The organism is Terribacillus saccharophilus, assembly GCF_046592895.1.
GTDB lineage: Bacteria > Bacillota > Bacilli > Bacillales > Amphibacillaceae > Terribacillus > Terribacillus saccharophilus_D.
The window spans coordinates 112,971-343,656 of sequence record NZ_JAWVPU010000001.1; the positions used below are offsets into that span (position 1 = coordinate 112,971).

217 protein-coding genes, 1 tRNA gene, 1 other RNA gene, 2 pseudogenes and 2 riboswitches (2 of these 223 only partly in view) are annotated in these 230,686 nt (G+C 45.7%); of the genes and pseudogenes, 32 read left to right on the top strand and 189 right to left on the bottom strand.

Annotation, left to right across the window (positions count from 1 at the left end):
* The 3 genes and pseudogenes from SFC66_RS00630 to SFC66_RS00640 all read right to left on the bottom strand — a co-directional run.
* A pseudogene (locus SFC66_RS00630) lies at positions 1 to 78 on the bottom strand (CPCC family cysteine-rich protein); its annotated part reaches 180 nt to the left of the window's first position; the annotation flags it as partial.
* A 74-nt stretch (positions 79 to 152) separates the two neighbouring features.
* On the bottom strand, positions 153 to 1,070 hold the full coding sequence (gene murB, locus SFC66_RS00635) for a UDP-N-acetylmuramate dehydrogenase (RefSeq protein ID WP_411217722.1): 918 nt from the start codon (positions 1,068 to 1,070) through the stop codon (positions 153 to 155).
* Positions 1,071 to 1,219: 149 nt separating this feature from the next.
* On the bottom strand, positions 1,220 to 1,843 hold the full coding sequence (locus SFC66_RS00640; RefSeq protein ID WP_411216774.1) for a nuclear transport factor 2 family protein: 624 nt from the start codon (positions 1,841 to 1,843) through the stop codon (positions 1,220 to 1,222).
* Between the two features lie 151 nt (positions 1,844 to 1,994).
* Here SFC66_RS00640 and SFC66_RS00645 point away from each other — a divergent pair, with 151 nt between their 5' ends.
* Positions 1,995 to 2,156, top strand: a complete 162-nt coding sequence (locus SFC66_RS00645) for a hypothetical protein (RefSeq protein ID WP_411216775.1) — start codon at positions 1,995 to 1,997, stop codon at positions 2,154 to 2,156.
* Positions 2,157 to 2,213: 57 nt separating this feature from the next.
* Here the strand turns inward: SFC66_RS00645 and SFC66_RS00650 are convergent, their stop codons facing one another.
* The 5 genes from SFC66_RS00650 to smpB form a co-directional block, all read right to left on the bottom strand.
* Entirely contained in the window at positions 2,214 to 3,185 is a 972-nt protein-coding gene (locus SFC66_RS00650) for an NAD(P)-dependent alcohol dehydrogenase (RefSeq protein WP_411216776.1), read from the bottom strand.
* 209 nt (positions 3,186 to 3,394) lie between these two features.
* The gene (gene map, locus SFC66_RS00655; protein ID WP_411216777.1) at positions 3,395 to 4,135 is read right to left on the bottom strand and encodes a type I methionyl aminopeptidase; all 741 of its coding nucleotides are present in this window, start codon (positions 4,133 to 4,135) and stop codon (positions 3,395 to 3,397) included.
* 774 nt (positions 4,136 to 4,909) lie between these two features.
* Positions 4,910 to 5,287: a hypothetical protein gene (locus SFC66_RS00660; RefSeq protein ID WP_411216778.1), complete on the bottom strand. Its 378-nt coding sequence runs from the start codon at positions 5,285 to 5,287 to the stop codon at positions 4,910 to 4,912.
* Between the two features lie 507 nt (positions 5,288 to 5,794).
* Positions 5,795 to 6,160: a transfer-messenger RNA gene (gene ssrA / locus SFC66_RS00665) on the bottom strand.
* A gap of 97 nt (positions 6,161 to 6,257) precedes the next feature.
* On the bottom strand, positions 6,258 to 6,722 hold the full coding sequence (gene smpB, locus SFC66_RS00670) for an SsrA-binding protein SmpB (RefSeq protein WP_411216779.1): 465 nt from the start codon (positions 6,720 to 6,722) through the stop codon (positions 6,258 to 6,260).
* A gap of 117 nt (positions 6,723 to 6,839) precedes the next feature.
* Between smpB and SFC66_RS00675 the strand changes: the two genes are divergently transcribed.
* A complete protein-coding gene (locus SFC66_RS00675) occupies positions 6,840 to 7,700 on the top strand; it encodes a GNAT family N-acetyltransferase (protein ID WP_411216780.1) in 861 nt (286 codons plus the stop codon).
* A gap of 34 nt (positions 7,701 to 7,734) precedes the next feature.
* Here the strand turns inward: SFC66_RS00675 and rnr are convergent, their stop codons facing one another.
* The 3 genes from rnr to secG all read right to left on the bottom strand — a co-directional run bounded on the left by rnr (position 7,735) and on the right by secG (position 11,175).
* The gene (gene rnr / locus SFC66_RS00680) at positions 7,735 to 10,023 is read right to left on the bottom strand and encodes a ribonuclease R (RefSeq protein WP_411216781.1); all 2,289 of its coding nucleotides are present in this window, start codon (positions 10,021 to 10,023) and stop codon (positions 7,735 to 7,737) included.
* A 42-nt stretch (positions 10,024 to 10,065) separates the two neighbouring features.
* Positions 10,066 to 10,821: an alpha/beta hydrolase gene (locus tag SFC66_RS00685; RefSeq protein ID WP_411216782.1), complete on the bottom strand. Its 756-nt coding sequence runs from the start codon at positions 10,819 to 10,821 to the stop codon at positions 10,066 to 10,068.
* A 120-nt stretch (positions 10,822 to 10,941) separates the two neighbouring features.
* Positions 10,942 to 11,175, bottom strand: coding sequence for a preprotein translocase subunit SecG (gene secG, locus SFC66_RS00690; protein ID WP_411216783.1), 234 nt, complete (start codon positions 11,173 to 11,175; stop codon positions 10,942 to 10,944).
* A 214-nt stretch (positions 11,176 to 11,389) separates the two neighbouring features.
* On the opposite strand from secG, the gene SFC66_RS00695 reads away from it, so the two are divergent.
* The 5 genes from SFC66_RS00695 (at position 11,390) to ptsP (ending at position 17,039) form a co-directional block, all read left to right on the top strand.
* Positions 11,390 to 12,142, top strand: coding sequence for a DeoR/GlpR family DNA-binding transcription regulator (locus tag SFC66_RS00695; protein ID WP_411216784.1), 753 nt, complete (start codon positions 11,390 to 11,392; stop codon positions 12,140 to 12,142).
* Complete coding sequence (gene pfkB, locus SFC66_RS00700; protein WP_411216785.1) at positions 12,139 to 13,050, top strand: 1-phosphofructokinase; 912 nt, start codon at positions 12,139 to 12,141, stop codon at positions 13,048 to 13,050. Before SFC66_RS00695 ends, pfkB begins: the two co-directional genes overlap by 4 nt.
* A 14-nt stretch (positions 13,051 to 13,064) precedes the next feature.
* On the top strand, positions 13,065 to 14,975 hold the full coding sequence (locus SFC66_RS00705; protein WP_411216786.1) for a PTS fructose transporter subunit IIABC: 1,911 nt from the start codon (positions 13,065 to 13,067) through the stop codon (positions 14,973 to 14,975).
* Positions 14,976 to 15,051: 76 nt separating this feature from the next.
* Positions 15,052 to 15,318 (top strand): phosphocarrier protein HPr, encoded by a 267-nt coding sequence (locus tag SFC66_RS00710; protein WP_411216787.1) that lies wholly within the window; start codon positions 15,052 to 15,054, stop codon positions 15,316 to 15,318.
* A 5-nt stretch (positions 15,319 to 15,323) separates the two neighbouring features.
* Positions 15,324 to 17,039, top strand: coding sequence for a phosphoenolpyruvate--protein phosphotransferase (ptsP, locus tag SFC66_RS00715; protein ID WP_411216788.1), 1,716 nt, complete (start codon positions 15,324 to 15,326; stop codon positions 17,037 to 17,039).
* Between the two features lie 91 nt (positions 17,040 to 17,130).
* Here ptsP and SFC66_RS00720 read toward each other — a convergent pair whose 3' ends face one another.
* Positions 17,131 to 17,436 (bottom strand): GNAT family N-acetyltransferase, encoded by a 306-nt coding sequence (locus SFC66_RS00720; protein WP_411216789.1) that lies wholly within the window; start codon positions 17,434 to 17,436, stop codon positions 17,131 to 17,133.
* Positions 17,437 to 17,885: 449 nt separating this feature from the next.
* Here SFC66_RS00720 and SFC66_RS00725 point away from each other — a divergent pair, with 449 nt between their 5' ends.
* A complete protein-coding gene (locus tag SFC66_RS00725) occupies positions 17,886 to 18,659 on the top strand; it encodes a DeoR/GlpR family DNA-binding transcription regulator (protein ID WP_411216790.1) in 774 nt (257 codons plus the stop codon).
* A gap of 31 nt (positions 18,660 to 18,690) precedes the next feature.
* Here SFC66_RS00725 and fba read toward each other — a convergent pair whose 3' ends face one another.
* From fba to metX, 26 genes are all read right to left on the bottom strand, one after another.
* Positions 18,691 to 19,566 (bottom strand): class II fructose-1,6-bisphosphate aldolase, encoded by an 876-nt coding sequence (gene fba / locus SFC66_RS00730; RefSeq protein WP_411216791.1) that lies wholly within the window; start codon positions 19,564 to 19,566, stop codon positions 18,691 to 18,693.
* A gap of 34 nt (positions 19,567 to 19,600) precedes the next feature.
* Positions 19,601 to 20,440 carry a sugar phosphate isomerase/epimerase family protein gene (locus SFC66_RS00735; protein WP_411216792.1) on the bottom strand — a complete coding sequence of 280 codons (840 nt, stop codon included), beginning with the start codon at positions 20,438 to 20,440 and terminating at the stop codon, positions 19,601 to 19,603.
* A 15-nt stretch (positions 20,441 to 20,455) separates the two neighbouring features.
* The gene (locus tag SFC66_RS00740; RefSeq protein WP_411216793.1) at positions 20,456 to 21,319 is read right to left on the bottom strand and encodes a sugar phosphate isomerase/epimerase family protein; all 864 of its coding nucleotides are present in this window, start codon (positions 21,317 to 21,319) and stop codon (positions 20,456 to 20,458) included.
* A 32-nt stretch (positions 21,320 to 21,351) separates the two neighbouring features.
* Positions 21,352 to 22,386: a bifunctional inositol 2-dehydrogenase/D-chiro-inositol 1-dehydrogenase gene (gene iolG, locus SFC66_RS00745; RefSeq protein ID WP_411216794.1), complete on the bottom strand. Its 1,035-nt coding sequence runs from the start codon at positions 22,384 to 22,386 to the stop codon at positions 21,352 to 21,354.
* A 21-nt stretch (positions 22,387 to 22,407) separates the two neighbouring features.
* Positions 22,408 to 23,862, bottom strand: a complete 1,455-nt coding sequence (locus SFC66_RS00750; protein WP_411216795.1) for a sugar porter family MFS transporter — start codon at positions 23,860 to 23,862, stop codon at positions 22,408 to 22,410.
* Between the two features lie 15 nt (positions 23,863 to 23,877).
* Positions 23,878 to 24,774 (bottom strand): myo-inosose-2 dehydratase, encoded by an 897-nt coding sequence (gene iolE / locus SFC66_RS00755; RefSeq protein WP_411216796.1) that lies wholly within the window; start codon positions 24,772 to 24,774, stop codon positions 23,878 to 23,880.
* A 16-nt stretch (positions 24,775 to 24,790) separates the two neighbouring features.
* On the bottom strand, positions 24,791 to 26,701 hold the full coding sequence (gene iolD, locus SFC66_RS00760; protein ID WP_411216797.1) for a 3D-(3,5/4)-trihydroxycyclohexane-1,2-dione acylhydrolase (decyclizing): 1,911 nt from the start codon (positions 26,699 to 26,701) through the stop codon (positions 24,791 to 24,793).
* A gap of 13 nt (positions 26,702 to 26,714) precedes the next feature.
* Entirely contained in the window at positions 26,715 to 27,707 is a 993-nt protein-coding gene (gene iolC / locus SFC66_RS00765; protein WP_411216798.1) for a 5-dehydro-2-deoxygluconokinase, read from the bottom strand.
* Between the two features lie 16 nt (positions 27,708 to 27,723).
* On the bottom strand, positions 27,724 to 28,536 hold the full coding sequence (gene iolB, locus SFC66_RS00770; protein WP_411216799.1) for a 5-deoxy-glucuronate isomerase: 813 nt from the start codon (positions 28,534 to 28,536) through the stop codon (positions 27,724 to 27,726).
* 15 nt (positions 28,537 to 28,551) lie between these two features.
* Positions 28,552 to 30,015, bottom strand: coding sequence for a methylmalonate-semialdehyde dehydrogenase (gene iolA, locus SFC66_RS00775; RefSeq protein WP_411216800.1), 1,464 nt, complete (start codon positions 30,013 to 30,015; stop codon positions 28,552 to 28,554).
* 390 nt (positions 30,016 to 30,405) lie between these two features.
* Positions 30,406 to 31,242: a sugar phosphate isomerase/epimerase family protein gene (locus SFC66_RS00780; RefSeq protein WP_411216801.1), complete on the bottom strand. Its 837-nt coding sequence runs from the start codon at positions 31,240 to 31,242 to the stop codon at positions 30,406 to 30,408.
* A gap of 57 nt (positions 31,243 to 31,299) precedes the next feature.
* A complete protein-coding gene (gene iolG / locus SFC66_RS00785) occupies positions 31,300 to 32,340 on the bottom strand; it encodes a bifunctional inositol 2-dehydrogenase/D-chiro-inositol 1-dehydrogenase (RefSeq protein WP_411216802.1) in 1,041 nt (346 codons plus the stop codon).
* Between the two features lie 259 nt (positions 32,341 to 32,599).
* The gene (locus SFC66_RS00790; RefSeq protein ID WP_411216803.1) at positions 32,600 to 33,316 is read right to left on the bottom strand and encodes a 3-ketoacyl-ACP reductase; all 717 of its coding nucleotides are present in this window, start codon (positions 33,314 to 33,316) and stop codon (positions 32,600 to 32,602) included.
* 169 nt (positions 33,317 to 33,485) lie between these two features.
* Positions 33,486 to 34,772 (bottom strand): phosphopyruvate hydratase, encoded by a 1,287-nt coding sequence (gene eno / locus SFC66_RS00795; protein WP_411216804.1) that lies wholly within the window; start codon positions 34,770 to 34,772, stop codon positions 33,486 to 33,488.
* Between the two features lie 16 nt (positions 34,773 to 34,788).
* Complete coding sequence (gene gpmI, locus SFC66_RS00800; protein WP_411216805.1) at positions 34,789 to 36,327, bottom strand: 2,3-bisphosphoglycerate-independent phosphoglycerate mutase; 1,539 nt, start codon at positions 36,325 to 36,327, stop codon at positions 34,789 to 34,791.
* Positions 36,324 to 37,082 (bottom strand): triose-phosphate isomerase, encoded by a 759-nt coding sequence (gene tpiA, locus SFC66_RS00805; protein ID WP_411216806.1) that lies wholly within the window; start codon positions 37,080 to 37,082, stop codon positions 36,324 to 36,326. Before tpiA ends, gpmI begins: the two co-directional genes overlap by 4 nt.
* A gap of 22 nt (positions 37,083 to 37,104) precedes the next feature.
* Positions 37,105 to 38,286, bottom strand: coding sequence for a phosphoglycerate kinase (locus tag SFC66_RS00810; RefSeq protein ID WP_411216807.1), 1,182 nt, complete (start codon positions 38,284 to 38,286; stop codon positions 37,105 to 37,107).
* A 256-nt stretch (positions 38,287 to 38,542) separates the two neighbouring features.
* Positions 38,543 to 39,550, bottom strand: a complete 1,008-nt coding sequence (gene gap / locus SFC66_RS00815) for a type I glyceraldehyde-3-phosphate dehydrogenase (RefSeq protein WP_411216808.1) — start codon at positions 39,548 to 39,550, stop codon at positions 38,543 to 38,545.
* Between the two features lie 30 nt (positions 39,551 to 39,580).
* Entirely contained in the window at positions 39,581 to 40,612 is a 1,032-nt protein-coding gene (locus tag SFC66_RS00820) for a sugar-binding transcriptional regulator (protein ID WP_411216809.1), read from the bottom strand.
* Positions 40,613 to 40,843: 231 nt separating this feature from the next.
* Positions 40,844 to 42,208: an MATE family efflux transporter gene (locus tag SFC66_RS00825; RefSeq protein ID WP_411216810.1), complete on the bottom strand. Its 1,365-nt coding sequence runs from the start codon at positions 42,206 to 42,208 to the stop codon at positions 40,844 to 40,846.
* Between the two features lie 228 nt (positions 42,209 to 42,436).
* Entirely contained in the window at positions 42,437 to 44,122 is a 1,686-nt protein-coding gene (acsA, locus tag SFC66_RS00830; protein WP_411216811.1) for an acetate--CoA ligase, read from the bottom strand.
* A complete protein-coding gene (locus SFC66_RS00835; protein ID WP_411216812.1) occupies positions 44,082 to 44,834 on the bottom strand; it encodes an ABC transporter ATP-binding protein in 753 nt (250 codons plus the stop codon). Before SFC66_RS00835 ends, acsA begins: the two co-directional genes overlap by 41 nt.
* Positions 44,835 to 44,850: 16 nt before the next feature.
* Positions 44,851 to 45,627 (bottom strand): ABC transporter permease, encoded by a 777-nt coding sequence (locus SFC66_RS00840; RefSeq protein WP_411216813.1) that lies wholly within the window; start codon positions 45,625 to 45,627, stop codon positions 44,851 to 44,853.
* Between the two features lie 6 nt (positions 45,628 to 45,633).
* Positions 45,634 to 46,635, bottom strand: a complete 1,002-nt coding sequence (locus tag SFC66_RS00845) for an aliphatic sulfonate ABC transporter substrate-binding protein (RefSeq protein ID WP_411216814.1) — start codon at positions 46,633 to 46,635, stop codon at positions 45,634 to 45,636.
* Entirely contained in the window at positions 46,628 to 48,418 is a 1,791-nt protein-coding gene (locus SFC66_RS00850; RefSeq protein WP_411216815.1) for a PLP-dependent aspartate aminotransferase family protein, read from the bottom strand. Before SFC66_RS00850 ends, SFC66_RS00845 begins: the two co-directional genes overlap by 8 nt.
* Before the next feature lie 73 nt (positions 48,419 to 48,491).
* Positions 48,492 to 48,600: riboswitch (SAM riboswitch) on the bottom strand.
* Positions 48,600 to 49,667 carry a homoserine O-acetyltransferase MetX gene (gene metX / locus SFC66_RS00855; protein WP_411216816.1) on the bottom strand — a complete coding sequence of 356 codons (1,068 nt, stop codon included), beginning with the start codon at positions 49,665 to 49,667 and terminating at the stop codon, positions 48,600 to 48,602. It overlaps the preceding riboswitch by 1 nt.
* A gap of 75 nt (positions 49,668 to 49,742) precedes the next feature.
* A riboswitch (SAM riboswitch) is annotated at positions 49,743 to 49,858 on the bottom strand.
* 649 nt (positions 49,859 to 50,507) lie between these two features.
* Between metX and SFC66_RS00860 the strand changes: the two genes are divergently transcribed.
* Together SFC66_RS00860 and SFC66_RS00865 are read left to right on the top strand one after the other, a co-directional pair.
* Positions 50,508 to 51,725: an ammonium transporter gene (locus SFC66_RS00860; RefSeq protein ID WP_411216817.1), complete on the top strand. Its 1,218-nt coding sequence runs from the start codon at positions 50,508 to 50,510 to the stop codon at positions 51,723 to 51,725.
* 22 nt (positions 51,726 to 51,747) lie between these two features.
* On the top strand, positions 51,748 to 52,098 hold the full coding sequence (locus SFC66_RS00865) for a P-II family nitrogen regulator (protein WP_411216818.1): 351 nt from the start codon (positions 51,748 to 51,750) through the stop codon (positions 52,096 to 52,098).
* A 177-nt stretch (positions 52,099 to 52,275) separates the two neighbouring features.
* Here the strand turns inward: SFC66_RS00865 and SFC66_RS00870 are convergent, their stop codons facing one another.
* The 15 genes from SFC66_RS00870 to SFC66_RS00940 form a co-directional block, all read right to left on the bottom strand.
* Positions 52,276 to 52,551: a hypothetical protein gene (locus SFC66_RS00870; RefSeq protein ID WP_411216819.1), complete on the bottom strand. Its 276-nt coding sequence runs from the start codon at positions 52,549 to 52,551 to the stop codon at positions 52,276 to 52,278.
* Between the two features lie 28 nt (positions 52,552 to 52,579).
* Positions 52,580 to 52,882 (bottom strand): hypothetical protein, encoded by a 303-nt coding sequence (locus tag SFC66_RS00875; protein ID WP_411216820.1) that lies wholly within the window; start codon positions 52,880 to 52,882, stop codon positions 52,580 to 52,582.
* A gap of 264 nt (positions 52,883 to 53,146) precedes the next feature.
* Positions 53,147 to 53,308 carry a hypothetical protein gene (locus tag SFC66_RS00880; RefSeq protein WP_411216821.1) on the bottom strand — a complete coding sequence of 54 codons (162 nt, stop codon included), beginning with the start codon at positions 53,306 to 53,308 and terminating at the stop codon, positions 53,147 to 53,149.
* A 58-nt stretch (positions 53,309 to 53,366) separates the two neighbouring features.
* Positions 53,367 to 53,651, bottom strand: coding sequence for a holin (locus tag SFC66_RS00885; RefSeq protein WP_411216822.1), 285 nt, complete (start codon positions 53,649 to 53,651; stop codon positions 53,367 to 53,369).
* A 109-nt stretch (positions 53,652 to 53,760) separates the two neighbouring features.
* The gene (locus SFC66_RS00890) at positions 53,761 to 54,597 is read right to left on the bottom strand and encodes a manganese catalase (RefSeq protein ID WP_411216823.1); all 837 of its coding nucleotides are present in this window, start codon (positions 54,595 to 54,597) and stop codon (positions 53,761 to 53,763) included.
* 77 nt (positions 54,598 to 54,674) lie between these two features.
* Positions 54,675 to 55,877 carry an MFS transporter gene (locus SFC66_RS00895; RefSeq protein ID WP_411216824.1) on the bottom strand — a complete coding sequence of 401 codons (1,203 nt, stop codon included), beginning with the start codon at positions 55,875 to 55,877 and terminating at the stop codon, positions 54,675 to 54,677.
* Between the two features lie 208 nt (positions 55,878 to 56,085).
* A complete protein-coding gene (locus tag SFC66_RS00900) occupies positions 56,086 to 57,165 on the bottom strand; it encodes a Gfo/Idh/MocA family protein (RefSeq protein WP_411216825.1) in 1,080 nt (359 codons plus the stop codon).
* A gap of 325 nt (positions 57,166 to 57,490) precedes the next feature.
* Complete coding sequence (locus tag SFC66_RS00905; protein ID WP_411216826.1) at positions 57,491 to 57,895, bottom strand: hypothetical protein; 405 nt, start codon at positions 57,893 to 57,895, stop codon at positions 57,491 to 57,493.
* 492 nt (positions 57,896 to 58,387) lie between these two features.
* A tRNA-Arg gene (locus tag SFC66_RS00910) sits at positions 58,388 to 58,463 on the bottom strand.
* A 121-nt stretch (positions 58,464 to 58,584) separates the two neighbouring features.
* A complete protein-coding gene (locus SFC66_RS00915) occupies positions 58,585 to 60,918 on the bottom strand; it encodes an FAD-dependent oxidoreductase (protein ID WP_411216827.1) in 2,334 nt (777 codons plus the stop codon).
* Between the two features lie 24 nt (positions 60,919 to 60,942).
* The gene (locus tag SFC66_RS00920; protein ID WP_411216828.1) at positions 60,943 to 61,770 is read right to left on the bottom strand and encodes a carbohydrate ABC transporter permease; all 828 of its coding nucleotides are present in this window, start codon (positions 61,768 to 61,770) and stop codon (positions 60,943 to 60,945) included.
* The gene (locus tag SFC66_RS00925) at positions 61,767 to 62,636 is read right to left on the bottom strand and encodes a carbohydrate ABC transporter permease (RefSeq protein WP_411216829.1); all 870 of its coding nucleotides are present in this window, start codon (positions 62,634 to 62,636) and stop codon (positions 61,767 to 61,769) included. Before SFC66_RS00925 ends, SFC66_RS00920 begins: the two co-directional genes overlap by 4 nt.
* A 26-nt stretch (positions 62,637 to 62,662) precedes the next feature.
* Positions 62,663 to 63,964, bottom strand: coding sequence for an ABC transporter substrate-binding protein (locus SFC66_RS00930; protein ID WP_411216830.1), 1,302 nt, complete (start codon positions 63,962 to 63,964; stop codon positions 62,663 to 62,665).
* Positions 63,965 to 63,976: 12 nt separating this feature from the next.
* Positions 63,977 to 64,996, bottom strand: coding sequence for a LacI family DNA-binding transcriptional regulator (locus SFC66_RS00935; RefSeq protein ID WP_411216831.1), 1,020 nt, complete (start codon positions 64,994 to 64,996; stop codon positions 63,977 to 63,979).
* Between the two features lie 397 nt (positions 64,997 to 65,393).
* Positions 65,394 to 66,200 (bottom strand): manganese catalase, encoded by an 807-nt coding sequence (locus SFC66_RS00940; RefSeq protein ID WP_411216832.1) that lies wholly within the window; start codon positions 66,198 to 66,200, stop codon positions 65,394 to 65,396.
* Between the two features lie 304 nt (positions 66,201 to 66,504).
* Here SFC66_RS00940 and clpP point away from each other — a divergent pair, with 304 nt between their 5' ends.
* Complete coding sequence (gene clpP, locus SFC66_RS00945; protein WP_038564644.1) at positions 66,505 to 67,092, top strand: ATP-dependent Clp endopeptidase proteolytic subunit ClpP; 588 nt, start codon at positions 66,505 to 66,507, stop codon at positions 67,090 to 67,092.
* A 46-nt stretch (positions 67,093 to 67,138) separates the two neighbouring features.
* Here the strand turns inward: clpP and SFC66_RS00950 are convergent, their stop codons facing one another.
* From SFC66_RS00950 to SFC66_RS01065, 24 genes are all read right to left on the bottom strand, one after another.
* Positions 67,139 to 67,765, bottom strand: a complete 627-nt coding sequence (locus SFC66_RS00950; protein ID WP_411216833.1) for an RDD family protein — start codon at positions 67,763 to 67,765, stop codon at positions 67,139 to 67,141.
* An 11-nt stretch (positions 67,766 to 67,776) separates the two neighbouring features.
* Entirely contained in the window at positions 67,777 to 68,784 is a 1,008-nt protein-coding gene (gene sppA / locus SFC66_RS00955; protein ID WP_411216834.1) for a signal peptide peptidase SppA, read from the bottom strand.
* Positions 68,785 to 68,926: 142 nt separating this feature from the next.
* Positions 68,927 to 69,193, bottom strand: a complete 267-nt coding sequence (locus SFC66_RS00960) for an HPr family phosphocarrier protein (RefSeq protein WP_411216835.1) — start codon at positions 69,191 to 69,193, stop codon at positions 68,927 to 68,929.
* 110 nt (positions 69,194 to 69,303) lie between these two features.
* Positions 69,304 to 70,254 carry a DNA-binding protein WhiA gene (gene whiA / locus SFC66_RS00965; RefSeq protein WP_411216836.1) on the bottom strand — a complete coding sequence of 317 codons (951 nt, stop codon included), beginning with the start codon at positions 70,252 to 70,254 and terminating at the stop codon, positions 69,304 to 69,306.
* A gap of 32 nt (positions 70,255 to 70,286) precedes the next feature.
* The gene (locus SFC66_RS00970) at positions 70,287 to 71,231 is read right to left on the bottom strand and encodes a gluconeogenesis factor YvcK family protein (protein WP_411216837.1); all 945 of its coding nucleotides are present in this window, start codon (positions 71,229 to 71,231) and stop codon (positions 70,287 to 70,289) included.
* Positions 71,231 to 72,112 (bottom strand): RNase adapter RapZ, encoded by an 882-nt coding sequence (gene rapZ / locus SFC66_RS00975; protein WP_411216838.1) that lies wholly within the window; start codon positions 72,110 to 72,112, stop codon positions 71,231 to 71,233. The genes SFC66_RS00970 and rapZ overlap by 1 nt, the downstream gene beginning before the upstream one ends.
* A gap of 14 nt (positions 72,113 to 72,126) precedes the next feature.
* Complete coding sequence (locus tag SFC66_RS00980; RefSeq protein ID WP_411216839.1) at positions 72,127 to 72,594, bottom strand: NUDIX hydrolase; 468 nt, start codon at positions 72,592 to 72,594, stop codon at positions 72,127 to 72,129.
* A 280-nt stretch (positions 72,595 to 72,874) separates the two neighbouring features.
* Complete coding sequence (trxB, locus tag SFC66_RS00985) at positions 72,875 to 73,825, bottom strand: thioredoxin-disulfide reductase (protein WP_411216840.1); 951 nt, start codon at positions 73,823 to 73,825, stop codon at positions 72,875 to 72,877.
* 90 nt (positions 73,826 to 73,915) lie between these two features.
* On the bottom strand, positions 73,916 to 74,923 hold the full coding sequence (locus SFC66_RS00990; protein ID WP_411216841.1) for a tetratricopeptide repeat protein: 1,008 nt from the start codon (positions 74,921 to 74,923) through the stop codon (positions 73,916 to 73,918).
* 123 nt (positions 74,924 to 75,046) lie between these two features.
* Entirely contained in the window at positions 75,047 to 76,729 is a 1,683-nt protein-coding gene (locus SFC66_RS00995) for a glycerol-3-phosphate dehydrogenase/oxidase (protein ID WP_411216842.1), read from the bottom strand.
* Positions 76,730 to 76,926: 197 nt separating this feature from the next.
* Positions 76,927 to 78,417, bottom strand: coding sequence for a glycerol kinase GlpK (glpK, locus tag SFC66_RS01000; RefSeq protein ID WP_411216843.1), 1,491 nt, complete (start codon positions 78,415 to 78,417; stop codon positions 76,927 to 76,929).
* On the bottom strand, positions 78,417 to 79,256 hold the full coding sequence (locus SFC66_RS01005; RefSeq protein ID WP_411216844.1) for an MIP/aquaporin family protein: 840 nt from the start codon (positions 79,254 to 79,256) through the stop codon (positions 78,417 to 78,419). Before SFC66_RS01005 ends, glpK begins: the two co-directional genes overlap by 1 nt.
* Before the next feature lie 273 nt (positions 79,257 to 79,529).
* The gene (locus tag SFC66_RS01010) at positions 79,530 to 80,072 is read right to left on the bottom strand and encodes a glycerol-3-phosphate responsive antiterminator (protein ID WP_411216845.1); all 543 of its coding nucleotides are present in this window, start codon (positions 80,070 to 80,072) and stop codon (positions 79,530 to 79,532) included.
* Between the two features lie 31 nt (positions 80,073 to 80,103).
* A complete protein-coding gene (locus tag SFC66_RS01015) occupies positions 80,104 to 80,613 on the bottom strand; it encodes an acyltransferase (RefSeq protein WP_411216846.1) in 510 nt (169 codons plus the stop codon).
* Positions 80,585 to 81,256, bottom strand: a complete 672-nt coding sequence (ppaX, locus tag SFC66_RS01020; RefSeq protein WP_411216847.1) for a pyrophosphatase PpaX — start codon at positions 81,254 to 81,256, stop codon at positions 80,585 to 80,587. The genes SFC66_RS01015 and ppaX overlap by 29 nt, the downstream gene beginning before the upstream one ends.
* A gap of 17 nt (positions 81,257 to 81,273) precedes the next feature.
* Positions 81,274 to 82,098 carry a prolipoprotein diacylglyceryl transferase gene (lgt, locus tag SFC66_RS01025; protein WP_411216848.1) on the bottom strand — a complete coding sequence of 275 codons (825 nt, stop codon included), beginning with the start codon at positions 82,096 to 82,098 and terminating at the stop codon, positions 81,274 to 81,276.
* Complete coding sequence (gene hprK / locus SFC66_RS01030; RefSeq protein ID WP_411216849.1) at positions 82,085 to 83,041, bottom strand: HPr(Ser) kinase/phosphatase; 957 nt, start codon at positions 83,039 to 83,041, stop codon at positions 82,085 to 82,087. The genes lgt and hprK overlap by 14 nt, the downstream gene beginning before the upstream one ends.
* A gap of 107 nt (positions 83,042 to 83,148) precedes the next feature.
* Positions 83,149 to 83,505 (bottom strand): phage holin family protein, encoded by a 357-nt coding sequence (locus tag SFC66_RS01035; RefSeq protein WP_411216850.1) that lies wholly within the window; start codon positions 83,503 to 83,505, stop codon positions 83,149 to 83,151.
* Between the two features lie 12 nt (positions 83,506 to 83,517).
* Positions 83,518 to 84,627 (bottom strand): DUF4097 family beta strand repeat-containing protein, encoded by a 1,110-nt coding sequence (locus SFC66_RS01040; protein ID WP_411216851.1) that lies wholly within the window; start codon positions 84,625 to 84,627, stop codon positions 83,518 to 83,520.
* A 27-nt stretch (positions 84,628 to 84,654) separates the two neighbouring features.
* A complete protein-coding gene (bshB2, locus tag SFC66_RS01045) occupies positions 84,655 to 85,329 on the bottom strand; it encodes a bacillithiol biosynthesis deacetylase BshB2 (protein WP_411216852.1) in 675 nt (224 codons plus the stop codon).
* Between the two features lie 15 nt (positions 85,330 to 85,344).
* Entirely contained in the window at positions 85,345 to 85,692 is a 348-nt protein-coding gene (locus tag SFC66_RS01050; protein ID WP_411216853.1) for a YojF family protein, read from the bottom strand.
* Positions 85,693 to 85,824: 132 nt separating this feature from the next.
* Entirely contained in the window at positions 85,825 to 88,704 is a 2,880-nt protein-coding gene (uvrA, locus tag SFC66_RS01055; RefSeq protein WP_411216854.1) for an excinuclease ABC subunit UvrA, read from the bottom strand.
* 5 nt (positions 88,705 to 88,709) lie between these two features.
* Complete coding sequence (uvrB, locus tag SFC66_RS01060; protein WP_411216855.1) at positions 88,710 to 90,698, bottom strand: excinuclease ABC subunit UvrB; 1,989 nt, start codon at positions 90,696 to 90,698, stop codon at positions 88,710 to 88,712.
* 171 nt (positions 90,699 to 90,869) lie between these two features.
* Positions 90,870 to 92,459: a peptide chain release factor 3 gene (locus SFC66_RS01065; RefSeq protein ID WP_411216856.1), complete on the bottom strand. Its 1,590-nt coding sequence runs from the start codon at positions 92,457 to 92,459 to the stop codon at positions 90,870 to 90,872.
* 253 nt (positions 92,460 to 92,712) lie between these two features.
* On the opposite strand from SFC66_RS01065, the gene SFC66_RS01070 reads away from it, so the two are divergent.
* The 4 genes from SFC66_RS01070 to SFC66_RS01085 all read left to right on the top strand — a co-directional run bounded on the left by SFC66_RS01070 (position 92,713) and on the right by SFC66_RS01085 (position 98,581).
* On the top strand, positions 92,713 to 93,207 hold the full coding sequence (locus tag SFC66_RS01070) for a PTS sugar transporter subunit IIA (protein WP_411216857.1): 495 nt from the start codon (positions 92,713 to 92,715) through the stop codon (positions 93,205 to 93,207).
* Between the two features lie 114 nt (positions 93,208 to 93,321).
* Positions 93,322 to 96,525, top strand: coding sequence for an SNF2 helicase associated domain-containing protein (locus tag SFC66_RS01075; protein WP_411216858.1), 3,204 nt, complete (start codon positions 93,322 to 93,324; stop codon positions 96,523 to 96,525).
* Positions 96,526 to 96,767: 242 nt separating this feature from the next.
* The gene (locus SFC66_RS01080) at positions 96,768 to 97,583 is read left to right on the top strand and encodes a lipid II flippase Amj family protein (protein WP_411216859.1); all 816 of its coding nucleotides are present in this window, start codon (positions 96,768 to 96,770) and stop codon (positions 97,581 to 97,583) included.
* Between the two features lie 35 nt (positions 97,584 to 97,618).
* Positions 97,619 to 98,581 (top strand): lysozyme inhibitor LprI family protein, encoded by a 963-nt coding sequence (locus SFC66_RS01085; RefSeq protein WP_411216860.1) that lies wholly within the window; start codon positions 97,619 to 97,621, stop codon positions 98,579 to 98,581.
* Positions 98,582 to 98,651: 70 nt separating this feature from the next.
* Here SFC66_RS01085 and SFC66_RS01090 read toward each other — a convergent pair whose 3' ends face one another.
* The 8 genes from SFC66_RS01090 to secA all read right to left on the bottom strand — a co-directional run bounded on the left by SFC66_RS01090 (position 98,652) and on the right by secA (position 108,909).
* A complete protein-coding gene (locus tag SFC66_RS01090; protein ID WP_411216861.1) occupies positions 98,652 to 99,845 on the bottom strand; it encodes a PDZ domain-containing protein in 1,194 nt (397 codons plus the stop codon).
* A 118-nt stretch (positions 99,846 to 99,963) separates the two neighbouring features.
* Complete coding sequence (locus tag SFC66_RS01095; protein WP_411217723.1) at positions 99,964 to 101,385, bottom strand: S41 family peptidase; 1,422 nt, start codon at positions 101,383 to 101,385, stop codon at positions 99,964 to 99,966.
* Positions 101,386 to 101,532: 147 nt separating this feature from the next.
* The gene (locus SFC66_RS01100) at positions 101,533 to 102,927 is read right to left on the bottom strand and encodes a murein hydrolase activator EnvC family protein (protein WP_411216862.1); all 1,395 of its coding nucleotides are present in this window, start codon (positions 102,925 to 102,927) and stop codon (positions 101,533 to 101,535) included.
* Between the two features lie 52 nt (positions 102,928 to 102,979).
* Complete coding sequence (gene ftsX, locus SFC66_RS01105) at positions 102,980 to 103,867, bottom strand: permease-like cell division protein FtsX (protein ID WP_411216863.1); 888 nt, start codon at positions 103,865 to 103,867, stop codon at positions 102,980 to 102,982.
* Complete coding sequence (gene ftsE / locus SFC66_RS01110; RefSeq protein WP_411216864.1) at positions 103,857 to 104,543, bottom strand: cell division ATP-binding protein FtsE; 687 nt, start codon at positions 104,541 to 104,543, stop codon at positions 103,857 to 103,859. Before ftsE ends, ftsX begins: the two co-directional genes overlap by 11 nt.
* 279 nt (positions 104,544 to 104,822) lie before the next feature.
* Complete coding sequence (locus tag SFC66_RS01115) at positions 104,823 to 105,125, bottom strand: c-type cytochrome (RefSeq protein WP_411216865.1); 303 nt, start codon at positions 105,123 to 105,125, stop codon at positions 104,823 to 104,825.
* 72 nt (positions 105,126 to 105,197) lie between these two features.
* Positions 105,198 to 106,296, bottom strand: a protein-coding gene (prfB, locus tag SFC66_RS01120; protein ID WP_411216866.1) for a peptide chain release factor 2 whose coding sequence is annotated in 2 segments (ribosomal slippage) — positions 105,198 to 106,223 and positions 106,225 to 106,296 — 1,098 coding nt in all. Because the reading frame shifts where the segments join, the coding sequence is not laid out codon by codon here.
* A 93-nt stretch (positions 106,297 to 106,389) separates the two neighbouring features.
* Positions 106,390 to 108,909 carry a preprotein translocase subunit SecA gene (gene secA / locus SFC66_RS01125; protein ID WP_411217724.1) on the bottom strand — a complete coding sequence of 840 codons (2,520 nt, stop codon included), beginning with the start codon at positions 108,907 to 108,909 and terminating at the stop codon, positions 106,390 to 106,392.
* A 329-nt stretch (positions 108,910 to 109,238) separates the two neighbouring features.
* On the opposite strand from secA, the gene SFC66_RS01130 reads away from it, so the two are divergent.
* Positions 109,239 to 109,391 carry a hypothetical protein gene (locus SFC66_RS01130; protein WP_411216867.1) on the top strand — a complete coding sequence of 51 codons (153 nt, stop codon included), beginning with the start codon at positions 109,239 to 109,241 and terminating at the stop codon, positions 109,389 to 109,391.
* A gap of 248 nt (positions 109,392 to 109,639) precedes the next feature.
* Here the strand turns inward: SFC66_RS01130 and hpf are convergent, their stop codons facing one another.
* The 24 genes from hpf to SFC66_RS01250 form a co-directional block, all read right to left on the bottom strand.
* Positions 109,640 to 110,212: a ribosome hibernation-promoting factor, HPF/YfiA family gene (gene hpf, locus SFC66_RS01135; RefSeq protein WP_411216868.1), complete on the bottom strand. Its 573-nt coding sequence runs from the start codon at positions 110,210 to 110,212 to the stop codon at positions 109,640 to 109,642.
* 171 nt (positions 110,213 to 110,383) lie between these two features.
* Positions 110,384 to 110,737: a flagellar protein FliT gene (fliT, locus tag SFC66_RS01140; RefSeq protein ID WP_411216869.1), complete on the bottom strand. Its 354-nt coding sequence runs from the start codon at positions 110,735 to 110,737 to the stop codon at positions 110,384 to 110,386.
* Complete coding sequence (gene fliS / locus SFC66_RS01145) at positions 110,737 to 111,135, bottom strand: flagellar export chaperone FliS (RefSeq protein ID WP_411216870.1); 399 nt, start codon at positions 111,133 to 111,135, stop codon at positions 110,737 to 110,739. Before fliS ends, fliT begins: the two co-directional genes overlap by 1 nt.
* A gap of 22 nt (positions 111,136 to 111,157) precedes the next feature.
* Positions 111,158 to 112,690, bottom strand: a complete 1,533-nt coding sequence (locus SFC66_RS01150; protein ID WP_411216871.1) for a flagellar hook-associated protein 2 — start codon at positions 112,688 to 112,690, stop codon at positions 111,158 to 111,160.
* Positions 112,691 to 112,705: 15 nt separating this feature from the next.
* The gene (flaG, locus tag SFC66_RS01155) at positions 112,706 to 113,059 is read right to left on the bottom strand and encodes a flagellar protein FlaG (protein ID WP_411216872.1); all 354 of its coding nucleotides are present in this window, start codon (positions 113,057 to 113,059) and stop codon (positions 112,706 to 112,708) included.
* Between the two features lie 121 nt (positions 113,060 to 113,180).
* Positions 113,181 to 113,948: an acetoin reductase gene (locus tag SFC66_RS01160; protein WP_411216873.1), complete on the bottom strand. Its 768-nt coding sequence runs from the start codon at positions 113,946 to 113,948 to the stop codon at positions 113,181 to 113,183.
* A gap of 85 nt (positions 113,949 to 114,033) precedes the next feature.
* On the bottom strand, positions 114,034 to 114,879 hold the full coding sequence (locus tag SFC66_RS01165; RefSeq protein ID WP_411216874.1) for an STAS domain-containing protein: 846 nt from the start codon (positions 114,877 to 114,879) through the stop codon (positions 114,034 to 114,036).
* 191 nt (positions 114,880 to 115,070) lie between these two features.
* Positions 115,071 to 117,572, bottom strand: coding sequence for a CDP-glycerol glycerophosphotransferase family protein (locus SFC66_RS01170; RefSeq protein ID WP_411216875.1), 2,502 nt, complete (start codon positions 117,570 to 117,572; stop codon positions 115,071 to 115,073).
* Between the two features lie 57 nt (positions 117,573 to 117,629).
* On the bottom strand, positions 117,630 to 118,673 hold the full coding sequence (locus SFC66_RS01175) for a glycosyltransferase family 2 protein (protein WP_411216876.1): 1,044 nt from the start codon (positions 118,671 to 118,673) through the stop codon (positions 117,630 to 117,632).
* A complete protein-coding gene (locus tag SFC66_RS01180) occupies positions 118,674 to 120,584 on the bottom strand; it encodes a glycosyltransferase (protein WP_411216877.1) in 1,911 nt (636 codons plus the stop codon).
* A gap of 91 nt (positions 120,585 to 120,675) precedes the next feature.
* On the bottom strand, positions 120,676 to 121,497 hold the full coding sequence (gene hag, locus SFC66_RS01185; RefSeq protein WP_411216878.1) for a flagellin Hag: 822 nt from the start codon (positions 121,495 to 121,497) through the stop codon (positions 120,676 to 120,678).
* 122 nt (positions 121,498 to 121,619) lie between these two features.
* On the bottom strand, positions 121,620 to 121,850 hold the full coding sequence (csrA, locus tag SFC66_RS01190; RefSeq protein ID WP_411216879.1) for a carbon storage regulator CsrA: 231 nt from the start codon (positions 121,848 to 121,850) through the stop codon (positions 121,620 to 121,622).
* A 1-nt stretch (position 121,851) separates the two neighbouring features.
* The gene (gene fliW, locus SFC66_RS01195; protein WP_411216880.1) at positions 121,852 to 122,289 is read right to left on the bottom strand and encodes a flagellar assembly protein FliW; all 438 of its coding nucleotides are present in this window, start codon (positions 122,287 to 122,289) and stop codon (positions 121,852 to 121,854) included.
* An 8-nt stretch (positions 122,290 to 122,297) separates the two neighbouring features.
* Positions 122,298 to 122,891: a DUF6470 family protein gene (locus tag SFC66_RS01200; RefSeq protein ID WP_411216881.1), complete on the bottom strand. Its 594-nt coding sequence runs from the start codon at positions 122,889 to 122,891 to the stop codon at positions 122,298 to 122,300.
* 55 nt (positions 122,892 to 122,946) lie between these two features.
* A complete protein-coding gene (gene flgL / locus SFC66_RS01205; RefSeq protein ID WP_411216882.1) occupies positions 122,947 to 123,831 on the bottom strand; it encodes a flagellar hook-associated protein FlgL in 885 nt (294 codons plus the stop codon).
* Positions 123,832 to 123,838: 7 nt separating this feature from the next.
* The gene (gene flgK, locus SFC66_RS01210; RefSeq protein ID WP_411216883.1) at positions 123,839 to 125,356 is read right to left on the bottom strand and encodes a flagellar hook-associated protein FlgK; all 1,518 of its coding nucleotides are present in this window, start codon (positions 125,354 to 125,356) and stop codon (positions 123,839 to 123,841) included.
* Between the two features lie 40 nt (positions 125,357 to 125,396).
* Entirely contained in the window at positions 125,397 to 125,888 is a 492-nt protein-coding gene (locus SFC66_RS01215; protein ID WP_411216884.1) for a flagellar protein FlgN, read from the bottom strand.
* An 18-nt stretch (positions 125,889 to 125,906) separates the two neighbouring features.
* The gene (gene flgM, locus SFC66_RS01220) at positions 125,907 to 126,164 is read right to left on the bottom strand and encodes a flagellar biosynthesis anti-sigma factor FlgM (protein ID WP_411216885.1); all 258 of its coding nucleotides are present in this window, start codon (positions 126,162 to 126,164) and stop codon (positions 125,907 to 125,909) included.
* An 84-nt stretch (positions 126,165 to 126,248) separates the two neighbouring features.
* The gene (locus SFC66_RS01225) at positions 126,249 to 126,668 is read right to left on the bottom strand and encodes a TIGR03826 family flagellar region protein (protein ID WP_411216886.1); all 420 of its coding nucleotides are present in this window, start codon (positions 126,666 to 126,668) and stop codon (positions 126,249 to 126,251) included.
* A gap of 117 nt (positions 126,669 to 126,785) precedes the next feature.
* Complete coding sequence (locus SFC66_RS01230; RefSeq protein ID WP_411216887.1) at positions 126,786 to 127,319, bottom strand: ComF family protein; 534 nt, start codon at positions 127,317 to 127,319, stop codon at positions 126,786 to 126,788.
* A 140-nt stretch (positions 127,320 to 127,459) separates the two neighbouring features.
* The gene (locus SFC66_RS01235; protein WP_411216888.1) at positions 127,460 to 128,851 is read right to left on the bottom strand and encodes an ATP-dependent helicase ComFA; all 1,392 of its coding nucleotides are present in this window, start codon (positions 128,849 to 128,851) and stop codon (positions 127,460 to 127,462) included.
* Between the two features lie 51 nt (positions 128,852 to 128,902).
* Positions 128,903 to 129,745, bottom strand: coding sequence for a DegV family protein (locus SFC66_RS01240; protein ID WP_411216889.1), 843 nt, complete (start codon positions 129,743 to 129,745; stop codon positions 128,903 to 128,905).
* Positions 129,746 to 129,955: 210 nt separating this feature from the next.
* Positions 129,956 to 130,636 carry a response regulator gene (locus SFC66_RS01245; protein WP_411216890.1) on the bottom strand — a complete coding sequence of 227 codons (681 nt, stop codon included), beginning with the start codon at positions 130,634 to 130,636 and terminating at the stop codon, positions 129,956 to 129,958.
* A 157-nt stretch (positions 130,637 to 130,793) separates the two neighbouring features.
* A complete protein-coding gene (locus tag SFC66_RS01250; protein ID WP_411216891.1) occupies positions 130,794 to 131,933 on the bottom strand; it encodes a sensor histidine kinase in 1,140 nt (379 codons plus the stop codon).
* A 138-nt stretch (positions 131,934 to 132,071) separates the two neighbouring features.
* Between SFC66_RS01250 and SFC66_RS01255 the strand changes: the two genes are divergently transcribed.
* The gene (locus tag SFC66_RS01255; protein ID WP_411216892.1) at positions 132,072 to 132,704 is read left to right on the top strand and encodes a YigZ family protein; all 633 of its coding nucleotides are present in this window, start codon (positions 132,072 to 132,074) and stop codon (positions 132,702 to 132,704) included.
* 54 nt (positions 132,705 to 132,758) lie between these two features.
* Here the strand turns inward: SFC66_RS01255 and nagB are convergent, their stop codons facing one another.
* From nagB to SFC66_RS01275, 4 genes are all read right to left on the bottom strand, one after another.
* Positions 132,759 to 133,511 carry a glucosamine-6-phosphate deaminase gene (gene nagB / locus SFC66_RS01260; protein WP_411217725.1) on the bottom strand — a complete coding sequence of 251 codons (753 nt, stop codon included), beginning with the start codon at positions 133,509 to 133,511 and terminating at the stop codon, positions 132,759 to 132,761.
* A 5-nt stretch (positions 133,512 to 133,516) separates the two neighbouring features.
* Positions 133,517 to 134,674 carry an N-acetylglucosamine-6-phosphate deacetylase gene (gene nagA, locus SFC66_RS01265; protein WP_411216893.1) on the bottom strand — a complete coding sequence of 386 codons (1,158 nt, stop codon included), beginning with the start codon at positions 134,672 to 134,674 and terminating at the stop codon, positions 133,517 to 133,519.
* A 105-nt stretch (positions 134,675 to 134,779) separates the two neighbouring features.
* Positions 134,780 to 134,920 (bottom strand): hypothetical protein, encoded by a 141-nt coding sequence (locus SFC66_RS01270; RefSeq protein WP_411216894.1) that lies wholly within the window; start codon positions 134,918 to 134,920, stop codon positions 134,780 to 134,782.
* Between the two features lie 132 nt (positions 134,921 to 135,052).
* A complete protein-coding gene (locus tag SFC66_RS01275) occupies positions 135,053 to 135,556 on the bottom strand; it encodes a VanZ family protein (RefSeq protein WP_411216895.1) in 504 nt (167 codons plus the stop codon).
* A gap of 217 nt (positions 135,557 to 135,773) precedes the next feature.
* Between SFC66_RS01275 and SFC66_RS01280 the strand changes: the two genes are divergently transcribed.
* Entirely contained in the window at positions 135,774 to 136,385 is a 612-nt protein-coding gene (locus tag SFC66_RS01280; RefSeq protein WP_411216896.1) for a class D sortase, read from the top strand.
* 18 nt (positions 136,386 to 136,403) lie between these two features.
* Here the strand turns inward: SFC66_RS01280 and SFC66_RS01285 are convergent, their stop codons facing one another.
* Complete coding sequence (locus tag SFC66_RS01285; protein ID WP_411216897.1) at positions 136,404 to 137,093, bottom strand: FadR/GntR family transcriptional regulator; 690 nt, start codon at positions 137,091 to 137,093, stop codon at positions 136,404 to 136,406.
* A gap of 457 nt (positions 137,094 to 137,550) precedes the next feature.
* Here SFC66_RS01285 and SFC66_RS01290 point away from each other — a divergent pair, with 457 nt between their 5' ends.
* The gene (locus tag SFC66_RS01290) at positions 137,551 to 138,828 is read left to right on the top strand and encodes a cation:dicarboxylate symporter family transporter (RefSeq protein ID WP_411216898.1); all 1,278 of its coding nucleotides are present in this window, start codon (positions 137,551 to 137,553) and stop codon (positions 138,826 to 138,828) included.
* A gap of 23 nt (positions 138,829 to 138,851) precedes the next feature.
* Here SFC66_RS01290 and SFC66_RS01295 read toward each other — a convergent pair whose 3' ends face one another.
* The 24 genes from SFC66_RS01295 to SFC66_RS01410 all read right to left on the bottom strand — a co-directional run bounded on the left by SFC66_RS01295 (position 138,852) and on the right by SFC66_RS01410 (position 162,583).
* Entirely contained in the window at positions 138,852 to 139,904 is a 1,053-nt protein-coding gene (locus SFC66_RS01295; protein WP_411216899.1) for a DUF871 domain-containing protein, read from the bottom strand.
* 46 nt (positions 139,905 to 139,950) lie between these two features.
* A complete protein-coding gene (locus SFC66_RS01300) occupies positions 139,951 to 141,327 on the bottom strand; it encodes a PTS transporter subunit EIIC (protein WP_411216900.1) in 1,377 nt (458 codons plus the stop codon).
* 15 nt (positions 141,328 to 141,342) lie between these two features.
* A complete protein-coding gene (gene murQ, locus SFC66_RS01305; RefSeq protein ID WP_411216901.1) occupies positions 141,343 to 142,233 on the bottom strand; it encodes an N-acetylmuramic acid 6-phosphate etherase in 891 nt (296 codons plus the stop codon).
* Between the two features lie 9 nt (positions 142,234 to 142,242).
* On the bottom strand, positions 142,243 to 143,103 hold the full coding sequence (locus tag SFC66_RS01310; RefSeq protein ID WP_411216902.1) for a MurR/RpiR family transcriptional regulator: 861 nt from the start codon (positions 143,101 to 143,103) through the stop codon (positions 142,243 to 142,245).
* Between the two features lie 214 nt (positions 143,104 to 143,317).
* Complete coding sequence (locus tag SFC66_RS01315; protein WP_411216903.1) at positions 143,318 to 144,286, bottom strand: sugar phosphate isomerase/epimerase family protein; 969 nt, start codon at positions 144,284 to 144,286, stop codon at positions 143,318 to 143,320.
* Positions 144,283 to 145,344 carry a Gfo/Idh/MocA family protein gene (locus SFC66_RS01320; RefSeq protein ID WP_411216904.1) on the bottom strand — a complete coding sequence of 354 codons (1,062 nt, stop codon included), beginning with the start codon at positions 145,342 to 145,344 and terminating at the stop codon, positions 144,283 to 144,285. The genes SFC66_RS01315 and SFC66_RS01320 overlap by 4 nt, the downstream gene beginning before the upstream one ends.
* 24 nt (positions 145,345 to 145,368) lie before the next feature.
* Positions 145,369 to 146,190 carry a carbohydrate ABC transporter permease gene (locus tag SFC66_RS01325; protein WP_411216905.1) on the bottom strand — a complete coding sequence of 274 codons (822 nt, stop codon included), beginning with the start codon at positions 146,188 to 146,190 and terminating at the stop codon, positions 145,369 to 145,371.
* A 19-nt stretch (positions 146,191 to 146,209) separates the two neighbouring features.
* Positions 146,210 to 147,538 (bottom strand): carbohydrate ABC transporter permease, encoded by a 1,329-nt coding sequence (locus SFC66_RS01330; RefSeq protein WP_411216906.1) that lies wholly within the window; start codon positions 147,536 to 147,538, stop codon positions 146,210 to 146,212.
* A gap of 13 nt (positions 147,539 to 147,551) precedes the next feature.
* Positions 147,552 to 148,826, bottom strand: a complete 1,275-nt coding sequence (locus SFC66_RS01335; protein ID WP_411216907.1) for an ABC transporter substrate-binding protein — start codon at positions 148,824 to 148,826, stop codon at positions 147,552 to 147,554.
* 213 nt (positions 148,827 to 149,039) lie between these two features.
* The gene (gene pfkA / locus SFC66_RS01340; RefSeq protein WP_411216908.1) at positions 149,040 to 150,005 is read right to left on the bottom strand and encodes a 6-phosphofructokinase; all 966 of its coding nucleotides are present in this window, start codon (positions 150,003 to 150,005) and stop codon (positions 149,040 to 149,042) included.
* Positions 150,006 to 150,096: 91 nt separating this feature from the next.
* Positions 150,097 to 151,107, bottom strand: coding sequence for a zinc-binding alcohol dehydrogenase family protein (locus SFC66_RS01345; protein ID WP_411216909.1), 1,011 nt, complete (start codon positions 151,105 to 151,107; stop codon positions 150,097 to 150,099).
* A gap of 69 nt (positions 151,108 to 151,176) precedes the next feature.
* Positions 151,177 to 151,905: a ThuA domain-containing protein gene (locus SFC66_RS01350; RefSeq protein ID WP_411216910.1), complete on the bottom strand. Its 729-nt coding sequence runs from the start codon at positions 151,903 to 151,905 to the stop codon at positions 151,177 to 151,179.
* Positions 151,906 to 152,066: 161 nt separating this feature from the next.
* The gene (locus SFC66_RS01355; protein ID WP_411216911.1) at positions 152,067 to 152,597 is read right to left on the bottom strand and encodes a chromate transporter; all 531 of its coding nucleotides are present in this window, start codon (positions 152,595 to 152,597) and stop codon (positions 152,067 to 152,069) included.
* Positions 152,594 to 153,145, bottom strand: a complete 552-nt coding sequence (locus tag SFC66_RS01360; protein WP_411216912.1) for a chromate transporter — start codon at positions 153,143 to 153,145, stop codon at positions 152,594 to 152,596. The genes SFC66_RS01355 and SFC66_RS01360 overlap by 4 nt, the downstream gene beginning before the upstream one ends.
* A 14-nt stretch (positions 153,146 to 153,159) precedes the next feature.
* On the bottom strand, positions 153,160 to 154,770 hold the full coding sequence (ggt, locus tag SFC66_RS01365; protein WP_411216913.1) for a gamma-glutamyltransferase: 1,611 nt from the start codon (positions 154,768 to 154,770) through the stop codon (positions 153,160 to 153,162).
* A 45-nt stretch (positions 154,771 to 154,815) separates the two neighbouring features.
* Positions 154,816 to 155,568 carry a Cof-type HAD-IIB family hydrolase gene (locus SFC66_RS01370; RefSeq protein ID WP_411216914.1) on the bottom strand — a complete coding sequence of 251 codons (753 nt, stop codon included), beginning with the start codon at positions 155,566 to 155,568 and terminating at the stop codon, positions 154,816 to 154,818.
* A 25-nt stretch (positions 155,569 to 155,593) separates the two neighbouring features.
* A complete protein-coding gene (locus SFC66_RS01375) occupies positions 155,594 to 156,391 on the bottom strand; it encodes an HAD family hydrolase (protein WP_411216915.1) in 798 nt (265 codons plus the stop codon).
* The gene (locus tag SFC66_RS01380; protein ID WP_411216916.1) at positions 156,355 to 156,828 is read right to left on the bottom strand and encodes a hypothetical protein; all 474 of its coding nucleotides are present in this window, start codon (positions 156,826 to 156,828) and stop codon (positions 156,355 to 156,357) included. The genes SFC66_RS01375 and SFC66_RS01380 overlap by 37 nt, the downstream gene beginning before the upstream one ends.
* An 82-nt stretch (positions 156,829 to 156,910) precedes the next feature.
* The gene (locus SFC66_RS01385) at positions 156,911 to 157,819 is read right to left on the bottom strand and encodes a hypothetical protein (RefSeq protein ID WP_411216917.1); all 909 of its coding nucleotides are present in this window, start codon (positions 157,817 to 157,819) and stop codon (positions 156,911 to 156,913) included.
* Between the two features lie 62 nt (positions 157,820 to 157,881).
* A complete protein-coding gene (locus SFC66_RS01390) occupies positions 157,882 to 158,688 on the bottom strand; it encodes an alpha/beta fold hydrolase (protein ID WP_411216918.1) in 807 nt (268 codons plus the stop codon).
* A 2-nt stretch (positions 158,689 to 158,690) separates the two neighbouring features.
* On the bottom strand, positions 158,691 to 158,888 hold the full coding sequence (locus tag SFC66_RS01395; protein ID WP_411216919.1) for a hypothetical protein: 198 nt from the start codon (positions 158,886 to 158,888) through the stop codon (positions 158,691 to 158,693).
* 91 nt (positions 158,889 to 158,979) lie between these two features.
* Positions 158,980 to 159,390, bottom strand: a complete 411-nt coding sequence (locus tag SFC66_RS01400; RefSeq protein WP_411216920.1) for a hypothetical protein — start codon at positions 159,388 to 159,390, stop codon at positions 158,980 to 158,982.
* Between the two features lie 92 nt (positions 159,391 to 159,482).
* Positions 159,483 to 162,137 (bottom strand): MMPL family transporter, encoded by a 2,655-nt coding sequence (locus SFC66_RS01405; protein ID WP_411216921.1) that lies wholly within the window; start codon positions 162,135 to 162,137, stop codon positions 159,483 to 159,485.
* Positions 162,134 to 162,583, bottom strand: coding sequence for a MarR family winged helix-turn-helix transcriptional regulator (locus tag SFC66_RS01410; protein ID WP_411216922.1), 450 nt, complete (start codon positions 162,581 to 162,583; stop codon positions 162,134 to 162,136). The genes SFC66_RS01405 and SFC66_RS01410 overlap by 4 nt, the downstream gene beginning before the upstream one ends.
* A gap of 365 nt (positions 162,584 to 162,948) precedes the next feature.
* Here SFC66_RS01410 and SFC66_RS01415 point away from each other — a divergent pair, with 365 nt between their 5' ends.
* The gene (locus tag SFC66_RS01415) at positions 162,949 to 165,597 is read left to right on the top strand and encodes a glycoside hydrolase family 3 C-terminal domain-containing protein (RefSeq protein WP_411216923.1); all 2,649 of its coding nucleotides are present in this window, start codon (positions 162,949 to 162,951) and stop codon (positions 165,595 to 165,597) included.
* Between the two features lie 56 nt (positions 165,598 to 165,653).
* Positions 165,654 to 167,096 carry a glycoside hydrolase family 30 protein gene (locus SFC66_RS01420; protein WP_411216924.1) on the top strand — a complete coding sequence of 481 codons (1,443 nt, stop codon included), beginning with the start codon at positions 165,654 to 165,656 and terminating at the stop codon, positions 167,094 to 167,096.
* A gap of 77 nt (positions 167,097 to 167,173) precedes the next feature.
* Here SFC66_RS01420 and SFC66_RS01425 read toward each other — a convergent pair whose 3' ends face one another.
* Positions 167,174 to 167,515: a DUF4440 domain-containing protein gene (locus SFC66_RS01425; RefSeq protein ID WP_411216925.1), complete on the bottom strand. Its 342-nt coding sequence runs from the start codon at positions 167,513 to 167,515 to the stop codon at positions 167,174 to 167,176.
* A gap of 143 nt (positions 167,516 to 167,658) precedes the next feature.
* Between SFC66_RS01425 and SFC66_RS01430 the strand changes: the two genes are divergently transcribed.
* Positions 167,659 to 167,925 (top strand): DUF5683 domain-containing protein, encoded by a 267-nt coding sequence (locus SFC66_RS01430; RefSeq protein ID WP_411216926.1) that lies wholly within the window; start codon positions 167,659 to 167,661, stop codon positions 167,923 to 167,925.
* Between the two features lie 31 nt (positions 167,926 to 167,956).
* Here the strand turns inward: SFC66_RS01430 and SFC66_RS01435 are convergent, their stop codons facing one another.
* The 5 genes from SFC66_RS01435 to SFC66_RS01455 all read right to left on the bottom strand — a co-directional run bounded on the left by SFC66_RS01435 (position 167,957) and on the right by SFC66_RS01455 (position 172,949).
* Positions 167,957 to 169,858, bottom strand: a complete 1,902-nt coding sequence (locus tag SFC66_RS01435) for a BglG family transcription antiterminator (protein ID WP_411216927.1) — start codon at positions 169,856 to 169,858, stop codon at positions 167,957 to 167,959.
* A gap of 63 nt (positions 169,859 to 169,921) precedes the next feature.
* Positions 169,922 to 170,254 carry a PTS lactose/cellobiose transporter subunit IIA gene (locus SFC66_RS01440; RefSeq protein ID WP_411216928.1) on the bottom strand — a complete coding sequence of 111 codons (333 nt, stop codon included), beginning with the start codon at positions 170,252 to 170,254 and terminating at the stop codon, positions 169,922 to 169,924.
* Positions 170,255 to 170,268: 14 nt separating this feature from the next.
* Positions 170,269 to 171,618, bottom strand: a complete 1,350-nt coding sequence (gene celB, locus SFC66_RS01445; protein ID WP_411216929.1) for a PTS cellobiose transporter subunit IIC — start codon at positions 171,616 to 171,618, stop codon at positions 170,269 to 170,271.
* 5 nt (positions 171,619 to 171,623) lie between these two features.
* The gene (locus SFC66_RS01450) at positions 171,624 to 171,935 is read right to left on the bottom strand and encodes a PTS sugar transporter subunit IIB (protein WP_411216930.1); all 312 of its coding nucleotides are present in this window, start codon (positions 171,933 to 171,935) and stop codon (positions 171,624 to 171,626) included.
* A 135-nt stretch (positions 171,936 to 172,070) separates the two neighbouring features.
* Entirely contained in the window at positions 172,071 to 172,949 is an 879-nt protein-coding gene (locus SFC66_RS01455) for a TetR/AcrR family transcriptional regulator (protein ID WP_411216931.1), read from the bottom strand.
* 200 nt (positions 172,950 to 173,149) lie between these two features.
* Here SFC66_RS01455 and SFC66_RS01460 point away from each other — a divergent pair, with 200 nt between their 5' ends.
* Both SFC66_RS01460 and SFC66_RS01465 read left to right on the top strand, forming a co-directional pair.
* Positions 173,150 to 176,404: an efflux RND transporter permease subunit gene (locus tag SFC66_RS01460; protein WP_411216932.1), complete on the top strand. Its 3,255-nt coding sequence runs from the start codon at positions 173,150 to 173,152 to the stop codon at positions 176,402 to 176,404.
* A 65-nt stretch (positions 176,405 to 176,469) separates the two neighbouring features.
* Positions 176,470 to 177,006 carry a hypothetical protein gene (locus tag SFC66_RS01465; protein ID WP_411216933.1) on the top strand — a complete coding sequence of 179 codons (537 nt, stop codon included), beginning with the start codon at positions 176,470 to 176,472 and terminating at the stop codon, positions 177,004 to 177,006.
* On the opposite strand, the gene SFC66_RS01470 is transcribed toward SFC66_RS01465, so the two are convergent.
* The 18 genes from SFC66_RS01470 to gnd all read right to left on the bottom strand — a co-directional run bounded on the left by SFC66_RS01470 (position 177,007) and on the right by gnd (position 189,160).
* Positions 177,007 to 177,783 carry a helix-turn-helix domain-containing protein gene (locus tag SFC66_RS01470; RefSeq protein WP_411216934.1) on the bottom strand — a complete coding sequence of 259 codons (777 nt, stop codon included), beginning with the start codon at positions 177,781 to 177,783 and terminating at the stop codon, positions 177,007 to 177,009. It abuts the gene before it with no gap.
* Between the two features lie 18 nt (positions 177,784 to 177,801).
* On the bottom strand, positions 177,802 to 178,377 hold the full coding sequence (locus tag SFC66_RS01475; protein ID WP_411216935.1) for a LysE family translocator: 576 nt from the start codon (positions 178,375 to 178,377) through the stop codon (positions 177,802 to 177,804).
* Between the two features lie 124 nt (positions 178,378 to 178,501).
* On the bottom strand, positions 178,502 to 178,873 hold the full coding sequence (gvpU, locus tag SFC66_RS01480; protein ID WP_411216936.1) for a gas vesicle accessory protein GvpU: 372 nt from the start codon (positions 178,871 to 178,873) through the stop codon (positions 178,502 to 178,504).
* Positions 178,874 to 178,888: 15 nt separating this feature from the next.
* Positions 178,889 to 179,515, bottom strand: coding sequence for a hypothetical protein (locus SFC66_RS01485; RefSeq protein ID WP_411216937.1), 627 nt, complete (start codon positions 179,513 to 179,515; stop codon positions 178,889 to 178,891).
* Between the two features lie 14 nt (positions 179,516 to 179,529).
* Positions 179,530 to 179,838 (bottom strand): gas vesicle protein, encoded by a 309-nt coding sequence (locus SFC66_RS01490; protein WP_411216938.1) that lies wholly within the window; start codon positions 179,836 to 179,838, stop codon positions 179,530 to 179,532.
* Positions 179,839 to 179,842: 4 nt separating this feature from the next.
* Entirely contained in the window at positions 179,843 to 180,139 is a 297-nt protein-coding gene (locus SFC66_RS01495) for a gas vesicle protein K (RefSeq protein WP_411216939.1), read from the bottom strand.
* Positions 180,093 to 180,386, bottom strand: a complete 294-nt coding sequence (locus SFC66_RS01500) for a gas vesicle protein (protein WP_411216940.1) — start codon at positions 180,384 to 180,386, stop codon at positions 180,093 to 180,095. The genes SFC66_RS01495 and SFC66_RS01500 overlap by 47 nt, the downstream gene beginning before the upstream one ends.
* Positions 180,387 to 180,398: 12 nt before the next feature.
* The gene (locus tag SFC66_RS01505) at positions 180,399 to 181,208 is read right to left on the bottom strand and encodes a GvpL/GvpF family gas vesicle protein (protein WP_411216941.1); all 810 of its coding nucleotides are present in this window, start codon (positions 181,206 to 181,208) and stop codon (positions 180,399 to 180,401) included.
* 4 nt (positions 181,209 to 181,212) lie between these two features.
* Entirely contained in the window at positions 181,213 to 181,482 is a 270-nt protein-coding gene (locus SFC66_RS01510; protein WP_411216942.1) for a gas vesicle protein GvpG, read from the bottom strand.
* Positions 181,479 to 182,234, bottom strand: a complete 756-nt coding sequence (locus SFC66_RS01515) for a GvpL/GvpF family gas vesicle protein (protein ID WP_411216943.1) — start codon at positions 182,232 to 182,234, stop codon at positions 181,479 to 181,481. Before SFC66_RS01515 ends, SFC66_RS01510 begins: the two co-directional genes overlap by 4 nt.
* A gap of 13 nt (positions 182,235 to 182,247) precedes the next feature.
* Positions 182,248 to 182,520: a gas vesicle protein GvpO gene (gene gvpO, locus SFC66_RS01520; RefSeq protein WP_411216944.1), complete on the bottom strand. Its 273-nt coding sequence runs from the start codon at positions 182,518 to 182,520 to the stop codon at positions 182,248 to 182,250.
* Positions 182,521 to 182,568: 48 nt separating this feature from the next.
* On the bottom strand, positions 182,569 to 182,832 hold the full coding sequence (gvpJ, locus tag SFC66_RS01525) for a gas vesicle protein GvpJ (protein ID WP_411216945.1): 264 nt from the start codon (positions 182,830 to 182,832) through the stop codon (positions 182,569 to 182,571).
* 12 nt (positions 182,833 to 182,844) lie between these two features.
* Positions 182,845 to 183,303, bottom strand: a complete 459-nt coding sequence (locus SFC66_RS01530) for a hypothetical protein (RefSeq protein ID WP_411216946.1) — start codon at positions 183,301 to 183,303, stop codon at positions 182,845 to 182,847.
* A 219-nt stretch (positions 183,304 to 183,522) separates the two neighbouring features.
* Positions 183,523 to 184,971: a sodium:solute symporter family protein gene (locus SFC66_RS01535; protein ID WP_411216947.1), complete on the bottom strand. Its 1,449-nt coding sequence runs from the start codon at positions 184,969 to 184,971 to the stop codon at positions 183,523 to 183,525.
* A complete protein-coding gene (locus SFC66_RS01540; RefSeq protein ID WP_411216948.1) occupies positions 184,968 to 185,168 on the bottom strand; it encodes a DUF3311 domain-containing protein in 201 nt (66 codons plus the stop codon). Before SFC66_RS01540 ends, SFC66_RS01535 begins: the two co-directional genes overlap by 4 nt.
* A 150-nt stretch (positions 185,169 to 185,318) precedes the next feature.
* On the bottom strand, positions 185,319 to 186,644 hold the full coding sequence (locus SFC66_RS01545) for a GntT/GntP/DsdX family permease (RefSeq protein ID WP_411216949.1): 1,326 nt from the start codon (positions 186,642 to 186,644) through the stop codon (positions 185,319 to 185,321).
* A 58-nt stretch (positions 186,645 to 186,702) separates the two neighbouring features.
* Positions 186,703 to 188,229: a gluconokinase gene (gntK, locus tag SFC66_RS01550; RefSeq protein ID WP_411217726.1), complete on the bottom strand. Its 1,527-nt coding sequence runs from the start codon at positions 188,227 to 188,229 to the stop codon at positions 186,703 to 186,705.
* A gap of 34 nt (positions 188,230 to 188,263) precedes the next feature.
* Positions 188,264 to 189,160 (bottom strand): phosphogluconate dehydrogenase (NAD(+)-dependent, decarboxylating), encoded by an 897-nt coding sequence (gnd, locus tag SFC66_RS01555; protein ID WP_411216950.1) that lies wholly within the window; start codon positions 189,158 to 189,160, stop codon positions 188,264 to 188,266.
* 134 nt (positions 189,161 to 189,294) lie between these two features.
* Between gnd and SFC66_RS01560 the strand changes: the two genes are divergently transcribed.
* Together SFC66_RS01560 and SFC66_RS01565 are read left to right on the top strand one after the other, a co-directional pair.
* A complete protein-coding gene (locus tag SFC66_RS01560) occupies positions 189,295 to 190,140 on the top strand; it encodes a MurR/RpiR family transcriptional regulator (RefSeq protein ID WP_411216951.1) in 846 nt (281 codons plus the stop codon).
* A 185-nt stretch (positions 190,141 to 190,325) separates the two neighbouring features.
* On the top strand, positions 190,326 to 191,387 hold the full coding sequence (locus tag SFC66_RS01565) for a hypothetical protein (protein WP_411216952.1): 1,062 nt from the start codon (positions 190,326 to 190,328) through the stop codon (positions 191,385 to 191,387).
* Between the two features lie 73 nt (positions 191,388 to 191,460).
* Here SFC66_RS01565 and fucO read toward each other — a convergent pair whose 3' ends face one another.
* The 3 genes from fucO to SFC66_RS01580 all read right to left on the bottom strand — a co-directional run bounded on the left by fucO (position 191,461) and on the right by SFC66_RS01580 (position 196,006).
* Positions 191,461 to 192,633 carry a lactaldehyde reductase gene (fucO, locus tag SFC66_RS01570; protein WP_411216953.1) on the bottom strand — a complete coding sequence of 391 codons (1,173 nt, stop codon included), beginning with the start codon at positions 192,631 to 192,633 and terminating at the stop codon, positions 191,461 to 191,463.
* A 226-nt stretch (positions 192,634 to 192,859) separates the two neighbouring features.
* Complete coding sequence (gene aldA / locus SFC66_RS01575; RefSeq protein WP_411216954.1) at positions 192,860 to 194,320, bottom strand: aldehyde dehydrogenase; 1,461 nt, start codon at positions 194,318 to 194,320, stop codon at positions 192,860 to 192,862.
* Positions 194,321 to 194,785: 465 nt separating this feature from the next.
* Positions 194,786 to 196,006 carry a PucR family transcriptional regulator gene (locus SFC66_RS01580; RefSeq protein WP_411216955.1) on the bottom strand — a complete coding sequence of 407 codons (1,221 nt, stop codon included), beginning with the start codon at positions 196,004 to 196,006 and terminating at the stop codon, positions 194,786 to 194,788.
* A gap of 228 nt (positions 196,007 to 196,234) precedes the next feature.
* On the opposite strand from SFC66_RS01580, the gene SFC66_RS01585 reads away from it, so the two are divergent.
* A complete protein-coding gene (locus tag SFC66_RS01585; protein WP_411216956.1) occupies positions 196,235 to 198,241 on the top strand; it encodes a methyl-accepting chemotaxis protein in 2,007 nt (668 codons plus the stop codon).
* Positions 198,242 to 198,323: 82 nt separating this feature from the next.
* Here SFC66_RS01585 and SFC66_RS01590 read toward each other — a convergent pair whose 3' ends face one another.
* The 9 genes and pseudogenes from SFC66_RS01590 to SFC66_RS01630 form a co-directional block, all read right to left on the bottom strand.
* On the bottom strand, positions 198,324 to 199,376 hold the full coding sequence (locus SFC66_RS01590; RefSeq protein ID WP_411216957.1) for a family 20 glycosylhydrolase: 1,053 nt from the start codon (positions 199,374 to 199,376) through the stop codon (positions 198,324 to 198,326).
* 310 nt (positions 199,377 to 199,686) lie between these two features.
* Positions 199,687 to 200,862, bottom strand: a complete 1,176-nt coding sequence (locus SFC66_RS01595; protein ID WP_411216958.1) for a GTP-binding protein — start codon at positions 200,860 to 200,862, stop codon at positions 199,687 to 199,689.
* Positions 200,863 to 200,865: 3 nt separating this feature from the next.
* Positions 200,866 to 201,135, bottom strand: coding sequence for a 30S ribosomal protein S14 (gene rpsN / locus SFC66_RS01600; RefSeq protein WP_411216959.1), 270 nt, complete (start codon positions 201,133 to 201,135; stop codon positions 200,866 to 200,868).
* Positions 201,136 to 201,151: 16 nt separating this feature from the next.
* The gene (locus SFC66_RS01605) at positions 201,152 to 202,354 is read right to left on the bottom strand and encodes a GTP-binding protein (protein ID WP_411216960.1); all 1,203 of its coding nucleotides are present in this window, start codon (positions 202,352 to 202,354) and stop codon (positions 201,152 to 201,154) included.
* Between the two features lie 57 nt (positions 202,355 to 202,411).
* On the bottom strand, positions 202,412 to 203,416 hold the full coding sequence (locus SFC66_RS01610) for a CobW family GTP-binding protein (protein ID WP_411216961.1): 1,005 nt from the start codon (positions 203,414 to 203,416) through the stop codon (positions 202,412 to 202,414).
* A gap of 820 nt (positions 203,417 to 204,236) precedes the next feature.
* Entirely contained in the window at positions 204,237 to 205,181 is a 945-nt protein-coding gene (locus SFC66_RS01615) for an ABC transporter ATP-binding protein (RefSeq protein WP_411217727.1), read from the bottom strand.
* 21 nt (positions 205,182 to 205,202) lie between these two features.
* Positions 205,203 to 205,864 (bottom strand): annotated as a pseudogene (locus tag SFC66_RS01620) (ABC transporter transmembrane domain-containing protein); the annotation flags it as partial.
* A gap of 627 nt (positions 205,865 to 206,491) precedes the next feature.
* Positions 206,492 to 208,039, bottom strand: coding sequence for an L-glutamate gamma-semialdehyde dehydrogenase (gene pruA / locus SFC66_RS01625; protein ID WP_411216962.1), 1,548 nt, complete (start codon positions 208,037 to 208,039; stop codon positions 206,492 to 206,494).
* Between the two features lie 19 nt (positions 208,040 to 208,058).
* Positions 208,059 to 208,976: a proline dehydrogenase family protein gene (locus tag SFC66_RS01630; protein WP_411216963.1), complete on the bottom strand. Its 918-nt coding sequence runs from the start codon at positions 208,974 to 208,976 to the stop codon at positions 208,059 to 208,061.
* A 244-nt stretch (positions 208,977 to 209,220) separates the two neighbouring features.
* Between SFC66_RS01630 and SFC66_RS01635 the strand changes: the two genes are divergently transcribed.
* A complete protein-coding gene (locus SFC66_RS01635; RefSeq protein ID WP_411216964.1) occupies positions 209,221 to 210,258 on the top strand; it encodes an endo-1,4-beta-xylanase in 1,038 nt (345 codons plus the stop codon).
* 67 nt (positions 210,259 to 210,325) lie between these two features.
* On the opposite strand, the gene SFC66_RS01640 is transcribed toward SFC66_RS01635, so the two are convergent.
* Both SFC66_RS01640 and SFC66_RS01645 read right to left on the bottom strand, forming a co-directional pair.
* The gene (locus SFC66_RS01640) at positions 210,326 to 210,898 is read right to left on the bottom strand and encodes a YrvL family regulatory protein (protein ID WP_411216965.1); all 573 of its coding nucleotides are present in this window, start codon (positions 210,896 to 210,898) and stop codon (positions 210,326 to 210,328) included.
* A gap of 7 nt (positions 210,899 to 210,905) precedes the next feature.
* The gene (locus SFC66_RS01645) at positions 210,906 to 211,418 is read right to left on the bottom strand and encodes a hypothetical protein (protein WP_411216966.1); all 513 of its coding nucleotides are present in this window, start codon (positions 211,416 to 211,418) and stop codon (positions 210,906 to 210,908) included.
* Between the two features lie 580 nt (positions 211,419 to 211,998).
* On the opposite strand from SFC66_RS01645, the gene SFC66_RS01650 reads away from it, so the two are divergent.
* The 4 genes from SFC66_RS01650 to SFC66_RS01665 all read left to right on the top strand — a co-directional run bounded on the left by SFC66_RS01650 (position 211,999) and on the right by SFC66_RS01665 (position 216,450).
* Positions 211,999 to 214,197 (top strand): glycosyltransferase family 2 protein, encoded by a 2,199-nt coding sequence (locus SFC66_RS01650; protein ID WP_411217728.1) that lies wholly within the window; start codon positions 211,999 to 212,001, stop codon positions 214,195 to 214,197.
* A gap of 480 nt (positions 214,198 to 214,677) precedes the next feature.
* Positions 214,678 to 215,460: an SDR family NAD(P)-dependent oxidoreductase gene (locus SFC66_RS01655; RefSeq protein WP_411216967.1), complete on the top strand. Its 783-nt coding sequence runs from the start codon at positions 214,678 to 214,680 to the stop codon at positions 215,458 to 215,460.
* A 51-nt stretch (positions 215,461 to 215,511) separates the two neighbouring features.
* The gene (locus SFC66_RS01660; RefSeq protein WP_411216968.1) at positions 215,512 to 216,090 is read left to right on the top strand and encodes a TetR/AcrR family transcriptional regulator; all 579 of its coding nucleotides are present in this window, start codon (positions 215,512 to 215,514) and stop codon (positions 216,088 to 216,090) included.
* Between the two features lie 27 nt (positions 216,091 to 216,117).
* Positions 216,118 to 216,450: an MmcQ/YjbR family DNA-binding protein gene (locus SFC66_RS01665; protein WP_411216969.1), complete on the top strand. Its 333-nt coding sequence runs from the start codon at positions 216,118 to 216,120 to the stop codon at positions 216,448 to 216,450.
* A 101-nt stretch (positions 216,451 to 216,551) separates the two neighbouring features.
* Here SFC66_RS01665 and SFC66_RS01670 read toward each other — a convergent pair whose 3' ends face one another.
* From SFC66_RS01670 to SFC66_RS01730, 13 genes are all read right to left on the bottom strand, one after another.
* On the bottom strand, positions 216,552 to 217,502 hold the full coding sequence (locus SFC66_RS01670) for an aminopeptidase (RefSeq protein ID WP_411216970.1): 951 nt from the start codon (positions 217,500 to 217,502) through the stop codon (positions 216,552 to 216,554).
* Positions 217,503 to 217,515: 13 nt separating this feature from the next.
* On the bottom strand, positions 217,516 to 218,190 hold the full coding sequence (locus SFC66_RS01675) for an AroM family protein (protein ID WP_411216971.1): 675 nt from the start codon (positions 218,188 to 218,190) through the stop codon (positions 217,516 to 217,518).
* Between the two features lie 14 nt (positions 218,191 to 218,204).
* Complete coding sequence (locus SFC66_RS01680) at positions 218,205 to 219,140, bottom strand: DUF1177 domain-containing protein (RefSeq protein ID WP_411216972.1); 936 nt, start codon at positions 219,138 to 219,140, stop codon at positions 218,205 to 218,207.
* Between the two features lie 18 nt (positions 219,141 to 219,158).
* Positions 219,159 to 220,217 carry an S-methyl thiohydantoin desulfurase family protein gene (locus SFC66_RS01685; RefSeq protein ID WP_411216973.1) on the bottom strand — a complete coding sequence of 353 codons (1,059 nt, stop codon included), beginning with the start codon at positions 220,215 to 220,217 and terminating at the stop codon, positions 219,159 to 219,161.
* Between the two features lie 11 nt (positions 220,218 to 220,228).
* The gene (locus SFC66_RS01690; protein ID WP_411216974.1) at positions 220,229 to 221,833 is read right to left on the bottom strand and encodes an OPT/YSL family transporter; all 1,605 of its coding nucleotides are present in this window, start codon (positions 221,831 to 221,833) and stop codon (positions 220,229 to 220,231) included.
* A 28-nt stretch (positions 221,834 to 221,861) separates the two neighbouring features.
* Positions 221,862 to 222,488 (bottom strand): aspartate/glutamate racemase family protein, encoded by a 627-nt coding sequence (locus tag SFC66_RS01695; protein ID WP_411216975.1) that lies wholly within the window; start codon positions 222,486 to 222,488, stop codon positions 221,862 to 221,864.
* Between the two features lie 125 nt (positions 222,489 to 222,613).
* The gene (locus SFC66_RS01700; RefSeq protein ID WP_411216976.1) at positions 222,614 to 224,116 is read right to left on the bottom strand and encodes a PucR family transcriptional regulator; all 1,503 of its coding nucleotides are present in this window, start codon (positions 224,114 to 224,116) and stop codon (positions 222,614 to 222,616) included.
* A gap of 380 nt (positions 224,117 to 224,496) precedes the next feature.
* Positions 224,497 to 225,156 (bottom strand): hypothetical protein, encoded by a 660-nt coding sequence (locus SFC66_RS01705; RefSeq protein ID WP_411216977.1) that lies wholly within the window; start codon positions 225,154 to 225,156, stop codon positions 224,497 to 224,499.
* 124 nt (positions 225,157 to 225,280) lie between these two features.
* A complete protein-coding gene (locus tag SFC66_RS01710; protein WP_411216978.1) occupies positions 225,281 to 227,398 on the bottom strand; it encodes an RNA degradosome polyphosphate kinase in 2,118 nt (705 codons plus the stop codon).
* 87 nt (positions 227,399 to 227,485) lie between these two features.
* Positions 227,486 to 229,033: an exopolyphosphatase gene (gene ppx / locus SFC66_RS01715; RefSeq protein ID WP_411216979.1), complete on the bottom strand. Its 1,548-nt coding sequence runs from the start codon at positions 229,031 to 229,033 to the stop codon at positions 227,486 to 227,488.
* A gap of 109 nt (positions 229,034 to 229,142) precedes the next feature.
* A complete protein-coding gene (locus SFC66_RS01720) occupies positions 229,143 to 229,892 on the bottom strand; it encodes a hypothetical protein (RefSeq protein WP_411216980.1) in 750 nt (249 codons plus the stop codon).
* On the bottom strand, positions 229,889 to 230,287 hold the full coding sequence (gene gloA2 / locus SFC66_RS01725) for an SMU1112c/YaeR family gloxylase I-like metalloprotein (RefSeq protein ID WP_411217729.1): 399 nt from the start codon (positions 230,285 to 230,287) through the stop codon (positions 229,889 to 229,891). Before gloA2 ends, SFC66_RS01720 begins: the two co-directional genes overlap by 4 nt.
* A 90-nt stretch (positions 230,288 to 230,377) precedes the next feature.
* On the bottom strand, positions 230,378 to 230,686 hold the 3' portion of the coding sequence (locus SFC66_RS01730; RefSeq protein WP_411216981.1) for a winged helix-turn-helix domain-containing protein. It continues 2,229 nt past the right edge of the window; 309 of the gene's 2,538 nt are visible here — the last part of the coding sequence; its start codon lies beyond the right edge, outside the window; it ends in the stop codon at positions 230,378 to 230,380.

Sequence of the window (230,686 nt, forward strand, 5' to 3'; positions counted from 1 at the left end):
ACAAATGGGACATATATCATATGAACCATCAGTCTCCAAGGTTTTAAATCCGCAGCACGGACATGTATACGCAAGCAATCAATCACCTCACTTATTACCAGCTTCATATAAAAAAAGCGCATCACAGATCAACGTGATGCGCTGCTTACTCATTATTCTTTGGAATCCCCGATGATCCGCACTTCGCGATGCAAACTCACATCGAATTTCTCTTTCACTGTCTTTTGTACATGCTTGATCAAGTTAATGTAATCCGACGCAGTACCATTATCGACATTCACCATGAAACCAGCATGCTTACCTGATACCTCGACACCGCCGATGCGAGTCAGCTGCAGTCCGGCATCCATGATCAGCTTGCCTGCAAAATGACCTGGCGGGCGCTGGAAAACACTGCCGCATGATGGGTACTCCAGCGGCTGCTTCGATTCACGAAGGAATGTCAGTTCATCCATCTTCGCTTTGATTGCCGTTTGGTCCCCTTTTTCAAGTGCGAATGTAGCCTCGACCGCAATGTAGTTATTGTTCTGCAAGACACTTGTGCGATAACCAAGCTCCAGCTCTTCACTGGTCATTACTTTTCGTTCACCAGTATCCGTGATGACAACGATCTGTTCGAGAACATCCTTCACTTCTCCGCCATACGCACCAGCATTCATATACAATGCTCCGCCAATCGATCCCGGAATGCCGCAAGCAAATTCCAAGCCACTCAAACTGGCATCAAGTGCCACCCGGGAAACATCGATGATCGCAGCTCCTGATTGGGCTGTAATTTTGTTATCCTCAACTTTCACTTCATTCATCTTTGTCAAAATGATCACCACACCGCGCAATCCGCCATCTCGTATGATCACATTGGATGCATTGCCGAGGATAGTCAGTGGTACATCATTTTCTTTTGTATACGCAACGATTTTTTCGATTTCCGAATAACTTCTCGGAAAGACGAGCACATCCGCTTTCCCGCCGACCTTCGTATAGGTATAGTCCGCGAGTGGTGCATCCATACGTACATCGATAGCATCTACAAATTGCTTTATGTCTTTCTCAAGCGTGTTCACATTCATCATATAATCCCTCATTACTGTATTAGCCGCCGCAAATGAGCGTGCCCCAACCTGTATTGTATACCACATTTCACATACGTGACAATGCCCTTATTTACCCGGTGGGCCAGACACCTATAGTTTATGCACAAAATACATAAATGTATCTATTACAGCTTGGTGCAATGGCCGGCAATTATTTGATATTGATCACCCATCAGCTGCCACACACGCGTATAAATGAAATCGCCATCGATTTTCTCATCGCCTGCCTGCCCCATCAAATGAATACGGGAAATCGTGACAGCTCCGTCCTTTGTCGGTTTGATTTGGAGATCTTTACATGATACTTCCGTAAAACGGACAGCAAGTGTCCGATGCGCCTCCAAATCCATTTCCTTTGTCAGATACATGCCTTCATGATTGACGAAGACAAGATCGTCATGTATGAGTGTGTCCAAAAGGAAAATATCACGCGTCTGCATGGCTTCCCGGATTTCTTTCTCCAGCAGCTCGAATTGGTGTTGATCTGAGGATTCATTTGCCTGTTCGACTTGTTCAGGTGCTGCCTCTTCCACTTCTTGTTCAATGGGTTCCGGACGATAACGATCCTCTGATTGTCCTATTGATTCAATCTTCACGATATGAGCCGTTGCAATATGTACATCCCCAATCACCACAAAAGCTTTCGTAAGCATGCCTTGGCTGTTGGTAATATGACCGATTATCTGCTCTTCAGGCGCGGATGTTGTGATAGTTTCCCCGTTGGATAATGTAAGTATTGTTTTTGTCATTGCTTTCAACCTCGTTTAATTTATTTTATCGTAGCTCAATTGTATCGTTCCAAGATCACATAAGAAAGATATATGATCCCAGCAAGCGTTATTTTGACTAAAACAACATGGGAACGGAAAAGCTATTCCTGTTGAATGGGAGGTGTGTAAGATGCATGATGATACACGTGAATACCGAACCGGACAAGGCGTCCCGCAAACCGGCATCTATAATTGTCAGTCAGGTGAAAGAGTTGAAATCAAAGAAAATGATGTATTTCCGCGCTGCCCGATGAAGAATGAGGAAACGACGTGGATAAGAGAAGAATCATAGCAATACGTGCAGGTTTTCTTCTCTGCACGTATTTTTATATTTCTATCTGCCATAAAACTAGTTCATCGCAATACTTACTTTTCCACTTACATGCCCATCAGTGAAATAGTGAAAAGCTTCCCGGATATCGGACAGCGCATACGTCCGATCGATCACCGGCAGGAGACAGCCTGTTTCTGCGATCACCTTCAATTCCTCAAGGTCCTCCTGCTTTGGTCTATGCAGGAAGCTGGCGATTTGTTTTCCTCCAGACCTCGAATGCAAGGGACTTGCCAGCATCACTTGTGTTAATTGAGTAACCGAACCGCCAACATGCACGAATCGGCCACCAGATTTCAAGGCTCGTTTGTATACAGATAGCGGCTGAGAGCCGTTCACACCTATTATCAAATCATACTGCTTTGTCTCTTTCGAAAAATCCGTAACCGTATAATCGATGACATGATCGGCACCGATATTCATTAAAAGATCTTTATGCTTCGTACTGCAAACAGCTGTTACTTCTGCTCCAAAGTATTTCGCAAGCTGGACCAGGAAAGTACCTACACCTCCAGATGCACCATAAAGCAATACCTTCTCCCCTGACTCTAGCTGTCCTTTGTCACGCAAAGCCTGCAGAGCTGTCACCCCAGCCATCGGCAAAGCAGCAGCTTCTGCAAAAGACAAGCTCTCCGGCTTCCATGTAAGTGCATGTGCAGGAACTGGAGCATACTCGGCAAATGCTCCCCATCCGCTTCCCGACAGATCCCCGAATACAGTATTGCCTGGCTTGAATTGCGTCACCTTATTGCCGACAGCTTCGATCACTCCTGAGAAATCCCCACCGGGTACGGTGAATTTCGGCTTTCTTATCCCAAAGGCAACACGCGCAACAAAAGGTTTGCCGCTCAGAAGCACCAAATTCCCCCGATTGATAGAGGATGCATGAATCTTCACCAACACTTCTTCCGCTTTCGGCACAGGCTTTTCCACGTCCGTGTACTGCAGGACATCTGGCGGACCGTATTTATTGTACGTTATCGCTTTCATCACTTCACCTCTATGTAATCAGCATCAACCCGGAATCAGTCTCTTTACTATATTGCATTTTGGGAAATTCCAGACTAACCTAAAGAAAAATAAGTTAATTTAATACCTGGAATTAACAAACATCTGTTTCCTAAATGCTCTGACCTTGTTTTTTAACACACCAAAAAAGCCGATTCCCTTTTAGAGAATCGACCTTTGATTTGAGCCTATCAAAGCGTAACGATGATCGGACCATTCTTGGAAAGAATGATTGTATGTTCTATTTGTGCAACATAGCTTCTTTCCGTAGCATACGTCCAGTCATCATCTTTTTGATACACTTCTTCTTCTGAAGTCGAGATGAACGGTTCGAAGGCGATGACCATGCCTTCTTTCAGTAATTCATCATCCCAAGTATCTTTGTAATTGTAAATATGATCTGGCGCTTCATGGATCGTACGGCCGATACCGTGACCTGTAAGGTTTTTGATGACCGTTAAATCATTTTGTCTTGCAGTTTGGAATACAGCTCTTCCGATACCGCTTTTCTTGGAGCCTGGTTTTGCTTTTTGCAGACCAGCTTCGAATGCTTCTTTAGCAACTTCACACACCTTTTTCTTCATTTCATCGCCTTCACCAACAACAAATGAGATGCCTGTATCAGCGAAATAACCATGCTTGGAACCAGAAACGTCTACATTCACCAAATCGCCTTCTTGGATGACACGGCTTCCCGGAATGCCATGTGCCACTTCATCATTCACGCTGATGCAAGTATGACCCGGGAAATCATATTCACTTTTAGGAGCTGAAACAGCACCTTCTTTCTCAAACATATTTCCTGCTAGATCATCCAATTCTTTTGTCGTGATGCCAGGTATGGTTTTTTGTACCAATTCATCCCTGATTGAACCGACGATCCTACCAATTTCTTTCAACCCGTTAAAATCTTCTTCTGTTTTTGCAATCATATATTTTACCTCCCGATCTTATATCATCCATCAACTATAAATGTTATATCGCGGATATAGCAAGCTTTGTAAGATTATTTGAATGGCCCCCTTTTGCAGAGACAGCACGTCATTTACGAAGCTAGTGCTTTAAGACATCCGTACATTCACCTATAAAATAAAGCGGAATTTACCATAAAGGCAAACTAGTTACTTAAAACATAAAGTAGCCAATAATTTAACTAATTAATGGCCAAATTCCTAAAAAAACTATCTATAATTAAAACATTGCCAATAAAAGTGAATCGCAAATTTGCCGACATTATATATTATACCATTTAGTTTCCTTGCGTAATTCAAATAACCACTAACTTATAATGTATTTCCTATATGATACGTTATATATGATTTCACTCAATGAAATGTTTTACTTAAACCAAAGAAACCTCTTTATTTTATAAATGAGGTTTCTGGTCTTGATCTACCCAAGTTATCCCGTCCCAAGAAATAAAGATTAAAGGGTGAATAGCTAGATTCTCCACTTCACATCATCAATTATATTCATCATAATGACGCTGTGTTATGACCCCCAACTCTAATGCACGGAGTGGGTGGACAAGGAACGCAGGGCTTATTGCATAGAAACAGTAACTAAGAAGATAGATGAAGCCGAAAAAGTAAACTGCGTCTGTACTTGTCACTAATGTAACGTGTAAGATAATTGTTCCGACAAAGCCAAGGACAACTATTCCTAAAACGTAATACAAAATAAAGGGATTGGTTTCTTTATCTTCCCTAGCACTCTTTCCATTTAGCACCAAGGATAAGTTTTTCACGGTTGATAAACCCGACCACAAATGTAACAATATGAAATAAAATCGTTAACCATCCTACCCAGTGCCCCCAGATAATACTAAAGAGCGGAACAGCTCCATATACTGACCACATCGTCAACATCACAAACACATTAATACCATTCAGGTGAACACCACTGTACCCGTACTTTAGCCAAAGGATATAAAGTAAAAGAAAAACGAATGGAAGCGATAGTAAATTACCAAGAAAAATCTTCAAACTTTCTGTTACAGCACCCATAAGCGCAGCCATAATGATGCCAAAAAGTGCAACGGCTACTATATTCGTATCAAAGATTGGTATTCTACCTTTTCTCAAATGAATTCCTCCTCTGACTATTGTTGTTATTTGTTAAATGGTTACTTGTTTGGAAAATGCATTTCAGTATACGATAATGTGTAAATTAAGTTTCATATAATAGAATAAATAGGTAAAAGGAAGCAGAGGGACGGTTCTTTTGCTTTCCAAAGACCTTAACTATAATCATCTTGCTTTTATCCATTTCCAACAATATTTCCAAATTGAAATATAGATTCGACATACAATCGGAGGTCAGAGGAATTCACGGATTCAGAAAAAACATAAAAGTTTATAGTATTTTATCATTCGAAAAATAATCCAAATATTTTTATTTATATTATCGCTTTTAATATTAAGGGGATTTTAGGATTCCACTTTTTTTGTTGTCTATTAAAATCCACACACATAAAGTTGTATAAATTTAAAGCATAAACCTGTCAAACAAAAATAAAGCAAAAGCTTGCCAATTAGGCAAGCTTTTGCTTTAAGTAACAAAACTCATGCTTTATGTCCATCCGTATGTAAGGATGGAGACGGTGGGAGTCGAACCCACGTCCAAAGATAACGGCACTCAGGCATCTACGTGTGTATTCGCTATATTATGATTCGCACACGCTTCGGCCTAACGACAGGCTTTCAGCGAGGCTAGCTTGATTGTCTTCTTCCGATTATCCGCAAGCCGAGAATAATGGCGTAGCCCACTTAAGTTTGAGACCCTCGAATCTGCCACATGGGCGATGGCAGCAAGGATCCTCCAGTGCTACTTACGCAGCTGCTAGAGAGTAGTTGTTGTTAGTTTTGCCAGTTATATTTAGGCGTAACGTTTTACGAGCCGTAACCTCGACACGCAGCCTGAGCTCGAACTATCCCTGTCGAATCCGTAACGTCCCCATGATAATATGGGGGCTACAGGAGTAACCCGTTCACTTAGGATATAATCAAATCCCAGACAAGTTCCATTATATCATCTTTATCGAAAAACGCAAGTTTAGTAATCGCGATCGCGCATGGCACGGTCTACGTCGCGTTTCATTTGCTTTTGTTTCAAATCTTCACGTTTATCGTATTTCTTTTTCCCTTTTCCGACACCAAGCAGGATTTTTGCAAAACCGTCTTTGATGTACAGCTTGATCGGTACTAAAGAATAACCTTGCTGCTGCGTTTGGCCGATCAATTTGTCGATCTGCTTGCGATGCAATAACAGCTTCCTTGTCCGTGTCGGGTCATGATTGAACCTGTTTCCTTGTTCATAAGGCGAAATATGCATATTGATGATACGGACCTCGCCGCGGTCGATCCGGGCAAAGCTATCTTTTAAATTCACTCGGCCGGCACGGATCGATTTGATTTCGGTACCTTGCAACACGATACCGGCCTCCATCGTCTCTTCGATTGCATAGTCGAAATTAGCCTTTTTATTCTGTGCGAGTACTTTCCCTTGTCCCTTAGCCATTGACTTCTTCCTCCTAACTACGAGCTTTATTTTATCAGAAATTGTATGATAATCCTAACGATTCATATACTGAAACGGGTAAACTCAAGTGAACCCGAACGATTGGAGTGTACATAGATGACAAACATCAGACAATTGACGATAGATGATCATCAAGCCGTGCTTGCTATGCAAACAGGCATCAAGGATGATTATGTGCTGAACATTTTCCCGCAGCTGATTGAAAACCCAGCCCAAATGTTGTTCGGGCTGATAGCGGAAGAAGAAATCGCCGCAGTGGCAGGCGTTTACCGTTTACCAAACGGAAACGGCATTTTAGGCAGATTACGCAGCGATATCCGCTATCATTCCAAAGGTAATGCCACAGCATTGCTTAAGCACATCATCGCAGCATGCGAACAAGACTCCACGATGAACTGGCTTGGTGCCATCACACGCAATTCCAACCTTCCTGCCCAGCGAGTGCTGGACAAGCTGGAAATACATTATGAAAGCCGCTTCATCAGCTTGCTGATGGAGCATCCTGAAAAAGCGTACATCCCTTCTGCAGAAACATGGCAGCTCATTGTAGATACAGACGAGAAGCGAGCGGCAATCGAACAAGCAGCTCAGGAAACAAAGACAGCTTTTTATCCGTATGAAGCATACTTTCCTATCCCTTACACTGCGGCCGTATTGGAAGATGACTACCTGGAGAAGTTGACTGTCTTCCGCTCTCCTGATGGAACACGTCTCATGAGTATACAAGAGGATTATAAAGGCAGGGACATCGCTCAAATCCAGTATTTCTGGCCGGATGTGTTCGAGCAGGACGGCTTATGGGCGACGGTATTCCATTACTTGCAGCAGTCGGAAAAACAGCTTACCCCGCAACTGGATGTTTCCCCCGGGAATGCATCAAGTATCCCTGCATTTCTCAAGGAAAGCTTTATGGAAGATGACGATCCATGGCTCATTTATGGAAGATATATCAGATGATAAACGCCCCGACTCATCACGTCGGGGCGTTTTCTTATGGCCGTTTTCTTGTGTTACGTTTTTTACTCTTCTTTCCTCTAGTCGGCGGTTTCCGCTTGCCTTTGTTTTTCGGCGGACGATGATCACCAGGCTTGTTCTTTTTATCCGCTTTGATGATTGTCGGGCGGTCGCGATTTTCACGCGGCTTGCGCGGCTTCATTCCAACCACTTCAAAGTCGATGACGCGCTCTTCGATATTGACCTTCACGACACGGACAGTGATTTCATCTCCGATACGGAATTGATTGCCGGTTCTTTCTCCGATCATGGCATATCGCTTGTCATCAAAGTGATAGAAATCATCCGTCAGGTAACTGACGTGCACAAGACCTTCAATTGTATTTGGCAGCTCGACGAACAAACCGAATCCTGTGACGGAGCTGATGACACCATCAAATTCCTCACCGATTTTATCTTGCATGAATTCAGCTTTCTTCAGATCATCCGTTTCGCGTTCGGCATCGACAGCAGCACGTTCACGTTCCGAAGATTGCCTTGCGATTTCAGGCATGCGTTCTTTCCAGTGATCTTGCGTCTTTTTATCAAGCTGATTATTGACGATATACGTACGGATCAATCGGTGCACGATCAAATCCGGATAGCGGCGGATCGGTGACGTGAAATGGGTATAAAACTTCGTTGCCAGACCAAAGTGTCCCAAGCTTTGCGGATCATATTTCGCCTGCTGCATCGAGCGCAGCATCAGACGGTTGATGATCATCTCTTCCTGTGTGCCTCTCACACGCTCGACGATTTTCTGCAGTGTTTGCGGGTGGATATCAGAAGATGACCCTCTCACCGTATACCCTAAGCTCGTAATGAACTCAAAGAAATTCTGCAGTTTATCGGGATCTGGATCAGTATGGATCCGGTGAATGGCCGGTACGTCCATCCAATGGAAATGCTCCGCAACGGTTTCGTTGGCCGCAAGCATGAATTCCTCGATCAGCTTCTCCGCAACCGAGCGCTCCCGGAGGACGATATCCATCGCTTTTCCTTCTTCATCGACTGCAACTCTTGCTTCAGGGAAATCGAAATCGATCGCTCCCCTGTCCATCCGTTTTTTCCGGAGTATCGCCGCTAGGTCTTCCATATGCTGGAACATCGGAACAAGACTTTCATACCGATTTTTCAGTTCCTTGTCATCTTCCAGCAAAATCCGGTTCACATCACCGTATGTCATCCGTTCATTCGTCTTGATGACACTTTGGTAAATCTCATGCTCCACGACTTCTCCCTGTGGTGTGATTTGCATATCACAAGTCAATGTAAGCCGATCCACTTGCGGATTCAAGGAGCAGATGCCGTTGGATAGGCGATGCGGAATCATCGGGATCACCCGGTCGACCAAATACACACTTGTCGCTCTTTCCAATGCCTCTTCATCGATCGGGGAACCTTCTTCCACATAATAAGACACATCTGCAATCGAAACGACAAGTCGGTAATTTCCGTTTTCCAAACGGCTGACAGCAACGGCATCATCCAGATCTTTTGCGTCCGCACCATCAATTGTCACGGTCATCATATCCCTAAGATCACGGCGATTTTCAATTTCCGCAGGATCGATCGTATCCGGTGTGTTTGCCGCTTGTTCCAACACTTCCGGCGGGAATTCCGTTGCAATACCGTGCTTATAGATGATGGAAAGGATATCGATACCCGGGTCGTTCTTATGTCCAAGAATCCGGATGACTTCACCTTCGGCACTCATGCGCCCTTCCGGATACTTCGTGATCCGGACGATGACTTTATGGCCGTCCGTCGCTCCGCCAGAAGCTCCGCGCGGTATGAAGATATCATTCGGGATCCGTTTATCGTCTGCGATAAGGAATCCGAAGCGTCCATTGTCCTCATATGTACCGACAACTTCCGCTATGGCACGCTCGATGATCCGGACAACTTGTCCTTCACGGCGTTGGCCGCCCTCGGCTTGATTTTCGATCCGTACCAGTACCACATCATTATTCATGGCAGATTGGAGATCGGAATAATGAAGATATACATCATCTATACCTTCTTCGTCCGGGATGAGGAAAGCAAATCCTTTTGCATGCATCTGGATCTTACCTCGCACCAAATTAAGCTTCTCAGGTAATCCGAAGCGGTTGCTTCTCGTCCTGACTAACTGCCCTTGTGTTTCCAGTTCATTGAGCGCTTTGACAAGAACTGTGAATTCACTTGCTTCATCAAGTTCTAGTTGCTGTTCTATTTCTTCCACTGTTAATGGCTTTTCGGCATTCTCTTTAAAATAAGCCAATATCTTCTGCTTGATCTCGTCCATTATTGCTTCACCTTCTTTTCGGCTTTTTTCATCTAGTATGAACTATTCCCAGTCAAGTGATTCGAGAAACTGATACACATCTTCATGCAGCTGCTCTTTTTCTTTTCCCATTGTAATGACATGGGAAGAGTTTTCATACCACTTGATATCCTTGAATTCCGATTCTGCGTTTTCATATATAAAGTTGGCACTTTCGGTATTGATCATCTGGTCCTCTGTTGCTTGCACAACGAAAAGCGGCGCATAGATTTCATCGACATGTTTACTCACATCGGTGATGAATGCTCCGAGACGCTTAAACATATCCGCAGTTGCTGGCGCATCCATCAGTTCCGTCAATTCCTGTTCTATCGCCTGATTGTCTTTGCCTTGCAGCTGTTTATGTTGTCTTGCATAGAGCTTGAATCCTTTGTTCAATTGCGTTTCATTATCGAAGAACATTGGTGAACACATCGTGACCACGCCTTTTACCGGATAAGAGTATGCAAGCTTCAAGCTCAGCACTCCGCCCAGCGACAAACCAGCTACAGCGATTTTCTCATATCCTTCATCTTTTAGATGCTGGTAGGCCGCCTGCACGTCTTCCCACCATTCATCCGAGCTGGAAGCAACGATATCATCCGGCGTCTTTCCGTGTCCCCGGTAAATCGGCGCATGCGCAGTATATCCTTTGCCAGCGAGAAAACGTCCCATCATCCGCACATCAGCCGAGTGACCCGTGAAACCATGCAGCAGCAGAACAGCGCGATCTCCTTTCCCCTCGAATGTGAACGGCTCTGGCTGTTTCATTGTAACCATATGTATCTCCCCTGTTATACCTATTTATATAGTAGATTTCCGGACTAGTTTTCCCTTCCTTGGGAATAAATAATCCCCCACCACAGAAGTTGTGACGAGGGATGCTATAGGTTTATTCGATTATTGCAGGACGTACGCCAACAGGAATGTCAAAATGAAAAGAATGACACCTGTAACGATCGTTCCGCGATGGAGGAACAAGTCCAAACCACGGGCTTTCTGTTTTCCGAATAATTGCTCAGCTCCGCCGGATATCGCTCCGGACAAACCTGCACTCTTACCTGATTGCAAAAGAACTAGCGCAATTAGCGCAATCGCATCGATTATTAATAGAACCACTAAAGCTGTCTGCATCCCAGCACCTCCTATTACGGCAAATACCTACGTCAACTGTAGCATACGTGTCAGATAATTGGCAAGATGTTCTTGTCCTTAAGACAAGTTCTGACAAAAAAGTGAACGGTTTTTACAAAACATGAATTTTCATGACGTTTTTTGAATTATTTTGGTTGCAAGATGAAACCGTTTCCTTTATAGTGGTTAATAAGTTCAGGAGGAGGTAATGCAAATGCTTACACCTGAGCGGCAGGAAAAGATCCTGCAAATGCTGCAAGAACAACGAAACGTCACGATTCCAGAGTTCGTGCAAGCGACCAACGCTTCGATCTCGACGATACGGCGGGATTTGATCGAACTGGAAAACCAGCGGCTGCTGCAGCGTGTTCATGGCGGAGCTTCCATCGCATCATCATTGAGCTATGAAATGAGCTATACAGAGAAGCAGACTCAAAACGAAACTGGAAAGCAGAAAATCGCAGCATATGCCGCAAGTCTTGTCGGTGAGAATGACTGCATTTTCCTGGATGCCGGTACAACGACATATCAGATGATCCCTTACTTGGCAGGCAGAAATGTAACCGTCGTCACAAATGGATTGACGCATTTGGATGCACTGTATGGGAAGGATATCACCGTGTATGTAACCGGCGGTTTAGTAAAGGATAAAACGAGGACTTTGATCGGCAGAGGTGCCATGACAGCACTCGCTCAATATCGTTTTGATAAATGCTTTCTCGGCGCAAATGGTGTTCATCCGGACAATGGCTATACAACACCAGACCCAGAAGAAGCGGCCATCAAGCGGCTGGCACTGCAACGTTCAGACGAGACATATGTCATCGCCGACCGCAGCAAATTGGACCAGACGACCTTCGCTCATATAGCAGACTTATCCGAAGCGAAACTCATCGTGGACAATGCCAGCATGAAGCAAGAGACTGCTTACAAGAAACTTACATCAATAAAGGTTGTGGACTCATGAATTACACATGTACGCTCAACCCATCCATTGACTACATCATGCATGTGGATGGCTTTCAGGCGGGAGATTTGAATCGCGCTACAGAAACAGCATATTTTGCCGGCGGGAAAGGTATCAATGTTTCCCGACTGCTCAAGCGGCTCGATGTGGATACGACCGCATTGGGATTTATCGGCGGCTTTACCGGCGCTTTCATACAGGAATCCCTTGAAGCTGATAGCATTGCGCATCAGTTCATTGAAATAAATGAACCAACACGTGTCAACGTAAAGCTGAAGTCAGGCGCAGAAACAGAAATCAACGGACCAGGACCTGCCATTACGACAGAACAGCTTGCTTTGCTTTTCGAGCAAATAAGGCATCTTGGCAACCAAGATGCCTTGGTTGCCGCAGGCAATGCACCGGGCTCCGTTCCAGCTGACATTTACGCCAGGATGGCTGACATTTGTGAAGAAAATGGCACGCGATTCATAGCTGATACATCCAGTGCAGCGCTTCGCGACTTGATTGGAAAACGGATGTTCCTTGTCAAACCGAATCACCATGAACTTGGTGAACTATTCGATACGACCATCTCTTCCATCGAAGACATCGTAAGCTATGCACGAAAGCTGCATGAAACAGGTATCGACAATGTCATCGTTTCAATGGGCGGTGAAGGTGCCATCTTCGTTAACAAAGACCATGCATGGAAAGCCGAGACACCGAAAGGAACAGTGAAAAATTCCGTCGGGGCAGGCGATAGCATGGTGGCAGGATTCCTGGCTGCCTTTGAGAAAACAGGCAATTATGAGCAAGCTTTTACTTATGCGGTGGCAGCAGGAAGTGCTACAGCATTCAGTGATGACCTCGGCGAAAGACAATATATAGAAGAATTAGTCAGCCAAGTCAAACTCACATCTATCTAAGAGGGGTGTTAATCATGCGTATTACAGAACTACTTACAAAAGATACAATCATTTTGCAGCTTGGAAGCCAATCAAAAGCAGATGTAATCGAGGAACTTGTTTCCAAATTGGATCAAGCGGGCAAATTGAATGATAAAGCAGGATTCAAAGAAGCAATTCTTGCACGGGAAGCACAGTCCACGACAGGAATCGGAGAAGGAATCGCCATCCCGCATGGTAAATCTGCAGCTGTCAAAACACCAGCGATCGCTTTTGGACGTTCAAAGGAAGGCTTGGATTATGAAGCACTGGATGGACAGCCGTCTCACTTGTTCTTCATGATTGCTGCTTCAGAAGGCGCCAACCAGACGCATTTGGAGACTTTATCCCGACTTTCTTCATTCTTGATGGACAGCACATTCCGATCAAATATCGAGAACGCCCTGACAGAAGAAGAGATCATGACGATCATCGATGCCAAGGAAAAAGAAGAACTGGGTGAAGAAGAAGCTCAAGAAAATGCAGCAGTGGAATTGGCACAGGATGCGCCAGGAACACAAGGAAAAGTCCTTGCCATCACAGCCTGCCCTACTGGTATCGCCCACACATTCATGGCAGCAGATAAACTGAAACAGACTGCAGCGGAAATGAATGTACCGATCAAAGTCCAGACAAATGGGGCCGGCGGTATCAAAAACCGTCTGACGGATGAGGATATCAAGGAAGCAACAGCAATCATCGTTGCAGCTGATGTCAATGTCGATCTCAGCCCATTCGAAGGCAAGCACGTCCTGCAGGTTCCAGTCGGACGCGCCTTGAAAATACCGAAAGAATTAATCGAGAAAGCTCTTGCTCAAGATGCACCAGTCCATCATAACAGCGGCCGCAGCTCGGAAGCTGCGGCAGAAGGCGGCCAGAAGAAAGAACAACGTTCCGGATTCTACAAACACATCATGAATGGTGTTTCCAACATGCTTCCGTTCGTTGTCGGCGGTGGTATCCTGATTGCGCTCAGCATTCTATTCGGCGAATTGTTCCCAGACAGCCGATTTGCGGAAATGCTGAACGAAATCGGAAGCAGCCAAGCATTCTTCTTGATCGTTCCTGTACTGGCCGGTTTCATTTCCAGCAGTATCGCTGACAAACCTGGTTTCGCTCCTGGTGCCATCGGTGGTTTGATCGCTGTCACGTATGGTCATGGCGACGCAACGAGTTCCGGATTCCTTGGCGGTTTGATCGCCGGTTTCCTTGCAGGTTATGTAACACTTGGAATCAAGAAAGCATTGTCTGGTCTGCCAGCTGTATTGGAAGGTTTGAAAACGATTCTCTTCTTCCCTGTTTTGAGCATCTTCATCACGGGTATGATCATGTTGTTGATCAACCCATCCCTGACACAAGTATATGTCGCACTTTCTGATTTCCTGGAAGGTCTTGGCGGTACAAACTTGGTGTTGGTTGGCATCGTGCTTGGTGCGATGATGGCAATCGACATGGGCGGCCCGATCAACAAAGCTGCGTATACATTCGGTATCGCAATGCTTGATGCAGGCAACTTGGAATTCATGGCAGCTGTCATGGCCGGCGGTATGGTTCCTCCGCTTGGACTTGCTCTTGCAACCAGCTTGTTCCGAAACAAATTCACGAAGCAGGAAAGAGAAACCGGTAAAACAGCGTATGTACTGGGCGCATTCTTCATCTCGGAAGGTGTCATCCCATTTGCAGCTGCCGACCCGCTCCGTGTCATTCCGGCAACAGCAATCGGTGCTGCCGTAGCTGGCGGTCTTTCAGCCTTCTTCTCAATCGGGTTGAATGCTCCGCATGGCGGTATCATCTCGGCAAGTTTGGTTGAAGGAAACCCATTGCTTTACTTCCTTTCCATCATAATCGGTGCTTTTGTCACAGCGATTATTGTAGGACTATTGAAAAAAGACCTAAGAAAAGTATAAAATAAGATAGAATGAAAGCATTCACAAAAACAGGATGAAAGCATTCACATAATAAAAATCTTTGGAGGTATTTACCATGGCAGAAAAAACAATGACAATCACAGATGAGACAGGCGTACACGCTCGTCCGGCTACAATTTTAGTAAATAAAGCAGGCGGCTTCAAATCCGATATCCAGCTTGCATACAACGGCAAGAGCGTCAACCTTAAATCTATCATGGGTGTTATGAGCCTTGGTATTCCACAGGGTGCTGAAATCACGATCTCTGCCGAAGGCGACGACGCTGATGAAGCAGTCAACACAATTGCGGAAACAATCAAAAGCGAAGGCTTGGGAGAATAATTCCGATGAGCATGATAAACGGAATCGCAGCTTCAAATGGTATCGCTATTGCAAAAGCATACCATTTGGCTGTACCAGACCTCTCTTTCGATAAGACCACTGTTGCGAATACGGAAGATGAGATCAGCCGTTTGGATGCTGCCCTTGAAATCAGCAAAAAAGAGTTGGAGAAAATCCGCGAGAATGCCCGTGTGTCACTTGGCGACGAGCATGCCGAGATTTTCTCGGCTCATTTGCTTGTTTTGGCAGATCCCGAACTGATCAACCCTGTTAAAGACAATATTCGCAATAACAGCATCAATGCTGAAGCTGCTCTTGACGAGACAGCTACTATGTTCATCGACATGTTCCGCAGCATGGACAATGAATATATGAAAGAACGCGCTGCTGACATCCAGGATGTCACAAAACGCGTCATGGCACATCTTTTACAGGTTTCCTTCCCGGATCCTGCACTTATAGACGAAGAAGTTATCATCATTGCAGAGGACTTGACTCCTTCTGATACGGCACAGCTTAACAAACAGTTTGTGAAAGGGTTTACAACCGATATCGGCGGACGTACTTCCCACTCTGCCATCATGGCTCGCTCACTTGAAATCCCTGCTGTTGTCGGTACGAAGTCAATCACATCTTCTGCTGCAAGTGATGTCATGATCATTGTTGACGGTATCGAAGGAACTGTCATCATCGATCCAACGGAAGATGAATTGGCAACATATAAAGCAAAACAAGAAGCTTTCGAACAGCAAAAGCAAGAATGGGCGAAGCTGAAAAATGAACCTACCATTACAACGGATGGTGTTCATGTAGAACTAGTTGCGAATATCGGTACGCCAGAAGACGTTACCGGCGTTCAAAACAATGGCGGCGAAGGTGTCGGCCTTTATCGTACAGAATTCCTCTACATGGGCAAAAGCGAGCTTCCAAGTGAAGAAGAACAGTTCGAATCCTATAAAACTGTCCTTGAAAACATGGGAGACAAGCCAGTTGTAGTCCGTACTTTGGATATCGGCGGCGACAAAGAGCTCAGCTATTTGCAGCTGCCGAAGGAAATGAACCCGTTCCTAGGCTACCGTGCGATCCGCCTTTGCCTGGAGCGTGACGACATCTTCCGTGTGCAGCTTCGTGCCCTATTGCGTGCGAGCGTTTACGGAAACTTGAAAATCATGTTCCCGATGATTGCAACACTGGAAGAATTCCGCCAAGCAAAAGCGATCCTTCTTGAAGAAAAAGAGAAGCTTACAGCTGATGGTGTGAAAGTATCTGATTCAATCGAAATCGGCATCATGGTCGAAATCCCTTCCACAGCAGTTGCTGCCAAGCAATTTGCGAAGGAAGTCGATTTCTTCAGCGTCGGTACGAACGACTTGATTCAATATACAATGGCAGCTGACCGCATGAACGAACGCGTAAGCTACTTGTACCAGCCGTACCATCCAGCAATCCTTAACCTTGTGCATAATGTCATCGAAGCAGCACATGCAGAAGGAAAATGGGCTGGCATGTGCGGTGAGATGGCCGGCGATGCCATTGCAATCCCGCTTCTTCTCGGCCTCGGCCTTGATGAATTCAGCATGAGCGCAACAAGCATCCTGCCAGCAAGAACACAAATCACGAAGCTATCCAAAGCAGACATGCAGGAGTTAAGCCAACAAGCGTTGACTTTAAGCACTGCTGATGAAGTGGAACAGCTAGTCCGGCTGCGTACTGGACAATGATATAGTTAAGAAGCTCTCTTTAACAGAGAGCTTCTTTTGTTTTAAACAAATGATCACTATTTTGCCTGTGGGACAAAACAAGCTAACATCTCTAATTTCTAATGTCAGATGAACCATACAAACGTTCTCTTTTTAAATCCCTGATAAATGCCTTCACAATGTTTCCGTCACTCATTGGTTCCAGATCTTTCTCTGGGAGGCGCACAAAGCCCTTATTTACATAAAGTGATATAGCTTTTTTCATGAAAGAAGCAGTATGAAGACCGATATGCGACTCCTTCTTTGAAACTTCCAAGCAATGATTTACAAGAGCTGCTCCGATTCCCTCTCCCCTGATGTCTGGATCAACTGAGAGCATACGTATTTCAGGATATGCTTGTACAACACTGTCCTCCAATCATATGCTTTTACGGAAGCTTGGAACAAAGCTACACTCCCTGCAATTTCATTATCCTTCTCGGCTACAAATATACTAACGCCGTCTTTTAAATCTTAGGCAGACATAAGCATATTCTCAAGCACCTCCCAATGTTCTTTTGAGACTGATTGTTTATATTCTTTGTAACTTTTCAATCTCAACTGTCTTACTATATCAATTTCTCCTGCATTCATTTTTCTGATTTCCAATTCATCATCCCTTAGGTACTGCTTTAAATATATCCCTCCAAGTCAGATTCGCTTTGTGAGGAAATCCCAAAAAATATAATATCCTTTCACTTTTTGCATACAAACAGGTAAACTGTTGGTAATATCTTTGTTATGATATAATCAAAACATATAAATCTCTTCACTTTGCAAGTAAGTGTTGAGTAAATTACTGGAAATGTTTATGAAGGTGGAGAACCTATGTTAAAGCTGCAGCGGATAGAACAAATCAAAGAGTATGTCATCAAACACCAGACTGTTTCACTGGATAAACTTGTCGAAGTATTCGATGTATCAAAGAACACAATCCGGCGCGATGTACAAGAATTAGTGGATGCTGGCGAAATCAATAAAGTATATGGCGGTGTTTCAGCCAAGCAGTCACACGCTTCTCTGTCACCATTGGAATCATTCACGGAACGCAAGACGCGTAATTTGGAACAGAAACGAGCAATTGCCGAATTGGCTGCTACTTATGTCGACGATGGGGATATCATTTTCATCGATTCTGGTACCACTACCATGGAGATGCTGGAATTCATAAAAGATAAAGAGATAACCGTCATTACGAATAATTTTGATTTCATCAATAGCTCTTTTCCTTATGAGAATCTGCAAGTGATATCGATGGGCGGTATCTTTCAGCGTAAGACGCGTTCTTTTTCGAGCTTTCGCAACTTGGAATTGTTTCAAGCATTCAATATCAATAAAGCGTTCATGGCTTCAACCGGTATCTCCATCGATCACGGGGTGACGAATTCCTCTCCTGTCGAGAGCAACATCAAAGAGACCGTTGCCGAGAGGAGTGCGGAAGTATTTTTATTGGTGGATCATCAAAAGTTTGGTAAATATGCTTTGATGACGTACAGGAAATTGGAAGATATCGATTATTTGATCACAGATCAAAAACCACCGCTCAATTACCTGAAGTTTGCAGAAACAAACAATATTCAATTGCTTTATCCAGGCATATGAAAAGCCAGACACAATCGTGTCTGGCTTTTGCTTATAGCATTGAACCGGCAACCGTCGTCCGTGCCGAGGTGCCGAAATCCTTCATCTTACGTTTCACTGTATCTGTCACTGCTTCCATCCCCGGGATGAGCAGCTCCTTGGCATCATATGCATTAGATTCTTGTCTGGCAGCATGCCGGACGGCTTGTGTCCATGCTTGCAGACATTCCGTGTTCACATTGATTTTTGCGTGTCCAAGCTTGATTGCTCTTTGAATTTGAGCGAGCGGGATACCGGAGCCGCCATGCAGCACCAATGGTATGCCCGTTATCGCTTGTATTTCTTCCATCTCTTTGAATCCGAGCTTGGGTTCCCCCTGATAAACACCATGTACAGAACCTAGTGCAGCTGCAAGTGCGTCTATACCAGTTTTTTCTGCCAGCAATCGGCATTCTTCGGGATCGGCATAAATGATACCACCAACCAAGCCATCTTCCACTCCTCCAACTGATCCAACCTCAGCTTCGACAGAAACACCATATTTGCTGGCAGCTTCCACTACTCTCTTTGTATCCTCGATGTTTTGCTGGATCGGTGTGTGGGAGCCATCGTACATGACGGAGGTAAAGCCAGCATCTATTGCTTGCAAGCAGCGCTCGACTGTTTTGCCATGATCCAGGTGCAATGCAACCGGAACGGTGATTTCCATTTCCTCGACCAGTGCTTTTACACTTTCCGTTATCAAGCGGAAACCGCCAAGATAGTCGACAAGCCGGTCAGAAGCTGCCACTATCACAGGTCCTTGCTCCTCCTGTGCCGCCCGCAGTGTCGCTTGGACCCATTGGACACTGTTCATATTGTATTGTCCCACTGCATAACCATGCTGCAGTGCATGCTGGAGCATCTCCTTCATCGAAACAATCGACATTGATCTTTCCTCCTTTCCCTGCCTATGGCTGTACTCAGGCAAATGAAAAATGCTCGTTCATTACTTCCAGCGTTGTATCTTTTGCCTTTTTGATCACTTCTTCCGGTTCCATGCTGTAATATTCCGGTCGGAACAGCTCAACGGAAACAGCTCCTTCATAACCTTTTTCCCGCAAAATGCTGAGGATGCGGTTCAAATCGATGCTGCCATGCCCCGGCCATACACGGTCTTCATCGACTAAGCTGCCGATCGGGAAATCCTCCGTATCATCGAGATGAAGTATGAAAAGCTTGGAAACATCCGCTTGTTCCAGCGATTCAAAACTGGAACCCATCGCATGGAAGTGAAAACAATCGAAGACAAGTCCTACATTTGGATGGTCCACTGCTTGGATGATGTCGTAAGCTTGTTCAAACGTATTGACAGTACAGTCAGGATGTCCGACAAATTCCAGCGCCAGTTTGACTCCGTATGGCTCTGCCTTTTCAGCCAGTTCCTTCAAGACAGCTACGCTGCTGGCTTTGATATCCTTCTTCAGGAACTTCTCCTTCGTAACCAACGGTACAGCCACGATGTAAGGCACATCCAAAGCTTTGGCATACGTAAGCATTTGCTCGAACTCCTGCAATATCTCTTGATACTCCTCTTCGGTGCGGTTATTGAAGAAGACAAGGGCATTCAGCGCGAGCGGTTTGATGTGATTTTCCTGGAAATAAGCCGCCAGCTGTTCGATGGACTGCTGTTCCAAGTATTCCGGCAGCTTATCCATCGTCCGGATTTCAATGTAATCATATCCATGACGCTCACACAGCTCAAGATCTATCGCCAAGTTGGAGTTTTCCAATGTTGTGGCTTCATTGAAGCATAATTTCATCCTGTCCGCCTCCTATTAGTTGATTCCCAAGCCATCTTTCATTTTCTCGAGCATCCATTTGCTGGATTCATCCGCTTTGTCCACCCAAGCGAATACAGCGTTCGTAGCTATACCATCAAACTTCATTTCTCTCATTCTGCGGAAAATCGTGTCAAAATCGACTTCACCTTCCCCAATATTGAGATGCTGGTGAATCGTCGCCTCAGCACCTGGCGGGTTGACGATGTAGCGTAAGCCGCCGGCAGCTTTATGATTGAATGTATCGGCGAACAGCACATGCTGCAAACGATCGCCCGCAACATCAAACATAGCATCAATATCCCCTTTACCTTCATCATAGAAGAATGTGTGTGCAGTGGAGTATACAAGATTGATCCAATCACGGTCCAAAGCACGAATCATATCGACAGCGCCGGTATTGGTTTCAATGAAGTCATAAGGATGCGCTTGCAGATTAAGTTTGATGCCTTCTTTTTCGAAAACAGGAATCAGTTCATCCATCGATTTGATGAATTTCTCTTCACAGACGACAGCATCATATTTTGAGCCATTGAATTCCGTGTTCATCAAGTCGACATCGAGATCCACCGCAATTTCGATAGCTCTTTTCCAGTTGCGAACAGCAGCCTGACGGCGATCTTCATCCGGACCAGCCCAGTAGTATAGCGGCAGCAATGATGAAAGCTTGACGCCGGCATCACGCATCCATGTTTTCAAATTCTTGATTTGGGTCCGATCCACTTTCGGATATTTATAAAATGGGCAGAAGTCTTCCCGCGGTGATAACTCGATATATTCATAGCCCAGCTCAGCCGTTTTATTGACCATATCTTTTAGGGAAAGATTAGTATACATAGTAGGATCCAAAGCTAATTTCATTGATTATTCCTCCACTCATGAATTTGATTTTTTTAGACTTGCGCTTTTATATTCATTTGATAGAAATCAGGCGTGCTTTCCAAAGCGATCGGTTCTTTCAGTCCGGATTCCTGAGCTTTCAGGCAGGCGTCTGAAGTGACAGCTGCTACGTATCCATCCCAAGCAGAAGGTCCAGCCGGGACACCAAGACGTGTGATGCTGTGGATAAAATCTTGCAATTCTTTGTCATATGCGTCTGTGAACCGAAGCTTCCAATCGGTCAGGATATTCGTGCTGAGCTTACCTTCTTTCCGAACAGTGATACTTTCCACTTCCGGCAGGCTGACAATGCCGTCTTCCCCGACGATTTCGCACTGGATGTCATAACCGTATTTGCAGTTGACAGACACTTCGACCTGAATCAGCACGCCAGAAGCTGTTTCCAGCATGACGATTTGCGGATCCTGCAAATGAGGCAGAGCGTTCTTTGTTTTACGTGGATATAGTACTTGTGCAGATACATATTCGTCATCCAGCAGCCAGTGAAGCACATGGATTTCATGGATCAATGTATCGGATATCGCCATATCTGTCGTATACGCTGCATTCACTTCCGGATTACGATGCGCGCATTTCAAGAAGAGCGGCTCGCCGACCAAATTAGCATCCAGTGCACTTTTCAGCTGCATGTATCCGCTATCATATTGACGCATGAAGCCAACCTGTACCAATCTTTTGCCATGCTCCATTTCCGCTTTGACAATATCCATACAGCCTTTTGCTGTCACTGCGAGCGGTTTTTCGCAGAATACATATTTTCCAGCTGCAATTGCTTTGAGCACTGTCGCTTCGTGAGCTGGGCCCCAGCTTGTGACGAAGATTGCATCCACGTCTTGTGCATCGATCAATGTCTGATCATCCGGATAAATCACAGCTTGTATCCCAAGTTCCTGTAATGCCTGTTCGGCAGAAGCTTGATTCACATCTGTCACGGCCACAATCTCCGCTCCGGCTAAACGCTGCTGTACGCGATTCATATGTTCTTTACCGATTGCTCCTGTACCAACCACACCAATTCTGACTGTCATTATATTTTGCCTCCTTGTAGATCAAACTTTTTTCTGTCCGGGAACCGTTTTCGGTATGATCCGATTACGGAAACTTTCTTCCAATTCCTCCAAAGTCCGATCTTTTGTCTCCGGCAGGAATTTTTGTACAAAGGTGATCGCCAGTATGCCGAATATTACAAAAACAAAGAATGTAGTCGATAAGCCGACACTTCCCAGCAATACCGGGAATGTAAGTCCGATGGTGAAATTGGTGATCCAAAGACAGAACACCGTCACACCCATCCCGATGCCGCGTAAATGGAGCGGGAAAATCTCAGAAAGCATCAACCATGTCACCGGTGAGATAGCCGCCTGCTGAAATGCCAGGAACGTAACTGTAAGTGACAAGACGATGTACGGCAAAGCAGCTGTACCTTCGAATACCAAACTAACAATGCCGATGGCAAGTAAGGCACTTGATGTACCGATGAGCCCGGTCAACAGCATCGGCCTCCTGCCGACTTTACCTAGCAGCCAGATGCCGAAGAAGGTAGCGATCACAGAGATGACACCATTGGCGATGTTGCCGACTAGTGCTGCCTGCGTCTCGAATCCTGCATCCTTCAAGATCTCGGTTCCATAGTACATGATGGAATTCACTCCGGTGATCTGCTGAACGACGGCGATACCAAGACCGATCAATACGATTTTCCGTACCCATGGTGTGTTCAGATCCTTGAACGTCGCCCGCTTGATTTCGGACTCTTTCGTCACTGCTCTCTGGATTTCCTGAAGCTCTGCTTTTGCCCGGCTTTCTTCCCGCACTTGCTGCAGGACGCGCATTGCTTCGCCGATTTTACCCTTCGAAGCGAGCCAGCGCGGACTTTCCGGCATCACTAGCATCCCAAACCACAATGCCACAGCCGGAAGCGAAGCTAGGACAAGCATATAACGCCAGACATGATCATTGTCACCAAGTACGCTGCCCAAAATGGCGTTGATGGTGAAAGCAAGCAGCTGACCAGTTACAATCATCAGCTCATTCATGGTCACCGTCTTTCCTCGACGCTCTGCCGGCGACATTTCAGCTAAATAAGTCGGGACGGTAACGGAAGCTCCCCCAACTGCAATACCAAGGATAAAGCGGAAAAGGACCATCACCTCGGTGTTTGGGGCAAAAGTACATCCAAGTGCAGCGATGAAGAATATCAGCGCAAGCATCAATATATTTTTCCTACGGCCGCGCTGGTCGGATAATCTTCCTCCGAATACAGCACCAAAGGCAGCACCGAGCAGTAAAGAGCTCGTGACGATACCCTCTGTAAGCGGTGTCAAATTTAGCTGATCTGCTTCCGACATGAACGGCAAAGCTCCGTTGATGACGCCGGTATCATAACCAAACAGCAAACCGCCGAAAGTGGAAATCAAAGTGATCTTACGTAATGCTTTATTTGGTGTGCTTGAAGATTTCTTATGTTCTGGTCCCTGTGTAATATCCTGCTCCTTCTTCCCCATATTCTCCCTCTCCTCTTAATTACGGGTGTGAACTAGATTGTCGTTGATATATTTCCGGGCAATCAATGCGTACTCAAGCGGATGTGCGATTGCAGGGTCTTGCTCTGCTTCGATGATGATCCAGCCTTCATACTGATGTTCGAGCAGTGCATCATAAACTTGTTTGAAATCGATACAGCCATCACCAGGTACGGTGAACATCCCATTCAGGAAGGACTTCAGGAAAGACTGCCCTTTGTTTCGGCAATCCTCCACAACCTGGCGGCGGGCATCTTTGAAATGAACGTGTTTGATCCGCTTGTGATGTTTATTAAGTACATGCAGGTAATCGCCGTCCGATACATACAAATGACCTGTATCAAATAATAAGTGGACATATGCTGGATCGGTGCTATCCATCAGTCTGTCGATTTCTCCACCTGTTTGGATACCTGTCCCCAAGTGATGATGGTAGACGAGATGCAAATCGTGTGCTGCAGCGATTTCACCAAGCTGATTCAAGCCCTCCGCGACTGTCTTCCATTCCTCATCCGTGAACTCAGGTTTTTTATCAAAGACATTTTGTTCAAGCGTCTGCAGGCTGTATGTTTGCTCCGAGACAACAATCACGCTTGCTCCCAGATCCTGCAAAATCTGGCACTGCCGTTTGAAACTTGCTGCCACGGTTGCCAATCCATCCCGAATCAAATAGCTTGAAAACCATTTACCAGCAATGGATAAATCCCTGAGCTGCAGTTCCTTTTTCAATATGTTCGCTTCCGGAAAGAAACCGCCGATTTCCGTTCCTTGAAAGCCAGCTACCACTATGTCACTGAGGAGATGCTGGAGCGTGTTTTCCGCTCCGATCTCCGGTATATCGTCATTACGCCAGCCAATAGGAGATATTCCCCACTTGATTTTTGTCTCCCCCATACCGAACCCTTCTTCCTTAATATTGTTTGGCACGCTCCAGCATTTTCTGCTTTGCTTCATAAGCACGCTTCACACTCTCGCTTTCGGATACTTCGGCTACTCCGACATGCCACCAGCTGTCATAGCCTTCACTCATCGTCTTGGGCAATACTTTCATTTCGATCAAAGTGGATACATCCTGCTTTTTGGCATCTTCAAGCGCAGCCTTAAGCTCTTCCACCGTATTGGCACGATATGCTTTTGCTCCATATCCTTCGGCGATTTTCGCATAATCCACATTCACTATCTTGTCGTCATGCGTACGGAATTCACAGAAATAACTGCCGCTGCCATGTTCCATCTGCAGGTTGTTGATACAGCCATAACCGGAATTGTCGAATAGAAGGACATTGATTTTCTGACCATACTGGATTGAGGTCAGAAATTCGGAATGCAGCATCAGGAAGCTGCCATCCCCGACCATCGTATACGCTTCCCTTTCCGGCTCGGCCAGCTTGATTCCAAGCGTTCCCGACACTTCATAACCCATACATGAATATCCGTACTCAAGATGATAAGTATTTGGCTTCGTCGGGTTCCAAAGTCGCTGCAAATCGCCTGGAAGGGAGCCTGCGGAACCAATCACGACACTTTCCGGATCTATCGTTTCGTTGATCGCAAGCAATGCCGTCGTTTGGGCAAGCTCCGTATTCAGTGCATCGGCATACTCATTCAGCACTTCCTGTGTGAACTGTTCTTTCACTTCCGGATCGAAGTCTTCCCGTGTGAAGGTCACTTCACTCAAACGCTTGCGCTCTGCTTCCCATTCACTTTTCAGTTCAGCGATTTTTGTGCCAAAATCACTTTGATAGCCTTCCAGCAATGGAGATAGCGCTTCCAATGCGACTTTCGCATCTGCCACGACTTGGAAAGCATCCAGCTTATAAGCCTGCAGACGACTGACATTGATATTCAAAAATTTCGTTGAATCAAAGTCAAAAGCTGTTTTCGAGGAAGTAGCAAAATCGGTATAACGTGTCCCGATTCCAATGATCAAATCAGCTTCGCGGGCTGCTTTATTCGCTGCCAATGTACCGGTGATCCCCATTCCGCCAAGGTTGTTCCGGAAATCACTTTCGACGGTCGATTTTCCAGCCTGTGTCTCGACGAGCGGTATTCCATGCTTTTCGGAAAGACTGACCAGTATATCCCTCGCACCGGAATATTTCGCTCCGCCGCCGACCAATATCACTGGTTTGCGGCTTGATTTGATCAATTCCGCTGCACCATTCAGTTCACGCTCAACCGCTGGCTTACGATCGACGTAATGCACGCGTTTCTCAAAGAAGGATACATCGAAATCATATGCTTCCCCTTCGACATCCTGAGAAATGCAAACTGTTGCTGGCCCTGCTTTGGCAGGGTCGGTCATGACCTCGAAAGCCCGGATCAAACTGGACATAAGCTGTTCGGGCCGCGTTATCCGATCCCAATAGCGGGAAACAGGTTTGAGCGCATCATTCGTCGTCACAGATTGGCTGTATTCTTGTTCCACTTGCTGCAATACCGGATCCGGCTGCCTTGTGGCAAAAGTATCCGCAGGCAGAAGCAGTACGGGAATGTTATTGGCAAGCGCCGTCCCCGCAGCGGCTGTCAAATTGGCCGAACCTGGTCCGACGGACGTTGTCACGGCGTAAATCTGACGGCGCAGTTTTTGCTTGCTGAAAGCAACGGCTGCATGCGCCATGCCTTGCTCATTTTTTCCTTGGATGACTTTCAGGCGCCCGGCATCCTGCTCGAGCGCCTGCCCGATACCAAGCACATTTCCGTGACCGAAGATGTTGAAGATCCCTTCCACAAATGGCGTTTCTTCGCCATCAAATGAAATGTACTGTTGATTCAGGAATTTCACGAGAGCTTGCGCGGTTGTCAATCTTACTGTCTGCATCCCTATCTCCTCCTTACCGTTGCTGTGCTTCTGTGTGGGAAGCGATCAGATTTTCTATTTTATCCACTGTCGGCATGGCTTCGGAAGAACTATGCTGGCTCACAACGATGGAAGCACTCGCACTGCCATAACGAAGTGCCGATGCAATATCCTTTCCGCTGATCAATGCGTATAGGAAAGCAGAAGCATAAGAATCACCAGCTCCGAAGGTTTTCAGCACTTTCGTCAAATAAGCTTGACTGGAAAATTGCTGTCCATCTTTCGTATAAGCAAACGATCCTTCCACACCGTGCTTGATGACGATCAAATCAGGTTCATGCTGGAACAAGTAAGCTGTTGTCACCTCATTTGTACCGCCGCTCTTATTTTCCAGGGCATCGAATTCATCACGAGTACCGATGACAACATCGGATTGCTCGGCAACGAGTCGATAATAAACCGATGTCTCTGCTGGGGATTGCCAAGTATATGGACGGTAATCCAGTTCAAAGATGACTTTGACATCATGCCGCTTTGCATCTGCCACAGCTTTCAGGACGGCTTCACGTGATGGACTTTTGCTCAATGCCGTTCCGGACACAAGCAGGACCTTGGATTGCGCGATGTAGTTTTCATCCACTTCCTCCGGCTGCAAATACAAATCCGCAACGTCATCCCGGTACATCAATATGCTGCATTCTTCCGGACTTTTGATTTCCGTAAATGCCAGACCGGTTTTATGTCCTTCTTTATCAACGATCATCTGCGATGTATCAATACCGGCATCCTTCATGTACTGGCGGATGAAGCGGCCATGCTGATCATCGGAAATCTTACCGATGAAACCGGCCTTCAGCCCGAGTCTTGAGCTACCGATACTGATGTTAGCCGGGGAACCGCCTACGTATTTGGTAAATGTCATCGTCTCTTCCATCGGCCGGTTGAACTCTGTTGCATTCAAATCGATGCAAGCACGGCCGATTGCTATGATGTCGTAAGTTCTGTCGTTCGCGAAATTATATTGCATGCTTATGAGCTCCTTCCTATTTCAGCATCCATTCATGAGCTGGATCGTTATAAAATTTCCAGATCCGCTTCGGTCCTGCCATGACGTTCAGATAGTATGACGTATAACCAGCCGGGACACCTACTGGATGATAGCCTTTTGGCACAACGACGACATCTTGGTTTTCCACTGCCATCGTTTCATCCAGATCCCGTTCGTCGGTGTAAACACGCTGGAACACAAAGCCTTGCGGTGGATCCATTTCATGGTAATACGTTTCTTCCAGGAATGATTCGTCCGGCAGATTATCACGATCATGCTTATGCGGCGGGTAGCTGGACCAGTTGCCGCTTTCCGTGTACACTTCCACCACCAAAAGGCTGTTTGCCGCCGGATTCGTTTCTGGCAGGATGTCGTGCACAAGCCGCTGATTTGCACCTGTTCCCCTCTGGAGCACCGCAATGCTGTCTGCGGCGATCAATGTGGTCGGAAGCTGATTCTCAGACGGAGAATAGCAGAATGCAACCGTCGCCTGTTTCGCTGCTTCGATACGGAAGGAGCGATCATTCGAAACATATACGCTATCTGTCGGTTTCTTTTCAAAGACACTGTCCCTTGTACCGATATTCTGGTAGGTATTTTCCCCTTCCGTCACTGTGATCTTGCCAGTCACAGCTACGATGCACACTTCCGTTTTTCCTGTCTGTTCTTCATATACCGCACCATCATCCATTTCGATGAGTTTGAACCCGACATATTCCAGTCCGGATTGTTCCTTCATCACTTCCTGGATGAATTTGATGCCATCTTGTTTCTGTCCATCTTGCTTTTTCTGCAAAAGATTAGCCATTTCAGAATTCCTCCCTTATTCGAAAGTCGGAGCTTTGTAGCGTGCAGTGACAACTTTCTTACGGGTATAGAAGTCCACGCTGTCTTTTCCATTTGCATGCAATGTACCAAAGAAGGAAGATTTCCAGCCTGAGAATGGGAAGAAGGCCATTGGTGCCGGCACTCCCAAGTTGATTCCCAGCATTCCGGCATCGATATTTTCACGGAAATATCGGATGCTGGATGCATTGGATGTGAACAAGCATGCGCCATTGGCGAATTCTGACTGGTTAGCGACTTCCACCGCTTCCTTCAAATCTTTTACGCGGACAATGGATAGGAACGGTGCAAAGATTTCATCTTGCCAGATTGTCATTTCCGGACTTACTTCGTCAAAGATAGTCGGTCCGATGAAGAATCCATCCTCACTTGCACGTTCACGTCCATCGCAAACTATTTTAGCTCCTTCATCCAATCCTTTTTGGATGTATTCAGCTGTCCGTTTCTTATTTTCTTCACGGATGACAGGTCCAAGGAATACACCATCATCCAAACCATTCCCCATGCTGACATTCTTGGTTGCCTCTGTCAGCCGGGCAACGAATTCGTCGGCGATGCCTTCTTCGACTGTCACGACTGCACAGGCCATGCAGCGCTCACCAGCGGAACCGAATGCCGCTCCGATGATGTTGGTGATCGTATCATCCAAGTCCGCATCATTCAGCACGATCGTATGGTTCTTTGCACCAGTCAATGCTTGTACGCGTTTCAGATTTTCACTTCCGCGCTTGTAAACATATTCTCCTACCGGTTTTGATCCGACGAAGGAAATCGCTTTGACTTCCGGATGATCGAGGATGCCATTCACAACATCATGTGCACCATACACAAGGTTGAATACACCATTTGGCAAGCCTGCTTCGGTGAACAGCTCCACCAGCTTCTGTGTAAGTAATGGTGTTTTTTCAGATGGCTTTAAGATGAATGTATTACCAAGCGCGATTGCCATCGGGAACATCCAGCATGGAACCATCATCGGGAAGTTGAACGGTGCGATACCTCCGACGACGCCGACAGGATAGCGGTAATTGGTCGCCTCCACGTCTGTGGCGATCGCTGGCAGCGAATCCCCCATCATGAGAGTAGGCGCACCAGCTGCAAATTCGACATTCTCGATACCACGCTGGACTTCCCCCAATGCTTCTTTCAAATTCTTACCGTTCTCTTTTGTGATCAGTTCGGCCAATTCTTGTTTATCACGAAGCAAAAGCTGTTGATAGTTGAATAGAATGCGAGCCCTTCTCGGCACTGGCACTTTTGACCAAGTCTTGAATGTCTCTGTTGCTACGCTGACAGCATGGTCGATATCTTCCTTAGTTGAAAATGGTACATGAGCGATTACTTCTTTGGTTGCTGGATTGTAAACTTCTTCATAATGTGTTGCGGTGCTTTCCACCCATTCTCCATTGATATAGTTTTTAACTTTCACAGCTTCAGTCATGCTTATTTCCTCCCTCTCCTAGTTCAGATGATTATCCTCTAAGGCTGACAGCAGATTAACTATCAATCTGTCAATAAACGACAACACTCTTTTCTTCCTAGTACATTAGTAACTTTTGATTAAGTTTTGGTCGCTTTCTTATTACATCATAATAAATGAAGCGCTTACAGTCAATCGATAACTTGTTATTTTTGAAATTGTTCATCTTTATTTCAAGAATTACACAAGATGCTATCAAATCAAACGCAATGCCTCCACACCTTGAATAGCGTCATACCGGATTTTTCCCGCTGATTGAAACTGCTTCATCGTAAAGATTGCCACATAAAAAAGACTGTCGAGTTTTGCTCGACAGTCTGCTGCCCCTTCTACATAATCAGGGAAGTTGCCTTATATTTTTGCATATTTCGATATTACTTGCATGGTGGTTTCTTTGGCTTTTTTGATCACTTCTTCTGCCGGCATCTCATAATACTCCGGACGGAAAAGCTCGACGGTTGCCGCTCCATCATACCCTTTTTCAGTCAATACCGATAAGATGCCATCCAAATCGATTGCGCCATGACCCGGCCATACTCGATCTTCGTCAACAAGGCTTCCGATCGGGAAGTCTTCTGTATCGTCCATGTGAAGAATGAAAATCTTGGAGATGTCTGCCTGCTTCAATGTATCCATGCTTGAGTTCATGGCATGGAAGTGGAAGCAATCCAGCACAAGCCCCACATTCGGATCATTGACATGCTCCACAATATCATAAGCTTGTTCAAATGTATTGATGGTACATTCGGGATGACCGACAAATTCCACTGCCAATTTGACGCCATATGGTTCGGCAAGCTCAGCAAGCTCTTGAAGTACTGCAACACTGCTGGATTTGATGTCTTCTTTCAGTATTTTTTCTTTGGTCACCAAAGGGACGACAACAATGTAAGGCACCTGCAGTTCTTTCGCATATTCAAGCATCTGTTTGAATTCTTTCAGCAGCTGCTGATAATCCTCTTCACTTCGATTGTTGAAATAGACAAGCGCATTCAATGCCAGCGGTTTGATATGATGCTCTTGGAAATAGGATGAAAGCTGCTCCAGCGATTGCTGTTCCAAGTATTCCGGAAGCTTATCCATTGTGCGAATTTCAATATAATCATAGCCATGCTGCTCGCATAACTCGAGATCGTTGGCAAGATCTGAATTTTCCAATGTAGTTGCTTGATTAAAACTAAGTTTCATGTTGCACCTCCTGATTTATTACGTTATCAAATTGCCTTTCGCATTTATTATGATTTCTTATGAAAGCTGAGCTTCTGTTTTTTCCGTGGTATAGAAAGCAGGTACACTTTCCAGCTCAATCGGCTCTCTCTGACCAGACTCTTGCGCTTTTACGCAGGCATCGGATGTAACGGCAGCCACATACCCTTCCCAAGCAGAAGGACCATGCAGATCTTCTTGCTTGGCTACCTGGTTGATGAATACTTGTATTTCCTTATCATACGCATCTTGGAAACGTACTTTCCAATCCTGCAAAATGTCGGTGCTCTGTTTTCCTTTATGTCTCAGTTTGACACTTTCGGTTTCAGGAAGGCTCACGATGCCTTCTTCTCCGACTACTTCACATTGGATATCATAGCCGTATTTCACATTGACGGATACTTCCGCCTGAATCAGCACGCCTGATTCGGTTTCCAGCATGATGACTTGTGGGTCACGCAGATGCGGGAGCGCATGCTTATTTTTTCGAGGATAAAGAACTTGAACGGAGACGTAATTGTCAGCCAGCAGCCAATGCAGGATGTTTATTTCGTGGATCAGTGTATCGGTGATGGCCATATCCGTTGTATAAGCCGCATCCACTTCCGGGGCACGGTGTGCACATTTGATCATGAGCGGCTCTCCGATCAATTTGGAATCGATGGCTTGTTTCAGCTGCTCATACCCTGTATCGAACTGCCTCATGAAGCCTACCTGCACGATACGCTTCCCGTATTCCATTTCGTCTTGCATGATTGTTTTACAGCCTTTAGCAGTGACGGAAAGAGGTTTCTCACAGAAAATATATTTCCCGGCTTTTATCGCCTTACGAACTGTCTCTTCATGAGCTGGTCCGACACTGGTGACGAATATCGCATCCACTTCCTCCGCATTGATCAACGCCTGATCATCTGGATAGAAATTCGCTTGTATTCCAAGGTCATCTAGAGCGCGCTGCGCCGCTTTGGGATCGATGTCGGTGACAGCTGTGATTTCTGCTCCGGATAAACGGTTTTTCACCCTGTTCATATGCTCTCTTCCGATGGCACCTGTGCCGATTACGCCAATTCTTACTGTCATTTTTTTCTCCTCCTTCATGGATGCTGCCCTCCGGAAAAGGAGGTTCTCAGACAAAGCAGATGTCTTTCCTTCTGCTTTGTCCTCTATCAGTTTAAGTATGATTTTCAAAATAATTGTTCCTCGTTTCTATACCCTTTTTGACCGGAAAGAACACTAGCAATCGAGATGAAAATGATGCAGTGTGACAGCTAATGGGATTTTTCCCTATTTAAAAAAGGACATCCGATAGTTCGACTATCAGATGTCCCATCTAAGAATTTTATGGATTTGTGGACCATAGGCCTGCAGATTTAATGAATGTACGGCTGTTCAACTTCAGCTGCGCCACAACGAATTCGGCAATATCTTCTGGCTGCATGACTTTATCGGGATTACCGTCAGTCAATTTGTTTTCATATGCCAAATCTGTTGCCACTGTACTTGGAGTCAAGGCAGTTACGCGAATGTTATGTTTGCGAACTTCCATCGCCAATGATTCCGTCAAACCAAGGACGCCAAATTTGGATGCGCTGTATGCACTCGTCGCAGGCGCTCCTTTTTGACCAGCAGTAGATGAAATATTGACGATATCACCTGATTGCTGTTCGATCAAATCTGGCAATACAGCGCGTGTAACGTTGTATACACCCATCAAATTCACATCAATGATTTGTTTCCATTCTTCCGGATCAAGATCCATGAAGCCGCCAAACTTCGCGATACCAGCATTATTGATTAAAATATCAACACCGCCAAGTTCTTCTTTCACCTTATTGACTGCTGCAGTGACATCTTCCAAGCTGGAAACATCCGCTGCGGCATACGCCGTCTTCACGTTGTTGCCAAGTCCTTCTGCCGTCGCTTTGACATGTTCTTCCGTACGGCCGATCAAACCAATATGAGCGCCTTCTGCTGCAAGCGCTTCTGCCAAGGCGCGTCCGATACCGCGTCCGCCGCCAGTGATGATTGCTCTTTTTCCTTGTAATGATTGTGCCATGATATATGTATTCCTCCTAATATGAAACCATTCGATTTATCTTACCAGCCATACGCTCAAGCAACAAGCTATATGCTCTGCCTGGCAAGCAGACTTATTATATGTCATCCCTCCAACAGTATATACAAAAAAAGGACGAGCATTTCTGCTCATCCTTTTCATTCATAACTTATTTATTCAAGTTGTAGAATGATGCAAGTCCGCCGTAGATGCCGGATGCTTTCAACTCGTCTTCGATACGAAGAAGCTGGTTGTATTTCGCAACACGGTCCGTACGGGATGGTGCACCAGTTTTGATTTGGCCAGCGTTAGTCGCTACAGCGATGTCAGCGATTGTTGCATCTTCAGATTCACCGGAACGGTGAGAGATAACAGCTGTATAACCAGCACGTTTAGCCATTTCGATAGCATCGAATGTTTCTGTAAGTGTACCGATTTGGTTCACTTTTACAAGGATGGAGTTACCAACACCTTGCTCGATACCTTGTTTCAAACGTTTAGTGTTTGTAACGAATAGGTCATCACCAACAAGCTGTACTTTGTCGCCGATGCGCTCAGTCAATAGCTTGTGACCTTCCCAGTCGTTTTCATCCAAACCATCTTCGATAGAGATGATTGGGTATTTGCTAGTCATTTCTTCGTACCAAGCTACCATTTCTTCAGAAGTACGAACAACGCCTTCGCCTTTCAGGTTGTACTTGCCATCTTCGTAGAACTCAGAAGATGCTACGTCCATCGCAAGTTTCACTTCTTCACCTGGTTTGTAACCAGCTGCTTTGATAGCTTCTACGATTGTTTCAAGTGCTTCTTCGTTGGAAGAAAGGTTCGGTGCGAAACCACCTTCATCACCTACACCAGTGTTCAAGCCTTTGGACTGAAGAACTTTTTTCAGGCTGTGGAAGATTTCCGCGCCCATGCGAAGTGCTTCTTTGAATGTAGGAGCTCCTACAGGCATGATCATGAATTCTTGGATATCAACGTTGTTATCCGCGTGCTCCCCGCCATTGAGGATGTTCATCATTGGTGTCGGAAGTGTTTTAGCATTGAATCCGCCAAGGTAAGTGTAAAGCGGTACACCAATGTGGTCAGCTGCTGCATGAGCTGCCGCCATGGAAACACCAAGGATAGCGTTGGCGCCTAGTTTACCTTTGTTATCTGTACCATCAAGTTCGATCAAAAGTTGGTCGATGATCACTTGACGAGTAACATCGATACCGATCAATTCTGGAGCGATTTTTTCGTTAACGTTCGCAACAGCTGTTTGAACACCTTTGCCAAGGTAACGGTCCTTATCGCCATCACGAAGTTCGACTGCTTCGTATTCACCAGTGGATGCACCACTTGGAACGATTGCAGAACCGAAAGCTCCGGATTCTGTTAGTACTTCTACTTCGATTGTAGGGTTACCGCGGGAGTCAAGGACTTCGCGTGCATATACGTCAGTAATGTATGGCATTATTTTTTCTCTCCTCTTATTTTTGAATCAGGCTTGTGCCTGTCATTTCTTCTGGCTTTTCAACATCCAATAAATCGAGTAATGTCGGGGACAAGTCAGCAAGGATTCCGCCGCTGCGGAGCTCAACGCCTTCTTTTGTCACAATCACCGGAACTGGATTTGTCGTATGTGCAGTCATCGGCTTATCTTCAAGCGTGACTACTTCATCCGAGTTGCCGTGGTCAGCGGTGATGATGGCATGACCGCCTTTTTCAATGATTTTGTCGACGATTTTACCAAGGCATTCGTCCACTGCTTCGATTGCTTTCACAGTCGGTTCCAGCATTCCTGAATGTCCTACCATATCCGGGTTGGCGAAGTTCAAGATGATCGCTTGGTGTTTGTCCTGATCCAAGTCATCAAGCAACGCGTCCGTCACTTCGTATGCACTCATTTCAGGTTTCAAATCATATGTCGCCACTTTCGGGCTGTTGATCAGGATTCGATCCTCACCAGGGAACTCTTCTTCGCGTCCGCCGCTCATGAAGAACGTCACATGCGGGTATTTCTCTGTTTCTGCGATACGCAGCTGTTTGATGTTATTTTGGGAAAGCACTTCGCCAACCGTGTTATCCAAGTTGACCGGCTTATACGCAACATCGCCATCCACCGTTTCACTGAAGTTCGTCATGCAGACGAATTCGTTGATTGTTGGCGGGTGTTCGCCACGATCAAAATCACGGAAGTCTTTGTTTGCGAAAGTCCGGGAAATCTGGATAGCGCGGTCCGGACGGAAATTATAGAAGATGATTGCATCATCATCCTGTATTTTCGCTACCGGTTCACCGTTTTCCTCCGTGATGACAGATGGAAGGACGAATTCATCATAGATTTCATTTTTATAGGAATCTTCGATGACGTCATAAGGGCTCTTATATGCCGGGCCTTCTCCGTAAACCATCGCATCATACGCTTTCTTCACACGATCCCAGCGTTTATCGCGGTCCATGGAATAATAGCGCCCTGTAAGCGTCGCAATCTTACCGACACCAAGTTCCTTGATTTTAGCTTCTGTCTGATCAATGAATTCTTTGGCGCTTCGCTGACCGACATCACGGCCATCAAGGAAACCGTGGATGTAAACTTTCTCTAAATCATGCTTCTTCGCAAGCTCCATGAGAGCGAAAAGATGCTCGATATGACTGTGCACGCCGCCATTGGATAAAAGACCGAAGAGGTGCAGACTCTTGTCGTTCTTTTTCGCATGGTCGACTGCTTTAAGAAGCACTTCATTGTCATAGAAGTCGCCATCTTTGATGGATTTATTCACACGAGTCAGACTTTGATACACGATGCGTCCGGCACCGATATTCAAATGACCAACCTCGGAGTTACCCATCTGGCCTTCCGGCAAGCCAACAGCCTCTCCGCTAGCCGTAAGTTGGTTATGCGGATACTTGTTCCAATAACGGTCGAAGTTCGGCTTTTTGGCATGCTTCACTGCATTACCCTTTTCTTCCCCGCGGATTCCGAATCCGTCGAGGATGATGAGGGCAGCTAGTTTGTCCTGACTCATTTTGCACCAGCCTCTACAAGCGCTAGGAAGGAATCAGCTTCCAGGCTTGCACCGCCGACTAGAGCGCCGTCGATATCAGACTCTGCAAGAAGTTCGTCCACATTAGCTGGCTTTACGCTTCCTCCGTATTGGATGCGTATAGCGTCAGCTGCTTCAGCGGAAACTTTCTCACTCACAACATTGCGGATGAATGTGCAGACTTCATTCGCTTGTTCTGATGTTGCCGTTTTTCCAGTACCGATAGCCCAAACAGGCTCATAAGCAAGGATGACTTTTTCCACTTGTTCAGCAGAAAGACCTTCCAATGCCTTTTCAACTTGGCCACCGACCACTTCGTTAGTCTTGTCAGCTTCACGCTCTTCAAGCGTTTCACCGATGCAGACGATTGGCGTGATATCATGCTGCAATGCCGCATGTGTTTTCTTGTTGACAGACTCGTCTGTTTCGTTGTAATATTCACGACGCTCGGAGTGACCGATCACCGCATAATCCACACCGATGCTCTTAAGTGCTGTTGGGCTGATTTCACCAGTGAAAGCACCATTTTCTTCATAATGCATCGTTTGCGCAGCGATTTTAAGATCTGTTCCTTCTGTCTGTTTCACCAATTCTGTCAAATAAAGAGCTGGTGCACACACGATTGCTTCCACTTTATCACTGGAAGGAATCTTCGCTTTCGTCGCTTCGATGAATTCTGTTGCTTCGGAAATCGTTTTGTTCATTTTCCAGTTTCCTGCGATTACGTTTTTACGCATTGTTCCCCATCCCTTCGTTCTTTTATTTATCGTTCAATGCAGCTACGCCAGGAAGTTCTTTCCCTTCCATGAACTCAAGGCTGGCACCGCCGCCTGTTGAGATGTGATCCATTTTATCAGCTAAACCGAACTTCTCGACAGCTGCTGCAGAATCGCCACCGCCGATGATGGAGAAACCTTCTCCTTCGGCAAGTGCTTCACCGACTGCTTTTGTTCCGCCGGCAAATGCATTCAATTCGAACACACCCATTGGTCCATTCCAGATGATCAGCTTGGAATCTTTCACGATTTGCTGGTATTTCTCGCGTGTTTTCGGTCCGATATCCAATGCTTCCCAGTCAGCAGGAATTTCTTCGATGCTCACTTCTCGTTTGTTGGCATCTTCTGAGAAATCATCAGCAACCACAACGTCCTCAGGCATTACCATGTTAACGCCTTTATCTTTTGCTTTTTGCATGAATTCTTTCGCCAAATCGATTTTATCTTCCTCAAGCAAGGACTTTCCGATTTCATAGCCGCGTGCTTTTACAAATGTATAAGCAAGACCGCCACCGATGATCAGATTGTCGACCTTATCTAAAAGGTTATCGATCACACCGATCTTATCTTTTACTTTTGCACCGCCGATGATGGCTGTGAAAGGTCGTTCCGGATTGGATAATGCTTTACCGAGTACCTCCAGTTCGCGCTCCAAAAGCAAACCTGCAACGGCTGGAAGATGTTTTGCTACGCCTTCTGTAGAGGCATGCGCACGGTGTGCAGCACCGAATGCGTCATTTACATACACATCAGCCATGCTAGCGAAAGCTTTTGCCAATTCAGGATCGTTTTTCTCTTCACCAGCTTCAAAACGAACATTTTCGATAAGAAGTACTTCGCCATCAGCAAGGCTTTCCACTGCTTGGTTAACTTCTTCTCCATATACTTGGTCGACTTTCACGACGTCTTCCCCAAGCAAGTCGCTCAGACGCTGTGCCACAGGATCCAAACGTAAATCTTCTTTCACTTCGCCTTTTGGACGGCCAAGGTGGCTGGCAAGAATCACTTTTGCTCCTTGTTCGACTAGATGCTTGATCGTCGGAAGAGCAGCTTTGATCCGGGTATCATCGGTCACAGCCCCATTTTCCATTGGTACGTTGAAGTCCACACGACAGAAAACCTTCTTGCCGGCTACATCGATATCGCGGATTGATTTCTTGTTCATATCTACGCCTCCTCGAATACTAATTACCTATGTATCTGTTCCTTGCATTTCATTCATCACGACAGGTTCCGTTTCTTCCGTTGACTAACCGACTATCGGCTTCGGTTAGAACGGGAAACAAAAACAATGATCTAAGCAAAAAAGCTCCTTTAAGAACCCTGCTTATCCTGCTGCCGTCCGTCAGAAAAGAAGAACAGGCATAGGCCAAAAGGGAGGGAGGTGCTCCTCCCTCCCTTTCTACCATTGCTTATTGGAATTAGATACCTTTGCTTTTCAAGAATACAGCCAAGTCTACGCAACGAGTGGAGTAACCCATTTCGTTATCGTACCAAGAAACGATTTTCACCATGTTATCTTCCAATACCATTGTGGAAAGTGCGTCTACTGTGGAAGAGTTTCTGTTTCCGATATAGTCGGAAGAAACAAGCGGCTCTTCGCTATAACCAAGAACATGGCTAAGTTCGCCTTCAGCAGCTTCTTTCAAAGCAGCGTTCACTTGCTCAGCAGTTACGTTTTGGTCGAATTCAGCAACCAAGTCGATTAGGGAAGCATCTTTGACTGGTACACGCATTGCCATACCATTCAATTTACCTTTCAACTCAGGCAATACTAGGGAAACCGCTTTTGCAGCACCTGTAGTTGTAGGGATGATGTTTTCTGCTGCTGCACGTGCACGACGGTAGTCTTTGTGCGGCAAGTCAAGGATTTGCTGGTCGTTTGTATATGCGTGAACAGTAGTCACAAGACCGCGTTTGATTCCGAATGCGTCATGAAGTACTTTTGCAACCGGAGCCAAGCAGTTAGTAGTACAAGAAGCGTTGGAAAGTACAGTATGCTCAGAAGGATCATAGCTGTTTTCGTTAACACCCATTACGACAGTAAGGTCTTCGCCTTTAGCTGGTGCAGAGATGATAACTTTTTTCGCTCCTGCTTCAACGTGTTTCTTCGCATCTTCACCATTTGTGAAAATACCAGTAGATTCAACTACTACTTCTACACCAAGATCTCCCCAGCCCAAGTTAGCAGGATCGCGCTCAGAAAGAACTTTGATCTCTCTGCCGTCAACGACTAGATTGTTGCCGTTAACAGATACTTCTGCATCAAGGGTACCGTGTACAGAATCATACTTTAACAAATGGGCAAGCATATTCGCATCTGTAAGGTCGTTGATTGCAACTACCTCTGCTTCGCTGTTCGCTAGCGCTTGACGGAATACGTTACGTCCAATACGTCCAAAACCGTTAATACCAATTTTTACTGTCATGAAAATTTCCTCCTTGTAATAACTAAATGATTAAAGGGAATGTTGACCCTTTATTAACTGGTTCGCTGCCGCCTCATCCGTCACCAGGATATTGTTCCTTCCCAGTTTGAAGTAGGAGGCGATTGCACGAGCTTTCGAGGCACCGCCTGCAATAGCTATTACATGTTCTGCTTTATCTAAGTCCTCCAGCTGCAGTCCGACCGTCCGTACACGATGGACTACATTCCCCTCAGCATCGAAGTAATAACCAAATGCCTCACTTACTGCGACACCGCTCTTGATTTTCTCGACAAGCGGTACAGGCGTCCGTCTCCGTTCCGCCATTGTCATGGCGTCACCGATACCGTGGATGACCACATTCGAACGGTTGATGATGGACAGGACTTCCTTGACGGAAGGCTCTTCGATAATTGTCTGATAAGATTCTTCCCCGATTGGATCAGGAACATACAGCAGCCGGTAATGGCTTCTGGCCCGTTTCGCCATAGCCGCACAAATCGTATTCGCTTCATTCTCCACCTGCTCACCGATTCCTCCGCGTGCAGGTACGAACATGACATTCTCCGCTGTATGGATCGGCGGCATCGCTGCTGCCAGCGCTGCCATCGTTGTGCCTCCTGTCACTGCAACCGTGTAGTTCGGATGCAGCATCTTTTCCAGAAGCTGCGCACACCTTTTTCCCATCTCTTGTTTTACCCAATCCTGGGTATCACTATTACCGGGGACGACAATACAATTATCTATTCCTAGTGTTTCCCGGACACGCTGTTCCAAAACACCTATTTCAGAGGCTTCGAGCATAAATGCCTTCAATTGCTCGTGAATTTCCAATCCTTCATCGGTGATCTGTACCCCTTTTGTAGTGATATAGATCATTCCTTGGTTCTGAAGGAAATCGATTTCACCTCTGACAACTCGTTCTGCAAGATTCATGTTTTCAGCAAGTGTGCGACGTCCCAGCGGTCCCATTGTCTTGACAAAATGCAGGATTCCGTATCTTCGCTGCATAATTTCCAGAACATCCGGGAAAAGCTTTTTTTGTAGATCTATTACCGATCGCATAACATACCCCTTCTTTATCAAGCCTAATGGGTCAATAATGTCCCAGTATGTCATATATTGTCCCACTTGCTATAAAAAAAATTCCTCTTGCACGATTATCATAACAGTAAGACTTCTTACATTCAACTTAAATCCATCGAAAAAATAATTTATTTATAGATTTAATAAACTTAACACTTACAAAACAAAAAAGGCACCGACCATAACGTCGATGCCTTTCTTCTATATCCATTATGAAATTGCCGTTTCCGGTACAGCTGCTGTTTCTTTCTTTTCCCAAGGACGGGAGCGCCATCTCCGGTATGCGAAGATACCGCGGAACCATTCATCGATTCCCATCGCAAACCAAACGCCAAGCAGACCGAATCCTAACGATACTCCAAATGCGTAGCTTAGTAGAACAGCGATGCCCCACATGCTGATCACACCGATGACAGCTGGGAATTTCGTATCCCCTGCTGATTTAAGGGAACTCATCAGCACGATATTCATGGCACGACCTGGTTCAGTGAACGCAACGGCCCACAGAATCGGTATACCGACTGCCAGGATAGCCGGATCATCCGTGAATGTTTGCAAGATGGGTGCACCTGTCAATGCGAATCCCATCGAAACGATAAAGGATGCAATCATCGCTATTTTCAGCGTACGCAAGCCTCGTTTCAATGCACGGTCGTACTGCTTTCCGCCGATATAACGGGATACAAGCAGCTGCGTTCCTTCAGCGATGGCCATGGTGAACAGATAGCAGACCATCGATATGTTATTGATATAAACACGCGCTGCCAGGGAAGCATCCCCGAAATTCGCTACGATGGCAGTGATGACAATCTGCGAATATTGGTAAGACAAGTTCTCTGCAGCGGACGGAACACCGATGACAAGAATATCTTTGATGTCTTTTCCGTTAAGCTTGATCAAATGCGTACCTGTGAAACGAATCGCCAAGTAGCGATACACAAAGTAAAACAATACGATGACTGCAAAAATACGGGCGATGACAATCGTCCAGGATACCCCGATCACGCCTGTTATCGGCAGACCGAACACTCCGAAGATCGCAACAACATAACCGATCACACTCAATACATTCATCAATACCGCCACGACCATAGAGACTTTCGTACGGCCATTGGCACGTAAAATCGCACTAAGTGTCAAAGATAATGATTCCAAAAATAAAGAAGCACCGCAAATTTTCACAAAGGTGGTCGCATAAGCGAGTGTCTCACCTTCCAAATCAAAAAAGCCAAGAAAAACGGAACCGAACATAACGACGACAGCAGAAACGATCAATCCGAACCAGAAATTCATCCCGAATGCTGTCCGAGCTGTCCGCCGGGCTTGAGCCAAATCATCTGCACCGAGCTTTTGGCCGATGATGATCATGGATGCAATAGACGTCACGTTAAAAACCAAAATAAAAATGCTAATCAGCTGATTCGCTACGCCGACTCCGGCAGCAGCTAAATCTGAGTAATGACTCAGCATCAGTGTAGCAACGATACCCATTCCCATATGAAGTGCCAATTCAATAAACAGCGGCCAAGAGATACGAAACAATGTTTGCTCAGATGTAGAAGTTGGATTACCCAACAGACATTCTCCTTTTCGTTAAAATCAAACTCCCTCTATATTAATCCTTTTTTTGAGAAAGTAAAGAGCTTTATCTAAAAAAACCAAAATAGTTTTTCGACAAGATTATACAGCATCGGAAGCCCCGTTTTACAAGTATTTTCTGATTATTTGAAGTTCAACAGGAAAGCGTTTTCAAAGATTCGTGATAAGTTTTTTATATTTCTTATCCAATGAAAAACGCCCTCCTCATTCGGAAGGCGTTTTTACAGCTAATTGTTTCTCCAATTCTCCCTGCTTCAATTCCCGTCTCAGGATCTTCCCGCTGATTTGGGTTTTTGGCAGTTCTTCCATCACTTCGATTTCCCTTGGAGCAGCATGGGCAGCCAAATTCTTACGGACGAATAACCGCAATGATTCTAACAGCTCAGGCGTTTCTCGGTATCCATCCCGCAAAGTGACAAAGGCTTTGACGATTTCCCCGCGTACAGGATCCGGTTTTCCAATCACACCGGCTTCGGCCACGGCTGGATGCTCGATCAGCTTGCTTTCCACTTCGAATGGCCCTATCCGCTCCCCTGAACTATTGATCATATCGTCATTGCGCCCTTGGAAGAAGACATAACCTTCTTCGTCCTTCAATGCCAGATCTCCAGAAATATACCAGCCACGATAAACAAAGTAGCTGTCATACTTGCCTCTATCGCCCCAAATATCTTGCATCAAACCAGGCCATGGCGTCTTGACGGCCAGCTGACCGATTGTATTCGCCGGCAGTTCGTTCCCTTCATCATCCAGGATGCCAACTTGGATTCCCGGAAAAGCGCGGCCCATGGATCCAGGCTTGATCGGTTCAGATGGCAGGTTGACGATGATATGGCCGCCCGTTTCGGTCATCCACCATGTATCATGGATACGCAGCTGCAAATTATCCCAAGCCCATGTGATGACTTCCGGATTCAGCGGCTCCCCGACACTTAGGATATGGCGCAGACTGGATAAATCGAAGTCTTTATACAAATCGCCTTTTGCCTTCAGCAGACGAAATGCAGTCGGGGCACTGTACAATGTCGTCACTTTCAGATCTTCGATGATTTTATACCAAGATTCCGCCTGGAAGCGCCCGCCTTGGATGACGATCGTTGCTCTGTTCAGCCAGGGCGCGAACAATCCATACACACTGCCTGTCACCCAGCCTGGATGCGATGTGCACCAATACACATCATCATCCTGCACATCCAGCACCCATTTTCCAGATACAGCATGGTGGATCAAGGAACGATGTGCATGCAGCACACCTTTAGGCTTTCCTGTCGATCCGCTTGTGTAATGAATCAGCAAACCGTCTTCTTTATCCACCCATTCCACATCCCCTGAAACAGATGCATCTGGCTGTGCTGCATCAATATCTTCTATTAATAAGATTTTCTGCAAAGAAGGAATATCTTCGACCGGAACCCGTTTCACCAAATCCTGATCTGATATGAGCAGTGTACCAGCGCAATCATTGATACGATCTCTTACCGCATCTTCCATGAACGCTTCGAACAGCGGGCCTGCAATGGCACCGACACGGATGGTTGCCAAGATAGCAATATAGCATTCTGGGTTTTTCGGCAAAAAGATAAAAATCCGATCACCTTTCGTTACGCCATGTGCGCGAAGGACCTTTGCATAATGTTCTATTCGCTGCTGCAGCTGATCGAAAGTCAAACTGTACTGCAGTTCACCGTCTTTTACATAATGTAAAGCTGTTTTGGCACCATATCCATCTGCCACGTGACGATCGACAGCTTCATAGGAAGCGTTGCATTTGCCGTCCTGTCTGCTTAGCAGTTCTTCCTCAAGCACTTTCCAATCATGCGTGTTCACTGCTTCCTGATAGTCTGGCAAATTATGCTTTCTGTCCAATTTTGGTGACAAGTTTGTAGTCATATGCTTGCTCCTTCCCTTCCAGTGAATCCAGTATGTCTTCTTTCCATTTGCCAAGCGCCGCACTTCCGCGTGAGCGCGGTCTGGATAAAGATGTTTTCAGATCCTTCGCCAAAGTCGATGGCTTGCCTTGCAGAAGCAGGACCCGGTCACTCAAATACAATGCTTCGTCGATGTCGTGTGTAACGAGGATGATTGTTGTTCCGAACTCCTCCCAAATCTTCAACAATAGCTCCTGGAGCTGCATCTTCGTAAAAGCATCGAGTGCACTGAATGGTTCATCCAGCAATAAGATATCCGGTTCCGTCACAAGGGCCCGTGCAATCGCAGCACGCTGCGCCATTCCCCCTGACAGCTCACGCGGGTATAGTTTTTCTGCATCCTTCAGTCCGACCAAATCCAAATACCGGCGGGCTTTGTCTTCATTCGATTTACGATCACCTTTCAATCCAAATGTGCTGTTAGCTAATACCGTTTTCCAGGGCAGCAGCCTCGGTTCCTGAAAAATGAAGCCAACACGCTGATCGGAATCGATGCTGATATCACCTTGGTACTCCGGATCAAGACCTGCGAGCGCTCGCAGCACGGTGCTTTTTCCGCAGCCACTCGTGCCGAGCAAACTGACGATTTCTCCTCTTTCGACCGAGAAATCCACCTGCTGCAGCACCTGCTTCTCCCCAAAGCGCCTTCCAAATCCTTTCACCTGTACTGTCATGCCGATTCCTCCTTTGTCATTTCGCCAATGCTGTATCCTGCCAGTGCAGCGATCGCTTCTGGATGATTTTCAGCACCCAATCCGTCAGTTTCCCAAGCAGCGCAAACAAGAATATGCTGGCGATGATCACATCTGGAGCATATGTGTTTTGTCCTAAGATAAGCAGATAACCAAGTCCTTGGCTTGCACCCATGATCTCCGCTGCCACTACGAACATCCAGCCCAAACCAAGACCGCTTCTGAGACCTGTCAGGAAAGATGGCAATGAAGCAGGAAGAATGATCCGCCTTACCAAGGCCACTCCATCCAAACCGTACATCCTGCCCACTTCAATCAGTTTCCGGTCCACGCCGCGAATACCGTCCACGATATTCAAGTACACCGGGAAGAATACGCCAACGGCAATCAGCGTCACCTTCGACGTTTCGCCGATTCCCATCCACAAGATGAATAACGGCACCCATGCCAATGATGGGATCGAACGGAAAGCTTGGATGAGCGGGTCAAAAAATCGTTCAGCAAGTTCTGAATAACCTACAAGTGTGCCTAAAAGGATCGCTGCAAGTGTTCCAATGATAAAACCAACGAACAGCCGGTATACGGTCAACAGCACATGATCCTGCAATGTACCATCCTGTAAATAAGCGATGATCGTCGACAAGATCGTACTAGGTGCAGGCAGCTGATAAGCAGGAATGACTCCTATTCTGCTCAGGAATTCCCATGCTGCCAGCAATATGATTGGCAGCAAAGAACCGAGCAGTACAGGATGTGTCCGTAATTTCTTGCCCATATCGCATCATTCCTTTCCAAGTTCTTGGGCGAATTTCGGTTCGATATAACCATCCACCGTTTCCGTTACATCTTTATTGCCTTTCCATAGATTCGCTTTTTCCAGTACATCGCCTGACTGAATCAGAATCTCCTGCTGCGTATCACTTGGTACTGATTCAGCGAAATCATTCCGTTCCAGCTGTTTAGCTGCAACTTCTTGACTGATATTGGCTTCTTTCGCAACGATTTCAGCTGTCTCTTCGGGATTTTCTTCAATCCACGCTCTCGCTTTTTCGTAAAGTTTCAGTACTTCCTTCACTTCTTCGGGATGATTTTCAGCAAATTCTTCCCGCACGTTCAGGAAATTATATGTGTTGAAATCCTCATTTCGGTAAAACAGCTGTGTATCATTCTCCAATTCAAGCTTCGCCATATGCGGGTCAAGACCAGCCCACGCGTCGACATCACCAGAAAGCAAGGCACTTGCGCCATCGGCATGCTGCAGATTGACGATTTCGACATCCTGCTCCGACAAACCAGCTTCCTGCAAGGAACGCTGAAGGAAAATATAAGGATCAGTACCGACAGTAGCGGCTACTTTCTTTCCTTTTAAATCTGCAGGTTCTTTGATGTCGCTATCTTTGGTTGTTACCAACGCCGTCCACTCAGGCTTCGATGCCAGGTAGACACCTTCGATCGGATTGCCATTCGCTTTGGCAAGCAAAGCAGCGCTTCCTGCTGTGGAACCGAAATCGACGCTGTTGCTGTTCAAAAATTCCAATGCTTTATTGCTTCCTTGGCTGAGCGTCCAAGTGACCTCGATACCTTGGTCCTTGAAAGCTTCCTCTGCCCATCCTTTATTTTTGATCACCAGACTGGCTGGGGAATAATAGGCATAATCCAAGCGGATCTGTTTCAAATCACCCGATGCACTGCTGGAATTCCCGCAGGCAGCCAGAAAAACGATGACAAACACACCGAGTATAGCTAGTAAACTTCTTTTATCTATGAGCGGAATCTTATTCATCGACGCGTACTCCCTTATCATCCAGTTCACAGGCATAGGTGCTGATCGAACCACGAAGACGCTGAGCCTCCTTGTATGTGCAGCGATTATGGACAACTTCCAGTCCTGCTTCCCGTGCAATCGCAGCTGCTTCGGCGGAAACGACGCCTTCTTGCAGCCAGAAGATTTCCGGACGAACCTCAGCTGCTTCTTTCGCTAGTTCAACCGCCGCTTCCGGACTGCGGAATATTTGAGCAATGTCGATTTTTTCAGGCACGCTTTTCAAATCCGGATAAGCTTTCTCCCCCAACACATTTGTTTCGACCGGATTAACCGGGATGATTTTGTAGCCGAGGCGCTGCATCTTCCGAGCAAGACGGTTGCTTGGCCGCTGCTCTTTACTGCTCAGACCGACTACCGCAATCGTTTTTTGTCGGCCTGTAGCGTCAGTAGCACTGTTCAGCGCTTCCCGGATGACCGCTTCATCATTGATGACGATTTTCCGGGATTCGGAACGGATGCCAGTCGCCTTTTCCAACGCTCGATCCAAATCATGGATCAAATCATCGACTGATTCGATTCCAACCGACAAGCGCACCAATTCCTCTTTTACTCCTGTAGCTGCCAACCCTTCGGCATCCAGTTGCAGATGCGTCGTGGAAGCAGGGTGGATGATCAACGACTTCGCATCTCCGACATTGGCAACGTGTGACCAAAGTGCAACGTTATTGATCAGTGCAGCTCCAGCTTTCCGTCCGCCTTTGATGCCGAAGTTGACGATGGATCCAGTACCATGCGGAAGCACTCGCTTTCCAATCTCATAAGACGGATGACTGCTGAGTCCCGGATAAGCCACCCAATCGACAGCAGGGTGCTGTTCGAGATAATTTGCCAGTTTCTCGGCATTTTGCACATGACGTTCCACCCGCAAATGCAATGTCTCCAACCCTTGGATCAGCTGCCATGCATTGAATGGACTAAGTGCAGCGCCTAAGTCGCGCAGCAATTGCACGCGCAGTTTCGTACTGAAAGCAAGTGTACCGAAATCGAATGCATAGCGGATGCCGTTATAGCTTGGATCTGGCTCTGTAAAAGTCGGAAATTTCGGTGAATTCCAGTTAAAACGACCTCCATCCACAATCAACCCGCCGATGGATGTACCATGACCGCCAATCCATTTTGTCGCGCTGTGCACGACAATATCCGCGCCAAGCGTGATTGGCTTGCTTAAAATCGGTGTTGCAAATGTGCTGTCGACAATCAGCGGGATTCCGGCATCATGTGCTACTTCTGCCACTGCTTCCACGTCTAGCACATGCAGACTTGGGTTGCCGATTATTTCTGCAAAAACAGCCTTCGTTTTGTCTGTGATTGCTGCGCGGAATGCTTCCGGGTCAGTTGGATCAACAAATTTGACCGTGATTCCGTAACGCGGCAATGTGGTCTGGAACAAGTTGTATGTTCCGCCATACAAGTTGGTTGCTGCAACGATTTCGTCACCAGCACTCGCCAAGTTCAGAATGCTGTAGCTGATCGCCGCCATTCCCGAAGCAACCCCCACTGCCGCGACGCCGTCTTCCAGCAGTGCAATCCGTTTTTCAAGGACATCCACGGTTGGGTTGCCGATACGTGAATAAATATTTCCGGGTTCATCGAGCGCGAACAGTCGCTCAGCATGATCGGTATCATGGAACAAATAAGAAGTTGTTTGGTAAAGCGGTACTGCTCTTGAACCTGTCGTCGGATCTGGTGCTTGCCCGCCATGTAATGCTAGTGTCTCAGCTTTGTAGATTTGATCTGTCATTTTGTCATTCCTCCATTTTTTTATATATGAAAAAAGCAGCTTCCGATAAGAAGCTGCCGCATAAGCAATTTACTCCTTATCTTTCAAACTTTTCGTTTGCTGGATGTAGCACCTTGCGTGCATTGCTGCCTGCAGGTTGCCGGGTTTCATCGGGCCAGTCCCTCCACCACTCTTGATAAGATTATAAAATTTTCATAGGCTGCTGCAGTACGTCACGAATGTGATGTCCCCATTTGTCGAACTCCAGCAGAAAACCATCATGACCATAAATCGTCTCCACGTTCACATGCCTTGCACCTGGAATCAACGCTGCAAAGCGCTCTATTTCTTCTGGCGGATACAGCAGATCTCTTGAGAAGCCGAATGTCAGCACAATCGCTTCCATCCTTTTAGCAGCTGCTTGCCAACCGCCTCTTCCCCTGCCGATATCGTGACTGTTCATTGCCTCCAATAAGCTGAGGTAACAATTCGCATCAAAGCGATTTACCAGTTTCTCTCCTTGATAATCCAGGTATGACTCCACCTCGTAGGCTGCATCTTTCCGCCGGGAAGCTGCGCGCTGGAAGCGTTCGTTATATTGATGATCGGAGCGATATGTCAGCATCCCTGCCATCCTGGCAATTCCAAGCCCCGCCGCCGGTGGCCTGTCAGCTGGATAGTTTCCTTCCTTCCAATCCGGATCGGAAATGATTGCTGTTTTAGCCAAATGATTATATGCAATTGCATAGTCACTCACATATGGCGTTGCTGCCAGCGGTATCAGTACATCCATGAATTCCGGGTACATGACGCCCCATTCCAGCACCTGCATGCCTCCCAACGATCCGCCGATGACAGCTTTCAAATGCGAAATCCCAAGTTTCTGCAACGCAAGCCGCTGGACAATGACCATATCGCGAATCGTGATAGCCGGAAAAGCTGCCGCGTATCTGCTGTTCGAAGATGGGTCGACCGACAATGCACTGGTTGTTCCATCGCAGCCGCCCAATACATTGCATGTAATGACTGCATATCGATTTGTATCGATGAATCCTCCAGGCTGCAGCAATCCATTCCACCAGCCCGGAGCGGCAGCTGTCCCGATTGCATATTGATCTCCTGTCAATGCATGACAGACAAGTACCGTTTCACCTGAAACAGACCCGCTTTTTTCATATGCCACTTCCACATTTGTCAGGATATCACCTGATTCAAGCTCAATATCCCCGATGAGAAGTTTGCCGGTTTGGTATGATTGTTGTAGATTCATGAGCCGCATACTTCCTCCCCTCAAATAAAAAAACCACCCTGAGAGGACAGGGTGGCATTATGTACCGACATGTCTCTCTCATCTCTAAAGTGCTGCATAACGCACTTTCAGGATTTAGCACCTTAAAAGCATTGCTGCTCATAGGTTGCCGGGCATCGTCGGGCCAGTCCCTCCGCCTCTCTTGATAAGAGCTTGCTATTTATTTGTTAACAGGATTGTAGCATGTGTTTTATGGGCAAGTCAACTGTGAATTCTGAAATTTCAAGCATTAAAAAGTCTCCGGAAATTTGGACGCCCCGCATCAGCTAGTGCCGATGCGGGGCTAAAAGTGTAACTTTTTCTATTGTTATGAGAGGATACCTAATACATCCTCTTGCCGCGGTACTTGTTCCACATGGTAGTTTTCACTTATACGATGCAATCCCTACCTCTATTGCATCCTCACGGCTCCTAGGCCGTTCCAGTCTGAATAAGTACTTCTAATTAAAACTATTGCAGAATGCCAAAGGTCTTCGATAAAGTTACTCAAACATCGAGGACGTTAACTATTCTATCATGCCTTACAATAATTGTCAAACTCCCGATGCAGTTCTTCTCCGCAGCTAACTATCTTTTCCCACATATATCAGTCGCAAACCATTCCATATTTCCTATTTTCAAAAATGCGCTTCGGATTTGGTAATGTTTTTTGACAAAATCACTGAAAACACTTACACGTTTTGGTCAGAAATATTCACGTAAGATATCCTGACAAGTTTGTTACATTTTTTTGCCAGCCACTTATAATGAAAAAAGATTTAAATTTTCAAAAAACAAAGAAGCACACAGGGGGTAGAGAAAATGGATATGTCTAACACGGTATTCATGTTTGTGGCAACCGTCCTAGTATGGTTGATGACACCTGCACTTGCACTCTTTTACGGCGGGTTGGTAAGAAGTAAGAATGTACTGAGTACAGCAATGCACAGTTTCACAACCATGGCAATCGTATCGATCATCTGGATCATAATCGGCTTTTCCCTGGCATTCTCACCAGGTAACGGAATCATTGGGGGATTGGATTTCTTCGGATTGAATAACGTAGGTTTCGACCCGAATGCAGACTCAGGGCATACAATCCCGTTCAACTTATTCATGATGTTCCAAATGACATTCGCGATTCTGACAACTGCCATTGTATCAGGCGCTTATGCCGAACGCATCCGATTCCCGGCATTCCTTCTATTTACAGTACTATGGGTCCTCATCGTTTATTCTCCGCTTGCACACTGGGTATGGGGCGGCGGCTGGATCGCGGAAATGGGCGCATTGGATTTCGCAGGCGGAAACGTTGTCCACATTTCCTCGGGTCTTGCCGGCTTGGTCGTGGCCATTGTCATCGGCAAGCGTAAAAATGCAGGTTCCACTGCACCGCATAACCTTATCTTCACACTAATCGGCGGAGCTTTGCTTTGGTTCGGCTGGTTCGGATTCAACGTCGGCAGTGAGCTTGCTTTCGATGATGTCGCAATGTATGCTTTCATCAATACAAATACAGCTGCTGCTTCTGGTGTACTCGGCTGGATGATCATTGAATGGGCGGTAAATAAAAAGCCGACACTATTGGGTGCTGTATCTGGTGCCATCGCCGGTCTGGTAGCAATCACTCCAGCTGCCGGTTTCGTCTCCCCGATTGCCAGCATTCCAATCGGTTTCATCGGCGGCATCGTCTGCTTCTGGGGCGTTGGCTGGCTGAAACAAAAACTCGGCTATGATGACGCACTTGATGCGTTTGGATTGCATGCGGTCGGCGGTACATGGGGCGGTATTGCAACTGGCTTGTTCGCAAGCGACTCCATCAACGCAATCGTTGAGCACAACGGCCTTTTCTATGGCGGAGGTATTGATTTATTATGGAGACAGGTAGTGGCGATAATTGCAACATTTGCTTTCGTCGGTATCGTGACATTCATTCTGATCACAATCGTCAATCTCATCTTTAAAGCACGTGCAACCGATGAGGAAGAGGCGAAAGGTTTGGATCTTACCATGCACGGCGAGCGTGCTTATCAAGATTAACATTATAAGGGGGAACGGCTTTATGGGTGACATGTTCAAAGTGGAAATCATTACGAGGAACTCAAGCGATCTGGAAGCATTCAAAATGAAAATGGCTGAAATCGGTGTTTCAGGCATGACGTTCTCTCACGTACAGGGCTGCGGCTTGGAGGAGGGCTACACAGAGCTGTATCGCGGTGTCAAGAAAGTACAAAATGTATTTGATCGGCTTAAAATCGAGATTGTCGTCAGCTCCGTTCCAGTCGATGATGTCATAAAAGCCGCTTCAAGCGCTCTTCATACCGGGAAAGCAGGAGATGGAAAAATCTTCGTTTATCCGGTTGGGCAAACGATCGATATCAATACGGGAAAACAAGGTCCTGCTGCACTGTGAAAAAAAGCGCTCCTTTTAGGGGCGCTTTTCCTATGTAAAAAGCCAGTCAGAATCGACTGGCCAGGAGAAGAACATGAGCTTAACAAGAAGTATTGTATCAGCGGGTGCATATCTTATAGCAAAAAGCTGTAGCAGCCTTCCTGCTTTTGGCATAGCAGGAGAGCCGCTTTTATAGCACTATTCTATATGATAGATTTTGGCAGTATTCGGGTTGTTGCCGCTTGGGCTGCGATCTTCTTCAACAAGATTTTTCAAGTGTTTGATAGCATCATCGAATTCAGCGTAGGTAAGCTGTTTTGTAGCATACAAGGAACATAGCATGGCATAAGCAATCGGCATCGTGTTGACTTCGACAGTTACATCCACATCTGAGTTGCCGCTATTGGCAACTTGCGAATTATTATCGTTTCTGCTGGCTGAAAAAGGATTATCATATTTTCTAAGATTGCTCATTGTTCTCCTCCTTTCTTACGGATCACCATTAATACTTCTTGTGTTTTTTGTGGTGGCCGTTTCCTTCTTCATCTTCTTCTAGTTCTGATTCTGCTTCTGCGTCAGCTTTTGTTTTCACCCAAACATAAGAGTTGCCGCTTTTTACAACTTTTGCTTCGTTGTGGTTTTTGGATTTGTTTTTCGCTGCGCTATCGCTGTCGCTGTCGCTTTCGTTATCTACGTTCACTCTGTTTTCGAATTCTTGGTCCTCATGTTCTTTATCATGCTTGTAGTAGCTCATTGATTTATTGCTCCCTTCGTATTTATCTTTGTTTCCCCAACGTTGACCCATCTATAATTCCTCCTTTGTGTTTGATAATCATCTTACAGTTATAAGCTATGCAGTCATCACCCTGTTTGTATGGTCATACTGTTCAGGGGCAAACATGGAATTTGGCGATCAGCCAAGCATGGAAACAATAAACTCGCATGGTCCGACTGCCAACATGGCTGCATTTTGAGATGGAAGGTGAACGGATTATGCAGCACAAAAATAGCGGGCTCCAACTGAAGCCCGCTGCATGTCATTACCTATTTTCTTCTTCATATTCCCTTGTCAGATTCTCTGCTTCCTTTGGCATGCCATCATGGCGTTCATATGTGCCGCCATCCATTTCTTCGTATACTGCTTCTTGCTGTTCCCCGCCAGCAGCATCGTAGTGAATTTCTCCATAACCGCCAGTAAAAGAACGGGAATGGCAAGTAATAGTTTTTTCATGGTGGAACCTCCATCAACAGCTTTTACTATGTCTTAGCCTAATTCTGCCCTGCTTAAACTACTTGCCCGGCGGAGGTTTCCGGCTGGAGAAGGAATTGTATAGGCCAGCACTAGCCAAACCCGCAATACCGCCTGCCCACAAGCGGACTGTCAGCTCGAAATCCAGGAACGGATGAGCAGCTGCACCCAGCATCGCACCGACCAAGACACTTAGTATGGCATGGTAAGAAGCCAGGCGGGAGAAACTCCGCTTCAGCAATTCCACCACTGCTGTCACAATCGGAGCAAGAATAGTCGCAAACATTAGCATCTGATACATCGCTTCATTTTGAATCGGATCCATAAGTCACACCTCCTTGTCATACTGCATACTATGCGGACAAGGAGTGACTTGCAGTTGATACTGACCCACAAAAAACGCACAAGCTGCCAGCAGCTGTGCGTTTGACTCGTTACATCATCGATTTTGGCGGCATTGTGTCATGGTAAAGGAACGGAGCCGGCTTGAGATTCGGAGCACCAGCGAAAGGTTTCGGCTCTGCTACATAATTGAACTGTCCTCTTCCGTCCATGCTTGGTCCGCTAGCCCAGCGGCCTTGTGAACTTTCGCTGCCTCTTGAGAAATTAAACAGCGTATACGCCACTTCTTCTTTTTCCAATCTGCGCGGGAATGTCGTCGGTACCACGATGTCCCTCTCACGCTCTTCTAATTCCTTTACAGCAGCATACCATTGATTTTGGTGCATCGTATCGCGTGCAATGAGGAAGGAAAGCATATCACGCACCCCAGGATCATCTGTCATGCCGTATAAACGCACTACTTGGAGTCTTCCTTGTGATTCTGCATTCAAATTGGCACGGAAATCTGCCAGAAGGTTTCCGCTTGAGATGATATATTTAGCATTCCAAGGATATCCCATGGCATCAGCCGGCAATGCACCCAATCCAGACACGATCGCATGCTGCGGATTCGTGCCGCCCATGATGGCAGCGATGGCAGGGTCACTATCATAAGCCGCCTTTTGATCCTCAAAAGGGGCGTCATCAAGCAAACGCGCAATCATAGTCGCAAACATTTCCACATGTCCGATTTCCTCTGTACCCGTATCAAATAATAAATCCCGGTATTTTGCATCCGCACGCGAGTTGAAGCCTTGCCAGAGATATTGCATCATGACGCTTATTTCACCATACTGTCCGCCTAAAGCTTCCTGCAGCTGTCTTGCAAAAACCGGATCCGGCCTTGATGGTTTGGCGTGATATTGCAGTTCTTTGATGTGATAAAACATTCACTGCCCACCTCTTTCGTTTTTATCCAACGCAGAATTTTATGCACGGAAAAACAAAAGTATGCCAGAAAGTCTAATTAATTCTCCGTCAACTCGTTCTGAGCAGTTCCCTTCCAAACAAACGTGATTACAAGGCCAACAAATAATATCACGCCAGAGAAAACATAAGGATAATTGATATTCATATCAAATAATATCCCGCCGAGCGCCGGTCCGATGATGTTCCCGAGACTGGTGTAAGTGGAGTTCATACCAGCTACAAACCCTTGCTCTTTGCCTGCCGTCCGTGACAGGAAAGTAGTCAGTGCCGGCCTCAGCAGATCAAATGCAAGGAATATGAAGCAAGTCACCAGCAGAACCACCAAGTAACTCATGATCATTGTCGATACAAATGCCAAAACGGCTCCAATGACCAAACACAGCTGAATCAGTTTCTTCTCCCCTAATATATCGACCATTTTCCCAAACAGCAGAACCTGCACAATGACACCAAAGATGGAGCTGAGTGTGATGATCAGAGCGATATCTTTTGGCGCGAATCCAAATTTATGGTCGGAAAACAGACTGAATACCGTCTCATAAGCGGACAAACCAAATGCGAGTATAAAGACGATGAAAAAGGCAATAAAGTAGACTGGATTCAATGATTTCCTTAATTCACCGACGAAACTTGTATCTTTTTTACTTGCTGTTATTTCAGCCAGCTCTTCTTTGCTGAGCGGTTCTTTGAGAATGAATATGGATAGGAAACATGCGATGAACGCAATGATGGCAGCCGCATAAAAAGGTGCCCGGATGCCGTATTCCGCGACATAGCCCCCAATCCCCGGTCCAATGATGAATCCGGTACTGATAGCAGCCGATATGTATCCCATCGCCTTCGGACGTTCCTTATTTGTCGTAATATCAGCTACATACGCCGTAACACCCGGCATGATGAAGGAAGCACTGATTCCTCCCAATATCCTGGATACATAAAGCAGCGAAACATGTGTCGCCAACCCAAAAAGCAACTCAGAGAGCGCGAATAGGAACAAGCCGGCTGTAATCAATTTCTTTCTGCCATATCGATCCACCCAGCGGCCAGCAAATGGAGATAAAATCAATTGCGCCCCTGCAAAAGCGGCCACAAGGTACCCCATCGTCTTGCCTGACAGATGCATGACATCAATGAATGATGGCATGACTGGAATGACGAGTCCCACACCTAAAAATGCGATAAATATATTACTTAATAAAATGATCATTACTGCCTTTTGTTCTTTGATTGGCTTTTTCAACAAGCATTACTCCTTCTGCTGCGAAACGATTAACTAAAGAGCAGGAACACCATAGTGCTCCAATCCAATGTAAGAATGTCCACCAAAGTTAAGTTAAATTAAGTTAAGTTAAGTTAATTAATATATAATCATTATAGTGGTTTGTTTCAAGTTGTAAAGTAACATTTCCCACATTATATTCGTATATCGCCCTGTACTATCATTCCTATCAGTTTCGTTTAAATCCCATATCTTCACACGCATCACCGCAAAACAGTTCCTGCAGCGATACACTTCTTTTTTCCCTGACAGATAACTTGATTGCCTCCAAAAGCTCCAATGTAATCAAACCTGCTTCCCCAGTTACACGCGGCTGCTCCGTTTTCTTCAATACATTTACAAAGTGCTCAAGCTCGGCAGTGATGGGATCGGTATCCTCCACGTGCGGTATTTTTCGTTCAAGCAGCGGATGCTTCCAGCCATATGCTCCTTCGCTATACTGGTAAAAGCGAAAGCTTGGGAAAGCCAAACTTCCCTTGGTACCGAAAAAGAAATAACAATCCTGCTCATTATAATGAAAAACGGGATTTTCATGTACATTGAATTCATATGACCATGGCGAAGGTACTCCATCAGTTAAGAAATATTGGATGATTGTGCCATCATCCGCCTCCAATATTGCCGCGGTCGCATCTTCCACTGCTAATGTCCTGATCTTGTTCCGTCCTGCAGCATAAACACTTTCAATGTGCAAATCTGTAACATAAAGCAGATTGTCCAAGTCGTGGATTCCATTAATCAGAAGCGGTCCGCCCCCTTTTTCTATACGCCACTCTTCCTTAAAATAATCAGTATCTTTAGCAAGCGCCCACATCATATTCACACCGACCAAGTCACCGAGCATTCCGCTATCCAGCAATTGTTTCAAGTGATTGATCTTAGAAGAAAAGCGGCGATGATGCCCAACCAAAAGCTGCACCTGTTTATACCGGCAATAATCGATCATCTTTCGCGCTGCTTCCGTTGTATCGGCGATCGGTTTCTCCACCAGGCAATGCAGCCCTTTATCCGCACAATATATAACAGCTTCTTTGTGCAGATGATTCGGCAAAGTGATGATCACGCCATCCAATGCGCACGCATCGATAAGCTGCTTATAATCCTCGAATAATGGTACATCCAGTTTTTCTGCCCGATTCTTTGCAACCGCATTATTACCAGCAACAGCAACCAATGTCACACCAGCCATCCCTTTGATTCTCTGCGCGAAATTATACCCATGATTCAACCCTAGAACGGCAATCTTCATCTGTTCCTCTCCTTTGGCAGAAATGATTATGGGGTCTCATTTCCATTTTCTATATATCTTTTTATAATGCCTGGTAGCTGTATCCAAACGCAAATGAAATTTTCACAGGTACACTTTCTTTCCTATGAACGGAAGGGATTATCCATCTCAGAGCAGTTTTGATTTTTTTGCAGACAATTCATCCTATGCAGCCAATCCGCTTCACATTTCTTACCGCTGCCTTAACGTATTTGTTTACTTACTCACAAAAAAAACTTCCGCAGGTCATTGCGAAAGTTTTTTGATTCTTTGTATCTGAACATTTTTATGCCAGGGAGGCAATGGTCTAAAAGACTTTCTGATTTTGCAGTTTCGGTTCTGCACCATCTCTTTTCTTCAACCCAGTAACAATGGTAACAATGATGCTGCAAATGGTGACGAAAACTCCTGAAATCCCTACAAAGATCACCGCTGCGTCAGGAATCAACACACCAACCAAAATCAGGATCCCGAAGGCAAAGGCAATGAACACCTGATAAATAGCCGATATTATCTTAACAACCAGATTCCGAAAGAACGATAACAATAATGGCGGTATGAATAATAGCACTAAAACGCCGATATTCAGCCAAATAACCATAGGTTCATCAAATGAAACAGTATTAGGCCCCGTCGGATTTGCAGCCGCTAAAAATAAAGCAGCAATCGCCAGCCCCAACGTCACCAATACAAAGAACAACCGCATAACCATGACAATTCTCCTTTTCCGTACGTATTTTAAATCCATATAAAAATACTTTCACGTAGCATCCTTTAGCTTCGTTGCAGTGTTGTTTTATTTGCGTAAAAGTATGAACATGGCAAGTCAGACTCTAACTTTTCTATGTACCTCATGCACTAGAAATATCGTACACCGTGTTTCATACGCTGAACTTGGTGAATTGTTTCATATTTGACCTATACAATATTTTTATAGCTTGCTTTCGCCTTCCGTACAACTTAGGTCAATTACAGCTCCTGTCATACGACGTTGACCTCACGGACTTTGGATAAGTAAATTCCAAGTTTAGAAGAATACTACTCATTTAAGGTAAGGACTAGGAGCATTGAGAGGCCCAGTCATGATTTCCACTTGCATTTTCATGATACAAGAAACTAATTCCATAACCGCTCTCTACATAGAAAATCCAGATAAAAAAACAGCAAGGATGACCAATGGCCAAACCTTGCTGTTTCGTTGCAGCGCGCTCGGAGGGATTCGAACCCCCGGCAGACGTGGTACCGGAAACCACCGCTCTATCCGACTGAGCTACGAGCGCATATGTAATTTAATGTGACAACGATTATTATACGGGAGATTATTACTTTGTGCAAGTACTTTATGAATAGCCCCTTATACCAGAAAAGAAGAAAGGAGACTAGCTCCTTTCTCAGGTAACATCATTCCTTATAACAGCGAATTTCATATATACCTGCAGCCGGGTCTCCGTTCGTCTGATGAATGACCAGTCGCAGGCGATCTGTTTGAAGCGTGTCTGCCAAACGGTGCACACGGTGGCGCTGGTAATTATCCTGCACACGGAGCACTTCCGTCCATTTTCCATCCACGATGGCTTCCAAAGAGTATTCCTTTGCGCACTGCGGGTCGCGGTAGAATGATTCGTAGGCATGGATTTCCCGCAGTATGTTCCCCGGGAATGTCAGGTCGATCCGGTTGAGTGCTATTTCTTTATCCCAAGTAAGATATACATGCGGGGAATCTGGCATAGAAGGATCTGATTTCCACATATTCGTTGCCTGATACGGCCTTGTCACGCCATTTGTTATGTTTTCCACTTGATAGCAATCCTGCGCGGGTTCCACCTTGAATGACATCGTAATACCATGATCGTATCGCCTCATCCTGCCGCCAATATCAAACGCACATACTTGCCCTGGTAAGATTGCACTGGCGCGATGCCAGGTTACATGCTCATTCTCCAGCAAATCCAATCGGACATAGCCATTTTCCGGAAGATGCTGTCCTTGCTTTAAATCCACATCCCATTCCAGCCATTGAAGCGCACCGGGCGGAACTTGGAAAGTGGTTGCGGCGATGACACCTTCTCCGTCGATCCGATAGTCCCAAATATCCTCCACACCAACAATTTTCGCTGCTACCTCTTGCACGGTATCCGTATTGTTGGACAAGCATACCGATAGACTGTCGAGCGGCTGGCTGCCGGTGGCAATCCATTGCCCTCTGCGATGGCGAAGGAAATCATCTTTCTCGCCTTGATGCTGTCCATACCAAAATTTCAACCCGTCATGATGTCCTTTTGTACTTGGTCCGGCTCCAGCACATACAGCTGTGCTCGAAGCAGTCAATTTTGCTGTCCTGGCCAGATCATCAGGGTCCTCATTTTTTGTATGCAGCAGGAAGCTGCCATCTTTCAGCAGCAATTGCTTAAGCTCATCCATATGCTGATCAGCGATATGCACAGGAGTCAGCTGTTTTTTCACCGCCATGCTGGCAGCTGTACCAACACCCTGACCCATGATTGCGGTCGTCCCCATCACCCGGACAGTGCCAAGGGCAGCATGCGTGGCGCTGACATTCCGGCCAGCCATCATCAAATTATCGATATCCTTGGATATCAGCATATTGAGCGGGATTCCGTATGGTCCGCAAAGTGTTTTTCGCTGGAACTCACTCACCACTTTATAGCCTTCCATGGCAGCAGGTTCACTGCTGTCGGCCAGCAATCCTCCCGGCGCATGCAAGTCGACATTCCAGCCGCCGAATGCCACTTCATCCTGAAATACTTTCTTATCTAGCGGATCATGTTCTGTCATGAGGTATCGCCCCATGATCCTCCTGCTTTCCCGCTTACCCGGCACTTGGCCGATCCATTCCAGGGCATAGTTGGCCGCTTTCACTTTCAACTCGGGATCTTTGTTTTTTATCCAATCCCATACTCCGAGTGTATGTCTGGTCAATTCATGACGTATATCCTCGTTTTCATGGATCGTATCCCAAGGGATGCCGATTTCAAGCCACCAATACCCGCCGCGATAACGGTCGTCTTCTTTATGACTGGTATGGTCGAGCGGGCGGCCTTGTTTATAGAAGAAACTCGCATCATCATAATGTTTGATCCAATCGGGAGCTTTGTAAGGAGCCGGTCTTCCCATGTCGACAGCTTTGAAGTGAAGGGAACTGCCCATCACGTTCTTACTGGCTTTCTCCGGTGCATGAGGTTCCTGGAATTCCTCCCTTGCTTCTTCTCCAAGCCGCCATTCGCAGCCAGCTTGATCAGCAACGACACCATCTCCCGTACAATCGATGAAAACATCTGCTTCAACGGTCAAATCCACTTCTGCATTCAAGATATGACATTGTATGGCGTGAATTTTGCGCTCATCCTTTTTCACAACCCGCTGCACTGTCGTATTCAAATATATATCCAAATTCTCCGTTTCCATCGCCATATCATACATCGTCAAATCCCAGATGCTATTGGTCCAGCCATTTTCATTGATTTCTTCATGATTCCTTGCTCTTTCCTCGATCAGCAGCTCGGATATGATTCCTGTTTCACGTGCGTAGGAATGAAATGCCGCTGCTCCATGCGTCGTCACTCTTACCTCCGACGAACTGTTACCACCAAAAACCGGGCGATCTTGGATGATTACCGTTTTAGCGCCATTCCGTGCTGCCGCCACAGCCGCACATAACCCTGCCAGACCTCCGCCGCAAACCGCCACATCGACCTTCACTTGCTTCTTTAACACGTAAATCCCCCCAAAGAGTTTGGATTAGCCTTTGACTGCACCATCTGTTAAGCCTTTGACAAAGTATTTTTGCAAAAAGAAGAAAAGCAGCAATATCGGAATGACCGATATGACCGAAGCACTGATGACCATTCCCCATGGAACGAGGGATGATGTTGTCTGGAATGAGGCAATACCGACGGGCAATGTTTTCATCGCTTCTTTTGTCAGCATCAAGGAAGGCCACATAAAGTCTCCCCACACCCACATGAACTTGAGGACGGCGATGGTGAATAATGTCGGGATCGCATTAGGCAGCACAATCCGGAATAACGACCGGATCCGTCCGCAGCCATCGATGAAGGCCGCTTCTTCCAATTCTTTCGGTATCCCGAGAAACGCCTGCCGCAGCAAGAAGATACCAAACGGGCTCACCAAGTCCGGTAAGATAATCGCGATGAACGTATTGGATAGTCCGAGCGGTGCCAGCATCAAGTACAGCGGCACGACGAGAATCTGTACGGGAATGATCAGTGTTGCCACCACGAGTATGAAAAGCAGCTTCCGTCCCCTGAAATCGACTTTCGCCAGTGCATAAGCTACCAATGGACAGAAAATCAAGTTACCCAGCACCGCCACGACAGCGATTGTCACACTATTGAAGAACCATCTCGCAATTGGATAACTGGCAAAAACTTCTTTGAAATTCTCCAAGTACAATCCATTTCCCGGAAAGAAATGAAACCCTGATACAATTTGACTCAAAGGTTCGAAGGCACTTTTGAGCATCACATAGAATGGAAAGAACGCAAACAACGCAATCGGTATCAGCAGTATATACGTCAGCACGTTCATTTTCTTTGTACTTTTCATGCCGCCTTATCCTCCCTTCCAAGGAAATAATATTGGACGAAAACAAAGCAGAGTACGATTGCAAACATGATTCCGGAAGCAGCTGTCGCTAACCCGAAAGATGTGAAGATTTTCTGATACATATAGACAACCAGTGTCATCGTCGCATTGCCTGGTCCGCCCTTTGTCATCACCCATATTTGGTCGAAGATCTTGAAGGAGTTGATCAGCAGCAGGACGACAACGAAAAATGTCGTTGGCTTCAAAGATGGCAGCGTCAGATGAATGAACTTTTTCCACGCATTTGCGCCATCCATTTCCATTCCTTCATAATGCTCCTGCGGTATTTGCTGCAGCCCGGTCACATAAATGATGGCGTAAAGGCCGAAGCTCTGCCAGATACTCACAAGGATGATCGCCGGAAGGGCAAAATCGGATTGAAACAGCCAGTTTTGTCCGTCGATTCCGAATATCCCTAAAAATGCATTGATAAATCCTTGCGGCGAATACAATAGCGTCCAGATGATACCGGTAATCGCCATCGGTATCACAAGCGGCGTCATGATCAAGGTACGGATCACCTTGATTCCTCGTAATGGACGGTGCACCAATAAAGCTGTGCCAAGGGCCAGCAGCAGACTTCCAATCACATAACATAACGAAAAGATCAGTGTATTCCATAATGTGGAGCTGAAGATTGCATCCTCTGTCAAAAGAAATTGATAGTTTTGAAATCCAACAAATTCTTTATCACCAAGCAGATCCCATTTAAAGAAGCTGATGAAAAATGCATAAACCATAGGAAAGATGAAGAATCCACCCAAAAAGATGACAGCTGGCAGCGAGAGAAGCCATCCTAGCAGATTTTGCTTTTTGCCGGCAAACATATAAACTGCCTCCTTCCTTTCACCTACTAATAATTGATTGCTTGATTCACTTGAATATCGATATTCTGCAATGCCTCTTCCACCGGCATCTCACCTGTTATAGCTGGAACGAGATAAGACTGCTGTGCCGACCATCTTTCTGTGTAGCCGTATTTGGATTGCTGCATCAGTTGGGCTGCACCTGCTTCGATGCTTTGCTCCAGCTGCGCATCGATCGCTTCCCAGGCTTCTGGTGTTTTGGCTTTCACCTCCGCAATGTCGGTTTGGATCGATTCATCCAGCTTCTCTATTTCGAACGGAGAAACATAATGCGAACTTTCCATGAAGATACTCGTCTTGTCAGGAGCAGCCAGCCATTTTGCAAATTCAGCAGCCGCTTCTGTGTTATCTCCATTGGCATTCACTGCGATACCATGGGGAGCCAAGTGACTGGCACCGCTGGCTGGTCCTTCCGGCATTTGTGCCATCGCCCATTTGTCTTTGATTTGCTCATCTTCATACCAATCTTGCTGATCGGCTGTCGGCTGCGTGAAAGTGAACATGGCAACATCTCCATTGGTAAAACCATTCACAGCGCTCACTCCAGCAACCGAAACGTTTTCGGTATAAAAGCTTTTCATGAAAGAAAGTGCTTCTTCCCCTGCTGGTGTGGCCAATGATGATTGATCATCCTGCAAATACGACCCGCCTGCTGCTGTCAGCATTGACCCCCACGATAAATTCATGGCATTCAAATGCTCATCCATTCCATTGAATTGAAATCCGAGCGTTCCTGGTTCCCCATTCTGACGGGTGCTGTCCGAGATATCCTTGGACACATCGAACAATTCTTCCCACGTGCCCGGCGGCTGTTCATAGCCATGAGCTGCCAATATATCTTTGCGATAAAACAGCACGCTGATTTCGTATCCAAGCGGCAGTGCCAGGATGTCATCGTCCACTTTATAACCGTCCAACAGCTGGGAATACGCAGCTAACTCTTCCTCGCTCATCCCCATCTCCTTTGCAGACACCAACGCCCCGTTGATATACGACTGATCCAGTGCGCCAACATAGAAAACATCCGGTCCATTCCCCGATATAAGCGCAGTCTTGATCTGTTCCCTTCCGTCAGACCAAGCCAATATTGTCAGTTCCACTTGGATATCATCATGTTCGGCATTGAATTCAGCGACCAGCTGTTCGAATTTCTCCGGTTCTACAAAAGGCAGCAGCCATACCTCGATGGTTGTGACTCCATCACTAGTTGCATCACTGCGCTGTGAACAGCCAGCTAATAATAAACAGCAAATAAACGTAAGACTGACCACACATATCTTTTTCCGCACATTCACTCCTCCTTAGTAATCACAAGGCTTCGCTGTGGAACTTCGTATAACCAAGTTGGTCTTGACTACTACTCTTTCCGGGATAGCGTTCGCCGCCATAATCATGTTCAGCAGCAGTTTGGCAGCTCTATAACCTATTTCCTTCCGCGGCAAGTGCACTGTCGTGAGGCTGATTTGATGCAGACCCGAAATCTCCAGATTTTCAAAACCCATGACGGAGATATCTTCTGGCACACGATAAGCATGTGCACGCAGCCAATCGATTGCACCGATTGCCAGCAGATCATTTTCAGTGAAGATGGCAGTCGGCTGTTTTGTCTGTTTCATCAGCTTCTCAGCCCCTATCCTGCCATGGACGATGCTGCCTCCCACTCTGTGTACATATTGGCTATTCATAGCTATATCATTGGCATGCAAGCTCTCCAGATAGCCCCGATAGCGTGCTTTACTTTCCGATGCTTGCTTCGACATTCCTACATATCCGATACGCCGATGGCCTTGATCGATCAGATGCTGCACCGCAGATCCGGCAGCTGCCGTTTGATCGAAATCAATGGATGAAATCTGTAGATGCTGTTCTTCCTCCAATACATCCCGCAAAAAAACGATCGGAACATCTGTGCACTCTATCATGTCGAGCATGTCGTCATCCAACTTACCAGGCTTCATGATGATGCCATCGATATTCCGCTCCAGCAGACTTTTGAAAAAGCGTCGTTCCTTTTCCGCATCCAACAGGGTATTTCCATAAATCACTTGATAGCCTTCTTTGGACAAAAGATTTTCGACACCTAAAGCTACTTCCGAGAAAAACGGATCTGTTATATCGGACAGCATCAGCCCGATCATATTCGATTTTTTCGTGATCAGGCTCCTTGCATTCACATTTGGCTGGTATCGCATTTCTTTGGCAGTTTCCAACACACGTTTTCGCGTCTTCTCACTCACATCTGCATTGTTATTCAAAGCTCTTGAGACTGTGGATATCGATAGATCAAGCTCTCTTGCGATATCCTTGATTGTTCGCACCATCTACCTCCTCCTTCGGTTCGGAAACGTTCCCGGAAATGTTATTGGTAACGCTTACATTTCAGGATAGTGGGTGACTCATGAAAAAGCAAATACGTTTTCTAAGCATTTCTAATAGAATTTTTAATCTGATGGATTCAAAGTTTGATAAATTTTCTCCATGTATTTTCACCGCTATACCAGAGCCATGATAGGAAGCCTTCCATAATATTCAGTCTCCCAAGCTTGTTGCTTTACCATATAATCCATAAATTAAATTTTGAAAAAGAAGCTGTCATCCATATGCGCAGAGCTGAAAATCGACTATTTCATCGTTAAAAAACCCGAACTCACATCAATCTTCTCAAAGATTGATGTCGCAGTTCGGGTTTTGATTGCGTGAGCAATGTGCATTTATGTCTTACTTCGGATACATATATTGCGGTGCTGGCTGCAGCTCTTGTTTTTCACCATGAGCAGTCGGGGCCGCTTCATAGTTGAACTGACCGCCGTCAGGAGCAGTGCCGTTTGCCCAGCTGCCTTCTTTGGAGTCTTCTCCTTCAGAGAAGTTGATCAAGCTATGGGAGAAGCTGTCTGCTTCAAGCTCTTTCGGGAAAGAACCTGGTACGATGATACCGTTTTTCTCTTCCAGCTCACGTGCTGCTGCAATCCATTGGTTTTGGTGCATGGAATCACGTGCGAGCAAGAAGGAAAGCATATCGCGGACACCTTTATCTTCCGTCATTTCATAAAGACGAGCAACTTGCAGACGTCCTTGGGATTCTGCGTTGATATTAGCACGAATGTCTGCTAGGAGGTTACCGCTTGCGATGATGTAGCCTGCATTCCAAGGCACACCGTTACTATCCGTCGGACGAGGTCCCAGACCGGAAACGATCGCATGCTGCGGATTCATGCCGCCAAGGATGGCTCCGATGACAGGATCCTTCGCTGCTTCTTCCTGTTCTTTGACTGGCGCTCCATCAAGCAGGCGAGCGATCATCGTTGCGATCATTTCCACGTGGCCGATTTCTTCTGTTGCAGTGTCCATGATCAAATCTTTATATTTTTCTTCGCCGCGGGCGCTCCATCCTTGGAATAAGTATTGAAGGGCTACAGTGATTTCACCGAACTGTCCACCCAGGATTTCCTGCATTTTCTTGGCAAACAATGCATCCGGCTTATCCGGTTTTGCTGGATATTGAAGTACTTTCGAATGGTTGAACATGTTGTTGTTACCTCCTAGGATTTGAATGGTTTACAGTTGACTAGATTCCACACTGGTAAAATTTCTAAACCCGTTCCTGAAGATGTAATTAAAATGAAAAATGAACCAGCTTGCAGGAAATCGTCAGCCAAAAGTCAAAGTTAAGGATACACTGCATTTCCAGCGTTTATCCGCCCTCCAACTAGGGAAGGATGGAATAGGCGAAAGAAAGTAAGTATTTTGTTTGACCTTTATTGACCTTTTAGGTAAGATAAAGTTAGTCATTACTTAGAATAATGAGCTCATATCCAAAGGAGGATCTATTATGAACCTAATCCCTACAGTTATCGAACAAACAAACCGAGGAGAACGTGCTTACGATATCTACTCCCGTTTGCTAAAAGACCGGATCATCATGCTTGGCAGCGCAATCGATGATAATGTTGCCAACAGCATCGTTTCCCAGCTGCTATTCTTGGCTGCGGAAGATCCAGAAAAAGATATTTCCCTATACATCAACTCACCAGGCGGATCCATCACAGCAGGTATGGCCATCTATGATACAATGCAGTTCATTCAGCCAAAAGTATCTACGATCTGCATCGGTATGGCAGCATCCATGGGAGCATTCCTATTGACTGCCGGTGAAAAAGGCATGCGCTATGCACTTCCAAACAGTGAAGTCATGATTCACCAACCTCTTGGCGGTACACAAGGCCAGGCAAGTGATATCGAAATCCACGCTCGCCGCATCATCGAAATGAGAAAGAAATTGAACGAAATCATGGCAGAGCGCAGCGGCCAGCCGCTTGAAGTAATCGAGCGCGACACAGACCGCGATAACTTCCTTACAGCAGAACAAGCAGTGAACTACGGCTTGATCGACAAAGTAATGGAGAAAAAACCTGTATAATACAACAGAAAAAAGCCATCCAGCAACGTAAGCTGGATGGCTTTTCTTATTCATGGATAACAAGTGTATCCGCGAACATATCATGTAATCCTTGTTTATTCGGTGTGAATGCCACGACCGCATACAAGATGAACAAAAATAACATACGATGAATGAAACGGCCGACTACCTCGCGAATCAGTGTATCCGACCAGGATAACCGTCCCCCATCCTTCCGTATGACCCGGAGTCCGAAAATCATCTTACCCAGTGTCTGACCGCGCCACTTCGTCATCACCAAGAAATAAACGAAGAAGATCAATCCCCCGAGCAGCCCGCTGACGCTCCATATCCAAAGGGTGGCTTCACTGAAAGCGTCTATCATCGTAAATGGCTGGACGAGCAGCCCTGTCAAACTGAATACGACGATTAGGTCGACGATATACGCCCATAATCGCATCCAGAATCCTGCATAACGCTTTTCAGGTTCCGCTAGCTTGACCGGTTCGGACAATTCCTCCACAGCGGCCCTGTCGGAATCCAAGCTGGAATGATATACAGGTTCCTGTACGTCTGCATTATGCTTCGGCTCCTCATATCCGACAGTTTCCACTGCTTCAGGTATCTCTTTTCTGGTTACTTCCTGGTCGGATGACGTTTGTTCTTCTGGATGCTCCCGTTTTTCTTTATCCATTCCAACGCCTCCTATTCCGTATAAAGATACATGGCTGCCGGTGAATTCGACTTGCCCATCAATTCCTTGATGCCAAGCAGGTCAGAATCCGATACAAACAGACCTTCTGCAGCTGTAGCCCAGAATGATCCCATGCCAAATCCGTCCCCTGTATACTCAAAAACTTCTGCTCCATCAAGCCCTTGCTCTTCTTTCATCATCGCAATGGTATCTTCGAGATCGCCTAGATCGTCGACCAAACCATTTTCCATGGCCTGTTTACCGGAATAAACACGTCCGTCTCCAAGTTCGCGGACCTTCTCTTCCGGCATATTGCGTCCGTCTACGATCACTTGGACGAAATCAGCATACATATCATCGATGATCGATTGCAGGATATCCCGTTCTTCATCTGTCATGTCGCGTGCACCTGACATGATATCTTTATGCTCGGCACTTTTGATGACTTCTTCTTTGATGCCGATTTTATCTGCCAGCTCGGCATAATTGAGTGAGGACATGATCACACCGATCGAACCAGTTAGTGTGGCTGGGTGTGCAACGATTTTATTAGCGCTCGCCGACAAATAATAGCCGCCAGAAGCTGCTGTGTTCCCCATCGAGACATAAACCGGTTTCCCGTATTCTTCTTGGATTTCCACTACTTTATCGTGAATTTCAGCACTTTCGACGACACCGCCGCCAGGACTGTTCACTTCGATGACGACACCGCCGACCGTTTCATCCATACCTGCTTGCTCCAACTGCTCCAGCAAGGCTGTATGATTATATGTACCGCTAGCCAATAGCGAAGATTCTTCCCCAGTATCCTGAATTGTGCCTTCCACTTTCACCACCGCTATCCGTTTCATCATATCTCCATCCTCGATGATTTCCTCACCCATGTAGGAGCCTCCGGTTGCAGTATCAAGTGCATCTGTGAAATTGCTGTTGATAACCGAGAACAAAGTCTGGAAGCCGATCGAAACGACCAGCAGTAAAGCAGCAATTCCGATTGCGACCCAACGTTTTACATTCAAAATATAATCTCCTTTCCATTACATAAAGATCTTACTTTTCGATTCCAAAAAAACTTACTCTACAAGCCTACACCATGAAAGGCTCACTTACCACATTTTAGCAGAAAAAAAGCCCTGAATTTATTCAGGACTTTCTGTTCCATCAGCTGGCAGCTGACGGAGCCGTGATGAGGGCTGTGAGTTCCTCCATTGCTGCGGATTCATCTGGTCCATCGATCTTCAATGTGATCAATTCCTCCTGCGCAATTGCCAAACTCATCAAACCCATGATGCTTTTTGCATTGACCGATTTGTTCCCTTTTTCGACATGGACAGAGGCACTGTAACGACTGGCTTGCTGGACAAAGCTTGCCGCTGGTCTGGCTTGCAAGCCAGTATCCAGGGTGACACGCAACGTTTTCTGGATCATATGCGATTCCTCCCACCTTCCAAGTAAGCGCTATCAATTTTTAGGAAAAAGAAAACACCCTTATGAGTGTCTTCTAAGTATACCACATGCCATATATGCTTCATACCTGCTTATGCTTTTTTAATAGATGTCCCATTTCGCAGTCTGTCAGCGAACTCATCTATTTTACGCAGCCGGTGGTTGATTCCTGATTTACTTATCTTTCCGGTCGAAACCAGTTCCCCAAGCTCCTTCAAAGAAACGTCTTGATGCTGGACCCGAAGCTCTGCGATTTCCTGCAATTTATCAGGCAGCGCTTCGATTCCGACGGTATTCTTGATGAAGTTGATATTCTCCACTTGGCGGAATGCAGCACCGATCGTCTTGTTCAAATTGGCTGTTTCGCAGTTCACCAGCCGATTGACAGAGTTGCGCATGTCACGGACAATCCGCACATCTTCAAATTTGAACAGTGCACTGTGCGCCCCTACGATGTTGAGGAACTCAGTGATTTTCTCCGCTTCTTTCAAATATGTGATAAAGCCTTTGCGCCGCTCCGTGCTGCGGGCATGAAGATCGAATGCATTCATCAATTCGCACAGTGCGTCACTATGTTCTTTATGCGTATTGAATATTTCCAAGTGATAAGACGATGTTTCGGGATTATTCACCGATCCTCCTGCCAGAAAAGCACCTCGCAAATATGCCCTGCGTTTATCGGCAGTATCTGTGAAAGATGTACTGATGTTGCGGTTGAAAGTGAAATGATCTTCAAGGATTTCCAAATTGCGCAGCAAACCTTCTACTTCTTTGTTCAATCGTACGATATATACATTGTTTTTCTTCAGTTTCATCTTTTTGCGGACGAGCAGCTCGATCGGATGATGATAAATTGCCTTCAGCAGTGTATAGATGCGTCTTGCGATAGCTGCATTTTCCGTCTGGACATCCAGCATATACTCTTGTCTTGAATAAGAAACACTGCCGTTCATCCTGATCAAGGCAGCAAGCTCACTTTTCACATCCGTCATCTCGATCGGTATGGTCGTCAATTCCTTTTTTATCTCTGATGCAAAGCTCACGAAGCTCTCCCCCCTCTTCCAGCGGCGTGCCTTTACAGCATTGCGTAAAGCAGCTTGGCGATTTTATGTGTATCATGACGGAGTTTCCGCTGACTATGGTCGATGATATCCGCTTCGATCACTTCAAGTCCAAGCGACTTCAGTCTTTCGATATCGTATACTACCGGTTCTGCATTTTCTTCCGCATAATCTTCCCGGATATCTTGTTCGATGGAACTATTGTTGACAACGATTGCCGAAACGATATCGACGCCGATATGATCATGGATCGCTTGGATATGATCGCCGGCTGTGTAACCTGTCGTTTCGCCATGTTGTGTCATTACATTACATACATAGACAACTTTGCCTGGCGCTTCCCGAAGGGCATTCTCAATCTCCGGAACGATCAGATTCGGCATCACACTCGTATATAGACTTCCAGGACTGATGACAATCAATTCAGCCTGCTTGATGGCTTCAATCACTTCCGGCAATGGTTTGACAGGAAGCGGACTGACAAACACCCGTTTGATCCGCTTATTCGCGAGCGGGATATTCGATTCGCCTGTCACGATTTCACCATCCGTCATCTCGGCATGAAGGACGACATTTTGATTGGCTATCGGATAAATATTGCCTTTCACTTTCAGCACCCGCGAAATTTCTTTGATGCCATTATAAAAATCACCGGATATGGATGTCATTGCCGCAAGCAGCAGATTGCCCATTGAATGACCTGACAATCCATTGCCATCCTTGAACCGGTGCTGGAATAAGTCGATCAGCATCGGTTCGGCATCGGCCAAAGCCGCGATGACATTGCGTATATCACCTGGTGCCGGCATGGCAAGTTCCGTACGAAGTTTTCCTGAGCTGCCGCCGTCATCGGCGACTGTGACGATCGCCGATAGATCGACTGGAAGCTGTTTCAGACCACGCAGCAAAACAGGCATGCCTGTTCCGCCTCCGATTGCAACTATTCTCTTCCCTGACATCAGTGGCTTTTCCTTTCCACATCACGGTGTGTCACATGGGTTGCATAATTGCCGCTGTACCGATTTGCCAAATATTCTGCAATGGCTACCGAACGATGCTGGCCGCCTGTACATCCAATGGCGATCACCAGCTGGCTTTTGCCTTCCTTCCGGTACTGGGGCAGCATGAAAGTGAGCATATCTTCAAGCTTTTGCAGGAAAGTATGTGTATCGGACCATTTGAACACGTAGGAAGATACCGGCTCGTCCAATCCTGTCTGCGGCCTGAGGTTCTCCACATAGAAAGGATTCGGCAAAAAGCGTACATCAAAAACAAGATCCGCATCGATAGGCAAACCATATTTGAAACCGAAACTGAGCATCTGGACAGTGAATTCTTCGTAATCATTATCTTTGAACCGTTTCATGATTTTTTCACGAAGCTGCTTTGGCTTCAGTGAAGATGTATCCACGATATGCTGTGCCCTTCCGCGCATCTGGTCAAGCAATGCCCTCTCCTGCTGAATACCCTCGAGCGGCAGGCCTTCCGGTGCAAGAGGGTGCGTCCTGCGCGTTTCTTTGTATCTGGTGACAAGCACTTCATCCTTGCTGTCGAGGAAAAGCACTTGCGGATCGAGCCAATTTTCCATTGTCAGCTTGTCCAATGCCTCAAATAAAGAGTCAAAGAACTCCCTGCCCCGCAAATCCATCACAAGTGCGACTTTCTTGATATCATTGGCCGCATCACGCATCAAGTCGAGGAAAGTCGGCAGAAGGGCTGGAGGCAGATTATCGACACAATAGTACCCCAAGTCCTCAAAGCTTTGGACAGCAACTGTCTTGCCTGCTCCGGACATCCCTGTGATGATGACAAGCTTCGTTTCATTCAACTGTTTCTCCATACGTATCCCCCGCTTCAATCTGGTGTCGTCGGATCCAGCTTCGATTGCAGCAGCTGGCGATCTTCCGTATAAACGAACGTACCGAATAATGGCTCATCGGTGCTGAACATATGGGCGAAGATATCATGATCTCCCTCTGCCATCGGTAAATCCTTGATTTTCTTGATATCAATCCATTCCAGCTTACCTTCACTGCTTTCTTCCAGTAAATCACCAGTATATCCCTCAGCGAAGAAAGTGAACATCATCCATTCATGCACAACTTCCTCGCCGTCCTTAATGACAAAAGTAAATGTTCCCCGCAGCTCTGGTTCATGGACAGTCAATCCCGTTTCTTCCCAGAATTCCCGGATAGCCGTTTCCTTGACGGATTCACCCAGCTCCATTTTCCCGCCAGGAGCCGAATACCAGCCTTTGCTTGGTTTCTTCAATAAGAGAACTTTATCATCAACTGCCAAGATGCAGTTTGCTACACGTTGCATACTTCCACCTCTTTCTCTGTGTAAGTGGAGATGTCGATTCATTTTACACATCACTCTATATTATACTATTTCTGTTCTGCTTCAAACAGTATTATGTTTCTTGAATTCCTGCCAAATATCGCCGTCATCCCCTATAAACAAAAAAATGCATAGGTGCCGAAACACCTATGCCAATAACTAATTTATCTATTAAAAGGGGGTCAATTAGTTAAGACCATTATAACAAAGGTTTATGTCGCCCATATTACAGCAGCATTAAGAATCATTTACAAGGAAATGCTTAGCCGATAGCGTTAAGCTCTTCCTTCAATGTTTCTACATATGCTTGTGCTGCTTGTGCTGCAATACTGCCATCCCCTGTTGCTGTCACGATTTGTCGAAGTTCTTTATCGCGGATATCCCCAGCAGCAAACACTCCGGGTACAGCTGTTTCCATACGTTCGTTTGTATGGATATAGCCTAGCTCGTTCGTGATGCCAAGAGATTGGAAAGGCTCGCTTAGTGGTACCATACCTACATAGATGAACACACCATCAGCTGATTTTTCGTATTTTTCACCAGTTCGCTGATTCAAAAGCGTCACGCTGGATACTTTGTTATTTTCGCCATTGATTTCCTCAACAGTCGTATCCCAGATGAAATCGACTTTTTCATTTGCGATAGCACGCTGTTGCAAAATAGGCTGTGCACGTAATTTGTCACGGCGGTGAACGATCGTAACCTTTTCAGCGAAACGAGTCAGATAAACACCTTCCTCGACAGCGGAATCCCCGCCACCGACAACGATCAGCTCACGATTTTTAAAGAAAGCACCATCGCACACGGCGCAATAAGATACACCGCGTCCGCTCAATTCATCTTCGCCAGGTACACCAAGCTTTTTCCATTTTGCACCTGTCGTAATGATAAGGGAACGTGTTTTATATTCTTTATTGCCTGCGACAACTGTTTTATATTCCTTACCGTCTTTCACTTCCTTGATATCTCCGTATGCATATTCGGCACCGAATTTCTTCGCATGCTCAAACATTTTATTGGAAAGATCAGGTCCCAGGATGGAATCATAACCAGGGTAGTTTTCCACATCTTCCGTATTCGCCATCTGACCGCCCGGAATACCTCTTTCCAGCATAAGCGTATCAAGATTCGCACGGGAAGTGTATACCGCTGCTGTCATACCAGCCGGTCCAGCACCTGCAATGATTACGTCATAAATTCTTTCTTCCGTCATGTAAATGACCCCTTTCTCTTCATCAGTCGTTTTATCTACTCGTTAGCATATAAGATTCTGTCTGCGGCGTCCATCTTTCTGCCTATGGACTCAAGAAAGCCAATAAAAGTCTTCCTTCGTCAAATGGCTGAATCTGCGGCTGCCTTCCTGCCAAAGCTTTTCGGCATACGCTCCGTTTCCTGCCTTCTTGGCTGCCAGGCTGAACCACTTATAATAGGAAGCATGTCCCTTCACACGCCTTTTATCCAAATGAAGAAAACGATCGACTGCATCTTCATAAAACCCTGTCATGGAAAAAGCACATGCTATCCGCAAATGCTGTTCCTCATGGATCGGATATATATTGCGAAGCAAACGGAGATGTTCATCCCTTTGATCAAAACGCTTCATTTCATGATAAAACACGGCCAGGTTGACATGTGTGTAGACAGAAACTTGTTCACTCTCCAGATGACCTTCTTCCATTCGCACGGCTTCTTTTTGCTTACCAGAGAAGAAAAGCGCTTTGGCTAACTCATGCTTGGCCAGCATATGTTCCGGGAACATACTTATCATTTCTTCCAAAATCGGCAGTGCGAATTGCCATTCCTCCCGCTCTAAATAATAAAAAGCTGATTCCTGGAACATGATGAGCTCATCTTCTTCTTCTGTCGTCCATAGCTCATCGTCCTCTTCTTCAGCTTCCACGTATGTCAAAAGTTCTCTGGCTTGCTCCCCGAAGTCACCATCCGGATCCATTTTCAAATAAAGATTCGCGAATTTTTCTGCTTCGTGCATATAACCAAGCTTGGAATAATTATAGGCGAGCATATAAAAGCATTCAGCATATTCATCATCATGCTCCTTGATGATATCGTCCAAAATATAAATCGCTTGGTGAAAGGAGCCCATTTCCGTAAAAATAACCGACTTCTGGCAGTGATAGATCACTTCCGTCGGTTCTTTTTCAATCGCTTTCTCAAGCCATTTCATAGCTTTATCCAGCTTACCGTTCCGGTAAGCTTCGATGCATTTTGTATAATAGAAATCTCCTTCTGGGATGAAGGGGATGATATTGGTCGGTCGTGCCTGCTGCTCTGCTGGTTCCAGCGTTTGCATGTGTTTCCTCCTACTGCATTAGATATCCCAAGAAGTATATCATATTTCCCCATCCGCTCCCACACATTAAGAAAAAAAGACTGCCTCCCTTTAGGGGAAACAGTCTCCTGGACAGGTGAATGATCAAACAGTTTCCAGGTCAGCTTCTTTAACCGGTACCACTGCTTCTTTTGCCAAAACTTCCAATTCACGAGTGTACTCTGCTTTTTGTTCTGCAGAATAGCCAAGTGTTTTAGCCATATAATCGATCACAGCATCTTTGTGTTCATGAACGAAGTTGATGTTGAATAGCAAAGCGCCAGTACGGCGTACGAAGAAGTCGACTGGTTTGAACGCCAACTCTTCTTCCATTGCGTAACGAAGCTGTGCGAATACGAGTACATCGATGTTCGCAGCTTTTGCTTCATCTTTCAGTGTTTCGAAGCGTTCGAATACTTTATCTACGTTCGCTCCGTAGCGGCTCACCATTTTCAACGCATCTTCATCAGATAGACCGATTGCTTTTCCTTCATCCACTTTACGTTCTTTGAAGCGTTCGAATCCTTTGGATCCGCCAACTTCACCGCCGGAGATCGGCAGGTTCTTCGTATCAGCTTGGGAATAAAGGATGCCTTCTTCTTTCTTGAACTGATCAGCCACAAGGTTGACTGCCTCGATTGCCATTTTACGGTAACCAGTCAGCTTACCGCCTGCCATGGAAATCAAACCGCTGTCAGAAACGAAGATTTCATCTTTACGGGAGATTTCACCAGGTTTTTTGCCTTCTTCCTGGATAAGCGGACGAAGACCGGCCCAGCTGGATTCCACGTCGTCTTTCGTGATTTCGACAGTAGGGAACATGTAGTTGATGGAATCGATGATATAGTCACGATCTTCCACAGTCATGACAGGGTGTTTGATGTCACCTTTATAAGTCGTATCTGTTGTACCGACATAGGTTTTTCCTTCACGCGGAATTGCGAATACCATACGGCCATCTGGCGTATCGAAGTATACAGCTTGGCGCAATGGGAAACGTTCCCCGTCGAATACCAAGTGAACGCCTTTTGTAAGATGCAAAGTTTTACCTTTTTTAGAGCCATCTTTTTCACGAAGTGTATCTACCCAAGGACCGCCGGCATTGACGATTTTCTTCGCGAAGATGCGGTGTTTGTCACCAGTTGTAAGATCTTCTGCCACGACACCAGTCACTTTGCCACCAGCATCATAGATGAACTCGACCACTTTCGTGTAGTTGATTGCATGAACGCCTTTTTCCACAGCCTTTTTCAGAACTTCAAGCGTCAAACGTGCATCGTCAGTTTTGTATTCCACATAACGACCGCCACCAAGAAGATCTTCTGATTTAACCAGTGGTTCTCTTTCCAGTACTTCATCACGTTTCAGCATTGTACGGCGTTCCGCTCTCTTGACACCTGCTAGGTAGTCATAAACGCGCAAGCCGATATTCGTTGTCAACGGACCGAATGTTCCGCCTTTGTGGAATGGAAGCAGCATCCATTCAGGTGTTGTTACGTGAGGACCGTTTTCATATACGATTTCACGTTCTTTACCAACTTCTGCAACCATTTTCACTTCGAATTGTTTCAAGTAGCGCAAACCGCCGTGAACCAATTTCGTTGAACGGGAAGAAGTACCCGCTGCAAAGTCCTGCATCTCCACAAGACCAACGTTCATTCCGCGCATTTTAGCGTCAAGGGAGATACCTGAACCAGTGATACCGCCACCGATTACAAGAACATCCAAAGGTTTATCTGTCAAATTCGTATAAATTTCGTTACGTTTCGTACTAGAGAAAACAGCCATGAATAAACACTCCTTTTTAGATTCAGCGCTCCTATTATTTCTATACCCCAATGATGTAGAAGTCATGTATAGAAAGCAAAAGAGACCACAAATAATCCATACAATGTATAGATATCTGCGGTCTCTCCAAATTCTCGGGCCGAATCATTAACTTGTGACTTCAGTATAACATGCTCAGCCCGATTTGGGAAGTTATATTACTTGAAAGTACGTGTAGCTTCCACAGCTTTTTTCCAGCCTGCGTAGAGCTGATCTTTTTCTTCTTTTGAGCGGTTTGGCTTGAACGTACGGTCGATCTGCCATTTGTTGGCGATCTCATCACGGCTTTCCCAATAGCCGACCGCTAAACCAGCCAAGTAGGCAGCACCTAATGCTGTTGTCTCCTGGATGACTGGACGTTCTACGTCTACATCAAGCATATCGCTTTGGAATTGCATAAGGAAGTCGTTTTTCACGACGCCGCCATCCACGCGAAGCTGTTTCACATCGATACCGGAGTCTTCGATCATTGCATCGACAACATCCTTGGATTGGAAAGCAAGGGATTCCAATGTTGCACGTGTGATATGTGCACCCGTCGTTCCGCGCGTGATGCCGAACATCGCACCGCGAGCGTCACTATCCCAGTATGGTGTACCAAGGCCTACGAAAGCAGGAACTACATATACACCGCCATTATCGGATACACTTGTTGCCAAGCGTTCACTTTCAGGTGAAGATTCGATGATCTTCAAGCCGTCACGGAGCCATTGAACAGCAGAACCTGCGACGAAGATGCTTCCTTCCAATGCATATTCCACTTTTCCGTCAAGACCCCAAGCGATTGTAGTCAACAGACCATGGTCGGATTTAACAGCTTCCTCACCAGTATGCATAAGGACGAAGCAACCTGTGCCGTAAGTGTTCTTGACCATCCCCGGCTCATAGCAAGCTTGGCCGAACAAGGCAGCATGCTGGTCACCAGCGATACCTGCGATCGGCACTTCTTCACCGAAGAAATGATAATCGATTGTGTTGGCATATACTTCAGAAGAAGGTTTGACTTCCGGAAGCATGGATTTCGGTACACCAAGGATATCAAGCAGCTCATCATCCCATTTCAATTCGTGGATGTTGTACATCAATGTACGCGCTGCATTGGAATAGTCCGTTACATGTGTTTTACCACCGGAAAGCTTATACACAAGCCATGTATCGATCGTACCGAACAGCAAGTCGCCGTTCTCGGCTTTTTCACGTGCACCTTCCACATTATCAAGGATCCATTTGACTTTTGTACCGGAGAAGTAGGCATCAAGCAGCAAACCTGTTTTCTCACGGAATAGATCATTGTGGCCTTTTTCAATCAAATCATTGACGATATCAGCTGTCTGACGGGATTGCCATACGATTGCTTTATGAATCGGACGACCCGTATTCTTATCCCATACAACTGTCGTTTCACGCTGGTTCGTGATACCGATCGCTGACACTTGTTTTGCGTCGATATCCGCTTTGCGAAGTACTTCTGCCATACACGCAGAGATGGATGTCCAAATTTCATTTGCATCATGCTCCACCCAGCCGGATTGCGGGAAGAACTGTTCGAATTCCATTTGAGCCGTTTCAACGATGTCGCCATTGTGGTTGAACAAAATTGCGCGTGAGCTAGTTGTACCTTGGTCAAGTGCCATGATGAATTTTTCCATTATTTAATCCCCCTTGTTTTTGCACCATTAGAAGCTGCTGCTGCGTTTGCTTTTACAAGTTCCCCTCGAACTGCAGCGATAATGATTACTAGTAATACAGCAGATAAGATCCAGAAACCTACTTGCATGTCTTCCATGAAAAATGCGATATAGAAATATGCACCATATGCTCCGCCCAGCAATGGACCAACGACTGGAATCCAAGCGTATTTCCAGTTGGAAGAACCTTTGCCTGGAATCGGCAGCAATGCGTGTGCAATACGTGGACCTAGGTCACGGGCAGGGTTGATGGCATATCCAGTCGGACCACCAAGTGCCATACCGATTACTACGATAAGTAAACCAGTTATCAATGGATTGAATCCTTCTGCTAAAGAGTTGCCTCCAATGAATAGAATACCAAGCATCAGGATGAAAGTGCCAATGATTTCTGTCAGCAAGTTAGAAATTGGACTATCGATTGCCGGATCTGTCGAGAAAACAGATAGCTTTGCCATTGGATCGGATGTTTTTGCCCAGTGCGGCAAGTAGACAAGGAATACAAGGACAGCGCCTAAGAATGCTCCGAGCATTTCACCAGCAAGATATTGCGGCACAACGTTCCAGCCGATATCTCCTTTAATCGCCAACCCAAGTGTCACGGCTGGGTTTAGATGCGCTCCCGAAAAACCGCCTACAGCGTATGCTCCCATCGCTACTGCAAGACCCCAGGCAATGGTGATGACAATCCAGCCTGAACCCTCACCTTTTGATTTGCTCAAGTTGCTTACCGCTACTACTCCTCCCCCGAAGAGTATTAGTACCATTGTACCGATCGTTTCGGCTGTGAAGATACTCATTGTGATTGTCCCCTTTATTGTTAAATTTTTTCGGAGAGCGCTTTCATTAAGCGTCCAAAATAACTGCGTCCCGGTAGAATCATAGAAAATAGCTGATATCATCCTAAAAATAATGCAAGGAAGCGCTGTCTTTTGGATAAGAAAAATCCATCACCTAATATAACATAGTAAACAGCCAGTGTGTACTAATAAGGTAATGGATTCTCCGTATCTCCGATCGATATATTAACTTATAGGTAGACTTTACACCTAATTGAAAGCGGTGTCAAGAACTTACCATAAACTTTTTTTCGAAGTTGAAACCGCTGTTGCACCGGCTTCCAGTGCGGCTTCCACGTCTTCCTTCGTGCGGATGAGCCCTCCTGCTATGACAGGGATGCCTGTTTGAGCGGATACTTCTTTTATCATATGAGGAATTAACCCCGGCAGCACTTCGACGAAATCCGGTTCTGTCTTCTTCACAAGTGAAAGATTATGATTAAGCGCATGCCCGTCTATCAAAAATAAACGCTGCACGGCAGTTATCTTATATTTTTTAGCTGCATGGATGACATTCGTCCTTGTCGAGATGACACCATCCGGCTTCAGGCGCTGGCAGACAAAATCCATGCCTGCATCATCTGTCTTCAGTCCCTGTATCAAATCGACATGGAGAAACACTTTCTTGCCTGCTTTTTTGGCATATTTGATTTGAGATGGAAGCTGGGCGATCCTTGTCTCGAGCAGGACCATCATCTTCATATCATCCCGCTGCAGCAGCTCATCAAAATCCCTTTCATTCCGAGCTGCAGGTAATATCCGTTGTCTTAATTCCATTCTTGTCCTCCTTATGAAACAAGCAGACACACTAGGTTGTCTGCTTGTTTTGCCGTTGTTCTGCTGTATAAATGACTTGCATCGGATTTCCGCCGACCATCGCCCCTGCTGGCACATCCCGATGGACAAGCGTAGCAGCCGAAACAACTGCCCCGTCCCCGATGGTGACACCCGGCAAAATCGTCGCATTGGCTCCTATCATGACATCATCCCCGATGGTGACATCCCCAAGCCGATACTCGTGCGTCAAGTATTCATGGGTCAGGATGGTCGTATTGTAGCCGATAATCGTATTTTTTCCGATTGTGATCCGCTCCGGATATAATAAATCGGGAACGACCATGACAGCCAAAGCTGTTTCTTTACCAATTTTCATTTTTAGAAAGCTGCGGTACAGCATATTTTTCATCCCTAGAAATGGCGTATATCGTCCGATCTGAACGACCACGAAATTCCTGGCCACTTTCCAAAAAGAGATGGTCTTATATAGCTGCCAAAGCGAATTTGGTCCTTTAACGGGATAGCTTTCCGTTTTCCGCATCTGTTTCTTCCTTTACGATCTCGAATAAATCACGAATATCTTCGAGCATATAATCCGGCGCGTATGCCAGCAGCGACTGTTTGCCTTTGATCGACCAAGCTACACCAGCAGTCAGGGTGCCGGCACTTTTACCCGACTCGATATCATGGTAATTATCACCGATCATGATTGCTTCCCCGGGTTCACTTCCAAGTGCTGCAAGCCCTTTAAGGACTGGTTCCGGATGAGGCTTTGCATGTTCTATATCATCATACCCGATTACAACATCGAACAACCCTCCAAGACCGCATACGCGCAGTCCGCGTTCTGCCGTATCCCGGACTTTAGTCGTTACGATACCTAGTTTGAATCCTGCCTGTTTGAGCTGCTGCAATGTTTCCGCAACATAAGGATATGCCTCGACATAAGCATCATGATGCTCCAGATTGTGTTCCCGGTAAGCAGCAATCATTTCTTCCGCTCTTGCACTATCGATGTTTTCAAACACATCTTTCAGCGGCGGCCCGATGAACGGAAGCAGTTCCTCCTGCTCATAAACCCGTCCCATATACTTCTCCAGCGTCGCTGAATAAGATGCCATGATCAGACTGTTTGAATCAATCAGAGTTCCATCAAGGTCAAATAACAATGTCGTGATTGCCATAACATATTCGCCTCTTTCTATTTCTTATCTTTATAACGAGGTGTCTTCGCTCCTGGTCGACGTCGGATGATGATGATGATCACCGCAACGACGATCATAAGGATGGAAACGACTTGAGCTGCCCGCAAACCATCTGCTACAAGGCTGTCCGTCCGCATTCCTTCGATGAAGAAGCGTCCAAAGCTATACCAAATCAAGTAGAACAAGAACATTTCCCCACGTTTCAAATTCACCTTGCGTAAAGCAAGCAAAATGACGAAACCAAGGATATTCCATAGTGACTCGTAAAGGAATGTAGGATGATACAGAATACCATCGATACACATTTGATTATTGATGAAATCAGGTAAGTACTGAATATAGTTTTGGTATGCCTCTTCTGAAACAGGTCCTCCATGGGCCTCCTGATTCATGAAGTTGCCCCAGCGGCCGATTGCCTGCCCGAGAATCAAACTTGGCGCAGTGATATCCGCCAATTTCCAGAAAGATATCTTCTTCACACGGCAAAAAATCAGAGCGGTAATGACGGAACCGATCAATGCACCATGGATGGCGATTCCGCCTTCCCAAATGGCGAAAACTTTCCAAAATGGTCCATCAGCATAAGATTCCCATTCAAATGCGACATAATAAATACGTGCACAGATGATGGCTGCCGGAATGGCAAATACGAGAAAATCGACAAATGTATCTTTATGTAATCCACGCTTTTTCGATTCGCGGACGGCCAGCCATAAACCTAGTGCTGCGCCAGCTGCAATAATGACGCCATACCAATAAATCGACACCGAACCGAGCTGCAGAAATACCCGGTTCAATGGCTGTGCTTCACACATTTCCATCCGTCACGTCTCCCTCATCATCTTTTCCCGTTTCTATCATTTTTGTCAGACGCTGTGAAAATTCCTCTGCTGCATTTACACCCATTCGCTTCAAACGGTAGTTCATAGCGGCTACCTCGATGATGACTGCCAAGTTACGCCCGGGGCGGACTGGCACTGTCATCTTCGGTACGTTCACATCCATGATTTTCATCGTATCCTCATCAAGTCCGACTCGATCATATTGTTTCGATTGATCCCATGTTTCCAGATTGATGACGATTGAGATTTTCTTATGGCTGCGCACAGCACCTGCCCCGAATAATGTCATCACGTTGATGATGCCCAATCCCCTGATTTCCAGTAAATGCTCGATCAAGGAAGGTGAGTTTCCGATCAAAGTATCATAATCTTCCTGCCGGATCTCGACACTATCATCTGCTACGAGACGATGGCCGCGTTTGACAAGTTCCAGTGCTGTTTCACTTTTCCCGACTCCGCTTTGGCCCGTGATCATGATGCCGATACCATAAATGTCGACCAGCACACCATGCATTGCTGTGAACGGCGCAAATCTTGCTTCCAGGAAATTCGTGATCCTGCTGATGACACGCGTCGTCTTATGCGGTGAACGCAAGATCGGGACACCCGCTGCCTCCGCCGCTTCCATCATTTCTTTCGGCACATCCTGACCTCTGGTAATGATCAAAGCCGGCGTGATATCGGAGCAAATTTTCTCGAACCTATCTTTCTTTTGCTCGCTTGTCAATTCCTCGAGAAAGGAAAGCTCCGTCTTCCCGAAAAGCTGCAGCCGATCTTTCGGATAATATTTGAAATAACCTGTCAATTCTATACCAGGACGGGAAATATCACTCATGAAAATTTCACGATTCACACCTTCATCGCCCGTCAGCATCTCTAAATTGAAACGATCCAATAAATCCTGAATGACTACTTTTGCCATACGAACCCTCCATCCTTACAATTCTTGTTTATTCTAGCATACTTCCTGAAAAGATAGATACCCAGGCATAAAAAAGGCTCTGCAGCATATGCTGCAGAGCAACTCTTTCAACTCGTCACCCGGTCCCGGATGAGCTTATTCAATATCAGATTCAGCAAAGCAAGTATGATTGCTGCAATGATTGCAGTACCAAAGCCATCGATGACGAAATTCTGTCCTATCAATGCTTGCGTCATCATCAGCGTGATGGCATTCATGACAAATAGAAACAAACCAAATGTAAAAGCTGTCAACGGCAAAGTCAAAACGATCAAGACAGGCCGCACAAGCAAGTTCAATATCGAGAGGATGAAACTAGCCAAAAGCGCTGTCCCGAATCCATTCAAATGGAAGTCTTCGAATAAATAGCTGACAATGATCAAAGACAAGCTATTGAGTAATAGTGTCAATACAACTCTAAGCAAGAATATTCTCCATTAAGGCAGAACCCAGACAGATCCTGTCTTCGTATTTGCTTCCAAATGAAGCTTTTCAGGCGCGGCAGGCTGGGTTTCGAATTTCAATGCCTTTTTGACGACTTCCTTCGATTCATCAATGACGATATATTCATCCAAATCACAATGCAATGATCCAATATTCGTCGTGATCCGCCCATTCAGCGGTACAGCTGCCAAGGATTTCAGGCGGATGCTTCCGTTGACTGCCTTGAAGAAAGCACTATCGGGGTCCTGATTATGCCAATCACAATGGATGCTTCCATTGAATGTTTGGGCATCAAGCTTGCCGAAGCTGCCTTCCAGCCTGAGCGAACCGTTTACGGACTCACAAAGAAGATCCTTTGCCACCACATGCTTCAGCTTGATGCTGCCATTGGATGTTTCGGCACTGACAATCGAGCCGCCTCCCCCTTGCAAGTCGACGCTACCATTCGTCGTCTTGCAATAGATGTTCACACTGCTCAGTGAATCGGTTTGAATCGTACCGTTGAAGGTCTTGACCACGCATTCCTCGTACACTGCTTCTGGTACGTACAAGGTGATCTCCGGTTTGATACGTTTATCCTGAAGCGAGAACTGCAGCTTCCCATCAACAATGGCAAAATAAGCTTTATCTGTGAACCGTCTGCGAGCTGCCTGCTCATCTTCTTCCTGATACACTTTCGCTTTCGTTTCCAAACGTGCCAAAGGCTCATTCCAGCTCTTGATTTTCACCGAGCCATTATAAATTTTCAGTTCGATTTTCCCGAAGATATCATCCGCCTGAAAAATATGCTCGACTGTATGATGATCACCGAAATTCAAATCCAAGTCGGCATTTTTGATTTTACTGAATGCCTGCTGCACATATTGCAGCACTTTCGGACCGACTGCCTTTTTCTTTACGGTTTTAGCTTGTCGCTGTGATTTCTGATCTTTCCCAGCGGTCACAAGTTCCTGTACTGCCGGCTCCGGCTCCGTCACTTCTTCCTGTTCCTGCACAGAACCGAAAGCACGCTCATCAAGTGCCGCCAGCTCCAGTTCCGCTTCTTCAGCGGTAAGTTTCCCTTCTTCCAGCTGCTTCAGAATTCTCTTTCTCTCTGTTCTCATACGAAGCCTCCTTTTCACATATACGAATTATATGTTATCGAAGTTCCAAGTATAGAAAGTCTCCTCTTTGAAATGTTCCAATGCAATTGCTTCCATATTCGCCTCTGTAAGTTCAGCCCCAGTCACATTGTTAAGTACACCCTGCGCCTGTGATTTGTGGCAAAGGATCGCTTTCACCTTCGTTTTGACAAACGGACGGATATCTTGGACAATATCAGGCTTACCGAGAATTTCCTGGTAGCCACGCATGAAGGCCTGCGCCCAAACTGTCGGGCGTTCACTTTCTTCCATACGTGATACAGCATCGATTGCTGCAGCGCCCAATGCATTGTGATCCGGGTGGACCGCATACTCGGGGTAATGTGTGATCACGAGGGATGGCTTGATTTCTTCCAGAAATCCTTTCAAGTGGTCACTCACTTTTGATAGATCCTCGAATTCCAAGACTTTATCCCGGTATCCGAGCATTTTCAGTTCCACATCCATTACCTTGCAAGCATCCTGCAATTCTTTCTTGCGGATTTCCGGCAATGATTCCCGTGTGGCAAATGTCGGATTTCCCATATTACGTCCCATTTCACCCAATGTTCCGCATAAGTAAGTGACAGGCACTCCTTCTTCTCTGAACTTGGCAATCGAACCAGCTGCTCCGAAAGCTTCGTCGTCCGGATGCGGGAAGATGACTACTACGTGTTTTTCCATGATTATTGCTCCTCCTTAGAACGCTGTCTCGCTTATTTCCAATGCAACCATCAGACGGCCTTCGCGGTCATGACCAGCCATGAGCAGACGGTTCTTATCATCCACTTCCCAAGCATTCAGTCCTTCGGCGTAAACCCATCCGTTTTCCGTCTTCAATCCAACACGATAAGCCGCACCAGCACCCTTAATCTTGCCATGCTCATACGTGACTTGCGCATTCCGGATAAAAGCACCCACATTGTACGCTTTTTCATTTACATGATTAGCATATGCACCATTTGTCGTTTCAAGATGTATAAAGACTTTTTTTCCTGCAAATGCATCTATTTGTTCTTGCACTTCATTCAAATCAATCGGCTTCACAGTAAGTCGCTCCTTCCAAGCTATATCTAAACAAATATTTTACTACAAATTCTACTGCAATGCTCGATTTGATGCTTTTCAACTGCAGATACAGAAAAAAATACAGCGAGCACAAGGCCCGCTGTATCTTTTTTATCGCTCTGCAACCTGCGTTGCATACTCCAGTTGACTGGCTGTACGTTCCCGATCACGCTCAAGAATCGGCTTCAAATATTTACCGGTATAGGAAGCAGGTACTTTTGCCACTTCTTCCGGGGTACCGGTCGCTACGATCTGACCGCCGCGATCCCCACCTTCCGGACCAAGGTCGATAAGATAGTCAGCTGTCTTGATGACATCGAGATTATGTTCGATGACCAGCACAGTATCTCCATTTTCCACGATACGCTCCAATACTTTGAGCAATCGGGATATATCATCCACATGCAACCCGGTTGTCGGCTCATCCAGGATATAGAAAGTCTTACCGTTACTGCGCTTATGCAACTCGCTGGCAAGCTTCACACGCTGAGCCTCACCACCGGAAAGCGTTGTAGCCGGCTGCCCTAGCTTCACATAACCTAGTCCCACATCCGAAATAGTCTGCAGCTTGCGTTTGATTTTCGGAATGTTCGAGAAGAATTCCAAACCTTCCTCGATTGTCATATCCAACACATCGGCAATGCTTTTGCCTTTGTATTTCACTTCAAGCGTTTCCCGGTTATACCGTTTACCATGACAAACTTCACATGGCACGTATACATCCGGAAGGAAATGCATCTCGATCTTGATGATACCGTCCCCGCGGCAGGCTTCACAGCGGCCGCCTTTCACATTGAAACTGAAACGGCCCTTTTTATAACCGCGCACTTTAGCAGCATTCGTACTTGCATACACATCACGGATATCATCGAAAGCTCCGGTATACGTAGCCGGGTTCGAGCGCGGCGTCCGCCCGATTGGTGACTGGTCGATATCGATGACCTTGTCCAGATGCTCCAGGCCTTTGATCTGCTTATGCTTCCCTGGCTTCACTTTGCTCCGGTTCAGTTTCTGCGCCAATGTCTTATGCAGCACCTCATTGACGAAGGTACTTTTACCTGAACCGGAAACTCCTGTAACAGCAGTGAAAAGACCAAGCGGAATCTGGGCGGATGCTTTCTTCAGGTTATTGGCTTCGGCTCCAATGACTTCGATAGCGCGCTCCTTGTCCGGTGTGCGGCGTTCATAAGGAAGCGGAATGAACTTCTTACCGGACAGATACTGACCAGTAAGTGACTTTTTATCCTTCATCACTTTTTGCGGTGTACCCTGGCTTGTGATCTGACCGCCATGCTCACCGGCTCCCGGACCGACATCGATCAGCCAATCGGCTTCCATCATCGTATCTTCATCATGCTCGACGACGATGAGTGTGTTGCCAAGGTCGCGCATCCGTTTCATCGTTTCGATCAGCCGGTCATTATCCCGCTGGTGCAATCCGATGGATGGTTCATCCAACACATACAGCACACCCGACAAGGCCGATCCGATTTGCGTTGCCAGACGGATACGCTGTGCTTCCCCGCCTGACAATGTTCCGGCTGAACGGGAAAGTGTCAGGTAATCCAAGCCGACATTGTTCAAGAATGAAATCCTGTCGATGATCTCTTTTGTGATCATGAAAGCGATTTGTCTTTCCTTCTCACTCAATTCCAACTCTTCCATGAAATGCTTCACTTCAAGGACTGATTTTTCGGTAACATTGCTGATATGATGGCCATTGATCAACACTGCCAGGGATTCCTCACGCAGACGATGTCCTTTACATTTCGGACATGGCCGGTTGTTCATATACTTTTCCATTTGTTCACGAATGAAATCAGATGATGTTTCCCGGTAGCGGCGGGCGATATTCGTCAAAACACCTTCGAACTCGATATTGCTTTCGCGGACACGGCCAAAATCATTTTCATAACGGAAGAAGATCTTGTCCTTTTTCTTTCCGTTCATCAGGATGTCCAGCTGCCCCTCCGGTAATTCATTCACCGGCACATCCATATCGATACCGAAATGACTGCAGGCAGCTTCCAGCAACTTCGGATAATATTGTGAACTGGTCGGTTCCCAAGCCGCGATTGCACCTTCACGAAGCGTCAGGTCCTTGTTGGGGATGACCAAATCAGGATCGACCTCCAGCTTCGTACCAAGTCCGTCACAAGTCGGACAGGCGCCGAATGGGTTATTGAAGGAGAACATCCGCGGTTCCAGTTCACCGATGGAGAACCCACAAATCGGGCAAGCATGATGCTCACTGAAAAGCAGCTCCTCGACATCCATCACATCCACGATTGCCCGGCCGTCCCCGAGTTTAAGTGCAGTTTCCAAAGAGTCCGTCAAGCGGCCGGTTACGCCTTCTTTGATGACGATACGATCGACAACCACTTCGATGGAATGTTTCTTTGTCTTCTCAAGCTTGATATCATCGTTGATCTCCACCATCTCGCCATCCACACGCAAACGGATATAACCCTCGGCTTTCAACTTCTCCAGTACTTTTACATGCTCGCCTTTTTTCCCGGAAATGACCGGCGCAAGGACTTGCAAACGCGAGCGTTCGGGAAATTCCAGAATCCGGTCAGCCATTTGTTCGACAGTCTGGGAGCTGATTTCAATGCCATGGCGCGGACAAGTAGGATGACCGACTCTCGCATACAGCAAGCGCAGATAATCATAGATTTCAGTGACTGTCCCCACCGTGGAACGCGGGTTTTTGCTTGTTGTTTTCTGATCGATGCTGATAGCCGGCGACAAGCCTTCGATCGAATCCACATCCGGCTTGTCCATCTGGCCGAGGAACTGGCGCGCATAGGCGGATAAAGACTCCACATAACGGCGCTGACCTTCTGCATAAATGGTATCGAAAGCGAGGGAGGATTTACCCGAACCGGATAGTCCGGTCAGAACGACCAAACTATCCTTCGGTATATCGACATCGATATTTTTTAAATTATTGGCGCGGGCGCCCCTGACTGAAATATTTTTCTTCGCCACTACCTTCACCCTTCCACTTTAAGTTCCAATACAAGATCACGAAGCTCGGCAGCGCGCTCGAAATTGAGATCGCGTGCAGCTTGTTTCATTTCTTTCTCCATCTCGGCAATGACCTTTTCTTTTTCTTTCTTCGTCAGCTTCGTCAAATCCGGTGTATCCTTCTTGTTCGTTCCAGACTCTTCGGAACTGATTGTTGCTTTGATGACATCACGAACTTCCTTCTGGATCGTCCGCGGCGTGATACCATGCTCTTTATTGTAAGCAATTTGGATCTCGCGGCGTCGCGCCGTCTCATCCATTGCTTTTTGCATACTATCGGTTATTTTATCGGCATACATGATAACATGTCCGTTTTCATTACGTGCCGCCCGTCCCATCGTCTGGATCAACGAACGCTCGGAACGGAGGAACCCTTCTTTATCTGCATCCAATATGGCTACCAATGAAACTTCCGGAATATCAAGACCTTCCCGAAGCAAGTTGATGCCGACAAGCACATCGTACTTGCCGACCCGCAGGTCACGGATGACTTCGATACGCTCCAGCGTCTTGATCTCGGAATGCAAATAAGCCACTTTGATACCGATTTCCTTGAGATAATCAGTCAAATCTTCGGACATTTTCTTGGTCAATGTGGTGATCAGCACACGCTCATTCTTGTCTGTCCGTTTATAGATTTCACTGATGATATCATCAATCTGTCCGTCAATCGGACGGATATCGATTTCCGGATCGAGCAAACCTGTCGGACGGATGATCTGTTCGATCATTTCCGGTGTGTGCTCGATTTCGTAAGGTCCAGGTGTCGCAGAGACATAAACAAGCTGTTCTGTTTTCTTTTCGAATTCCTGGAATGTGAGCGGTCGGTTATCCATCGCTGACGGCAGGCGGAAGCCATGGTCCACTAGCACCTTTTTCCGTGCTTGGTCACCATTATACATTCCCCTAATCTGCGGTAGCGTAACATGGGACTCATCCGCGACAACCAAGAAATCATCCGGGAAGAAGTCCAGCAGCGTATAAGGCGTGGCTCCTGGTTCGCGGAAGGTAAGCTGCGCCGAGTAGTTTTCGATACCGGAACAAAAGCCCATTTCGCGCATCATTTCCAAATCATAATTTGTCCGCTGCTCCAAACGCTGTGCTTCCAGCAATTTGCCTTGCTCCTTGAAGACTTTCAGCTGACCTTCTAGTTCTTTCTCGATATTGACGATAGCTTTTTTAAGATTCTCTTCACGGGTCACGAAGTGGGAAGCAGGGAAAATGGCAACATGCTCCCGATCCCCGATGATTTCGCCTGTCAGGGCGTCCACTTCCCGGATCCGGTCTATTTCATCGCCAAAGAATTCAAAGCGGATGCAATGTTCTTCCTTTGATGCCGGAATGACTTCAACCGAGTCGCCGCGCACGCGGAAGGTACCGCGCTGGAAGTCGATATCATTGCGCGCGTACTGGATATCAACCAAGTTGCGAAGCAGTGCATCACGGTCTTTTTCCATACCAACCCGGATCGACAGCACTTGGCTCTTATATTCCTCCGGGGAACCCAAACCATAGATACAGGACACACTAGCCACGATCAATACATCATTGCGCTCGAATAGTGCAGATGTAGCGGAGTGGCGCAGTTTATCGATTTCATCATTGATGCTTGCGTCCTTCTCGATGAATGTATCTGTCTGCGGGACATATGCTTCCGGCTGATAATAATCATAATAACTTACGAAATATTCCACCGCATTGTTCGGGAAAAATTCCTTGAACTCACTATACAGCTGGCCTGCCAATGTTTTGTTATGTGCAATGACAAGTGTCGGTTTGTTTATTTCCTTCACCACATTCGAAATGGTGAACGTCTTACCAGTACCGGTTGCGCCGAGCAGTGTCTGATGACGCTTGTTCTGATGGATGCCTTCGACAAGGCGGTCGATCGCCCTAGGCTGGTCACCTTGCGGCTTGTATTTGGATACTAACTCAAACGTTTCCTTTTCTTTCAATGCCAAATTCCTCCGTTCTGTTTGCTAGTTTCATCATAGCATAAAATATATAAAAACACGAACAAACATTCGTTTAAAATCCCACATACCTGCTAGTATAGATGTTTACCCAATATACGAAACATAAACAATGGATAGCAAAAAGCCGTCAAAAAAATGACGGCTTTATTATTAGTTGGAAGCTTGGTCGTACTGGTTGACCTCAAATAGATCGATCAAATCGACTTTCGGATTTTTATCCGTGAACCAGCGAAGTGCGAAATCATTCTTGAACAATGCCAAGTAATCTCCTTCGCGATCCGTTGCGAGCAGGCTGCGCTCGTCGAATAAACGTTCATCCACTTGCTCCTGCTTGAGCCAGCGTGGGATGCGTTCTCCCATCGATTCCAATACCACTTCTACATTATACTCGTTTTTCATCCGATATTCGAATACTTCGTACTGAAGCTCTCCGACTGCACCTAAGATATAGCTGTTATCGCGTTTTCCGCGGAACAGCTGGATTGCTCCTTCTTGTACAAGCTGTTCGATACCTTTTTGGAACTGCTTGGCTTTCATCACGTTCTTGGCTGTTACTTTCTTGAATACTTCCGGCGGGAACTGCGGCAGCTCATCAAATTCGAAGTTCGCTTTTCCTTCGATGAGTGTATCCCCGATCCGGTAAATGTTCGGATCATAAATACCGATGATATCGCCAGCGTACGCTTCTTCGACTGTATCACGGGATGATGCGACGAATTGCTGCGACTGGGACAGCTTGATCGGCTTAGCCGAACGGGAAAGCTGGACGCTCATACCGCGCTCGAATTTACCGGAGCAGACACGCAGGAATGCGATCCTGTCGCGGTGGGCTGGGTTCATGTTCGCCTGAATCTTGAAGATGAATCCAGAGAAATCTTCTTCATCAGGTGACACGATGCCTTCTGTCGTACGACGGCTTCCCGGGGCAGGTGCAAGATTGACGAATGTATCGAAAAATGTCTGCACACCGAAAGGCGCTAGCGCACTGCCGAAGAATACAGGCGTCTGCTTCCCGGCAAGCACGCGCTCCAAGGAAAATTGATCGCCGGCTTCTTCCAATAGCTCTAGCTCGCCTTGTGTATCTTCGAATGTGGAGTTATTTGTCAACTCGGCATATTCTGGTTTATCCAGCTCATCGTAAGGAATGAAAGACTCTTCTTCATTTCCGTTGAAACGGACAAATTGCTTGTTGTATCGGTCGAAAATACCTAAGAAACGTTTGCCCATGCCTGCCGGCCAGTTCATTGGATACGTTTCGATATCCAACACATTTTCGATTTCCTCCAAAAGCTCAAGCGGCTCCCGGCCTTCGCGGTCAAGTTTATTGATGAAAGTGAAAATCGGGATTCCGCGCATACGGCATACTTTGAATAGCTTCAATGTCTGCGCTTCGATCCCTTTTGTCGCATCGATGATCATGACAACACTATCCACGGCCGTCAATGTCCGGTACGTATCCTCACTGAAATCTTCGTGTCCCGGGGTATCCAGGATATTCACTTGATAATCTTTATATGGGAAATTCATCACGGATGATGTAACGGAAATCCCACGCTGCTTTTCGATTTCCATCCAGTCGGATGTTGCGAACTTACCTGATTTCTTTCCTTTTACCGTACCCGCAGTACGAATCAAATTCCCGAAAACGAGCAATTTTTCCGTCATCGTCGTTTTCCCGGCATCCGGGTGGGAGATGATGGCGAATGTTTTACGTTTTTGTACTTCTTGTTTTATTTGCATCGGTTCATTACCTACCGTTCTATTATCATTCGTATATCCTGATTGTCATTGTGATCGATTCATTATCTCACACCGCGTCAAACCTCTTTTCCGCTCAAAAATCAGTCTTTCTCTACTATACCTAATGTTAGCGCTTTTAGGCAATATCCATTGTCAACAAGGTTATTCATTGACCTGTACGGAGAAAACGCTTTATTATGATACTAATAAGATTTTCATCAAATTTCGATTCATTCCGAGGAGAGACAACGATATGCTAAAGAAACTATTCGGTAAGAATATTACAGAAGAAAGTTTTGTAAGCCCTGTCAACGGAAAAGCAGTTCCACTTGAAGAAGTCCCGGATCCGGTATTTGCCGAGAAAATGATGGGTGACGGCATTGCCATCGAACCGAGTGACCAGACGATCGTGAGCCCGATCGATGCCGAAGTCGTCCAAGTTTTCGAAACAAAGCACGCAATCGGCCTGAAAACGGAAATGGGCTTGGAAGTCCTCCTCCATATCGGCCTTGATACAGTGAATTTAAAAGGGGAAGGCTTTGAAACATTTGTCAAAGTCGGTGATAAAGTTTCTGCCGGCGACAAGCTCGTGACCTTTGAAAAAGCATTCGTCGAAGCGAATGCAAAAAGCTGCGTCACGCCAGTGATCATCACCAATTATGAAGCAAGCGAATACACATTGGATGCCCTCTACCCAGAACAAGCCATTGCAGGCGAAACGCAAATATTCCAAGTCAAAAAGATATAATCATGAACGGCAGCTCACGCTGCCGTTTTTTATTCTGCCCAGTTAGGGAAGGCTATGGATATATCTGTTATAATGTAATGATAACGAATTTTTTAGACTGGAGAATCGGCTTTCATGCAATCTTATTTTCTCGATAAACAAGATATCATCAAAGTGACAGGCGATCGTTTTTACCGCAGAGGGCTGGATTATGCCAATAAAGGTCGTGTCCACGGGCTGAGCTTCACCCCATCGATCAATCAATGGAAAGCCGTGGTACGCGGAACCGAGAACTATCCTGTGCGGATATTCTTTTTTGAAGACGACGATTTGGATGGTGTTTGCAGCTGTCCTGCCTATCACACCCATTACACATGCAAACACATCGCTGCCGTGCTGATCAGCATCAGCCGAAACCGTTTCGACAGTAATGGCTATACCGTCACCGAGGAGACGGCCGAGCCAGCTGCCGCACGCCAGACCGATTTTACCGATCGTCTTGTGCAAGCTTTTGTGTCCCCTGCCGAACGCCTGCCATCAAAACCTCCGGAAACATTGAAGCTGGAATACAAAATCGAACAGCGTTTCCTGCAAACGAATGGCAATACAGTATTCGAGGTCGAGTTGAAAGCAGGGACAGCACGTACCTATATCGTGCGTCTGGCCGAGGAATTCCTCCGCAGCGTACTGCATCGAACCCGCTATCAAGTAACGCCTAGCTTTGCATTCGATCCGCGTGTACATATTGTCACACCGGAAGATAAAGCTATACTGGAACGGCTGCTGGAAGCGTGTGAGAACAGCATGATCCAAGACTTTTCAGCGACGGCGCTGCAATCGGAAAAGCGCGTGATCAAGCTGACGCCTTCCCTGGCCAAGGATTTGCTGCCGAAGCTTGCCGAAGCAGGTGCTTCGCTTCAGCTTTTGCACACAGAACCGCTGGATACATTCCATGTCAGCGACAAGCCCGCCCGGCTTGACTTCTATCTGTCTACGGATGACGAGGAGATGCTTCAGCTTGGTGTACAGGATATCGCAGCTTATGAATATATCAAGAATTATAACTATCTGTTCAAAGATGACACACTGTACCCAGTCCCGATTGACCAAAGAGATTTGATCAAGGAATTGTTCGCCAATCTTCCTTACCGGCATGATACGCCGCAAACGGTATCCTCTAAAAATGTAGACCGTTTCGTATCACAAGTCGTCGGTAAACTGGAGCAAATCGGACATGTGCATATCGCCGATACAGTCCGCAGCAAAATCGAGATGGCACCTTTGGTCGCGAAAGTATTTTTGGATGAAACAGATGATGTGCTGCACGCCAGTGTTTCCTTCCACTATGGAAATCACGTCATCCATCCCGGGCAGCAGCAGACAGACATGCCTGTGATCAAGCGTCAGTCTGCCAAGGAAGATGCCGTCTTGCAGCAATTGCATGCGGCAGGATTCCGTTTTTCAAAAGGCCGGTTTCACTTGCTTAATGCAGAGTATATGTATCTGTTCCTGCATGAGCACCTGTCCGCCTTGCAGGAAATCGCCGAAGTATACATTTCCGATCGCGTGCAAGCGATGCAAGCAGATCAGCAGCATGAGGTGTCATCGAGCATCCGGCTGCAGCAGGAGAAAGGCATGCTCGAAATCAGTTTCGATGTCACCGGTTTGTCGGAAGCGCATATCAATGATGTCTTGCAGGCAATGATCGAAAAGAAACGATATTATCGTATCCCGGACGGTGCCCTGCTCGATCTGGAACAAGACAATATGGATAACTTCCAGGACTTCCTGGAACAGCTGCAAATCAAGAAAAGCCAACTGCAAAATCAGCATATCTTCGTTCCGATCGCACAAAGCATGCAGGTGGAAGAGTCGCTTCGCGGTGCGGAAATGGAAGCTGCTTTCCGTACATTGATCGAACGGCTGCGCCATCCGGAACAGATCGAGTTTGCTTTGCCAGCTGGACTGCAGGCCGAACTGCGAGATTATCAGCTGACCGGTTTCAAATGGATGAAAACACTCGCTTATTACGGTCTCGGCGGAATCCTGGCTGATGACATGGGACTTGGGAAAACACTGCAGACGATCACGTATCTTACATCGGAAAAAGAAGCCAATCCGGCAGCACGCCCATCATTGATCATCGTGCCCTCTTCCCTGCTGTACAACTGGCAGAAGGAGTTCGAAAAATTTGCACCGCATATGCGCACGCTCGTCATTTCCGGTTCTGTGACAGAACGCCAGGCGCAGCTCACACAGCTTGAAGAACATGATATCATCATCACTTCTTATCCGTTATTGCGCATCGATCATCATGTTTACAGCGGGCAAGTATTCGATAGTCTGATTTTGGATGAAGCACAAGCCATCAAAAATCATACGACGCAGACCGCAAAAGCTGTCAGTTTGATTCAAGCAGGCAAGCGCTTTGCCCTGAGCGGTACGCCGATCGAAAATAGACTGGAAGAATTATGGTCATTATTCCATACCATTTCTCCAGGATTGTTCCGCAGCCGCAAATCATTCACCGATATGGAACCGGAAAAAATAGCCCGCATGACGCGCCCATTCATCTTAAGGCGCGTTAAGGCAGATGTGCTGCATGAACTTCCGGAAAAAATCGAAACGACAAACTACTCCGATTTGACGCAGGAACAAAAAGAAGTATATGTCGGCTACCTGGAACGGATCCGGAACAAAATCGACAAAACCATCGCCGAAAAAGGCTTTGATCGGGGTAAATTGGAAATCTTGGCTGGTCTTACGCGACTGCGCCAAATATGCTGCCACCCTGCTTTGTTCATCGAAAACTACAGTGGACAATCCGGCAAATTGGAGCAGCTGCTCGAGGTCATCCGCGAGCTGAAGCAAAACAACAAACGCTTCTTGATTTTCTCCCAGTTTGCCAGCATGCTGGAGATCATCCGACAGGCACTTGACGATACCGATGTCTTTTATCTTGATGGCAGCACACCTGCCAAAGAACGGATGCAAATGTCTGAGTCGTTCAACGAAGGCGAAAAAGACGGCTTCTTGATTAGCTTGAAAGCCGGCGGTACAGGATTGAACCTGACTGGTGCAGACACCGTCATCCTTTTCGACTTATGGTGGAATCCAGCCGTCGAAGAGCAAGCTGCCGGCCGAGCACATCGCATCGGACAGAAAAACGTCGTCCAAGTCATCCGGCTGCTTACCCGCGGCACGATCGAAGAACGCATCTTCGAACTGCAGCAGCGCAAACGTGCACTGGTCGACCAAATCATCCAACCCGGGGAAACAATGCTCAACACACTTACCGAAGAAGAAATACGCAGCCTGCTTTCGATGCAGGAGGAATGAAAAGGAGCAAGCCGCAGTGAAGTGGCTTGCTCCTTTTTTGCTTACCTCGCAGCAGACTTGTATCTTGTCCTAATTCCGCTCATCGTTTCTCTACAGTCAAATCAACAAAGAAGGACAATCTTCATTCCTGTTCGCCAATATAGCAGAAAATTCTATGGAAATATTTTCTTTATATGGTATCATCGATAAATGAATCCCTATCCTTGTCACTTCGCCAATCCAGAAAAAAAGAAGGTTAACCAATGGAATTAATCACGGAAAAGTTATTATTCATAGCTTTGTTCATCTTTATCATCCACTCCATCGAAACACTCGCCTATGCCGTGAGATTGTCTGGTGCACGAGTGAAGATGATCGCATCCGCTTTGTCTCTCTTCAACATCATGGTCATCGTTTCCAGAATGGCGAATATGATGCAGCAGCCTTTCACCGGCAGTCTGATTGATAATGCTCCTGAAGAAAACACATTGGCAGTTGTAGAATCTCAATTCCGCATTCTCATCGGGGCATCGACAATCGGAACAGTATTTGGGATCATATTGCTCCCAACGTTTGTGGCGCTGTTTTCCAGAGCCATCATTCATTTGTCTGAGGAAAAAGGCTCAGTTCCATCCTTGGTGAAAAGATTCTTTTCCTTGCAATACATAAAACGTAGCATCACGCACTTTAGTCTGCCTAAATTCTCGTATTTGCGGCAAACAAAGGTAAAAGATATTCCAATCAGGCTTTTTCTCGTCAACATGATCATCACGGCTATCTATACAATTGGTGTATTAGCCGCCCTATATGCGTCCCTCTTGGCACCGGAGCGGTCGTCGACAGCTATCATGGCATCCGGTCTCATCAATGGTATAGCCACCATATTATTGGTTATTTTCATCGACCCGAAACTATCCGTCATTGCCGATGATGTCGTGAATCAAAGAGGCAGCTACAATAAGTTGAAAAGCATGTCACTGATGATGGTGACTTCCAGACTGTTAGGCACACTCCTTGCACAGCTATTCTTTGTATGGGGAGCAGAATATATCGCTTGGTTCACTAAATTCATAGCGTGACCAAATGAACTTTCACTTTAGGAGGAGCAACCAATATGAAAACAAAAACAATGCTGCTCACAACACTATCTCTTTTGACAGTACTTACGCTTACTGCTTGTAATGGAGCGGGTGAACAAACTGCTTCGGACAAGAAAGAAGCAGAACCAAACAATGTTTCCGCACAAGATGAATCAAACAAGCCGGGAGAAACAGCGGCGAAAGCAGAAGATAACAGCCAAGGAAAAGACACTGTGGCCCAGAGCAGTGACAACGAACAGAAGTCAGCAGCAGATGCAGAAGATTCCGTTGCAAAAAACAGTGAGGAAGCGAAGAAGTCAGATGTTGATGGTGAAAAAGATTCCGCTGTAAATTACAGCGAAGGTAAAGAAGCAGCGCCAAAAACGGAAAACATTCAAATCTCAAACGGTGATGAAGCTGTCCAATTTCTGAAAGAGCATGTGACGCAAGGTAAATTTGAAGAAATCTCTTTCGGAACAGATGGAAAGCTGCAATCCGATGATACCGGCTCTTATTATACTGTTCAGTTGGTGGACATAGCATTGCGCGAATCAGGTAAAACTGGCAACTTAGGATACTATCAAGTGTATCAAAATGGAACCTATGCAGAAGCTCATTCTGCATTCGATAAAGACAATACATATATTGCAGGAAAAGAAGAATATCTCAAGAAATTGAACGGGATGGATAAAGCAGATAGAAATACAGAGGTTAAATCGAAGACGAATGAATTGATAGAACAAGAAGATGAAAAATACCGAAAATGGGATGAGGAATTAAATAGTATTTATGTAGCACTGCAAGAACAGCTTCCAGCTGATGAAATGGACGAATTAAGAGAAGAACAGCGGACTTGGATTGCAGATAGAGATAAAATTGCAGAAGAAGCTTCACTCGAATACGAAGGCGCTACTGCAAAGCCCTTTGTAGCTATAACTGTTAAAGTAGATATGACAAAGGAAAGATGCTATACCTTGGTTGCTACATATATGGAATAACATTAATTTAAAACAAGCCCACACCTCCCGAATAGAGGTGTGGGCTTGTTTATTGATTGGAAATATACCTTCAGCTGCTTTTCCTCACAGCAAGCTTGCGCTGTTCCTGTACAAAAATGATACCCAGCTCATGAGGTTCCCCTTCGTACATGGCGCGCTGCTTGATTCGTATTTCACCTTGTTCATCACGAATTTCCATTTTGCAGTACTGGCTATTCGTTTGGACCGCTTCATAGAAAGCTCGCTCCGTCGTGACGCGGATGCCGTTCACTTTCTCGATACGCTCGCCTGCCAACAACCCGAGTCTATCAGCCGGACTGTCCGGAATGACAGCTAGCACAAACAGCCCCTGGCTGCTTTCTGTGTAATACATCGCCCGTTTGCGATCTTTATTCCGGAAATACAATGTGATCGCTTCCCTTCCGATGAGGGCAATGACGAAGGCTGCAATCGCGAAATAATATGAGTACATGCTCCCCAAGCTGACGGCAAGGGTAAGCAATGCCAATACGAGTACGGCCCTTCCTTGTTTCCGCGCTTCGATGAACGCAGGACGACCCTTGGAGAATCCGTCCATTCCGGTCAGCAACGGCACAAGCAGCAGCCCGTAATCCGTTCCATTCAGATGGAAGAACGGCCACCACGGTGCGAAAGGCTCGATTGCCCCTGCTGGCACTAGCAGGAAGAATGGAATGAAAAGCAGCTTGCGGAAGCGGTGCTGTCCGATCCAGCGTCCGCGAGGTCCTTTGATGAGTTCCGGCAACGTATCTACTCTTTTTGTTCTGAGCATCAATACAGCTTCCGCCAGCATGACAATACTCATGAGCAGTGCAAAGCTGATCCAATTCAGACCCGCCATATCATCCGCCCATCCGGCCGGCAGATAATCAGCTGCGTATGGCGCCGCACCCAATGCCAGCAAAAAGCTGAATCCGAACGTGTATGCAGCTGACAGCCACGTAAAGCGGAACAGCAGCGTCAGAACGATCGTGACGGCACTGAGCAGCAGCACAACAGCCGGAGCCACAACGATTCCCGCTCCGATACTGACTGCCGTAAGCAAAAGTCCGAAAACAAGCGAGATACCCCAAGTGCCAGTCCACTCTTTGCCGAAATCGAATACCTTCGTACCGAAATTGTTCCGCTCTTTCCTGATGCGGCGGCTGGATACGAATAAAGTCAGCAGCAGCGCCCAATAAATCAACGGATTCAAAAAGAAGTTCCCGACCCCATAAAGCAGTTCGGTCAACCAATCATTCACCATTATGTGTCTCTCCCTATAAACCAACTTCTATGTATATTGTCTATTCTAACATGATAGTCTTTGTTTTCCTATGACAATAGAAAAAGCCTCCCAATGAAGGGGGGCTTTCAATCAATCACTAAAATAGCTCCTGCAGTGCTTTATCCATTTGGTTATCATGCTTACCGTCACGTACTTGCTCGATGATCTTCGACTGCAGCAGATCTGCCGTTTCCTGATTCACTTCACCAGTTGCCTGTAAATCATTTTCCTGCTGGAATTGCTTGACTGCTGCTTCTGTCTTCTCATTGAAAAATCCGTCCTTACGGCTTGGATCGAATCCTAGTCCTTCCAGCATGATCTGCAGATTCTTGATTTTGTCGTTGTTATCATTGAATTTCAATTTCTCACTTTCATCCAATTGAATCGGTGAGCTGTAGAAATACGCTGGCTGGTCGACTTCCACTGTAGGCTTGATACCTTTTTCATGGATCCAATCTCCGTTGGGTGTCAGCCATTTGTACAGGGTAAGTTTGAGCATTGATTCATTCTGCAACGGAACAGTCTGCTGTACCGTCCCTTTTCCGAATGTCGTTTTTCCGACTAGCTCATAACCACCAGCCTGATTCATCGCTCCTGCCAATATTTCAGATGCCGAAGCACTGCCTTCATCGATCAAGACATTGATCGGATAGTTTTTCTTCTCTTTCAATTCGGTGTAAAACTTTTGTTTCTCGCCATTTTTATCTTCAATCTGCAAATATGGCTTATCACTTGGCAGGAAGTTCTTCAGGATATCTTCCACAGTCGTCAGGATACCGCCTGGATTACCGCGAACATCGATGATCAATCCTTCGATACCTTCTTGTTCCAGCTTATCAAGTGCTGTCTTGAATTCATCCGCCGTACTTTCGGAGAAGGATGTGATTTCCAAGACACCAGCTTTTTTCCCGTCCACTTCTTTTGTATCCGAATAAACAGTTTCGACCGGAATCTCATCACGTGTCACATCGATTTGCAACTCTTCGGAAACACCAGGTCGCTTGACTGATAATGTCACCGTCGTCCCTTTTTCCCCGCGTATCTTATTCACGGCTTCCTGGAGATCCAGACCCTGTAAAGAGTCGCCATCCACTTCAAGCACTTGGTCATTCGGACGCAATCCTGCATCCTCAGCAGGGGAATCCTTGATCGGTGCCACAATGGTAACCTGCTTATCGATCATGCTGACTTCCGCACCGATACCTTCAAACGAAGACTCAAGCTGCTGATTCAACTGCGAAGAAGACTCTTCGTTCAGGAAGGAACTATATGGGTCATCCAATGTTTCCAGCATTCCCTGGATCGCACCTTCTTGAAGCTGCTGTGCATCCGGCTTGGCCAAAGCATTTTCTTTGATGAGCTCGTAGGCGTTTTCCACCTCCGTCAAATTACCAGTATCTTCAGAAGCAGACTGTATGCCCGTCCCTTTGTTGTTTGCATATGATGTAAACGCATAGCTGCCGCCTGCACCGACAACCAACGCCACAATGATCGCTATCACGAAAGTAACTTTTTTTATTTGCACGTCCGTTTCTCATCCTTTCTCACTTGTCCATTCCGTTAATCCTACTATTATGCTAAACTCCCTCTATCTTATCACTAAAAGAAGTCAAATGATGAGAAAAAGGCATCCCCTTTTTAAGAGAATGCCCTTTTCATTTTGCTATTAGAAATATTTCATCGGATCAACTGCGTTACTTTTCGCACCGTTCCATTTACCTTCATGAATTTCGAAATGAAGGTGGGAACCAGTGGAAGCACCTGTGTTACCCATTTTAGCGATTTCCTGTCCTCTTGAAACTTTTTCTCCGACGGATACTTCGCGCTTGCTCAAGTGACCATAAAGCGTTTCATACGTACGGCCATTGATGGAGTGCGTGACGATGATGACATTACCATAACCACTCATCGTTCCGCTGCGGGAAACATAGCCATCTGCAGCTGCATGAATCGGTGTTCCAGTTGCATTGGCGATATCCTGCCCATAGTGGTTACCAGTTGAGCCACTGCCGAATGGATCATTACGGACACCGAAGCCAGAGCTTAGGCGGCCTTGTGCCGGCCAAGAGAAGATTCCAGCTTGTGCTGATTTAGCACTTGAAGAACTGCTGGAGCTTGAAGAACTGCTGCTCTTCTTCGAGCTGCTGGATTCAGAGCTGGAAGACTTTTTGCTTGCAGACTCTTCTTTTGCTGCTGCATCCTTCGCTGCTTGAGCTGCTGCTTTCGCTTCAGCTGCTGCTTTTTCCTGTGCTGCTAAGTCAGCTTTTTGGGATTCAGCATCTTCTTGTGCCATACGAAGTGCTTCTGCTTGGTTAGCAGCAAGCTCTTTTTGTTCTTCGGCAGAAAGGATTTGATCTCCCAAGCGCTCATATTCATCTTCTAGCTGCTGTTTCAAATCTTCTTGTTCACTTGCCTGGGATTTCAGATCAGTTTTGATATCTTCAAGCTTTGTTTTCTGATCTTCCAGGTTTTTCTTTTCATCTTCTCGCTGTTGCTTTTGGTCCTCAAGCTTCTGTTTCGCTGCGAAGAAGCCATTCAAAAGCTCTTTGTCGGAATCCATGATTGTATTGACAAGGTTCACACGGTTCACCATATCACTGAAGTTCTTGGAACCCATCAATACTTGCAAGTATTGCACGTCCCCGCCATTTTGCTGAATGCTTACCAGGCGTTCGGACAATTTATCTTCACGCTTGTCGATATCTTTTTCCGTGTCAACGATATCACCGGAAATCTCATCGATTTTTTCATTTGTTTTCGTGATTTCATCTTCTTTATCATTCAAAGCATTTTCATTTTTGTCGATGCTGTTATTCAAATCATCCAGCTTTGCCATCAGATTATCTTGCTCTGCCAAGTTATCGGATTGATCGGACTTGGCATCATCGATCTCACCTTCAAGCTCACTTTGTTTGTTGTTGTTCTCCTGCTGCTTCTTTTGCAAATCATCTATTTCGTTCTGAACGTCAGATGAAGATTTCGCGAATGTATTAATCGGAGTATGTAGGATTGTCCCTGCAGCTAAAACAGCTACAAGAACGGGCTTGATCATCTTCTTCATTTATCTCTCATTCCCTTTCTTCCTTTACAAGCGTATATGTTGTTAGGTTTAGTTAGACTTTAAGAAATTTACGGACACTCATGACACTGCCCCATACACCGATTACCGCACCGATTGCAAGCAGGATTCCTGCAAGCTGGAAAGCGAATGGTGCATATGGAAGGATTTCGACAAAACCGATGCTGATATTATCCGTCAGGTTATTCGACAGATAATAATAACCGCCGAGTACCAGTGCCACCGGAATGATTGCTCCCAGAACTCCAAGCAGCAAGCCTTCGATGAAGAATGGCCAGCGGATGAAGGAGTTGGTCGCTCCGACAAGTTTCATGATGCCGATTTCCCTGCTTCTGGCAATGATTGTTATTTTGATAGTATTCGAGATTAGGAAGATGGCTGTGAATACAAGACCCACAATAAGTATTGTCCCGATGATTCGAGCGTACTTACTTACAGTAAAGAGATTCTCTACTGTCCCTTCTCCGTAATTCACATTGTCCACTCCGTCCAATTTCCCGATTTCTTCAGCAACGGGGGCTGTATCATGCGGGTTGGACGTTTTGACGACATATGCATCACTCAAGGGGTTATCTTGTTCGAACAAGTCCCATTCTGTTTGTCCCATATCTTCCATCAGCTGGTTTAACTGCTCTTCTTTTGAGGAATAAGTTACAGAACCAACCTTATCAACGGACTCAAGCTCGCCTTGCATGGCCTGCACTTGATCTTGTCCAAGTGTCGGGTCGAGATATACAGTCATTTCCACGTCGGATTCGACGTTGGAAGCGAATTTATTCAAGTTGAACACGACAGCCAGGAAGACACCGACCAGAATCAACGTAACTGTTACCGCTCCAATGGAAGCAACACTCATCCAGCCGTTACGGAAAATGTTCTTCGAGCCTTCGCGCATATGGCGCTTCGCAGTATTAAATTTCATACCCGTATTCACCTCCAGCTTCATCACGGACGATACGTCCGTTCTCGATGGCGATGACACGTTTCTTGATCGTATTTACGATTTCCTTACTATGTGTTGCCATGATGATTGTCGTTCCTGTGTTGTTGATATCCTCCAGCACCTTCATGATGCCCCAGGAAGTCTCGGGGTCAAGGTTACCTGTCGGCTCATCCGCGATGACGACCTTCGGTTTATTTGCTATTGCCCGGGCAATGGCGACACGCTGCTGTTCCCCGCCGGAAAGTTCATCCGGAAGCGATCTTGCTTTATCCTTTATGCCTACGAGATCAAGCACTTCCATGACGCGATCCCGGATCACTTTAGGGGATTCCTCTATTACTTCCAAAGCAAAAGCGACATTTTCATAGACTGTCAGTTTCGGAAGCAATTTGAAATCCTGATAAACGACTCCGATTTTCCTTCTGACTCTTGGTATATGGCGTGATTTATATGTGCTCAAATCTTTGTTATCAACTTTGACAATACCCGTGCTCGGTTTCTCACCACGAAAGATCATTTTGACGAAGGTCGATTTACCGGCTCCGCTCGGTCCTACTAAGTACACGAATTCCCCACTGTCGATATGCACGTCGACACCATTCAGCGCTGTAACGCCATTGGAATACGTCTTATGCACACCTTTCATATCTATCATGTTTAACTCACCTTTATATTTAGTCTAATCATTTAATCTGCTAGTTTAATATGTCGAACACTGCCGAAAGCAATCGAAAAGCTCTCGAACCTGAAACCATTATAACATCTTATTTCATGTTTTTTAGACATAATAATATTACATTTATATTTCAAAATATGACAAAAGACTCGGTTTATGAAATATTTACCCTGTTATCCTGCTGTTTCCAGCTGTCAAATCGGTCCATAAACACGAAAAAATACCCATACAGGACTTGTATGGGTATTTGACTTTGCATCATTGCTGCTGATCTTGGAGCCATTCGGCAATTTTCTCTGCTTCTTCTCCTTCTGCCTGCCCCGCAGGCATACCGCCTTTACCGTTTTCCATGATGTCTACAAGTTCTTCGGTCGTATACTTGGAGGCGACATCATCGAGTGACGGACCGCCATTGCCTCCGCTCAAATCCTGACCGTGGCACATGGAACAGTTGTTTTCATAGGATTCCTGCGGCGTTTCAGCCGCATCATCATTACTGCCGCAAGCAGCCAGGGTAAGCATGCAAAGGAGGCTGCAGCTCGTGATCATCAGTTTTTTCAAGAGAATCGCTCCCTTTCTCCAAAGTGGAATAACGGTTCAGCTTGTCATATTGCAGTGCTATTGCAAAAATGCTTATAATGTGGAACGCAAGTATGCATTGATGAATGGATCGAGCTGGCCGTCCATTACAGCTTGTGTATTTCCGGATTCTTCATTCGTCCGATGGTCTTTCACCATGGAGTATGGATGGAAGACATAAGAACGAATCTGGCTTCCCCAGCCGATTTCTTTTTGCTCACCGCGGATTTCATTCAGCTCTTGCTGCTGCTTCTCGATTTCAAGCTGATACAGCTTCGCTTTCAGCATCTTCATGGCATGCTCACGGTTTTTGATCTGGGAACGCTCGGATTGGCAAGTCACGACTGTATTGGTCGGTACGTGCGTGATCCGTACAGCGGAATCCGTCGTATTGACGTGCTGACCGCCGGCACCGCTGGAACGGTAGGTATCGATTTTCAAATCTTCTGTCCGGATGTCCACATCGATATCATCGTCGAATTCTGGCATCACATCACAGGATACGAATGATGTATGACGGCGTCCTGAGCTATCGAAAGGTGAAATACGCACAAGACGGTGTACACCTTTTTCTGCTTTCAAATAGCCATACGCATTCAGGCCTTTGATTAGAAGCGTTACACTTTTCACGCCAGCTTCCTCACCAGGAAGATAATCCAGCGTTTCCACTTTGAAGTTATGCTTTTCTGCATAACGTGTGTACATACGAAGCAGCATGCTTGCCCAGTCCTGTGACTCTGTTCCGCCGGCACCTGGGTGCAGCTCGAGGATGGCATTGTTTTTATCGTATGGTTCGCTCAATAGCATCAGCAGTTCGAATTCATCAAGTGATTCACGCATGGAGACAAGCTCTTCCTCCAGCTCGCTGCGAAGATCCTCATCATCTTCTTCTTTTACCAACTCGAAGGAAACTTCCAAATCTTCATGACGGGATAGAAGCTTCTCGTAGCCATCGACTGATTCTTTCAAGCCATTTGATTCGTTGATGACTTTCTGAGCTCCCTGCTGATCATCCCAGAATGTTGGTTCCAGCATCCGATCTTCCAGTTCTGCAATACGGGCTTTCTTCTGATCTAAGTCAAAGAGACCCCCTAAAGTCTGATAGTTGTTTATCCATTCGATCCAATTCATTTCTGATTTCTGCAAATTCCATTTTTCTTCACCTCATAATAAGTCTATAACACACACTATATCACTCTATGCAGTGACAGAACCCGCGCAACTGCTTTGCACGGGTTTACCATTGTTACTGCTGACCATGACAGTTCTTGTATTTCTTGCCGCTGCCGCATGGGCATGGGTCATTCCGTCCGATTGTATCGCCTTTGACGACCGGAGCTTTTTTCTTTTTCTTGTCTGCTTGTGTATCATCACCGCTGACGGCTTGAACACCTTTAGCGACTTGTTCACGCTGCAAGTTATCGCGGATTTCCGCTTTCAGTACGTAACGTGTCACTTCTTCTTTGATGCTTGCGACCATGCTTTCGAACATATTGAAGCCTTCCAGCTGATACTCACGAAGCGGATCGTTCTGGCCATATGCACGTAAATGGATACCTTGGCGAAGCTGATCCATCTGATCGATATGATCCATCCATTTCGTATCAACCGTACGAAGCAAGATCACCTTTTCGAATTCGCGCATTTGATCCGGAGTCATTTCTTCTTCCTTCTGCTTCAAGTGCGCTTGGATTTTCTCTAGCAGCAATTCTTCGATTTCTTCATCATCTTTATTTTTCAGTTCCTCAACCGTCAGCTTGTCCGGCGGCAGCAAATTAGCATGCGCGTATTCGACAAGTGCGTCAAGTTCCCATGACTCTTCTGAATCATCCGCTGTATGGGCACGGACGATCATATGAACGGTATCTTTGATCATTTCTTCGATGATTGGATTCAAATCTTCGCTGTCGATTACTTCAAAGCGCTGTTTGTAAATGATCTCCCGCTGTTCGCGCAGCACATCATCATAGGAAAGAACGGTTTTACGGGAGTCGAAGTTGTTTCCTTCCACTCGTTTCTGAGCAGATTCCACAGCACGTGACACCATTTTACTTTCGATTGGCGTACTATCATCCATACCGAGACGATCCATCATATTGCGCATATTGTCAGATCCGAATCGGCGCATCAGTTCATCTTCCATCGACAAGTAGAACTGTGTGACACCCGGATCTCCCTGACGTCCGGCACGACCGCGCAGCTGGTTATCGATACGGCGGGATTCGTGACGCTCAGTACCGATGACAGCAAGGCCGCCAAGTTCCAGTACACCTTCGCCAAGCTTGATATCCGTACCACGGCCTGCCATGTTCGTTGCGATTGTCACCGCACCTTTTTGGCCGGCATCTTCAATGATTTCCGCTTCACGGTGGTGGTTCTTCGCATTCAATACGTTATGCGGTACACCAGCGCGTTTCAGCAGTTTGCTGATCAGCTCGGAAGTCTCGACCGCCACTGTACCGACAAGTACCGGCTGACCAGTTTCGTGGCGTGCCTTGATTTCTTCGACAACTGCACGGAACTTGCCTTCCATCGTTTTGAAAATGTAATCGGATTTATCCTGGCGTGTGATATCCCTGTTCGTCGGGATCACAAGCACGTCCATATTATAGATATTGCGGAACTCTTCTTCCTCTGTTTTCGCCGTACCAGTCATACCTGCAAGCTTCTTGTACATGCGGAAGTAGTTCTGGAACGTGATTGAAGCAAGCGTCATGCTCTCGTTCTGGATCTGCAGACCTTCCTTCGCTTCGATCGCTTGGTGAAGACCATCGCTGTAGCGGCGTCCTTTCATGAGACGACCTGTGAAGCTGTCAACGATGATGACTTCGCCTTCTTCGACCACATAATCCGTATCACGCTGCATCGTCACATGTGCTTTCAATGCTTGGTTGATGTGATGTGTGATGGAAACATTTTTCAGATCGAACAAGTTTTCCAGCCCGAAGAATCGCTCGGCTTTATTGATACCTTCTTCGGTAAGCAGTACAGATTTTGTCTTGATATCATTTGTATAATCTTCTTCTTTTTTCAGTACACGGACGAATGAGTTCGCTTGTGTGTACAAACTAGCTGATTTCGCAGCTGAACCGGAAATGATCAACGGAGTCCGCGCTTCATCGATCAAGATCGAGTCGACCTCATCGATGATGGCAAAGCTGAGCGGTCGCTGTACCATTTGGTTTTTATACAGCACCATGTTATCACGCAAGTAGTCGAAGCCAAGCTCGTTGTTCGTACTATATGTGATATCCGCCGCGTAAGCTTCCTGCTTTTGTTCGCGCGTCATACCGACACTATTGAACCCGACAGTCAAACCGAGGAATTCGAATAGCGGACGGTTATTTTCCGCATCACGTCCAGCAAGATAGTCATTGACTGTTACGATATGCACGCCTTCACCAGACAAAGCATTCAAGTATGCAGGCAAGGAACTGGCGAGCGTTTTACCTTCACCGGTTTTCATCTCAGCGATATTACCGCCATGGATGGCGATTCCGCCAAGCAGCTGCACATGGAAAGGACGCATGCCTAGTACGCGATCAGCCGCTTCCCTTACTGTTGCAAAAGCTTCTGGCAGCAAATCATCCAATGATTCGCCATCTTGATAGCGCTTTTTGAATTGATTAGTTTTTTCTTTTAGTTGTTCATCTGTATATGCACGATATTCATCTGCTAAACTTTCTATTTGTTCGGCTGTTTTCTGGGCACGGCTCACTTGTTTCTGCGTACCGTCACCAAACACCCGTTTAAGTAGTCCACGCATCATAACGCTCCTCTTTTAAATCAAAAAAGTATAGTCCAAAAATAATAATAACACTAGGTTTGGCGGTTTACAAGAAAGGGAAATCAGCCTATCCCAAAAACAAAAAAACAGCGGCGCCCAGTCCTAGGGGACGCCGCATAACATGGAAGGAGTGCCATGTCAGACATTCGTAATACCGAAATCGCTACAACAGCCGCTTGATCACCACCGTCAGTTGGAATGCACAGCCTCTAGAGGAAGAGACTGCGGCATCCGGCTGGGAGTCTTGCGGGGAAAAGGAAGCCTGCCCTTCAGAGGACACGCGACCTGGAGGACAGATCCCGCTGCATTTGTTCGATGCACCAGCGCTCGAGCTGTTCCTGCTTCCATTGAAGTTCCGCCAGCCTTCGGTTGGTCGCAGCGATTATTTCAAGCAGCTGTGTGATCGTATGCTCATGCTGCGTGAGTTGGGAATGGGAGACTCGATCGACAGCATAATCTGAATCTCTGATGGTCAGGACCTCCTTTTTTTGTAGCTGACTTATTTATATCACAGGGCTTTTCAAAAAAAAAATGACCGTTTTCGTAAAACGAAGCGAGATTTTCCCTATAAACTGCAATAATTCGGCACCATCCGACAGCTTTCATCTCTTTTTTTAAGTGATTTTGAGATATTTCAGCGGCGTTTTCGTAAAACACCCTAAATTATAAAAAGACAGACGCATATGCGTCTGTCCCGTACCATTTCGCTTTAGCTAGGCTCTATCAGCCCATATTTGCCATCTTTGCGCTTGTAGACGACATTGGTATCGCCACTCACTGCATTTGTATAGACGAAGAAGCTATGCCCAAGCATATCCATTTGCAGGATCGCTTCCTCGGAATCCATCGGTTTCAAGTCAAAACGCTTGTTTCGTACAATTTCGAACGGATTCAGATCTTCCTCATCTTCCGTCGCGACGACAGCACTTGCTGCACTTTCATTCTCCATTGCGGCGAATGCATGTTTCGGTGCATCTCCACTTTGGCGGGAGCGTCGATTCACTTTCGTCTTATGCTTCCTGATCTGCCGTTCCAGTTTCGTTACGACTAAATCGATGGCAGCATATAGATCAGCATGACTTTCCTCTGCACGTAGCAGCAAGTTCTTCATCGGAATCGTCACTTCGATCTTCGACTCATTATTATGCACACTCAAGTTTACGTGAGCCTCGGAATCCACCGGGGAATCGAAATATCTCTCCAGTTTGTCTACCTTTTTCTCAATGTAGTCCCTGATTGCTTCTGTAGTCTCGACATTCTCGCCACGAATATTGTACTTCATAACAAGTGTCCTCCTTTCATCCTTACCGGATACTTTCTACATTCCCTTTACAAATCCTTTATAAACAAAAAATAAAGTCAGAATAATGTGAAGTTATATCGAATTTTGTCACGATTGGGACATGAAGAGAAAGAGAAACGCCCGAACCATAATAGTCCGAGCGCTTCTATATTATTTACGTTTATCCAGGAATCTGCCGTCAAGTGTCTGCATGCTTGCATATGGGTTGATGTATTTCGTACCCGATTGCTGCTGCTTCTTGATTGTCCGGATATCGATTTTCAGTTGATCGAAGATTTGCTGCACATGCTTGCTGATACGCTCATTTAGCGGCAGCAATGCCTTGCCGAGTTCTTGCTCTTCAGCGGAGAAGGGCGGCTTCAGTGCCTCCATCTGCTCTGAGCGGATACCCATGAGATCGGTAAGGGAATTAACCACTTCCTCCCGATTCTCTGAAGTCACCGGCTGACTGACAAGCGTATCCAATTCAGTTGTTGTATCATATAACGCCTGCACCCGGTTCATCAAACAGTGGCTCCAGATCCGAATTGCTGCTTACGTGTTTGTTTGACGACTTCTTTCCATGTATCACGGAATTCTGTTATTAGCTCCATTGCATTGCTGAGAGCCTGTTGATCGTTATTTGTATTTGCTTGGAAAAGCTGTTGATTTATAAAATCATACAGTGGCATAATTTCCTTCGAAATTGCTACCTCTGGATCAAGCGTAATCATCAGCTCACGCACGATATTCTGCGCCTTCTGAATATTAGTGTTCTTCGCTTCAATATCCTTCTTCTCTATAGCTTGCTGAGCAAACTTGATGAATTTGATACAGCCATTGTACAGCATGAGTGTCAACTCACCCGGAGAAGCGGTCTGGACGGAATTTTGCTGATACGCCTGGTAATTTTGTACCGACATAATATTATTACTCCTTTAATACTTATCCACCAAAATTGGACATCAGATAAGAGGATTGTTGATTCAGTTGGCTGATTGCTGATTCCATAGCGGAAAATTGGCGCCAGTAACGGTCTTCTACTTGTTTAAGATGGTCTTGGAAATCATCCATGCGATCCTTGATTTCATTTAGACGTTTTCCAAGTGTGAATTGTTGATTTGTTTTATCAGTATTACCTGCTCGCTTAGTAATGTTATCCATCGTTTTATCCAATGAATCCTCAATTCGGTTGACAATGCCTCGGCCATCTCCTTCTACATTGTTAGAGAACAGCTTGTACACACCTTCAGGATTTTCACGAAGGGCGGTTTTCAATTCATCCTCATCAATTACAAGTTTTCCATTTTCAAGATAGTTCTTGGAAGTTGTAATCCCTATCTGAGCAAGCTGGGTATACTCCCCACCATTTTCAACCTTGTTGTACCAAGCAGAACGTAATGAGTAAATACCACTTTGCAGGGCTGTTTCCCCTTTAAGCAATCCGCTTTTCGCCTTTTCTTCCCATAGCTTGATCTCATCTTCCGACATCTCTTTTTTCTGTTCATCTGTCAATGGCGGATAATCGCGATAGGATTTCTCGCTAAGCTTTGTATTCACGTCTTCGACAATCTTATTGTATGAATCGACGAATTCTTTGATCTTGTCGTATGCAGCGTCAACGTCATTGTCCACTGTTATGTTGACTGCACTTTCTGTTGTTTGATTAAAGGTGAAAGAAACACCACTTAATGTATAACTATTTTTATTGGAACTAATAGTAAGTGCGCCGTTGTACGTAAACTCGGCATCTTGTGCACCCTGCTTTGCGCTTGGGTCCAGTCCCAGGAATGTATTTAAAAAGCTGCCTTCATCAAATACTATTTCTTGATCTGTTGAACTGTTTTTACCGGTTTCTTTCTTTTCCATGACAACCTGACCAGACTGTTTATCGTAAAAAGCGCGAATTCCAAGATCTGGATCATCTGTTATTTTCTTTAAAATAGAGTTGAGACTGTCCGTAGTTTTAACATCAAAATTCTTTGTTATAAGTTGACCATTTTCGTCATACGTTCTAAGTGAGAATGTACTATCAGCTGTAACTTTTGGATTATCTGCAAAAGTCTGTCCATTAATGGCAGCGTCAGGATCAAAAGTTTTTGTATCAGCCTTTTCACTTAAAACGATGGCTGCTTTCGCAAGCTTGTTAACTTGGATGGAATATGATCCATTAGAAGCACTTGATGCTGCAGTTGCGGTGACTGCAGAACTTGTCGATGAAGTTGACTTTACATTGTACGCTGTCGTTAATTTCATATCACTAACTATTGAATCAAAACTTTTCAAAGAAGCATTAACTTCGCGTAAAGCATCCTGCTGCCATGTCAATTTCGTCTCTTCTTGTTGCATCTTATATAGCTTTTGCCGTTCCGCATTCATCAGCTGTTCCACCATGGAATCTGTATCGATCCCAGAAGCAAGTCCCCCTACACGCATTGAATTGCTACTACTACTGCTTGAAGAAACACTATCTACCATATGATCACCTGCTCCTTAAATTTTCTTATCAACGAGAAGTCCCATGAATTCAGCCATCTTGGCATAGCCATCGAGCAGCTTCTTCGGTGGTATCTCTTTAATGACTTCTTGTGTCTCTGAATCAATCACTGTCACATAATAACGATCTAACTTGTCATGAAGTTCAAATTTCATATTTGTGTGAGATGTCTCCAGAAATTGATTCATAGTCTCAATTACTTTTTCGATATCTGTTTTATTATATTCGACATACGTTTTGGAGCTGTCTGAAACAGTCTCCTTATTATGTACTGGTTCGCTTGCTGCAGGACGACTATTTCCCGACGGATGTGTAACATGCTGTGAAGCAGAAGATAATTTATCAATCATCAAAGGCCAACTCCTTGCACATGTGTTTCTTTTTATATCGGCAAAATGCACAGAATGTGAAGCGGCAAGCATAAAAAATGCACAAAAAAAGGGCGCGATGTGCACCCTTATCTGCCGATTCTTAGTTGTAAACGATACCGCCGTCAATTAATACAGATTGACCTGTCATGTAATCTGAATCCTCTGAAGAGAGATACGAAACGAACTTCGCAACATCTTCTGGCTCCTCACTGCGTCCAACGGCGATATCATTGGTGAACTTCTCGAAAGCCTGGCCTTTCTCAAGCCCCATATAGTCCACCATTTTTTCATCGATTCTCTCCCACATGCTCGTACCGACAACACCTGGGCAGTAGGCATTCACGGTGATTTTATCCTTCGCTAGCTCTTGTGCTGCCACCTGTGTCAACCCACGCACTGCGAATTTCGTAGCGGAATACACACCTAACAAACTAAACCCTTTATGACCAGCGATGGAACATGCATTGATGATCTTCCCGCCGCCTTGCTTTTTCATTTGTTCAGCGGCAGCCTGCATCCCAAATACGGTACCGTTGACGTTGATGCTGAATATCTTGTTCAGATCATCTTCCTGCACTTCCAAAATCGGCGCAACTTGATCGATACCGGCATTATTGACGAAAACATCGACTGAACCGAATGCTTCTGTGGCTTTCTCTACCAATTGGAACATATCGTTACGCTTGCTTACATTCACCGGGATACTGATTGCTTCCACTCCATAGTTTTTCAGTTCCTGTGCCGTTTCATTCGCTTTGTCTTCCTGCAAGTCGCTGATCACAATGTTGAAGCCATCATTTCCGAGTCTTGTTGCGATCGCTTTACCGATTCCTTGTGCCGATCCTGTGATTACTGCCGTTTTTGCCATTTCAGTCAGCTCCTTTTCTACTAGTCCATAAGTTGTTTTCCACTAGTAAAAAAAGATAAAACCTGTAAATGTAAGCAGTTTCAAGTTATTTAATAGAGATTCGACTACTAGTACGTATCGCCTGTGTCAATGTGGCAGTTGTTCTGGCGTTAAAGCTTACACCTAGCTGTACTGCTGTTTGAGCGATTTCAGGTCGCATGCCGGAAATTACCGTTTCCACTCCGACCAGCTTCAAAGCATCCACCAGGTAGAAGATTTGCTGTGCAACCATCGTATCGATGATGATGACCCCGGAAAGATCGATGAAAAGTAAATCGACATCTTGTACTGTACATTCACGCAACGTATTCTCCAAAATCAATTTGGCACGATTCGTATCAATGTCTCCTACTAAAGGAAGCAGTGCTGTCGTGTCGTTCAGCAGGATGACCGGGGAGCTTAGCTCATTGATCATTTCCTGCTGGGCCTGAAGCTTACGATTGGAATAATGATGCATTTCTTCTGTCACTTTCAAAATCACTTGGTCAAAGGCTGTTATGATCACTCGTTGCCAAAGCTCGAACATTTCTTGGGAGACTGTATCTTTATGTATGGTATAAAACTCATTTATCAGATCCAAATGCTGTTCGCGTGTGTTGACAAATTCACGGATTATTTGATGTGTAGGTGTATTCAAATGATTCTCATCACGTGCCACAGTTATAATCCACTCTTCGAAACTTTTGCTGAAGGTCTCTTTATCTTCTACGAATATACGAAAGAAATGTAGATGGAAATCGTAGTTTTGCATTTTGAGGGTTTTAATCGTTTCTGGATCGGTAGAAGCGTAAACGCCTGAGCTGTTTGATTTATCAAGTTGCTCATACCATTCCTCTGTTATGTCTTTCGCTCTCTCTTCCAAAAACAAATATAAGTCTTTATTCCTATGCATGCTCCTGCTCCTCCTGCGGGTTACTTTCACACCTTTAAATATAAGTAATTCTACTCCTTTTGTAAAATAACAAGAAATAAAATGGAAATACACCAATCTATTTGAAATAGGTGAATCGCCTTCTCTATACCCACTTACTCCATAGACTAAACCTCTTTTTACATAAAAAAAACCGCCATTGAATGACGGTTTTATACAGGCTGGCTATATGCCGCGATTTTCTCTTGGATAAATTGCCAAACACGTTCTGATGACTTATCGTCCTGGAAGTGATGTACCCGGTCACGGATCTGTTTACGCTCAGCCTCATACCAAGAGGGATTCTCCAAAAAGGAAGCCAAAGCATCTTGCAGTGCATCCTGAGATACCACTTTTGGTCCAGGAGTCCAGTTTGTATACGAATCGAGAATGAATCCCCGGTTCTGCTGATAAGAGTGTAAATCAACCGGTGTAAAGATAATCGGCTTATCCAGCAGCAAATAATCAAAATAAATGGAGGAATAATCCGTGATCAGCATATCCGCAAGCGGCATGATTTCATACAAATCCATTCCATAACGAGTCAGCATCTCATCCGTCAGCAGATGTACACGCGTCTGCATCTCGAAATGATTCAAAAACAGCTTCTCCTCAGCAGGATGCAGCTTCACAATCAGCTCCAGATTCTCCCGCTCCAGAAAATCATAGAACTGATCATTATCAAAACTCTCCATACCGAAAAGATTATCCCGGTTTAAATTCGTATCGGCTCGATCATTATGGGCCACTTGCCTGTAAGTCGGCATAAAGAAAATCATCCGGCTTTCACTGGGATCGATATCGAATTCTTCTCTTAGGAAATGTGTATCAGGCCGCTGCAGCAATAAATCATTCCGTGGCGCTCCGGTGAGTTGTATATGGTCTGGATTCAATTTGAAGCAGCGAAGCATCAAATCGCTGAAAAAATCCGAGTAAGAACATATATAATTGATGCTCCCCCAACGATCTGCCAACACATGCTTATTTTGCTCATTCTTATCAGCAAATCCCATCGCCTTCAGCGGGAAGCCATGCCAAGTATCTATTATTAGCTGGTTAGGGTTATAGAGCTTCTTGTTATGCTTGATATTCGCTTCGGTGATAATCAGCACATCGGCTGCTTTAACCTTTTCTTGAAACTCCTGCGTTTCCTGCTGCAGGAGAAGTTCTACATCGAAAGACTCCTGGATGGATGCTGGAATATGCTTTGACATGGCATACGTATTTGAACCGCTGCTATTGCGTGCTACCATGACTAGCTTTTTGCGGCCATTCTCAGAAATAGCTAACTCTTCCGGACGGTAAGGAGCCTCGCGATGCAGCTGATCAATTTTCCATGTACCCGCCTTATTGATCATTTCCAGGCGATAATATACTTTCTCAGATCTATCATGTTCTTTCCACGTTTGAATTAGCAGCAAACGTACGGATGCTCGCGAGTAGTGGTAGTCGATGGATTCCACTTTCGGAAACGCCACTTGTCTGATTATATTTGTATCAAGCGGCTTAAAATCTTCGTTAATGTATCGCTGTGTAAAGAAGCTTGCTAGATAATCAATCTCGTCTTCTGTTTGAATGACGAGCTCAGATCCAAAAATCGCACTTGTCAGAATGTCATTCAATACTTTAAAGTAAAGGTATTGCGGATCATGGATAGCTTGCAATGGAATCTCAGCGAAGCTTTCTTCCTGCAGTGCTGTTTCCATAAAATCGACCACAGACTCAGTATAATATGGTTGCGCCATCATTTGGCACGCTTCTGCTGAAGGTAATTCATAAGCACCTTCGACAATTGATGGTAATGCCTTAAGTGTTGGCAAAGTCTCAGATTCTTCTACGACTGGAACAATCCCTCTTGCTAATGCTTCAACTGTAATCTGATGGGACTCTTCATAGTTTCCATTCACAATCAATGCTGTTATTGATTCCATATGCTGCCAAATATTGCCTGTCGAATCATTCCACACAATTGATTTGTCGACACCCATTTTCTGGGCCATTTTATAAATAGCTGTCTTATCAGGACCATCTCCGAGAATTGTCAAAATTGCCTTTCCTGAAATTGATTTAAACGAAGAGAGAACTTGTTCATAGTAGTTGTCAAATAAAGATAGCTCTCCAACTGCAACAAAGTGTGCCTTTTCCGTGGGACGCGGTATAACGCCATACCTCTCTGTCAAAATCGGCTCACCGATCATATGCAGAAATTGATCCTGAAAAACATATCGCTGCACTGCCTCCTCTAATTGCTCATTCATGACCAAGTGTCCGTCACTGAATTTTAGCGCCTCCTCATAACCAAATTCCTCTGGTGCTCCTTGCAACCAAGAGTATATCCGCGGTACTGGCCCATTCAGCTGTGCCACCGCCGTCCTGCACACATAATTCATTAATGGGGTTTTTACTGCCACAATAACATCCGGCTTGCCATGATGTCTTAAGCTGTTCGTGTAACCCTTGATTAAGGAATCAGGACTCTCATATTCCAGTCCGCTTTTCTCACCATAATAGTAAATCTCGGGTAAAGAAGATTCCAATGTAACATTATCCGATCTATACGATTGGAAAACTCTCACAGTATGACCTCGATCAACAAGCAATTCAATTGTTTTGGTCAGCCTCTTTTCCAAGAATCCAGTCCCATCGGTATAGATGAGTGAAAAATCGATGATCATTCGAACACCCCTTTTTTAGACAAATAAAAAAGTAAACGTAGAATACGTTTACTTTAACTAGTTTAGTGCGGGTTGTCCATATTTACTCTTTATTGTTCTAAGAATTGAGACCAGTAATTGCTGTGTCTTGTTGTCCATACCAGGAAAGTATTCACTGGTCACTTTCATAATTTCATTGAAATCTTTGATGAAATTCTGTATGTACTGGTCAGGAAGTCCTGAAATCCAATCATTAAGTAATGAGAGCGTCTGGTGTCTTTCTCCGAGAGAAGCTGCTGTCAAAGCTAAACGAAAAGGTCCCCAAATATCTCTAATCAAACTAGACCTAAAATAATAACTTTTCAGAGTAGACTTCTGCATCAGAGAGGAAGAATCAATACTTTCTTCCACCCTTTTCATAACACGAATGGAGCTATCTAGAGCCTGTGTACTGGTTGCTGATTTAGTTATCGAATCAAGACGCATTCTGTAATGATATGTGATGTCAGGTATATTGAAAATGTGATTTGCACGAAGCATGGCTGTAATCGTAAAAATCTGATCCTCTCCAAAACTAATATCTTCATGGAATGACATCTCTTTAATCAATGTTCTTTTATATAATTTACCCCAGCAAAAAATACTAAAAATGATGGAAGGAGATTTTTCGATATCTATATCTCCCTCTCTCTTTAATTCTGGAAAGATTTTCGTAAGACTTGCTTCTTCTTGTTCTTCATTAATTAGTTGATTAAAGGGGGCTGTAATTAGATCCGCACCTGTTCTGCTTGCAGCAGTATATAGCTTCTCCAATGCATCATGTGGAAGTATATCATCCGAATCTGCAAAGAATATATACTCCCCGTTCGCATTTTTCAAGCCCAAATTACGACAAGTTGAAACACCTACATTTTTAGGCTGTCGTATCAATCTTATATTGGATGGATACTTTTTTCTTTTTCGCTCAGCGAGCTTCCAAGAAGCGTCCGTCGAGCAATCATCGACAATTAATACTTCTACAGTTTCAAACATTGTTTGCCCGGTGATAGAATTAATTGTTTCTTCTATATGTGACTCCACATTATACATAGGTACAATGACGGTTATTTGGTAATCCTTCATTTATTTCGCCCCTGCTTGTTGACTTTCTCGTTGTGAAAGGTAGTTACCAGGATACTTCTTATTAGTTATTTCAAGAAAAGAGGAAATATCTTTGTCATCCCCCTTGATTTGCAAACACTCCATTATCATTTCGTGAACCTTGAAATGGGCTGCATCCTGAGAGATTGATTGGAAACCGAATGTCAAAGCAAGGTCAATATCGTTATCTGAAATTGCAAGTTCCATTACATTGACGAAATCTTTCCTATTCAAACGTTTAGAATCGGATGCGGCATAAAATTCTGCACTTAACTCTTTATGTCCATGTGCATACAGGACACGGGCAATTATATTATTTCGCTTTCCAGACTGAATAGTATCAACGATTTTTTCAAAGGCATCAAATAATTGCAATCTGACCAATCTGGACAGCAACTGTTCCACCACATTAAGATTCTTATCCAAGTTCGTCAATGTGATTAGCGATTCCAATATCTGATAGTCTTCTTGAGACAAAGCATGTTTTAATTTATCCAAGAACGTCTTGTCATCCAGTTCATGTGATATGATGACGAGATCATATAAATCGAAATAACTGTCTCCGAATAGATGAAGGATAGAATAATCATCAATTTTCGCTTTAATCGCGTCAAAGTCGTCTTTGCCAATTAGAATTTTCAAATCCAGGCCACTAGTCCTCATTATTCCTTTTCTTTCTACCAGTAATTCGACCAAAGAAGTTGCACCTATATCCAAGAGAGATTTTATATACACTTGCTCAGAAGTCCTACTATTCATTAAATTATTATTTTCTATAAATATGGCAACCTCTTCGTCTGTATGATATGTCGTCAATAAACGGAAAAGATGAGTTATTGTCTGAACGTCGTTTTTGTTAAAATTGAGTGCTTTGCTGTAATTATGTACAGCATTTGTCAAATCTTTCTCTTCTTCATATATTTTGCCTAATGTATAGAACGGCAAATATTCCAAATAATTAACGTTGTTAATTACTTTCCATTGCTTACCCCAATCAAGATAAGCCAATTCTTTCTTAGTTTCCTGGTGTCTGCCTTGAGAATAATAAATCAGAGCTTTCTGCACACGGAAGTCAATTGCTCCCGACCAAAGCTCTATAGCTTCATCCACAATCTGGAGAGCCTCATGATACCTTTTTAAATTACCCAAACAGTGTATCAATCTTTCTACAGCTAGGGAAACCCATAAATATTGAATTGAATCTTTCTTCTGGAATGCTTTTTTGTATAACTCAGCAGCCTTTTCAAACTTATTCTGGGAGAGCATTTCGTTTCCTAAATTGAAATAATCAAATCCATCTGCTTTACCTTTTAATTCCCTATTAATCAATGGAGTGTTACGAGCATTCTTATCTTTCGCCTTTAATGTACGTGCTAAATAACCAGAATGATAAACAGATAAGTTTAATGCATCTACTCTTAATTTACCATTTTCCATTTGGAGCTGTTCATGTACTTTACGATAAAAGTTAATGGAAGAAAGGTTTTTATAAATACGTATTGTCGTTGTATGTGTAACGCCCTCTCCAAAATCCCCCAAAAAGTTTACTTGAGTTACCATGAAGGCATCAGCTTGGTCATCATCCATATTTTTAAGTTTATTCACAACATCCTTGAAATTCTCTTCATCCACGTATTCATCGGCATCAAGATAAATGATCCACTTTCCTGACGCTTTGGATTGTGCGAAGTTTCGCGCAGCTGAAAAGTCGTTTACCCATTCAAAATCATATACTAACTCCGTATATGCTGCCGCAATTTCTTTTGTTCGGTCCGTCGAACCAGTATCAGCGATAATGATTTCATCTACTAAACCCTTGACGGAGTCTAGGCATCTATTCAAAACAGTTTCTTCATCTTTTGTAATCATGCACAGAGAAATGAAAGGTTTCATGGTAATCCCCCTATATGAAATAAAAATATCGTATCAAATTATTTGATACGATATTTTTATAAAGGAGCAAAGATGCTCCTTTATAGATTGATTATTGTAGCAACTGAAGAACGCCTTGTGGCTGTTGGTTAGCCTGTGCAAGCATAGATTGTGCAGCTTGGGAAAGGATGTTGTTCTTAGTGAAGTTCATCATTTCTTTAGCCATGTCTACATCTCTTACACGAGATTCAGCAGCAGTTAAGTTCTCAGAAGACGTGTTCAAGTTATTGATAGTGTGCTCTAGACGGTTTTGGTTCGCACCAAGGTTAGAACGGAAGCTAGAAACAGAGTTGATCGCTGAATCAAGAACAGCAATCATGCTAGAGATTTCAGAAGCGGTACCAGAACTGATATCTAGATCATTGATTCCAAGGGCCTCAGAGTCCATGGACTGTAGAGAAACTGTTAGAAGCTGGCTGCTGTTTGCTCCAATTTGGAATGTTACTTCTGTAGTAGAACCGTTAAGAAGTTTTTTCGTGTTAAATTCAGTATCAGTAGAGATACGATCGATCTCTTTTCTCAACTCAGTGAATTCATCCTGTAGTGCTACACGGTCTTCTGAAGCAGTGTTAGTGTCGTTGGAAGACTGAACTGCAAGTTCACGCATACGCTGTAGGATGGAGTGAGTTTCGTTCAAAGCACCCTCAGCAGTCTGGATTAGAGAAACGCCATCTTGTGCGTTTTTCGCAGCCATATCTAGACCACGGATTTGTCCGCGCATTTTTTCGGAAATAGCCAAACCTGCAGCGTCGTCGCCAGCACGGTTGATTTTAAGACCAGAAGAAAGTTTTTCTAGTGCGCCTTGTGTAGCAGAGTTGTTAGAGCTTAGTTTGTTGTACGTGTTTAGAGCTGAGATATTATGGTTGATTCTCATTTTAAAATTCCTCCTTGAGTGTAAGTACAGCCCACATCCTTGTGGTTTCATTGGTTCGCAGCGGTCGGCCGCCCGTGCTTTCCTTTGCTGTACTATTTATATCGGAGGAAAGTAACAGATGTTTAGCTTTTTTCTATATTATTTTTCAAGAAATTGAGTAAATCGACAGATGTTTCGGCTGCTGCACTATTTTCTTGCTCGATAGCCAGGTAAACTTCTTTCCTGTGTATGGCAATCTCCTTCGGCGCCTCTATTCCTAGTTTAATTTGCTCTCCATCTATACTAAGGATTTTCAATTCTATATGGTCTCCAATTTTTACTGATTCTCCTACTTTTCTTGTTAAAACTAGCATATCACGCCCTCGCCTTCTCGGTTTGTAAAGGCGTGCGTGTGGAAAATCTATCATTTAGGATGATTTGCTCTCCAATTAGTGATTCAGCATTAATGATAAGCGGCGCCTGCAAGTTGATTGTACTGTCAATGAAAGGATCCCTCAAAGTCAAAATGGATAAAACCTTCACTTCTTCTGGTTTTGTTATGCCGAGACCTTCTTTCGTTTGCTCACTCAAGTCAAAAGTATAATCCATTTGAAAATGATAAGGACTGGCTACTACAAAAGCAACTACTGCTGTCGTTGTACTTTGCAGAATTTGAAACACTGGATTATCCGGAAAATCAATCAATACAAATGTCTTCTCATCATAGAAACCCGGTAAACCTTTCTCAAAGCGAATTATCTTCTCTTCATTTATAGTCATTTTGCCGAAGTATTTTGTTTCAATTTTCATCATTAAGCTCCTCATATATTTAACTCGAAACCATTGACTCCATAAAACTTCAAGCCCTCAAAATTTACTTTTAGTGATTGGTATTGTTTCATTCCAGTATGTACTTGACCTGGCTGGTAATTGTATTGCGGTTTCTGCGCTGTATTTTTTATCTCTGGCGCGTTGATTTTTACATTGATATCCAACTCGGAGGGTTGATAATCAATCTTGACGGCAAAATGCGATGGAATCCATCCAATTCCAAACTCTTTTATTTTGCGATCATCTATCCTTTTAGCCTGTGAAACAATTGGATCGCCGCCTTTTTCGATTTTCATCATTTCCTTTCCTTCCTGAACCCGACGAGCTATACCTTCCAAGTAAGATTTTTTTCCATGTTCAGCAAATTCCTCGGTCCGCTTGAAAACTGACTTCAAATCCATATCGTTCCAAGCCTGAGTCTGGTCGATCGTGAGCTTGGATGGTGTAGTATGCATCGTAACTTCCGCTTCTGGTTGACGGATAGTTTGCTCTGCTCCAGGCTGTTGAATGCCAACTGTCGCATCTGTTGTTTGTAGACTTATTTTAGCTTGCTGGGATTGTATTCGTATTTGAGGCAATTGCATATACATAACTCCTCTCTAAACAAAAAGCTCCGCCAGCTGGCAGAGCTCTATCTATTTATCGTAAGAAATCCATCAAAGTCGGTTGAATTATCCGCGCACCTGCTGACATCGCAGCACGATGCACTGCCTCCTGAGATACCATATTCATGATGACTTCTTCCATCTCGGCATCTTCATTATTAGACATCAATTCTGTGGCAGAAAGCTCTTGGTCATCCAATCGAGATGATACAAGATCCATCCGATTCATACGTGCACCTAAATCAGCACGTTCATTAATCAGACTATCGATATTTTCATCAACAGTACCGATGTAACCATCCAAATCTTCATCGGCAGCATCAGAACGTAGTGCAGCAGAGAAATTCTCTAAATCATTGAATAATTTCTCTCCGAAAACAGCATCTGCATCCACATTCACCTTTACATCGACGCCCTTGGATAAAGTAAGGTTAACTGGATTCGAGTTAATATTCACCGCCGCACTTCCATCGTTATTAATCGTTACAGGTTCTGTATCGGTGTTAGTTCCGTTGAAAATATATTTACCATTTACTTGGGTGTTAGCTATTGTCGCCAACTGCTCTTTTAACTGGTCGACTTCCTCGGCAATATTCTCCCGCTGTCCTTCTTCATATGTTCCATTGCTGGCTTGAACTGCCAGTTCTCTAATCCTTTGCAGCGCACTTGTGGCATTACCTAAAGCAGAATCAGAGTTATCAATCCAGCTTTGCGCCTCGGAAAGATTCCGCTTGTACTGTTCCACATCACGTACCTCGGTACGATAACTCATACCCTTCGTTGCCACGACGGGATCGTCGGAAGGCTTGGTGATTTTCTTACCGGAAGACAGCTGTTCAGAGTACTTATTCAAGTCGCTGTAGCTGTTGCTCAGATTACGCAGCATACTGTTGGACATCATACTTTGTGTTATGCGCATGTTTTACTTACCTCCCTACTAATCCCATGTTGTTGATGATTTTATCGAGCATTTCGTCGACGGCTGTCATGCTGCGGGCTGCCGCGTTATAAGCATGCTGGAATTTGATCATGTTGGTCATTTCCTCATCAAGTGAGACACTGGAAACAGATTGACGCTGCAAATCAGCTTGGTCAACCAATGAAGTGGAGTTTGTTTTTTGCCTGTTTGCTTCCTGTGCGTCTACGCCCAATGTTCCGATCATACCTTCATAAAAACTGCTGATGGAAGTTCCATCTGGACCTAACTTAGGATCACGCATCGCCTCAGAAAGTTTCTTCGCATTTTCACCATCTCCGGAAGTGCCATCTGCACTTGCGGCAATCAGCTCTGGTTTTCCATCAATTGCGGCTGACAGTTTAATATTCGCTGCCGCGCCATACTCATCTCCTCCATGATTGAAGAAGTCAATTTCAGAATCTGTTCCATCTTTGTAATAACCATCCTGCTGGACAGTATTTATAGCTTCAACAAAGCTGTACGCCATTTTATCAAGATTCTGCATCATCTCTGGATATGCACCTTTGACAGTACCATTTTCCAGATAACCATATGAATCTATCAAACCTTTAAGCTCGCCTTTAGATATGAAGTTCTCCACAGAAATCGGTGTATCCCCAAAAGTGATACTTGAGACAGCAGTCATGCCGTTTTCATCTTGTCCATACTGGACAGACATTTCTTTGTATGCTTTTGTATCAGGATCAACCAGCACAGTTTGAGGCGCACCTTGTTCATCCACCAAAGTGATCCTAGCAATGCCTTGTGCCGCTGTCGGTGCCAGACCGCCTGATTTTTCGTAGTCGACCTTAATGTTGACCATGGAAGATAGTTCATCGATGAGTACATCGCGTTTATCGTATAAATCATTCGTCACCATGCCATGGGGTTCCATATCGGCAATCTGTTTGTTCAATTCATTGATCTGATTCATATAGGAGTTGATGCTTTTCACCGATACATTGTCGATTTGATCTTTCAAATCAGCTCGTACATTGGTAAGGCTGTTCGAGATGAAATTGAATGTCTCTGCCACAGCCTGTCCCTTTTGCAAAGCAACCGAGCGTGCTCCTGATTCTTCCGGCGTTGCGGACAAATCCTGAAGAGCGCTCCAAAAATCATTCATGACGGCAGATAGACCTGAATCGGATGGCTCATTCATGATGCCTTCCATACGGCTCAGAGCTTCTGCTTTTGTGTTCCAATACGAAGCCGTACCAGTCTGCGAACGGTACTGCGCATCCAAATAGCTGTCGCGGATCCGTTCGATCGATCCGGCCATGACGCCTGTTCCCTGCTGGCCGACGACTTGTGGACGATTGCGTCCTGCGGCTGGATATGGAGAAATTTGTTCGAAGTTGACACGTTGTCTTGTATAGCCTTCTGTATTAGCATTTGCGATGTTATTGCTTGTCGTATGTAATGCCGTTTGCTGCGCAAAAAGCGCAGATCGGGCAATTTCTAATCCTGCGAAAGTCGATCCCATTTCTATATCCCCTTTAACCGATAGCTTTTCCGTAAATGTGTTATACCTTGGAGTCGAATAAGGCGCGATTCTGCGGCCGCTGCTGATCCTGGTTAGGTGTACCGTAATTCAATGACTGGATGGAGGGAGCAAGCATATCCAAGGAAATCTGCACAAATTGCATCGATTGCTCCAGCAGCTGCTGATTGAGCGCTTCCTGCTTCTTGAGTTCTGTCACTGCTTCCGTCAAGCCGATCAGCTCCTGTTCCAGCTGTCCTGCCAGCTCGTCGTCTGTGATCAGTTCCAAAAGCTCGGTTACAGTGCCCGGTACCGGAAATCCAGCAGACACTGCCCAGGATTCTGTTTGCGTGATCCGCAAATTCTCCAGCTGCACGACCGCTTGCACATGCTTTTTCTCGGCCAGCAGCTGCTTTTGCAGGCTGTCCATCTCATTTGCTTTCAGATGGTCCGTTTTCAGGCGGCTGATTTCCAGCAGGCTACGGTGCAATTTATGCAGTTTTTCAATCGTTTGAAATAAAGCTTGTAAAGCCATGGTTGCTCCTCCTTGGTGCTACGACCAAAAATCCATCATTTTCTTAGCGGTCTTCTCTGCATCGACTTTATATTCGCCATTTTGTACTGCGGCTTTTATCTGTTCCACATGGCTCTGGCGGCTTGCCTGGATTTTATCGCCTTCCTGGAGACGTTTCGCTTCCGAGGAAATTTCCAGTTTATCCGGGCGCTGACTTGCTTTTTGCAAATCAGCTTGCTGCTTGAGCTGTTTTGTGTACGGATTGAAACCGGATTGGTTCGGACCTTGAATTTTCATCAGATCTGCACCCCTTTCCAACTTCTTAACACTCTTACAGATAGTATCGGTCAATATCGGGAAAATGTTAAGCGTTTTGCCGAATTAATTCGCAGATCTGTCTGCATTATAATATGTACGCTGCTCTTTCACTCCGGCAGCAGCTGTACGTTTTTCCTCCAATTCACGGGCGACATCCAATTCCTTGCGCATCTCATTTTTACAATCCGCGCACATTTCACCTTCCGTGATTTGGTTGGAACAATTGCGGCAGGAATAAGACAACATCGGGAATTGACTTGGCTGCAGCCTTTTTTCCCGGACGAATTTGATGATCAATGATTCCGGGACTGTTGTTGCTTCCGTAATTTGCTGGATGGTTGCTTGGCGATTTTCACGTTTACGCAGGAATTGATAAACCATCTGGAAGGATCGCTCTTCCTCTCGATGACAATTTGGACAAATATCTCGGTAATCTCGTGCGAATACGCTTCCGCAGCGGACGCAATTTGCTAGTTCTAACATAGGCTGACGCCCTCCTCCTAGTATAATAGGTACACTGATTCGTGTCCTTGTTAGTATGATTATAGCATGATAATGTGATAAAACCGCTGTTTCTCCGACATTTGGCATATGGGAAAGTTACCCTCTGATAAGGGTACAGGCTGCCACATGAACGGTACCATTTTCCTTCAGCAATCGAGCTGCATGGCGAAGAGTGGCACCTGTTGTATAAATATCATCGATCAAAACAGCGTATTTAGGAGGCTCTGTCAGTAGATGAAAAGGATTTTCTGCAGTCAGCCTATCCACGCGGCTACGCTTGGATTGCTTTTCCCCATGCTGCCTTCCAAGCACCGCCTGTAGGGAAGCCCCCGAAAAATTTGTCAGTTCATCGGCTTGATTGAACCCTCTCTCCGATAATCGTTCTTGGCTCAACGGAATCGGTACAGCAACATAATCGCCTTCACGAAAATGCCGCTGATAGAGTTTCTTGAAGTCGGCTTCAAACGCTTGACCCAGCACATAATCACCACGGTATTTCCACCTCGCTATATAATCTTGCATAGCTGCATTATAAGCATATAGTGATACATTCTTCTCCAGCACATCATAAGAGCTGGACGCTTGCCAAAAGCGGCAATCTGCGCAAACTTCAGATTCCGTTTGCTTCATGCAGATCGGGCATCCCGGTGCTTGCAGTTTCTGAAAAGATGCTTCACATGCTGAACAAAGAATCGATAAACGTTCTGGCCATAATATTGTCGACCAGATGGGTCTTTTTATCGTCGTTTCGCCGCAGTTCACACACTCAGTCATAGACGCTTTGCCATTTTGTTCATATCCTGGATAGCCTGCACGGCATCATCCATCGCATTGCTTCTTCCTTCATGGAACAATACAACTTCTCCTGTCGGGTCAGCAGGACTGCGACCGGCGCGACCAGCAATCTGCACGATTGCCGCTTCATCAAAAACATCATGACCAGCATCGATAATGGCAACATCCACGGATGGAAAAGTCACCCCGCGTTCCAGGATGGTCGTTGTTATGATGATGGCTGTTTCTCGATTTCGGAATGCCTGTACTTTTGCCTCTCTATCTTTATCGGCAGCATGGACCGTGGTGATAAGCGTTTGTGCTTGGCTTTTTGGCACAATCTTTTCCGCAAACGGTTGCAGTATCTGTGCTTCTGTCTGCAAGCTATCGGCCATGACAACAGTGGGAAGGAAAAGCAGCAGTTGTCTTGTCGGCCTCATGCGTTTATGGAGCCACTTCATTAGTTGCGTCGGAAAGTGTCTTTTTTGTAATTGTTTTTTCATTCCAAAGCAAATCTTCGAAGTTGGGACAGGCAGTGGCTGCCCATGGAAACGGACAGGGACGAAAACATGCGGAAGCGTCTTGGCGGCGATTTGCCGCTTTTCTTTCTGGCGGGGTGTGGCAGTGAGGAAGATGGAGGCGCAATCTGGTTTCTTGGCTCTTTCTGTAGCGACATGCAGCATGGGGTCTGCATGATATGGGAACGCGTCTATTTCATCGATGATGAGTACATCAAAAGCTTGATAAAACCGCAGCAGCTGGTGCGTGGTCGCCAGGATCAGCTGACTGTCACCTGTTTTATCCGGACTGCTGCCGTATAACGCCTGAACCGTGACACTGGGAAATGCCTGCCGGAATCGCGGCAGCAATTCCCGGACCACATCCGCACGGGGTGTGGCGAGACAAATACGCTTACCGTGTCGGAGCGACGTTGACATACCCTTAAACAGCATCTCGGTTTTCCCTGCACCGCAAACTGCGTGAACCAGGAGCTTCCCATTTTGCTTCATGGCTTGCTCGATGGCATCCGCAGCAATCTGCTGATGTTCGGTCAATTCCCCATCCCATGCACAAGGGTCAACATGAGCCGGCCACTGCGGTTCAGGGCCAGTCCACTCGTAGAAATGGTCACAATTGCTGACTCTTCCCATTTGGATACAGTTTCTGCAATAAATATGGTGGAGGTTGCATATCCGACAATCCATGCGTTGTAAATGGTGTCCTGTCGCATTGCATCGGTTACAGTAAGGGTTGTTTTTTTCTTTTCGGAAAGGAGGGATTTGTTTGAAGTGATGATGATGAAGGGCGTTTTCGAAGGTGTTCGTTGAGAGTGGGATTTCACGGCGCAACAATCGCTTGCCGGCATAGCGTTTCGGATCAAGTTCCATCTGCTTGCTCCTTTCGATAAGAAAAAGGAGAAGAAATTTTCTCCTCCTCTTTTATACTTTGTACCACAACAGCCCAATTGCGCCTTCTCCCAAATGAGTCCCGATAACCGGACCGAAATAAGATACTTCTACTTCTGCATTGGGATATTCAGCAGCCAATTCCTGACGAAGGTTTTCTGCTTCTTCCGGTCGATTGGCATGAATGAAGCATACCTTCATCTTTGCCCCATCTGCTGCTTGTTCAGCGAATAGTGCTTTGATCCGGCTGATTGCCTTTTTCTTCGTGCGAATCTTTTCAAATGGTACGATGACTTTGTTTTCAAAATGCAGAACTGGCTTCACCTGGAGCAAGCTGCCGATAAGAGCCTGGGCTCCGTTCAAGCGTCCGCCTCGCTGCAAATTGGAAAGGTCATCCACGATAAAATACGCTACCATCGTTTCTTTCATCTCATCCAATCGTTTCAGGATATCCTCCACAGAAGCGCCTTGTTTCGCCATACGTGCAGCTTCCAATGCATAGTAGCCCTGCGCCATACAGCTAAGCTCGGAATCATATGCATGGACTTCGATTCCTTCTACCATATCATCTGCGGCTACCATGCTTTGATATGTCCCACTGATGCCGCTGGAAAGATGCACACTGATGACCGCATCATAAGATTTACTGAGTTCCTCCAGCTTCTCGATCACTTTGCCGACCACAGGCTGTGATGTTTTAGGCAAGTCCTTTTGCTGCTTCACTTTTTCATAAAACTCCGAAGCGGTGATATCCACTTCTTCTTCATACGTTGCATCATCGAAAACGACCTGCAACGGTATCATATGTATGTCAAATGCTTCTCGCTGTTCTGGCGTAAGATATGCTGTACTATCTGTCATTACAGCAATATTCATGCTATCGGTCTCCCTTTTGTTAATCTGGCTTTCTCGTATTTCTGCCTTCTATCTTACCCTATGCCCGTGTTTTTTGCATCACTGGAATAGTAAATTCGACGTACACAGCTCTGCATCATATAACAGTTTCTACGTCAGTAACCACGATTTTTCCAGCCCTATCAGCATGAAAAACAAAAAAAAGCCCGAGCTTTCACCCGGACTTTCCTCTTATAAAACTTCGACCCAGCCGTTGCGGATTGCTGTTACAACTGCTTGTGTACGATCATTCACATTCATTTTCTGCAAGATATTGCTCACATGGTTTTTGACTGTCTTTTCACTGATGTACAGTGATTCCGCTACGCCGCGGTTGCTCTTACCATCAGCAAGCAGCTGCAGCACTTCACATTCCCGACGTGTAAGCAAATGCAGCGGACGGCGATGTTCGCCGATTTTGCTGGAGATGGATGAACTGCTTTCCTCAGCCAGGCGGCGGTATTCCTTCACAAGATTATGTGTGACTTTCGGATGTAAGTAAGATCCGCCTTCACTGACCACCTTGATGGCATCAATCAGGGAATCAGCATCCATTTCTTTCAGCAAGTAGCCTTGTGCCCCTGTTTTCAAAGCATGTGTCACGTAGTTCTCATCATCATGGATGGAAAGAATGATCACATTGATATCTGGACGGTGCTTGATCAAGTCTGCTGTAGCTTGTACACCATTAGTTGTCGGCATATTGATATCCATCAGGACTACATCAGGATTGTATTTTTCAACTAATTCAAGAGCTTCTGACCCGTCGTCGCCTTCTGCTACCACCTGGAAAGCCGGTTCGAATTCCAAGATGCGCTTAACGCCCTCTCGAAATAGTTTATGGTCGTCAATCAGTAATATTCCAGTACTCATATGGTTCGCTCCTCCTACAAGTTCTTATCAATTTTCATGTGTTGGTGCATTTTTAGGTTGATTATGAGTAAATATAAGTGCGTTTGAAATCCCGACTAAATTAATAACCTTTTACACGCTTTTAATTATAAGCATAATTACCTTATTATAGCCAGTCTTATCCTTCTGTAAGCGGTACCTTGATCAGGACTCGGGTGCCTTTCCCGATTTCGGAATGGAAAGTAATGGATCCATCGAGCATTTCGACACGCTCCCGCATGCCGATGATTCCAAAGGAATTTTCTTTCTTCAAAGTGACATCAAAGCCCTTTCCATCATCGATGATACTGATGACAACCAAATCCTGCATCACTTCCAGGCGCACCTTGATCGTGCTTGGTTCTGCGTGCTTGACTGCATTTTGAACCGCTTCCTGGGTTAGTCGGAATAAGGCCACTTCGTATTTCGAATCCAGCCGTTTCTCTGCTTTCAGGGCTGTAAAATCAATATGGATATTATTGAATTCTTCAATATTGGCCAAATACTTCTTTATAGTAGGCAATAAGCCCAGATCATCAAGTGCCATCGGACGAAGGTCGTAGATGATACGACGCACTTCATACAGCGAGCTGCGGACCATCTTGCGCATATTCTGAATCTCGAGCAATGCTTCATCCGTACTTCTTTCACGGAAAGTACGGTCGACAAGCTCGGACCTGAGCAGGATATTCGCCATCATTTGGGCAGGACCATCATGCATTTCCCTGGAAAGCCGGCGGCGTTCTTCCTCTTGTGCCTCGATGATTTTCAAGCCGAATTCCTGCTTTTCCTTGGCATCATGGATAAGCTGGGAGACTTGTTTGAAATCATCATTCAGATAATTGAGGACGACGCCGATTTTCCCGACAAGCCCCTCGGCACGCTTCATTTTAAGCTCCAGCCCTTGCAGTCTGCGCTGGATTTCATCACGGCGCTCCCGCAGAAGCTTTTCTTTTTCACGGGACATGCGCAGCTCGATTTGCAGCTTATGTGTCTGCTCATACACTTCCCGGATTTGCTCTTCTGAATAGCGATCAAAATCACGGCTTACATCGGACAAGCGCATCTTGGAATAGCGTACCTTTTGTTCCAGCTGATCGCCTTCCTTGATCATATCGGCCACTTTTTCCTTGGTGAGCTGCAAGTCAGTGAGCAGCTGCTCATATTCCATGCGTGACTCTTCCCCTATGTAAAAAATCTCATCCTTGCTGTTCTCGACAGCTTCCACCATCTCATTGATGATCCGGTCGAGTGCTTTGTCTTCGATTTTTTTGCCCATGTCATTACTCCATTCTTCTATGCTATATCATTCGAATTACCCAACTTGTTTATGGGGTTTGTAAGATACTTTTCTAGTGTATTTGTCATGTTTTCTGCTATCTTTATATAATGAGTGCTCAAGGAGGTAAAATGCAAGATGCTAACAACTTATTTTACCGTAAAAACGGAAGGTTCACACGAAATTGTCATCCAAAAATCCCGTTTCATCGGTCACGTGAAGCGAGTCGAGACAGAAGAAGAAGCGATCGGTTTCATCCAGAAAATCAAGAAGGAACATAAAGATGCCACCCATAACTGTTCTGCCTATATGATCGGCGAACATGACTTGATCCAAAAGGCAAGTGATGATGGAGAACCGAGCGGAACGGCTGGCGTCCCGATTTTGGAAGTATTGAAAAAGAAGGGGTTGAAAGATACTGCCGTTGTCGTGACGAGGTATTTCGGGGGCATCAAACTTGGTGCAGGCGGCTTGATTCGCGCTTACTCCGGATCTGCATCTCAATCGATTGATGAAATCGGCATAGTCAGACGGCAGCTGATGCAGCTGGCTGAAGTCCATATCGATTATACTTTGCTCGGCAAAGCCGAAAACGAATTGCGGCAATCTGCTTATACACTGCGTTCCATTGATTATGCAGATCGCGTCGTGCTTCATGTGGCCATGGAATCGGGTAAGGAAGAAGAGTTCCAAGCATATATGACGGATATGACGAATGCCCAAGCCGAAATCACTTTTGGCGGGCAGGAATATATAGAAGAAGATGTGTAAAAGTCAGGGCGACTTTTACACATCTTTTTTTTCGACAAAATATTACCCGGGAAATCAATCCCCTGTTTGGTAATCCGCTGCTTTCAAACCGCTCAAAGCACCTTGGTCAGCAATGATCGTGACATTTGGATGGTCTTTGATGATGGATGCGGGAAATGCTTCCGTCTTATCCCCATACACTAGCCGTTCCAGCACAGAAGCCTTTTGTTCCCCGGCAACGAGCAGCAGCAATTCTTTGCTTTCCATGATATTTTGGATACCCATCGTGATGGCATGCTTCGGCACACTGTCCAAATCAGCAAAGAAGCGCGCGTTCGCATTTCTGGTCGTCTCGTCCAGCTCTACGATATGTGTGCGCTGTTCGAATGGTGTGTGAGGTTCATTGAATCCGATATGTCCATTCAATCCGATGCCGATCACCTGCAAATCGATGCCTCCAGCATTTTCGATCATACGCTCATAATCCGCGCATGCAGCGTCCAAATCATCCGATTTCCCGTTCGGAAGATGTGCATTTTCAGGAGAGATATCGATATGTGAGAATAATTTCTTATTCATATAATACGCATAACTATTTTCATCGTTGCTTTCAAGACCCACGTATTCGTCCAAATTGAATGTGACGGCTTCAGCAAAAGAAACATTTCTTTCCTTATAAGCTTTGATCAATGCTTCATACATTCCTTCAGGCGTTGAACCGGTTGCCAGTCCCAATACGCTGTCTGGCTTTGTACTAAGTTTCGAGATGATACGCGCAGCAGCCATTTCACTCAGCTCTGCATAATCTTTCGCTTTTTCCATTGTCAGCATAGTCATTTCTCCTTCTGATAAGCTAAATTCCCCCTGCAGTACGTAGCTTGCAATAGCAGCTGTTCATCGAGCAGGACGATATCTGCATCTTTCCCTATTTCCAAGGATCCTTTTCGGTCATATATATTATACTGCTTGGCTGGATTTTCTGCCGTCATCCTGGCAATATCCAAAACAGTTGCATCTGCATATGCAGCCATATTCCGAATGGCACCCTTCATTTGCAGCATACTGCCTGCAAGCGTCCCATCCGGCAGCAGCGCCTTGCCTTCTTTCACTGTGACAGCTTGTCCGCCAAGATCATATGTCCCGTCTGCAAGTCCCTTCCCGCGCAGGGAATCGGTAATCAGAATCAACCGTTCGGGTCCGACGTTCTGGTAAATCAGACGAAGCATTTCCGGTGCAACGTGAATGCCATCCGCTATCAGCTCCGACTTGAGCGAAGACAACAAAAATCCTGCACCCACAGCACCTATATCACGATGATGGATCGCATTCATTTGATTGCACAGATGCGTCAGCTGCGAGATTCCCTGATCGGCAGCTTCTTTCATCTGTTCAAAGAGCGCATCCGTATGTCCCGCCGATGCGACAATCCGTTCAGAAGCGAGCAGCTGTGTAAGGTTATAATCTTCATCACATTCCGGAGCAAGCGTCACGACTTTGATGAGATTCCCCGATAGTTCCTGCCATTTCCGAAATAACGCTGTATCCGGATTCTTTATATGTTCCAGAGGCTGTGCCCCTGCTTTTTTCGGGTTGACGAAAGGACCTTCCAAATGAACGCCGATGAGTTCAGCTTCGCCAGTATGATTCGAAAACAAACGTACTTGCTCAAGCGCCGCTTCTATAGACTTGTCATCCTGTGTGATGGTCGTTGCCAGAAAAGCAGTCGTTCCCTCATTCGGCAAAAAGGCGGCCATTTGGTGCAAACTCTCCTGTGTCGCATCCATCGTATCCGCACCGTCAGCTCCATGGATGTGCCCATCGATGAAACCAGGCAATGCATATTGAAATCTTCCATCAATCTCCTTGGCATATTTGTGCGACGGCGTACCATCACCTATTTCTGTTATTTTCCCATTATGTATACCGATGTAACCAGTCATTTCTCTTTCAGGTAAGCAAATACGGACATTGCGAAGCAAGAAGTCTTCCATGACACAATTCCTTCTTTCGGTTCGTGATAGCAATAGCGTAGCACAAGCTAAATTCATTGTCTAAAAACACAAAAAGAGCAGCGCCGTTTTTCGGTTCGCTGCTCTTTAGACTTTACTTGCAACACGATATGATTGCAGTTCTTGAATTAGCTTTTTCATCATGGCATCTGTATCATTGATCTGTTTGTTTTCCGTCTGGGAGATCAATTTCACTAAGATGTTTTTGTATATTTCCTGCTCTTTCACTAAGTCACCTCGTTTGACAAATCGATACAATACAGTATGTACGCAACCTGAATCACGTGACACATAGTGAACTATACCACATTTTTTGCAAAACGATGTCTATATTTGCCAAAAATGAGAATTTCGGAGCAGTTATTTTCGTTTCCAATACATGTGATACAGATTTCTGCCGACAATCACCACGAAAAGACCTACGCAGGCACCGATCGTATCAATCACCACATCACCGACATACGGCGTCCTGTCTGGTGTGAGGCTTTGATGGAACTCATCGAAACATGCATACAAGATGGAAACTACCAAAGCTAATTGCAAGCTCAAACGATACTTCAAGCCAAATCCCTTATATAGCGCCAAGAATGCGAGGATTGCAAGAGTGAAGTAGACAGTGAAATGGGCCCCTTTTCTTATGAAGAATTCCACTACGGAATAAATACCCACTGCCTGGACGCTGACTTCCTGCCCATGATAGGTGAAATGAATTGGGGACAATAACGGCTCCAGCGGACTCAAATCTATATGGGAAGCAAGCATTGGCTTGATATCCTGTTCCTGATAAGGAGTGGCCGAAAATAGGAAAATGATGATGATACATGCCAGCGGCAGTATAGCATAAACCCACTTTTTCATGCTCATCTTCTCCCCCCCTTTTTTTGGATAAGTAATGATTATACCACAACGATGGCTTTAAGAGCAGTTTAGCCGCCACTTCCCTTTACTAAACCTTTACAGAATACAGCTTCCACACTGAAAATATTTTATATATAATGAAAGTCAGATAGTATTTAAAAGCATGTATATTAAATGAAGATTAGAAATCATATAAAAGCATTCTTTATCCAAAGGAGAACATATGAAACAATTCGCTGTCATTTTAGTCATTGCCGGACTTTTGTTGGTGGGTTATGGAGGATATGAATGGTACGCTTCTTCCAAAGCACAAAAAGATTCCCTTTCCAGCGCAAAATCGATGCTCCACGAAGCACATGCAGCAGAAAAGCTAACACCTGAGCAAGCAAAAGAGGAAGCCAGCAGCTTCGATCCTGGACAAGGTGATGTAGTCGGTGTCCTACATGTACCAAAACTGGATGCAGATTTGCCGATTGTGGAAGGCACCGATGCAGATGACCTGGAAAAAGGGGTCGGTCATTATAAAGGAACAGCTTACCCGCTCCAAAATGACCAAGTCGTCTTGTCCGGCCACCGCGACACCGTGTTCCGCAACATGGGGGAAGTGAAAGTGGGCGATACATTCGTCGTCGAGATGCCATATGGTTCTTTCACGTATAAAGTGGAAAATACGAAAATCGTCGATAAAGATGATTTGTCGGTCATTGTGCCGACTGCACCCGATGAAGTGCTCACCGTGACAACATGCTACCCATTCTCCTATGTCGGGGATGCGCCGGAACGCTTCGTCTGGACAGCGGTACCTATAGACACAGAAAAAACCGAGCAGCCGTGACTGCTCGGTTTTCTTTTATTATAAATCAGGAGTAAGCTTCTTCTCGATGTTCCGCAGATGAATCAAACACTGCAGTCGTGCAAGCTCTGCTTCCCCAGCTTGAATCGCTTCATAGATCTTCTCATGCTCCCGATGAATGACGAGTTTATTACGAATCAAGTTCCTTCTTTCCTCAAAGGATAATGCCAGCGCTTTTTTATATACCGTGTCCAGGTTGGCGAACGTCTGGATCATGACCGGATTATGCGTTGCTTTCATGACCGCAAGATGAAAAGCAAAATCAGCATCCTGCCCTTTAAGTGACTCCGGATCATCCACTTCCATCATCAATGCAAGCGCACACCGCATTTCATCCAGTTCTTTCTCTGTCCGGCGCTCTGCTGCAAGCATAGCTGCCTCTGGTTCCAGTATTTTACGCATTTCAAAAAGATAGCGGAAGCTCGCTTGATTGGATTCGTCTACGATGACCTGATGGAAGAATTCACCGTGGAACGCTTGCTCCACATACGTTCCGCCGCCTTGTTTGGAAGTGACGGCGCCTTGTGCCTTCAGTTCACTCAATGCTTCCCGGATGGAAGCACGGCTGACGCCGTATTTTTCACATAGCTTCATTTCTGTCGGCAGCCTCTCTCCTGGTTTGACATCTCCTTCCACTATTTGTTCCAAAATTTCTGCCGCAATGCGATGGGCCACTTTCTCCTTTTTCATGTTGTTTCTGTTTCCTCCATTTTTGTCTGACAAGTCCAAGCTGAAGATTTTATATTCCTATTCCTCATTCTGGTTGTTAGGTTTTAAAACGTTGATTTAACTAGGTTTCTATAACTCTGTATCTATTCTATCATTCTGTTTGCATTCAGCAAGTTATTTTTGCCTTACAACTTTTTTCTTGCCAACAACTGTGTATTGCGTTTACAATCACATTAGCGAAAAAGGAAAGGGCTTTTATCGGTCCGTCGTTATCAACCATTTTTTTGCTAAATGAAGCAGGAATGTCATAATCCATGATTCCTCGCTTCCATGACCAATGAATGCACATTATTCTGATTTTCCTGACAGAGGAAACATCTTTGTCTTCTTTTTCATGTGAGGAAAGTTGACATCATTCTAGTATGCTGTGCTATTATTACTACAATGCATTCATAATCTAACAACGTGGGGGTACAATATGAAGCGTTTTAAAATTGGACTAGCCTACCAGATTCTAATTGGTCTAGTGCTAGGTGTCATCGTTGGTGCAATCTTCTACGGCAATGAAACTGCCGTTAGTATTCTACAGCCTCTTGGCGATTTATTCTTACGTGCAATTAAAATGATCGTTATCCCGCTTGTCATTGCCTCTATCATCGTCGGTGTTGCTGGTACAGGTGAAGGGAAAGCAGTTGGGAGACTTGGTGTTAAAACACTCGTATACTTCGAGATTGTAACAATCATCGCTTTAGCTATCGGTCTAATATTTGCGAACGTCTTTCAGCCGGGTGATGGTGTCAACCGTAACGAGCTTTCAACAACAAGCATTGAACAGTATGAAGAAACTGCGAAAACACAAGAAGATCACAGCGTAGTCGATACACTTCTTGAAATCATCCCGACTAACGTCTTCCAGGCAATTGCTGAGGGAGATATGCTTGCGATTGTATTCTTCTCCGCTATATTCGGTGTCGGATTAGCTGCAATCGGTAAAAAAGCTCAGCCTGTCCTGAACTTCTTTGAAGGGGTCAGCCAGACGATGTTCTGGGTAACGAACCTTGTTATGAAACTTGCACCAATCGGCGTATTTGGCCTTATCGGTGTCACCGTTTCTAAATTCGGTATTTCATCACTGGTACCACTAGGTAAACTTGCGCTTGTCACATATGGCGCAATGGCATTTTTCATTCTTGTCGTTTTCACGCTGATCGCGAAATTTGCCGGCATCAACTTGTTTAAGATGCTGAAGGTATTGAAAGACGAACTAATACTTGCTTTCTCTACATCCAGCAGTGAATCCGTACTGCCGCGTGTTATGTACAAAATGGAACGTATTGGTGCACCAAAATCCATCGTTTCCTTCGTATTGCCGACTGGTTACACATTCAACTTGGATGGATCGACCATGTACCAGGCACTTGCATCCCTATTCATCGCACAGATGTATGGTATCGATTTGACCATCTGGGAGCAGCTAGGCATCATGGCATTGCTTATCGTTACATCCAAAGGTATCGCAGCGGTACCAGGAACAAGCTTTGTCGTATTGCTTGCAACATTGAGTTCTGTCGGATTACCGGTAGAAGGTCTTGCATTCATCGCAGGGATCGACCGTATCCTTGATATGGGACGTACTGTCGTAAACGTTGTTGGTAACAGTCTGGCTGTTGTCGTCGTTTCCAAATGGGAAGGTAAATTCAACTTGAATAAAGAGTACTTGAACAATGGCGGTTCAGAAGAAGTAAAAGTAGGCTGAGGATTTTCCTCGCCTACTTTTTTTTATGTCCATATGATCTTGAAGTGACTGCCGCCTTCGATATAGTTCAATAACGGCAAATCCTCCGGTACAATCTTTCCGATTACATTCACTTTATCGTCTTGAGGCAAATTTCTTCTCGTGATTTGAATTTCACCTTTGTAACGCATATACAAATCGTTATCGATTGTTATACTCCCCTCTGTTCTTTCGATACAGTTGAACGGTTCCACTTTTACATCTTGGAATATTCCGCTCAATCTGGACTCCTCCGAGCGGATTACATCCCGAGCCCGATCGGGACGGTTATGCGTTCCCTTTTCCAGTAAATGATGTGCTTCTGTCATCCCACCATGGATTCGCGCACGGAGTGTAATGGTATGGGACGTTTCCTTCAGCTGCATAAGTGTCTCATCTGTCACATCCGGATCCCCGATCAGGACCTTATCCACATTATATGCTTTCAGCTCTGCATAAGCAGCGAAAGTTCCATACGTACGATGTCGTTCCAATGTGGGCAACCCTAGGTGAAGCGGCCCTCTCCGATTACGGTCTCCCGGTACGAAGGCTTGCACCTTTAGCCCATGTGTTTGGAAGAGCAGATTTTTTGCCAGGAAATCTCTGCGCGCAAGTCCGGTTTCCGGTCTAGGGTAAAAGTTGTGCCACACCTCGGTGTTGTCAGTGTGCAGTCCTCGGGAAATCAATTTTTGCAGATGTTCTTCAGTCAGTGTACTCGCATTCAATGCAACTTCCATCTTATGTGAAAGCCGGATGATCACATCATCTTCAATACCATAATCTATCCGTAAACCTGTCACCCCCCAGTCCAATACTATCTCGGCGGAATTCCAATCCAAACCTAGCTTTTCCATCGAAGCAGTCGAAATATCAGCAATCAATTCCATGTCCAGACCAGAAGCAATCGAACCGAGAAGCTGCAGTTTTGTTCGGTATGCAGATGCATCTTCCTCCGGGATGTGAAGTGATGTGAATAAGCTCCGAAAGCCTGCTTCATGAAATCTCCTGATATTTTCTTCCTCTATTGATTCCTGCAAATACACAGATATCCCTAACAACCCCATCCCTCCTATGTAAAAAGGCGTCATCAAGACGCCCTGATAATTATATATCCTTTGCCATATCTTCCTTAAACCCAAAGAAGTAAGTAAACAAGAAACCGGCGATGTAAGCGACAAAAATACCAATCAAGTATTGCAGGTATTTCCCTTCTGCGATGAGTGGTGTCAGGGAAAGACCGGAAACACCTATTGATGTTGCGCCTGTTGCAAATAAGGCCTGTGTGGCTCCCCCGACCGCTGCTCCAAGCGATGCTGTCAAAAACGGACGTCCGAGCGGCAAGGTCACACCGTACAATAACGGTTCGCCAATACCAAGGAAACCAGCTGGCAAGGCACCTTTGATGATATTTCGCAAGCGCTTATTACGCGTTTTGACGAATACGGCAATCGAAGCTCCGACCTGCCCTCCTCCTGCCATCGCCAATACTGGTAGCAATGCCGTAAAGGTGAATGTCTGAATCAGTTCCATGTGAATCGGAGTCAAACCATGATGCAGGCCGACCATGACGAGCGGAAGGAAAAATCCAGCAAGCAAAGCACCCGCTACAACACCGCCGACATCAAGAATGGCGTTGATTCCGGAAGTGATACCATCCGAAAGCACACCGGCAACCGGCATGATGACAATCAGTGAAGCGACACCGACAAACAGAACAGTTAAAATAGGAGTAAAAATGATATCAATGCTGTTAGGCATGATTTTTCTGATGCGCTTTTCCATGAAGCTCATCAGCCACGCCGCAAAGATGACACCGAACAGACCGCCCCGGCCTGGAACAAGCGCTTCACCGAATAGCGTGATATTCGCTAGTGCCGGATTGAAAAGGATCATACCTGCGATGGCACCGAGCACCGGAGAACCGCCGAATTCCTTCGCTGTATTCCAGCCGACCAGGATAGCCAGGAAACTGAACAAACTCCCGCCGATCAGCTGCAGAATCTGGATGATAGCCAGCTTATCATCTGCACCAGCATTGATAGCAAAGCTTACACCGCCATTGATGATACCCGAGGCGATCAGACCCGGAATAAGCGGAATGAAAATATTGCCGATACGTTTTAGTAGAAACTTGATCGGCGTTTTATTCTTTTCCTTCATATTCTCCCGTTTTAACTGGGCTTTTTCTTCAAAGGTCAAGTTATCGATTTCTGCCGCCTCTTCCCCGACACCAAGCCCGGTGATCTGACTGATTATATCCGAAACTTTATTGACAGTGCCTGGACCGACCACGATTTGGATTGTATCATCCGCGACCACACCCATGACCCCATCGACTCGTTTCAATTGATCAAAGTTGACCTGTGTATCATCTTTCACGCGCAAACGGACCCTCGTCATGCAATGTGTCAAAGAAACGACGTTCTGTTCCCCGCCAACTTCACGGAGTATATCTTCTGCCATTTGTTTCATCTTCGCCATCACGATTCCTCCTCTTTATGCTTTTATCGCTGTCCGGACAAATCCTCCCGCTTCCTGCAGTTTCGCCTCTGCTTCCTCCTTTGTACTATCAAGCAGCAGCATGACAATCGCTGTTTTGACTTGGCCGCCTGATTGTTCAAAAACCTTCTCTGCCGCTTCATAGTTCGCACCTGTCGCTTCCATGATGATTCGCTTGGCACGTTCCTGCAGTTTGTCATTCGTTGGCTTTACATCGACCATCAAATTTTTATACACTTTACCGACTCCCACCATGCTGGCTGTGGATATCATATTCAACACCAGCTTTTGAGCTGTCCCGGCTTTCAGTCTAGTTGAGCCTGTCAGTATTTCAGGACCTGTTTCCAATTCAATGCTGATTTTCGCATGCTTGGATATTAACGCTCCTTTATTGCAGGCAACACTCACTGTTGACGCCCCTACTGCGACTGCGTAATCAAGTGCGCCGATCACATAGGGAGTCCTGCCGCTTGCCGCAATACCAATCACAGTGTCTTTTGCTGATAAGTTGATTTCCTCCAGCTCTCTTGCCCCAAGCTCGGGGTCATCTTCGGCTCCTTCCTTCGCTTTGCGGAAAGCAGTCATCCCTCCTGCCAGCAATCCCCGCACCATATCATCTGGTGTACTGAAAGTCGGCGGACATTCCACCGCATCCAAAATACCAAGCCTGCCACTGGTACCTGCACCTGTATAAATCAGTCTTCCTCCAGCCTGAAACGTAGCTATCACCTGCTTCACCGCAGCTTCAATCCCCGGCAGTGCTGCTTCAACTGCGTCCGGTACAGTCCGATCTTCCTTATTCATCAGCTGCAGCACTTCCTTCGTGGAAAGCTGATCCAGCTTCATCGTACTTTGGTTGCGTTTTTCAGTCATCAGTTTATCTAGCATTGTTTCCCCTCACTTTTGCTCTGTTTGGAATGCTTGCTGAATTGCCTGCCGCGATTTTTCCAGTGCCTCGATTGTATGCTCATAATCCAGTCCCGCCACTGCTGTGTAAATGATATCCATCAAGTACATTTGGACGATCCGGGAACTTGTAGCTGCACTTCGGATCCGAGCTTCTTTCGCTACCGTGAACAGCTGTATATCAGCGAATTCCTGAAGTCGATTCTGTCCAAGCTTCGTCAAGGCAATCGTCGTTGCTCCCGTTTCTTTCGCCTGCTTCAAGACAGGCAGCAGCTGTTCCGTTTCCCCGGAGTAACTTATTGCGAAAGCAACATCGCCAAATGTCAGATTAGCCGCCGATGCCAGCTGCTGGTGCGCATCACTGTACGCCGTGCACCATTTACCAATCCGGCCGAATTTCTGCTCTCCATCCTGCGCTACAAGATAGGACGCGCCTACTCCATAGAAATCAATTTTTCTTGCTCGGGAAATCATCGATACCGCCTGCTCGATTGCCGCTGCTTCATTAATTTTCATCGTCTGACTGATCGACCGAATATGCTTATCGGCAATAGCTTCCATTAATTGCGTAACTGTATCATCTGGTTTGATTTCATTAAAGACATCATTGTTACCGCTTACATTTTGTAAATCACCAGCTATCTTCAGCTTCAACTCCCGGTACCCCGTCACCCCGATTGATTTGCAAAGACGAATAACCGCCGCCTCACTGGATCCGCTTTTCGCTGCCAGCTCTTGTACTGAAAGCTTCACCACTTCCGCCGGATGCGCTAGTATGTAGTTTGCCGCATTTTTTTCAGAAGGCTTAATCGAAAGTAAGCTTTCTCGAAGCAGCGTCAACCCGCCATTCAAAGTCTGATCACCTGCCCTTTTATAAAATTTTACTTCATATTTGGATTATATTACTAAAATTAAATTTCATGAAGTGTTTTGTAAGGATATTTTACATATTTTTTCCTGAAAGGGTAAGAACGTAATCGCATAAGCAAATTGTCACCACCGTACTGGCACAATGACGTACCCTCATTAAAAAAAGCACCCGCCTTCAAGGCAGGTGCTCTCCATTTCATGTCCACCACATCGTAGTAGCCGGTTCACTTATCACGACATTCTTCAAATTATCGACAGCTCGCTGGAAGCCTTCTTCAATCGACATCAGGGAGTCTTCATGCTCGATGCTGACGACATAATCATAATCGTAGGTGCGCAGTGCACTGATCATTTTATTCCATTCTTCCAGTCCGTGCCCCAGCCCGACGGTCCGGAAATTCCAGGAACGCTGTTTGATGTTGCTGTACGGCTGCATATCGGTCAAACCGTACATGTTGACATTATCTTGGTCGATGAAGGTATCTTTGGCATGGAAGTGATGGATGGCTCCAGCTTTTCCGAGAATCTTGATGGCTGCAGTCGGGTCGATTCCCTGCCACCACATATGACTCGGGTCGAAGTTGGCGCCGATTGCATCGCTGGTCAGCTCGCGCAGCTTGAGCATCGTGTAAGGCGTGTGGACAAGAAAGCCGCCGTGCAATTCCAGCGCAATCTTGATATTATGCTCTTCGGCAAAAGCGCCAAGTTCTTTCCAATAAGGAACAAGCTTTTTCTCCCACTGCCAATTCAGCACATCAGCGTATTCCGTTGGCCAAGCTGTAACCGGCCAGTTCGGCTTTGTGGCGCTCTCTTCCGATCCGGCTACCCCGGAAAAGCAGTTTACGACCGGGACGCCCATTTTGCTTGCAAGCTTGATTGTCTTGCGCAAAAGCCAATCCGATTCTTCAGCGAATGCCTTGTCAGGTGAAATCGGGTTCCCGTGGCAGCTGAAAGCACCGATTGTCACGCCGAATTTCTCGAAAGTAGCTTGATACCTTTTCAGTGCTTCCTGGCTCTCCAGCAGCTCATCAATCGGGCAATGCGCATTGCCTGGATAGCCGCCGGTACCGATTTCGACTGTGTCTAGTCCAGCTTGTTTGACTCGGGCAAGCATATCCTCTAAGGAAAGCTCCTGGAACAATACTGTAAAAACGCCTAATTTCATGCTTGTTCTCCTTTCTCCACTGTTTCGGGTACAAGGGAGATCACTTTCTTGTCGCTATCGGAATCCAAAGCTGCCAAAATGACAGCCAGTGCAGACCGTCCTTTTTCAGCTGTGATTGGACACTCGGACGAATTATTCAGCACACAGCTGGCAAACGCATCCACAACACCGGAATTCGATTGTGTTTCTGCATCATTCGTTTGGATGGCTCCTAGGGAATGGTAGCTTCGGTCCCCGTTGTGATATTCGACAACCATGCTGTATTCCGGGCTGTCCTCCAAGCGGATGACACCTTTTTCGCCATATATGATTGTGGAATTATCTTCTTCGGCCACATATGACCAGCTGGCGGTAAGTGTGCCGATGATGCCAGATTTGGTACGCAATACCGCCACGGCATTATCATCCACATCAGCGTACGGCTTAGCCAATGTATCGACGAATGCCGCCACTTCCTGGATCGGTTCATCCAGCAGGAATTCAATCAAATGTGATTTATGGACGCCAAGATCACCCAATGCGCCGATATAAGCTTTTTCTTTATCGAAAAACCAGCTGTTTTTTCCGTCGATGCTCCATTGTTCCGGACCTCCATGCCCGAATGTTGTGCGAAAGCTGTAGATTTTACCTAGATCGCCGTCTTTGATCATCTTCCGCGCTTTTTGATGAGAAGGGACGAAGCATTGATTATGCGCAATCAGCAAAAGCTTGCCGCTCGCTTTTTGTGCTGCAATCATAGCATCTGCTTCTTCCAAAGTGGTTGCCATCGGCTTCTCGCAAAGCACATGCTTTCCTGCCTCCAGCGCAGCGATGGACACAGGGGCATGCAGATGGTTGGCCGCACAGACGATGACGGCATCGATGCGCGGGTCCTCGATCAGTTCCTCATATTCGGTATACGCTGTTGCATGATACGCTTTGGCGATTTCCTCCGAACGGCTCGGCACCACATCGCAAACAGCAGTGATTTCGGTATTTGGATTTTGTTCAAGTTCCGGCAAATGGCGGTTGCGTGCAATGCTTCCGAGTCCGACTATTCCTACGCGTAAGATCTTCATAAGCTAGCAATACCTCCAAGATTATTATTCTTTGACAGAACCACTTGTCAGCCCGGCAACGATACGGCGCTGGAACAAGAGGACAAGGACAACGATCGGGATCGTCACAATGACGGTAGCAGCAGTGATATCTCCCCATGGGATGGTATATTGGCTTTGATAGAAGGAAATACCGACTGGAATCGTACGCCAGCGGTCATCGGTGTTGATCGTCAGTGCAAACAAGTATTCATTCCAAGCAGCGATGAACACTAAGATGGCGGTCGTGAATACACCTGGTGCCGCGAGCGGGAAGATGATCTTGCGGAATGTCTGGAAAGGAGTGGCTCCATCCAGTTTCGCCGATTCTTCCAATGCGAGCGGAATCTTGATGAAAAAGGTTGATAGGATCCAGATTGCCAGCGGCAAACTGATTGTGATATACGGGATTACCAGTCCGAGATAGCTGTTGCGCAAACCTGTGTCGGTGACAAAGTTGAAGATCGGTGATAGGACTGCGATCTGCGGAAACATCGATGCTGCCAAAACCAATCCCAGAATCAATCCTTTGAAACGGATTGGCAGACGCGTGACCGCATAAGCTGTGAAAGATGCGACGATGATGGAGATGATTGTAGTAAGTGTTGCCACAACAAAGCTATTCAGCATGTACATGAGCAATGGTCTTGTTTCCAGTGCCGATGTATAGTTTTCCAAGGTCATATTGCTTGTGAACCATTGGAACGAAGAGAAGATTTCCCCTTGCGGTTTGATGGATGTCAGAACCACCCAGATGAACGGGAACATGACCAGGAATACAAACAGTATCAAGAAAATGTAAAAGCCGATTCCAGCGCGTTTTACCATAGTATTTTCCTCCTCCGTCCTATTGTTTTAGCCTTCCGCTGAACAAATCCGATCCGATCAGCTTGATGAATATCGTACTGAGCAATGCAACACTCAGGAATACGATGACACTCAAAGCCGAACCTGCACCGAAGTTCTGCTGTTCAAACAAGAGTTTGTAAGCATACACACTGATTGATTCCGTCGAGTTTGCCGGCCCTCCGCCTGTGAGGACGTAGATAAGGTCGAACACGCGGAACGCATCCAATGCACGGAATAAGACCGCAACCAGGATTGCCGATTTGATCATCGGCAAGGTGATGGAGAAAAATTGCTGGATTTTATTCGCACCATCGACTTCCGCTGCTTCATACATCGAACGCGGAATCGTCTGCAAACCCGCCAGCAGCAGCAATGCCATGTATGGTGTCGTTTTCCAGATATCTGCAAACATGATTGAGAACATACCGCCTGCTCCTGTGGATAGCAGTGTACCTGGGTCATCGATGAAGCCCAATTGAGCCATATAATGCGCCATGATACCGGACTGCCCGTCAAACAGGAAGGTCCACATCATCGCTGCCACTGCTGTTGGTATCGCCCACGGTACCAAAACCGCCGCCCGGACAAGTCCGCGTCCGATGAAGACCCGGTTGATGAGCAACGCAACCAGCATCCCGATGATAAGCTCGACGCCTACGGTCACAACCGTGAACAACACCGTATTCAGCATCGCCGTCCAAGTCCGGCCGTCTCCAAGATACGTGGTATAGTTCTTGATTCCGACAAAGTTCGGTTCAAGGATCGAACTCTGCGTATTGGACAATTGGGATTCCAGATCCGTCAATGGCTGGACAGCTTCTTCGGGAGCATCATCCCGCAATGCCTGGACAGCGGCTGTTTGTTCATCCAATGTATTGGAAAAACCATCTGCCCATTCTTCCGGCACCTCTGCCAGCCGGAGATCGTCATCATTGACGGGCTGATAATTTTCCAGCATGGAGTTGACTTCTTCATAGCTGCTGGCAAGTCCTTCATCACTATTCAATAAAGTTTCATGCTGCTCATCCAATGCCGCTGTCACATCGTCCAATGTGCCACTTGCATCCGGCATCGCAGATCTGACATCTTCCATCGTTTCATAAACAAAGTATCGATTATCGGCGTAGGTTTCAAGGTTGATGCTCAAAGTCGAAATCCGTTCCGCTTTCGCCGGATCATTCAAACGGTAATCGAACAAACTGTTCCAGGCAGACAACATGATCGGCCAAATGATGATGACGGCAATCAGAATGATCGACGGTGCGACCATCGCGTAACCAAGCTGCCGTTCACTCAGCTGGAACCGTCTTTTTTTCGGTTGCTTCATACGCTCAGCTCCTTTAATTGGTTACGGATTCCAATGCCGCTTGCATCTTCGTCTCCATCCGTTCGACTGCTTCCTCAGCCGTGATCTCGCCAGCCAAAGCCCTTGATAGCTCGATTTGCATGATATCTGAGATTTCCGGGTAAATCGGCGTGATCGGTCGTGGTATCGCATTTTGGAGGGAATTGAAGAAATCCTCGCTCGCAAGCACGGCACTCACATCCGTGATCTCTTCATCCTCATATAAAGCTTCCAATGTCGGAGCCTTTCCGCCTTCGAGAGCATTGAGCTTTTGTCCCTCTTCTCCGCTCATCCACTTTACGAAAGTCCAGGATGCTTCCGCCTCATCGGTATAGCGATTGATCATCCGCATCCAGCCACCCAATGAGGATGCTGCGCCTTCACTGCCGGCTGGGATCGTGGCGATGCCAACATTGCCTGCCACCTTCGATACTTCCGGATCATTCGCTGTGTCATTCAAATAGGGCCAGTTTCTTGCATACACGGCATTTCCTTCATTGAAGGAAGACTCTGTGTCGATTTCCTGAAAGTTAAGTATATTGTTCGGTACAAAATCACTATTCGCTATGTCGATCATTTTCTGCAAACCTTCGATTGCTTCGGGACTGTTGATCACTACATTCCCATTGGCATCCAGCACCTGACCGCCGTAAGAGTAGATATACTCGATCGCATTGGTCACGATACCTTCATATTGGGCTGCCTGCATCAAATAGCCGAATTCGGCGCCTTCTTTCCCCATGTTTTCCTCTGCCAACTGTTCGAGTTCATCCCACGTTTCGGGCACTTGATCGGTTATGTCTGTCCGGTAGTAGAGCAGACCAGCATCTGCATAGCCTGGCATCGCATACTGCCTTCCATTGTAGCGACCCGCTTCCACTGTTGCTGGGAAATAGGCATCCATATCGATTTGATCCCGCTCGATCAGCCTGTCAAGCGGCAGCACATAGTTGGCCTGACCGAATTCCGCCGACCAGACGATATCAGCATCGAACACATCCACTTCCGGACTTTTACCGCTGAACATCGTCACATACTGATTATGCGATTCCCCACTGTCAGATGGCATTTCCCGGACTTGCACATCAATCCCGGGATGCTCTTTTTCAAATGCTTCGATCAGTAAATCCGTAGCCCCGGTCGTATCCGTCCCCCTCGCATATGTAATTTGCACCTTGTCATCATCCGCACCATCCCCACTCGTAATTGCCGAGCAGCCTGCCAGCCCAAGACCGGCACATAAGGCAACCATCAGAAAGCTTCGCTTCATTACAGCTCCTCCTCGCATTATAGTAAACGCTTTCTTTAGTGCGATTATCTACTTCCCTCCTTTCCTCTCCTTTAAGCCTATCCCCAGTTTTTTTCCTGCTGCAGTGTATAAAAAGTTTATCACATAGTTGCAAGCGCTTTCAATCAGATTGTATATACATGTTTCGCCAAAGAAAAAGCACGCCTGTCTCAAGGCGTGCTCTGGTTGATTGTCTTATGTCGTATAAAGCAGCATATCGAGCAAGTCATAATTTGCTTGCTTATCCGTCTTTTCATCCAGCATCGTGCGCAAATCTTTCGCAATCAGCTGATTTGCCTTGATACCGATGGCAAATCCGGATTGCCCTTCCATCAGCATCGTCACCGCTTTGACTCCCATCTTATTAGCCAGGATACGGTCGAATGCCGACGGCTCACCGCCGCGCTGGATGAAGCCGAGTACCGTCGTGCGTACTTCGATTTGCATATGTTCCTCGATATATGCTTGCAGTTCATCCAAATCATACATCCGCTCCGTGACAACGATGATATTATCATTGCGGCCTTTGGAGATCCTGCTCTGCAGCTTTTCGCAAATCTGCTCAAAACTCAGTTTATGCTCCGGCGTCGAAATCATGTCCCCTTCACCAGCAACCGCAGTGAATAAAGCAAGATCGCCGCAATGCCGTCCCATCACTTCCACAATCGTCGTCTTGTTGTGGGACAATCCGGTATCCTTGATTCGTCCGAGGGAACTGAGCACCGTATTCAATGTCGTATCAAAACCGATGCTATAGTCGGTATAATCCAGGTCATTATCGATCGTTCCCGGAATCCCGATCACCCGGATACCAAGTTCATGCAGCTTCTGCGCACCTTGCAACGATCCTTCGCCGCCGATGACGATCACATCCGCGATGCCATATCTGCGCAGCACTTCCACAGCTTGCTTTCTACCCGGTTCATCCATGAAAGCAAGCGAACGGGATGTTTTTAAGATGGTTCCGCCTTTGTTTGCGATTGTTTCCACATCAGAGGCGCGCAGTATCGATAACTTATCCTCTATCAGTCCTTGATACCCGCCTTCGACCCCATATACCTCGATATCATGGTAATTCGCCGCCTTGACGATAGCCCGTATGGCCGCATTCATGCCTGGTGAATCTCCACCGCTTGTTATCACAGCAACTTTATGTATCATTTAAATTCACCTCTCCACCATATGTCTTACCGTTATTATACAACATGATCGGCAGAAAGCTGAACAAAGACAGGCATATAGCCTGCCTTTGTCACACCGTGATGACCAGTTTCCCGATCATGCTGCCCTCTTCCAGACGCTTATGCGCTTCCTGCAGGTTCTCGACTGTCAAGCCTTCCAGTTCTTCCGATTTGGTCGTACGCACCCGTCCTTCATCGACCAGCTCTGCCAACTTGGCTAGGATTTCGCCTTGTTTATAGCGGCTATCGGTCTGGTGAAGTGTGCGTGTGAACATATACTCCCACACTAGCGTCAGGCTCTTTGATGTCATATCCGTTAACTTGATATCTTCGACCGGACCTGTGATGGCACAAATGACGCCCTCTGGTTTCACGACTTCGATGATGTCATCCCATGCTTTGTCCAGCTGATGCATGCAAAAGACATAATCGACACTGTCGATTCCCAGTCTTTCAAGCTGCGGATGCAAAGCTTCATGATGATTGATCACCCGTTCGGTTCCATGCTGTTTCGCCCACGTGGTCGTCTCTTCGCGTGAAGCTGTCCCGACTACATTCAGTCCATACAACTGGGCAAATTGCGAGGCAATCGAACCCACGCCGCCTGCCGCATTGATCAGCAGGATCGTCTTGTCTTTATTGGCATCTGCATCAAGCGGGATGTGCATCTTCTCGAACATCGCTTCCCAGGCCGTCAGTGCAGTCAACGGTAAAGCGGCTGCTTCTGCAAAGCTCAGGCTGGCAGGCTTTTTAGCAATGACCTTGTGATCGACCAGCTGGAACTCGCTATTTGATCCTTGGCGTGCGACAGACCCAGCGTAATAGACCTCATCACCAGGCTGGAATCCTTGCACATCTTCCCCGACTTCCTCAATGATCCCCGCTGCATCAAAGCCGAGAATACGGAATTTGCCGTCGTCTTCCTTCAGTTTGCGCTGCTTCGTATCAACTGGATTGACACTCACTGCTTTTACCTGGACAAGGACATCGTTTCCTTCAGCTTTCGGCTTGTCCACCTGTTCTTCTTTGAAACTGTCTGCTTGATCGACGGATGCTTGCTTATAGATTCCAATCGCTCGCATGTTGTTTCTCCTCCTTTTTCTCTCTTTGTATATGTAAAAGCCGCCAGCGTGCCAGACGGCTTTATACGTTCACTTCTTCGCTAGGCGCAGTATCGGCTCCAAGGGTTCTGACTTTCCGTAGTGCGGCACGACAGCTGATGGAGCTGCTGCCCATTCGCAGGCATTACGGATGACAGTCTGCACATTTTCATCATAGTAAGTCGGGTACGTTTCGTGACCGGGACGGAAATAGAAGATCTTCCCTTTTCCACGATTATACGTGCAGCCGCTGCGGAAAACTTCGCCGCCTTCGAACCAGCTGATGAACAATGTATGATCTGGTTCTGGAATATCGAAGTGTTCGCCGTACATTTCTTCCTCTGGAAGTTCGAAATATTCACCTAATCCCCTTGTGATCGGATGACTCGGCTGAACGACCCATATGCGTTCCTTCTCGCCATCCTGGCGCCATTTCAAGTCACATGATGTGCCCATCAAATTGCGGAATATCTTGGAAAAGTGGCCGGAGTGGAGGACAATCAATCCCATGCCTGCCAGAACGCGCTGCTTCACTCGTTCAACTGCATGGTCGTTCACTTCCTCATGTGCCCGATGTGCCCACCAAATCAAGACATCTGTATTTTCCAGGTTTTCTTGATCCAAGCCTTGTTCTGGGTCATCAAGTGTCCTCGTCTGGACAGTGAATCCATCTTGCTCCAAAAATTCGGCAATCGCTCCATGGATGCCTCGGGGATAAATGCTTCTCACCTGGTCGTTTTCCTTCTCATGACGGTATTCGTTCCAAATGGTAATGCGCATCTGATGCTCCTTCTTCCTTTTTTTATCCTATTCCCCTTGTTAAGTAGCTACCCGGTTCCCTACTAGATTATGCAGTGAATTTTATTTTACTAATTACATTAGCCCTTTTATTGCTATCTCCTGCCCAGCATAAAAATTCACGGATTTATTTTTGCAGGAACTCAACCGAGAAGCACTGCTCCGTATACCAAGGCCCCAAGTATGACAAAAGCCGGGTGCACCTTCCACCTTTCCATGAGCAGGTAGCTTGCCACAACCAAGATGATCGTATGAATCCAGCCGGCGCTTTCATAGGAAGTATGAAAGAAGCTGATTGCCATCCCCGCCAGCAGCACAGCGATCGTCGGCCGTATGTACGCTGTCATTTTCTTCACCCGGGGCGAATCCTTGAACTTCGCTAAAACACTTAATAATCCAATCATCAAGATGAGCGAAGGAGCGACTGTAGCAAATAAACCGATCGCCGCCCCAAAGACACCAGCTTGCTGAAAGCCGATCACACCTGCCAGTTTCGTCGCAATCGGGCCGGGAAGTGCATTGGCCAGTGCCAGCATCTGGCTGTAATCCGCTGTTGTCATCCACCCAAATCTATCCACCACTTCTTTTTCGATGAGCGGAATCGTAGCAGGCCCTCCGCCATATCCCACAATTCCAGGAATGAAGAAGGCCAGGAATATTTCCCAATAAATCATGCTCCTTCCTCCTTCTGTTTCTCAGGTTTCAACAGCGCAACCAAAAGAAGCGCAAGGATCAAGAACGCAGGGTGAATGGAAAGCACCTCAATCAAAACAACAGAGACTGCCAGCAGCATGACAATCTGCCAGCGTTTCAATCCATTTCGCGATTTCCTGAGAAAATCGATCGTCATCACTGCCAGCATGACGCCTACGACTGGGATCACAGCTGTCGTCATACCGCTGAGCCATGGCTGCCCACTCAATGCATCGACAAAATAAAACAAAACGATCAATAAGACGACCGTCGGGATGACCGTCGCGACCAATGCACTGATCATCCCGATCCAGCCGCCAACACGATAACCGATATAACCTGCAAGTTTCGTAGCGATCGGACCCGGCAAACTGTTGCCAAGTGCCAATGTATTGCCGAATTCTTCATCATCCATCCATTTATACTGTTTGACGACTTCCTTTTCCACAAGCGGAATCGACGAAGGACCGCCGCCGTAACCTAGGATGCCGACACGGAAAAATGCCAAAAATAATTGCCAGTAAATCATGCGTTCCTACCTTTCTAATACGAAGCGATGCTAGCGTCAGCACGCGCTTCGGTTCCTCCATATAATGTGCCTGTCCCAGGGTCACGCCAAATGACTTGCCCGCGCCCGAAGGTGGATCTGTCTGCTTTGACTTCGATATCATGCCCTTTTCGCATCAATGCCTCCGCGATATGCTTCGGGAAATCCGCTTCCACTTGGATGGTCTTGTCTTTGACCCATTGCCAGCGCGGTGCATCAAGAGCTGTCTGTGGATTCAGGCCGAAATCCAACATATTCATGACCACTTGGGTATGTCCTTGCGGCTGCATGAACCCGCCCATCACACCGAATGGCCCGATAGCTTGTCCATTTTTGGTCAAAAAACCAGGAATGATCGTGTGGAAGGACTTTTTCCCAGGCTGCAGACTGTTGCTGTGTTCCGGATCGAGGCTGAAGTTGTGCCCCCGGTTTTGCAGCGCGATTCCCGTTCCTGGCACAACTAGGCCGGAACCGAATCCATGATAGTTGCTTTGGATGAAAGAAACCATATTTCCTTCCCCATCGGCAGCAGCCAAATAAACGGTTCCGCCTGCTTTAGGTTCTCCTGCTACCGGCTCCTGTGCTTTTTCTGTGATCTGGGCTCTTCTTTGTGCCGCGTAACTTTCCGACAACAATTCCTGTACGGTGACTGGCATATGCTGTTCTTCGGTTATATAAGCGTGACCGTCAGCAAAAGCCAGTTTCATTGCCTCCATTTGTTTATGATATGTATCGACAGATTCCTTTTCCTGGAAAGAGAAGCCTTTCAAGATGTTCAAAGCCGATAAAGCCACCAACCCTTGGCCATTCGGCGGTATTTCCCACACATCATAGCCTCGGTAATTCACTGAAATCGGCTCAACCCACTCCGGTTCAAACGCCACCAAATCTTCTTTTGTCAGGAATCCGCCGCTATCGGCAGAAAATTCCGCCATTTCATCAGCCAGCTCTCCCTTATAAAAGGCAGCCGCATCCGTACGGGCGATTAGCCGCAGTGTTTCCGCATGATCAGGAGACCGCCACACATCACCGATTTTCGGGAAATCACCATTCGGGGCAAATGTATCAAACCAGCCATTGTACATGGAATCGGTGCAAGAGGTGCTGAACTTCTTATATGCCCGTTCCCACAGCTTGGCAACAATTGGTGTTACTGCAAATCCGTTCTCGGCGTAATATATTGCCGGCTGCAGCACGTCCACCAGTGATAGCTTTCCGAAGCGCTTGCTCAAGGCAGCCCAGCCGCCTGGTGCGCCTGGTACCGTTACCGGTAAAAAGCCATGCAGCGGTATTTCATCGTATCCCATCGCCTTCACCTTTTCGATGCTGATCGAATTCGGGGCAGGTCCGCTGGCATTCAATCCATACAGCTGATCCTTGATCCAAACAAGCGCGAAAGCATCGCCGCCAATACCGTTAGATGTTGGCTCTACCACTGTCAGCATCGCCGCAGTCGCAATGGCCGCATCGACTGCATTGCCACCTTTTTTCAGCATATCCAGCCCGGCCTGTGCGGCAAGCGGCTGCGAAGTGGCTACCATCCCTTGCCTGGCGATGGTCGTCATCCGCTGGGAATGATATGGGTAATACAAATGATCTGTCTGCATTCCGTTCCCCCCTTATGTATGAAAAAAGCTCGGGATTAACCGAGCTTAAGACCATCCTAACAGATGATGGATCGCTTTTGCCACTCCATCATTTTCATTTGTGTCTGTCTGATGATTCGCAACTTCTTTGACTGCCTCCTGCGCGTTGCCCATCGCAACACCGCAGCCGACAGCTTCGATCATCTTTATGTCATTCAAGCTATCACCCATGGCAATCACTTGCTCCATTTTGATGCCTAGTCTATCACAGACCTTTTGCACAGCTTCTGCTTTGTTGATGCCAACAGCGTTGACCTCGATATTCGTCGGGCTCGAGTTGGAAAGCTCCAATTCGTTTTTGCCGGAAAGTTCTTTGACGATTGCCTCCCGCTTGCTATCATCGAATGTATCAAAGCCGAATTTCAGCCAGTCATATTCCTCCATATTGGCTGGGAAATTCCCACGGAACACATGATCCGTACTTACAGCCCAATAATGCGTGTCATATTCATCTGCCAAACGTTTCATTTTCTTGATCAAATCATCCTCGATCAGCACACGCTCAAGCAATTCCCCATCAGCCGTCCAGATTTCACTTCCGTTCACCGTCACAAGAAACGACTGCAATCCAAGATCATCCGCATACGGCTTGCATGTGCGGATGCCTCGGCCAGTACTGAGTATGACATGTACACCTTCTTCCTGTGCCCGCTGTATCGCTTTCCGTGTTGCTTCCGTCACTTCTTCACGAGGATTGAGCATCGTACCGTCCATATCAAGCGCGATCAGCTTATACTCGCTTTGTTTGTTCGCAGTCATCCAATCTCCCCTTTATGTAAAAGTCTTAGTCCACGTCCATTATAGTATAGTCGTCTTTATTTTTCCTTTCCGACCGATTATAGTTGGCAATCAGGGCAGGCAGCACACACCAATTGGAGAAACTCGGCACTCCTTCCAGTTTGCCGCCGAACAAGACTGGCTGCAAACCAGCATTTTTGCTTCCCATCACATCATTTTCCACGTGATCACCAACAAAAATCGTCTCTGTAGGAGCTGCATCCACCTCCACTAGTGCCATCTCGAAAATGGCAGGATCAGGCTTTCTGAGTCCGACTGCTTCAGAGATGATCAAGCTTTGGCAATGCCAATACAAGCCGAGCTGCTCGATCACTTGCTGCTGCAGCAATGCTGGTCCGTTTGTGACGATCCCAAGCGTATAGGACATGCTCAACTCCTGCAGCGTTTCAAGCGCCTCCGGATAAGCAACGGCAAACTGCGCCACCCTTTCGAAGTAATCAGCAGTCAAAACAGGCTCTAAACCAGCATCCATTGAAAATCGGTTTAAAAGCTCCACATAAACAACCGGTTTTTCCACGTAACCATTTTGGTCGAGTTCCACGAATGTTTCTATAAAATCAGATTCACCGACAGACTGCAGCTCTGTTTGAAATCGCTGAAATTGATCAGCCAGGAACTGCTGCAGAGTTGTCCTCCTGTCATGAATCGTACCATCCAAGTCAAAAAGAATTGCCTTCATCTTGTCGCTCCGTTCCTCTTTTCCTCCATCATACGCTTTTCGGGAACGATTGTCAGTATTTCGGTATATCACTTTCGCTCTTGATAATCCCACAGAATTTGCCATTCCCCTTTATCCTTTACCACATAAACATACTGGACAAAGGCAAAATGCCCGTACTTTCCTCGATAGTCCTGTTTGACGGTGAAAGCATACACGTCCTTATACGTTTGACCATCGGGAGCTGCCTGCCATTTCTTATGTTTCTCTTTTTCTTCTATTGCAAATTGGAAGGTATCCGCTCCAAAATGACTCATGAAAACATGGGAACGATCGGTCACATAGTCTTTTAACGGAAAGCGAGACTGCAGTTCCGGATGCAGCAGGCCCCAGGAAGAACTATATTCTCCTTTTTGCTCATATGTGTAAAACTGTTCCACCGTCTTTTTTGCTTGATTGGGCGAAGCATTCTTAAGAAAAAGTGCAATCACACAAAGCACCAGCATGACCATAAAACAGATAATGAGCAATTGTTTCCGATTTGTTCGCTTGTAACGATGCATAAACCAGTCCTCCCTTCAGGACTAGCTTATTCACCGTCTGCTGCAGGTAGTATGAAAATAAAAAAGCACGCGAGCTGCGTGCTTATATCTTCTGCATCTGGCCGTAAGATTCATTGGTAGCATAAAATCCGCTGCCCCTGCCTGTATACTGGGACAGCTCATTTTCCTCGTCTTCCGTTGTTTCGCCCCTGAGACTGAGAAAGTAGAGTATGCTCACATCCATCTCCCGGTCTTCCTGGCTGCCCTCGGGGCCGGGATGCTGTTCACGCAGCTTATCTGCATCAGTTTCCATACCCCATTTGATATGACGATACAGATTTTCGAAAGTCCTTTCTGCATCAGGGGTGATGCTTTCTGCCATATACTCCCGCTTCACTTCGTCGATATCATGATGCTGGATGTAATCGATGAAAGTTTTTCCATCGCCATACTGGAAGAACTCTCCCCAAATTGTCGGTGTCTGCTCACCTAATTGGAACAGCAGCAAATATTTGACTTCAAATCGCTCCCGCTCCTCCGCATGGCGTTCGCCGCGCTCCGATGCATCTTCGGTTATTTCCCCTTCAAAGAATTGCAGACAGAATGTCTTGTATTCTTCTTCAAACTGGCGCATCACTTCCCATAAGCGATGTATGTCCTTATCAAATAGTTCTTTACTGCGGAAAATGGAAGCCATCAAGAAGAAACGGAATAACCCGCGGAAGTGCATATTGATTTTTTTCTGACTCCAATCATAATGCTCATTGCGGAAAGCATCATTGATTTTATCCAAATACTCAAAATCCAATGCTTTCTTCAGTCTTTCGAAATGCTCATCATCCACTATCGCGGTTGGACGTACCTTCAACGTGTCATATTGCAGTTTCAGCTGCTCCCGATGTCGGTCTGAATTTTGCATCGGACGTTTGCGCGCACCAGTATTATAAAATATCGCAATTCCGACTAGTATGATCGCCACTGCTATGCCGATTATCGTCACTGCATGATTCATCTATTCCCCTCCTGTACATGCCAAATAGAGCTGACTCTCCCGTCAGCTCTATTTTACGTCCTTTAGCTATGCAATACGCGCAAAAGCTCATGATTGAATTTTTCTTTTTCATCGAACAGCAGCCCATGTCCGCTATGTTCAAATGGAATGATTGTGGAATTGACGATACCGCCTGTGATTTCATTGGCGAAATCAAATGGACAAATCTCATCTTTATGTCCATGGAAGATGAATGTCGGGGTGCTGATTCCTGCAAGTTCATCACGAAGATCCTCATCACGCAGCGCTTCCATTGCTTGAATTGTTCCATGGCCGCTCGCTTCCAGACCTAACTGGAAGAACCATTCCTCGAAGGAATCAGAATGTTCCTGTGCAAAAAACATATTTCCGAAGTCACGCAAAGTCTTCGGCCGATCGACTTTCAGCTGCTCGATCATGTCATTTGCATCCTCGTTCTTCATGCCGAACGGATAAGCGTCACGTTGTGTGAACGCAGGCAGTGCTGCTGATAAAAGAAGCAGCTTATCCACTTTGGCTAGACCATACCTATTCATATAACGAACAGCAATCGGTCCGCCCATCGAAAAGCCCGCCAAGACGAAACGTTCCAGTCCGAGATGCTCGATGACCGCATGCACTGCTTCTGCCTGCGCATCGTAGGAATAGCTGTTCCATGGCTTATCCGATTTTCCGAAGCCAAGCAGGTCGATACCGATGAAACGGTAGCCATGCTTTGGCAATTCATTCATTTGGTACTCGAACATTTTATAATTTACCGGCCAGCCGTGTAAAAAGACAATGGGAATGCCTGCGCCGATGTCTTCTGCGAATATATTATGTCCGGATTGTGTTCTGATTACATGTCCCATCGTTATTTCCCCTCGCTGTTATAGTCTCGTTCTCTCGGTTCCTTCTTTTCTCTTGTCTTTAACTCACGGAATAAGAAATATGCCCCTACCACACCTGAAAGAACCGTGAGCAGAAGAAACAGCGTATTGGTAGTGAATACATAGATAAGTAGGAAAACAAGCGCCAGGATGAAGAATCCAAAATAGCCTGCTACCTTCATACGCCCCACTCCTTCCAATTAGTCTTGCTTTTATATACCCGTTAGCCAATTGTTTTAAGCAAAAGAAAAAAAGCATGCCCAAAATGCATGCTCAATGTGTATGCAAAACATTTCCTTCCGATCCGATCAAACTGACTTCCAATTCTATTTCCCTGTTGATGTCATCTTCCAGATCATGCGCTTCCACAACTTCTGCCGCCTCTCCTTTCACGTCTTCCCAAACAGGCAGCATATGCCCTTCCACTTCATCCCCTTCGTTCTTGATCCGCAAACTGATGATGCCTTCAGGCTGAAAACCGACACCGAGCACTTCATACGTATCATAAACAGCCAGCTCCTCGACCGCTGTATCGTTCACTTCTTCCAATGCATGACGGATCATTTCTTCATGGACCTCATTGTACGGAACAGGATGAGTCGATCTGTCCGTAAAAAAGAACAGCAACCCTGCCATCACCATCGTCCCCGCCAGCACAAGGCGCAATCCAAGGTTTCGTTTCATGAGCAAACCTCCATTCCCTGCTACTATATGCAGCCAGTCCGAAAAACTTGTCCATAGAAAAAAGGAGCACGCCATCGGCATGCTCCCCTCCGTTACTCTTCTTCGTTTCTTTTACGTTTGAACGGCCACCAGTTCAGCTCACCAAGTGTCGTTGCGATCGCTGGGATAAGCAGCGGCAAGATCACCAAGCCATACAATAACAGACCGATGATGATGACTGTCGCGACTTCCAGCAGCGTCAAGACACCAGATGGCATCATGGCAGCGAATGTACCTGCCAAAATGATGGCAGCGGTAATGATGACACCGCCCATTTTCTTCATCGATTGAACCATGCCAGCCTGCAGGTCATCCCGTGCTTCTTCTTTGAATCGATCAAGCAGGAAGATGGAATAATCCACACCAAGCGAGATCAAAATCACGAAGCTGAAGAATGGAACCGCCCAGCTGATACCCGCGTAATCCATACCGTTGACAAAGATCAATTCGGCGATGGACATCGCTGTATAGTAAGTCAGCAGCAAGGATCCGATCATATAGGCCGGAATGACCATGCTGCGGAATAACAGTGTCAAGATGATGAATAATCCGACCATCATGATGACCATCGTCCGGGACAGATCTGATGTCGATAGATCCTCTAAGTCTGCGTTTGTGCTCGTTACACCGCCATAGACGATTTCCGCATCTTCATAAGGTGTGTCCTTCACTTCTGCCCCGACACGGTCCTTGATTGTCTGCAGTGTTTGGATCGCATCCTCGGAGTAAGGATCAGCACTCAATACAACATCAAGTGTCACACCTTCCCCGTCGCGGAAGCTATACATATCGACGCTTTCCTGGAAGTCCCCTTCCATGGCATCTTCCGGAATATACATCCCTGTATCACGGACCGTTTTGCTATCGCTGATTTCGCGGAGCGTATCCGAAGCCGTCTGCAATCCGTCAGTCACTTGCGTCAGGCCTTCATTCGATGACCCGACTGCATCGGCAAGCTGCTGCAGTGTTTCGGTCAGTGTGCCGACCTGTTCCTGCTGTCCCTGCAATTGCGTGTCCGCTTGTTCCAAACCTGATTGAATCTGTCCAAGCTGCTCGCTGATTCCTGCCAGCTGTGCAGATGCTTGCTGGACGTTGCCTGTTTGCTGCAATTGGCTAGTTACTTGCTGCAAGGCCGTATTCACTTGACCAAGACCTTCTGTCGCATCAGATAGTCCGCCGCCACTCGACGAACCTGCACCGCCAGCTTGGCCGGAAATCTGATTCAGACCATCTTGCACCTGTGTCAGACCATCCTGCACTTCAGAGATGCCATCGACTGCATCATTGATTCCATCCGCAATCTGACCGGTTTGGGAATCCACATACAAGTCGTCGATTTTTTCGCCCGTTGGCTGTGTTGCCGTGCGGACTTTATCGACACCATCGATCTTGCCGATCGTGTCACTCAGGTTATCAAGATACGGCAGCGTGTCAGATGTAGTCAGGTTTTCATCATCATTGATGACAATCTGAATCGGCATCGCTTCGCCTTTTCCGATAGCGTCCCCGATTGCATTCAGCCCTTTGATCGAATCATAATCACTGCTGATTTCCTCTGTTGAGTTAAAGGAAACTTCCTCATCATACGTCAAAACGAATGGCAGTGTGATCGCAGCTGTGATCGCCAGGAACAGCACCGGTCTGGCAACCGAATGGCGGCCAAGGAAATGCCACAGTTTATTGTCCCCATGGGAAGCGGCCTTTTTGGATGGCCAGAACAGCTTCTCACCGAGCGTTACCATGAATAATGGCATTACTGTCACCAGGACGATCAATAGCACTGCTACCCCGATAGCCACGCCAACGGCTGATTGGAAAATGGCAAATTTTGCAAAGAAAATCGATGCAAAACCTACAAATACCGCAATGGCACTGATGAATAATGTACGACCTGCTGTCCGGTACGCGGTGATCGTTGCCTCGATTTTATCGTGACCGTTAGCAAGCTCCTCCCGGAAACGGCTGAGCAGCAGGATGCAATAGTCGGTACCGATACCGAATAGAATCGCCACCAGGAATGTCTGTGTGAATGTCGATATCGGAAAGTCCATCGTTTTCACCAAGATACCCAGGATTCCTTGGCTGATCAAGTACGTGATACCTACTGAGATCAATGGAACAAAAGGTGTCACGATGCTGCGGAAAACAATCAACAGCAAGCCAACGATGATGAATACCGTAATCAGTTCGGTCTTTTTCAAACCTTCCTCCGATGTATTGGAAAAATCTTGGTTGATCAAGGATGCACCAGTCACGTACGCCGTGGCATCCTCTGGTATAGCATCATAAATGTCATTAGCGATTCTTTCCACTTCGTCATCTGCGCCTTCGACCGTCACCGGCATCATGACTGTTTTTTTGTCCTCCGACATCATTTGATTCTGTATTTCTTCGTTATCCGTCAATGGTGTCGTGATGTCACTGACCCCATCGATTTGTTCTACTTTGTCGATGACACCTTGAATCATATCCTCGCCATCTTGATTCAATGCTTCATCAAGCTCGAAAACAACACTGAGCGAATTACTGTTTTCCCCTGCATCCTCCAAAATTTCAGTGGCACGGATGGAGATTGCATCCTCCGGCAGCTGCGTCTGCCCCTTATCGGATGCCAGCTGGGTCAAATTAGGTGAAAAAAGCGTCAATCCAACAGCAATCAAAATGACTGCAATGGCAATGACCCACTTAAAACGAATGATAGTCCTCAAATTTCCTTCTCCCCTTTTTTTAGCTGTTCTTTTACATCGGTGAAGATCCGGATGAAAGTTTCCACATCTTCTTCTTTGATATGTTCAAAAAGTCCGCAAAATCGATCATAAATAGCTTCCTCAGCTTGCTGCAGGACCGCTTCCCCATCATCTGTAATTTGTACAAGCTTCGTCCGCTTATCCCCATCGGACTCGACCCATTTGACCAAGTCCTTCTCAAGCAACTTTTTCAGTCGATTGGAAATCGCACTTTTATGTACTTGCTGCACCATTGCCAGATGTCCGGGCGAACAAGCACCTGACAAGCTCAAAATTTTGATCAGACTGACTTGCTGCGGCGATATCTGTTCGAATACATCATACGCTGAGCCTTTTTTGTGAAAAATCTCGGTTGCCATGAAAGATACTTCATTGAAAAGATCGATTGCCTCTTTCAATTTACTCATATTGGTTTACCCCCTATACCTTTTGAGTTTATACCCTAAACTATTTATAGTCAAACCATTTATGCAAAAAATCGTGACAATATAAATGGGCTGTTAGAGGCACAAAACAAAATTACACCATAATTAGCCAAAAGATAGGCTCACAAACCCTAAAGCATATATTCCCATTACACCAGCATTACAAATGCACGTTATTGTAACTGCAGTTTTCCTAGTTATACCCTTTTGTTAGTGTATTAGGCTGAAAAAATGCCGACTGAGAAACAAACAGTTTCGTCTATTCCTTTCCTGCCGCTGTTTCCGTAGCATTAAACAAGCAACAGACGCCGCCACGTCTCTAGAAGTTAACGAAGGAGTGAAAATATTTGACGAAGCTCACACGCTTTCCGATCATTGGATTTATCGCAGTATTACTAATGGGACTCATCATTTCCCCTTACCAGGCTTTCGCCGAAGAAACAGACAAGCCTTGGCTGAATAAGGAACTGTCCCCCGCCAAACGTGCCAATCTGCTGGTGGAGGCTATGTCACTGGAAGACAAAATTAAGCTTATTACAGGAAATCTGAATAATTATTATGGTTACTATAACGAAGGAATGGAGCAATACGGCATTCCTGAACTGAAGATGGCAGATGGCCCTGCAGGTGTCCGGATTGCCAATCCGGATATCCAGAATAAACAATCGACCGCCATGCCGGCACCGATTGCCCTTGCCGCAACATGGGATACAGAAGCAGCCGCTTCTTACGGTAACATACTAGGCAACGAAGCATTCAATACAACACATAATGTATTGCTTGGACCTGGTCTTGATATCGCCAGGAATGCATTCGGTTCCCGAAACTTTGAATCTTTGGGAGAAGATCCATTATTGCAATCCAAAATGGCCGCTTCCTACATAAACGCTGTCCAAGACAATAACGTCATGGTAACAGCCAAGCACTATTTGCTGAACAACCAAGAAACACTTCGTTTCACGAATGACTCGCAAGCTAGCGAGCGTGCCATTCACGAAATTTACGCACGACCATTCGAAGCAGCCATTGAAGATGCTGATTTGAGCAGCGTGATGTGTGCTTTCAATGAAGTGAACAGTGTATATGCCTGCGATAATGAGGATTTGCTGACAGGTTTGCTTCGTGATCAGCTCGATTTCAAAGGGTTTGTCATGAGTGACTATGGCGCCAACAGAACGACAGCTGATTCCATCAATGCCGGACTGGACCTGGAAACACCAGGCGAACCGGACGGCCAGTGGGGCGACAAGCTCCTGCAAGCCGTGAAAGATGGACAAGTGAGCGTAGAAACAATCAACCAAAGCGCGTCACGCCTGCTATACCAGATGTTTGATAAAGGACTTTTCGAATACCCGACTCAAAATCAGCAAATCGATACAGCTGCCCATGGCCAGACGGCACGTGAAATCGCCGCCGAAAGCATGGTATTGCTGAAAAACAAAAAAGATGCACTTCCAATCCAGGATGATGCAGATTCAATCGCTGTGATCGGACCTGATGCCGATAATGCATCCGCAGCTGGCGGCGGCAGCTCATTGGTCAACCCGACCTATACTGTCAGCCCGCTTGATGGTATCAAAAACCATGCCGGGAAAAATACAGATGTCAGTTATACCGCTGGTACCGATCCAATCAGCGCTGGTGATGTGATGTCAGGACCGGACGCAGTTCCATCTTCCCTGCTTCACCCAACAGAAGATGCTGCGGAAAACGGATTGAAAGCAGAATATTGGTCGAATAAGAATTTCGAAGGAAACCCCGTACATGAAAGTACAGATCGTCAAGTCAATGTGAATCTTGGATTCTACAACTATGATGGTCTGAATGCACAATCGCCGAAACTAGACAGACTGCCGGGAGACTTGAACAGCATGATGTCCGCCCGCTGGACAGGTTACATCGAAGCTCCTAAAGACGGCACGTACAAATTATCCACGACAAGCTACGGCACAAGTAAACTATATTTGGATGATAAGCTGATCGTCGATAATAAAGGCGAAGAACTTGGTACAAAATCTGCCGAAGTCAAATTGAAAAAAGGCGAGCGGCATGCTGTCGAAATCGAATACAAATCCGATTATGAAACTGGCGATGGCCGTGATTACGGCGGACAAGTCCGCTTCGGCTGGGAACCAGCCAAAGGCGCCGTCGATGAACAGATTCAAGAAGCTGTCAAAGCTGCCAAGAAAGCAGACAAAGCAGTCATCGTGACGCGTACGTATGACAGCGAAGGCTACACCGAACGTTCCGATATGGAACTGCCGAACAATCAGCAGCAGCTGATCAAAGAAGTCTCAAAAGTGAATCCAAATACGATAGTCGTGAATGAAAGCGGCATTGCCATCGAAATGGGAGACTGGCAAAAAGACGTGAAAGCAATCGTCCAAGCATGGTACCCAGGTCAGGAACAAGGTAATGCGATTGCCGATGTCCTCTTCGGAGACGTCAACCCATCCGGCAAGCTTCCCGTGACATTCCCTGTCGATGAAGACAGTACACCGATCAACACTGAAGCGCAATTCCCTGGAACGAATGGTGTGAATGATTATGCTGAAGGTATATTTGTCGGCTATCGCGGTTATGATAAGCAAAACCTGGATGCAGCTTATCCATTCGGTTACGGTCTGTCTTACACCGACTTCAACTATCGTAATCTGCATACAAAAGTGAAGCATAGAAAAGATGAGACAAGCATGGAAGTGAAGCTGAATCTCCGCAACACCGGAGATACAAAAGGTGCAGAAGTCGTCCAGGTATATGCAGGGAAACTTCCTGCCAAAAGCGTGGAAACACCCGAAAAGCAGTTAGCCGGATTTGAAAAAGTCGAGCTTGCGCCTGGTAAGCAGACATCCGTCAAGATCAAGCTCGATCCAAAAGCATTCTCTTATTATGATGAAGATAAAGAAGAGTGGGTCATGCCATCTGGCAAAGTACATGTTTATGTTGGCAGCTCGTCCGAAGATATCAGATTACAAGGAACTGTAACACTGCCATAACATCATAAAAACATCCTGCAGATTTCCTGCAGGATGTTTTTGTAAGGAGGTAAACTATGCACAGGATTGCTGCCCTGCTCCTGATTACACTATGCACATTCCTAGTCCTTGACCGATTCGAGGCAGCCCCCTTTGCTGCAGACAGCTGGCTGACGACCGGGGATGGACAGCAGCTTCTCGACAAGCAGACCAGCACACCATTCTATGATCAAAAGCAGGATATCCCGACCATTTATATCGATAAGCAAACAGCATATCAGGAAATGGAAGGCTTCGGAGCCGCAATGACTGGCTCGTCTGCTTATTTGCTTCAGCATGAATTGACAGATCAGGCACGCGAGGCACTATTTCAGGACCTGTTCACCAAATCCGGTATCCACCTATCTTATCTGCGGCACACGATTGGAGCATCGGATTACAGTGTGGACGACTTTGGCAATCCCCGCAGTTATACATATGCAGACCAAGAAGGACCAGCGGAAGATCCGCTGCAGCATTTTTCAACAGCTCCTGATCAAACAGTGATCAATATGCTGAAACAGACGAAAGAAAATAATCCCAAGCTTGGGTTGATGGGGACGCCTTGGACGGCACCACCATGGCTTAAGTATGGGGAGCATACGTGGAATGGCTCGTATCTGGATTATACAGATGAACGCACGTATAAGATTTATGCCGATTATTTCGTACGTTATCTGCAAGCTTACCAAAGCGAAGGATTGGAAATCGATTTGCTATCCGTGCAAAACGAGCCGCTGTTCGCGACAGCAGCTTATCCGAGTATGACGATGAGTGCACAAGAGCAGCAATATTTCATCCAGAACTTTTTGGGGCCCAAAATGCGTGAAGCAGGCTTGCAAACGTCCATCCTTGGTTATGACCACAACTGGGAAAATAGCAGCGAATACGCAGAGACCGTCCTTGAGGGCGCTTACGATTATACAGCAGGAACTGCTTTTCACTGTTATGCTGGTAATCCTGAAGCAGCTGATAACCTACAGCTCGATCACCCTGAAAAAGGCATCTACTTTACGGAGTGCAGCGGCGGAGCTTGGGGAGAGGATTTTGGCGATAATTTGAGTTGGCTGATGGACCAAGTGATCATCGGCGCAACAAAACATTATGCCAAAACAGTCCTGTTATGGAATTTGGCATTGGACGAATCAGGCGGACCGACAAATGGCGGCTGCAATAATTGCCGTGGTGTCATCACAGTGGATAGTCAAACCGGAGATGTCACCAAAAATGTGGAATATTATGCACTTGGCCATTTGAGCAAGTTCGTCCAGCCGGAAGCAGTCCGCATCGCAAGCACCGACCTGCCGCAGCTTTCAACGGTCGCCTTTTATGATGAAGAGGCAGAAGAAATCATACTTTTAGCCGCTAATACGCGTAAAAGCGCACAAACCTTCCAGCTTGCTGATGGAAATCAGTATTTACAATATACAATCCCATCCCAATCTGCTGTCACCTTTACATGGAAAGATACCGGCAAATAACGATCCTGCCCCATAACCTCCGTTTTGATGGAAAATCAACCAGACAGGCGGCCTGCTTCATGCAGCCGCCTGTTTCATTATCCTGCTGGTGTGCCCTGATGGAACAGCATACGCCAACCGCCAGGCTGATAACGCCAGACCGAGCTTCGCAGCTGCTCTTGTCCTGATGCCGCATCAGCTGTCCGGAATGTAGCCAGCACGGTGTCCTCCGACAGAATCCGTATGTCGAATTCCCTTATATCCAAGCCGGCAGTATCCCAACCATTCGTAACGACGTCTGCTTTGCTGGATGATCGCCCTGATGAGCCATGTCCAAGAAAGTCATCGGTCAGCAAATCCGCCGATAATCTTGTCTCGTCTGCCAGCAATGATTTTTCCAATTGCAATATCGTTTCTTTTACTTGCAGCTGTTCATCCATCACATTCGCCTCGCTTTTTTCTATTATTATATCCTTACGTCCATACCGTGAAAAGGGTTTCATAAAACATCATAAGAAATCCTGGATCGGAATTGTATACAATAATGAAAACTGGTACAGTATTAAACAGATGAGGTGAAAAAATGGAATTCAAGCGTACACCGCTGATTGCGGCTATCTTAAGCTTTCTATTCGCTGGCTTAGGTCAGTTTTATAATCAACAGAACTTGAAGGGCACGATATTCGTCGCAGTCAATATAATCAATCTGTTTCTGATGTGGTTTGTGGTCGGTCTATTCACATACTTCATTTTTTGGATCTATAATATATACGATGCATACAAAATGGCTAAACGCGCCAACATGAAGCTCGCCCGCCAAAGCGGCAAGGTTGAGCCTTCTGCTAACTGAAACAGCTGCCCATATTGGAGGCAGCTGTTTTTCATATCGATAAAAGCGTGTGATGAAAGTCATCGTACGACTGTGCTTCCAATAGCTTATGCACATGCTTCGGTTCCTCGATGATACGGACAAGCTGCTGATACATATCGGTAAAATCTTCATCACTTTCTTTCTCGATACATAATAAGCATACAAACCTCACCTGCTTGCCAGACCAATCGATTGGATTTCTCAATGTGCAGATGACCCATAATGTTTCTTCCACGCTTGCTTCGATTGGATGCGGTACAGCCACTTCATTCCCAAAACATGTCGGCGCCATCGACTCCCGCTCATGCACTGCCGCCAGGAAATCCACTCCTACCTTTCCGTCTGCCTCCAATCTGTCAGTCATAAACGACAGCACATCTTCTTTGCTGACAAAATCCTGCTGCAAGAAAACATAAGCAGGACGAATATAGCGCAGATCCTGATCCATCTGCAAAAAAGCTTCCAGCTTCGCAATCGCACCCTTATCCAATATGACAGGCACATGGATGACAGGCAGCGATGTGACATCCGCTTCGATTGGTATCGTGCTTATTATCAAGTCGGCTTCCCAATCTTTTTTATGAAGCAGGCGATAATATTCGATTGTATCGATGATGTCCAACTTGTCCGGAAAAAGGGATTGCAGCTTATATCGAAGCAGCTGTGCACTGCCTGCTCCCGATGCACACACGAGCAAACACCTGATTTTGCGCCCGTTTTTTCTGCTTCTTTCCAGAGCAGCTCCGATATGCAAAGCCAGATAACCGATTTCTTCCTCAGCCAACTGGACTCCGATTTCTTTTTCCACTGCATATGCTCCGATGACAGCAGCTTCAAAAGCAAGCGGATAATGCTGTTTGATATCTTCAAGCAGCGGATTGCGTACGTTCATGCCGTATAAATGGCGATGAACAGCTGGCTTCAGATGGATACTCAGTCCTTTGAGCAGTTCTTCATCCCCCCGCAGGTCCAGCTTTGTGTTCTCGTATATCGCGGCCACGATTGCTGCGGCCAGATCGCCCATGCCCATCTGACCTTCCAATTTTGATGCATGATCCGTTCCCATAAGATGAATCGTCATATACGCCACCTCTACTTGCGGAAAAAATAAATGGAGCTCCGCTTCGAGTTTGGCAGTAAGCTGAGCTGCCTCCCGGAAGGCAGGCTGCTGGATGATGTCCAGCATCGCATCAGGCGCAAGCTCGATATATTGCTGGTCCCTGATGCGTTTGCAGGCGATTGCGATATGTGTAACCAAGTTCTGCACAGCCACATCCGAGAGCATCATCTGGTTCTTTGTGATAAATTCATGCACAATCGTATCCACTTGATTGATCTCCGCTTCCGAGATGATGGAATCTGGCAAACCATATGTTTTTTGCCAACCTGTCTGCTTCGCAAAAAAAGACGCCAAAAAATATCTTTTTTCCGTCTCTGTCCCCGCAATTCGAAGCCCATATTTCGGTCTTTTCTCAAGTTCCAGCCCTGATTCCTTCAAAAGCTTCCGGACATGCTTCAAATCATTTTGCACTGTCGGGAAGCTGACAAAACAAGACTGCGCCAACTCTTCCATCTTGATGAATCCATCTGCCAAAAGAAGCAGCTGCAAAAGATGATTCACCCTTTCCGCCGGGGTTTCCACCCTTGTGTACAGGCGCTCCTGCTTCACTCGGATCATATCTTGTAAATATTGCTGAAAGAACTTTTCATCCATGACAATCAACCGATAACCTTGGCCCCGAATCGCTTCTATTTTTGCATCATTTACCGGCAGTTCCTGCTGCAGCAGCTTGATGTCGGAACGAATCGTCCTTTCTGATACAGCCAGCTTCCCAGCCAATTCCTCAGCAGTCAGCGTACGTGATTCAGAAGATAAATACGTCAGCAATTCCAATAGCCTTGGTTGCAGCATCCAGCTTCACCCCTTATCCTACATACCTATGCCAAAAAGGCGATCAAATGACCGCCCTTCACTTTATGCCGACCCGTATGTTGCCGCTTGCCGTGCCAGCTCCTCATGCAAATGAATGATTTCCTCCGCCAATTCCCGCACCGTCATGGCATTCATCAAATGATCCTGCGCATGCACCATCAACAGACTAAGCGTCGACTGCTTCCCGCCCGCCTCTGCTGTGATCAACTCTGTCTGGATATGATGCGCCTGATTGATTGCTTCCTTACTGGATTGGATCTTCCGTTTAGCTTCCTCGAATGCATGCTGCCTGGCAAGCACCATCGCTTCCATCGCATAACTCCGGCCGTCACCGCCATGCAATATCAATTGAAATGCTTTTTCCTCCAAATTCATATCGCTCCCCCTTTTCAGCTGCTGACCGGATCCGATCCATCCTGTGATGCTGCCAATTCCTGTTGTCTTGCTTCTTCTTCTTTCATTTGGTTCCTCTCCAGCATGCGGAAGAATGGATAATAAATAGCCATTGAGATAGACAAGTTTATCAGCTGCATCACCGCTCCGGATATCTTTCCTCCTGTTGCTAAATATCCTGAAATGAATGGCGGCATCGTCCATGGAACTACTATTCCAGCCGGTTTCGCTACCAACCCTGTGCTCATTCCGATGTACGTTGTAACTACCATGACAAGCGGGATTGTGATGAATGGTATGATCATGAGCGGATTTAGTACGATTGGCAGACCAAATACGATTGGTTCATTGATATTGAAGAATGCAGGACCGGTTGCCAGCCTGCTCAGCTGTTTATTTTGTTTCAGCTTTGCTCGCCAAATCATGATAAGTACCAATGCCAAAGTCGCACCTGAACCCCCGACATGAATGAATACGTCAAAAAATTGCTGGGTGAAAATATGCGGCAGCTCCGTACCAGCAGCGAATGCTGTTGCGTTTTCTGCAGTCGCTTTCAGCCAAATCGGGGCCATGATCCCTCCTACGATATTGGCACCGTGCAGTCCGCAAACCCATAACAGCACAATCATCAATTCTGCTACGAAACTTCCAATGAAAGATGAACCAACAAGCGTAAGCGGTGACCCAATCACTGTTGAAATCAAATTGTGGATATCACCAAAAGGCGTGGCTTCCACAAGCAACCGAATGAGCCATACAAGAATGATTACTGCAAACCCTGGAATCAGGGCAATGAATGACCGAGAGACGGCAGGAGGTACACCGTCCGGCATCCGGATGACGATATTTCGTTTGACGATTAAGCGATACACCTCGGTTGCAAACATTGCCACAAGCATTCCGACGAACAAGCCACCGCTACCTAATAGAGATAATGGCACGAAATTGGCAGCTGCACCCTCAACTTCGAAAGGACTAAAAGGTGTTGCAAGCATGAATGCAGATAAAGCAATCGCTCCGGCAGACAAAGGATCGACACCATCTGATTCATAGGCCTGTGCTAACCGGTAAGCAATACCGAAGCACGCGAATATCGCCATCATATCGAACGTTACATTAACCGGGTATTGCAGCTTCACACTCCATGACTCTCCGAAAATACCAGCCATGAAATCGGCGTACCCAGGGATCGGCAAGTTTGCAAGTATGAGGAACAGAGAACCAACAATGATCAAAGGCATCGTAAGGATGATACCATCACGCAATGCTACCAGATGCCGCTGTGCTGCAACTTTCCCAGCAAACGGCATCACTTTCATTTCGAGAAAATCATTGAAACGGCTCATGCTCTTCACCCCTTCTTCGCAAATAGCGTCTCAGCATGATGCAGCACATTTTTTCCATTGCCAGTACCATAATCGACGCTGTTGATCACTTCGACCGGTATACCGCGTTCTTCCCCGAGTTTTTTCATTTGCGGCAGCATATAGCGCACTTGCGGTCCAAGCAAAAGGACATCAGCCTGTTCGATATGTTTTTTTGCCTGATCAGCTGATACAGCTTGTATTTGATAGTTCTTTGATTCTGCTGCTGCTGTCTTTTCCATTTTGGAGACAAGCAGACTAGTCGACATTCCAGCGGCACACACAAGTAAGATTCTCATTTTTTAACCCCCTTGGTTTCTTACTTCCAATATACTGTGTAAGCGGTTACATTTCCTGCTATTGTTTTGCCGTATCATTGCGGAAACTTGTTTAAATACAAAAAGCCGGCATGCATACCTGCACCCAGCTTTGCTTTACAAAACCTTTATTTCCAGCAGTCTCGCCAACTCCTGATGCAAGTCATCAATTTCCCCGATAGCTTTGAAGTTAGCGGCCAGCCCTTGGATAAGCAGCTTTTTCGGTTCCTTTTTCCGTATCTCTTCTTGCAGCAGTTCCACCACGCCTTGCAGTTCTTTCACATCCTGTTCATCCAGATCCAGTGAAAGGATGACAACTTGAATGCGATCCAGTACCTGCAGCACTTCCCTTTCCTTCAGCTCCCTTTCAAAAATCGATGCTGAAATCGGGGTGGCTTCCGTCACGAGCGGTTCGGCTTTTCGCTTTAAAAGACCTGTGACTATATCATCCATCCGCTCCAGAATGTACGCGGCAGTCTTATTCATATCAAGAATAAGTCCATGAAGAAGCACATCCGCCATGAATTGAAACAATATGCCTTCTTGTATCATCCGCAAGTCCTTCAAATATGGCCTGCTTTCTTCTCCATACAAATCCAGCAGGTCGTGCTCTGTTTTCCTTCTGCCTCTTTCCATTTCATCAAGAAAGAACAGTTCCATCTCTTTGCCGATATCCGAATCGATATCATGACGCTGCATAATGAAGAAATTCCCGCGCTTGATGAATTCCCGCATCATGGTAGCCAGGCGAAGCTTTGCTTTCTCCCGCTTGTCCAATTGCTGCTGATCGACTTTTTCGATTTCAGCCGATATCTGACCAAAATGATACCGAACGATTTCAGCCATCAGCTCGTCCTTCGATTTGAAATAAAGATAAAATGCTCCTTTGGAAAGTTTGCTCGCTTCAGCAATTTCCTGGATGCTCGCAGCATGATAGCCCTTTTTGGCAATGATCTCTGTCGCTCGTTCGATTATCGTGATTTTTTTCTCCTGCATGATGCCTTCCCTTTCGACTGACCGGTCGGTCATAGGTGTGTTAAAAGACTGTGAATAATATATGAAACGTTTGATAAATCGTTTTAAAAGCTATTGAACTTCCTTACAGCCTTGATATAATTGTTGCATTGTGTGGTTGTTGCCTATAGTATAGAGGAATAATGACCAGTCGGTCAAATGAATAAAAAAGGAGCTGGACCGTGAGAAAGTTTATCAACTTTTCATTGAAGAATAAAGTTGCCGTATGGCTGCTGACCATCATGGTAGTAGTGACCGGTATTTACGCCGGTACCAATATGAAACTGGAGACTCTTCCAGATATCAGTGTGCCCGTCCTCACCGTAACGACTACATATCCTGGCGCTCCGCCAGAAGAAGTTATGGAAAATGTGACAGAACCGCTCGAACAGGCAGTGCAGAGCTTGGATGGTGTAGAGAATATAAGCTCCACATCCATGCAGAATGCTTCAACGATCCAATTGGAGTATGCCTATTCCAAAAACTTGGATGACGCGGAAACAGAAGTAAAAGAAGCACTTGCAAACGTACAACTCCCAGATGATGCAGAAGAACCGGAAGCAGCGCAAATCAATTTGAACTCCTTCCCAGTCATCACACTGAGTGCTTCCAACAGTGGTCAGTCAATCGAAGAACTGACACAGACTGTCGAAACCGACCTTCAGCCGGCTCTGGAAGGCATCGAAGGTGTTGCTTCAGTCGGGATTTCCGGACAGCAGCTGGACGAAGTACAAATCACATATGATGAAGATGCACTTGCCGAAAATGGTCTGACACAAGACACAGTCGGTCAAATCATTCAAAGCAGCAGTGACTCTTATCCGCTCGGTTTGTATCAATTCGGTGATACCGAGAAAAACGTTGCTGTCGATGGAAATATTATCGATATCGATGATTTGCGTAACTTGGAAATCCCGCTTACCGGCGGAGCTGCACAAGGCGGCCAGGATGCTGCTGCCGCTCAAGGCGGTCAGGCTGCAGCCGGCGGTGGCGGTGCTGATCCAGCAGCACAAGCTGCGCAGGCAGCCCAAGCTCCGACTGAACTTCCGACTGTACAGCTGCAGGATGTGGCGGAAGTCGAAGTCGTCGGTGAAGTGGAGTCGATTTCCCGGACAAATGGCGAAGATTCTATCGGAATTGATATTACGAAGGATCCGAATGCCAATACAGTGGAAGTCGTCAATGCTGTCAAAGAAGAAATACAGCAATTCGAAGAAGATAATGATGGTATGAGCATCACGTCAACAACAGACCAAGGTGAGCCAATTGAGCAGTCCGTTCATACAATGGTGAACAAAGCGGTATTTGGTGCCATTTTTGCCATTATCATCATTCTTTTGTTCCTGCGTAATATCCGTTCGACGATCATTTCCATTATCTCGATCCCATTATCGATTTTGATTGGTTTGATTTTACTTTACGAAATGGATATCAGCTTGAACATCATGACATTGGGAGCCATCACCGTAGCCATCGGCCGGGTGATCGATGACTCGATTGTCGTCGTCGAGAATATTTTCCGCCGCATGTCATTGGCAGATGAAAAGCTACGCGGAAAAGACTTGATCATTGATGCAACACGCGAGATGTTCATTCCGATCCTTTCCTCCACAGTCGTAACCGTGGCCGTATTCCTCCCGCTTGGATTGGTAGAAGGACAAATCGGTGAATTATTCTTGCCATTTGCGTTAGCTGTCGTATTCTCATTACTGGCATCCCTGCTGGTCGCGGTAACCATTGTACCGATGGTGGCACATACATTGTTCCGCAAACGTTTGGATCGCGGCACGAGCGCAGAAGAAGCAAAGAATTATATACACAAAGAAGAAAAACCAAGCAAGCTGGCGAATTTCTACAAGCGAGTCTTGAATTGGAGCTTGTCACATAAAATCATCACCTTCGCCATTGCAATTGTTTTGCTTGTCGGAAGTTTGTTCCTTGTCAAACCAATCGGCCCGATCGGCTTCAGTTTCATCCCTAGCACAGGGGAGAATATGGTCGTTGCTACGTATTCGCCTGAACCAGGTCAGACTCAGGAAGATATCCAGGAAATTGCCGAGGAAGCAGAGTCTATGCTGCTTGATCGCAATGGTGTGGAGACATTACAATATACAATCTCAAGCGGCGGTAACCCGCTATCCGGTTCAACTGGTGACTCAGCCCTATTCTACATGGGGTATGATGATGATTATGAGGACATCCAAAGTGAATCCGAAGCAGTCATCAAAGATTTGCAAGGCTTGTCTAATCAGGGCGAGTGGGGAACCATCGATATGACGGGCACAGGCACCAATACGATGCAGTATTACATCTACGGTGATAACGTCGAAGATATCCAAACTGCATCCCAGAAAGTCATGGATCTGATCGAAAAAGACGACAACTTCACAAATGTCGACTCTGATGCATCCGAACAATATGACAAATACACGATTGTAGCCAACCAGGAAGAATTGGCTCAGTTAGGTTTGACCGCAGCACAAGTGACTTCCCAGCTAACCAACATCGGCAACCAGCCAGCAATTGCTACCATCCAGAATGATGATGGCGATGACTTGGATGTCTATGTACAAGTAGCGAATGAATCTTTCGACGATAAAGAAAGCCTTGAAAACACTACCATTCAAACAGCACTTGGAACAGAAGTGCCGTTAAATGAGATCGCTGAAATCGAAGACGGTCAATCCCCGAATACATTACAGCGACGTGATGAAAAGCTTTACGGATCTGTTTCTGCTGATATCACAGGCAGTGATATTTCAACTGCCACTGCTGGCTTGCAAGAAGAGATTGATGAACTTGATCTGCCTGGTGGTGTGAGCATCGATCAAGGCGGGGTATCCGAGCAGATGAATGAATCGTTCAGCCAGCTTGGTCTTGCGATCTTGGCAGCGATTGCGATTGTCTACTTCGTACTCGTATTGACATTCGGCGGAGCATTGGCACCATTTGCCATCCTATTCTCCTTGCCGTTTACAGTCATTGGTGCATTGGTAGGATTGCTCATCGGTGGTGAGACAATCAGCGTGTCTTCCCTAATCGGTATGCTGATGCTGATCGGTATAGTTGTTACAAACGCGATTGTGCTGGTCGACCGTATCATCCATAAGGAAAAAGAAGGAATTCCGACTCGGGAAGCTATTCTCGAAGCCGGCGTCACCCGACTTCGCCCAATCCTGATGACTGCCATCGCTACCATCGGTGCACTTGCACCACTTGCCTTAGGATTCGAAGGCGGCGGAGCTGGAGCTGTCCTTATCTCCAAAGGTTTGGGAATCACCGTAATCGGTGGTCTTATCAGTTCTACCTTGCTGACACTCGTCATCGTACCGATTGTGTACGAATTGACAACACGTTTCAGCCTGCAAGAACATCACAAGCAAGAACGTCAGCGCCGCAAGGAAAGAAAACAGGCGAAGAAAGCAGAAAAGAAATAAAGTGAACACAGAAAAGCCTGCAGTGCATGTCTGCAGGCTTTTCCATTATTATGGGGGTGTTTTATATGAAAGAAAAAAAAGAACGTATACTATCAGTAGAAACGTCTGACGCATTGAATTTCCTCTTATATGTACATAACTATGCTAAACAGGAGAAGCATCACTTCCCCTATCTGCCAAATAACCCATGGAAACTGCAAGAGCAAGCTTTTTTACAACCACTATTAAAAAAAATATGGAACAAAACATTAACTTCAACCACATACCCTCCTTTGCCTATCTATCAGCAAAAAGAAAACTTCCAATTGCTTTTCCTTGATAATGACAGCTTTGAGAGTTGCATGAATACTTTTTATTCATGGTGGAAAAGCATGGCAGGACAGATGGCTATGGAACGTTTTATTGGTCAAGATGGCTACAATACGCTGTATACACTATTCCGATTAACCAACAAGGAACAGCTCACGATTCATCTGTTGTATGAAAACACCATTTTAGGAGACTCTGCTGTTAACGACCAGTTGGTCCTTACATTAAGAGAAACATTTATACAAGAAGAATTGATAAAGATCGTACAGGAACGCCTTTCCTTGATTGACTAACTATCTTAAATAAAGCATATATTCATACGCTGTAATTCCGTAAACACCTTTGAAATGCCTATTCAAATGTGCCAAATCCACAAAACCGCAGGCAGCTACGGCAGCATAAATATCTCTGTTTCTTTCGATTATCTGTTTTGCATATTCCAGCTTACCATTCAGGAAATATTGATACGGCGAACTTCCAGTATGCGCTTTGAACAGTCTGATAAACTTATATTTTGACATTCCCAGTTCAAGACAAATGTCATCGAGTTTTAGAACTCCTTGTAAACTTGCATGCATCATGTCCTTGGCTTTCCCGATTAAGGCTGTGTCTCTTCTATAGGTTGTATCAGCGTTTTTTTGAGATAGGCTATCAGCAAGCGAGACGAGCAGTTCACTGCAAAATGCTTCATCCTGTCCGCTTGTTATTGCGTGCGATAGTGTCACGACCTTTCGCTTAAGTATGTCATCGTATACAATTGGCTGATCAAATCGAATCAAGTCATGCTGCCTTGTTGTTTCTAATAATAGTACAGGATCTATATACAGCATGACATACTCGAGATTACTTTCACCGTACGCCATACCATCATGTGTCTGTTCTGGATTGAAAAGCATGACACCGCTCGGATAGGAGAGCTGATTATGACCATCCAAGTTAAATTTCTGAATACCGCGTAACGTAACGCCAAGCGCATACTCTCTGTGTGAATGCTTTTTGTAGGTGAATTCTTTCATACTTGCTGACAGAGCTGTAATACCTGCTGTCTTTTTATAGATGAAACGTTCCATTTTTTCACCTCTAGCCTATTAAATCCATATCATACATGCCGCATATAGTAAAAACGCCGACATGAATAGATTTACTATTTTCGTATGCTTCTGCAAAAATCTCTTAAAAATTGTTCCGAAAAGCACCCATCCAATAAAAGCCAAGAAACCAATGATTGTTATAACCGCAACAAAGATCATTATCACTGAACTTTGCGTATAATATTCCATAACGAAACTCGGGATGACAGTCATCGTAAAAATAATCACTTTCGGATTCAAAAACTGCATTAAGAAACCAGATAAGAATGTGCCGTTCAGCTGGCCGTTCTTGTTTGAACTGCCCGACTTATATATTTGATATGCAAGATGTATCATGTACAGGCTCCCGATTATCTGCAAGAAAACTAGTATCTTCGGCAACACTGTAACAAGTATTGAATTCAGTATAGCAGATAGGAACAATAAGAGACCAAACGCGAGCGTTGCTCCATATGTATAGTGCATTGCTCTTTTCGTTCCGAATTGATTCACAGTTGATAAGATAACGATATTAGTGGGCCCTGGTGTAAAAGTAACGATAAAGCAATAAATCAAGAACGACGTGATATTCATGCTGACTCTCCTTTTTCAGTAGTCTGACATGAATATAAAACAGTACAGCAGCTTGCATATAGTACGTTATTGCACAGATACCTCTATATAAAAAACTCCGGCATCAGCTGATGCCGGAGTTTACTTATTCCTGATCTGTCATTCTTCCAAGGAAGAATCCATCCACTTCACTTATTTTCCCGCGCCATAAAAGCTCCGTATCACTTGGTGTTGTCTTGTTTTCAGCCAAATATGCAACCATATTCTTCAAATGAATATACTCCACATCGCCTTGCCTTTTGTCTGCTGACTCTTTGGCTTGCTGCAATGCTTCCTTCAGCTGTTTCGCAACGTCATTCTCTTCTGAAATGCTATCTCTCAAACTGGAAAAATATGATGCAGCTGATACGATTGTCCCTGTAACCAATGTGCCGTTTACATGCAACGTGATATCAGTGGAAAAATCATGATGATTAGCTGCCTGTACAAAGAACGACAAAATCTCATCTTTAGCCATTATTCATCCTCCTTCTTACTTTGTAACGTCATCTTGTCTTACAATTGAAATTCCGTGACTGTTAGCTGCAACTTCATTTCTCGATGAATTATCATTTTTGGATGAATCATCATCCAAAAGCTTGTTTAATTTATTCTCCAGCTCTTCAATCTTCTGTTTCAGTTGCTCATTCTCATTTCGCAGATTCTCAGACGCTTGGTCCTGCTGATCCTGCTTGTTTTGTTTCTGTTGATTCTGGTTGTTTTGATTCTTGCTGTCTTGGTCCTGCTGCTCACTGTGATGCTGGTTCTTTTCATCCTGTTTGTCTTCGTTCTTGTTCTCTTCTGTATCTTTGTTCTTCTTAAACTTGTCCTGAACCAAATGAAGGGTTTTATTTTTCATTTGTTTTGCAGACTCACCTAGTTCCTTATCCGTTACTTTCGTCTTCGCAGACTGGAAAGTACCAGCTATTTTCTTCGTTACCTTCGGGCTTGTCAATAACCCTAATGAAGCTCCGGCTAATCCGCCAACAATTGTCCGATTCCATGGATTGTCTATTTGCTTTACTTTATCCGCTGCTTTTACCACCGCTTTATCTACAGCTTTGTCCGCTGCTTTATCTGCCACTTTACTGGCTGCTTTTTCTTTTATATTTTCGAACATTTTTATGTTCCTCCTCAGTCTGTCATTTTTTGTTCCAGCAGTTCCAAGCGCCTTTGAAGCTGTTCATTCTCTTCCTGCAGCCGTTTTGTATGATTATCGGCAGCTTTGGAAGTCAGATATGGATCGGATTCCCACCAATCCAAACCGATTTCCTTCGCTTTGTCGACTGAGGCTACAATTAAACGTATTTTAATGGTAATCAACTCTACATCAGCTATCCCTACAGTGATGTCTCCGGCTATGACAACACCTTTATCCAAGACTTTTTCCAATACATCGACCAAGTTACTTGTGTTACTCTGTACTACTTGTTGTTCCGCCATGTTTTCACTTCTTTCCTGGTAAGAGATTCCCTAATGGACCAAGGTCAATATTCAAGTCTTCATCCTTCAGGTTAAAGATCAACTTCAGTTCTTCCATCTTCAATTCCAGATTCATCAGTGCCATACCAAGATCCTCAATCTGCTGATCTGTAAGTGTGCCGCCTTCTACCCGGCGGATGGCATGTCGTTCGACGATCTGTCGCAGCAATTCAATCACTGTCATGACTAATTGTGCCAATCCATGCTCTGCATCATCAGGATCTAAATGGATTCGCCCGCTCTTCGGCTGCTGCACTTCCATATTCAAGTTCCTCCTTTTGTTTATCGAATGCTTCGGATGAAATGTCTCTCCGCGTATTGCCCGAGTGATTCTGCACAAGTGTCTCAACAGAAGCAATCAATACGCGCAGATCCAAGTAAACCAAGTCGACTCCGGCAATCGAAATGATTAAATCTCCCTTGATGGCAACACCTTTATCAAGTATGACATCAAGGATATCGATCAAAGTGACGTCTTTATTTCTGGCAATCGTCTCACGTGTATTCATCCTGCACCTCCATCAGTAGACGAAATGATAGGCTGGCCAAGGCCCTGTGGCTTCGAATCTCCACCCTGCAGAGGCATTCTCTTCATTTTTCTGCTGAATAAGATCCAGAAATCCTTCCACTTTATTCTCAGGAATAAGGTAGACACTATTCCAGCTCATCTCCAGTTCCTTCCCTGTTACGTCCCTGCTCCAATTTGTTTTCACTTTATCTTCCGAAGACATACCAATCAATTCAGCATGGACCTGCTCGCAAAAATCATTTTTTTCTTTATCCAGTTCTTCATCGACCAGCTGATCGATTTTCCGTTTTGCGAAAAATTGCCGTCCAGGAGGCAAGCTTTCAATCTCTTCCAGCTTTTCTTTGATGTTGGGATTGTGTTGCAGGACATGTTCTCGTAGCGGGGTATCATCACAGTAGATTTTAAGATTCCATTCCTCACTATCTGCTATTCTGTTGAACATCTCTAAAACGGTACTTTGCTGTTCCAGCAGTTTCTGTTCCAGGCTTTCCTCACTAACGTAAATCGTACAGAATTTCATCGGAATCAGCGTATATTCCTTTTGCAGAGCAAGCAATGCCTCGTGATGATGCATCGCACTGTCCTGCAGCCACTCCAAGTCTTCTTTCATTCGCTTTTCCAATGTTTCCCCTTCATATTGTTCTGCATCAACTTCTGTATAAATAGCAGCAAGTTTCCCGAATATCTTTACAGATGCTTCCTGCCCCTTGTCTATGCCAGTAAATGTGTTAAAAGGTTTTTCCTTTATTTCATCAGCAGGTACAACCCCATATAAGTAAACGTAATTTTCATTTTGTCCCATATTCCTACCCCTTGTCCTCTTCATCTTCTGAAGCAAGCTCCTCCCATTGGTCCAGCTCCCGCTGTTTCGCAACTTCATAACGGAGAAGCAGCTCTTCTTCCTTCTCTTTATAAGCGTCTTCCGATAGTTCATCCAATTCGTAAAGCATTTGAAGCTGTATCAGCTTCTGCTGAATAGCGGAAATATCAAAGTACTCTTTATCCGCTTCTTCCTTGATTTTCTTTCCAATTTTCACGAGCAACTTGATTGGTCCAGAGACCAGCAGCGGCATCATGACGGCTTTTCAACCTTCAGTCTGATATTGACAAAGTTATATGCCGGCCATGGACCAGAATATTTGAATTCCACTTTGTCTCCCCATTCGTCATGGAGTTCATTGACAGCTTCATCGAACTGCGCTTCTTTTTCCTTTGCCAGCAAAAACGCACTGTTCAGCAGCATTTTTTCACTAATAGGGTCATTGGATTTTGCAGCTGTTGCTATTTTCTGCAGCGGAAGCATGATCTGTTTTTCAATCTCCTGCCGCTTGTCAGTAAAGAACCGCTGGGTAAGTTCACCTAATTTCATGCGATCATAATACCCTGCTTCCTTGGATTTCTTACTTACGATAGATTGAAGCTTGGAAATTGCAGGATCTTTATGTACTTCCTCTTCCAGCCACTCTTGTTTACCGATAATCTTGAGTCCCAGCTCGACTTTGTTCTTAATCTCCGGGAACAGCTCTATAAATTGCGGTTCCAATTTTTTCAATATAACTTTGGCATCCTCATCCGTTTTAAAGACATTTCCGAAACTGACTGGAATTACTTCCTCCTGTTTCTCCATTACAGAAGAAAGGATGGACTGATGAGCCATCAGATTATCTTTGTTAGGATGATAAATTTTTTGCGGAACACGTGCAGCCACAAATGCCATATCATCATGTGTGATCATATACGTGCGTCCTGAAACCCCATCCAGCACTACTTCCCCGAAACTCGGCTGGACTGGTTTCTGTATCGCACAGAATATATAGGTTCCCTCCATGTTTACTGCCTCCTTAACTATCCACTGCACTTCGATAACGTGTGCTTTGCCTTGAGTAAGATTCGATTTCTCCATCCTTATCCAGTGTCACTGCATACACACCAAGCATTTCGTCCTTTGCATACTTCTTCATGTAATCCCGCTCTTCATATACTTCAATGATGACAGCCCAGCCGTCTGTACTTTCTTCACCCCGTCTTGGTTCCACTGCGGTGATTTTATGAGGAGGGGCGATATGTTCTTCAAAAAAACTGCTGACTTTATGCATGATATCTGTGATATTCATCGTTATCCTCCTATACTTAATGGGGAGACAGGCCTAAGCCTGTCTTCCTCATACACTAAATAAAGAATTGCTTCGTTCATTTTTCTGTTCCGGAAGTGATTGTTCCAGGATCTCATCCCGCAACAGCCCCACTGCTTCTGCATAACGCAGCCATGTATCGACACTGGCGATTACTACACGTGCTTCTATCGTCAAAATTTCAATTCCTACAACTGATACACGTACAAAAGCATCGATTACAATACCTTTGTCCAGGATTCTGTCTATTACATCTGCCAAACCTGAGCTGTCTGTACTTTTTTGAACTGCCATTAAGAACACTCCTCATTTATTGGAATCTATATCGCTCCATTTTTTTGCATCTGCCGGACCTTTAATATCACGGTAGCTTTTTAAATCTTCTACATGTTTCAGCTGTGAAACGGATTTGATTCTGGATCCATTTCGGTGTGTACCTCGGTCTCCATTTACTTTGTTTCTGACTTCAGAGGTTTTGTCTTTCAGTCCTCCTTGTAAATTCAGAAGCTTCGACCGTAGCTTATCAGCAGTTTCCTGTGCTTTTTGTTCGATTTCGGGGGCTTTGTTTTCTTTTACGTGCCTCAATTTCTCAGAAGCTACATCAGCCTTTTCACCGACCTTGCTCGATAAAGAGGCCTCAAGCTGTTCTTTTGCCTTTTCACCAGCTTTGCTTTTGAGTTCTTGCTGCTTTTCATGCGGAATGGTCGATTTGAGGATTCCTGTAACAAGATTTTTAGCTTTCTTAGCTATTTTTAATTTGTTCATTTCTGCGATGCTCCACCTCCTGCAGCACGTATAAAGTTTCACTTCCCTGACGAAACAAGTTTAATGTTAAGATTAAGTAAATTTTCGATGCCAATTTAATCCAAGCACTAAAAAACCGCATCATTGTAGGCAATGATGCGGTTAGCTCTTTCCTATTCGGCTTTTGTTAATAACTGGTTCCATTAGTTCATCAGTTACATTACATGAATTTTCACTAATTTATTTGGCATATTTTTTCATGGACAGACTTACCAATACCATAACTGCACAGTTGATGACCAAAGCGATAATACCCGAATTCACATCATTCCATGAATGCGGTAAAGCCGGGATCAATTCGACTAACGTTGTCTGTGTCATTGTGATATACGCAACAGTTGCCAGTCCGGCAATGATTCCTGCCGCTGCCCCGTACTTGTTGATGAAACTCCGCTTCCACAAGCTGCAGAATAGCGAAGGAGCCAGCTGTGTCATCAAGCTGTAGCCCATCAATATGATATTTGATAAGGTCGTTCCGCCATGCAATGTAAAGTAGACTGCCAACAAACTCACGACTGGAACAAACAGCCTAGCCAGTTTTCCGATAGTCTGTTCACTTGTTTGGGGTGCAAACACTTGATAAATATTTTTAGCTAACAATGTTGCAGTATTCATGATCAGCAAGGAGCCAGGCACCAATGCTGTCAGCAAACCCGCACCGCCAATGATACCGATCACCCACGGGTCAAAGGTTTCGATCGATAGACGCAATAGGGAGAGATCCACATCTTCCCCTTGCAGTCCTGGAACCGTCAATATCGCTGCTGTCCCGACGAAAAAGACGAATAACAGCATGAGCGTATAAAGCGGGCTGATGATCGCGTTTTTCCGGAATACCCTTTCATTCTTCGCTGTATACGTGCTGCTGAACACTTGCGGCCACATATAAAAACCGAGTACAAGCAGCAAAACGGTGGAAATGACCCAAGTCAGGCTATAGCCTTCATCCGGGAACCGCAGGAAATCAGGATTCGCCGCATGCACTGCTTCAAACATAGGCTGAAATCCGCCATGATAATGTATAGGGAGATAAATACCCAAGAAACAAATGACGACTACCATGACGATATCCTTGATCGCAGCTGTCCATGCAGAACCATGCACGCCTGACAGCATCACATAAATCGTTAAACTGAGCGCACCGATCCAAACAGCCATCTCCATGGAAATCGCACCATATGATGCTTCTGAAACGATTATGCCCAAGCCCTTGAGCTGGACGACGATGACCGGAATCATCCCGATGACCCCGACCAGCGCCACGAGTACACCTAAGTATGGACTATTGAATTTACTGACGAAGAAATCGGATTGCGATACGAGTCTATGTTCCTTTGCATACCGCCAGATGACTGGCAGTAGCCAATACGACATCACATAAGACAAACCGATATACATGAGCACATATAAAGCTGGCGCCCCTTTTCCGTATGCCCAGCCGCTTCCGCCTAGGAAAGAGAAGGTTGTATAGATCTCACCTGCCATCAGCAGGAAGACGAAAATGCCGCTGAAGCCCCTGCCTCCGACTGTCCATTGCTCCAAGTCCATATCCTTGCCCTTGGTGGATCGAATCCCCAAAAAGACCGCTACAAGTAAAAATCCCAATATAATGATTAGTGCACTATTCATTTTTCTTCATCCTCTTTATTCCGCGGATCTAGTTTGTACATGATTGCCAGTACGACCGATGTAAGGACGGTCCATAAAACCACCCAAAACATGACGAACGGCATCCCGAGTACAAATGGTTCCACTTTGTTTACGAATGGGAGGAATCCCAGCATCCCGATGAAGGGAATGACAGTGAGTAAATATAAACGTTTCATGTTCTTTTTCACCATCCAGATGTATAGGTTGCCAGTACTTTTCTGCTGAAAAGTACTTGATGATATCATAATCCTTCTAAACTGGATAAGCAAAATAAATTTTACATAAAAGAAAGAAGCAGAGAAAGGTTTTCTCTGCTTCCAGACGATTCAAACAAACATATCCAGTATCAACACGCCGCCAAAAGCAGCAAACGATAAAATCGTCTCCAGCACAGTCCATGTGCGGAACGTTTCTTTCACCGTCAAACCAAGGTATTCCTTGACCATCCAGAACCCTGCATCGTTCACATGGGAGAACATGAGTGATCCCGCTCCGGTCGCGATGACGAGCAGCTCCAGGTTCACACCTGACACATGTTCGATGATCGGTGACACGATACCTGCTGCCGTTGTCAAAGCGACGGTCGCAGAACCTGTCGCAATCCGGATCAACCCGGCAACCAAGAAGGCCAGCACTATCGGCGATAGCGATAGATGCTCAGACATCTGTGCGATCGTATCGCCAACACCGCTATCGATGAGCACCTGCTTGAATCCGCCGCCGGCACCGATGATCAAGATGATGGAACCAACCGGCAAGATGCACTCTTCCGTCATTTTCTTCAAGCGATCTCTATCCATCCCTTGTCGGAAACCGAGGAAATAATATGCTGCGAAGACCGCAAGCAGCAAAGCGACCAACGGACTGCCGATAAAGGCGAGCAGCTGCTTGGCCAGATGAGGCAGGAAATCAAGATAAGGCCCGATGGCAGACAAAATCATCAATAGTACCGGAAGCAATATGACAAAGAAGCTCACACCTGTACCCGGCTTGTTTTCCGGCTCGGTGACTTTGATGAGATTTGGTTCCCCTTGCGGTATCACTCGCTTGTGCACCCATTTGGCAAAGACCGGTCCTCCCAGAATCCCTGCTGGAACGGCTATGATAAGCGAATACACCAATACCATACCTAGATTTGCATCAAAAATCGAGATGGCTGCCAGCGCGCCGGGATGCGGCGGCACAAGTCCATGCACAATGGAAAGACCAGCTATGACCGGCAGGGCAATCAATAGTATATTTTGCTTGGTCGTTTTATAAATGCTGATGACTAGCGGAAGTACAATTAGTATCCCCACTTCGAAAAAGACAGGAATTCCGATGATGAAGCCGGAAATGAACATGGCCCACGGTAATTTTTTCGGTCCGAATTTCTCTACGAAGAAATCGGCAACCTGATTACCGGCACCAGAATCCGCCATCATCTTACCAAGGATGGTACCGAGTGCCAGAATGCCGACTAAATGGCCCAGCACTCCGCCTACTCCCGTTTCATATGCTCCGATGATTTCATCCAATGACAATCCTGCCGTGATGGCCAGGAACAGACTGGCAACCGTCAAACTGATGAAGGCATGCCATTTGAACAGCGTGACACCGATGACGACGATCACAATGGATAACAGCGTCATGAGTAAAAGATAAATCTCCATCTCTCGATCTCTCCTCTATGTTTTAAGCGCTTTCAAACCTACAGGTGAAGAAAGCTGCTTACCGCAGCATTCTCCGCTGGAAATCAGCAATTCGTTCATATTCCGTTTGGAAGCTACGCGACAGCTGGATATAAATGCTCATCAATTCCTGATATATGTCGACGCATTCCGGATCTGGCATATGGTGATGCGTCCTTCCGATCATATCGTTCACTACATCAAAAGAATCGATATCCCCCAAACTGTATAAACCAAGCACAGCCGCCCCAAGACAGGAACTTTCATAGCTTTCCGGGATATGGACTTCCTGATCGAAAATATCCGCCATCATCTGGCGCCATAGTTCGGATCGTGCAAATCCGCCAGTTGCTTGGATCCTTTTTGGCTTACCTGTCAATTCCGTCAAAGCAAGCAACACAGAATACAAATTGAACAGCACACCTTCCAAAGCTGCCCGGATCATATGCTCTTTCTTATGATGCAAACCTAAACCAAAGAAAGAACCGCGTGCATTGGCATCCCAAAGCGGCGCCCGTTCTCCAGCTAAATACGGATGGAACAGCAAGCCGTCCGATCCCGGCTTCACTTGAGCAGCGATCTGCGTCAGCACTTCATACGGATCGATGCCAAGTCTTGCTGCCGTTTCAGCTTCAGCTGCACCGAGCTCATCACGCACCCACCGAAGGACGACGCCGCCATTATTCACCGGTCCGCCGATCACCCAATGATTTTCCGTCAATGCATAACAGAAAATCCGCCCTTTCGGATCTGTTGTCGGACGATCCGTCACCGCACGGATGGCACCGCTTGTCCCAATGGTGACGGCTACGACACCTTCTTCGACTGCTCCAACACCAAGATTGGAAAGGACACCATCACTTGCACCGATGATGAATGGCGTTTGCTGCAAAACGCCTAGCTGCTGCGCCATCTGTTCTGTCAGACCTACGAATTGGTATGTGGTCGAAACAGGATCGGATAATTTGTCGGCCGTGACTCCCGCCACCTGTAAAGCTTCTTTATCCCAATCCAGTTCTTCCAGATTGAACATCCCTGTAGCCGATGCAATCGAATGATCCACTTTATAGCTGCCGAACAGCTTGAAAAAGACATATTCTTTGATGGAAATGAACTTGGCTGCTTGTTCGAACACAGCTTTGTTCTCTTCCTTCAGCCAACGTAATTTGGATAATGGCGCCATCGGGTGGATCGGTGTGCCTGTCCGCAAGTAGATGCTATGGCTATCCGTTTCTTCTTTTATTTTTTCCGTCCACTTCGTCGCACGGTTGTCTGCCCATGTGATGCATCTTGTCAGCGGTTTGTTATCCCTATCAACTGCAATCACACTGTGCATTGCTGAACTGAATGACACACAGCGAATCGCCGCTGGATCTACTCCGCTGAGCGTGATCGTATCATGTATTGTCGTAAGGACAGCTTGGAAAATGACATCTGGATCTTGTTCTGCTGTTTCAGCTGTTGGCGAATGCAAAGGATATTCGATCCCTTCCTTGGCAATCACCTCGCCCGCTGTCGTGAACAGGACAGCCTTCGTACTGGTCGTGCCCATATCCACGCCGATCATATAGGAAGCTGCCAACGTCTTCCCCCCCTTTTCGTTAGCGTTTCACCACTGCGTGTCCGCCGAATTCATTGCGCAATGCTGCGACTACTTTTCCGGAGAACGTGTCTTCGTCCAGGGAACGATAGCGCATCATCAATGACATGGCGATGACAGGAGTGGCCGCTTGCAATTCCAAAGCTGTTTCGACTGTCCATTTACCTTCACCTGATGAATGCATCACACCACGGATTGCATCCAATTTCGGATCTTTGCTGAATGCAGACTCTACCAATTCCATCAGCCAAGAGCGGATAACGGAGCCGTTATTCCACATTTTTGCGACTTGTTCATAATCAAAGTCATAATCACTTTTCTCCAATACTTCAAAACCTTCGGCAATTGCTTGCATCATACCGTACTCCATGCCGTTATGAACCATTTTCAAGAAGTGGCCGCTGCCGCTTTTACCAGCATAATGATAGCCATCTTTCACGCTGATCGCCTGGAAGATCGGTTCAATCGTCTTGAACACTTCCGCATCGCCGCCGATCATCGTGCACACACCGTTACGAGCACCGTCTGTTCCGCCGCTTGTACCTACGTCGAAGAAATGGACGCCTGTTACTGCGAATACTTTTGCTCGTTCCACAGATTGCTTGTAATTGGAGTTGCCGCCGTCCATCAAGATATCACCTGCAGAAAGATACCCTTTCAATTCCTCCAGCACTTTATCCGTGATTTCACCGGCCGGGACCATCGACCAAACGATTTTCGGACTAGGCAGCTGATCTACCAACTCTTTCAAAGAAGCAGCAGCTGTCCCTTTTGTTTCAGCGAATCTGTCTCGTGCATCCTCACTTACATCAAAAGCTGTCACATCGAAGTTGTTATCCAACAAGTTCAGACCAAGATTGAACCCCATTTTTCCAAGACCGATTAATCCAATATGCATGATATATGAACTCCTTCAAAATTATTTTCAATTTATGATACCATAATACGAAAATTATTTTCATTTAGCAACCGCTTACACTTCATTTATGCTATACTTTTTATACTAATTAGGACGAAAGTGAGCTGATTTTCTTGGCACAGCAAGGTTTGGCAGGCATTACATCCCACTACCCGAGATTGAGTGATAAAGAAAAAAAGATTGCTGATTTCGTTTTGGCACATCCAGAGCAAATCGTCCATCAGACAATCAGCCAAGTCGCGGATAAACTGGAGGTATCGGATGCCACCGTTTCCCGCTTTTGCAAACGCATTGGCTACAAAGGCTATCAAGCATTGAAAATCGCCTTGGCAGCCGATATCATCACACCAAATGAAATGCTGCATGAGGACGTCAGTGAACAAGACACTGCAAAAGTCATTGCTGAAAAAATCTTTCATTCCAATACCCGTACACTGGAAAATACACTGCAAGTACTGGATGATAAAGAGCTGGAACAGGCTGCCGCCTTGCTGCTTGGTGCAAGAAGAGCAGAATTTTATGGATTCGGCGGTTCCAACATGGTCGCAATGGATGCTTATCATAAATTTGTCCGTTCTGGCGTATCCGCATTCGCATTCCCGGATTCCCATCTGCAGCTGATGTCCGCTTCCCAATTGTCCGATCAAGATGTTGCTTTTATCTTTTCGCATTCCGGTGCCAGCAAGGATGCTTACCAGCTGCTTCAAACCGTCAAGAAAACAGGCGCCAAGACAATAGCCATCACCGGGTTCCCGAAATCCCCGATCGGCCGGCAAGTCGATGTCGCTTTGCACACAAGCTCCGAGGAAACCGAATACCGTTCCGAGGCGCTGGCTTCCCGCATCGCTCAGCTGAGTATCATCGATGCATTGTACGTGACCGTGATCATGCGGCAAAAACAGAAAGCCCAAGCGTCGGTGGAAAAAGTCCGGAACGCCATTGCCGCTACAAAAATGTGAACACTATGGCAGTGTTTATCCAGAACTTTAAAATAGGCTTCCCCTCCTAAAATATGCTAAAATAGCTGTATTCTTTTTCAGGACGGTTCAGCTGCTTTTAAGGAAAGCAGCTTTCTCTCATTTATCGCAGCCTTTTCTCACTCGTCAAACCGTCCTCTATTCTGACTGATTAGGAGTATAGGTATATGGCTGTCATTGAAACTACGGCGCACTTTGCTGCGCATTTGCATACTTGGCATAAGACAATAAAATTACGGGATAAGATACAATCTGCCAAGCTGCGGGATGAAGCATATCAAGCTTTACGTTCAGGTGAATTCCCAGATGATATATGGGATCGTTTCTTGCTGGTGGATGCGCGATTTGATTTCCTTATGGGAGATATCGATCTTTGCGAGGAAAAATTGCAGCGATTGAACCCAGATAAAATGAATGATTATCAAGCTTTTTTCTACTATAATTTCATGGCTATCGTGAAATACAGCCGAAAAGAATACTTTGCGGCAATCGACTTGTTTGAGGAATCCGAAAAACATATGCACGCCGTGGATGACGAAGAAGAGCATGCCGGCTTGCATTATAATAAAGCGATGCAGTTTTACTATTTGGATATTAACGCTCTGTCCAGTTTCCATCTTGAAAAAGCCATCAGCCTTTATGCAAAATATCCTCAATACGAATCAAAGATAGCGAATTGCAAATCGCTTCAAGGATTGAATCAAATCGATCAGCGTGAGTTTGGCAAAGCTGAAGAAAATCTGCTTGAAGCACTTTCCATCGCTGAAAAATATGGACAAAAGGATTTTGCCGTGGCATGCAGATTCAACATTGGCTTGATGTACCACAAACATGGCACCGACGATAAAGGTATTCCATACCTGCTGGAAGTCATCAGCCACACGGAACATCCTCTCTATATAAAAGCATTGTTCACACTCACCCGTTCGCTTTATGCGCTTGGAAAACGAGACCAAGCTAAAACGTATTACCAACTGGGTATGCAGGTGAGCGAAGAACAGCATAACTGGGAGTATCGCTGGCAATTCGCGATTCTTTGGGCAAGATATGTCGAGCATGAGACGATGGATTATGTGTATGAGTCAGCCATACTGTATTTCAAAGAAAATGATTTGTTTTATCTGATGCGCCTTTATGCTCGTGACTATTCCCAATATCTCTGGGAAAACCAAGAAATTGAGAAATTCCATCACTATCATAAACTGGCATTATCGAATGATTTCAAATGAGCGACGGTTCCTCGGATATGCAAAAAGGCAAGAAAGACTGTGCATCCAGTCTTTCTTGCCTTTTATTCCATAATCAATTCTTTTCAACAGGTACAGAGTAAGCAGTTTTATATACGTCCAGAATCAGCTCTTTTGTACATGGACGCGGATTGCCTCCTGTACATACATCTGCCATAGCTGCTTCTGCCAAATCTTCAAGATCTTCCTCTTTCACATCGATTCCGTCCAAAGATTGCGGGATGTTAAGATCGATGGATAATTGACGAACAGCTTCGATGGCTGCCTGACGATATTCGTCCTGTGTCATGTCATCCACACCTTCGACGCCCATCGCACGCGCGATTTCCTTGAACTTTTCACCTGTATAATCTTTATTGAACTCCATCACATATGGAAGCAATACGGCATTGGCGATACCGTGCGGCGTATTGTAGAATGCGCCTAATGGATGGGCCATGCCATGAACCACGCCAAGACCTACGTTAGAGAACGCCATGCCTGTCATGTATTGTCCGAGAGCCATATCTTCACGACCTTTGGGATCGTTATTGACCGCATCCCGAAGCGAGCGGGAAATCAATTCGATGGCCTTGAGGTTCAGTGTATCGGCAAGCTCCCATGCCGATTGTGTTGTATATCCTTCGATTGCATGTGTCAGTGCATCCATACCTGTAGCGGCAGACAAACCGTGCGGCATGGAAGACATCATATTGGGATCGACAACTGCCACGATCGGAATATCGTGCGGGTCGACACATACGAACTTGCGGCGTTTTTCTTCGTCTGTGATAACATAGTTGATCGTAGTTTCCGCAGCTGTACCTGCCGTTGTGGCAACAGCGATCATCGGGACTGCTTTATGCTTGGTCGGAGCTGTACCCTCCAAGGAAACAACATCCGCGAATTCAGGGTTATTGATGATGATACCGATACCTTTTCCAGTATCTTGAGGGGAACCTCCGCCGATAGCGATGATATAGTCGGAACCTGCCTTCTTGAAGGCTTCCACACCAGCTTTTACGATAGCAACAGTTGGATTGGCTTTTACTTGATCAAAGATTTCGTAAGGCAAATCAGCTTCATCCAATAAATCAGTTACTTTCTTCACAACACCGAACTTCACTAAATCAGCATCCGTGACAATCAATGCTTTTTGGAATCTGCGATTTTTGACCTCACCAACGATTTCATTAATAGCTCCAGCACCATGGTAACTAGTTTCATTCAAAATAAAACGATTAGCCATTTCAATGACCTCCATTTAATGAATTTTAAAATGATGATTAGTTCCTTGCGGTTGCTTCATACAGCTATGTGTGAATTGGCCTCTCGCGTTTCCTCCACTATATCAATCGGCATGTTCATAAGATGTATTTTCAAATAGGGGATGAAATTTTGGAGACCGTTGTTCGTGCTCTAGATGAGAATCTGTATGAAATGTCAAGCATGACTCTCTTTTAAAGCGTAAACAATCATTTCTTGTCTTGGTTATATTGAAGATACACAACATGCGTTTGCAAGTACTCGTCAAGCCCGTGCTTGCCATCTGCACCGCCGATACCGGATTTCTTCCATCCAGCATGGAAACCTTGGATAGCTTCGAAGTTTTCGCGATTCACATATGTTTCACCGAATTCCAATTCCTTGCTTGCACGCATCGTCACATCCAGATTTTGTGTATAAATGGAAGATGTCAATCCGAACTCACAGTCATTCGCCAATCTTAGCGCATCATCCAAATCTGTGAACGTTGCGATCGGCAGAACCGGGCCGAAGATTTCTTGCTGCATGATATCCATCTCATTATTCACATTTACGAGAACGGTTGGTTCATAGAAATAGCCTTTATCACTGGCAGCACGCTTCCCGCCAGTCAGCACCTTAGCTCCATTGGCGACTGCTTCCTGGACCATTTTGTCTACCGACTCAAGTGCATCCTGACTGATAAGCGGTCCCATATCGATTTCTTCATCGACTAGAGGATCACCATATCTCACTTCTGACATTGCTTTTGTCACCTTATCGATGAACTCGTCGGCAATGCTTTCATGCACATACACACGTTCTGTACAGTTACATACTTGCCCTGTATTGATGACACGGGAATCGATGACAGATTTCACCGCCAAATCAAGGTCGGCATCATCCATGACGATCGCCGGCGCTTTTCCTCCCAATTCCAATGATACTTTTGTGATATTATCAGCAGCTGCACGCATGACAGCAGCCCCGGCATTATAACTGCCCGTCAAGCTGACCATACTGATATCTTCGTGTTTTGCCAATTCCTGACCGATCGTGCGTCCGCTGCCAGTCACGATATTGATGACACCTTTAGGCAATCCGACTTTTTCAATGATTTTTGCGAACTCCAATGCATTGTTCGGAGACAAATCACTTGGCTTCAGCACAATCGTATTCCCCGTCACCAAAGCAGGAGCTGCTTTGCGGGCAACCAGGAAGAACGGGAAGTTCCAAGGCAAGATACCAGCGATGACCCCGAGTGGCTCCTTATGGACGAAAATCTGTTCATTCGGACGATCACTTTGAATGATTTCTCCTTCATAACGGCGCGCCCAGCCTGCCATATAATCGATATAATCTGCTGTGAAATTCACTTCGGTTTTAGCCAGGGCGAGTGTTTTCCCCATTTCTTCGGATATGGTGCGAGCCAGCAATTCTTCGTTGTTACGTATTTCTTTGGCAATCTCCACCAAGTAATTGCCTCTTGCAACAGCCGGAAGTCTTTTCCACTCCTTCTGTGCACGCTTGCTGGAGTCGATTGCCGACCTGACATCAGCTATCGTGCCTCGAGGGATCTCTGAAATGATTTCCTCTGTGGATGGATTGATAACCTGCAATGTCTCCTGCGAACTAGAATCAACAAACTCACCGTCTATGAACATCTGATACTTTTTAGTAGTAATCTCCATACATCTGCTCCTTTTGATTACATATCTTAAGTACGTCATTCCATTAACAAAGCTGTCTCTGCGTACAATGTATAAGCTATTGGCCGACTTCTCCCCGATTCCACCAAATCTGACTACACGACTATGCAAGCGCTATCATTTTAAATCAAATAAAAAAATCATACATTCGCTTTTCACGCTTCTCATGTAAATAACAGGATTTTTAATTCGATAACTTGTAAACACATAACCACCTTTCCTCTTTCATTGCCAAGTCATCAGATGAGTTGACGACTTGTTACTGCTATTAAACACCGATTACATATATTTGTCAATTCAATCATGACTATTTTCAGAAATCTTTATAGTAATAGAACAAATCACACTAGCATTTATGCAAAACAAAACACCACCTTTACAGTTCGCACATCAATGATCGAACCATAAATCGGAGGTGTTTCATTCTGCAGCATTGCGTATGCTTGTTTATTCCCTGCTTCTCGTCATCAAATCCAGCAGCAGCTGGAATTTCTGCATCACGTCTTTCAAATCAAGCTCGACTGCCTCATTAATCTGATTAATGCGATAATTGACCGTATTCGGGTGGACAAATAATGCTGAGGCTGTCGGTTTGATTTTGCAGTTGTGAAGCAAATATATTTCGAGTGTTTTCAGCAAATCTTTTTTACCATTTGGATCGAGCGACCTTATTTTTTCGAGATGTTCACTTTCGTATCCCAACTCGCTGTTCTTGTCGGCGATGGCTTGTAAATAGCGGCAAATATGCAGATCTTTATAATGAAGGGAAAGCGGGCGATGCGTTAGCCTGGCTGCCTGAATGACTTCTTTTGCTTGATTGGCACTTTTCAGCAAGTCCAGCGGTTCCTTGAACATATCTCCTATTCCGCTGCTGACAGTGGCTGCTTTGTCCTTTGCATAATCTTTGATCCGCTGAATGACTTCTCTTGCCAATGCTTCTATCGGAGCATCAGCTTTTTTACCGCCAAGCACAATCAGAAGCGTTTCTCCCTGGATGAGCACATGATGCAGCTTATCCTCCAGCTGCAAGGAAGTCTGGGCAACCTGCTGGAGATCATACAGCAGCTTCTCGTCTTTTGCAGTCAGTTCAGCCGCCGCAACAGCAAAGTATTCCGGCAATTGCACGCCATACTCCTTTGCTCCCCATTCCAAGTCGGTAGTGGATAAATAATGCCGATTGAATACATACTGATAAAATTGTTCTTCTTTTTCCTCTTGCTTCAGCTTTGATTTTTGGATGTCATAAATGAGTTTGCCGATATGAAAAGAAATATCATACAAAAAGTCGATTCCTTCAACCGGAAGCAACTCCCCTATTTGCTGAATCCATATGTAGCCCATGACGCGTCCATTATGCTTGGCACTGACGACAATCCTGGTATTCAATCCGATCTCCGGCATTGCTTCCACTACAAAAGGACGGTCATACGTTTTCAATTTATTGACGACTCCTGCTTCTATGAACGTCTCATAAATTGGCAATGTCCATTTTTTCGTGAAGATCGTCTGCTGATTCGCTTCATCGAAATGCTGGATATAATGCGAATTGTATGCCAGTAAGGTATAGTCGGCACTCTCGACGATCACTGGCCGTTCCAGCTCGAAGCTAAGCAGATCGATGACTGCATCCAAGTCATTTATGGATAGTACTCGATTGAATAACTCCATGGCCCACTCCCCTAAGCTTTTCTTTTTATCATACTCCAGCCGAGACATATTTCCTAGATGTGATTTCTACTTCCTTCCTATCTTGCTGCAGCAATTTTTCCCAATATATATCCAGAAAGCGTCATGAATTTACAATTTTTTAATACCTTTCTTATTACGACTACATAATTCATTAATAATACCGATAAAAACAACATAGAGAAAAAGAACAGAGGTGTAACGAATTTAATGAATGCAACTAAAAAAAGAGGTAATTTCTTCACACGTAAAATCCTTCGAAAGATTCTTTACCCTGTTGTCGCAATGTTCATTTTATCAGGTATCCTGACAGCATTTCTCAGCTATGAATTCAGCCGCGAGACAATGCTTGAGAGCCAGACAAAAACGATGCGGGAACAAACTATCATTCAGTTAGATAACAACTACAATCTATTTCTTGATAATATCCAAACGACAACTAACAGCATAAGTTCGATGGAGTCGATCAGAAATTATGATCCGGAACGTCTTGTCCGGACATTGGAAAGCAGTACAAAAGAAAATCCCAATGTCGAAAGCATTTTCTATCAGCCGATCGATGGCGAGATAGTCTCGTATCCGCAAGTCGATTTAGGTGATGATTTCGATCCGACAAGCCGTCCTTGGTACAAGCTAGGCTTGGAGCTGGATGAGCGCCCAGCTTATACAGATCCTTATATCTCAAAATCCTCTAATGAATTTGTAGTGGATAGCGTTAAACCTGTCTTTGATACAGACAATAATCTCAAAGGTTTAGTCGTAGTCGAGTTCAATCTCTCCAGACTTACAGAACTGACTTCCAATGTTCAAGTCGGCAAAACAGGATATGCAGCAGTCTTTGATAAGAAAGGGCAATATCTGGCACATCCAGATAAAGAACTCCTTGCTACCGATGCTTCCGGCGAAGCGTTCTGGAAGAAAATATTGCAAACGGGTTCTACAGGTATCATCAATTACGACTTCCAAGATGAAGAACGCGCCATGGCTTTCACTACAAATGATCGCACAGGATGGACGATTGCAGCCATCGTACCTACGCAGGAATTCAGCGATGAAGCACAGGGCATCATCCTGCCATTGGCGATTACAGTATTGATCGTCATAGCTATTGCAGTTCTTGTCACGTTCTTTGTCATCAGCTCCGTCATAAAGCCTATCAAGAAACTCCGGGAAAAGATGAAGCTTGTTGAAAAAGGTGATTTGACGGTACAGATGAACAGCAATGCTGCTGATGAAACGGGCAGCCTTTCCCGCAGCTTTGATAATATGATTGGTAATATCCATAGCATGATGCAGCATAATACATCCATCTCCACCAATGTACAGTCGGCTTCCCAGGCACTTGCTGCCAATGCGGAAGAAAATGCGGCCACTTCAGCAGAAGTAGCGGCGACCATGGAAGAGATATCTGCCGGAACCACAAGTCTTGCAGAAATCATGGAAAAAAATACGGTGGCAACGGAAGCATTATCGGAAAATATCAAACTGGTGAATACACATAACCAACAAGTGTACGAAGGCGCTTTGGAAATGACCAAATCAGCGGAAATCGGCGGTACCCAAATGCAGCAGCTGATCGAGCAATCCAAAGAAGCCATCGATGCTACCGGCAAAATAGAATCAGCGGTTAACAGCCTGCAGAAAAAATCCGCCAATATCGGCAATATCGTTGACACCATCACCGATATTGCTGGTCAGACAAATTTACTGGCACTCAATGCAGCCATCGAAGCTGCGCGTGCAGGCGAGAGCGGAAAAGGCTTTGCAGTCGTAGCAGACGAAGTACGCAAACTTGCCGAGCAAACAGAACGCGCACTTCGCGATATCGGATCGATTGTCCAGGAAATCCAGCTGGAGACAGCCGAAACGGCAGACTTCGCCTCCAAGACAGGCGCAGTAGTCCGAGGCCAAGAAACAGCAGTCAACAATACGAAAGACATTTTCATCCAAATCCAAGAAGCAATTGCCCACAACATGGAATTGACCGGACGGACGAAGGAAGAAATGAAAGCCATGATGGACCGGGAAGCTATTCTTTCGACCAATACTGGCGAAATTGCCGCAATCAGCCAGCAGACAGCAGCTGGAACAGAAGAAATCACAGCATCGGTAGCAGACCAGACCCATTCCATGGAACAATTGAAAGAACTTGCCGAGGAGCTCGAACAAAATGCAAGCACACTGCAAGAGCAGCTACAGCAATTCAAATTGAAATAAGTAACGCTATCTAAGAAAATCCCTTCCAAACAGACTTGGAAGGGATTTTTACTACAGCTATTTCATTATTTTGATACCTGCTTTACGACTGAAGAAAGCTCCGGATCAAAGGCAACTCTTGTTCCAGTAATTGTTCCTGGTTCAAGTCCCCTGCATCTTCGCCCCAAAACGTTAAACCGGCTCCTTTGATATTGGCTGTATCAACTGTTTGATAATAATCTGAGAGATAGTAGAACTTATTGTATGCATAAGCCCAGCTCATATAGTCGATTTGCTCCGCTATATCTTCCTGCGTAAAACGGGCTGATGGCAGGAAGTATAAAGAGTAGGCATTATAGTTATAAACGGAAAATCCCCACTTCTCGAAATCCTCGACAGTCAAACTTTCCCCGCCGTCTGATAGTGTGCGCTGCTGCCAGTAAAGAATGGAATAACTACGATCCAATTGCGGTATGCCATCAGGCGTAATGCTGTCATTCCACATTTGCGGCTGATAATTGTTCTGTTTGGCCGTCTTAGCGATCTGATTCATAAAGTCGATGAAATCAGACTGATGCGCTTCACTACCCGGCACTTCATCCCCGCCAAGTACGATTCGCTGTTTCCCATCAAATTTTGGCTGATAAAACAGTTCAAGCACTTCTTTCAATAGAGAATTCGCAGTGTTCAATGCCTCTATATTTTGGTGATAATCAAGTGTATCATCACTATAATCGGTTTTGATCATATCGTACAGTTGCCTGTCTTTCGCTTCTATCAGCCGCAGCCATCCATTGGAATGCGATGGCAGATCAATATCGGGAATGACTAATATATTTCTATCGTTACTATAATTAATAAGTGATAAAAGTTCGTTTTTTGTTAAATATGTATCATTGGTGTTTTCACTGTTCTGACCAAGGAAGTCCGATGCAATAGCATAATTCTCGTTATCGGAGAAATGCAGCTGCAAGTAGTTCCCGCCATTTGCACTTATCTCGTCGATGATGGCTTTTAACGTTTGAATGGAGTAGTGTTTTCTAGCAATATCGATTGTAATCCCTTTCTCATGATCTTGGGCGTGCACTGTGTTCGACATCGCAAGAAACAGAAGTATACCAGCTGTTGTAATAGAAAGAAATTTAATCAATTCCATCTTCCCCTCATCTTCTTAGATTCTTTAAAGTATTGTGCAATTACCATTTTTGTAAACAGCGGGACGGTATGACAAATTATTCACACTTGCTTTCCCGTATTCTTGCTACTTTAAACTCTAGATACTATCGTTTCATCCCTCCTACTGGCATGAGATAGTTGACTCCTATCAGGGGGCAGCCACACAAACAGATACCCAGCTTAGTCTACATAGAAAAAACACCTTCATGTTTTATTTCGGATACCTATGGTCCGTTTTCAACTCTGAAGATGTTTTTTTATTTATTCGAGATTCGTGAACGTGCATTACATCATATAAAGGCCGGCAAAGGATCAGTAAATACCGCACTATCCATCAGCATTTCTTCATCCGTAAGCACACAATCATCCAAACTTCTTATCAATTCTTCCCGGGGCATATCGATGCCGATGAAGACTAATTCTGTCATTCTATCGCCGTATTCCGGATGCCACCTGGCTTCTAGCTGTTCATCTTCTGCCCGTAAAGCTGCTTGTTCAGCAGGCGGATAAGCCGCAACCCACGGTCCTGCTGCTTCAATGCTGAGTGACCGTCCGGCTTGGGACAATAAACCACTAGCGTCAGGCCGGGAGGCGAGCCAGAAAAAGCCCTTCGCCCGCACCACTTGCTTCGGCCAATTTTCAAGCCATCTGAGCCAGCGCACTGGATGGAATGGCCGCCTTTTACGGTAAACGAATGATGCTATACCATATTCCTCCGTTTCCGGAATATGCTCACTGTTCAGCTCTTGAATCCACCCGGCAGACTGGCTCGCTTTGTCGAAAGAAAATTTCTTTGTATTTAACACAAGTTTCGGATCCACTTGTCCATACTCCGTTTCATGAATATCTGCTTCGGGATTCAGCGTGTGTAGCAGGCTATGGAGCTGCTGCAGTTCATGCACTTCCAATTGATCTATCTTATTCAATAAAATGACATCGGCAAACTCAATTTGATCCAGCAGCAAATCGGAAATCTCCCGCTCATCTTCAGCTACCGCCTGCTGCTGCCGGTCCAGCAGATTTTCACCTGACTGATAGTCATGCCAGAAGCTGCCGGCATCCACAACGGTGACCATTGTATCCAATCGGCACTTGGCTGATAAATCGATGCCAAGAACATCTTCCTGATACGTAAAGCTCTGCGCGACCGGAATCGGCTCGGAAATGCCTGTTGATTCCACCACGATATAGTCGAGATCCAAATCTGCCAGTTTATCGATTTCCACAATCAAATCTTCTCGCAGTGTACAGCAAATACAGCCGTTTTCAAGCTGGATCAGTTTTTCATCCGTCCGTCTCAATCCGCCCTGCTCGACTAAATGCGCATCGATGTTGATTTCACTCATATCATTCACAAGCAAACCGATTTTCAAATCTTGTTTGTTAAGAAGCAGATGGTTCAAAAGTGTCGTCTTCCCTGCTCCAAGATAACCGCTCAACACGGTCACCGGAATTCTTTGGTCCATCGCTTACCAGCTCGCTTTCCTCACACCAGGCACTTGCCCTTTATGCGCATACTCACGGAACTTGATCCGGCTCATGCCGAATTGACGCATATAGCCGCGCGGACGGCCGGTGATTTCACAACGGTTTTTCAAGCGTGTCGGCGATGAATCACGCGGCAACTTGCTTAGCGCTTCATAATCGCCTTTCTCCTTCAATTCCCTTCTTAACTCGGCGTATTTGAGCACCATTTCCTGTCTTTTTTTCTCTTTGGCGATTTTTGATTTCTTTGCCATTGTTTCTTCCTCCTTTTTATTGTGCAGTCTGGATGTTCCAGCGAAACGGATCGGCTAATTGCGACCAGTCGCCAGCAAGTTCAGCTTCCGTCAGCAGACAGCTGTCGAGCTCATTCGTAATTGCCTGCTGATCCAAATCGGTGCCGATGAACACGAGCTGCGTTTTTCTGTCACCGTATTGTGGATGCCATTCTTTATTGATGGACGGATTCTCCCTGCGGAGTAACTCCTGTCGTTCGGCATCCAATGACGCCACCCAATACGATACTGGTTCGATATTGGCTGCTGGTCCTGCTTGTGACAGCAACAAGGCGAATTCATTGCGCGTTGCACACCAACTTATCCCTTTGGAACGGATGATATTTTCCGGCATCGTTTCAACAAACTGCATGAAGCGCTCCGAATGGAATGGATGCTGCCGGACGTATGTGAATGAACCGATACCATATTCTTCTGTTTCCGGCGTGTGCTGCTCTGGCCCGTTTTCCAGTTCCTTCAGCCAGCCAGCCGATGAGCTGACTTTGTCAAAATCAAAGGATTGGGTGAACAGAATATCCTTGGGGTCCACTTTTCCGTGCGTCGTTTCGATGATCCTTGCTTCTGGCTGCAATAGACGCAGCACATGCTTCAATTGCTTCAAAGCTTCTTCTTCTACCAAATCACATTTATTCAGAATCAGGACATTACAAAACTCGATTTGATCCAGCAGCAAATCAGCGATTTCCCTTTCATCGTCAGCAGCCACTTCCTGCTGGCGATCGAGCAGACTTTCACCAGAACCAAAGTCATGCCAAAAACGGTTGGCATCCACCACCGTCACCATCGTGTCCAATGTGGTGAAGTCGGATAGATTGATATTCAGCTGCTCATCTATATAGGTGAATGTCTGCGCAACAGGTACAGGTTCACTGATACCGCTGGACTCGATGAGGATATAGTCAAAGCTGCCATTTTGCGCCAGCTTCTCGACTTCCACCAGCAAGTCATCCCGCAGCGTGCAGCAGATGCAGCCGTTGGACATCTCAACCAGCTGCTCATCGACACGCGATAATGTCCCTTCGTTTTCGACCAACCCAGCATCGATATTGATTTCGCTCATGTCGTTGACGATGACCGCCACCTTCAAGCCATCACGATTATGGAGAATGTGGTTGAGCAGCGTCGTTTTTCCAGCTCCAAGATAACCACTCAGCACAGTCACAGGTATTTTCTTTTTCATAATAACCTCCCAATTGTAATTATTACGATTTAAATAAGGGTAAATTTTTTTTGTGCTTTATGCACTTGTAAGAAAGTCATCAATTTCCCCTAGACAATATGCAAACCCGGATTCCAGCTCCGCTTCATCCAAATCCCGGCCTATGAAAACAAGCTCATTCTGCTTGTTCTCTCCGCGTTTCCATTCCCTATCTGCAGTACTGGCAAATAACATATGCACACCTTGGAACAGCACCCGCCTGCTCTGCCCCCTCACGTGGAGGATCCCTTTATAACGGAATAAGCTCTCCCCTTTTATTTGCACAAGGTATGAAAACCATCTATCCAAACGTTCCGGGTCGATCTGTCGTTCATCCTTCAGCACGATTGCTTGGATGTCATCATGATGGTGATGATGATGCTCCAGCATATCAGGCCGGATTTGCAATTTTTGATCCAGTGAGAAACTGAAAACATCAAGCAGCTTGAACAATGGAACTTTGCTATTTTCCGTAAAGAAGATTTCCGCCTCTGGATTCATTCCTTTGATGCGCGTCTCAAGCATCTTCAGTTCTTCTTGCGAGACAAGATCCTGTTTATTCACTATGATTTTATCTGCAAAAGCAATCTGCTCCCGAGCAACTGCATGCGCGTCCAATTGTCTGTCGGTATGTAACGCATCCACGACTGTACATACACTATCCAGCTCGAACCAATATCGCATCACATCATCCATCAGAAATGTCTGGATGACAGGCGCCGGGTTGGCAAGTCCCGTTGTCTCGATGATCACGCGTTTCAGTTCAGTTCCTTCCTTATGTGCGCGAACAAGCATGTCTTTGAGTATCCTTATCAGATCACCGCGGACATTACAGCAAATACAGCCATTATTGATTTCAATTATCTCTTCCGTCGTTTCCTCGACAAATTTGCCGTCAATGCCTGTCTCACCGAATTCATTGATGATGACCGCAGTATTATTGCTTCGCACATCGCGAAGTATCCGGTTCAAAAGCGTCGTTTTTCCTGCTCCAAGAAATCCCGTCAATATAGTAACCGGAATTTTATTTGCTCCGTCAGTCATGCTACACCCCTCGACCTAATTCGTAATTGTTACGATTTAAATCATACAACATGAAATACAGCTTGTAAAGTCTGTCACCAGAATTTTGTCTGTAAGAGAACTTTACAAAGTGTTTGTTAGGTTAATGAAGAGTCTGTAAAATGGGTTTCAATATATCCTGTATCGGGTATAATCTGTGTGAATCACGAAAAGGAGAGATGAAATATGATCAACAAACTAGAAGACACACCAAAAGTAATCCATTGCAAAGACGATGCTGAATTCAGAGACTGGCTGACAAAATTGAGTGATCCAGAGAATGAAGAAGAGTTAGATGGCTGACCCCCTCTCCTCTATCTTCTTTTTTAATTCCCCATATATAAAAGCGTGCCAATGATGGCACGCTTTCTCCGTTTTATGGACAAGTTTTGTTTACTATCACTAATTTAAGCAATGACATTTCTGAGTTTAGCCTTCACCTCAAATCTTTCTGCTTTTTCCTCCTCTTTTTATTATCTTGTACGATAAGGATTTTAGATACTGCAATGATTAAGACACTTATTACAGCAACATAATAAGCCCAGTAACCGTCTGCAATAGCGAAAAGCAGCGCAATGATAAATAGTACGAAGAGAATAAAAAACTCAAAAAACAAAAAGAAAGTTCGCATAAAAACCACCTTTTACATTTATCTTCCATAATAATTAATCATTTTACAATAGATTGATAGATATAGTGATCGCAATTGAAGTAACTCCATTAATTTCTTGAATAAACAGAGATGACTTTTAACATTTACTAAAGTGGTTGCAGAAAACAGAAGTAAAGTAAATCCGTCATATTATACAGGTTGTCCATCCAGCACATTTAGGACTTCACTGTCATGATTCATTTGTTCGGTAATCACTCTGACATAGTATTCATTTCTTTGAACCAATTCCTCATGTGTCCCAATATCCTCTAGCCGCCCATCTTTTATGACAGCTATTTTGTCAGCACCTTTCACGGTGGAGAGCCTATGCGCGATGATGATGAACCCGACCTCCCCTTTCAAACGGGATACTGTTTTAATCAACTCCTGTTCCGTATCACTATCGACATTGGACGTATATTCATCTAATAATATAAAGGAACTTCTTCTTAAGAACGCCCTCGCGATAGCTATCCTCTGTTTCTGACCGCCGGAAAGATAACTGCCGTAGTCACCCATATCCGAATCATAGCCAGCATCCAGTTTCATGATAAAGTCATGAGCGCTTGCTTGTTTGGCAGCAAAGATCACTTCTTCGTCCGTGGCTGCTGGGTTCGCGTATTTGATATTATCTTTGATCGTTCCATTGAATAAGAAAGTATCTTGTGAAACAAGACTTAAACCTTTCCGCCAGATTTGGGGTGCGATATCTCGGAATGACATGTCATCGATCAGCATGTCACCTCCCATCGGTTCATAAAATCTTTCCAGAAGATTGATAATGGTAGATTTCCCCGCTCCGCTCTCGCCAATCAAAGCAAGCACTTCCCCTCGATGAACAGAAAGAGATAAGTCTGAAATGACATTGTCTTTTTTATTGTAAGAGAATGAGACCTTTTCCATTTTCAATTCATTGAATGAGAATGCTTTCTGGCTATCAACCTCTATTTGCTTTTCTTCTTTTGCCATTAAGATCCTGAATACTTGTCTTAAAGATCCCTTTGCTTCGTGATATTCACTTACCTTCATCCCTATCCCGACAACATAAGTAAGAGCATAGAATAAATACAAAACAAAAGCTACCAGTGTTCCCATGGTCACAGCACCAGATCCCAGACGCCAGAAACCAAATACAACGACGATAGCAATGACAACGGAACTAAGAATGGCCAGCAAAGGATAAATCATGGCATCCAATATGGCTTCTTTAATACTCAATTGATACATGTCAGCAAAAAACTTTTTTCCTCTTTCCCGTTCATCTTCTTCCCTGCCATAGGCTTCAACATCACAAGCACAGTCAACCATACGTCCACAAAAAATAGGATAACGAGAGTACCGATTACAGCTATGAAACTTATTAACACACTCATCAACCCTTCGGTTAAGACAGATGAAATCAAGGTAGTATCATTTGTGAGACGCGTGATTAAAGCATCGGATTTGTTTTTTTGGAAATAAGACACTGGTAACTTTAAGATTTTGTTCCAAAGAAGCTCTCTTAATAAAAATACGATTTTCTCTTCTGTAAATTGTGTAATAGCACCAGAAGCCGTCCCGGAAATACTATTTACAATCAGTAAACCAACAACAATAACAATTATAGTCCAGTCTATCATCTGGTTCGAAAATTGATCTACTACCTCTTTTATGAGCAATGGTGATACTAGAGTTAAGCTCGTACCAATCAAAGAAAGGATAAAGGCTGCTCCCAAAGCAACCCTGCTCTTCGTTGGCAGTATAGTATGTATAATCTCTTTTATTTCATTCTTTAACATTTGTGTAAGGTTCCCCCACTTAAAGATAAATATAGGTAATAGTATAAACCATTAACCATATTATACCAACACGACACGCAACTTTAGTGAGATGATTTAAATGGTAGTATCAAAACCTTTCCACGGGTACTCGCTTAAGCAATTGCTATTTGTGTAATCATAGAAAGAGGCTGCTTCCATTTTGCAGGAGCAGCCTCTTTCTTTCTATTCTATCTATTGTATTTAATTACTAACCAGTCTTTTCCGCTTTTCGATGGTGTCTAGCTACAGAAATCAGAAACTGCGGCCTAAGCAATGAATCCCTACGTGGGAATTACGCCCACTTCGGGCTCCCACACTTATTCCTTCGTTTCTAACCGATTTCTTCCGCTTTTCGTGTTGTCCAGCTACAAAGACCAGAAACTGCGGCCTAAGCGTTGAATCCCTGCGTGGCGAAAACACCCACTCCGGGCTCCCACACTTATTCCTTCGTTTCTAACCGATTTCTTCCGCTTTTCGGGTTGTCTAGCTCCGAAAGCCAGGAACTGCGCCGGAAGTGATAAATCCTTGCGTAAGGAAAGTACACCTTACTCCGGGCTCCCTTGCTTACCGCTCCGTTTCTAACCGGTCTTTTCCGCTTTTCGTGTTTTAATACATCTCACTAACAGTCTTCGCCAGCATATGCAGCTGCAGATAATCCGGGCCGCCGGCTTTGGAGTCGGTGCCGGACATTTTGAAGCCGCCGAATGGGTGGTAGCCGACGATGGCGCCGGTGCAGTTGCGGTTGAAGTACAGGTTGCCGACATGGAAGCGTTCTTTGGCGTATTCGATGTGGGCTCTGTTTTTCGTGATCACTGCGCCTGTCAGGCCGTACTCTGTGTTATTGGCAACGTCGATTGCTTCCTCGAAGCTGGATACTTTCGAGAATCCCAGGACTGGCCCGAAGATTTCTTCCTGCATGATGCGGGATGTCGGGGACAGTTCCGAGAAAATGGTCGGCTGGATGAAGAAGCCTTTGCTGTCATCACTGGAGCCGCCGCTCACGAGCTTGCCTTCTTGTTTGCCGACTTCGATATATTCGGTGATTTTATCGAAGGAAGCTTGGTCGATGACAGGTCCCATATAGACATCTGCACTTTCCGGAGCTGCTGTGATCCGGGATTCCGTGATTTCGATTACGCGCTGCAAAACAGCGTCGTATACGTTCTCATGCACAACTGCCCGTGAGCCAGCTGAGCATTTTTGTCCGGCAAAGCCAAACGCAGAGACAGCAATGGCATCTGCTGCAAGCTCAATATCGGCATCCTCATCCACGACAATCGTATCTTTGCCACCCATTTCCGCAATCACCCGCTTCAGATGCTGCTGACCCGGCTGTACTTTCGCCGCTTTTTCGAAAATGCGAGTACCTACATCACGTGAGCCTGTGAATGTGATGATGCTTGTTTTCGGATGCTCGACCAGATAGTCGCCTACTTCTGCACCACTTCCCGGGACAAAGTTGATGACGCCTTTTGGCACACCCGCTTCTTCCAATACTTTTACGAACTGTGCTGCGATGACAGGCGTTGCACTCGCCGGCTTCAGGACTACCGTATTACCTGTCACCAATGGTGCTACCGTCGTTCCAGCCATGATCGCGAACAAGAAGTTCCACGGGGAAATGACGACAGTCACACCTGTTGCTGTGTAAATATAGCGATTCGCTTCCCCTTCACGGGACATGACAGGTTTGCCTGGCGCAATCTCCATCATCTGACGTGCATAATATTCCATGAAATCGATTGCTTCCGCTGTATCTGCATCGGCTTCTTTCCATGGCTTTCCGGCTTCCTTCACAAGCAATGCCGAGAAATAGTGCTTTTTGCGACGCACGATTGCGGCTGCCCGCATCAAAATATGGGCCCGCTCCTCGGGCTTTGTATAACGCCATGTTTCGAAAGCAGTCGCAGCTGCTTCAATGGCACGTTCTGCATGCTCCTGGGAAGCTTTGGATACTTCCCCGACAACTTCTTCTTTATCAGCTGGGTTGATGGAGACGATTTTCTCATCAGTCGTCACTTTTTCACCGTCGATCACAAGCGGGTACGAGTCTCCCATCACTTTTTGTACCTGCTCCAGCGCTTTGTGGAAAGCTTGCTGCTCCTTCTCCTGCGTGAAATCGGTGAACGGTTCATGTTTATAAGGTGTCGTCATGATCAATCGCTCCTTTGGTTTATTTTTTGGTCATACCTTTGAAAGCAAAAGCAATATTTGCAGGGCGCTCGGCCAATCTGCGCATGAAGTAGCCGTACCAGTCATCGCCATACGGCAAGTAAATACGGACTTTATAGCCCTGTTTGACGAGTTCCTGCTGCAGCTGCTGGCGCATGCCATACAGCATCTGAAATTCAAATTTGTCTTTCCCTATCCCTTTTTCCAAGGCATAATGTTTCGTAAAGGATACCATCCGGTCATCATGCGTTGCGATGGCCGTGTAGCTGCCGCTGTCAAGCTGCTTGGCAATCAGCTTACGGTAGTTGCTATCCACATCCTGCTTTTCCTGGAAAGCAACCGACTTCGGTTCTTTGTACGCTCCTTTGACCAAGCGGATGAATGGCTGCAGATGCTTCATTTGATCCAGATCTTCCCCGCTGCGGTAAAGATACGCCTGAATGACCGTACTCACATTCTGATAATCCGCTTTCAGCTCTTGGAATAAATCCAATGTCTTTTGACAGCGTTCTGAATCTTCCATATCAATCGTCACCATCACACCCAGACGATCCGCAGCCGTCAGTATCCGACACAGGTTCAGGCGGACAAGCTCTTCGCTGATATCAAGTCCGAGTGATGTCAGTTTCAAGGAAACCTGCGCATCCAAACCTGCTTGCTTGATGACCTCTAGTGCTGCGACAACCTCGCCAGCCCGTTCCACTGCTGTATGCGGATTTGCCACGTATTCACCAAGATGATCGACAGTCACACTCATTCCGTCTTTATTCAATGTTCTGATGAATGGTATAGCTTGATCGAAGGATACACCTCCGACAATTTTGCCCTTGACCATCCGGATACCGTATAAGTTAGCCAGCTTGTTCAATGGCTGGTTTTTTGCTAAATACAAGAAAAAATTGCGAGATAAAGCTTCCAACTGTGACACCTCCCAATCCACTTGCACATGTGCTATATCCTCATTGTAGAGCGCAATTAAAAGGCTTTCAATATGCAGAAAAAACAAACAATTATCAGGTTTTTGTGTAAAATACACAAAAACTGTTTCAGAGCTACACATCACACGTTGGAAATGTCTGGTTTACAAAAGTGGACTTTTGGTAAAAGGAACGTAATTGCCGATTTCCCATCCGAACTATCATATGAATAATGGAGGGCTTCTATTGAAAAAGCGAAAATGGATAATGATCGGCGGTGCAATCCTCATTCTATGTATTGCAGTTGGAGGGTATCTGATGGAAAGACAAACATTGCGGAAATTAGCTGAAGACGATGAATTGCTCATAGGCAGTTCCATTCGCTATGACGCACTTATGGAAGATAGTGACTATAAAAACTTAGCCACGACGGAGTTTTCCAGCTGGACCATCGAAAACGAAATGAAGATGGATGCGATGCAGCCGGAACGAGGTGCTTTCAATTTTGTGAAAGTCGATGAAATGGTAGAAATGGCGCAGCAGCATGATATCGCAATCCGCGGCCATGTGCTTGTCTGGGGGGAAGCCCTGCCGGAATGGGTGACACAGCAAGCTGTCGACCGCGCTTCTGCTGAAGAAATCCTTAAAAATCATGTCCAGGAGGTTGCCTCCCATTATCGCGGCAGCATCGATACATTGGATGTTGTCAATGAAGCATGGAACGATGACGGCACTTTACGGGATACAATCTGGCTTCGTACCATCGGACCTGATTATATTCCGCTCGCTTTTCAATGGGCACACGAAGCCAATCCCGATGCGAAATTGTACTACAATGATTTCGGCAACGAAATGTCCAATGCTAAATCAGAAGCAATGCTTGAAGCACTGTCTATCTGGAAAGCAGAAGGCGTTCCCATTGATGGCATCGGCATGCAAACGCATGTGGATGCTGCCGACCCGCGCTTTTCCAAAGACCGTATTCAGGAATGGTTCAACCGCGTAGCAGATGCCGGCTTTGATATTGCCGTTACGGAAATGGACGTGAAACTGCAGAACCTGAGCAACGGCGACGCCAAGAACATACAAGCGGAACGCTACGGAGACGTTATGGAAGTTTGCTTGGATACACCAGCTTGCGGGGAGTTCACAGTTTGGGGCATTTCCGATAATCACAGCTGGGTCACCGAACAAGAATCCCCGAATGGAAAACCATTATTATTCGATGAAAACAGCCAGCCGAAAAAGGCTTATCATGTGATAAAAAGAAAACTATTTTTCTAAGATGGAAATCTCATTCCAAAATAAAAAGGCTGCCGGGACTTTCCCGACAGCCTTCTTAAAACTGTTTCTATTCATTCTTTATTCTCCGTACAGCTTGTATAATCTTTACTTTTGGTATGTCAGGGTGTCTGTCATTTATGATTCCAATACAATCAGCTACATTTTCACTTTGCAATGTTAACCTGATCTCTTGTTCAATACTCGGGTCTATCGTTTCATCGTGAGCGGTTGAATCTCTATCACTATTAGATTTGGCCGTCAATTTATTGATAGCGTATAGCATGATGGAGTGGACTAAAATGATTAAAATCTTAACAGTGTTCGGCAAGTTAATAGACTCAAATAGTGAATCCAATAGCAATATCACTGCTACACTGAAGAGAAAGTCTACAATGGCGGAGAGTTCATCTGTTATCTTCACTTTGTAGAATTCATTTATTATTTTCATTAAACTATCCACTACAATACTTATCAATAAGCTACAGATGTAAAATACCAAGAGGAAAAATAACAAACTTAGTAACCCAGAGTAATATCCACCCACAAGTTTAATAATCAGGATGTCAATAAGGATTACAGGCAGGAAGAGAATGATGAGCATAAGAAACGGAGACAAGGAAGATAAGAGATTTTTTATCATAGTTGTATTATAGCAAGTACTTTACAATAAAGTCAGCAAGAGCATCTGCATACTTATCAGGAATGCCTACAGCAGAAAATGCTTTATGAAGGCCATACCAAGTGTATGTCTCCGCAGTGTCAATGGCTCTGATAATTTTATTTCCATTCTTTTCAACGAAATTCCTCAATGATTTAGATGGAATAATGTCAGCGTGATCCACCATGAATTTCACTGCCTTTTTGATTACTGCACCTTTCCATTGAACAGAAAATTCCCCGTCCTTTTGAGAAACTTGTGTTTTGACATAATTCCCATATGTGATCATGTCGGCTTCTGTGACGCCATCCTCTTCAAGAATCTTTTCAAGTTCACTCATTTCCTGCAATGTAACTTCAACATCTGCTTCAACCTGGCTAGCTGAGCTGACTTCAGGAGAATCTGCAGCTGCTTTGGCACTTACTAAACTTGGACCTACACCTGCGAAAGCCATGGCACTTACTAATCCAACTGCAGCATACTTCGTGAACTTCTTGTTCATTTTTGATTCCTCCAAATAATTTGATGTACATGTTTACTATGTACTCGAGCCTATTATTCCAATTAATCCGCACTCTTTCAACCATAAAATGTAAGATAAAACCAAAAATTACTATCTAACTAGATAGTTTCTACCACTATTATTGATTTGCTTGGGCAAACCCATTTTTAAAACAGAAAGTGCACTTCTTAATTCCTAGTTCTATATATATGTCTAATTTATTTTAAGGAATCCAAATATTTTATTTTCATAAACTACTCCTCCATAAAATCGATTAATCCCTTCGAAAAGGTTCGTTCCATCTGACGTACTTGCATGTACTTTACACGGTTATCTAAGAATTAGAATAATTGTTTTTTAGTGTATCTAAGAGCTGAACTTGTTTTGGGTTCTATAAATATATCCCATCACAGACATGGACAGCACCTATTAAGGGAATGGAAAAAAGTAGAGAAGTGTAATGTAGTAATAGAATAATATACTTAATCAGTGCTTCTTGCAGTGTAAGGGAGGAAATTATGTGCAAACATCGGAAATCATTTGGCTTATCGCTTCCACCGCCATCCTATTGATTCTTTATATGTTCGCCCGTAAGTATTTGGCTGCCAAGTATTTGCTGCTTGCTGCCTTTCTCGGTCTGAACCTTATTTATTTGATTTGGCGGACCGCATTCACATTGCCGACGATGGGTGTCATCAGCCTGATAGTCGGGATTTTGCTGCTTGTCACCGAATGGGCCGGCTATTTACAGTCGGTTGTTTTCACCATTTTGTCGTGGCGGCCTTTCAAGCAGAAGACCGTGCCGTTATCGGCATTCGAGGAGCTGCCGACAGTGGATGTGTATATCGCCACTTATAATGAGCCGGCCGATCTGTTGAAACGAACTATCTCTGCCAGCCAGATGATGCGCTACCCAGAAGACAAACTCAGAATCTATGTGTGCGATGATGGCAGACGCGCTGATATTCGGCAGCTGACCGAGTCAATGGGTGCCATCTATCTGGATCGTCCGGACAACAAGCACCAAAAAGCCGGCAACCTGAACCATGCGATGACGAAAACCAATGGCGAAATCATCGTCACAATGGATGCCGACATGGTACCGCGTGCCAATTTCCTGGAGCGTACATTAGGCTACTTTACCGACGAAAAGGTCTCCTTCGTCCAAGCACCGCAGGTTTTCTATAATGCCGATGCGTTTCAGTATAATCTATTCTTCGAAGATAATATCACCAACGAACAAGACTTCTTCATGCGCCGTTTGGAAGAAGGAAAAGATCGGTACAATGCCACGATGTATGTAGGAAGCAACGCATTGTTCCGCCGCCGCTCTTTGGAAGAAATCGGCGGATTCGCCACTGGTGTCATCACGGAAGATATGGCAACAGGAATGCTGCTGCAGACAAATGGACAGCGAACTGTTTTCGTCAATGAAACATTGGCTGTCGGCTTGTCCCCCGAGACATATGCCGATCTGCTGAAACAACGCGATCGCTGGTGCCGGGGAAATATCCAAGTGATCCGTAAATGGAATCCGCTCACGATAAAAGGCTTGAGCTTCATGCAGCGCCTTCTCTACATGGACGGGATCCATTATTGGTTCTTCGGGATTTATAAAATGGTCTATTTGCTTGCACCATTATTGTTCCTGCTGTTTTCCATTTACAGCCTTCAAACCGATTTCTCGACACTATTGATGTTCTGGCTGCCGGCATTCCTATCATCGCAGCTTGCGTTCCGCCGGATGGCAGATAATAAGCGGACAACATTATGGAGTCATGTGTATGAAGTGGCACTTGCGCCATACATGGCAGTATCTGTGCTCACGGAATTATTCTTCCGCAAGTCGATCAAATTCAATGTGACCCGCAAAGGGATATTGAATAACCGCCGCCACTTCCTCTGGCGGACAAGCACACCATATGTGATCTTGCTGGCCATGAGTGCTGCTAGCCTCATCATGGTCGGTATCGATTTGTTCACACCAGTGCAGATTTATGACAGTGTCAGTATGCTTTATATCAATATTTTCTGGGTGCTGTATAATGCCATTGCCCTCGTCATGGCGCTGACCATTGCCGTCGAACGCCCCCGTTTCCGGGAAGCAGAACGATTCGATGTGACATTGGATGCAGAGCTTCGAAATGGTATGAATGGCCACATACACAAAGTGCGAATCATTGACTTGAGCGAGTATGGCGCCCGCTTGGAGCTGCTGGACACCAAATCTGCCCATCTGCTTTCGGCAGGCGCTAACCTGACATTGTCCACCGGCCCGCTTCAAGGAATACAGCTGCATAAACATTGGGTATCACAGGAAGGGAAAAGCTATTATGCAGGCGTGTCCTTCCAGGATGTCACACTGGATCAATACCGTTCCCTTGTCAAGATTCTGTTTGTCGACGCTGCTGATATTTATACCAGCAGGGAATATGTCAATTCCACCCTTTGGAATGCGGCAGCACAATTCTTCAAGCAAACAAAGGCACTGCCGAAACAATCCGAACGGCAAAGCATCCGCGAAACGGTCACCGTCCCTGCAATCCTGCAACTTGCTGATGACAGGAAAGTCGAAACCACTATGATGGATTACAGCCTGAGCGGCTGTCAGGTCGAGCTGAGAAACCCACTCAAACCAGGCCAAATATTGCGCCTGCAAGCAAACCACAGCAGCTTCCGCGAAAGCGACGTACGCGTGCAGTGGGTGCAAAAACGCGGACGCAAATACTTGGCAGGATTGCGATTCTTGACGGAAACGTCTGATTCGGATACAGCGTGATGCATAAACAGAAAAACCTCTGTAAACGGATGTTCACAGAGGTTTTTTTGCAATTGATTTATCTTTTTAACAGAATGGGATTGTCAATCTTTATACACGTCACAATAATGAAGTGACTACTCGCTAAATAATAATGATATAGATTTATCATATGTCACAATATTATATATGACCTTTGTGTAATGATCTCAAATTCAATAACTTAGTAAACTTAATGCTTCCAAATCTTCACTTCTGCTTTTTACTAATCCATATAAAGGTATTGTGAATCGTAAAAATTAAGCAATGCTAATGATACCTTGTCCTTGTTATAAATGTCTTCCCATATCAAACTGACTGTATTGCATTATTTTTCACTGTCTCTTCCTACTAATCATGATTAGTACTATTCATGTTTTGAGCCAAAACAGGACGGGTAACAACCATTATATAAACTACCTAACGTTAGGTAGCTCCATCTTGCTTAAGGAGGAACAGGAAATGAATGTGCAGGATATGTTTGATTTAAGTAATAAGGTGGCGGTGGTTACCGGTTCTGGAAGTGGATTGGGAGCACAGTTATCCATAGCAATGGCTGAAGCAGGCGCACATGTTGTCTGTGGCGATGTGAACGAGGAAGGTAACCAAGAAACTGTTGGGAAAATCAAAGCATTGGGGCGTAAAGCATTATCGGTTCCATGCGATGTATCTGATGAAGGGCAGGTTGCTAAATTGATCCAAGCAGCTGAGAAGGAATTTGGACAGCTTGATATTGCTATTGCCGCAGCTGGCATATCCGACCCGAATTCAGGACTCACAGATGAATATGAAACGGATGACTGGAAAAAGGCATTGGATATAAATCTTAGCGGTGTGTTATATACGAATCGTGAAGCTTTAAAAATAATGAAAAAACAAAGAAGCGGCAAAATAATCAACATTTCTTCCATGTGGGGTTTGGCTGGGACGTCGGGAGTGTTTCCTGGTACAGCTTATAGTGCAACTAAAGGTGCAGTTATCAACCTTACAAGGGAACTCGCGCTTCAATATGCTCCCTTTAACATTCAAGTAAACGCGATTTGTCCCGGTTACTTCAGCACCAATATAGGAAACGGTCTTTTTGATGATCCTGAGTTCATCCAGCAGGGAGAAAAGGTTATACCTATGAATCGTATTGCTAGTGCCGAAGAAATTAAAGGTACCGGACTTTACCTTGCTTCTGCCGCATCCAATTACACCACCGGACTTATGCTGGTTACTGATGGTGGTTACTTAGCGCAATAGCATATTTTAATCTATGATATAGAGAGAATCGAATGATGGGGGATATGATTTATGACGGGAACGAAATTAATTGAGGCAGCTTTATTGCAGTTTGCCCTTCATGGGTATGAAGGAGCCTCCTTATCTTCAATTGCAGGAGAGGTAGGTATTAAGAAAGAATCTATATATTCCCATTTCAAAAGTAAAGAGCATCTATTTAGAAGTGCTTTTGACTATTCCATTTCGAAAGAGATTGCGTTTATAGAAGTTTTCTTTTCTGGTACGGGAAATAGTACTCTTATAGAAAAACTCAAACAGTTTATAACTGAGTACATGGACAGGTATGAAAATACGATTAATACACGCTTTCTTATAAGAAATGCATACTTCCCCCCAGCACATTTGAAAGAAGAAATGATTCTAAAATCCTATGACTTAACTGAAAAATTAGAGAGCATGTTATTACATGAAATTGAGTCAGTAATCCATAGATTACGTAACAATTTACAGCCTGAAGACGTTGTAATGACCTATTTAACTATACTGGATGGTCTATTTGTTGAGATGCTGTATGGCGGAAAATCTGAGCGGCTTCTTAAGAGAATTGATTCATCTTGGAAAGTCTTTGTTGAAGGATTAAGTTATAAATAGAAAATATGTATATGGAGTTGATTATCTATGAAGAGTAGACAAGAGGCTATTGACTATTGTAAGCAGTATAAAGAAGTGTATGAAGACGAACCCTTTAGAGACGATAATTGGACACTTATCAGACATAAGAATAATGATAAAACATTTGCTTGGATATTTGAGAGAGAAAACAAGATTTGGATTAATGTGAAAAACGAACCTGGTATGAATGAGCAACTCAGAAATGAATACGACTCTATCGTACCCGCCTATCACTTAAATAAAGAACATTGGAACTCCATTATATTAGACGGGTCTGTTCCCAAGAAAGAAATCCGCGAATTGATTCGTACAAGCTATGAATTAACAAAAGATAAGTAATGTAAGAAAGCCTCTTTGGAAAAAGGGGCTTTCTTACATACCACTTTAGATAATGAAGGTGCCGCAGACGTGAATACTTAAGTGCTTCTTCATGACTGCTGCTATTTTATTTCCATAACTCCCTTTTCCAACAATAACTCTCCATCGATGAACACGGTAGGTTCCATGACAACTCCGTCAATATGGACTCCAGCAGCTACGTTGCCGCCAAATGTATTGTTGCTGCCAAAAGCGATGTGAATCGTTCCGTAGACTTTTTCGTCTTCCAGTACGACACCTGTAACCCTTGCTTTATCGTTTGTCCCAACGCCGAATTCCGCCACATTACGGCCGTCACCGTCGCCCAATAAACTCAGAAGTTCCTGTCCTTGCTTTCCTTCCGCACCGACAAGTTTTCCGTTTTCGATTGACAATAACACTGGCTCCGTGACCTTTCCTATGCCTGCAATCGATCCATCGATGACTATCTTGCCGTTGGCGGTGCCTTCCATTGGAGCGATGAATGCTTCACCGGAAGGAAGATTACCAGATTGACCAGGCTTATGATAAACTCCCGTGCTTGGTACACCCGCTCTGCCTTCAATCGAAAAAGTCAGTTGATAGCCGCTTTTTTCGATTTTCACTTGCCGAGCGGCAGACAGTAGATCCGTTACTTGGATAGTAAGCTTCTCGACCGCTTCATAGTCCGCGCTGATGGCTCCTTCGAGGAACATATCATATGTGATGCCTGGCATGGTTGCAACGCGTGCCCCCGCATTCACTGCATCTTTTTTTGCTTTCGTATGCGTCAGGCTGTGCACCGTTATACAAATGACCACGTCACTAAGTTTCATCGCTTCGGCAATGGACGCGGGAGGCTCCTGACCTGATTTCTCACGCTCCTGCATGACCATCAGCACTGTCTCTGCCCCAATTGACTTACCCGCTGCATAAATCGCTTCTGCCAAATCCTTTTTCTCTTCATCTGTCACGATCAGCAATGTTTCTGTCGGTTTCAAGTTCAAACTGCTGATCAAAAAGCTCCTGCTATTATCTTCTAATATATTTCCCATAATCATCACTACCTTAAATGATTTCTGCAACAAGCTTGGCCATCAATGCATTGGACAAAATAACTGGAAGCCCGGATGCCTCTGCTGCAATATCGCGCATTTCTTCTGTGTAACCCATACAATCCAAAATCAGCACATCTGCATCCAATTCTTTGAGTTCTTTGGCAGCTTGGGCGAACTGCTCCGTCCCTGGCTGATACGGATTCGCAGCCGCTGCTGCCGGTTCGATATCATATGGGATGAACTTTTGCTTTAAATTATCCATCTGTTCTGGCAAAGGACTGACGACACCTAGCTTTCTATCTCCCAGCAATGCCTTCACACTCGGAGGGATGATATGATCAGGTTCAATCAATACCGAGCTTCGAGCTTGCAGTCCCGGAAAGACACCTGTACATAATAATAGGATCGTCGTGATACCATCAGCTTCCATTTGTTCGATTTTCTGCTGAATCAATGGTTTTATCTTTTCCCTGGACAGATTGACAGACTCACCGCTCACCAGCTTGGACGTGAGCACATAATCTTCTGGTCCCGGAGCAAGCTCCGCTTCGATCTGGGCTTTGCTCATGCCATCCAAAGCACCGGCCTGCACAAGTTCAGCACGCTGATCCAAGTATTTTTCAACGATCGGAGCCACATCATGACGAGGAGCTTGACCTATGGTGATCATGCCTAGCTTTTTCATCTGGTGCTCCTTCCTTATTGCTTGCCTGCAGTTTGCAGGACAGTCATCGAGCCGTATAGGCTGGTGATCGTTTCGAATTCGGCAGGATCATAGAAACTGCAAGTGCCTGCTGCCACTTCTTTAGCCACTTCGATGACGAAACGTGCGGCCGTGGCGATATCCACTTCATGACTTGCTCCCGTACCGCAGCCCGGAACAATCGAGCCTGCTGTGACGGCAACACCCACTACAGGCGCCGATGTAGCAACAGCAGGCTGCAAGATGGAGTTGATATGGAAAAGACCGTTACCGTATGGTGTGATATCCTGCATCGTAATCGGGAATGTGACAGCATTTTCACCAGTCGCCATTTCCTGGATGCGCATCAGATCCTCACTCACCCGCAGGATATAGCCTTCCTTCACGGTAGGGGAAATGGCGATCCCCTTATGATTGACGATGCGATTGCCTTTGGTCGTGTCGATGGAGAGGATCATTTCCATTTCCGGTACTACTTCGTTTTCATTCATCGTGCCAATGTCGACAGGCGAATCCATGAAGTCCACCGGTTCATGCGGTCGGGTAGGCGCATCTGGGCATATATGCGTGCTCACGATCACATCCGATGCCAATGTATCACCTTTTGTCTGCATATCGGCAAGCTTCAATGCTGCTGCGATGGCAGCAACGGCACCATCGGCATCCGAAACCAGGCCGACTCGGCTTGGTCTTGCCCCGATTCCCCCAAGACGCCCGATGATCCCAATCGTCGGGTTTTCTCCATTTGCGGATCTTCCTTGTGATCCTGGAATGTCGATCCGGATGAAATCGGTGCTGCCTTTGTCTCCTTCGATAGTCGTGACGGCAACCGTAACATTTTGATACGCTTCAAATAACGCCTTTACCTTTTCCCCGTTTACGTTTCCATCATCCAATACGTCCACTGCCGTCAATGTTTGTTTCAATGTCATTGCTGATTCCCCCTCTGATTATAGATAATTAACGATTTTTTCATCCAAGATGGCTTCCACTGTTTGCAGCAGCTTCACATTGTACATCGTGCTGCTTAAAATCAATTTATCCTTCGGAACAGTCAGGATGGCCAGCTTCTGCCCTTCCTGGATCGCCCCGCTCACGATTGGCTCGGCTGTCTCCGCATCGAATGTCATGATCAGATCCGGGAAGGTTGCCAATCTTTCTCCATTCATGTCCAGCGTCATGAATTCATTCCAAAATGTCATATGCAGCGACTTTTCAATCGTCACCGCACCGACATCAAAACCGCCTTTTGTTTCCAATACAAAGTCGGTAACCGTTCCTTCGGCAACTACTTTTCCACCTAATTCTTCCGCAACCGCCGCAATTGCTTTTGGTCCTGTTTGACTGCGCAATGCCTTACCAGCTTGTATGGCTTGAAGAAGCCCGCCTGGTGCGCCATGCTGCTTCGCATACCCTGCTTGAACGGGATTCCTGGCAACAGCAACCAATCCCCCTGCTTCAATCGATGCTTTCCGGACCAAAGTAGAAGCCACATCAAGCGTGCCTGTCACTACTGTCTCGACATAGCGTGCACCTTTCCCGCCGACTGCAGTCTGGATGGACTGGTATCCTGGCTGCTCCGTAAGATTGAGTGATCCCATCGTACCTGTCGGATGGGCTCTGCCATTGCACGGAAGATCGATGACGGGAATACCGAGCATAGCTGACTGCAGCCAGCCATTCACGGTTCCGCCAGCTCCGTTCTCGTTCGTGATGATGCCTTTGATCGTCTGCTGCAGCTTCTCTTGCAGCAAATCGATGGCCCGCAAATAATGCACTGGTTTCAAATACTTCTCTTTCGCTGCTGGTGCGCCGACAAGCGACACGGTTACGAGCAGATCCTCATCCTTGAGCTGATCCGCTGATATAATCGTCGGATCGCCAAGTTCCAATGCCAGATTCCCGATTTGAAGCCCGTCGTTCACCCAGCCTCCGCCGCCACCTCCAAGGATGACGCCGCCATAGACGGCATGTTCCACTGTTTGTTTATCTATTTGATATGTCGTCATCATAACCCCTCCTACTTCCTAGCTGAAAATACGGAACTGAAGAAGCTGTATAAAGCATCTCCTGCGATGAAACCTGCTGCCATGATACTCATCGGCGCTTCGGCTTCTTTTCCTTTCCACTTCAAGACAATACCGCGAATGGCTAGTCCGCCAAGAACAGCCCAGCAAGCATTCGGTGTCAAAATCAATAAACCTGTCGCAAGCATGATCCCCATTTGTCTGTTCGGGCCGCCGATCAGCTGAATCAAAGCACCTGGAATTGCCCATAGCAGCAAGGATTTTGCAACTTCCGGCGTTGCTCCCGCTTGAATGGTCGATGCATAGACGGTGTCAATCGGAGGCACGAGGTTTTGCTCGAAGTAGCTCTGATACGTCAGGATGACGACAATCAGTGCAACCCCGAATGCCAGTGCAGCCGTGAAGAATTGCTGCCTTCTTCCTTCGCGTTCGAATTCTTCGTCTTGTCCGAAACCTCTTAAGATGTAACCTGATTTCAAGTCATATCCCATATCGGCAAATGCCGGACCTGTTGCTGCACTGAAACCAGCCAGCAAAGCAAGTGCTGTAGGCGGGAATCCGATCAATAACCCGACAATCAGCGTAATGAAAGCAACCGCAAACGCAGGGAACCAGCCTGAATGCATCGCTGCTATACCTACGATCAGCTCATGTACAAACGCTGCAAATGCCGCATATACCATGAAGGCAATGATCATCCCGACAGACATTTCAGTGATCAACCCGCCAATCAAGGCGATGAGCAATGCAATGACTAAATAAGCTATGAATCCGAATCCAAGTGTTTTCCGAGCTTGTTCAATCGTACTGGTCGTCGCCGCTGCTTCTTCTTCCCCTAAACTTTCCATCTTGCCTTCTTTTACTGTTTTCTTCGGCTTTTTGAATATGAGCACTGCAACCTGGATCAGCGCTACAATCCCTGCTCCCACCATGATGCCGTGCGGTATATACAATGCGTTCACATCAACATCAAACCAAGGTATGGAATATTGACGCAGCATAAGCCCGATTCCGAACATGAGCAGTGCAAAGATATTTCCGATGAACGCTACCCCGAATGCTGACATGCTGATGCCAGCAAATGATCCGCCAAGACCGATAAGGGCACCAATCCCGAGCAACCCAGCCCGCTTCCCGCCGCTGTCCCCTGCTTTGATGGATTCCGCTGCGGCCACACCTGGCGGCCAAGCTTCCTTGGCAGGGAATAACGGCGAATCATAGATCTTATAAAGAATGGTCGCATCGACAAACATCGCAAGCGCCGCACCGATCAGCATCGGTATGATCAACTGTGTTTCTCCCATGACAAACGGAATACCAATCGGAATCAGCAAACTGTTCGCAGCACCGAAAGTACCCGAAGAAATGGACGTTTGAATCAAATTCTGCCGATGGACGGATTTATATTTTTTGAAAATCATCAACGGAATACGCGCCACCAGCATGGCTACCAACGCACCAATGATGCTCGTGTTCGGTGTCACACCGAGTGTCGTGACGATCTGGATCCCGATGATTGCACCCAGCACCGCCGTCACAACGGTCAGTATGAAAGTCACCGGTTCGAATAACTTAGGATGCTTCGTATGTTTTGACATCAAGATCCCCCCAAAATTCCCAATATTTTCAGACTAGCACAGCAAACCGTCCGCCGGCTTCCACTGCATCGATCACCGGAACGGCCAGCTCCTGTTCCAGGACCTTTTTCAATCCGATCGTTGCAAATCCGGTACAAGCAAAAACGATCACTTCAGCACCATTTCCGATTAAATCTTTGGCAGCTTGAATACCTCTTTGCTTGCCTTCCTCCGTCAATAGATCTGTCGTATTCGTCACTCCATCGGGCCGGCGGTAGCCTGTGATCATATCAGCTATTTGTCCTTCCACAGCGGGCGGGATGGTTTCGGTGATACCCATCACCCCGACCGGTTTCCCTAATGCTTTCGCTGTCAAAGCTGCAGCACTTCCAGCACCAATGACAGGTAAGGAAACCTTGGCCCGCAATTCCTCCAGCGCTGGATCGGCGGCACAGCTGATCAATATCGCTTTGCAGCCAGCTTCCGCCAATTCGATTCCCTTTTGGACGATTTTCGGGACAGCAATGCGTTCTGTTTCGTCGTCATGAATTCCTTTAGGCTGATCCGGTATGCAAGCTGTTCGCGTCTCGGATCCGAATCGTTTTTGTATGAGTTTGCCATGAAGTTCCACCACTTCCTTGTCCTCACTTGAGAAGACACGAATAACACCAATCATAATAAGCACTCCTTTTCTAATATTTCGACTATTACAATATTTAATAAATTTATCATGTACGCTTTTTTATTGATATGTGCTGGGACAATAAAAAAAGAGGAAGCTGATTGTGCTCTGTGCACAAATCAGCTTCCTCTTTTTATCAAATACAGCGCTATCGCCATGTAATATCCAAGTTTGTCCAATTCCGTCTCGAAGGGGATGGCTGTAATATCCTTTATTTTATCAATGCGATATTTCACGGAATTACGATGAATGTACATCCTGGATGCTGTTTCCATCAAGCTTTTATTCGTATCGAGATAATGGAAAAGAGTATGGATGAATTCCGTTCCTTTCTCATTGTCATGCTGGATCAATCCACCGATCCTTTCTTCGATGATTTCTTTCCAATTATGATTATAAGCCTGTGATAACAAGTGGAAGTACTCATATCTGTAAAAATCATATATCCGATTATGTGCATGTAAACGCACACCTATTTCCAATGCCTGCTTTGCTTCTACATAGCTTTCACTCAGCTGGCTGATATTTTTATTCCTGCCTAAACCCACCCGCAAACCTTTCCACTCTGCCACGAATGCCTCCAAGCAAGCATTGATATCACCATCAGCTACATCAGGAGCAGAAACGATAAGAATGATCGAGTGACCATTATTCAGCACAAACGATTTCATCGGTTTTGCGCCAGTCAGCTTGTTCCGGAAAGAATCAAGTGCGGCCAGGAAGGACGCTTGTGTTGTCTGGCTTCCCAATCGGAAGATGAGCGTTTTATATGTCCAGTCCGGTGAAATCTCGAATTGCCTGCTCCGTTCGATGATTTCACTATCCGTCAAGGAGACACCGCTTAACAGCTCTTGCAGGAAATCACCTTGCATCTTCTTCTCTGTATCCTGCTGTACTTGACGCTGAAGGAATTTCAGCGAAAATGCCATCTTTGCTTGCTCGATGCAGATTGAATCGAGCTCATCCAGCTCTTCCTTCAAGACAGCCAAGTAGCCCATATGACGACGATCAGCAGCTATCTTCCATATATGCGCATCCGGTGATGGCTCCGTATCTTCATGGGATGCTACCAAAATCCTCTTTTGCTCATCCAATACCCAAATAGGAGCTTGCAGCAAGCTGGAAACATGTACTGCCACCGAATGAGTATCATCATTATTGATGACCAGCTTTGTCAAATTGCGATACATCTTATCCGACTTCCGGAGTAATGCAGACTGTTTTTGCAGGATATGTTCCAGCACTTCATGCGTGACATCAATGTAAGGCACGTCATTGGGCAGCTGGATGATGGGAAAGTTTTCACTATCACTCAAATCCAATATGCTCTGTGATAACTGCCCGATATACCTGTCCGTTTTTATGACCAGTGCCGCCGCTTGTACCCTTATCAATTCTTTTAACAGATCCTCCAATTTAGCAGGAGTATCCTTGAAGGCATAACCCGTCGTCAACAGCATTTCACCTTCTCTTCCCCAGCCCTTCAACTCGGGTACTTCCAAGATGTCCACATAACGGACAATTCGCTTCACGCCATTATGGCCACTAATCAGCTTTGCATCTTTGAAAACAGATAAATCCATTATGATATCCAGTGAAATTCCAGGGTTATTGAGTTCCATATGATGTTCCTCTCTCTGCAGTATCATACTCGAATCATCTCAATTAAAAGATGGCAGTATACGATTCTTAGAATAATAAATTTCTTCCTTTGCAGTTGTATCCACTCAGGCGCTGGAAAATAGAATGGCAGTAAATTAATAACATTGATTAAGCTCATAATTTCCCACTGAAGTATAAAATGCATCGCTTTCTTTCAACATACCAAATAGATGGACATATCCCAACCCTATTAAAGAAAATCTATGTCAGATAAGTTCACAAAAATGATGATACCCTCTCCGGATAGAGCAGGGAGTTCTCTTCCCAGAAGGAGGTACACTTTGAGACTAAACGCAAAAAAGTAGAAGGCACCCTACTGGAGTATCTTCTACTTTTAATATCATCCCTTAATATACGCATACAATTCCTGCGTCTCTGTCTCAGCTCCGAATGCACGTGTTGCGCCCCAGACTTTATCCACTTCCGCTCCATTTATTTCTGCGTCCATGTCATGGAAGATGCGATGTACATAACGGAGGCTGTTCAGATCCGCACTGTCTGTTGCGATGCGCATGAAAGCTTCTGCGTTCCACATGTCATTGACTGCTTCGGATGGTGCGAATCCTTCTGTTCGCAGTTTTTCCACATCCTGCTGCAGCTGCTGCCATTCTTCTGATTGAGCCAGATAGTCGATGTCGACATGCTCGATATGGCCCCATCCCGTGAGATCATTCAAATAGGCATGCTGATCGCTGACGATTTGTTTGACGAGCTCTTCGTTTTGGTAAGCAATAAGTTCGTCATATGATTCGTATGTGAAAGTGGAGAGAAAATCCTTCGTATCGCCAGACAATTCCTCGAGCTGCGAAGCTCCCTTGCCCTTCTCAACCGGCTTCAGCTCATCATCGGGCACTTCTTCCGCCGCTTGTGATGCCATGGATGGTTCTGATTCTCCTTTATTGGCTGTATTGCTTTCCTCCTGGGATAGGAAGAAATAAATACCGGTACCTATTATTGCAAGTAAGCTAATGCATAGTAAAGTAATGAAAAATGCCTTCAATGCTTTCCACTCCTCTGCTGGAACTAACAAATAATAGAATAAAAGAACTAGCTTCCATTATAACAATAATTCCCAGAGGATTTTGTCGAAATAAAAAAATAGGACACGTTTATGCGTCCTATCCTCATTCTTCATCGTCCATCACTTGATATGCTTCATTGAACAAGATCAATTGACTATCAATCAGCTCTTCTTGATCGCCGCGTTTTACATAATGATAAACGCCGTTTTCATCTTGCTCCCTTGCTTTGCTGTTATCCTGAAGCATCACTTCGTTGATACCACGGATACGGCGCTTGATCGGTCCATCATAAATCGGGAACAATATCTCCACGCGTTTCTCCATATTCCTTGTCATCATATCTGCCGATGAAAGATGTATCTTTTCCTCGCCGTTATGATGGAAATAATAGATTCGTGTGTGCTCCAGATAGCGGCCGACTATGCTGCGCACCCTGATATTCTCACTGATGCCCTTGATACCAGGCCGCAGACAGCAGATACCACGGATGATCAGATCAATCTGGACACCGGCAATCGAAGCTTCATATAACTTTTGGATGACAGGCTTATCGGTGATGGAATTCATTTTCATGATGATACGGCCATTGCCATATTTTTTATGCAAACGTATTTCATCATCGATCATGTTGATCATGTCGGAACGAATATCAAATGGAGCGACCGATAAGTGATGGAAAGTCGGCTTCTCGGTATAACCGCTCAGATAGTTAAAGAAATTCGTCGCATCGATCCCGAATTTCCGTTTGGATGTGAACAGTCCCATGTCTGTGTATAGCTTGGCCGTCTGGTCATTATAGTTCCCAGTGCCAAGGTGGACAAAGCGCTCGATCCGGTTATGCTTCTTGCGCACCACGAGCGTGATTTTGCTGTGCGTCTTCAGGTGCGTCATCCCGTAGATCACATGACAGCCGGCCTTTTCCAGTTCCTTCGCCCACTGGACATTATTCTCCTCATCAAATCGCGCTTTCAGCTCGAACAGGACGGTGACTTGCTTCCCTTTCTCCGCTGCCCGCATCAAGGAGTCAATGATGGGAGAGTCGCCGCTCACGCGGTACAATGTCTGTTTGATCGCCAATACATCCGGATCATCCGCAGCTTTTGAAATCATTTCAACGACGGGCTCGAATGATTCATACGGATGATGCAGGAAGATATCCCGATCATTGATGGCATCGAACAGATCTTCATCCGTACCGATTTCAGCAGGCGGCTGCGGAATGAGTGTTTCATAGACAAGATGCTCACGCTTAGCTGCCACCAGCTTGTAAAACTGCATCATCCTTGTCATATCGATCGGTCCGTCGATTTCATAGACATCCTTCCGATGGATGTCCAATGTCTCTGTCAGGAAAGTGACCATTTTGTAGTCATATTCCTGTTTCGGGATCTCCAGCCGGATCGCTGCGCCCCATTTCCGTTTCTTCAGTTCTTTCTCGATTTCCTTCAATAGATCCCGTGCGCCTTCTTCATGGATGGTCATATCCGCATTCCGTGTGATCCGGAAGACAGTGACAGACTTGATCTGGTAGCCGCGGAATAGTTTATGGATATAATAACTGATGACATCTTCCAACAATACAAAGTGAAGCTCGTCATCTTTCGTATCTTCCAGCTGGATAAAGCGGTCCAGCACAGCCGGCACTTGCACGATCGCTCGCTTATGCTGTTCTGCTTCATCGGTTTCATGCTCATCCAGCAAGGAAACTGCCAAATTCAAGCTCTTGTTCAACAGCATCGGGAACGGACGGTAAGCATCGACTGCCATTGGCGTCAGCACCGGGAATATCTCTTCCTCAAAGAATGTTTCCAATCGCAAAAGCTGCGCACTTGAAAGCTGATCCATGCTCAATAACTCTACTTTTTCTTCTTTCAATTCGGGAATGATGATATCTTGAAATAGATTGTTCTGCATCTCCACAAGACGATGTGCCTTGGCACCGATCTTTTGAAGCTGCTGTTTCGGTGTCATGCCTGCTTTGTTTTCCGGGCGATTGAAACCTGCCTTCACTTGGTCCTTCAACCCAGCAACACGCACCATGAAAAACTCATCCAGATTGGAACTGAAAATCGACAGGAACTTAAGCCTTTCCAACAAAGGGTTGCGCTCATCCAGCGCTTCCTCCAGTACACGCTCATTAAAAGCAAGCCAGCTCAACTCTCGGTTATTATAATTTTTCGGGTCATTCAAATCGACCCGCAGCTGTTCCTCTGTTCTCAATTTCCACGCACCACTTTTCGACAGTATTCTTCATCATTTCTAGTATATCAGTGACTCGAAAAAGAGTTTATAAAGTTTTTGTAAATTTTAACTGTTCTGGAATTCTACATCCTCCTGGAAAACAAGCTGGATATTCCGCCGCAATTGTTTTTCCAGATGTTTCTTCTGTTTTTCCACTTGGTAGCGTTCTGCTTGCCAGTCTTTGCTGCATGTCACAATGAGCACCAAGTCTTCCCCTTTTTCCTCAAGCTCGATGCGGGAAACGATATTCCGTTTTGTCGCATGCAAGCTGTTTGCCAGCTTGATGATCGCTCCGAGCAGACGGTAATGTGCCAACTCCTCTTCTTTGAACCAAGTCTGGAATACTTCCGCGTTACGATTATAAAAAGATTTATTCTTGAAAGAAGCAAGCAGCGCAAGGATGATTCGTTCCTTATGCAAAAGCCCATCGATCGTCCGGTTGGCGAGCAGGTAAAATGTATGCTGATTGCCGGATTCCGTGTCGATATAAGCGCCGATATTGTAAACAAAAGCTGCATACCGGACGAGGAACTTGTCTTGCTCATCCCATTTGGCAAATCCGCGTGCCTCCACCAGATCTGCCAGGCGCAGTGCTGTCTGCTGGCGCTGCAAGCTATGTGTACGATCGATTTCAAAATCCTTCGCCAGTTCCTCGAAGCTGCGTTCCAGCACGTCTGCGAATAATGTCATTTCATTCCGGCGATGAAGCACTTCATACAGCAAGCCATCACGCAAGCCTTTGCGGCTGAGAACGAATTCCTTTGTGTCCACAATATCAAGCAAACAGCGAAAGACTTGTATCGCTGGCAGGATAAGATCGGCACGGTCCTTTGATAGACCTTCGACTTTTTGAAGCTCGTCAAAGTCCATTGGCACCAGTTCTTCTTGGATGTCATCGATATCTTTTTTGGTCATTTTATATTGGTGCAAACCTGCCAAAGGATAGCCGACCTTTTCCTGGTGTATTTGCACCACGTTCCGGGCGCTTCCGCCGATGGCAATGACAGGAAGCTGCTTTTTCGGCAGCCACTCCAGCGTCTGCAGCTGTTCACAGACGTATTCATGAATCTGTTCCAGCTCTTTTGCAGTCGGTTTATCGTCGGCGACAAACTGCCGTTTCAATGACAGAGCCCCGAACGGGAAACTATGGTAAGATTGCAGTTCGCGATCCTTGAAATACGTCAGTTCTGTACTGCCGCCGCCGATATCGATCGTGATCCCATCGACAAACGGCGTGCTGTTCGTCACGGCCGAGTAGCCGAGATATGCTTCTTCATAGTCTGATAGAATCCGGATTGTATAATCCGTCTCTTTATCAACCAGCTCCAGAATTTCCTGCTGGTTCTTGGCGTGCCGCACAGTAGCAGTAGCCACACAAGTCGTAGCTTCCAGCTCGTAAAATCGCGTCACTTCCTGGAAACCATGCAATGTCTTCAGCAGCACTTGTATGCCTTGCTCATCCAGATTGCCGTTTTCCTTTAAATAATTGCGAAGACGCGCCACAACCTTCACATTTTCTTTTTCTTTGATTCTGCCGCTCTTGTCACGCGCATACACAACAAGCCGCATCGTATTCGATCCAATATCGATAATCGCATAATACCTAGTCTTCATAATCAATTCCCCTCACGTCGATAGCCTTTCTCTCCATATTACCCAAACTGCCATCAGCATAACATAGTTCCTATAAGAAAAGCCGCACAAAATGTGCGACTTTTCTGTATCAACCAACTGCTTGAATTTCATCTTCCTCTTCTTCAACAGGAGCATCCGTTTCCGGCTCTGGTTCCGGAGCTGGTTCAGGCTCCACTTCCGGTTCTTCTTCAGCAGGTTCCTGCGGTTTTGGCTTAGGTTTTGCTGCTGGCTTTTCTGCCGGCTTTTCCTCTTCCTTGGAAGGTGCAGGCTGCTTTTCTTTCGGTTTATCATTTGAATCTTTTGAAGAACTACTGCTTGAGCTGCCAGAACCCTTGCTGCTTGAAGTTCCGCCGCTATAGGATGAGCGGCTGCTGGAGCCATCGGAGCTGCTGCCACTATAACTGGAAGAACTGCGCGATGATCCGCTGCTTGTTGGGGAGGAATGACTCGCGCTTGGCGTTTGATAGACACTTTCCTCACTGGAATCAGTGTCACTATCCGTGTCCGACTCAGCTTCTTCTTCTTCCAGTAAAATCGGTTCCTCATCCTCGGACGCCAGCACTTCTTCTGCCTCTGGATCAAGTTCCAATTCTTCTGCTTCTTCCTCTGTATCTTCAATCAATTCTTTTTGAAGTGCAAATTCACCATCGATGTGCTCGATCTTCACTTCTTTAGGTTCTTCTGTCATCTGTGCCTTGCTGGCATACGATTGTTCCTTCTGTTCGTTTGCCTTCAGACTGCTATTCGTTACCGACTTGTTCTGCACATAGAAGAAAGCAGAAACTGCGATACCCAGGAATATGATGAATGACCCGATCAGCAGTGTTTCCTTTTTCACGCGCTTGCCGCCTCCTCTTCATACAGTTCAATCGGCAGGCCGTCTGGATCCTGGAAGAACGTAAATGCTTTTTCAGTGAAAGGGTCGATCCGGATTGGCTCCGTCTTCACACCCATGGACTGAAGTCGAGCCACTTCCTTTTCGACATCGTCAACGGAGAAAGCAAGATGCCGCAGGCCGGATGCTTCCGGATGGCTCGGTCTGGCGGGCGGATTCGGGAAAGAAAATAATTCAATGATATATGTATCTCCAAGAGCAAGATCCAATTTATAAGATTGACGCTCCTCCCGGTACACTTCCCGTATGATCCGGAGTCCTACCAACTCGGTATAAAATCGTTTGGATTTCTCATAATCCGAACAGATGATTGCAATATGATGCACTGCCTGCAGCAAAATGCCGCCTCCTTCCGCTATTTCCATTTGTTCCATTCTACTACAAAATATTCCTGTCTTCAGCATAAATCAGCAAATATCTTTGCATCTTTACAATATCTCGGAAAAATCAAGAGTCGCAGCAATTTCCTTTGCTTGCTTGCGGTTTTTCACGCCAAGTTTGTCATAGATTCTATGAAAATATACTTTGACCGTACCCAGTGATAATTCCAATTCATCTGCTATTTCATTATTTCGTTTGCCAAGCTGCAAATGATAAACAAGCTGTAATTCACGTGTCGTCAATTTGTTCTGCAGCTTTTGTTCTTCAGTTTCATCAGACCAGTATGCCAAAATCTGATCGATATACTTGTGGTACTTCTTCGCTGCTATATCCTTTGACAGCATATCTTGGAGCAT

Excerpts from the sequence above, each read along its gene's own strand:
- SFC66_RS00865 (WP_411216818.1), top strand. The coding sequence starts at position 51,748 with ATGGGTGACATGTTCAAAGTGGAAATCATTACGAGGAACTCAAGCGAT.
- SFC66_RS01350 (WP_411216910.1), bottom strand. The coding sequence starts at position 151,905 with ATGCGCATTACCATTTGGAACGAATACCGTCATGAGAAGGAAAACGAC.
- eno (WP_411216804.1), bottom strand. The coding sequence starts at position 34,772 with ATGCCATACATTACTGACGTATATGCACGCGAAGTCCTTGACTCCCGC.
- SFC66_RS01490 (WP_411216938.1), bottom strand. The coding sequence starts at position 179,838 with ATGGCGGAACAACAAGTAGTACAGAGTAACACAAGTAACTTGGTCGAT.
- ppaX (WP_411216847.1), bottom strand. The coding sequence starts at position 81,256 with ATGGCAATCACGACATTGTTATTTGACCTTGATGGAACTCTGATTGAT.
- SFC66_RS01015 (WP_411216846.1), bottom strand. The coding sequence starts at position 80,613 with ATGCGGAAAACGGAAAGCTATCCCGTTAAAGGACCAAATTCGCTTTGG.
- SFC66_RS01590 (WP_411216957.1), bottom strand. The coding sequence starts at position 199,376 with ATGGAATTGATTAAATTTCTTTCTATTACAACAGCTGGTATACTTCTG.
- SFC66_RS00640 (WP_411216774.1), bottom strand. The coding sequence starts at position 1,843 with ATGACAAAAACAATACTTACATTATCCAACGGGGAAACTATCACAACA.
- iolG (WP_411216794.1), bottom strand. The coding sequence starts at position 22,386 with ATGACAGTCAGAATTGGTGTGGTTGGTACAGGAGCAATCGGTAAAGAA.
- SFC66_RS01660 (WP_411216968.1), top strand. The coding sequence starts at position 215,512 with ATGACGGGAACGAAATTAATTGAGGCAGCTTTATTGCAGTTTGCCCTT.
- SFC66_RS00735 (WP_411216792.1), bottom strand. The coding sequence starts at position 20,440 with ATGAAATTATGCTTCAATGAAGCCACAACATTGGAAAACTCCAACTTG.
- SFC66_RS01315 (WP_411216903.1), bottom strand. The coding sequence starts at position 144,286 with ATGAAATTAGGCGTTTTTACAGTATTGTTCCAGGAGCTTTCCTTAGAG.
- csrA (WP_411216879.1), bottom strand. The coding sequence starts at position 121,850 with ATGCTAGTTTTAACAAGAAAAGTAGGAGAATCAGTAAAAATTGGAGAC.
- SFC66_RS00705 (WP_411216786.1), top strand. The coding sequence starts at position 13,065 with ATGCGTATTACAGAACTACTTACAAAAGATACAATCATTTTGCAGCTT.
- hag (WP_411216878.1), bottom strand. The coding sequence starts at position 121,497 with ATGAGAATCAACCATAATATCTCAGCTCTAAACACGTACAACAAACTA.
- SFC66_RS00960 (WP_411216835.1), bottom strand. The coding sequence starts at position 69,193 with ATGATCCAGAAAACGTTGCGTGTCACCCTGGATACTGGCTTGCAAGCC.
- SFC66_RS01510 (WP_411216942.1), bottom strand. The coding sequence starts at position 181,482 with ATGATGCCGCTGCTGGTCTCTGGACCAATCAAGTTGCTCGTGAAAATT.
- SFC66_RS00710 (WP_411216787.1), top strand. The coding sequence starts at position 15,052 with ATGGCAGAAAAAACAATGACAATCACAGATGAGACAGGCGTACACGCT.
- ftsE (WP_411216864.1), bottom strand. The coding sequence starts at position 104,543 with ATGATAGATATGAAAGGTGTGCATAAGACGTATTCCAATGGCGTTACA.
- SFC66_RS01180 (WP_411216877.1), bottom strand. The coding sequence starts at position 120,584 with ATGAAACCTTTCATTTCTCTGTGCATGATTACAAAAGATGAAGAAACT.
- SFC66_RS01655 (WP_411216967.1), top strand. The coding sequence starts at position 214,678 with ATGAATGTGCAGGATATGTTTGATTTAAGTAATAAGGTGGCGGTGGTT.
- glpK (WP_411216843.1), bottom strand. The coding sequence starts at position 78,417 with ATGGAAAAATTCATCATGGCACTTGACCAAGGTACAACTAGCTCACGC.
- SFC66_RS00995 (WP_411216842.1), bottom strand. The coding sequence starts at position 76,729 with ATGGCTGTTTTCTCTAGTACGAAACGTAACGAAATTTATACGAATTTG.
- SFC66_RS00740 (WP_411216793.1), bottom strand. The coding sequence starts at position 21,319 with ATGAAATTAGCTTTGGATCCTACTATGTATACTAATCTTTCCCTAAAA.
- SFC66_RS00925 (WP_411216829.1), bottom strand. The coding sequence starts at position 62,636 with ATGTTTGCCGGCAAAAAGCAAAATCTGCTAGGATGGCTTCTCTCGCTG.
- ptsP (WP_411216788.1), top strand. The coding sequence starts at position 15,324 with ATGAGCATGATAAACGGAATCGCAGCTTCAAATGGTATCGCTATTGCA.
- SFC66_RS01565 (WP_411216952.1), top strand. The coding sequence starts at position 190,326 with ATGGCTGTCATTGAAACTACGGCGCACTTTGCTGCGCATTTGCATACT.
- SFC66_RS00905 (WP_411216826.1), bottom strand. The coding sequence starts at position 57,895 with ATGGTTATGCGGTTGTTCTTTGTATTGGTGACGTTGGGGCTGGCGATT.
- gnd (WP_411216950.1), bottom strand. The coding sequence starts at position 189,160 with ATGCATATTGGATTAATCGGTCTTGGAAAAATGGGGTTCAATCTTGGT.
- pfkA (WP_411216908.1), bottom strand. The coding sequence starts at position 150,005 with ATGATACATAAAGTTGCTGTGATAACAAGCGGTGGAGATTCACCAGGC.
- SFC66_RS01325 (WP_411216905.1), bottom strand. The coding sequence starts at position 146,190 with ATGGTAAAACGCGCTGGAATCGGCTTTTACATTTTCTTGATACTGTTT.
- murQ (WP_411216901.1), bottom strand. The coding sequence starts at position 142,233 with ATGCTAGATAAACTGATGACTGAAAAACGCAACCAAAGTACGATGAAG.
- secG (WP_411216783.1), bottom strand. The coding sequence starts at position 11,175 with ATGCAGACAGCTTTAGTGGTTCTATTAATAATCGATGCGATTGCGCTA.
- acsA (WP_411216811.1), bottom strand. The coding sequence starts at position 44,122 with ATGACTACAAACTTGTCACCAAAATTGGACAGAAAGCATAATTTGCCA.
- flaG (WP_411216872.1), bottom strand. The coding sequence starts at position 113,059 with ATGATTGATAAATTATCTTCTGCTTCACAGCATGTTACACATCCGTCG.
- SFC66_RS01695 (WP_411216975.1), bottom strand. The coding sequence starts at position 222,488 with ATGATTGGTGTTATTCGTGTCTTCTCAAGTGAGGACAAGGAAGTGGTG.
- iolB (WP_411216799.1), bottom strand. The coding sequence starts at position 28,536 with ATGGCTAATCTTTTGCAGAAAAAGCAAGATGGACAGAAACAAGATGGC.
- flgM (WP_411216885.1), bottom strand. The coding sequence starts at position 126,164 with ATGAAAATTCAAGGTCCGAACCAATCCGGTTTCAATCCGTACACAAAA.
- SFC66_RS00725 (WP_411216790.1), top strand. The coding sequence starts at position 17,886 with ATGTTAAAGCTGCAGCGGATAGAACAAATCAAAGAGTATGTCATCAAA.
- SFC66_RS01090 (WP_411216861.1), bottom strand. The coding sequence starts at position 99,845 with ATGGTGAATGATTGGTTGACCGAACTGCTTTATGGGGTCGGGAACTTC.
- iolD (WP_411216797.1), bottom strand. The coding sequence starts at position 26,701 with ATGCAGACAGTAAGATTGACAACCGCGCAAGCTCTCGTGAAATTCCTG.
- hprK (WP_411216849.1), bottom strand. The coding sequence starts at position 83,041 with ATGGCAAAAGTAGTCATTCAGGATTTATTGGATCGTTTCAATTTAGAG.
- aldA (WP_411216954.1), bottom strand. The coding sequence starts at position 194,320 with ATGGAGATTACTACTAAAAAGTATCAGATGTTCATAGACGGTGAGTTT.
- SFC66_RS01400 (WP_411216920.1), bottom strand. The coding sequence starts at position 159,390 with ATGAAACGAAACCTTGGATTGCGCCTTGTGCTGGCGGGGACGATGGTG.
- SFC66_RS01605 (WP_411216960.1), bottom strand. The coding sequence starts at position 202,354 with ATGAAAAAGAAAATACCTGTGACTGTGCTGAGTGGTTATCTTGGAGCT.
- SFC66_RS00940 (WP_411216832.1), bottom strand. The coding sequence starts at position 66,200 with ATGTTCAACCATTCGAAAGTACTTCAATATCCAGCAAAACCGGATAAG.
- iolG (WP_411216802.1), bottom strand. The coding sequence starts at position 32,340 with ATGACAGTAAGAATTGGCGTAATCGGCACAGGTGCCATCGGAAGAGAG.
- SFC66_RS01255 (WP_411216892.1), top strand. The coding sequence starts at position 132,072 with ATGCTAACAACTTATTTTACCGTAAAAACGGAAGGTTCACACGAAATT.
- SFC66_RS01665 (WP_411216969.1), top strand. The coding sequence starts at position 216,118 with ATGAAGAGTAGACAAGAGGCTATTGACTATTGTAAGCAGTATAAAGAA.
- SFC66_RS01290 (WP_411216898.1), top strand. The coding sequence starts at position 137,551 with ATGAAGCGTTTTAAAATTGGACTAGCCTACCAGATTCTAATTGGTCTA.
- ftsX (WP_411216863.1), bottom strand. The coding sequence starts at position 103,867 with ATGAAATTTAATACTGCGAAGCGCCATATGCGCGAAGGCTCGAAGAAC.
- SFC66_RS01065 (WP_411216856.1), bottom strand. The coding sequence starts at position 92,459 with ATGCAAATAAAACAAGAAGTACAAAAACGTAAAACATTCGCCATCATC.
- SFC66_RS01370 (WP_411216914.1), bottom strand. The coding sequence starts at position 155,568 with ATGACTGCGAACAAACAAAGCGAGTATAAGCTGATCGCGCTTGATATG.
- SFC66_RS00880 (WP_411216821.1), bottom strand. The coding sequence starts at position 53,308 with ATGAAAAAACTATTACTTGCCATTCCCGTTCTTTTACTGGCGGTTATG.
- SFC66_RS01335 (WP_411216907.1), bottom strand. The coding sequence starts at position 148,826 with ATGAAGCGAAGCTTTCTGATGGTTGCCTTATGTGCCGGTCTTGGGCTG.
- SFC66_RS01450 (WP_411216930.1), bottom strand. The coding sequence starts at position 171,935 with ATGAGAATCTTACTTGTGTGTGCCGCTGGAATGTCGACTAGTCTGCTT.
- ppx (WP_411216979.1), bottom strand. The coding sequence starts at position 229,033 with ATGAAGACTAGGTATTATGCGATTATCGATATTGGATCGAATACGATG.
- lgt (WP_411216848.1), bottom strand. The coding sequence starts at position 82,098 with ATGGAAATGTGTGAAGCACAGCCATTGAACCGGGTATTTCTGCAGCTC.
- SFC66_RS01540 (WP_411216948.1), bottom strand. The coding sequence starts at position 185,168 with ATGAAACGTTTATATTTACTCACTGTCATTCCCTTCATCGGGATGCTG.
- SFC66_RS01150 (WP_411216871.1), bottom strand. The coding sequence starts at position 112,690 with ATGGTAGATAGTGTTTCTTCAAGCAGTAGTAGTAGCAATTCAATGCGT.
- SFC66_RS01165 (WP_411216874.1), bottom strand. The coding sequence starts at position 114,879 with ATGCATAGGAATAAAGACTTATATTTGTTTTTGGAAGAGAGAGCGAAA.
- pfkB (WP_411216785.1), top strand. The coding sequence starts at position 12,139 with ATGAATTACACATGTACGCTCAACCCATCCATTGACTACATCATGCAT.
- SFC66_RS01395 (WP_411216919.1), bottom strand. The coding sequence starts at position 158,888 with ATGAAGGTAGCAGGCTATTTTGGATTCTTCATCCTGGCGCTTGTTTTC.
- rapZ (WP_411216838.1), bottom strand. The coding sequence starts at position 72,112 with ATGGAGAAACAGTTGAATGAAACGAAGCTTGTCATCATCACAGGGATG.
- SFC66_RS01670 (WP_411216970.1), bottom strand. The coding sequence starts at position 217,502 with ATGGGAAATATATTAGAAGATAATAGCAGGAGCTTTTTGATCAGCAGT.
- SFC66_RS00875 (WP_411216820.1), bottom strand. The coding sequence starts at position 52,882 with ATGGGTCAACGTTGGGGAAACAAAGATAAATACGAAGGGAGCAATAAA.
- SFC66_RS01515 (WP_411216943.1), bottom strand. The coding sequence starts at position 182,234 with ATGGAGGGAACCTATATATTCTGTGCGATACAGAAACCAGTCCAGCCG.
- bshB2 (WP_411216852.1), bottom strand. The coding sequence starts at position 85,329 with ATGGAAAAACACGTAGTAGTCATCTTCCCGCATCCGGACGACGAAGCT.
- SFC66_RS00835 (WP_411216812.1), bottom strand. The coding sequence starts at position 44,834 with ATGACAGTACAGGTGAAAGGATTTGGAAGGCGCTTTGGGGAGAAGCAG.
- SFC66_RS01225 (WP_411216886.1), bottom strand. The coding sequence starts at position 126,668 with ATGTTAGAACTAGCAAATTGCGTCCGCTGCGGAAGCGTATTCGCACGA.
- SFC66_RS00980 (WP_411216839.1), bottom strand. The coding sequence starts at position 72,594 with ATGCAACGTGTAGCAAACTGCATCTTGGCAGTTGATGATAAAGTTCTC.
- SFC66_RS00920 (WP_411216828.1), bottom strand. The coding sequence starts at position 61,770 with ATGAAAAGTACAAAGAAAATGAACGTGCTGACGTATATACTGCTGATA.
- SFC66_RS00990 (WP_411216841.1), bottom strand. The coding sequence starts at position 74,923 with ATGCAAACGCTGGAACCAGCAGAGCAGCAGGCACGACCGACCAATATC.
- SFC66_RS01160 (WP_411216873.1), bottom strand. The coding sequence starts at position 113,948 with ATGGCAAAAACGGCAGTAATCACAGGATCGGCACAAGGAATCGGTAAA.
- iolC (WP_411216798.1), bottom strand. The coding sequence starts at position 27,707 with ATGCAATATAATTTCGCGAACGACAGAACTTACGACATCATAGCAATC.
- SFC66_RS01410 (WP_411216922.1), bottom strand. The coding sequence starts at position 162,583 with ATGAGTAAATTGAAAGAGGCAATCGATCTTTTCAATGAAGTATCTTTC.
- SFC66_RS01435 (WP_411216927.1), bottom strand. The coding sequence starts at position 169,858 with ATGCTGCAACCAAGGCTATTGGAATTGCTGACGTATTTATCTTCTGAA.
- SFC66_RS01535 (WP_411216947.1), bottom strand. The coding sequence starts at position 184,971 with ATGAATAGTGCACTAATCATTATATTGGGATTTTTACTTGTAGCGGTC.
- SFC66_RS01230 (WP_411216887.1), bottom strand. The coding sequence starts at position 127,319 with ATGAAGCAAACGGAATCTGAAGTTTGCGCAGATTGCCGCTTTTGGCAA.
- SFC66_RS00780 (WP_411216801.1), bottom strand. The coding sequence starts at position 31,242 with ATGAAACTTAGTTTTAATCAAGCAACTACATTGGAAAATTCAGATCTT.
- SFC66_RS01285 (WP_411216897.1), bottom strand. The coding sequence starts at position 137,093 with ATGAAAAAGGAGAAAGTGGCCCATCGCATTGCGGCAGAAATTTTGGAA.
- SFC66_RS01475 (WP_411216935.1), bottom strand. The coding sequence starts at position 178,377 with ATGAATATCACGTCGTTCTTGATTTATTGCTTTATCGTTACTTTTACA.
- SFC66_RS01615 (WP_411217727.1), bottom strand. The coding sequence starts at position 205,181 with ATGGGAACACTGGTAGCTTTTGTTTTGTATTTATTCTATGCTCTTACT.
- SFC66_RS01420 (WP_411216924.1), top strand. The coding sequence starts at position 165,654 with ATGCACAGGATTGCTGCCCTGCTCCTGATTACACTATGCACATTCCTA.
- SFC66_RS01250 (WP_411216891.1), bottom strand. The coding sequence starts at position 131,933 with ATGGGCAAAAAAATCGAAGACAAAGCACTCGACCGGATCATCAATGAG.
- secA (WP_411217724.1), bottom strand. The coding sequence starts at position 108,909 with ATGCGTGGACTACTTAAACGGGTGTTTGGTGACGGTACGCAGAAACAA.
- fliT (WP_411216869.1), bottom strand. The coding sequence starts at position 110,737 with ATGAACCGGGTGCAGGCGTTATATGATACAACAACTGAATTGGATACG.
- murB (WP_411217722.1), bottom strand. The coding sequence starts at position 1,070 with ATGAATGTGAACACGCTTGAGAAAGACATAAAGCAATTTGTAGATGCT.
- SFC66_RS01170 (WP_411216875.1), bottom strand. The coding sequence starts at position 117,572 with ATGATCATCGATTTTTCACTCATCTATACCGATGGGACTGGATTCTTG.
- SFC66_RS00935 (WP_411216831.1), bottom strand. The coding sequence starts at position 64,996 with ATGGTGCGAACAATCAAGGATATCGCAAGAGAGCTTGATCTATCGATA.
- SFC66_RS00900 (WP_411216825.1), bottom strand. The coding sequence starts at position 57,165 with ATGAAGATTGCCGTTCTAGGGTTGAATCATGGGTATAATTTCGCGCAG.
- iolE (WP_411216796.1), bottom strand. The coding sequence starts at position 24,774 with ATGGGGGAGACAAAAATCAAGTGGGGAATATCTCCTATTGGCTGGCGT.
- SFC66_RS01345 (WP_411216909.1), bottom strand. The coding sequence starts at position 151,107 with ATGCGAGCGATTGGAATCTATAAGCAAGCATCCGTCGATCAAGCAGAC.
- SFC66_RS01070 (WP_411216857.1), top strand. The coding sequence starts at position 92,713 with ATGCTAAAGAAACTATTCGGTAAGAATATTACAGAAGAAAGTTTTGTA.
- tpiA (WP_411216806.1), bottom strand. The coding sequence starts at position 37,082 with ATGCGTAAAAACGTAATCGCAGGAAACTGGAAAATGAACAAAACGATT.
- SFC66_RS01700 (WP_411216976.1), bottom strand. The coding sequence starts at position 224,116 with ATGGAACTCAATAACCCTGGAATTTCACTGGATATCATAATGGATTTA.
- SFC66_RS01240 (WP_411216889.1), bottom strand. The coding sequence starts at position 129,745 with ATGAATATTGCTGTAATGACAGATAGTACAGCATATCTTACGCCAGAA.
- SFC66_RS01275 (WP_411216895.1), bottom strand. The coding sequence starts at position 135,556 with ATGAGCATGAAAAAGTGGGTTTATGCTATACTGCCGCTGGCATGTATC.
- SFC66_RS01390 (WP_411216918.1), bottom strand. The coding sequence starts at position 158,688 with ATGGGACATGTAATCAGAACACAATCCGGACATAATATATTCGCAGAA.
- rpsN (WP_411216959.1), bottom strand. The coding sequence starts at position 201,135 with ATGGCAAAGAAATCAAAAATCGCCAAAGAGAAAAAAAGACAGGAAATG.
- SFC66_RS01175 (WP_411216876.1), bottom strand. The coding sequence starts at position 118,673 with ATGAAGGATTACCAAATAACCGTCATTGTACCTATGTATAATGTGGAG.
- nagA (WP_411216893.1), bottom strand. The coding sequence starts at position 134,674 with ATGGAAGACTTCTTGCTTCGCAATGTCCGTATTTGCTTACCTGAAAGA.
- SFC66_RS01215 (WP_411216884.1), bottom strand. The coding sequence starts at position 125,888 with ATGGCTTTACAAGCTTTATTTCAAACGATTGAAAAACTGCATAAATTG.
- SFC66_RS01545 (WP_411216949.1), bottom strand. The coding sequence starts at position 186,644 with ATGGAGATTTATCTTTTACTCATGACGCTGTTATCCATTGTGATCGTC.
- iolA (WP_411216800.1), bottom strand. The coding sequence starts at position 30,015 with ATGACTGAAGCTGTGAAAGTTAAAAACTATATCAATGGAGAATGGGTG.
- SFC66_RS01680 (WP_411216972.1), bottom strand. The coding sequence starts at position 219,140 with ATGACATTGAAACAAACATTGACGGCAGTGGACGTATTGGATGATGGA.
- map (WP_411216777.1), bottom strand. The coding sequence starts at position 4,135 with ATGATTGCAAAAACAGAAGAAGATTTTAACGGGTTGAAAGAAATTGGT.
- SFC66_RS01440 (WP_411216928.1), bottom strand. The coding sequence starts at position 170,254 with ATGAATTTGGAGGAAAAAGCATTTCAATTGATATTGCATGGCGGTGAC.
- SFC66_RS01645 (WP_411216966.1), bottom strand. The coding sequence starts at position 211,418 with ATGAACAAGAAGTTCACGAAGTATGCTGCAGTTGGATTAGTAAGTGCC.
- gpmI (WP_411216805.1), bottom strand. The coding sequence starts at position 36,327 with ATGAGTCAGGACAAACTAGCTGCCCTCATCATCCTCGACGGATTCGGA.
- SFC66_RS01430 (WP_411216926.1), top strand. The coding sequence starts at position 167,659 with ATGGAATTCAAGCGTACACCGCTGATTGCGGCTATCTTAAGCTTTCTA.
- SFC66_RS01610 (WP_411216961.1), bottom strand. The coding sequence starts at position 203,416 with ATGACTGACGGAGCAAATAAAATTCCGGTTACTATATTGACGGGATTT.
- SFC66_RS00685 (WP_411216782.1), bottom strand. The coding sequence starts at position 10,821 with ATGGTTACAATGAAACAGCCAGAGCCGTTCACATTCGAGGGGAAAGGA.
- gvpJ (WP_411216945.1), bottom strand. The coding sequence starts at position 182,832 with ATGGCAGTTCAAAAAAGTACAGACAGCTCAGGTTTGGCAGATGTAATA.
- SFC66_RS01200 (WP_411216881.1), bottom strand. The coding sequence starts at position 122,891 with ATGCAATTGCCTCAAATACGAATACAATCCCAGCAAGCTAAAATAAGT.
- SFC66_RS01005 (WP_411216844.1), bottom strand. The coding sequence starts at position 79,256 with ATGAGTATCTTCACAGCCGAAACGATCGGTACAATGGTACTAATACTC.
- flgK (WP_411216883.1), bottom strand. The coding sequence starts at position 125,356 with ATGGGATCGACTTTCGCAGGATTAGAAATTGCCCGATCTGCGCTTTTT.
- SFC66_RS01470 (WP_411216934.1), bottom strand. The coding sequence starts at position 177,783 with ATGGAACGTTTCATCTATAAAAAGACAGCAGGTATTACAGCTCTGTCA.
- SFC66_RS01355 (WP_411216911.1), bottom strand. The coding sequence starts at position 152,597 with ATGATTTATTGGGAAATATTCCTGGCCTTCTTCATTCCTGGAATTGTG.
- SFC66_RS00750 (WP_411216795.1), bottom strand. The coding sequence starts at position 23,862 with ATGGGGAAGAAGGAGCAGGATATTACACAGGGACCAGAACATAAGAAA.
- metX (WP_411216816.1), bottom strand. The coding sequence starts at position 49,667 with ATGAATCTACAACAATCATACCAAACCGGCAAACTTCTCATCGGGGAT.
- gvpO (WP_411216944.1), bottom strand. The coding sequence starts at position 182,520 with ATGAATATCACAGATATCATGCATAAAGTCAGCAGTTTTTTTGAAGAA.
- SFC66_RS01505 (WP_411216941.1), bottom strand. The coding sequence starts at position 181,208 with ATGGGACAAAATGAAAATTACGTTTACTTATATGGGGTTGTACCTGCT.
- SFC66_RS01385 (WP_411216917.1), bottom strand. The coding sequence starts at position 157,819 with ATGAATCATGCAGTGACGATAATCGGCATAGCAGTGGCGATCATACTA.
- SFC66_RS01485 (WP_411216937.1), bottom strand. The coding sequence starts at position 179,515 with ATGTTCGAAAATATAAAAGAAAAAGCAGCCAGTAAAGTGGCAGATAAA.
- SFC66_RS01075 (WP_411216858.1), top strand. The coding sequence starts at position 93,322 with ATGCAATCTTATTTTCTCGATAAACAAGATATCATCAAAGTGACAGGC.
- SFC66_RS00845 (WP_411216814.1), bottom strand. The coding sequence starts at position 46,635 with ATGAATAAGATTCCGCTCATAGATAAAAGAAGTTTACTAGCTATACTC.
- SFC66_RS01100 (WP_411216862.1), bottom strand. The coding sequence starts at position 102,927 with ATGAAGAAGATGATCAAGCCCGTTCTTGTAGCTGTTTTAGCTGCAGGG.
- rnr (WP_411216781.1), bottom strand. The coding sequence starts at position 10,023 with ATGGACGAGATCAAGCAGAAGATATTGGCTTATTTTAAAGAGAATGCC.
- SFC66_RS00860 (WP_411216817.1), top strand. The coding sequence starts at position 50,508 with ATGGATATGTCTAACACGGTATTCATGTTTGTGGCAACCGTCCTAGTA.
- SFC66_RS01360 (WP_411216912.1), bottom strand. The coding sequence starts at position 153,145 with ATGATTTACTGGCAATTATTTTTGGCATTTTTCCGTGTCGGCATCCTA.
- SFC66_RS01585 (WP_411216956.1), top strand. The coding sequence starts at position 196,235 with ATGAATGCAACTAAAAAAAGAGGTAATTTCTTCACACGTAAAATCCTT.
- SFC66_RS01235 (WP_411216888.1), bottom strand. The coding sequence starts at position 128,851 with ATGGAACTTGATCCGAAACGCTATGCCGGCAAGCGATTGTTGCGCCGT.
- SFC66_RS01650 (WP_411217728.1), top strand. The coding sequence starts at position 211,999 with ATGTTCGCCCGTAAGTATTTGGCTGCCAAGTATTTGCTGCTTGCTGCC.
- SFC66_RS00820 (WP_411216809.1), bottom strand. The coding sequence starts at position 40,612 with ATGCGATCGGTAATAGATCTACAAAAAAAGCTTTTCCCGGATGTTCTG.
- gntK (WP_411217726.1), bottom strand. The coding sequence starts at position 188,229 with ATGATCGGCGTGGATATGGGCACGACCAGTACGAAGGCTGTCCTGTTC.
- fucO (WP_411216953.1), bottom strand. The coding sequence starts at position 192,633 with ATGGCTAATCGTTTTATTTTGAATGAAACTAGTTACCATGGTGCTGGA.
- SFC66_RS00840 (WP_411216813.1), bottom strand. The coding sequence starts at position 45,627 with ATGGGCAAGAAATTACGGACACATCCTGTACTGCTCGGTTCTTTGCTG.
- SFC66_RS01425 (WP_411216925.1), bottom strand. The coding sequence starts at position 167,515 with ATGGATGAACAGCTGCAAGTAAAAGAAACGATATTGCAATTGGAAAAA.
- SFC66_RS01640 (WP_411216965.1), bottom strand. The coding sequence starts at position 210,898 with ATGATAAAAAATCTCTTATCTTCCTTGTCTCCGTTTCTTATGCTCATC.
- fliW (WP_411216880.1), bottom strand. The coding sequence starts at position 122,289 with ATGATGAAAATTGAAACAAAATACTTCGGCAAAATGACTATAAATGAA.
- fba (WP_411216791.1), bottom strand. The coding sequence starts at position 19,566 with ATGTCGATTGTTTCGATGAAGGAGATGCTCCAGCATGCACTGCAGCAT.
- SFC66_RS01330 (WP_411216906.1), bottom strand. The coding sequence starts at position 147,538 with ATGAAGCAACCGAAAAAAAGACGGTTCCAGCTGAGTGAACGGCAGCTT.
- SFC66_RS00650 (WP_411216776.1), bottom strand. The coding sequence starts at position 3,185 with ATGAAAGCGATAACGTACAATAAATACGGTCCGCCAGATGTCCTGCAG.
- SFC66_RS01465 (WP_411216933.1), top strand. The coding sequence starts at position 176,470 with ATGAAAGAAAAAAAAGAACGTATACTATCAGTAGAAACGTCTGACGCA.
- SFC66_RS01685 (WP_411216973.1), bottom strand. The coding sequence starts at position 220,217 with ATGACGACATATCAAATAGATAAACAAACAGTGGAACATGCCGTCTAT.
- SFC66_RS01455 (WP_411216931.1), bottom strand. The coding sequence starts at position 172,949 with ATGCAGGAGAAAAAAATCACGATAATCGAACGAGCGACAGAGATCATT.
- SFC66_RS00885 (WP_411216822.1), bottom strand. The coding sequence starts at position 53,651 with ATGGATCCGATTCAAAATGAAGCGATGTATCAGATGCTAATGTTTGCG.
- SFC66_RS01580 (WP_411216955.1), bottom strand. The coding sequence starts at position 196,006 with ATGGAGTTATTCAATCGAGTACTATCCATAAATGACTTGGATGCAGTC.
- SFC66_RS00970 (WP_411216837.1), bottom strand. The coding sequence starts at position 71,231 with ATGTCAGGGAAGAGAATAGTTGCAATCGGAGGCGGAACAGGCATGCCT.
- trxB (WP_411216840.1), bottom strand. The coding sequence starts at position 73,825 with ATGACGGAAGAAAGAATTTATGACGTAATCATTGCAGGTGCTGGACCG.
- SFC66_RS01300 (WP_411216900.1), bottom strand. The coding sequence starts at position 141,327 with ATGGCGAAGATGAAACAAATGGCAGAAGATATACTCCGTGAAGTTGGC.
- gvpU (WP_411216936.1), bottom strand. The coding sequence starts at position 178,873 with ATGGCTAAAGATGAGATTTTGTCGTTCTTTGTACAGGCAGCTAATCAT.
- clpP (WP_038564644.1), top strand. The coding sequence starts at position 66,505 with ATGAACCTAATCCCTACAGTTATCGAACAAACAAACCGAGGAGAACGT.
- SFC66_RS00645 (WP_411216775.1), top strand. The coding sequence starts at position 1,995 with ATGCATGATGATACACGTGAATACCGAACCGGACAAGGCGTCCCGCAA.
- SFC66_RS01040 (WP_411216851.1), bottom strand. The coding sequence starts at position 84,627 with ATGAGAACAGAGAGAAAGAGAATTCTGAAGCAGCTGGAAGAAGGGAAA.
- smpB (WP_411216779.1), bottom strand. The coding sequence starts at position 6,722 with ATGGCTAAGGGACAAGGGAAAGTACTCGCACAGAATAAAAAGGCTAAT.
- SFC66_RS01010 (WP_411216845.1), bottom strand. The coding sequence starts at position 80,072 with ATGGAATTAAGACAACGGATATTACCTGCAGCTCGGAATGAAAGGGAT.
- SFC66_RS01085 (WP_411216860.1), top strand. The coding sequence starts at position 97,619 with ATGAAAACAAAAACAATGCTGCTCACAACACTATCTCTTTTGACAGTA.
- SFC66_RS01675 (WP_411216971.1), bottom strand. The coding sequence starts at position 218,190 with ATGAAAAAGCTAGGCATGATCACCATAGGTCAAGCTCCTCGTCATGAT.
- SFC66_RS01500 (WP_411216940.1), bottom strand. The coding sequence starts at position 180,386 with ATGAATACACGTGAGACGATTGCCAGAAATAAAGACGTCACTTTGATC.
- SFC66_RS01595 (WP_411216958.1), bottom strand. The coding sequence starts at position 200,862 with ATGGACCAAAGAATTCCGGTGACCGTGTTGAGCGGTTATCTTGGAGCA.
- flgL (WP_411216882.1), bottom strand. The coding sequence starts at position 123,831 with ATGCGCATAACACAAAGTATGATGTCCAACAGTATGCTGCGTAATCTG.
- hpf (WP_411216868.1), bottom strand. The coding sequence starts at position 110,212 with ATGAAGTACAATATTCGTGGCGAGAATGTCGAGACTACAGAAGCAATC.
- celB (WP_411216929.1), bottom strand. The coding sequence starts at position 171,618 with ATGAGCCGTTTCAATGATTTTCTCGAAATGAAAGTGATGCCGTTTGCT.
- SFC66_RS01080 (WP_411216859.1), top strand. The coding sequence starts at position 96,768 with ATGGAATTAATCACGGAAAAGTTATTATTCATAGCTTTGTTCATCTTT.
- SFC66_RS00675 (WP_411216780.1), top strand. The coding sequence starts at position 6,840 with ATGACAAACATCAGACAATTGACGATAGATGATCATCAAGCCGTGCTT.
- SFC66_RS01375 (WP_411216915.1), bottom strand. The coding sequence starts at position 156,391 with ATGGCAAATTCTGTGGGATTATCAAGAGCGAAAGTGATATACCGAAAT.
- SFC66_RS01690 (WP_411216974.1), bottom strand. The coding sequence starts at position 221,833 with ATGTCAAAACATACGAAGCATCCTAAGTTATTCGAACCGGTGACTTTC.
- SFC66_RS00870 (WP_411216819.1), bottom strand. The coding sequence starts at position 52,551 with ATGAGCAATCTTAGAAAATATGATAATCCTTTTTCAGCCAGCAGAAAC.
- SFC66_RS00850 (WP_411216815.1), bottom strand. The coding sequence starts at position 48,418 with ATGACAGATCAAATCTACAAAGCTGAGACACTAGCATTACATGGCGGG.
- SFC66_RS01495 (WP_411216939.1), bottom strand. The coding sequence starts at position 180,139 with ATGGAAGTGCAGCAGCCGAAGAGCGGGCGAATCCATTTAGATCCTGAT.
- ggt (WP_411216913.1), bottom strand. The coding sequence starts at position 154,770 with ATGCAGACAGATCATTTGTATTACCCATATCATTCCCAGCGGATGACG.
- SFC66_RS00950 (WP_411216833.1), bottom strand. The coding sequence starts at position 67,765 with ATGGATAAAGAAAAACGGGAGCATCCAGAAGAACAAACGTCATCCGAC.
- gap (WP_411216808.1), bottom strand. The coding sequence starts at position 39,550 with ATGACAGTAAAAATTGGTATTAACGGTTTTGGACGTATTGGACGTAAC.
- SFC66_RS01320 (WP_411216904.1), bottom strand. The coding sequence starts at position 145,344 with ATGAAGATCTTACGCGTAGGAATAGTCGGACTCGGAAGCATTGCACGC.
- SFC66_RS01245 (WP_411216890.1), bottom strand. The coding sequence starts at position 130,636 with ATGAGTACTGGAATATTACTGATTGACGACCATAAACTATTTCGAGAG.
- SFC66_RS00890 (WP_411216823.1), bottom strand. The coding sequence starts at position 54,597 with ATGTTTTATCACATCAAAGAACTGCAATATCACGCCAAACCATCAAGG.
- SFC66_RS00790 (WP_411216803.1), bottom strand. The coding sequence starts at position 33,316 with ATGGCACAATCATTACAAGGAAAAAGAGCAATCATCACTGGCGGCGGA.
- SFC66_RS01280 (WP_411216896.1), top strand. The coding sequence starts at position 135,774 with ATGAAACAATTCGCTGTCATTTTAGTCATTGCCGGACTTTTGTTGGTG.
- fliS (WP_411216870.1), bottom strand. The coding sequence starts at position 111,135 with ATGTCGGTACAAAATTACCAGGCGTATCAGCAAAATTCCGTCCAGACC.
- SFC66_RS00695 (WP_411216784.1), top strand. The coding sequence starts at position 11,390 with ATGCTTACACCTGAGCGGCAGGAAAAGATCCTGCAAATGCTGCAAGAA.
- SFC66_RS00810 (WP_411216807.1), bottom strand. The coding sequence starts at position 38,286 with ATGAACAAGAAATCAATCCGCGATATCGATGTAGCCGGCAAGAAGGTT.
- SFC66_RS01530 (WP_411216946.1), bottom strand. The coding sequence starts at position 183,303 with ATGAACAAATTAAAAATAGCTAAGAAAGCTAAAAATCTTGTTACAGGA.
- pruA (WP_411216962.1), bottom strand. The coding sequence starts at position 208,039 with ATGACGACACCTTATAAACATGAACCGTTCACCGATTTCACGCAGGAG.
- SFC66_RS01380 (WP_411216916.1), bottom strand. The coding sequence starts at position 156,828 with ATGCATCGTTACAAGCGAACAAATCGGAAACAATTGCTCATTATCTGT.